The following is a 170,043-nucleotide window of genomic DNA, read 5'->3' as shown; positions in this document are numbered from 1 at the left end:
TCTCCGATAGCCAGAATTGGCTAACGGAAGAACGTCTGGCAGCCGCAGGGGGAGGTGTTGCGAGGCGTCGGCTGCATAATTGTCCCTATTCGTGGGGGTAGGTCATGGCTGAGCAGAAATTGACAAGCTTTGCCAATCTTTGCTATTGCAGGGCATGGAGGTTGCCATGGCTACGATGAACATCTCACTGCCCGATCCGATGAAGCAATGGGTGGAAGCGCAAGCTGATACTGGTCGGTATAGCAATGCCAGCGACTATGTGCGCGATCTTATCCGCCGTGACCAGGAACGCGCCGACAAGATTGCCGCCATGCAGCGCCTTGTCGACGACGCCCGAGCTGGCGGTCTGAGCGATGAGACGATGGCGGATATCCGGGCGCGAGCGATCAGCCAGGCAGGCCTGCAAGCCTGACTGTGCCACGTTTTCACTTAACACGCGCCGCAGCCGACGATCTGACAGCCATTTTTCTGGAAGGCATCGAGCAGTTTGGCTTGCCGCAGGCTGACGCTTATCACGAAGGGCTGAGTGCGATTTTCGCGTTTCTCGCAGACTATCCCCATGCTGCGCGCTTGCGAGAGGAAATCTCGCCGCCAGTTCGCGTGCATCCCTACAAGGCCCACCTGGTGATTTATGATGTAGGAAATGAGGGCGAGGTCATCATTCTACGCGTCCGGCATGGTCGGGAAGATTGGACATCATCGAATTACGACGGTTAGCCGTGAAAAGGTCCGTGCTGGCGGCCAATCCGCAGAGATTCTCACCACACTTAGCGTTTCTCCTGCCGACCAACTTTGGTCGTTCCGCTACGGGCGGGTTAACGGCAGCTCCCGCTGAAAGCGGTCATTCTCGCGCGATCAGTCCGTTAGGAAGCGGTGTGCGCCTGCGCGCCAGACCGCACCCGCGCGGTTCCCTGGACACTCACATGATGCTATGTCCGCGAGCATTCCGACAATTGTGCTCAGTTAACCTTGTGACCGCCCGTGGAGCGATGATCCTTGCTGTTACCCGTCTTAAGCATACCGGCGACTTACCACCTCGGGGCGTTGGAGCTGGAGGCAGGCGTTCCGATCCGCAGGCTCGTCCCGAAATACATGGACTTTGAGCTCGGGCTCCTGTCGGTGTCGCAAGAGCCGGAGACGTGGCGGCATGGCTGGGCAGGCGACGGTGGGGCGATTTTTGAGCTGCGCGCCTCTAGCGGCGATCTGCAATTCCTCGACATCGATGGCCTGACCCAAGAAGACCCCAAGGCGCTCGAGGTCGAGGTCAGGGCGCGCGGCCTGCTCGAGGGCACGGACGAGTGGAAGTGTACGTCCGCCGCGTATGGGATCCTCGAGATCATCGACGGCTCCATGGTCCATTGTGGCGCGAGAACGGCGTGCGACATCGCGTTCGAGGTTGCGATCGTGGCCGCCCTTGCGGAGCAGATAAGTCTCCACGGCATTTGGTGGACCGACGTCTGGGCCGGGATGCGCAGTGCGCGCGGAGGGATTTTCCAAGATCGGCTCTCGACGCTGGTCGCCGGCCAAGTTTCGGCGGCGGTACCGCAATTAATCGCAGGCCCCATGCGGCTCGAGTTTTCCTTCTGACGCCGCACCGCGACTTCCGAAGGCCGGGTATGACCAGAACCTACCCCCGCTACCGACCAGCTAGAGACATTCAGCGTCTTCGATGTCAGCAGCGGCTCTTGCTGACTACCGTCATTCGTGTCGGGCAGATCAGCCGGTCGGCTTTGCGCCCGATACGTTCAGCGTCTCAGGGCATTAGACCTGCGAAAGGCGCGAATACCTCCCCGGTCTCAGCGGCGCGGCGCACCTTAAGCGCCAGCAGCCGATCGATGCCGATACAGCGGTCCAGCGCATCGTACAGATCCTTGCCCTCAACACCGATAACGCGTTTGCCGCGACCGAACGCTCGGAGTCCCTCTTCAGTGAAGCCGCCAAAGCTGATGAACACCCCACGCGCCCAAGACGCTTTCTGCTCCACCTTGCCGTGGAAGGTGTGGAGTTCAGCAACGCCGACCTTGCGGTTGAGCCACTTCGCTTCAACGAGGTAGGTCTCGTTCCCGAGTTCAAAGCTGCCGTCGATTTGTTCGCCGTCGAGGCGGAAGGGCTCGCGCGCTTTCAGACGGAAGGCGTCGAAGAGTTCGGTGAGGAAACGCTCGAAGTCATAGCCTCGGCGATGCGGTTCAAGATCACGAATGGCGATTAGAGCGGTTTTCGATCAGTCTGGGTCGTAACCGCAGGAGCTGAAGTAGTTGGCGCATTCATCGGGCTGGAAGATGTCGACGAGCCTTCCGATTAGGTTCCAGAGGCCGGTAACGGTCCGCTCGCCAATCTTCCTGAGCATGGCCTTGAGGCGAGAGAAGGCCTTCTCGATCGGATTGAAGTCGGGGCTGTAGGGCGGGAGGAAGCGCAGGGTTGCACCTGCGGTCTCAATGAGCACCTGCACCGATGCGCGCTTGTGGCTCGACAGGTTGTCCATGATGACGACGTCGCCGGGCCGCAGTTCCGGGACGAGGACCTGGGCGACGTAGGCTTCGAACCAGTCGCCGTTGATCGGCCCGTCGAGGACCATGGGCGCGACCATGCCGGTCATGCGCAGGCCGGCGACAAGGGTGGTGGTTTTTCGGTGGCCGTGCGGGAAGCCCATCCGCAGTCGCTCACCTTTCGGGCAGCGGCCGTGGCTGCGGGTCATGTTGGTGGCGGTCCATGTTTCGTCGATGAACACCAGACGTTCCGGATCCAGATCGAGCTGGCCGTCGAACCAATGCCGGCGTTGCCTCAGGACGTCGGGACGGTCTTGCTCGATGGCATGGCCAGTCTTTTTTTGCGCGTCATGCCGCGGCGCACGAAGAAGCGATGAAGCCCCGCCACAGAGACGGTCAGGCCCAGCTCGATCAGCGCCAAGCGCAACTCTTCGAGCGAGATGTCCTTGTGCGTCTCCCAAACGGCGAGGATATCCTCCGCTCGTTCCTCGACCCGCCGCGAACGCATATCACCCCCTTGCGGCTTGGGGGCAAAGTCGCCGGTCTCGCGGCGCTGCGCCTGCCAGCGGATCGCCGTCGAGGGAGCAACGCCAAACCGCTCCGCCGCCGCGCGGCAGCTCATCCCACCGTCAACCGCAGCCAGAAGCCGCGAACGCAAATCCATCGATAAAGGTTGACCCATCCATGCCGGCCTCCTTCACCAGCACGGATTCTGAATCAGAAATCACGCCAAATGGGAATCCGCCGCCGATTCATAACGGTCGAAAACCGCTCTAGCTGGTCTCGCAGCCTTGCGAAATCGATCGCATCGAGCATCGGCGCCGGCACGACGTTGTCTGGCGTCAGCGGAGCGGCGCCTTCGAGCCTGGCAACTAATCCGGCGACCTGAGCGGCTGCCCGAGGCATCGGATCCGGCGTGCTGGGCCCACGGAGCGCCTCACGGTGCTCCCAGAGAACGCGTAGCGTCCGCGCTGCCGTCCCGTCGTCCACTTGCCCCAGAAAGCAGCGCAATCGTTTAGCTTTGGAGGACCCATCGACGGCGTATTGAGGGGCTTCGATGTCGATATCGAGCTCCCTTACGAAGAACTCGGCGAAGGTCCGGTTCGAGAAATCGAGCACATAGCCCTTCTCGCCGCCTCGGAAGACCTCGTCGATTAGCCCAAGCTCGATCGAACGCAGGCTGCTCATCGCCGCTGCGCCTTTGATGGTCGCGCTTTGACGGCGGCGCGAATGACCCTGAGCACCGCGGAGTGCACGTCGCCGACTTCCTCATCGGTCGGCTCGGTTACCCTATATCCCAGCGATCATCTCCGGACTGCTATCGAATTCACGGCGCAACCTTTTCGTCTTTGCCAAGAGATTCGAGCCAGTTGTCCAGCTTCTTAATTTGAGTTCGAGCCCATCCGGCTACAGTTTTTTCGTCCGCTTCTGCCGTCTGCGCGGAGTGCGGATTCCATACCTTGTAGGCATCAAAATCGAACTGCGTCGCTGAAACGATGTTGTCTTGCCGCAGTGAGATCGAGATATCGGCATCGACCTCATCGTAAAAGGTCGTGAAAGTGACCTTCAACGTATCCTTGTCTCTGTACCCGCTCATCAAAGGGATAATTGCAATATCCTGATCCATTCCGGTCGTAGCCGAAGGCTCGCCCAGGTTGATGATCTTGCCCACGTAGACCTTGCGATCTTCCATCGCGAGCATGGCGTGCTTGTCCTTCTCGAGAGACAAACGGAACAGTAGATTATCGAGGGGGCTGTCCTCTAATATGCCACCGATCACGTGCACCTTAGCATCCCACAGCCCGAAGCGCAGCCGAAGGCTGAGGTGCCCGAAGAACTTCACAAGATAGGCTGAAAGGAATGTTAGGAAAGACAGCTGGATGAACCAAGCTGCCTTGCTCGCCTCACTGAGTTGCTCCCCATTGGCGTCGCTCGGGATCGCCATCATCATTTTCATCCCAGCAACTACAGCGTCGGAAAGCGTCAGAGGAATGTTGATGCAACCCAGCGTCAGGCGATCGGGCAGAATGTAATGGAAGCCTAACGACAGCAGAAATGCCAGGAAGAAGCAGCGAAGCCCGAGCTCGGCGCTCTTCAGATAAAGGTACTGCCCCTCATAGCGATGGAGGGTGTAAGAAAATACCGGATGAATGTGGCAGGCGTAGAACCCTGTGACGAGCACAGGAAAGATCAGGAGAAGAAGCAAAGCGGCGCCTCTATCAGCGCTTCACGATAGCTCTGGCTTTTCCGCGAGCCTGCTTGAACTCAGCCGAGGTGCGCACTTCTCTCGGGTCAATCTGCACGGTGCCCCGTCCGACGACCTTCACCGAATCATAGGAGTGCGACACGAGAGCCTTCATCCGCTCATCGCGTTCAGAGGGCGCCAGTCCTAGGATTTGCAAAAGGCTCATCTCATTCTCCACCGAGCACCGGCAACGTGCTTCCTATTCCTATTTAGTTCTAAAATCGGCCATTGCAAAGAATCTGTGCTCAGCAGACTGTAGCGCGACAAACCTGATGAGGATTCGCATTGCCTCACCCTTTTTGCTCCTGAGTGACGGGCTGTTGCCTCATCTAGATCGCCGCGCGACAGCAGACGGCTCCGAACCCTGCAGCCGGATTTACCATATCCCGCTTATGTCATTCCTGACGGGCTCAGCACGGCGGCTCCGTAAAAAGTCTATTAACGCCTTCACCCGGTTTGGATTTGGTGCCCCGAGGGATAGACCATCTACAACGGGCAATCGCGATCATCGGCATCCTCAAGTCAGATGCCGACCAGTTCGCCAGATCCCAATTGGCGACATCCAGTATTTGGCCTGCATGACACCACGCCAAATGTCCGGCTTCAATCAGATCGGACGTTTAGGCTTGGATACTCGAACGGCGGCTTTGTCCCAGACCACGTCATGGCTGAAGGTCGGATTACTCGCGCTGGAAAGCCGGAGCCGAACGGCAAAGGTGGGCGCAGTTCGGGAATAGATAAGCTAAAGGGGGCTACGCTTATCGGGATCATCTAATGGTGGCTTGAACCGCGGACGATGATCTCGCCCCCACTCATGCGCAAATATAACCCACATAAAGGTCAAACCCATCCAGAGGATTATATATCCAATAACTACGATTACGAACTTGATGGGCGTCCCTGCGGCACTCACCTCCCCCAATCGCCTCAGTTCGATTGGAACACTAAGGAGGTTGATACCAAAAAATATTAGGCTGATCGTCCCGAAAATCAGTAAAGCCAGAAGTTTCCAGGGGCGCTTACGCAATCTCATGGCATATCCCGATTATGGTCATGCAAGATCTAAAGGTTCGGCCTTGCCAAAAGTTTAAACGAAATCGCCGCCGAAAATGTCGAAAGGCCGCTGCTTATCCTTCCCAACTGTTGGCAAACTTGGTCTGTAAGAGAATCCGGACGGTCCACTCCCTGACGCATCAAATCATCCTCTGATCGACCGAAATGGGCGCACTTCGGCCGCAGGCGCTATGTCAGCTTTGTCGAAGGATTTCGTACGCAAGCACCCGAAATCCTTCGACAAACCGGACGTAGAGCGGTTTAAATCGGCTTCATGATTCCAGCCATTCGTTCATCAAGGCTGATCGGGCAACGAAGGACCGGTTTCAGATATCGTCTATGGCAAGCGCTACGACGGCAAAATCGGGGGCAGTCGGAAATCGCAGCAATCAGCGGGTGAACGAAATTTAACGGAAGAATGAAAGTCTTTTCTTATCGTCAGAAAATGCATACTGCGAGAGTATTCAATGAGGGGGTTCATGAAAACTGCAAATTGGATGCGCGCTGCAGCGCTCGCGGCGACAATGTGCGCAGCGGTGCCGTCGATGGCGCAGGAGAAGACGGGGAGCAAGGAAGGCTTTGCGCTGAAGCCCGGCACTGTCCGCATCGTTCTGATGCGGCCGGTTATCGATGTCGGTGCGCAGTCGACCGGCGGCATGTTCGAGCCGAACGCAGACTGGACGGCGCAGGCTCGCGAATATCTCACCACCGCGCTCGCCGCCGCGCAGTCGAAGCTCGGTAACGTCGTGGTCGAGTATTCCGACCAGGCAACGGGCGATGGCCCGCTGGTTACACAATACTCGCACTTGTTCAGCGCGGTCGCGGACTCGGTGATCGAGTACCAGTTCTTTCCCGGGAACCGGCTGCCCACCAAGAAGCACAGCAAGAGCTTCGACTGGGGCATGGGCAACGGCCTGTCGAGGCTGAAGTCGCTCGATGGCGCGGACTACGCGCTATTCATCACCACGCACGACGAATACGGATCGACCGGTCGCAAGGTGCTGCAGATCGTCGGGATGCTGGGCGGCGTGGGGGTAACCTCGGGCGTTCATGTCGGCCATGCCGGCCTCGTCGACTTGAAGACTGGCGAACTTGTCTGGCTCAACGCCGATCGTCAGATGGGCGGCGACGTGCGCACACCTGAAGGCGCGCAGAAGCGCGTCTCGCAGTTGCTTGAGGGCTTCCCGGGCAAGCCCGCTGACGTAGCAGTTGCAGGCAACTGAGATGCGTCGGCATCTGGCACTCTTGGCGGTCGCGCTACTGAGTCTCGCGGGGGCGTCAGGCCATGCCACCGACGCCGCACTCGCGCTCCCGCCCTACACGCCGGCCTACGAGCCGACGAGCGTGGATGAACGCGGCCTGTGGATGCAGGTCGACGAGATCGAACGCCAACTACGCGACAGCCCCTTGCGTATCCGCGACGGCAATCTCGAGAAGTATCTGCTCAGCGTATTGTGCCGGGTCGTTGGCCAAGACCGTTGCTCCGGCGTTCGTGTGTACGCCATCGAAGATCCAAGATTTAACGCATCCATGATGCCCAACGGCGCGATGCAGGTTCAATCTGGCCTGCTTCTGCGCGTGCGCAACGAAGGTGAGCTGGCAGCGGTGCTGGGGCACGAGTTCGCGCATTTTGAGCTGCGTCACAGCCTGAGCGGGTTCAAGAACCGCCGCGCCACAACCGATGTCATGGCATGGATGACCGTGCTGGGCGGCATCACGAACACGCCGACCGGCGATACACAACTGTCGCTTGCTGGCTCAATTTTTCGGTTCGGCCGTGATCAGGAAACAGCCGCCGACCTGCTGGGTCTCAAGTATCTGGCACAATCGGGCTACCCTGCGCATTCCGCTTCCGAGGTATGGCAATCGCTAATGGCTGAGCAGGATGCCACCGCACGTGGCAGGAAGCTCAAGGCGAAGCAAAGATACAGCGCGGGGTTCTTTGACACGCACCCGACCTCGCTCAATCGCGCGGCCTACTTGTCTGAAGCGGCGGACAAACTGCCCGCTGGTGGCGATCCGCGAACGCAAGAACTGCAGGACGCCATTGCACCATATCTCCCACGGTTTCTGGCTGCGCAGAACAAGCTGAACGACTTCGGCGGGGCGGATTACATCCTCTCGAACCTTGCAGCACGGTCCGGCTGGACCCCCGAACTGCAGTTCGCCCGTGGGGAATTGTATCGGGCGCGCGCCAATCCTCGCGATCTGCAACTCGCCAGCCAATTCTATCGGGAAGCAAAGGCCGCAGGTTATGCTGGACCGGAACTCGACAGGAACCTGGGCCTGGCCCTGATCCGCAATGGACAGGTCGATGAAGGCCGGGCAGCGCTCTCCGCCTATCTGGCTGCAGTTCCTGACGCGTCCGATGCGGCGATCATCAAAACCCTTTTGCCGAACTGAGGTATGTCCATGTCGCGCACCGCTCTCGCTGCCCTTGCACTTCTCGCGGCCGTATCATCGCCGTGCCTTGCGAACTCACTTATCGGCGCCGGCCCGCGATCCGGCATTGCCAAGTCCCGGATGTACGCCACGCCGACGGGCGAATGGAACAAGCTGAGCCTTCAGGAAGGCAAGAACGTAGAGGTCTGGACGCTTGATGGAGACGCGCTGAACAAGGTGACATTCTTTGGAGGCGTACCTGAGGGCCGGCCGCTTCTGCGTGAACGTGACAAGAAGAACCGCCCGCTTCCCAAGGTGACAGCGAACATGCTCGTCACAGATATTCCGACGTTGCTTGAAACGACATATCGCAGCCAGTTCGCTGTCAACCAGATGACCGTCGATACGCAGGTACCAGCGGTTCTCGACGGCCACAACGGCATTCGCTTCACCTACAGCTTCACCAAGGCCGACGACGAAGTGCGCCGGAAGGGAGAAGCGGTCGGCGCCATGATCAACGGACAGCTCTACCTTGTCTCTTACGAGGCACCGGCGATCTACTTCTTCGACAAGGATGTCGAGAGATTTAGGGCTTTGGCTGCTTCAATAAAGCTGTGAATTGGATGACGGCAGGCTTGCACCAGCTTCGCCTTGAGTTCGGGGAGGCTCACGGCCCGCGCCAGAATTTCGGTCATTATACTACTGTTAGATTGTCTGTGCTGCGGAGCAGGGTGTCGCCTTGCGATCCCTCCATGGCCGGACGATGAGTAATGAACGAGCGCCGACAAAGCGGCCATTCCCAATCTGAAATGTGCGCGTCAAAACCTGCTCTACATAAAGTTAGGGAATGCGCGGGCGAAGGGCAGGGGGTGGGGACACGCACTTTGTTGCTCTTCCTGCAGATGCAGCACAACGACAGATTTTGTTCGAAGATGCATTGCGTTTGCTATACCGCATATACGAAAACGGCTGTGTCCGGTGATGCTGTATTCTGCGGATGGAGGAGATCAGCCCATCGGCCGCGGACCCGAACAGAAGCATCGATTTTCCAATGATCTGTTGCGATGTGGGCGAAAGCTATGCCTTCGCCCACTCGCACCATTCAGAAACGGTAGCTTACGCCTGCGAGCACGCGATGGCGATCGTATTGACCGTCGCCTTCGCTGAAGTCCGAGTAGCGGTATTCGAGGCGTGCGGATACGTGATCAATGAGCTGACGTTCGACGCCGCCGCCTACTGTCCAACCATCCTGGTTGCCAGTGTCTGTCAAGGGCCCGGCAGAGCCGGCGATCGCCGTCTTGATGCGGGCGTTGGCATAACCGCCGCGGACGTAAAGGAGCGTTTGCGGGGTAACGAGGTAACCGGTGCGCGCGGTCAGGTCGAATGAGTATTGCGGATCGAGCGTGTAGTTCGCGGCCTGCAGATTGTCATCCGTGGTGAGATCGAAGCTGCCCTCGACGCCCAGCACGAACTTATCGGCGATGCGCTTGTCGTAGCCGGCATAGACGCCGCCGGTGAACGCCTGTTGATCGTCATCGATCCCGACGGTGCCAAGCGACAGACTGGGATTTTTCACGTCATCCGAATTCAAACCGGCCTGGACGCCGACGAACGGTCCGTTGAAATCCTCGGCAAACGCAGTGCCAGCAAAGGCCGTGCCGAGCATGGCGGACATAAGGACAACCTTGGGGAGGCGCATTGGATTCTCCTGATTCTTGGAATGGCCGCTCCACACTGGAGCGGTTGAGACGCTCTTCCGCCCTTCACGTCAGTTCATCAATCGCGATCCAGTTCAAGGATTATGTCCTCTTGGTGCACGATCTTCCTCCGCAAGCGCCAATTTCATCCAGCGAAATCAAAGAGGCCGGCAGCGAACCGCCGGCCTCCAAAATTGTAATGGAGCTCCGGAACCTAGCCCGGATCCTTGTGATCGCCCCCGCCGACATTGCCGCACATTATCTCCATCGTGGACGTTCCGTCATTCAGGGGCATGCATAACCCGTTGATCGAACTTGACCTTGAACTGGCAAGGAACAGAACGGCCTGCGCGACTTTGGTCTTGTAAGCGGAACGGTCCGTCACCGGATGAGCGGAAAGCTTCTGGTGCAGATCTGGATCGCCGGCGAAACCGAAGTCAGCATCGCCCGGGATCACCACATTGGCCCGGATGCCCTGTCTTGCATATTCCGCCGCAATGACCTTGGTCAGCCCGATCAGACCCTGCATCGAGGGATACAAAGCACCGAGGCCGGCCGCTCCGCCGGCACTAGGGCCAGCACTTGGAATGCCCGCAATATTGACGATCGCACCTGCGCCGGCCTCGATCATGGCAGGGATTTGAGCGCGCACCGCATAAAAGATACCCGAGATGGTGGCGGTAAGTTCGTCCCAACCCTTCGGCGACATATGCGCGAGTGACACGGGTGGGGAATGGATAAAGGCGTTGTTTACGGCGATGTCGAGCCAGCCGTAACGGTGCTTTGCGAAGGCAGCCAGTCCGAGGTGAAATTGCGGGTCGGCCAAGTCCCCGGGGAAGAAGCAGGCTCTTCCATCCTCTGCCTCGATCGTTGCGACCGTTTCCTCACCAGCGACGCCGCTTAGGTCTGCGATGACCACGTTAGCGCCTTCCCGGGCAAACAGAAGCGAGACTGCGCGTCCGATGTCAGTGCCTCCCCCGGTGACAACGGCTGTCTTGCCCTGAAGGACGGGAAGGTCATCTTCATCTGGGCGAGCGGTAAGGAACGGGAAACCCCGGTAATGCATGCGTGCCACCTTTTGCGCGAAATCGGAAGGGAGCACAGAATGTCATGGCACCGGCGCCAGCGATCAAGCGCGCATCAGTTCATGGTTGTTGTCCTCAGGGTGTGCGAAGGCGCGCCTCGCGTTCGCGGTTGAGTTGCTGAACCTTGGCGTTGAAGAAGTCGATGAAGCTGCGGACTTTGGCCGACAGGAATTTGCGACTGGGGTAGATCGCGTAGATCCGGGTGCCGATCTGCGCAATTCCCGGAAGCACCTTTTCCAGGCGCCCCGTGGCCACATCGTCTTCAATCATCAGATCGGGCAGAAGGGCCATCCCCAAACCTTCCTGCGCGACCAGCCGCAGCAGGGACTCGCTGCCGCTTTCGAAGCCGACCTGGAACTTGACGACCTCTCGCTCCCCCGGTCCGTCGAACGGCACCGCGGTGCCGACGTGCATGCCCTTGCACAACAAGAGTTCGCGCCCATCCAGATCGGCAAGCGTTGCCGGCCGCCCCGCGCGATCGAGGTAGGCGGACGAGGCCACGAGGTGAAACGGCATGTCGACGAGCGGCCGTGCGATCAGTCCTGGATCGAGCGCGCTGGGAACGGTTGCGCGTAATAGAAGGTCGAAACCTTCCTCGACCAAATTCACGTTTCTGCCGGTCAGTTCAATGTCGAATTGAACCTCTGGATAAAGTGAACCGAACTCGACAAGCATCGCCGAGAAGCGCCTGTTGTCGAACCACAGAGGTGCCGCCAGCCGCAGCGTCCCGCGTGGAACGACCGTGGTATTGCCAACTGCAGCTTCCACTTCGTCAAGCGCTTCGAGCGTCTGCTTGGCCTGGTTGAAATAGAGTGCGCCGGTTTCGGTCATGCTGACATGGCGGCTGGTGCGGTTAAGGAGCCGGGTGCCAAGCCGGCTTTCCAGAGCCCGGATGTGCTTGCTTGCCATGGTCGGCGACATGTCGTGGCGATCCGCCGCCGCCGTGAAGCTCTTGAGTTCGGCGACGCTGCAGAAGACGCGCAGGCTTAACAGGGTGTCCATAGATCATAAACCTACAGGACATACTGGTTGAACTCAAGCCACGTTGATGAAGCATAAGAACAAGTTCATTTAGCCGGTATCGGCGGTCGTTGGCGCTATGCCCTCCACCCGCCCAGCGGCTGCCGACGACCCTCCCTGAGAACAATAGCCCAGGACAGATCGGCATGGCCTACATCAATAATCCGCATGCAGCCGCGCGGTTTGGACGCGCGGCGCTTCTTCTACCCTTTCTTCTCACCAGCGCCTGTGCGTCGATTCCCGACCTTGGCGTGAAGCCCGAACCCCATGCCGCGAGCGATTTCCAATCGTCAGCCTCGCTGGCCGAAACGCGTTCGCAGTGGCCGGCTGACGGCTGGTGGCGCGTTTACGGCGACGCACAGCTAGGCCAGCTCATGGACGAAGCGCTGGCCGGCTCGCCCGATCTGGCCGCAGCAGCGGCGCGCATGCACGCGGCGCAAGGTTACGCTCAAGCCGCCGGGGCGGCGCTCATGCCCTCGATTGATGCCTTCGGCTCGGCGAATGAATCGCGCCTCAGCCAGAACGGCATCATGCCGGCCGGGGTGACTCCGAGCGGCTGGAACGACAGCGGCTCTGTCGGGCTCGGCCTGACGCTCGACCTCGATCTGTGGGGCAAGAACCGCGCGGCGATGCGCGCCGCGCGCCTCGATGCGAAGGCGGCCGAGTATGAGCTCGACGAGGCGCGGCTTGCCCTCACGACCGGCGTTGCCTCGACTTACGCCGAACTGGCCGCGCTCTATGCCCAGCGTGACAGTCTCGAATCCGCGCTCGACATCCGCGAGCAGTCGCTGAAGCTGGTCCGGCAGCGTTTCGATTCCGGCCTCGACAATACCAGCGTGCTCAAGCTTGCCGAAGCGCGCATTCCGCAGACGCAGGCGGACCTTGCCGCCACCGACGAAGCCATCGCGCTGACCAAGAACGCGCTCGCCGCGCTGGTAGGGGCCGGTCCCGATCGAGCGCTGACGATCGATCGCCCGGGCGTTGCCTTGCTGCACTCTCAGGGCGTGCCTGCGGGGGCATCGATCGAGCTTGTCGGCAGGCGCCCTGACGTGGCCGCTGCCCGTGCCCGCGTCGAAGCCGCAGCGCAGCGGATCAAAGTGGCCCATGCCGCCTTCTATCCCGACGTTAGCCTCAGCGCACTGGTCGGGCTGCAGTCCTTCGGTCTCGACAATCTCTTTAGGAACCAGTCCCAGTTCGGCAGCGTCGGACCGGCGGTAAGCCTTCCACTGTTCCATGGCGGCGCGCTTCAGGGACAGTACCGCGGCAGCCGCGGCCAGTATGACGAGACGGTCGCGCTCTATAACCGCCAGGTGATCGAGGCGCTGCATCAGACCGCCGATGCCGTGACGAGCCAGAAAATGCTCGTGCAGCGCGCAGCGCAATCACAGAAGGCGCTGACCGACTACGAGGACGCGCTCCGCCTGGCGCAGCAGCGCTACAAACAAGGCCTTTCGACTTACCTTGACGTGCTCACGGCGCAGGAAAGCGTCGTTGCCGCCCGCCTCAGGGTCGCAGAGCTGCAAGCCCGCGCATTCACTCTCGACGTGCAGTTGATCCGTGCCCTTGGCGGCGGATTTTCGGCTGCGTGACCCCCCGATACCAGGAGATTTCAAAAATGGCTGACATAGATCCCGGCACCTTCGGTGCCATCGAAGAAGTTGAACTCAACGCAAGTTCCGACATTGCAACCAAGATCAAGCGCAAGCGACTGTTCGCTGCCCTGGCTTGCGGTATCGCGATCATCGGCGGCGGCGCCTATGCCTATGATACGCTGGTTGCCTCCAAGCACGCGGTTACCGACAACGCCTATGTCGGTGCCGACGTTGCCCAAGTGACCTCGCAGATCGCGGGTCCGGTGAGCGCGGTGCTTGTCGAAGACACCCAGCAGGTCCATCGCGGCGATGTGCTGGTGCGGCTCGATGATACCGACGCCAGGATCGCCGTCGCGCGCGCCGAGGCGGATCTCGCGCGGGCCATGCGCAAGGTCCAGGGTATCCAGGCTACCGACACCGGGCTCAATGCCCAGATCAGCGCCCGCGCAGCCGATGCAGCGCGCGCCGATGCCGAAATGGCCGCGGCGAAGGCATCTTTTGACAAGGCGCAGATCGACCTTGATCGCCGCCAGTCGCTGGTCGCCTCTGGCGCCGTTTCCGCCGATGAAGTGACTGCCGTGCGCAATGCGCTCAACAACGCCCAAGCCGGTCTTCGCGCCGCGCAGGCCTCTCGCGCCCAGGCCGATGCCGCCCGGGAAGCCGCGATCGGTGAACGCAACGCCAACCGCGCCCTGATCGCCAACGTCACGGTCGACAACAATCCTGAAGTTCTGGCTGCCCGCGCGGAGCTTGACCAGGCACGTGTGAATCTTGAACGTACCGTCATTCGCGCACCGATCGACGGCGTGGTGTCGAAGCGTCAAGTCCAAGTTGGCCAGCGCGTCCAGCCCGGCGCGATGCTGATGGTCGTCGTGCCGGTTCAAGCGGCCTACGTCGATGCCAATTTCAAGGAAGTCGAGCTCGCCCATGTCCATCCCGGCCAGACGGCCGAACTGACTTCGGACCTCTATGGCGAGAAGGTCGTATACCATGGCAAGGTCGTCGGCTTTTCAGGTGGCACCGGCGCGGCCTTCGCGATTGTGCCGGCGCAGAACGCGACCGGCAACTGGATCAAGGTAGTCCAGCGCCTTCCGGTTCGAATCAAGCTCGATGCCAAGGAACTCGCCGCACATCCGCTGCGCGTGGGTCTGTCGATGAACGTCGACGTCAACGTCTCGAAGTAAAGGCAGCTCCCCATGACGGCGATAGCAGCGGCTCGGCCGCATCAAGGAACCGCGCCACCCCTGACCGGGGTGGCGCTCTTCGCGGCGGCGATCCTGATTGGACTCGGCAATTTCCTTGTCGTGCTCGACACCACGATCGCCAATGTCTCCGTGCCAACGATCGCGGGCAGCCTTGGCGTGTCGGCGACGCAGGGGACCTGGGTGATTACCTCCTATGCGGTTGCGGAGGCGATCACCGTCCCCCTGACCGGCTGGCTGGCGAAGAAGTTCGGCGCCCAGCGCACCTTCATCACCTGCTATCTGGCATTCGCCGCCGTGCAATTGCTGTGTGGCATGTCTGGCTCGCTTGGCTCGCTGCTCGGAATGCGCGTGCTTCTCGGCCTCGTTGGCGGCCCGATCATGCCGCTTTCGCAGATGCTGCTGCTGCGCATTTTCCCTAAGGAGAAGGCAACGCTGGCGACCGTTATCTGGGCGATGACCACACTGGTAGGTCCCGTCGCGGGCCCCATCCTGGGCGGCATCATCTGCGACAACTATGGCTGGCAGTGGATCTTCCTCATCAAGGTGCCTGTCGCAGCCTGCGCAGGGTTTGCCCTCATGACGCTGATGCGGGGTCAGGCCGATCCGAAGTCCGAGGCGTTCATCGACAAGGTCGGTCTGGGGCTGCTCATCGTCTGGGTCGGCGCGCTGCAGATCATGCTCGACGAGGGCCGCAACCACGACTGGTTCGCCTCGCCGGAGATCCGCACGCTGGGCATCGTTGCCGCGATTGGCTTCGCCTGCTTCCTCATCTGGGAACTGACCGAGAAGAACCCGATCGTCGATCTCAGGATATTTCGTCACCGAGGCTTCGTGGGAGCAGCGCTGACTTATGCGGTCGGCTACGGCGCCTTCTTCGCCAGCATCGTCCTCCAGCCGCTCTGGTTGCAGAGCAACATGGGCTACACCGCGACCTGGGCCGGTTACGCCACAGGCATCATGGGCATCCTCGCGGTCGTGTCTTCGCCGCTGGTCGGCAAGGCGGTCGAGAAGATCGACGCCCGGCTGATTGTCTGCCTCGGTATCCTTGGTCTGGCCGGGATCATGCTCTGGCGCATGTGGGAATTCAACAGTGACGTGACGTTCCTGCAGATGGCCTGGCCGACGCTGATCACCGGGATCTTCATGGTCATGTTCTTCGTGCCCGTGACCGGCCTGGCAATGGCGAGCGTGGATCACGACGAGCAGGCGAACGCTGCCGGCCTGTCCAATTTCATGCGGACCCTGGCCGGTGCCTTCGCCACTTCGCTGATCCAGAGCGGCTGGTCCAACGCCACCCGGTTCAACCAGACCGAGGTTGCCGGCGTGATGACCAATGGCAGGCGCGTACTGGACGTTGCGGACAGCGTGGGGGTCGATCACAGCGTATCGACCCACCTGCTGACCTACATCGTCGAAGGCCAGAGCGTGATGCTGGCCACGCTCGACATGTTCGGTGTGATCGCCGTCTGCCTCGGCGCCGCGGCAACCATCATTTGGCTCGTGCCCAAACCCAAGGGCCCGATCGATACCAGCGGCGCGCACTGACCCCCCGCACGCGCCGCTGACTGCCGGCACCGTTCGCTCGAAGGATCGTCCCTCCCTTCGCCCGGCCGGTGCCGGCCTCTCCCCCCAGGTTCAAGAAAGGAAAGACGATGACTTTGTTAAGATGGGCAATAGTTGCTGCCGGGTTCACCGCGATCGTTGGCGCTTTGCCGGTCGAGGCACGCGTTGATGTTGTCCAGACGACCTCCCCCGCGCTTGCCCCCGGATCAACCTTCGCATGGACGAGCATGAACGCGGTCGGGACGGGCATGCCCGACCCCGCCATCGCCAATGAAATCACCGCCGAAAGGCTTCGTGCGGCGACCGAGACCGCGCTGGCCGCGAAGGGATACCGTCAGGTCGAAAATCCCGCCGAGGCCGATCTGCTCCTAGTCTATACGATCATCATGAAGCCGGAAAGCACCGGCCGCCTGACCTCCGACGCCGCGAACTGCGGCATTCCGGTTTGCGGTCCGGCGCAAGACTACAGCCTGGACACGCACCAGTACACGCAGGGCACGCTAGTACTCGACCTCATCGAGCGGCAGACTGGCCGCATGGTCCGGCGCGCAACCTCGAAAAAGCGCGTCACCGGCAAGGACGTGTCGGAGACGAAGCTCACCGCGCTGCTGCGGGAGATGACCAAGTCTTTGCCGTCGCGCTAGGACGGATCGACATTCAGCCCTTACCGGGATTTCATTCACCGGTCTCGAAGTCAGGCATTATGCGCAGCAGAACTGAGCAGCGGCGGCAGGATATTGTGAGAACGGCAGCCGGGCTTTTTGCAGAGCGCGGCTTCGACGGAACGTCGATGGATGCAATCGTGCAACGGCTGGGCGGCTCGAAGACCACGCTCTATGGATACTTCCGCTCGAAAGAGGATTTGCTGCGGGCTGTCCTGGCATTCGATCTGACCGAGTGGACCGATCAACTGATCGCGGAGTGTCTTGGTGAGGACGATCTGGAGGAAGGCCTGGCCAAGCTCGGTGCGGCGTAGCTGAAGGCCAAGCTGAACGTCTTGCCGTTCACTTATGCCCGCATCGGGGCCGCGTAAGCGCCGGGTTCTGTGATCGGTACCGAGTTCTATCGAGCCGTCCTTCGGCCGGCTTGGCAGCGGCTGGCCGAAGGTTTCGAGGATTTGATGAGCAAGGGCAAGCTCGTTCGTGCCGACTCCTGGCTCGCGGCGATGCATTGGAGGGGGCTCAACGAGCGCGACTTGTTCGAACGGTAATTTCTGGGCGATCTGGGTGATACGATAGCTCAGAAAACTGAATCCGCCGAGATCGAGGCAGCGGACGCCTTTCTGAAGATATATGGCCGGCACGGCGATTGAATGTGGTGCCAGTAGATGTTTGTGCTTCAGCTGAATAATGCAGGGCCTCAAGTCTTGGCGACCATTTCCGAGACCTTTCTCGGAGCAAGCCTGAGCATGAGTGGCAAAAATCGGGTTTGACCGACGAGAGCCAAAGGGCGTCGCTTCGCGAGAGCGGACAGCGTTGCCGCAGCGACGCTTTCAGCCGGAACCTTGGCGACCTGACGATGCGCGGTGGCGGGCGTATCCACGACCGGCGGGATGACTTCCACCACTTGCACGCGCCGCGCCCTGAGTTGTCGGCGCAAGCCTTCGGCGAAACCGTGCAAACCCGCCTTGGCCGCGCCATAGGTCGGTGAGCGGGTCGGCGAGACGAGGGCATAGCCTGAACTCACAAGGACAATCGCTTCCAGTTGCGGGAAGCGGTGCGTCACGCTGGCGGTAAGCTGAACTGGCGCTACGAGATTGAGCGCGAATTCTTCGGCTAGCTCGTCCTCGCCGAGGTTGCCCTTCGCGAAATCGCGCTCGATCAATTGCCCTGCGTTACTCACGAAAACGTCGAGGCGGCCGAAGCCGCTGTCGATGGCATTGATCAGCGCGCGCCGTCCGTCCGGCTGGGTCACATCGGCAACCACAGTGCGAAGCCCCGGCCGGCTTTGCTGGACCAGCGCGAGCTTGTCTCCGGATCGCGCACAAGTGATGACCGAAGCACCTTCGGCAAGAAAGGCGTCGACAAGCGCCAGGCCTATGCCTGATGTGCCCCCGGTGATCGCGACCACCTTGCTCTGATACGATCCTGCCCCCATGTTAGAAATTGACATTGTCACTGCCCTTCAGCGCCAGAATCTCACGCGCCTCGGCAGGCGTCGCGATCTCCATCGACAGGGATTCGAGGATCGAACGAACGAGGCGTACCTGTTCGGCATTGGATTTGGCCAGCTTGTGCGGCGCAATGAACAGTGAGTCCTCCAGTCCGACCCGCACGTTGGCGCCATTGATCGCCGCCATCGTGGCGAAAGGAACCTGATGCTTCCCGGCGGCCAGTACCGACCACTGGTAATCGTCCCCGAACAGTTTGTCGGCAATCCGCTTGGCATGCAGCAGATTTTCTGTATCGGCTGCCGTTCCGCCAAGAATGCCGAAGATCGACTGGACGAACAGCGGCGGTGTCACCAGCTTGCGGTCAAGGAAATGGGCAAGCGTATAGAGATGCGCGGTATCGTAGCACTCGAATTCGAACCTCGTCCCGTGACCCTTGCCCAGCCGTTCGAGGATCTGTTCGATATCCTTGAAAGTGTTCTTGAAAACCCAGTCCCGCGTCGCCTCCAGCAGCACCGGCTCCCAGTCATACTTGAACTGTTTGATGCGATCGAGCACGGGATACATGCCGAAATTCATCGACCCCATGTTGAGCGAACAAAGCTCCGGGGAGGCCCGCAGCGGCGCTGCGAGCCTGTCATCGATCGACATACCCTGGCTTCCGCCAGTAGTGATGTTCACCACGGCGTCGGTCTGTTGTTTGATCCGGGGCAGGAACTGCATGAACACATCCGGGTCGGGGGTAGGTTTACCGGTCTCCGGATCGCGAGCATGAAGGTGCAGGACCGCAGCGCCGGCCTCGGCCGCTTCGACCGCCTGCGTGGCGATCTGATCGGGTGTAACCGGCAGGTATTCGGACATACTGGGCGTGTGGACCCCGCCGGTCACGGCGCAACTGATGATGACTTTGGACATCGCTGGTTCCCTGGGCTTCAACTGTCAGACGAGCGGGTTGTTCGGCTCGAGACCGATGAAGTTGCGTCCGAGCTGCTCGTAGCCGATCTCGCAATCCCAATGCGCGTGAATGGCGATCATGTTGATGTCGCGGAAGAAGCGCTGCAGAGGCCGCTCGCTGAGGAACAGCGATGATCCGCCACGGTTGATCATTTCGTTGACCGCCTGGCGGCACATATTTGCCGTCAGGCCGGTCAGCGCCTTGAGTTCGAGCCGCGGAGCCAGCGACCGGTCGCCGGACGCCGCCAGTGCTTGCGTACGGCGCACAACGCTGCGGGCGAGTTCTTCCACCGCATCGAGCGTAGCGAACGACTGGCCGATATCGATGTGGGTCGTGGGGCGCTCTGCTGCGACCTGGGCCGTCACGGCGCGAATGCGATTCTTGATGGTTTCGGCGAAATTGGTCTGCGCGCCCCGAAGGCCGCCGCTGAAGATGCCGATGATCTCGCTGTAGATCAGCGGCATGATCGGCGCGGTGTACATGGGATTGCCGAGCTTTTGCGCGCCCTCGGTCGTACCTATGACGAATTCTTCCTGCCGCACGGCCCGGTGGGCCGGCACGAACACGTCCTCGACGTAGATATCATTGCTGCCAGTGCCGGCCATGCCGGCGACATGCCAGACATCCTTGACGGTCACGTCCTTGACGGGCAGCAGGAAGACGCGGTTGCCGTCTTCAGAATGGCCGCCGACCATCACCCAGTCGGCATGCATGATGCCCGAGCCCCAGGTCGCCTTGCCGGTAAGGCGCCAGCCGCCGTCGACCGGCTTTGCGTCCATGAGCAGGTTGAAGCTGGCGGGCAGGAGGCAGCGGGGACCGTTTGCGAACACCTCAGCCTGGGCTTCTTCACTGAAGCGGCAGGCAAAGATGTGATGGCCAATGTAGAAAGCGGTGATCCAGCCGGTCGACATGCAGGCCGAGCTGATGATCTCGACGATTTCCAACTGGGTATCTAGGCCCAGTTCCGGTCCGCCCCACCGCTTGGGGGTCAGTGCCGTGAACAGGCCGGCCTCGTCCATCTTGCGGATCACGCTGTCCAGCGGTTTGCGCGCCTGCTCGGTTTCGCGGGCGAGCGCGGCGATTTCCGGGGCAAGCGCGCGTGCGCGCTCGAGCAATTCCTCTTTGGTCACCGCCTGCGGGGCCGCGCTCCGCGGAAGTTCAACCAGTGCCGCATTTGACGCCATCACTTTTACTCCTTCAAAGTCGGCCGATCGTCCGATCGAACCCGGTAAACATTCAGTTTTTGCGGTGGCGGCGGGGCGTGCCCCGCACCCCGTCAGTAACGGTAGCTCAGGGAAATGCCGTAGGTGGCGCCCATGCCAGCAGTGCGCGGGACCGTGTCGACCAGGTGCGACACGTTGATCACATAGAATATGTTGCCGACATTCTTGCCCCAGACCTGGGCGCGCCAATGCCCGTCCGCTGTCTCGACACCGGCCCGCAAGTCCACCAGCGCGTAGCCGTCGATCTTGAAATTGGGCCTTTCGCCAAATGCGGCATAAGTCGAAGAGCGCGCGGTGACACTGCCGCCAAAATAGGCATTGAGCGCTCCCGTCAGCGGAAAGTCATATTGCGCATCGGTCAGGAACTGCCATTTCGGCGTACTCGGGAAGGCTTCGCCGTTGAGGTCGATCATTTGCCCATAAGGGTCGAATCCTGAAAAAGCGCCGTCGACCTTGGAATGCACGTAAGACAGGCCGCTGGTAACCCGCAGTCCCGTCAGCGGGCGCAGCGTGGCTTCGAGTTCAAAACCCTCGACCTTACCCTTGGGAATGTTCAGGTTGGCTGGAAGCTGCCCGAACGGTTGAATGACCTTGTAACCCTGGATCTGCTTGTTCTTGTAGTCGTAGTAGAAGGCCGCGCCGGAGAGCTGGAGACGGTTCGCAAGGAAGGTTGTCTTGAAGCCTACCTCGTACGCGAGCACCGATTCCTGCGTCACCGGGGCAAGTTGTTCTGCTACGACTGCCGGCAGCGGGGTGAACGACCCGGATTTGTAGCCCTTGGTGACATTCACATAGAGCAGCGCGTCCGGTGCTGGCTTCCAATTGAGACCCAGACGCCACGAGACGTTGTTTTCATTGAGCTTGTCATGCACGCCGTCCGGCAAACGCGTGGGGTTGGTGCTGGAGGTCCAGGTGAGGCATTCTCCGGGCTGGGCCATGGTGTTGCCGGGGATCGGCACGAACAGGCCCGCCGCTGCGGCACCGTCGCCGCCATCGGCTACGCAACCGCGGAAGCGCCGGTGCTGATCGGTGTAGCGGATCGCGGCCTGCGCCGTCAGCCCAGTTACGAACTCATATTCGAGATTACCGAAGACTGCGGCAGTCTTGATGTGCTGATAAGCCAGGTTGGCGATGTCAAACCACTGCACCGGGCCCATCGGCGTGATGGTGCCCGAGTTGCTGCCGTTGTAATGGAGCCGGTCGGCGTCATCGACGACATCATTCTGGTAATTGCCGCCGATAGTGTACTTGATCGCGCCAAAGTCGCCGGCAAGGCGCAGTTCTTGCGAGAAGGACTGAATGCTCGCATCGACAGTCATCAGGAAGTTATCGAAGTCGGTCCCGTCGACGTCGGTCGGATCCCAGGCCTTGAAGTCGCTGTAGGCCGTGATCGAGGTCAGCGTGGCGTGGTCTGCCACTTCGTAATCGCCGCGCAGCGACACCTGGTATAGCCGGTCATCCTTCTTGAGATTGGCATTCTCGTCCCAGTCAGCGATGCGCGGGTCCTTCGGCGCGGAAGAGCGGCCACCCAAGACAATGCTCGACGCCGGGAAGCCTCCCGGAGCGGATTGGGCGAACTCCACGAACTGCGCGGCCTGCGTGTCTGAATTGTCCCACCAGCCGTTTGCGTTGAGTTCGAACTTCAGCCGGTCCGTTGGTTCCCAATCAAGCAGCAGCCGCGCCGCAGTGAAATCTCGCTTGCCCAACCTGTCATTCGGCCGGGTCTCGCTGACTTGCCAGGCATCGCGGCTTTCGTGGCGCACCGCCACGCGGGCGCGCAGCGTGTTGCTGATCGGACCGCTTAGGAAGGCCTGACCGTCCAACTCGTTGAAACGGCCATAAGTCAGGTCGACGCCCGCTTTCAGATCCTGCGTGGGCTTGGCGGCAATGTAGTTGATCGCACCGCCCGTGGAATTCTGGCCGAACAGGGTTCCTTGCGGCCCCTTGAGCACTTCGACCCGCTCGATGTCCAGACCTGCCCCCGCGCTCATCGCGAGGTAGGGCAATGGCACCTGATCGACATAGACCGTGACCGTGGGCGATACGCCAATGAAGGTGTCGTAGAGACCAATGCCGCGAATCGTGAATACGGGCACGCCGAAGCTGCTCTTCTGATAAGCGAAGCCGGGAACCACACGTTCCAGATCCGTCGGCGAAGTCACATTTTGACGCGCAAGCTGATCGCCGGTCGCCGCAGTAATTGACAGCGGCACATCAGAGAGGCGCTCTGCGCGCTTTTGCGCGGTCACGATGATCTCGTTCTTGGCGGTGGCCCCATCCTGGTCTGTCTCGGCGGCAACACAGTGTCCGGGCAACGCTAGCGCCGACGTAGTCAGCAACAGACCAACCAAATGCCTCTTCATCATTCCCTCCTCGTGCGCCGAGCGCAATCTCCCCCGACATCGAAAGCGACCTGCGTTTCGATCGGATGTTCAGCGATTTGTGTCGGCAACTGGGAAAGCGATCCGCTGCCGCTTTCGCGTGGAGATGATCGCGTCTGCCTGCGGCATTGCCGCTTGGCGTAGGCGCGGGCCGATCATCCTCTCCGAACATGACAATGGATCAGCGTCGGCACCGAGTCAACATAAAATACATCAAGTGTAGAATTTAGTGGAAGCGTGGAACGAATGCAGGCACATTGATGCGTGCCGAGCTGATCGTGGCCTAGTGCATGAGGGGCAGGGGGGGCTGATGGCGCAGCTTCACCTTCCCTCACAGAAAGGCCGTCCCTATGAGTACCGATTATGACTGACTCATCATCCGAAGACGCCAAGGCAGAGCACGGCGCGCGCCATATTGCCGCAGATCGCAAGAAGGCCGCGAAAGCGACGGACACTCCGCCCCAGCCCTCGCAGCGCCGCCAGAACAAGCGCCGTGAGCAGCAGCGGTCCATCGATACGCGGCGTGCTATTTTGTCGGCCGCGCTCGACGAATTTTCGGAGCGAGGCTTTGACGGGGCCAGCATACGCCGGATCGGCGAACGCGCGAAACTCGATTTCACGCTGATTACCTATCACTTCTCCAATAAGGACGTTCTTTGGCGGGCTGTCGCCGAATGGGGCCTGGGGGAAATTCTGGACGCGGTCGTGCCTCGCGACTCGCTGTTGACGGCAAAGGAAAGAGTGCGCGTCGAGTTCCTCGCGTACTTCAATTTCACCACTGCCAATCCTGCGTTTCACAACTTCATGCTGCGCTCAATGTACGGCGATCCAGAGCGAATCCGCTGGCTGGTCGAGAATTATCTCGTCCGGATTCGCGACCGCTTGAGACCGCAACTCGCAGAAGCTCAAGCTGCCGGAGAGATGGTCAGCGGCGACCCTGACCTGCTGTATTACCTCATGATTGGCGCTACCTCGGCCCTTTCTTCGCTGCGCGGCGAGATGGAGCTGACAACCGGCTACGCACTTGAAGATCCCAAGGTCCGGGCGGCCTTCTGGGATTTGATCGAAAGGTCATTCTTTCGATAATATTCTACGAGTGTAGTATTTAGCTGGACATACATCCGGAGCTGTGTTAGCCCCATGCTCGACGCGGCCCTCGCGGCCGGTCCGCAAGAGGATGTCTGTCAATGGAGCAGGAATTTCCCGTCGTCGTCGCAGGCGGCGGACCGGTTGGCTTGACCACCGCACTCGACCTTCAGTCCCGTGGGATCCCCGTGCTCGTGCTGGAGCGCAATCCGTCGACCACACGTCACCCCAAGATGGACGTGACGAACGGGCGCAGCATGGAGCTTTTCCGCCGCCTCGGCATTGCCGAGTTGATCCGCGACCGCGCCGTGCCGCGCGAGAACTGCATGGACGTTTCCTGGGTGACGCGGCTGGGTGAATGGGAACTTGCCCGCTTCAGCTATCCCAATGTTCACGATTGGCGTGAGCGTATCCGGAGCCACAACGATGGGACCCAGCCGCTCGAACCCAACATGAGGCTGAGCCAGGTGGTGCTGGAGCCGGTGCTGGCGGATCTGCTGCAAACTTCTCCTCTCGCCGAGATCCGCTTCGGCTGGGCGGTCGAGGATTTTACCCAGGATGACACATGCGTTGTCGTCAAGGCGCGGCACCTTGCAACCGGCGAGGTTCAGCGGATCCGATGCCAGTTGCTGGCCGGCTGCGACGGAGGCGGAAGCATCGTGCGCGAAAGGCTGGGATTTGAGCTGACCGGCCAATTCAACGTCGCCCGTGTTTACATGACGCATTTCCGTTCTCCGGAGAAAGAGTTCCTGCAGCGCTTTGGCGTGGCCTGGCACTATCAGACGCCGGACAGCTCCACTTTGATCGCGCAGGACGACGAAGAAACCTGGACGCTGCATTGCCTGCTGCCCCCCGGCACCGACGAGACGGCAATTGACCCCAAGGCGCTCGTCTATCGCACGCTGGGCGGTGAATTTCCGATGGAAGTCCTGCAGGCCAATGCCTGGTCGCCGCATCTGGTCGTGACGTCACGCAGCGGAAGCGGACGGGTCTGGCTAGCGGGCGACGCGGTACATCAGCTCATCCCGACGGGCGGTTACGGCATGAACACCGGCATAGCCGAATCCGCGGACCTTACTTGGAAATTCGCGGCCGTATTGCAAGGCTGGGGGGGACCTCGCCTTCTCGAAACCATCGACAGTGAGCGACGGCCCATCGCGCAGTTCGTGGTCAATTCCTCCATGGAAAACATGGGCGTGCGCCTGCGCATCGGCGAGCAATATTCCCCCATCATTCATGAGGACAGTGAAGCCGGCGCCGCCGCCAGGCTCGAACTGTCAAATTTGATCCTCCAGTTGGGCAACGCGGAGAACGAATCTCTCGGCATCGAGCTGGGTTGCCGTTACCGCGGTTCTTCGATCATCTGTCATGAAGCGGACGAGCCGGAATGGGACCGTGTGCGCTTCATTCCCACGACCTGGCCCGGCAGCCGGGCGCCGCATGTCTTCCTCGCATCAGGCGAGGCCATGTTCGACCTGTTCGGGCCCGGTTTCACCCTGGTGCGATTTGCCGACATCGACGTTGAGCCCCTGCTTGCGGCCGCGGCGGAACGCGGCGTGCCGCTCAAGCTGCTCGATGTGCGCGATGACAACGCGCATGCCATCTACGAGCGCGATCTCGTGCTCGTCCGCCCCGACCACTACGTCGCCTGGCGCGGCAATGAAGCCCCCAGCGACGCACTTGCCCTCATTGATCACATTCGCGGAGCCTGACATGAGCATCAATCCGTCCCACCCTTTCGCAAATATCATCCCGACCGTTCGGGCGGACGCGATGGCCTATGTCGTGCTTGAACGGCGCGACGTGGAGGCGATGTCGCGTTTCCTGCATGACTTTGGTTTCACTCGCGTCGAACATGAAGGACCCAACGTCTATTTCCGCGGCTTTGGAGAAAAGCCCTACAGCGTCGAACTGATCCCGTCCGATCGGGATGCCTTTGTGGGCTTTGGGCTGGTTGCCGCCGATGGCGCGGATCTCGACACGCTCGGCTCGGCAAACGGCATCGCTCCCGCCGATAGCGAAAAGCCCGGTGGCGGGCGGGTGCTGCATCTCGTCGATCCCAATGGCTACAGGATCGATCTGGTCCACGGCTTCGAGAAGGCAGAGGCCTATGTCCCGCGCGAGGCAATCGATGTCGAGAACACGCCCTGGAAGAAGTCCCGCGTCAATGCCGGCGTGCGGCCTCCGCTTACGCCGGCGCCTGTGGAGGGTGTTCGGCACCTGGTCCTGCAGACGCCGCACTTCGAACAGACGGTGCGCTGGTACATGCAGAACTTCGGCTATCTGCCGAGCGACATGCTGCAAACCCAAAGCGGGATGATCGGGCTGGGTTTCTTCCGTTTCGATAGGGGCGAGCAACCGGCCGACCACCACGCGCTCGCGATCAGCTTCGGGCCTGCGCCGGAAATCCTGCACATCTCGACAGAAACCATCGACATCGACGCGGTTGGACAGGGCCAGCAGTATTTGCGCGCGCAAGGGTGGGAACACTTCTGGGGTATCGGCCGGCACGTACTTGGCAGCCAGGTCTTCGATTACTGGAAGGACCCGGCAGGCGACGAGTGGGAGCACTATGCCGATGGCGATGTAATGACCGCCGATTATCCAGTTGGCTTCCATCCCTTCGACCGAGCCGGCCTGTGGGCGTGGGGCGACGATCTTCCCGCATCGATGCGTCCGGCAGGCCAGGCACCCGAAGAAGCGCCGCCACCGGTCAGGGAACTGATCGATGCAATGCTGGTTGCGCCGCGTCCCTGGCTCGACTGATCCGATCAACAATCAGCGGAGAATTTTCATGGCCATATCTCTGGTTCGCTTCGCCCATGAGGGGCGCCTGCAATTCGGCTGGCTGGTTTCGGCGGCTCCATCCTGTCCCGACGACCGAGTGGAGGTTGAGCTGATATGCGACGCCGCGACAACGGCGGATTTGCTCGCCGTACTCGATTCCCCGGCGGGCCGAGAGAGCTCGGGCGTCAGGTTGACAGTCGAGGCGCGACAACTCACCAGCCCCGTCACAACCGACGCGACACTTGTCTGCCAGGGGCTGAACTACAGCGATCATGCGCAGGAGTCCGGCCATCATGGCCGGAAGGCCAACCTGCTGTTCGGCAAGGCCAGTTCGTCACTTTGCGGTCCCTATCACGACATTGTCCGGCCAGAGGCCGTCGAACTGCTCGACTACGAGGCTGAGATCGGCATCGTCCTGCGCAAGGCCCTCTCTGCGACCAGCACGGTCGACGCTTCGAACGTCGGCGACTACGTTGCGGCTGTGACCCTGTGCAACGATGTCAGCGCCCGCGATGTGATGTTCGGGTCGTCTTTCCTGCAATGGTTCCAGGGCAAGAGTTACCGGACGTTCTGCCCGACCGGCCCGGTTCTCTATTGGATGGAACCCGGCGAGGTCGCCGGCATTCTCGACGCCTTAAGCTTTTCGCTCAAATATCGCGGCGAGATGCGGCAGTCGGCGAATAGCGCGCAGCAGGTCTACAAGGCACCGGAAACGCTCGCCCAAGTCGCGGCGATGATGGACCTCAAGGCCGGCGACATGATCTTGACCGGAACGCCGGGCGGCGTCCTGGCGCAGGCTACTCCGGCGCTGGCGAGAATTCTCGCGACCAATCTGTTCGATGATGCGACGCGACGCGCCGAAGTCGTAACCGAAGCCAAGCGCAACGGCCCGTTTCTGCAACCTGGTGACGAACTGACACTCAATCTTCGCGACGACGCCAACGGTGTCGATCTGGGCAGCCAATGCTGCCGGATTGTGTGATTGCCGGAAAGGAGATGCATTGATGAACCACGACGAAATCATGGACTTCGATGCTCTCGACCCGGCCCGGTTCCGGCAGGTTCTTTCGCATTATCCCACGGGGGTGTGCGCCGTCACGGCGCGGCTCGACGATGGCGAATTGGCGGGTATGGCAATCGGCTCGTTCACATCGGTATCGCTCGATCCGCCGCTCGTCGCGTTTTTCGCGACGACGACATCGGCGAGCTGGCAGAAAATCCGGTCCGCCGGCCGCTTTTGCGTGAACGTGTTGTCCAGCGGTCAGGAATGGCTCTGCCGACGCTTCTCGAGCCGGGATGAGGACAAGTTCCATGACGTGCCACATGCCATTTCATGCCTTGGCAATCCGATTCTGGAAGACGTCCTGGCGACAATCGAGTGTGAGATCCACAGCGTGATCGACGCGGGAGACCATTCCGAAGTCCGAGGCAGGGTGATCAACCTGCGGGCAAACGACGGCCTCCCGCTGCTCTTCTATCAAGGCAAGTACGGATATTTTCAGTCCGTGTGACCTACTGGGAACAAGATGACTCTAAGAATTCCAACTTCCGAGCAGCGCTTCGTTCTTGAACATGTTGCGGGCCTTCACGATCTCGTCGTCTCCAACGTCTATGAGCATCTCAGCGAAGAACTTGCAGGGTTCTGTCGCAAACTTTGGCGTGATGTGAGAAGGTTGGCGCAGATCGAGCAAGTCGTCGAGACGACCTCTCGCCAACGTGTCGATGGCGCTGCCGATGATCGCAAGCACTGCATAGGCTTCAAGGGTCGGGCTGACGAAGAGGGGAACGGGCATGGACAAGTGCGGGGACACAGGCTGAGTTCTGCAGATCAGGTGTACATCGGGGCTGATTGAACCGGTCAAGGTTGCAGCAAAAAAATGCCCCCTCGCCGCTGCGCGAGGGGGCACCGGGGGAGAACCGGCAGGTTGGGTTACATGCGCGCTCGCAGGCTGACGCCGAAATAGCGGTCAGCATCGCGCGGGATCTGCAGGCGCTGACCATCGGAAACGTTCAGCAGGACGTAGCTTTCATCCGTGATATTGCGGAGGTAGAACGTCAGGCGGTACTTGTCATCGGCATCGGACAGGCCGAGCGAGGCATTCCACTGACCGTAGGCGTCAATCGGTCCGGATTCGCCGAGGTCCGAATACTGCTTCGAGACATGGCGATAGTCAGTATTCAAGTAGACGACCATGTTGCCGACGGGACGCTCGTAATCCGCACCCAGGGTATAGGTGAACTTGGGCGCCAGCGGCAGCCGCGTGCCGTCGCGCGCGTCGGGGGCATTGGTCAGCGGGTTCGGGTTGAAGCGCTTGACCTTGGCATCGGCATAGGCGGCGCTGGCGCGCAGCGTCAGGCCGGTGACAGGAACGGCCGTGAAGTCTGCCTCGAAGCCCTGGCTCTTGACTGTGCCGGCATTGGTCAGGTTGGTGACCACTGCGCCGTTCAGCAGCACGAAGTTGTTGGCCTGGAAGCCGTCGTACTGAACGGTGAACCCGGCAAGGTTGAGCTGGACCTTGTTGTTCAGGAATTGCGACTTGAGACCGACCTCGAAGGCATCGGAAGTCTCTTCGTCGATCGGCACGGCATTGGTCGGTGCGGTGTGGTTGAAGAAGACGTTGAAGGCCGGGCCCTTGTAGCCGCGCGTGTAGCTGCCGTAGAGCATGATGTCGCGGCTCGGGGTGAACTGCACGACGGCCTTGCCGGAGAGGTTGCTGTTGGAGCTCGATCCGCTGGAGACGTTGGTGCCGTTACCGCCGCTTGCAATCGTGCCGCCTGCCGGGTTGCCCGAAACGCCGGGTCCGGTTGCCGGAAGGCCCGTCGTCGCGTTCACGCCGGGTGCGCGAATATGGGTGAAGCTGAGCTCGTCCCAAGTGTAGCGCAAGCCGCCGGTAATCGCGAACAAGTCACTCAGGCGATAGGTTGCCTGCCCGAATACGGCATAGTTCGACGAGTTGACGTCGCTGGCTGAACTTGCCGTCGGGAAGAGGGTATTGACGGTGTCGTCGAGGTTGCACGGCTGCCCGCCGGTGATGGGATCGACCGGCAAGGTCGAACTGGCGCACGTGATGTCGCGGCGGGTGAAATCCTGCTTGTTGTCTGAATGCCAGAGGAAACCACCGACCTGGTAGTAGAACGGGCGCGACTGGTCCGAAGCGATGCGCGCCTCGAAGGACATCTGCTGGGTCTTGACCACGCCATTGTCGTGAAGCTGGGCAGTGCCGACGAGGGCACGGGGCAGGAAGTCGCCCTCGCGGATCTCCTCGTTCCACCAGTTGCGGTAGCCGGTCACGAAGCTCAGCGTATGCGTATCGGACAGATCGATGTCACCCGATGCGGTGAAGCTGTACTGCTTGTCACGCGTGCGGGTTACCAGATTGTGGTTTACGTAGCGCTGGTCCTCGCCCAGTGCGACACCGCCGGGCAGGCCCAGTTCGGCGTCGAGCACCGGACCGCGGCTGGCGCCGGTTACGTCGGCGCAGCAGTCATCGTCGGCATGGAAGTAGTCGGCAATGAAGCGCAGGCGGGCAATCGAACCGGAATAGTCGACGATGCCGCGAGCGCCCCAGTGCTCGTACCCGTTTACCTTCTTGTTCTTGCCGCCGTAGACATTGGTGATGTTGCCGTCGTAGGTGCCGTAGAATCCGGTGACGCGTGCGCTCCAGTCCTGGCCGAGCGGACCGGAAACGGACGAGCGCAGGCGGTATTCGTCGCCTTCGTACCATTCGGCCTTGGCTTCGGCCTGGAGCGTGTCGGTACCGCCCTTGGAGACGATGTTGACAAGGCCGGCCGACGCATTCTTGCCGAACAGTGTGCCTTGCGGGCCGCGAAGGACTTCGAGGCGGTCGGCATCGACTAGGTCCATGAAGGCCTGGCCCGAACGGCTCAGGACCACGCCGTCGACAACGGTCGAGACACTCGGTTCTGCGGCGATGGAGAAGGTGATCGTGCCGACACCGCGCATGACGATCGCGCTGTTGGCGCTGGTCGTCCCCTTGCGGAAAGTGACAGAGGGAACGATTCGCGTAATGTTTTCAAGGCTGGTGGCTCCGGTCTGCTCGAGCCGGTCGCCCGATACCGCGGAAATGGCAATGGGAACGGACTGCGCGTTCTCCTTCACCTTCTGCGCCGTGACGATGATTTCCTCGACTTCCTGTGCAGAGGCGAGGGCGGGCGAAAGCAGCGCCATCGCGCTTGTGGAAGCGGCCAGCGCCCACGCGAACTTGTGCCTGGAAACGTTCATAGTAACTCCCCTCCCAATACGGGCTCGACTTGGTTTTCATTCGCTTCCGTGCTCCCTTGCGGAGCCTGTCGGAAACGGGCCTTCATTGATGCTTGCATTGCCAGCGTGTCCTCGGTATGTCAAGCGGTGTCATACGCAAATGCAGAAGCGCACAAAGTGCCGCATTGGGCAGTGCGACATTAGAGAGGAAATGCATTGGAAGTGCGTATTCTGGACGCTGGAGACGGTTTCGACCTCGAGTATCGGGGGCGCGTGGTCCTGCGTCACAGAGAATCATGTCCAGCGCTGGACATTGCGCGCGGCAAGTCCTGTGTGGAAATGTATCGAGGCAACTTCTCGATTTCCGACGAGCCATCGGGTCGCATAATTCCTGCAAAGTGGCGCAGGGCCGATGGAGGTATCGAGTTCCTTGACGCCGGTTCGCCCTGCGCGGTGCTGCGCATCGATGGAACGCGTTTGCAGCTCGATGTGCTGCTCCCCGGTTATGATCGCATTTTCGTCAGGTTCCATGCCGAACCTGAAGAGGTGGTCTGGGGCGGCGGCGAGCAGATGAGCTTTCTGGCGCTCAACGGTCGCAGCTTTCCGATGTGGACCAGCGAACCGGGCGTGGGGCGCGACAAGGCTACCGAACTGACCCGCATCATGGATGAGCAGGGGATGGCCGGCGGGGACTATTGGAATACCAATTACCCGCAACCCACCTTCCTTACCTCTCGGTGGCTTGCCGTGCATCTCGATGCTTCCTGCTACAGCGTGCTCGATTTCTCGGACCCCGCCGCGCACCGCGTCGAGGTGTGGAGCGGATGCGCCCGCTTCGAACTGTTTGCCTCCAGCGGGCCCCTGGAGCTGGTTTCGGCACTATCGGCGAGGTTCGGCCGCCAGCCGGCCTTGCCCGAATGGGCCATCGGCGGCGCGATTGTCGGCCTCAAGTCAGGTGCGAGCAGTTTTGAACGGCTGGAACGCTTCATCGATGCCGGCGCGGCCGTGTCAGGCCTGTGGTGCGAGGACTGGGCCGGCATTCGCGAGACAAGCTTCGGGCGCCGCCTGTTCTGGGACTGGGGCGGGTCAGAGCGCAGTGAGGCCCGATATCCCGATCTCACGGCGTCCATCGCGACGCTTGCCAAGCGGGGCATTCGTTTCCTCGCTTATGCCAATCCTTACCTGGCGGTCGACGGGACGCTCTATGAGGAAGCCCTGGCAGGCGGTCACTTCTGCCTGCGTCAGGACAGTGACGAGGTCTATCTCGTCGACTTCGGCGAATTCGACTGCGGTGTCCTCGATTTCACCCGGGAAGAAACGCGCGACTGGTTCGCCGAACGTATCCTTGGGCGCGAAATGCTGGATATCGGAATTTCGGGATGGATGGCGGATTTCGGCGAGTACCTGCCGACCGATCTGCGCCTCGCCGACGGATCCGACGCCATGGAAGCCCATAATCGCTGGCCGGTCCTGTGGGCGCAGGTCAATGCGAAAGCCTTGGCTTCGCGCGGTAGGACAGGCGATGCGCTCTTCTTCATGCGGGCCGGCTTTTCCGGGGTGCAAGCCTATTGTCCGCTGTTGTGGGCCGGAGACCAGTGCGTCGATTTCACGCGCCATGACGGCATCGGGACGGTCGTGACTGCCGCGCTTTCTTCGGGGCTGGTCGGCAATGCCTACAGCCACTCCGATTGTGGCGGCTACACATCGCTCCACGGCAATGTCCGCAGCGTCGAGCTGATGCAGCGTTGGTGCGAGCTGTCGGCCTTTGCGCCGGTCATGCGCAGCCACGAAGGCAATCGCCCCGATGACAACCTCCAGTTCGATTCTTCACCTGAATTGCTGGATTGCTTTGCGCGCTGGAGCCGGGTCCACGCGCATCTGGCGCCCTACGTGCGCCACTTGTGCCACGAGGCGCAAGGGGCGGGTCTTCCTGCCCAGAGGCCATTGTTCCTGCATTATCCCGATGAACCTGCATTGTTTACGGTGCAGGATCAGTTCCTCTACGGTGCCGACATGGTCGTGGCACCCGTCATCGAAGAGGGAGCCGAGGCGCGCCGGGTGATCCTGCCGGGCAGCGGTGTCTGGAGACATTGCTGGACGGGCAAGGATTACGGACCCGGAGTTGCCGAGGTTCCCGCTCCGATCGGGCAGCCGCCTGTGTTCTATCGGCCGGACAGTGCCTTCGCGCAGCTGTTTGCCGGACTGGAAGGGGTGTTGCGGGGATGAGTGAGCGGGCGAATATCAGGGACGTGGCAGCCATGGCCGGTGTGGCGGTGAAGACGGTCAGCCGCGTGCTGAACGGGCATCCCTACGTCAGCGCGGATACGCGTGCGCGGGTCGAGGAGGCCATGCAGAAGCTCGATTTTCGCCCGAGCGTTGCCGCCCGCATCCTGTCCGGATCGAAATCCAACCAGATCGCCCTGATCTACGACAACCACAGCCCTTTCTACATGTTCCAGATCCAGACCGGATGCTGGGAACAGTGCAAGCAGCACAACATCCGCCTGCTTGCCCAGCCGGTCGACGTGACCGATCCGACCGTTGGCGAACAGGTGCGCGGTCTTGTTACCGAAACGCATGTCGACGGGATCATCCTGTCCTCGCCAGTCACCGACTGCGAACCGGTGCTGCGCGCGCTTGAGGCGCTCGACCTGCCTTTCGTGCGGATCTCGCCGGGTACCAACCATGCTCTCACCAGCTCGGTGTTCATGGATGACACGCAGGCCGCAGATGACATGACGACCTACCTGATCAACCAGGGCCACCGCCGCATCGGTTTCATCAAGGGACACCAAAGCCACATGGCGTCCGAAGATCGCCTCTTCGGCTATCGCCGGGCACTGGACCGGGTCGGCATCCAGTTCGAACCTTCGCTCGTCTTCGAGGGCGAGTTCGATTTCGACAGCGGTGTGCGGGCGGCGCAGTACCTGCTCGACCTGCCCGAGGTGCCGACTGCTATCTTCGCGTCGAACGACGACATGGCCGCCGGAGTCCTTGCCGAAGCGCATGGCCGCGGGATCGAGATGCCGGCGCAGCTGTCGGTGACCGGCTTCGACGATACGACCCTGGCCCGCACGGTATGGCCGCCGCTCACCACCATTCACCAGCCGATGGCGGAGCTGGCCCAGACCGCCACCGAGATCCTGATCGCCGGTAACGAGATCACCCACCGCCGCCTGCCCCATTCCCTTATCGAGCGCGCATCCGTCGCGCCGCCTCTCAGGAAGACCATATGAGCCAATTGCCTGCCGCCCCTGCCGTCCGAACTCTGGGTACCAGCGGCATCGAAGTGTCCTCGATCGCCTGGGGCATGTGGCGCCTTGCAGAGGGTGGGCGCACCGTCGATGAAGCTGCCCGTCTCGTGAACACGGCTCTCGATGCCGGGATCACCCTGCTCGATACTGCCGATATCTACGGTTTCGACGGGGCGGCCGGGTTCGGCGATGCAGAGGCGCTTTTGGGCGAAGTGCTGGCCCGGGATTCCTCGCTGCGCCCACGCATGGTGCTGGCGACCAAGGGCGGTATCTGCCCGCCGCTCCCTTACGATCAGAGCACCGCCTATCTCAACGAGGCCATCGATGCATCGCTGCGCCGCCTGAAGGTCGAGCAAATCGACCTCTGGCAGGTCCATCGTCCCGACATACTGACTCACCCGCAGGAAGTGGCGCGCGCGCTGGAGGATGCCGTTGCGGCAGGCAAGATCCGCACGCTGGGCGTCTCGAACTTTACGATTCACCAGATAGCCGCGCTGGATTCGTTCCTTGGTACCAGGCTGGTGTCCACCCAGCCCGAGATCAGCCCGCTGCGTATCGACTGCTTCGAGAACGGCGAACTCGATCAGGCGATGATGATGGGCCTGCTCCCGATGGCATGGTCGCCGCTGGGCGGCGGACGCCTCGCCAATCCGCAGAGCGCGCGTGACAGGGCGGTTGCCGCGGCGCTTGGCGCGGTGGCCGATGCTCATGGCGTATCCAGTACGGTTGCGGCTTACAGCTGGCTCATGGCGCATCCGGCAGGCATCGTCCCGATTATCGGGTCCCAGCAGGCCGAGCGGATCGTCGAAGGAACGGCGGCGCTCAAAGTCCGCTGGACCAGGCAGGAGTGGTACGGCGTTCTGGTCGCGGCCCGAGGAGTGCCATTGCCCTGAGCCAGGAGTTCCGCACCTGCGGAGCTGAACGAGAGTAACGGTAACTATTGCTGGACATGCAAACGTGCGCCCGGACCGGGTGACCCGGCAACCGCGCACGCCTGATTGATGTGAGAGGAGATCGAAATGTCAGACCGGAAATGTGAAATCGCGTGGTTCTCCGCATTGTGCGACGACGATTACGAATTCCTCGGGGTTCCCGATCCCTATCTCCAGTCGAGCTGGGAACATTGCCGCAATATCGTGATGCGCGCCGAGGAGGGCGGTTTCGACAATATCCTTTTGCCATCCGGCTACCAGCTTGGGCTCGATACGACGGCTTTTGCCGCTGCGGTGGCGACGCAGGTGCGCCGCATGAAATTGCTCTGGGCCACCCGCATCGGTGAGGACTGGCCGCCCCAGCTTGCGCGCCGCATCGCAACGCTCGACCGCATCCTCGGCCCGAATGCCTCGGGCACCGGCGGCCGCCTCAACGTCAACATCATCTCCTCCGACATGCCCGGCGAAAAGCTGGAAAGTGCGCGCCGTTATGCCCGCGCGACCGAGGTCATGAAGATCGTGCGTACGCTCCTCAATGGCGAGCACCTCGATCACGAGGGCGAGTTCTACAAGCTCCAGCTCGACCCGCCGCGCATCGGAACTATCTCTGGCAAATGTCCCGCGTTCTACTTCGGGGGATTGAGCGAGGATGCGCGCGAATGCGCTGCCGAAGGCTGCGACGTCTATCTCATGTGGCCCGATACGATGGACAAGGTGCGCGAAACCATCGCCGACATGCAAGCGCGTGCTGCGCGGTTTGGTCGTAGTCTCAAGTTCGGATATCGTGTCCACGTCATCGTCCGTGAAACCGAAGAGGAGGCCCGCCACTATGCCGACCGCCTGTTGTCGAAGCTGGACGACGAAGCGGGCAAGGCCATTCGCGAAAAGTCGCTCGATGCGAAGAACTACGGTGTCCAGCGCCAGGCGGAACTGCGCAGCGCCGCAGGGGGAGATGGCTTCGTCGAGGACAACCTGTGGACCGGCATCGGGCGTGCCCGCTCGGGTTGCGGCGCCGCGATCGTCGGCACGCCCGATCAGGTTCTCGCCAAACTTCGCGCCTATCAGGACGAAGGGATCGAGGCGTTCATCCTATCCGGCTATCCCCATGCGCAGGAGGCCGACCTGTTTGCGCGCCATGTCCTGCCGCATATCCAGCACGGTCCGCTCGAAGCCTGACAGAAGGAAGCCACCGAGGTGAGCGAAGAGCTCTTCGACATTGCCGTGATCGGCGGCGGCGTGAACGGTTGCGGCATCGCACGCGATGCCGCAGGCCGCGGTGCGCGGGTCCTGCTGCTGGAAGCGCGCGACCTGGCAAGCGGAACGTCTTCTGCATCGACCAAGCTCATCCACGGCGGCCTGCGCTATCTTGAGCATTACGAGTTCGGCCTCGTCCGTGAATCGCTCAGCGAACGCGAACGCCTCTGGGCGATTGCGCCGCATATCATCTGGCCGCTGCGCTTCATCCTGCCGCATGTTCAGGGGCTGCGGCCCCGCTGGCTGTTGCGCCTGGGCCTGTTCGTCTATGACCATCTCGGTGGCCGCAAGCGCCTTCCGGCGACGCGGTCGGTCGATCTCGCCAGACATCCCGGCGGCAGGCCGCTTAAGGACGAATTCACCCACGCCTATGTCTACTCCGATTGCTGGGTGGACGATGCGCGCCTCGTTGTCCTCAATGCGCGCGATGCGGCGGATCACGGCGCCGAGGTGCACACGGGTTCGCGGGTCGAGGCGCTGACCCGCGAGGCGGAGGGCTGGCGTATCGAGGCAGGCGGCAAGAGCTTCCACGCGCGGGCAGTCGTCAATGCAGCAGGGCCTGCGGTCCTCAAGCTCCTGGGGCAGGCCGGTGAACAGTCCGAACGGCGCATGCGCCTCGTGCGCGGCTCGCACATCGTCGTTCCGCGCAAATTCGAGCATGAATTCGCCTATTTCTTCCAGCTCCCCGACGGGCGAATCTTCTTCGCCATCCCTTACGAGCAGGACTTCACGCTGATCGGCACGACCGATCGCGACCATCATGGCAGCCTTGAGGACGTCCGGGCCAGCGAGGAGGAAATCGCCTACTTGTGCGAGGGGGCGAGCCACTACTTTCGCGAACCGGTGACCCCCGGCGATGTGGTGTGGACCTATTCGGGTGTGCGGCCGCTCATCGACGACGGCTCAGGCAAGCCGGAAGCGGCGACGCGCGGCTACACGCTGGAACTGACCGACGAGGATGAGGGGGCGCCGCTGCTCTCGGTCATGGGCGGCAAGATTACCACGTACCGGCATCTGGCGCAGGAAGCCGTCGATCTGCTGTGCCACCGCTTGCCGCAGCTTGCCCACAAGCACTGGACCGACAAGGCGCCGCTGCCCGGCGGCAATTTCTCCGCCGATGAATTGCCCTCAATGTTTGAACACTATGCATCGCGCTATCCGTTCCTGGAGCCGGGATGGCTGCACCGCCTGCTGCGCAATTACGGGACCTTGATCTCGGACATTTTCGGCAATGCCGCAGCGCTGCCGGAATGCGGCATTCACTTCGGAAACGGATTGACCGAATGCGAGGTGCGATACCTCGTTCAGCGCGAGTGGTGCCGCAGCGCGGAGGATTTGCTGTGGCGCCGGACCAAGCTGGGCCTGAGAATGAACGCGCAGCAGGTCGATGAGCTGCAGAAATACCTTGCGAAACTGACGCCTGCTTGAGGCTGGATTGCGCTTGCTATCCACGGTTGGGGCGGGCGCAGACGATCACGGATTGAATCTTAGGGAGAGATACGGTGCAAGAGCGCCCCATTCTGGTTCTCGATGAAGGAACGACCTCGACCAGAGCCATATTGTACTCTGCCGAGGGCAGCATTCTGGGCGTGTCCCAGTCGGAACTGACGCAGCATTATCCTGCGCCCGGCTACGTTGAGCACGATGCGGACGAAATCTGGGAAAAGACGCTCACCTGCGCGCGGGAAATGGTCGCGAGGGCAGGCGGCGCGGATCGCATCTCTGCCATCGGCATTACCAACCAGCGCGAAACCGTTGTTGCCTGGGACCGCCAGAGCGGCAAGCCGATCACCCCCGCCATCGTCTGGCAGGACCGCCGCACAGCGGACCGCTGCCAGCAATTGCGGGAAGCGGGTCATGAACCGATGATCGGTGCGCGGACCGGCCTGATGCTCGATCCCTATTTTTCGGCAACGAAGATGAGCTGGGTTCTCGAAAACGTGCCGGCGGCGCGCGAGCTCGGGGACAGGCTGGCTTTCGGAACTGTCGAGAGTTGGCTGGTCTGGAAGCTCACCGCAGGGTTGCATATCACCGACGCCAGCAATGCCAGCCGGACGATGCTGATGCCGCTGGAAGGCGCGGGCTGGGATGACGAGCTGCTCGCGCTTCACGGCGTCCCGCGCGCCAGCCTGCCCGAGATCGTCGACAATGCCGGACAATTCGAGCGGACGAGCCCGGAACTGTTCGGTGGATCGATTGCCATATGCGGTCTGGCCGGAGATCAGCAGGCAGCAACGATCGGTCAGAATTGCCTCTCACCCGGAGACGTCAAGGCCACGCTGGGAACAGGTGCTTTCGTCCTGGCGAACACGGGAACCTCGCCGAGGTTGTCGAGTCACAGGCTGGTGAGCACCGTGCTGGCGCAGATCGGCGGAGAGCGCAGCTACGCGCTGGAAGGCTCCGTCTTCGTCGCCGGCAGCCTGGTCAAATGGCTGCGCGACGAACTGTGCATGGTCGGAACTGCCTGCGAAACCGAAAGTCTTGCCCGCTCGATTGCGGACAGCGGCGGCGTTTGCATTTTGCCGGCCCTGTCGGGCCTCGGCGCCCCGCACTGGCGTGCCGAAGCGCGCGGAGTCATTGCGGGACTGACCCATGGCACCGGGCGGGCACACATCGTTCGCGCTGCGCTGGAAGCCATGGCCCATCAGATGCATGATCTGAAAGTCGCCTTCGACGGTGACGGCGCGGCATGGCTCAACCTGCGTCTCGACGGCGGTATGAGTGCGAACGACTGGATCGCCCAGGACCTTGCCGATATCCTCGATCTGCAGGTCGAAAGGCCGCTCGATGTGGAGACAACTGCCCTCGGGGCGGCGATGTTGGCAAGCGTAGGTTGCGGTATCTTCGGATCGCTGGAAGAGGCCGCCATGATGCGTCCCGAGGTCATGGTCTTCAGGCCGGCCATGGACTCTGCGATGCGTCGCGCCCGCCTTGGCTTGTGGCACGACGTGCTGGCCTCCGAACTGGGGAAGGGCACCTGATCGGACGGGGCGTACTGCGGCGGTAGAATTGACATCGGCCCGGCAAGGGCCGAGTTTCTTCCCAGCGACATAAGTCGCCGGAATTGCGGGAGAGACGACATGACCCTGCAGGCCGAAGCGGCGCCTGACTTGGGTGCTGCGAAGATCGGCGCGATCGCGCACCTCTATCGCGGAGAGGTTTACCGTTCTGCGGTCTGGCGGACCCGGCTGGATACCACCACGAATTGGTCGGTGGTGACCTTGGGGATCGCCCTGTCCATCACCTTTGCATCCCCCGACGCTTCTCCCCTGCCGCTTTTGCTCGCAGGCATCCTTATCCTGTTTTTCCTGCTGCTCGAAGCGCGCCGCTATCGTTACTTCAATGTCTGGCGTGCCCGTTGCCGCTGGATGGAGACGCACTTCTTCGCCAGTTTTCTCAACGGCGATAATGGCCGGCACGAAGAAGAGTGGCAGCAGACGCTGGCCCGCGACTATCTGCGCCCGCGTTATCATATCCCGCTTCAGGTTGCGATTGGCAGGCGCATAAGGCGCAACTACTTCTGGATACTGCTTATCCAGACGACAGCCTTCGTCAGCAAGATCGTCGTCCATCCGACCCCGATCGAGCATGTGTCCCAGCTCGCACAGCGCTCTGCGATCGGTCCCGTTCCGGGCGAACTCGTGCTCGGGCTCGGTGCGCTCTATTGCCTTGCCTGGGGCTGTATCGCGATCTGGAGCTGGCGTGACGACAAGCGGCGCGCAGCCAACCGTGAAGACCATGTCGGCATGGGATGAAGCCGGATCGTCTAGCGGGCGTCTACCGCGAGACGACGACCGGTGACGAGCGTCTGGATGATGAAGAGGATCATCAGGATCGTTCCCACGGCGCCGACGAAGACGTCGAAGCCCGACGTGACGCCGAACATGCCCTTGCCGCTTCCCAGCACCATCATCATCAGCGTCAAGCCGATGAGCATGAAGCGCAGTTCGGTCGGTCCGGCGGAGAGATAGGAGAGCTTGAATTCGCCAATGACCCGGGCGGCGAGATAGGCGTGGATCGAGAGCAGGAGATAGCCTACCAGCGCCACGGTCGCGACGTTCATGTCGATGTACGGACTGGCGCCGAGACCCCACACGATCAACACCGTGGTCAGCCCGTCGCAGCTGTGATCGATGAAATAGCCATAGGCAGGTCGCTCGATCCTCCGGAAGCGGGCGAGGCTACCGTCCATCGAATCCCCGAACCATTGCACGACATAGCCGGCAATCGAAAGCCACAGCCAATGCGAAGCCAGGTTGCTGGCGGCATAGCCCGCGAAAGTCATGACCGCGCCGACAATGCCCAGGGCGGTCAGGATATCGGGCGTGATCCAGCCGGGCATGCGCGCGCACAGCCATTGCAGGATGCGCCGTTCCGAGCGCGCCAACAGGTTCTGCTGGATGCGCACCATCGGGCCGGCATGGGTATCGGGATTTGAACTCATTCGGGTTACTTTCGGGAGGGCTCGCGGCCGTTGCGACAGCGATCATGCGTCGGCCCGGCGGCTTTATTCGGGTGCGTAAGACGCTGCGCGGTCATCTGTAAAGGGATTTCGCGCCACGCCGCCGGCTCAGATGGACTGGGCGGCAAGCCGGCGCACCAGTTTGGTGACCATCAGTTGGCCGTGGGCCGAACTCATGGCTACCGAGAGCAACGTGCCCGGGAAGGCGGCATCATGCGCGCCAAGGAAATGGGAGGCAGGCCTTGCGCCGCCGAGCAGATGGAAGGCCACCCCATAGACTTCGCTGCGACGTTTCCATTGCTCCGAAGATCTGGGCAGGTTGGTCCACTGCCTGCCGCAGGACGCGGGCGCTTCGCGGAAAGTCCGGCAGGAGGTCACAAGTGCGCCTGGCCGTCGGGCCAGTTAGGATACTGCGTGGTCCCCAGCTCTTGCCGCAGTTTGCTGATCCGCCTTTCGTAGTGAGAGACGAGATCGAAACGCGATCCACAGTGCTGTGGCGCTTCGTCATCCGATTTGCGCATGAGTGCAATCTGGTGATGATACAGAAGCTGATTGAGGTCCAAGACTGCTCTCCTTGATGCGGGAGCGCGATGGTCTCTCAGTCACCGATGTGCGGAACGGGGCCGGCGATAAATCTACTGTAGTCCAAAACCGTCCCGATAGCTAGTGGAGCATAAAATTTCGCTGGCTTGAAATTTGCGAAAGAAAGCTCTATATGACTTTCGCTACGTCGCTCCATGGCGAGATGATTTCCAGCTTCGGCTGCAATCTCGATTTCCTCTACAGCTTCCTGGCAATCATTTCCCGGATTGCATTCGAGCATCGGGGCTGGGCAACGCTTTATCAGGATTTATTGAAGTGGCTAAAGAAGAATTACTTACAATGGAAGGTTCGGTCGAGGAAGTACTTCCCGATGGACGTTTCGCCGTACTGCTCGACAATGAGCATCGGATCATCGCCTACACGGCAGGCAAGATGCGCAAGTTCCGTATCCGTACGGTGGCCGGAGACCGCGTTCACGTGGAAATGACGCCTTACGATCTCAGCAAGGGACGTATCGTCTTCCGTGAGCGTTCTCCCGGGCAGCCGGGACCGGGCAAGGGGCGTGGCAATTTCAGAAGGTAACCAGAAAACAAAAAGGGGATGCGGCTTCGGCCGCTATCAGAGGAATTGATGATCAATACCATTTCGGACGCGTTTGGGCGTCCCCACAAGAAGAACGGCAGTGAAAGGCTGCCCTTTTCCATCAAGCATACGCTTGAGAAGACGCGCAGTTCACTTTCCGTGCAGGAGTTGAAACTCCTTGTCGCGGCCATGGTGGACTGACACGCGCTACAGGTCGGGCACTGCCCGGCCTTGTACTTCCATGAAATTCAGTTCGCTGCATCGCAGGACAGGCTAAGGGCCTGCTTCCTGCGTTGTCAGTTCGCGCTGGTCCTGGTTTCCCGCGTTGCCTGGTCGGATTGCGCGACTTCCAGGTTTTCCCGGGCTTCAAGCTGGGCGCGTTCCTTGGCGGAGCGTGTAGCCTCAAGCTTGCGGATCCGGTCGGACATGGCCTGCCAGGCGGCGGCCGAGCGCAGTTCGCGTTCGCGAACGTTGTCGAGGCTGGATTGGTCTGCGGCGAGGGTCGCAGCGCGAACGCGTTCGTCGCAGAAGGTGCGGGTTAGGCTCATATGAGGGTCTCTCCGCGAGATTTCACAGAAAACAAGCATGTCAGGGCTGTCCGGGGACAGCCCTGCACTTCGCGCGATCAGGCCTCGCGAAGGTTCGTTGCCGAAGCCTTGCCGTTGCGGCCGACTTCAACTTCGTAGGAAATGCGCTGGTTCTTTTCGAGCGTGTGCATGCCTGCTGCCTGAACCGCCGAGACGTGAACGAAGCTGTCATCGCCGCCGTTGTCCGGCGAAATGAAGCCGAAGCCCTTGTCGGTGTTGAAGAATTTTACGGTGCCGATAGGCATTGGTGTTTCCTTTCAAGAAACGATGTTCCCGGCGCACAACGCGTGCGACCGGATCACGTCAAACCGTCAGAGAAAGGGAAATCGTCTCAGATGGGAAAATTACCGAAGCAGAGGTCGGCTCAAAAACCAGAATTGTCGAAACCCGTCGCAAATTCGACGTGCCTTCTGGTAGCACGGAACGCTCAACAAGACTAGGAAATTCGCTGGTGAAAATCATCGGATTAAATTTCTATGATGGCGTTCCGGTCTCCTGACGATTTCAGAGTTTGACGCTTTTATTATATGATAATTTTCCGATCGGCGTCGTAGGAATAAATAATTCTTTTCCGGTCCTACAGCAACGGTGGGTTTTGCCTTGTCTCGGCAGCCGCGCTAGACTTCCGCCATGGCGGGATGCGGATGCGAACCTACTCCAGTTGAAACGCGGGCTCAGCAACGCGTGCTATGGTTGGCCCTAGCCCTCAATGCTGCGATGTTCGTGGCCGAAGTGGCCACTGGCCTGCTGATCGGCTCTACCGCCGTAGTGGCTGACGGTCTCGATATGCTTTCCGACGCGACTGTCTATGCGATTGCGCTGGCGGCAATCGGGCGCAGCCCTCATTTCAAGATCAATGCGGCAACGCTGAGCGGTATCCTGCTGCTAGCTCTCGGCTTCGGCCTGCTCTGGGAAGTCGCGCGCCGCTTCCATGCAGGCGCAGTGCCTGAAGGCCTTTGGATGATGGCTGTATCCCTGCCTGCGCTCGCTGTGAATGTGATTGTCCTGCGCCTGCTCTCCCATCAGCGAAACGGCGAGGTGCATCTGCGCGCCGCCTGGATTTTCACGAGGGCTGACGTCGTTGCCAACGTGGTCGTGATCCTCTCCGGCCTTGCCGTCCTGCTCACGGGAATTCGGTATTTCGACCTCGTCGTCGGCGCGGGGATAGGCCTCTACGTCATTCGTGAGGCGCTCGAAATCCTGAAGGACGCCCGGGCGGAGCGAACCTCTTCGACCTGAATGGCGCATTAGGGCACGGGACTTGCTCGATTTTGGATGAACGAACCCGCGTTCCGCGCATTTAACAATCCGGACAACGTGGAGTATGCCCTCCTCATGGAGCACCAGGCCCTTGTTTTTGCACTGATCGGCGTTCTCGGGATCGGGGCGCAGTGGATCGCGTGGCGCACGGGATGGCCGGCCATCGCGGTGATGCTTTTCGCCGGCGTCATCGCCGGCCCTGTCACCGGGCTAATATCACCCGAAGAGACCTTCGGGGAACTGCTTGAGCCGATGATTTCCGTGGCGGTTGCACTGATCCTGTTCGAGGGAGGCCTGAACCTCAATTTCCGGGAATTGCGCAAGACCGAGGGCGCGGTGACGCGTCTGGTCCTGATCGGCGTGCCGGTCGGCTGGGGCCTCGGCGCGATCGCCTGCTATTATCTTGCCGGACTGGTCTGGCCCGTGGCCATCCTGTTCGCCGGCATTCTCGTCGTGACGGGCCCCACCGTTGTCCTGCCGCTGCTGCGCCAGAGCAATGTTGCGCCGCGTCCGCGGGCCATCCTCAAGTGGGAAGCGATCGTCAACGATCCGATCGGGGCGCTGTGCGCAGTCATCACTTACGAGTACCTGCGGCGGGCGGAAGCCGGCGGGACACTGATCGCCGTTGTCATTTCGCTGCTGGCTGCTGCTGTCGTGGCTGGACTGATCGGCTATGCAGTGGCGCGACTGATCGCCTGGTCCTTCCCCCGCGGGCAAGTGCCCGAATACCTCAAGGCGCCAGTGCTGCTGGTGGCCGTGATCAGCACATTCGTGCTGTCGCACCTCATCCAGCAGGAGACCGGCCTGCTTGCAGTCACGGTCATGGGCGTTGCGATTGCGAACATGCGGCTCGACAGCCTGCGCGACATCCACCCCTTCAAGGAGAACGTCACGGTCCTGCTGATTTCCGGCGTTTTCGTGCTGCTTTCGGCATCGCTCGATCTGGAAGTGCTGCGCCAGTTCGAATGGCGCTTCATCGCCTTCCTCCTTGCTCTCCTGTTCATCGTCCGGCCACTGACCGTACTGTGCAGCCTGGCCTTCAGCCGCTTGCCGTGGAACGAGCGGCTGTTGCTGGCATGGATCGCTCCGCGCGGCGTAGTTGCCGTGGCCATCGCCGGCCTGTTCGCCCTGCGCCTCGGCAAGCTTGGCTACGCCGATGGCAGCATTCTGGTTGCCTTGTCCTTCGCGGTCGTCGTCGCGACGATCGTTGCTCACGGCTTCAGCGTCCGTCATGTCGCGCGCTGGTTGAAAGTGACGGGCGTGCAGCGCAAGGGCCTGTTAATCGTGGGCAGCACCTCGTGGAGCCTCGCCTTGGCCGAGCAGGTGCGTTCGCTCGAATTGCCGGTCACGATCTGCGATACCAGCTGGCAGCGCCTTTCCGCCGCCCGGCAGGCGGGCATTCCAACCTATCACGGCGAAATCCTGGCGGAATCTACCGAGGAACGGCTTGATCTTACGCAGTTTCAAGTCCTGGTCGCGATCTCGCAGAACGAGGCCTACAACGCTTTGGTATGCAATGAATTCGCGCCCGACTTTGGTCGCGATTCCGTCTATCAGCTGGGCGGGATGGGCGATGACGAAGATCACCGCAGTCTTCCCGAGGCGTTGCAGGGCCGCGCGATGTTCGCGTCAGGGCTCGGCGTGGAGGACATTATCGCGCGCGAACAGGCGGGCTGGACTTTTCGCAAGACCAAGATCAGCGATCAGTTCGATTTTTCGGACGCGAGGGCGGAACTTCCGGAAGGAGGGGACATGCTGTTCCTTTACCGCAAGGATGGGAAGATCCGCTTTTTCACCCACGCGTCGCGCCCGGCGGCCGAACCCGGGGACGTGATCGTCTCCTACGCACCATCGCGCCGTCCGGAGGCGCAATCCACCGGACAGACAACACGGACAGAGGAGGCAAGCGCATGATGCTATCCCGTGACAGGGGCTGCGGGCACGCTCTGATTTTCCCTGTGGCTCTGGTCCTGTCGCTTTCGGCCTGCGGCGGTTCCGGCCAGCCTGGCATGCCTGAAGAGAAAAGTTCCGCAGCGAACGAGGCGACTGGCACTGCGGTGCAGGACGCTTCCCCCGTCGTGAACGTCACCCCCAAGAAATCGATCCTTCGTCCCGATGTCGGGCCCTTGCCTGATACCGCGCCTTCGCTGCAGCCGGTGACGGTTGCGGTTCGCTTTCCCGATAAGGGGAAGGAGCCGGACGAGGCCGGACTTGCCGCCATCGATGCGCTGCTCGACAATCCGACGTTCAGGGCGGGCGGTGTCGTGACGATCTGGGGCCATACCGATTCCCGGGGCAGCGACGAGGCCAATCTGGCCGCTTCGAAAAAGCGGGCTGAGGCTGTGCGCGATTACCTTGAGAGCAAGGGCGTGGATGGTGAGCGACTTATGGTAATCGCTCTTGGGGAAAGCCGGCCGATTGCGCCAAATCGCAAGCTTGACGGTTCCGATGATCCCGAGGGCCGCGCGCGCAACCGGAGGGTGGAGATCCGCGTGGAGCCTCCCGTCAAGGATGCCGCGGCAGGCCCGGACGAGACTGCGACCGGAAGTCTCGAGCCATCGTCCGAATAATCCGCCCGGCTTGGCGCCAGTTGCATGTCATTACCTCATCGAAGCCCTTCGCGGATGCCCCAAACGCTGCCTGTCCAGGCAACCTGGCCGGGATCGACAGTTAACGGCGATGCCGATCCGACATCTGCGAAGTTGGCATCTCGGGCGCAGTTTGTCCGTGAACTTCAGGAAATAAATAATGTAATCAGTGATATCTTCACGGTTTCAAAATTGTAATCGTAGCATTTACCAAAGTTTATTTACCTAAAGAAGACACTCGCAGGACAAGAACTCGAGGTGTCTGCTCATGATGCGTAGGTTCAATTCCGGATATGGCGTGGTCCCTGTCCTCCTGCTCGCCGCTTTGTCCCCTGTCCACATCGCTCATGCCCAAACCGTTACCGGTACGATCGATGCCTCGATAACCCTTGTCGCAGCCTGCGAAGTCAATGGTGACACAGCGACTAGCAATGTCGACTTCGGATCGCTCGATTTCGGGTCGGTCAGTACCTTTTTTACATCCTCCGACGCCCAGGTCGACGGCAATGGGTCCGGAAACATCTCGGTACAGTGCTCGCCCGGTTCCGATGCCACGATCACTATCGACAGCGGCGCCAACGACGCTGCGGTGGCCGGCGGCGGCAGGGCTCTCGCCAATGGCTCGGTCTACATACCTTACGACATCTATTCCGATGCCGGATTCAGTACTGTCCTCAACAATGGATCGACGCTGTCCGTGACCGGTGACGGCACCGAACAGACGGTGCCGATCTATGGCCGGGCTGTGGGTGTCGCGGGTCTTTCGCCAGGGACCTACACCGATACGATATCGGTAACGCTGACCTTCTGAGGGCGGGGAGCGGAGCATGGGATCTCAATTGCGCCGCGCAGCAAGAATGGGAGCGGGACTGGCCGCCGCGTTGTCCAACCCGGCCATGGCGGATACCACCACGAGCTTCCAGGTCTCGGCGACGGTCGTTTCGGGATGCGAGATCAACGGCTCGCTTGCCTCTGGCGGTGAAGCGCTGGGGCGATACGGTCTGCTCGATTTCGGAAGCCATTCGTCGCTGTCCCGCGATACCGTATCCACGGCCATTGCCGCGGATGCCGGGCTGACGTTGAGCTGCACGCCCGGTGTTGCCCTGTCGATGGCGCTGGGTGCGGGCCAGCACGGTTCTGCCGTGCGCAACATGCAGGCAGCCGGGAGCGGCGCTCTGCTCCCCTACCGGCTTTACCGGGACGCCGGCTTCTCGAACGAGATGCAGATCGACCAAGCCTATGCGGTCACTTTCGCCGATCCGGAAGCAATTGCCCTGCCCATCTATGGCAGAGCGGTGTTGAGCGGTGACAAACCGCCGGACACCTATTCCGACACCATCGTCCTGACGCTGAGCTGGTGAAGGCCATGGGAGAGGCAAGATCACCGGAAGATGTTACGGCTTTGCTCATCGCAGTTGTCCTTGCAGTTCTGCCGCTGAGGGCACTGGCTGCGACCGTCCTGATCTGGCCGATCGACCCGGTTATCGTTGAGGGACGCGCAGGAACCGAGCTCTGGCTGGAAAATCGAGGAGCAGCCGACGTCGTCCTGCAGATTCGCGTCATGCATTGGACGCAGGAAGCGCGAAGCGATGTCCATTCCGAACAGGATGAGGTCCTCGCAAGCCCACCGATGGTCAAAGTCGGACCGGGCGTGCGCCAACTCGTCCGCCTCGTGCTGGGTGAGCCGCTGCCGCGGGACAGGGAAGCGGCATACCGGGTCATCGTCGACGAAATCCCGGCCGTCACCGACCGGCCCGAACAGACGCGGACCGCCACCGCGCTGCGCTTTCGCATGCGCTATTCGATTCCGCTTTTCGTGGCCCTCGATCAGAACAAGAACAAACGGGACTCTGCGGCGCCGCAACTGAGTTGCAAGCTGGTAGATCGGGGGCGGACCGTGCGGTTGATCAATGCCGGGCCGGTGCACGCCAGGCTGGCGGATGTGGACCTAGATACAGGTAAAAGTACCGTGTCGATCGGGCCCGGGCTTCTCGGTTATGTGCTGGCGGGCAGCACTATGGAATGGGCTGTTCCGGGCAACCCGGTCACTTCTGGGACATTGCGCGCCAAGGTCAACGGCCATGCGAAGCAGGTGGCGCTCGGTGCCTGCATGCCGAACTAGATGGCGGGCGCCGGACTTCCTGTTGGCGCTGGTCGGGGGGCTTGCCCTATTCGCTCCGACGTTGGCCCTTGCCGATGATGCGCCGACGCAGATGACGCGAGTTGCGGACACTCCTTCGGCCGTGCAACTGCGGCTCGAACTGGTGGTGAATGGCAGGACTGCCGGCCGCCTGATCCCCGTCAGCTTGCAGGATGGACGCCTTTCGGTAGAAGCGCAGGTCCTGCGCGAGGCGGGCATCGACCGCGATTGGCCTGCCGACTTCATGGTCGATCTTTCGACCGAGGCGGGAGTGGCAGCCGATTATTCCGAAGCGGATCAGAGGCTTTTGTTGACGGTGCCGCCGCAGTGGCTCGAGGGCAGCCGTGTGGGCATCGCTTCCAAGAGGGATCGGATCGTTCCGAAGAGCGATTTCGGCGCCCTGATCAATTACGATCTCTACGTCGCGCACTCGGGGCAGGAAACCCATGGCTCGCTGTGGAGCGAGCAACGCCTCTTCGGGGGGCTTGGCAGTCTCAGCAATAGTGGCAGCTTGCGGTTCGATACGTTCGACGGGACAAGGCGCTATCTGCGCTATGAGACCCGCTGGACCTACGTCGACGACGAGGCGATCCGAACCTATGAAGCGGGGGACCTGGTTACCCGTACGCTGCCATGGACAAACCCTGTGAGGATGGCAGGTGCGCAGGTCTCTCGCGATTTCAGCGTAAGGCCTGACGTCGTGACTTATCCCTTGCCCGGTTTCGCGGGTATGGCGGCAGTACCGAGTGCGCTTGAGTTGTTCGTCAATGGCTACCGCGCAGCGGCGACAACGGTGCAGCCGGGTCCCTTTGTGGTGGACGAACTGCCTTACGTGAACGGCGCAGGTGAAGCGACGGTCGTTACCACCGATGCGCAAGGCAGGCAGGTGCAAACCTCTGCGGCCTTCTACGTCGCCAATAGCCTGCTGCGGCCAGGCCTGGCCGACTATGCGCTGTCTGTCGGGAAGCTGCGGCGGGACTTTGGAACGAGCAGCACATCATACGGTAAATGGGCTGCGTCGGCGTCCGGGCGTTTCGGCCTTACGCGATTTCTGACGCTGGAGGCGTCGGCAGAGGCTGCTGGCGACCACCGGTTGGTCGGCGTGGGCGGCGTGCTGCAACTCGGCAGTCTGGGTGTCGTCGATCTGTCGGCCAGTGCCAGCCGCCAATTCGGGCGGAGCGGCAATCAGGTCGCGCTGGGCTACCAATACACCGGTCGTGGCTTCAACCTGATGGCAAGGGCGGTGCGGCGCAGTCCGGAATATGCCGAGTTGTCCAGCTATGCGACCAAGCACTATCGATTGCCGTCCCGCCAGTGGCAGGCGCAGGCGAACGTCGTTCTCGGCAGGGGACTGGGCAACCTGGCCGCCAGCTTTGTGGAGACACGACAGGGAGATCGGCGCTTTCGGCTCGCGAACCTTTCCTATTACCAAACGCTTTGGGGCAGGAGCAGCCTGCACCTGTCTGCAGTGCGCGACATTGAGCGTGAGACGACCAGCGCGATGGCGCAGTGGGTGGTCCCGCTGGGACGGCAGGGAAGCGCAGTCGCCGGGATCGAGAGAACGCAGCGGGGCAATGCGCGCGCCGTTGTCGATTACGGCAGGGCGGTGCCAAGCGAAGGCGGGCTGGGCTGGTCTGTTGGTGCCTCCCATGCAAGCGGCGATCGCGATCGCTATCGCGGGGATCTCACCTGGCGCAATAGTGCCCTGCAACTCCAGGCTGGGGTATTCGGCGCGGGGCCGCATACGACCACCTGGGGCGAACTTTCCGGGGCGCTGGTCATCATGGACGGTAGCGTCTTCGTGGCCAATCGCATCAATGACGCCTTTGCCCTCGTATCCACCGATGGCGTGGCGGGCGTACCCGTCCAATATGAAAACCAGAAGGCCGGCGTGACCGACGCCAAGGGTCACCTGCTGGTCGCGCGCGTGCCGTCTTATTATGCGGCGAGTTTCGCCATCGATACGCGCGATCTGCCGGCAGACGTGCAAGTGCCGGTTACGCGCCAGCGTTCTGCGGTGAAAAACGGTAGCGGCCGCCTCCTGCGCTTCCCGGTTTCGAGGAGCAGGGCAGCCCATGTTCTTCTGGTCGGTCCGAACGGCAAGGCGTTGCCGGCAGGCTCGAAGGTCATCGCGGCAACCGGCGAGGAAACCTGGGTCGGCCTCGATGGCCGCGCCTACCTTCAGAACTTGCAGGACGACAATCGGCTTACTGTCACGCAAGCGGATGGCAATCGCTGCCTGGCTGCGTTTGATTACCCTGCCCGGGGCCCCGGAGTGGGACGCGTCGGGCCGTTGCCATGTCGGTAAACGCCTTGCGTCTTACCATGCGGACCGCCCTTGTGCTGCTTGCGATGCTGTATTGGGTTGCCGTTCCCGACGCTGCGCGCGCTGCCTGCTCGGCGACCTCGGGATCGGTCAACCTTGGCAGCGCCAGTTCCTTCACTGTCGCGTCCGCAGCACAGACGGCAGGCGGAGCGACCGGATTTTCGTGCACCGGCAGCCTCCTGTCGATTGTCTCGACCAATACGATTACCGCCACGATCGCCAGCGCGACCAACAGTCAGGGGACGCAGCCTCGGCTCCGCGATGCGACGACCGGCGATTCCATTCGCTATGATATCTGCAAGGATTCCTCCTGCAGTGCGACTTACGCCGTAGGCAGCACGATTACATGGAGCAGCACGACATTCCTGGGCATTCTTGGTCTGTTTAATGCGACCGGCGGCACCCTGCCGATCTACATACGCACGCAGGCCGGAACCCAGGTGGCTGCAGGGACCTATACCAGCACGATTGCCCTAGACTGGACATGGCACCTGTGCTCGGCCGGTGCAGTCACGCTTTGCATTTACGACGATGGAGCGACTTCCAGCACGCTCACGGTGACTATGACCGTCAGCGCAGATTGCGTCCTGTCCGCGCCCACCGCCGACTTCGGAAGTGCGGCCTTTGTCGGCAGCTTCGATCCGGTTGCCCAGACAATTACGATCCGCTGTACCAAAGATGCATCCTATACGGTGGGCATCGACGATGGGCAGAACTACTCAGGCACCCGGCGTCTTGCAAATGCCGGTAGCTACATCGCCTACGAGATCTACTATCCGCAAGGTTCAACCAGTCGTTGGGGCCACCTGGGAACGGAACGCCGCAGCAGCGGGGAGGCAACGACCAATGCCGGGACCTATACAGGAGCCACGGATCAGACCTATACCTACCGTGCGGAAATCCTGAGCGGCCAGTCGACGCCGCCGCCCGGCACCTACACCGACACCTTGACGGTCGATGTCGAGTTCTAGGCGGTTTCGGTCAGTTTGACGAACAAGCAGGTATTGCCTGCCACTGATAGGCCTCGACTGTTTCGCCGCGCGGCTTGTAGGTAACTTCGAATTGCCTGCCGTCCCGTTCGATCTGCAGGGTCAAAATCGCATTCTGGTTCGCCTGCATGGCGTCTTGCGGAAAGCGATTGAGTATCCGGTCGCCATTGCGCAGCCCTGCTGCCTCGGCAGCCGAGCCCGTCTTCAGGCCAGTGACGATGCGTTCCGAAGTCGACAGGACCAACGGATCGAACCCGAGATCGAACCGGCGCAGGGGCTTCGTCACGCGCTCGAAGCAGGGGCCGAAGGCGTCGGAGGGCGGCAATATTGTTGCTCCGCCCAACATCGCGTCGAACTGCGACAGACCTTTCGCGCCAAGTTCCCTGGCCAGCAACTTTTTCCATAGGGCCAGATCCATGGGGCGACCGGCGCGGCGCTCGGCCAGCATCTCGCGGACCATGTCGTCCAGTGAACGATCTCCGCGCGATGCAGCTTTGATCTGCGCATCGACAGTGGCGAAGTAGAGAGACCCGCGATCATAGGGCAGCACGCGTATGCGTGTGTCCTTCCAGAAACCGGCGGGGATATCGTCGTTGGGTGTGCCGATCATGGCATTGGTGTAGTATCTCCCCGCCGTGGAATTGAGGTCGTCGAGGAAAGCCTGCCTGCTGATCAGGCCGGCGCGGTAAGGCAGCAAGCGCTGGTAATGGACGGCGAGGCCTTCGCCGAACCAGGAGAGTCCGAGGCCGCGGGGAGCGTCCATCGAATTGCTGAGGGAGTTGATCCACGAATGGACCATCTCGTGAGCGAGCAGGCTTTCGAGATCCTCCAGCGTCGTTTTTTCGCTGAACGTGAAGGCAAAGCTGTCGGTCAGCCCGATGCCGCTGCCGGGGTTCAGGTGGTTGGTCCGCGCGAAAACGCCGAAACTGGCAGGCTGCTGATCGAAAAACTTCGCGTAGAACTTCTGCAGGCGGGCCGCCCAGTCCATCAGCTGAGTGCCATCGAAGCTGAATTGTCCCTGCCATGTGCCGAAGAAAGCGTCGCGGGCGAACGTTCCGACTTTGCCGGCCATGTAGTAGCTTGATGCGACCTGTTCGGTACGCAGTGGCCTACTCGAATGACTGTCTCCGGGGCCGAGGCTGGACACGCCCTTGGCCACCGAACCTGCGCGAGAGAGGTTCCAGTGGACGGACACATTCCGTGCTATGTTATCGGCCGGAAGGATCAGGAAGGCATTGCCTGCACCAGAGAGGCCCCCGTCGCTGGCGCGAAGTTCGTATTGGGGACGCGCCAGTTCCGGCTGCCCAGGATCGATGGTGACCCGATAGGCGACGGTTACAGGCCCTGCAATCGCGCGCTGCGCCGTCCATATGCGCTGCGTATTGTCGTCATCGGACTTGCTGTCCTGTACGCCAACGGGGATCGGGCCGCGGGTGTCACTGAAGGCCAGCCCTGCCATGGCGTTGGCTGATGTCTCCACCGTGTTCGCGCTCACTGCCATGCTTGCCAGCGCAGCATCTTCTTGCGGATGTTCGAAGCGGATGGCGACGTCGAGCCGGGTAAGCGCGCCTCCCTCCCCCGCGACCGGGGTAAGCCAGATCGAGAGATCTGTCGCTTGCTCGGCGCGGGCTGCAAAAGCGGGCATCGCGGTCAGCAGCGTTGCGGTGAACGTGGTAAGGCCGAAGCTAAACTGTTTCATGAAAGCAGGCTATCAGGCACAGCGGCCAACAGTCTGTGCAATCTTTGCCGTAATTCGCTACGCTTGTGCATCAATTATGCGCAGATCAAGCGGGTAGCGAGGGCAAGGGCAGGCGGTGGGTACACTTGAGTTCGGACAGCGTCGCCGTTGAGCGTACGTCCTCCACACCTGGCAAGCGAAGCAGCGTGCGGAAGGTGAAATTCTGGTACCATCCGATATTGGGTGCGAGAACCTTGAGCATGACGTCGAGTTCGCCGAACAGGGTGTAGGCTTCGAGAATTTCCGGGATCGCCTCGATGGCATGGACGAAGCGGTCGCGTTCCTCGTCCGAAAGCCGGGACATCTTGAGCTGGGCGAAGATGAACATGCTTTCGCCGAACTTCTCGCGATCGAGAATTGCGACGGTGTGCCGGACGTAGCCTTCCTCCTTCAGACGCTGCATGCGTCGCCAGCACGGCGACTGGGACAGGCCGACGCGATCGGCGATTTCGCTCGATGATTCCGATGCGTCGATCTGCAGGCGATCGAGGATTTTCATGTCGAGCCGGTCCAATTCGCCTGGCAAAATTATGCTCCCTAATGGTCCTTGTTGGCTTGAACATGCCACGGACCGGGCCGGCAGCGCAACAAAGCGTGAAATATTCCCGTGACAGACGCTATCACTGATGCTCGGAGACGAAACTTTGAAGATCGGAAGGGTGGCCGGATTATGAAACGCAGTGAACTGGCGGTCTTCGATGTCGAAGACGTGCGCGCCCTGCTCGATTATCCTTCGTGCATCGGCGTCGTGCGCGAGGCCATGAAGGCTCTTTCGCGTGGAGCAACCCGGCAACTGCTGCGGACGATGATCCACATGGGCGAAGGACGAACCTTTGCACAGATGCCCGGTGCCCTGGCGGATGACGGCATGTTCGGGGCCAAAATGATCAGCGTCTTCGCCGAGACGGACAATCCCGGCGTGCGCCGCCATCGTGGCCTCGTGACCATGTTCGAGCCGGTCGAGGGCAAGCCCGTCTGCGTTGCCGATGCTGAAGAGATAACGCACATCCGCACTGCGGCGGCGACGGCGGTGGCGACCGAAGCTCTGGCCCGAAGCAATTCCAAGGTTCTGTTGTTGATGGGAACCGGCGGGCAGGTTCATTCCCACCTCCATGCGATGCCGCTTGTGCGTGACTTCGAGCGCATCCTCATCTGGGGACGCGACGAGACGAAGGTGCACGCCGTGATCGATGACTGGTCCTCCAGTCTGCCGGTGGAGCCGGCAGGCGCTGTCGAGGCCGCCGTGGGCGAGGCGGACGTGATCTGTACGTTGACCGGCGCGCGAACGCCGATCCTGCTGGGTGAGTGGCTGCAGCCCGGAACCCACGTCAACATCGTGGGATCCAGCGGACCGGGCCCGGTCGAAGTGGACAGCGCGCTGGTTGCGGCTTCGCGCTTCATTGCCGACAGCCGGGCGTCCGCCCTCGATGCTGCCGCGGAGTTTCTCGAAGCCAAGGCTGCCGGCGTGGTCGGGGACGAGCACATCGTCGCGGAGATCGGCGAAGTCCTCCTTGGCCTCGTCCCGGGGCGTCGCAACGATCGGGAGATCACGGCCTACAAGTCGCTCGGCCATGCAGTTCAGGATCTCGCGGCCGCAGCCCACATCTATACGTCTTACGCAAAACGGAACCAGATCTGATGAAATTCAACCGTCCTGCCGCCCTGCGCCTGCTTGCCAGTTCCGTCATCGCCCTGAGTGCCAGTGCCCTCCACGCCGAGGAGCAGCGCTTCGCCGTCATCGACAACGGCGAAAATGTCGGGCACGTCTTTGCCGACATCGATGGCAAGACGATCGCCATCGACCACGACGTCAAAAGCAATGGGCGCGGGCCCACCATGCACGAGACGATCGTCCTCGACGACAACGGATTGCCGCAAGGCTGGACGCTTCAGGGGACTTCGCTATTCGGCAACAAGGTCGACGAGCAGTTCGTGGCGAAGGGCAAGCTGCTGACCTGGACGGATACGACCGGCAAGGGTTCGATGCAGGTCAAGGAGCCGACACTATACGTAGCACAGGAAGGCAGTCCGTTCTCGCTGGGGATATATGCCCGCGCGCTGCTGGCTGATGCGGACCATTCCTTACCGGCGGCGCCGGGGGGAGGGCTGTCACTTGAGCAAGAAGCGCCCGTCACCCTGGGAGGTACGAGCTATCGTTCCTACCTGATCAAGGGCATCGGGCTGACGCCGAGCGCGATCCTTCTTGACGATCAGGATCGATTGATCGCTGCCTATTCGCCAACGCATGTCACCGTGCGGGAGAACCTTGCGTCATTCGCGCAGGAACTCGGCACTATCGCGGCTACGCGGTCGGCCCGGCGGTATGCGGCGATCCAGCAGAAGGTAGCCCATAATTACGAGATGCCGATCCGCATCCGTAACGTGCGGGTTTTCGATCCGGCGAGCGGCAAGCTGGGTGATCCGGTTTCGGTGGTCGTATTCAAGGACCGCATCGCTTCGGTCGAGCCACTGGATAGCCCGCCGTCGCCCGAAGAAGCGCTGGTGGAGGGCGAAGGCCGTACCATCATTCCCGGCCTGCATGACATGCACGCGCACGTGTCGCTGCAGTCAGCCCTGCTTTATATTGCCTCGGGTGTGACTTCAGTGCGCGACATGGGCAATGAAAATGGCTTTCTGCTCGATCTGACAAGCCGCATCGACAAGGGCGAAGTGGCTGGGCCGCACATCATTCGCAACGGCTTTCTGGAAGGGCGCAGCCCCTATTCCTCACGCAACGGCTTTATCGCCGACAACGAGGCCGAGGCGTTGGACGCCGTGCGCTGGTACGGGGCTCGCGGCTACTGGCAGATCAAGATCTACAACAGCTTTCATCCCGAATGGGTGCCGGCGGTTGTGAAAGAGGCCAAAAAGCTGGGACTGGGTGTCACCGGGCATATTCCCGCATTCACCAACGCCGATGCTATGATCGCGGCTGGCTATGACGAGGTGACCCACATCAACCAGCTGATGCTCGGCTGGGTGCTCAAGCCCGAAGAGGACACGCGCACGCCCCTGCGTCTCACTGCCATGCGCCGGACTGCGGGTCTCGACCTCAATTCGCCGCGGGTGACGCGGACACTGGACGCTATGCAGGCCAAGCACATCGCGCTTGATCCGACAGCGGTGACGCTGGAATTGCTCATGCGGGCGCGTAACGGCAAGATCAATCCGTCCGTCGCAGGCTATTTCGATCACCTTCCGGTCGGTGTGCAGCGCAATCGCCGGCAGGGCATCGCGCCGATCCATACGCCGCAGGATGCGGCCGACTATGACGGAGCTTTCGCCACGATCAAGGCACTCCTGCTCGACTTGTACAAGCGGGGAATCACGTTGCTTCCTGGGACCGACGACGCGACAGGCCTTTCAGTGCACCGCGAGCTTCAGATCTATGCCGAGGCGGGTATTGCGCCTGCCGATGTTCTGCGCATCGGGACGCTGGGCGCGGATCGGTACCTGCACCGCGATCAGTCCTTCGGTTCGGTAGAAAAGGGAAAGTACGCCGACTTCGTTCTGCTCGACGGCAATCCGCTTGCCGACATGAGCGCATTGCATCGCATGGCGATGGTGGTGAAGGGCGGAACGATCTACTATCCATCAGAGATCTGGAGTGAAGTCGGCGTTACGCCCTTCGCCGCGCCGCCGAAGATCGTGGTGCCACAGATCGCACCCAAGCCAGTGGCCCTGATTCACGGACAGGGCGCCGAAGCGCATGAGGACTTCGCGTTCTGAGAAGGAGAGGCCGGTAGGGGGCGGCCTTGTGCGCCCCCATGCTGCCGGGCTTTTAATTGCGCCGAAGCCGGTACCAGGCAGCGCCCAGCAAGCCCCAGACCAGCAGAAGCGCATAGGGCCGCCAATCGGCTTCAAACCCGACCAGTACGAGGGCTGCGGCGCAGATTGCACCGGCTCCGGCAAGCGCGGTCATGCGTTGACGCGACGGGCGGAAACTGGCGCTGGCATGCAGCTCGGGATGGCCGCGGGCAACGCGCAAGGCGCAAAGGCAGATGCTTGCGTATTTGACGAGGTTGGGAATGTTGACCGCCAGGAACAGGAAGGTAAGTTCCATGGGCAGGAGCAGTCCTGCGCATCCAATCGCGAATACCGCGAGCAAGGCGATGTGAGGCACCTGCCAGCGCGGGTGTATGCGGGCCAGGGCGCGTGGCAGCACGCCGGCCTGTGCCATCGCGAAGAGGCTGCGGCTGAACATCGTGAAGATGGCGTTCAGGCTCGTGCCGATTGCGACGATGGCAGCGACGACGATCACCGGGATGGCCAGCGGTCCCATGAAGCGCTTTGCCACGTCCAGGATCGGCGCCTGGCTGGCTGCAAGCGGTTCGGCACCCATGACCGTCAGGGCGACGAAGGCGACTGCAGTGTAGAGCAGCGTTGCCGAACCGATGGCCAGGGCGATGCCCAGGGGAATGTTGCGTCGCCCTTCAGCGACCTCCGAGCCGGCTTCGGTGGCTGCTTCGATCCCGAAGAACAGGCCCATGAGCAGCGGAGCGGCGGCAATCGCACCATGGATGCCATGGGGAAGGAACGGCTCGAGCCGGGCCGGTTCGGCAGCGGCGATGCCGCCCCAGAGCGCGAAAAGCGCAAAGAGAATGACGAGTGCGCCGATCATCAGTGTCTGTGCGCGAGCCGCGATGTGAACGCCGAACAGGTTGGCAAGCAGGGCGAGGACCAGGACTGCGAACATGGTTGGCTTGACCGGCAGTGGGACAAGCATCGAGACATAGCTCACAAGGACGAGGGCCAGCACGACCATTGCCCCCATGTTGGCGATAATGCGCATCCACGCGATGAAGAAGCCGAGGCCTGGATGCAGGTACCGCGAGGGCCAGACGAAGCTTGCACCCGAAACGGGGTCGGCAGAGCCGAGGAATGCGTAACTCACCGCGATCAGGTACATCGGCAGGGCGGCGACCACGACTGCGAGGAGCATCCCGGGTCCGGCAAGCGCGGCGGCAGGGGAAATCGCCGAGAAGATCGATACCCCGACGGCAGTGCCCAGACCCATGGAAACTACGCCCCAAAGGCCGATTCCCTTGCGCAAGGTGTGTTCGGGGGCGCTCACCGGCAGGTATCCGCCCCAATGAAGGCGGCAAGATCGGACTGGAAGCGCACGCGGCTGTGGTCATCGGAATAGAACACGTGCCCGCCCGCATAGCGCTCGTTGCGATAGCGATCTTGCGGAAGGCTGGACTGCGCGAAGAGATAGTCCGCAGCGCCGATCGTCGTGGTGGTGTCGTATATGCCGGTGCCGACGAAGAGACGAAGGCACGCGTTGGTCTGTGCATGTCTTTCCACGACGGACATGAACGGCCAGTCGGCAAAGGGTGAATCGGCGCTACCATAGCTCCAGTCGCCCTCGAAGCGCGCGATCACCTTGTATCGATCCGCGCCCGGAATGTGCAGGGACCCGGAAACATACTGGAGCATGGCATTCTGGTAGGCATCGGAAATCGATGAAGCGGGATCGCCCGGCATGAAGGTCGCCACGCCGTCGGGACGTTTGGCAAGGTATCGTGCGTCGTAACGCCCGGTTACTTCTCCCTCGGCACGAAGCAGTTCGACGCGGAAGCGCTCCTTGGAAATGCGCAGGTCGTGCGCCAGATAGAATGCGCCGGGAATGCCCGTCAGATCTTCAAGGCGCTGGGCCAGACGCGCGCGATCGGTCTGCGGAAGGTCTCGCCCCCGGTACAGGGCAGGCAGGTATTCGTTGCGAGCGAAAAGCGCGGCTTCGGCCGTGATCGTCTCGGCGGTGCAGGGCGCTTTCACCTTGCCGTGATAGCAGGCGATGGCAGCGAGCGTGGGCAGCGAGACGGCATATGTGACGATGTTGTCGGGACGCTGCGAGGTCTCGATCATGTTGAGTGCCTGACCCAGGAGGACGATGCCACGCATGTTCCCGGAGAGGCCAAGCTTGTCCAAGGCATCGAGCATGGCGACGGCGCGGATCGTGCCGTAGCTTTCGCCTAGCAGATAGATCGGGGCATCGCGCCGACCATGACTTTCAAGCCACTGGCGAACCAGGTCGGCCGCCGCCGCCGCGTCGCCTTCGACCGACATGTAAGGGCTGAATGCGGGGCCTTCCGGACGGGTCGAAAAGCCCGTGCCCGGCGGATCGATGAAGACGACGTCTGCCAGGTCGTAGATCGCCGCCGGCCCGGTCACGGAACCGAGCGGTGCATTCGCACCTGCTGCCGGATCTTGCGCGAGATGCGCGAGCGAAGGCCCGAGCAGCCCCATCTGCAGATAGGCGGAGGATGCGCCTGGACCGCCGTTGAAGGCGAAGATGACCGGACGTCGGGCCGCAGCTTTCTTTCGGCTATACGAGAGATACCCAGCCGTGGCGGGGGCTGACCCGGGGCCTGCAGAGACTGGGTAGGTTCCGATCTCTACATCGAGCGTCCTTGCGAAGCCCGCCGGTTTGACCTGCGTATCGAGCAGGATCTCGCCGGACTGAGGTTCTTGCGCCCGAACCGTCAGCGATCCGCAAATCATTGCAATTGTTGCCAGCGCGGCGAACGCAGGCATGATCCGCCGCGCTGGCTCGGTGCGACCCGAGGGATGCAGTGATGCCTTGATCATGTCTTGTGCTTCGTCCGGTTCTGCTCGCGGTGTGTCAGGAGACTGTCCGTAAGCGCCTGAAGCCCATAGTCCAGTCGCGAAGGTTCCATCGCGAAGCCGAGGCGGACATGGCCTGGCGCGCCAAAGTACTCACCGGGCGCGACCAGAACGCCGCAGCGGTCGGAAAGCCAGCGCGAAAAGCCGAGGGTGTCCGCGATACCGACAAGGCGCGGAAACGCGATGCAACCATGTTCGGGCAATGCACCTTCGACCAGCCCGAGCGCGCGCCAGTGATCGTGGTAGGATTCGATGATCGGCCGGGCCTGGGCAAGAACCGAAAACGTGTTCTCGCGAAAGTCGACGGGATCTTCGATAACCAGCGCGGCAATGCAGTGGGCAAGGTTCGATATCGCGAATTCGACTTCGCTCGCCAGGTCACGGATCGGTGCGATGATGGCCGCATCGCCGACTATCCAGCCGCAGCGCAGTGTGCTCAGACCATAGATCTTGGTCACGCTGCTGACGGAGAGAAACCGCCCAGAAATACCCTGTGACGCAGCCGGGGTGAAGTGTGCCCCGGCATAAGGGCCGTAGACTTCGTCGAATACGAATACGACCTTGCGCCTCTCGGCGATGCCGGCAAGCGCGCTGAGAACTTCGGACGCGATCGGTGTACCGGAGGGATTGTGCAGATTGGAGAGCACCACGAGCCGCGTATCGGGCCCGATCGCTGCTTCCAGAGTCCGCGGATCGATGGCGAAGTCGGGGGCGGTGCGCTCGAAGATGTCGACTGGATTGCCGGTCGCCGCAGCGAGGTTTTCGAAAAGATCGAAACACGGATTTTCGACCAGAATGCGATCGCTGGGCCTCAGAAGTGCGCGGTAGATCAATGATAGCGCACCGGTCGCGCCGGTCGTGGTCAGAACCTGGTCTTCGCCGACGCCGTATTCCTGCGCCAGCGCAGCGACAAGGTAGGGGTTTCCGCGCACGAAAGTGCTTGTGTAGCGTGAGGTCACTTTCTTCTCGAAACCTTCGAGAATGACCTCGCGCAGCAGTGCCGTGGGTTCCGGTACCGAGCTTTCGAACAGGCTTACGAGCAGATTGCGCGAGTTGCTGTTGCGGACGATCGATTCCCTGATCCACCGGGCATATGACGTATTGGGTTGGGGGGAAGGGCTTGCCGCCATTGTGCTCGTATCTGCCGGATAGATTGGGAGTGAGTCGATCAAGGCGACGCCGGGCGTTGGGAGGAGAGGGGGCCCGGCGCCGCCAGCCCGTTACATCTTCAGCTTTGCACCCACCCAGAAGCGACGTCCCAGGATGTCGCCATAGGCAATCTGCGGGTAGGAAGGCTGCTTGTCGGTGAAGTTGTCGATGCCGGCGCGGAAGGTCATGCGTCCCGTGTCCCACTGCATCGAGATCGAGTGAGTCAGGTTGTTGTCGAGCCGCGGATTGGGATTGTTCTCGATCGTCGCGTAGTAATCGGCCCTCGTCGAATCCAGATAGTAGGCCTGATAGCTCACCTTGACGGGCCCCTTGGTCCAGTCGAGGTTGAAGCGACCTTCCCAGGTCGGCTTGAGATAGGTGTTGTCGGTGCGCGTGAAGGTCTCGCCGGTTACCGAAGTGGTCAGCAGCGTATTGTGCGTCGCATTCACGCCGAGGTGGATGGTGCCCAGGTCGCCCGGCATGAAGACGTAGTCGAGCGCATAGACTTCGCCGCGGTACTTGACGACGCCTGCGTTGAATGTCGTGGAAGTGCCGGTAACGATGGTGCCGCCGGGGCTGACGCCATCCGAAGCTGCAAGCCTGGTGAAGGCATTGCAGACGGCGGGATCGGGGTCGGTATTGTCGTAGCAGGTGGCCGTGAAGTCCGAGGTGATGAAGGACGATAGGCCGTCCTTCAGATCGATCTCGATGCGGTCGGCGCTGATCGTCAGTCCGGGAATGAATGCCGGTTGGAGGACGATACCGTAAGTGAAGGTGTCCGAGACCTCATTACGCAGGTTCGGATTGCCTCCCGTGGTAATCGTCGCGCGCTCGAAGTTTTCGGCCGGGTCCTGGAAGTTGGCGAGGCGGTCCGCCGCGCTCAAGCCCGCATTGGTGCCGTCGAACTCAACGCCGTAGTTCGGGTTGGCCTCGAACAGGGCGAGGCAGTTGGCGTAGCGCACGGAAGGATTGGGGCCGCTGGTGATGCGGTCCGAATCGCAAGGGTCCGCGCCGACGGAGCCGAGCTGGGTCGATGATGGAGCGAACAACTGAGCCAGTGTCGGTGCCCGGAAATTGCGGCTGCGCGAGACCCGCAGGGTTATGCCGTCGACCGGCTGCCAGCGCATCCCCAGATCCCAGACCTGTTCCTTGCCTGCGATGGAGTTGTCGACCAGTCGGCCCGCGGCGCTGGCCTCGAGCATCTTGACGATGGGAACGTCCATTGCCCTGTCGACCAGCGGGATCAGGAGTTCGGCGGAAATCTCGTCGGTGTTGTAGCCGGCAGACTGGCCGACTTCCATAGTGCCACCGCCGAACAGTCCCTGCTGGTTAGCGGCGAGCGGCGTGTAGCGTGCCTTTTCGTCGCGGTGCTCATAGGCCACGCTGAACTTTGCGGCGCCGGCGGGGAGGAAGAACAGGTCTCCGCCGAATGTCGCAAGCATGTCCACCTGCTCATTGACGTAGTCGAGCCCGGCGCGAACGCTGACGTAGTTCTGCGCCTCGGCGCTGACATTGCCATTGCCGAAAGGATTGATCGGCGCGCACGAGGGGTCGTCGTTGGTGGCATCGGCGTCGGCGTTGATGGCACAGACTATATCGCCGCCGGAGAGCACTGCATTGATGGCGTTGCTGTACTTTGCATTGTCGACTTCCCAGCGGCGCTGCGAACCTTTGACCCGCGCGTAGCTGCCCGAGACCGACCAGTAGAAGTCGCGATCGCCGACCGAAAAATCACCGTCGGCGCCGAGGAGCGCCCGGTATGTGTCGGTCTTGTAGGTCTGGACGTTGTCGGGCGTCAGGTCGTAGAAGTACTTCGACAGGAACAGGGGCGCCCCGAAGGCAAAGCCCGGGCTGGCGGCCGATAGCGTCGCCTTCGCGGAATCGCTGAGATAGGGATTGTTGATCGTGAAGATCACCGGCCCGGCGTATGTGCCGTAGTTCAGGATCGTGCGGCTCTGGCCCTGCGGCAGTTCGGTTCCCTCTGTATGGGCGTAGAGCAACTCGGTACGCAGGGTAATGGCATCGGTCAGGTCGTAATGGGCGATGACGTTGCCGGTGAAGCGTTCCAGCCCCGTGCGCAGGCCGACCAGATTGTTGTAGGCAAAGCCATCGCCGCCGCTGGAGAATGGGATGCCGACCTGGCTGCCTGGATCGAAGGGCACGAGGTCGCCGCTGGAATCGAACTGCAGCGGCGTTCCGTTCAATTGCGTCAAGAAGCTGGTAAACGGCGCGGGCGCATTGAAAACGACACCGTTCGAATTGAATTCCCAGAAGTGCGCGTCGAGCAGCTCTTCGCGCGAGGGTATGCCGTCGTTGGGTCCGGTATCGTCGGGATTGGTGACAGTCAGTCGACCCAGCGCGGAAAGCGGACGCGCGTCGTAACGCAGGAGCGGGGACTTCGCGTAATTCAGGTCGATCGCGATATTGCCGCGGTTCTCGGCGAAATTGGTGCCCGCCGTGCCGCGCAAGCTGTAGGTGTGATAGTCGCCGCGCGACGATATGCCGTTTTGCGCGTCGAGCTCGATTCCTTCAAAGTCCTGCTTGAGGACATAGTTCACGACGCCCGAAATCGCATCCGAGCCATAGACGGCAGCGCCGCCGCCCTGGACTACTTCGACGCGCTCGAGCAGACCGAGCGGGATGATGTTGGCATCGACCTGCGCGTCGCCTTGTCCGGTGGCCGCAGATGTGGTGACCATACGGCGGCCGTTGAGCAAGGTCAGCGTGCGACCGGTGCCCAGACCGAAGAGATTCGGATATTGCTGGCCCGAACCGCTGCCTTCCCCACTGCCGTCGGCCTGTGCAAGCATGGGGCTGTTGGAGGTGAGCTGATTGAGGGCCTGGGAAGCGCTCGTGTAGCCGCGATCGGAGATGACCTGTGCGTCGACGATGTCGAGCGGGGCGCTCTCTTCCGCACGGTCGCGGCGGATGCGCGAACCGGTAACGACGATCTCGCCAGCATCGTCGCTGGCGACGGTTGCCGGAGCGATGTCCTGGGCAAATGCGGGCGCGGCGCCCGCAAGCCATGCGGCTGTCGCGGTGGAGACCAGTAACGCGGTTACCCCGGCGCTATGGTTGCGGACTTGAGACTCCCTGCTGATCATCGAACTACCCCTCATGTTCCGCCTGCAATACGGCTTGTCTGGGAAGCAGAGTAATCGAGATCGTGAGGCAGTATGTTGCGAACTTGCGCTTCAGGTGAGGCGCCTGTGCATTGTGCAATCGGCTATCCGGGCCTTGGAGAAATTTTTATTCCACATTTTGGACATTGCCCGCATTGGAGAGGAACGATTTGAGGTCATTCGCAAATTGCACCTTCTCTGTGGGGTCCTCGTACATCATGTGCCCGCCGCGGTAGCAGTGGGTGTCCACGCGCCTTGCCAGTGGCGGGGCAAATCGGTTGGCCGCCTCGCTGTTGGCCGCGCATCCGTTTAGCGAATCGTAGAGGCCGGTGGCGACGAACACGCGCATGGCAGGTGCCAGTTCCAGCGCGCGCAGGACCCAAGGCTGCGATGGGCTGGGTGGACCTTCGCCTGCCATGGCGCGGGAGAGGGACTCCTTCGTGATCGGGGCCTGGTCGTACTGCCAGTTTCCGCCGACCGGCAGTTCGGGAACTTCGATACCGGCATACTTGCCATCGCGGTATCCCAACCTCTGGCGATAGTAGGCAATCACCGCATGGCTGCCTGACTTTTCTTCTTTGGACACGGTTTTGCGCATGTCGAATATACCCAGGGTCTTGCCCTCGTCGGCGAGCAGGCCCTGGCGAAAGTCGCGTGGTGAAACCCATAGTGTAGCCGTGTCGATCCGGTCCGGCGCAATGCCCATGTAATGGGCAAGCCCGGTCACGACTGCCTGCCGCTGCGAAGCGGTTAGCGATTGCGGGGCGGCGAGGGCGGGGTACCAGACTTCCCGTGCCCACTGTTCGGAACTGGCGAGGGCGGAGGCGGGATCGGCGGACAAGCGCGCATCGAGTTTGCCGAGGGCAAGGGCGGTCGCCGTGCGGTTGGGCAGGGTGAGTGCTCGCATCAGGGCCCGGTCCCGCTCCTCGCCCATGGGAATGCCGCCGGAGATCAGCGCGATGCCGGCAACCGGTTGCCCGACCTGCACAAGCGCCTCGGCAACGGCGGAAGCCCGCCAGGTGCCGAAACTCTCGCCAACGAGATAGAGTGGCGAGCCGGTACGACCCTGGGATGCGAGGAAGCGACGGATGAATTGTGCGGTCGCGGCGATGTCACCGGTCGTCGAATAGAGCGTCCTGGCTGCTTCGTCGGAACTGGCGCGGCTGAAACCGGTTCCGGCGGGATCGAGAAATACAAGATCGGCCGCGGGCAAGGGGCTGTCGGCATTGTCGATCATCCTGCCATTTTCCAAGGTTCTGGGACCAAGGGCGTCGAACTGCAGAAGCCGCGAATCCGCTCCGGGACCACCGTTCCAGACGAAGGCGATCGGGCGCTGTCCTGCCTTGTCATGCGGGAGCAGATAGGCCGTGTAGAACAGGTCTGCCAGCGCCCCATCCTGTCTGTCGGTGATGCGGATCGTTCCGGCGCAGGCCGTATATCCTAGCGGGCCGTCTGCGAGCGCGAGGGTGCTTTCGGTTTGCGTTGCATCGCCCGGGCATGACGGCGTCACCTGTCCAGCGTCACTTCGCAGTGGCGCGAGGTGTTGACACGCTGCAAGGCCCCCCAAGGCCAGGGACATGGTCAGGATGCGAGATGATTTGACGGGCATGGCTGATCCCTTGCAGCAGATTGTCTCGCCAGACTAGCGCCAGTGGGACGGCAATTTTATGCGCGAATGGACCTTAAGGTACACACGTCACTCTGGTTTTCGGTTATCCAATACAGTGGTGGGGGCTAAAATGCGCAATTCTTATGCGCAAATCTTTCCGTAGGATGTGGAAATGATCGAGCGCCCTGATTCGCAGCAATCCAAACTGTCCCGCAGGAACGTCCTGCGCGGCTCGGCAATGCTGCCGCTTGGTCCTTTGCTGGCGGGTGAAGCCTTGTCGGCTGCAAGCGTTTCGCCCCTGGCATCGGCAACCGCTTCGCTGGCGCGCTCCGGAGAGTTTGCGCCGATGGAGAAGATCTACCTCGATTCCGGCACGATGCATCCGGTGCCGTTGCCCGCGAAGGCGTTGCTCGATACCTACCTCACCGCGCGTACCGAGACGCGATCATGGCCGACCGAAGAAGTGGAAGGCCGGGTCAAGACCGCCTTCGCGCGATTGATCAATGCAGCGCCGGAGGATCTCGCTTTCGTTCAGAGTACGACGGCGGGCGAGCAACTTGTCGTCGAAGCCCTGGATCTGCCCGCGGCAGGCGGCAGCGTGGTGACCGACACGCTTCACTTCTTCGGCTCTTTCTGGCTGTATGAGCAGCTTGCCGCGCAAGGGGTCGATGTGCGCTGGATCAGGCCTGTGGACGGCCGGATCGATCCTGATGCCTACGAAAGGGCAATCGGGCCCGGTACCCGCCTCGTCAGTCTTTCGCTCGTGTCGACCTACAACGGCTTCGAACACGACCTGGCCCGCATCTGTGAAATCGCTCATGCCCATGGCGCCATGGTCTATGCCGATATCATCCATGCCGCGGGCACGGTGCCCATCGACGTGCGGGAGAGCGGCGTCGATTTCGCGGCCAGTGCCAGCTACAAGTGGCTCATGGGCGATTTCGGGCTTGGCTTTCTCTATGTTCGCCCCGACCGCCTGAAGGACCTCAAGCGTCCGCGCTTCGGTTATTACCAGCTCGAGCGTTTCAGGTCGCACGTCTACCCATACGACAGCGCGGGCGACAATGTCGCAGACATGGCTCCGCGCGCCGACGCCGAAGGCATGTTCGCGATGGGAACCCGCTCGCACGGCGTCATGGCCCAGCTCGACTGGTCGTTGGCGCGGCTGCTCGAACTGGGCACGGACCGGATCATGGCACATCGACAGCCGATGCTGCAGCGGCTTCACGAGACCCTGCCACGCAAGGGCTATCGCGTCGCAACGCCTCCGGAATGCCGCAGCCCCTTGTTCACCTGTGTCCTGCCGGATGCCTACAAGCGCCTGTCCGAGCCGCTCGAGCAGGCGGGCTTGCACATCACGTTGAGCCGCAATCGCTTTCGCGTCTGTCCTTCCTGGTTCAATTCCATGGACGACATCGAACGCCTCATCGACGCCTTGCCCATTCAGAAACCGGAATAACCAGCCCTATGCATTTCAGGACCCTGCGAGCGAGCGTGCTTGCGCTGAGCCTTGCCATGATCTCCTCGGCATCCGTCAGTGCGCAGGACGAGAGCCTGCCGATGCCGCCCGTCTTCCTCAAGGCCATGGAAGCAATGGTGGAGCGCGACGCGCCGAGCGCACGTATCGTGACGACGCACCACCAGGGCGAATTCGGTGGCCGTTCGGTACGCTACGATGCGATCGTCACGGAAAGCCCGGTTGCCAACGACAAGGGCGAGAAGGCTGCTGTCCTGGTTACTTATGCCTATGTTGCGCACAATGTCGGGCAAAAGGCCGAACGTCCCGTGCTGTTCATCTTCAACGGCGGCCCGGGAGCCTCGTCCTCTCCGCTGCACCTTTCGGCCTTCGGGCCCATGCGTATCGTCGAGAAGGAAGGCGCCAAGCCTCGCCTAGCGAACAACCCCTTCAGCCTGCTCGATGTCGCCGACCTCGTCTTCATCGATCCGCCCGGCACCGGAACCAGCATGCCGATCAAGGGCGTCGATGCGACGAGCCTGCTTTCCGTCGATGGCGATGCTCGGGCCGTAGCCGATGTGGTGCAGCGTTGGCGCGTGGCCAACGGGCGCACCGGTTCTCCTTTCGCACTCGTGGGCGAGAGCTACGGGACCGCGCGGGCCCTCGCCATGCTCAATGCCCAGAGCCAAGCCGACCTGCCCTTGCCTGATGGCGTGGCGCTCCTGTCCCTCTCGATCGGAGACAGTAACGGGCCGATCGTCTCGGACGTCACTCTGCTGCCGACCCTGGCCGCGGTTGCCTGGTATCATGGCGCCGTCGACCGCCAGGGGCGCTCGATCCAAGAACAGTTCGCGCGGGTCCGGGCCTTTGCGGAAGGCGACTATGCCAAGGCCCTGATAGCGGGCGCATCGCTTGACCCTGCGGAACGTGCGCGCGTCGCGCAGCGCATGTCGAGCTTTATCGGCCTGCCCGCATCGAAGTTCGAACGGGACGGACTGCAACTCGACAGGCAGGAGTTCATGCTCGGACTGCTGGCCGACAAGGGTTTGCGCACAGGCCAGCTCGACGGTCGGGCCAAGCGGGCCATCGCCGAGTCCAACATGCATCCCCCTTTCGACGATCCGTCGATGACATTGGGCGCAGAGACCGGCAGCCTCATTTCCGAGTATATCGAAGATCGGCTCGGCTATGCGCTGCCGAGCCCGTATCGCACGCTCAACCTCGGCATCAACTTCAAGTGGAATTGGGGGAGGGGCGAAGTCTACAGGACCGTGCGCTTCGCGCCCTATCTGGCCAAGGCGATGGAGGCCAAGCCCAGCCTCAAGCTGATGACAGTTGGAGGATACTACGACATTACTACGCCAATCGCGGCAGGCCTGTTTGCGCTCGATCATGCCGGGATCGGTCCGGGCAGGCGTACCTCGAAGGCCTATGCCGCAGGGCATTCGGTATTCGAGGACGAGAGTGAACTGGCGCGCCTTGCCGCTGACATGCGAATATGGGCCCAAACGCTCGGAAGATCCTGATAGGCAGGTTTCCTGGCTAGCCTGACCGTGCAGTCTGGGCGATGCCTCGCGCCGATAGGGGTTGCCATTGCAAAGCCTGCTGAAGATCCCATCTTGATTGTGTAAGAACAGTCAGGAGGCGAAGTAGTCATGCTTATCGCCGTTGATGGTCCTATCGGATCGGGAAAGGGTTCGATCGCCAGGGGGCTCGCCTGGCATTTCCAGGTACCTTACCTCAAGACCGGTTTGCATTACCGAGCCGTTGCGCGGCAGGTCATCCTGAATGGGGGCCGCGTCGATGACGAGGACGACGCGCTGGCGGCCTGCGATTTCCCCATGGGTCTGCTGGGTGAACCGCACTTGCGCTCGGAACTGGTGGCGGACCTTGCCAGTCGCGTGGCGGTTTTCCCCTCTGTTCGGCAGGCGCTGTTCCAACGCCAGTGGGTCTTTGCCCACAGGAAGGGTGGCGCCGTTCTTGAAGGCCGCGATATCGCCACAGTCATCGCACCCGATGCCGATGCGAAGATCTTCGTCACCGCCAACCCCGACATACGCCTGCGCCACCGCTTCAATGAACTGCTTGAAATGGAATACCCAATCGAGCTCAAGGAACTGGCTACCGAAGTCACGGCTCGGGATTTTCGGGATGAGAGCCGCGCCCAGGCGCCCTTGCGAATGTGCCGCGATGCCATACTGATCGACACCTCGGGCCTTGCGCCGCGCGAAGCGATCTCGACTGCAATCGGCCTCATCCGTAACGGTCGCCGCCCGCAGCTGCATTGAGTATCTTGTGGCAGGCCAGCTCGAGACGGAATTGAGCGAAGACCTTTTGCCTTGCGCGGAACGGGAGCGGGCTGTGCTTCAGCTGAGTTCTGCGCGGACCCCGCCAAGCGGAATTGGCGCTCCTTCCGCCTCCAGTTCGTTCAGTGTCGCAAGGGCCATGGCGCGATAGGCAGGCAGGACCTGCGGGCATTGATCGGCAAGGGCCGTCATGTGCCGCCCGATCGTTTCGCGGTCGCCCCTCAGCACCGGACCGGAAAGCGCATCGAACCCGCGAGCAAGGCTGTTCTCCAGCGCCGCACGGGCCAACGGGGCCAACATGGCGTTGGGTTCCTCGACTCCCGCGGCGGACAGTATCCGGGAGGAACCGGACAGCAGGGTCACGAGGTGATTGGCTGCATGGCACAAGCCTGCGTGATAGAGCGCGCGTCGGTCCTCGGTGATTTCGGCCGTCACACCGCCCAGACCGGCGACGATCTGCCTTGCCGTTTCCCAGGCGCTGTCGCTCGATCCGGTGATTGCGAAATAGGCGCCTGACATTCGCGTTACTTCCTCGAGCGGATTTCCGGTGAAGGTCATGGCCGGGTGAATAGCTGCGGTGAGCGCACCCTTCTCGCGCAGGGAGTCGAGTACGGCTGCACCGCTGCGTCCGCTGACATGGAAGACGAAAGGCGTGTGTTCGGCAGGGATGAGCGATGCCATCTGCTTGACCACGGGGGCGACAGCATCGTCGGAAACGGCTATGGCGATGATGTCGCATGCCTCGATGAGATCGCTCATGTTCTCGCTGGCACTCGCCTTTCGTCCGACCCGCGAAATGGCCTCCTCGCGCCCGGCGGCCGAGCGGCCCCAGATCAGCGGCGGTGATGAGGTGGCTTTGCCGAGGCCGAGTGCCAACGCCTGGGCGACGCGTCCCGTCCCGATAACGCCTATCCGGCTATTTGCAGAAATGCCCGTCATGTCTCGGCTGTACCAGCCTCGAGGCCGTGAATGCGAGAGGAGATTGCGGTGCTAGAAGTCCCAGCCGAGGGCCAGATGGGCAAGGCGCGGCGTTCCCTTGCGGCCGGCTCCCAGTGCAGCCACTTCGATGGAGGGTCCCTCGCTGTCTGGCTTGTAGGCCCATTGGAGGTTGGGCAGGTCGCTAGCGGGCAGGGGCTGCGAAGCGCGCGTGATGGCAAAGGCGGCTTCGGTATTGCGGTAACGGGCGATCGTGTTCGGCGAAGCCGGGGAACTGTAAGCCTGCAGGTTGAACATCGTATCAGGCAGGTCGGCTCTCACCCCGTATGGGCGGGGCTTGCCGGTTCTGGCGGTGCCACGGCAGGAAGGGGCGGTGCAGCAGCCGGCTTGCGCGTCTTGAGCCGCCCTCCGCTCAGTATCCCGGCGAGGCCCGGCGCATACCGTTGCAGGAACCGTCCGATGGCGATGGTGCAGGCGAGAACCATGAGCGGCTGCAGCAGCAGGTAAACCGGATATGCTGGCGCCCCTAGCTTTCCGAAGACCTGACCAAGCAGCGGGCCGGCCAGCCACATGAAAATCAGGTGTCCGCAGAAAATGAGGAAAGCGAAAGGCTCGATCTTCAAAAGCAGTGTGCGGGCGGGCGACTTCGCAAGGGCCCATGCCAGACGCCAGAAGAACAGCGACGCCGTGACGCGCATCGCAAGGTCGAAGCTGGCGATCAAGATGCCAGTACGGGGCATGTCGGGCGCCGCTGCCAACCAGAGCTGAACCGGCAGGAGGACTGCGAAGGGGGCAATGGCCAGGCCGAGTGGCCACGCCGCCGCGCGTTCGGCGAGGCCGGCGCGTCTTGCGACAATCCCGAGGCCGAAAAATACAAGAATGGCCGGGCGCAGGATTACGGGCGCGCCCAATCCGAACACCTGGCCTGCTGCAGCCAGCGCGATGACCAGTCCAAGCGACCGCCCGTTCATGCGCACTAGCAGCGGCGCCATGGCCATGCACACGAACAGGTCGCGCAGGAACGGCATCTGCACATTGACGTCGGGATTTCGGGTGAGGATGAAGATTTCCTCGACAACCCAGCCCACCGAAGGCGGCGTCGGCGCGGGAAGGGTGAACAGCCAGGCCGTTCCGCAGACCAGAACAAGCGCAATCAGGTTCCATGCGATCATCGGCACAAGGATCGTGCGCGCCTTGCGTTCGATATGCGCCGTCCAGCTTCGCGTTCTGGACGAGCCAGCAACCAGCCAACCCGAAATCAGCCCGAGCAGGGGCACTGCACTGCGTCCGAAGGTTTCCATCAGGAACCAGCGCAGGTTTTCCTGCGCGGTTCCGCGAGCCAGCTCGAGATCATGACCGCCCAGCCCGGTCCAGGCATGAACGTAGATCACGCCGAGGATGCAGATGACCCGGGCAATGGAAATTGCATCGTGGCTAAGGACAGCGTGCGAGCCGTACCTGTCGACAGGGCGAGTATCATGCATTCGTGCGTACAATTCATCCAATCCCGGCTTTCCACTTGTCGCAAGAAAGCCAGTTGGCCGCGAATTGCTACTGAAATCTGGTGCGACGACCGGGAAATAGGGTGAGGTGCCCGTGCTTTTCAACTTGAGCTTCGACTTGCATATCCATGAAAATAGCAGGTGACGACTGGTGTTCAGTACTTCACGTTTCGCGTGAAGCCACCGTCGACCGTGAGGTTCACACCGGTAATCCAGGAAGCGCGAGCAGAGGCGAGGAACAGGACGGCATCGGCGATTTCGTCGGGGCGGCCGAATCGTCCGGCCGGATGTTTCGTGCGGTTCGCCTCGTAATATTCGGGCATTTCCTTTTCGAGGAAACCCCAGCTGCCATCTGGGATGTAGACCGGTCCGGGGCAGACGCAGTTACAGCGAATGCCGTCTTTCATGTAGTCGATCGAAAGCTGGTGCGTGTAGTTGATCAGCGCCGCTTTCATCGCGCCATAACTCAAGCCGGATTCCCCGAAAGCGTGGTTCTCTATAGCCGTGATCGTCGACATCTGCACGAAGGCGCCGCCGCCGGCGGCTTGCATGTGCGGCAGCGCCGTATCGAACATTGCAACGGCCGACATCAGGTCTACGTTGTAATTGATATCCCAACCCTTTCGGCTGCGCGGTATGCCGCCCAGCGCGCTGGCGTTCGAGACGACGATGTCGATCCCGCCCATGTCCGCGGCGGCCTTTTCCACCCACTGGGTGACCTGGTCGTAGTAACCGCAGTCCACCACTGATCCATAGACCTCGCCGCGCGAGGACAAGGCGGCCGCGGCATCTTCCACGCCGTCACCGTGGAGCGGGTTGGCAAACACGCTTTCATCGCTGGGATTATTCTCCACCGAACGCGCACGCCGTCCGCAGAATGAGACTATCGCGCCCTCGTCGAGGAACTGCTCGACAATCTTGCGCCCGATGCCGCGGGTGGCCGCGCTGACGATTACCTTCTTGCCCTTGAGCTCGAGGTCCATTCTTCTCTCCCGATTTGCTGTTATCGCGCCGGCTCAGATCGGCTCGACGTTGTCGTTTTCGTGTATTTCCATGATTTCGAAAATGTTGCCGAAGTAGTCGCGCCCGTAAGTGGCTGCGTATCCGACCTTCTTCCCGTTCTCGTCGAGCGAGATCGTTGAGAGATCCGGCGGCGTGTGAAAGGTCAGCCCCGCCTCGACCATTTTTTCGTAGACCGCCTGGATGTCGTCCACCTGCAACCCGATGTGGGTGTAGCCGTTTACGTTGACGGGGCGGTTCGCATCGACTGGCGGTGACTTGGGGTGGAGATATTCGAAGACTTCAATGTTGATGTTTTTCAGGCGTGCCATGAACGACTTTGCCGAGGAGCGGTCCAGTCCGACGATGGCGTCGATCCATGCATTGCCCGGTTCCCACTCGGCCGTGGAGATCTCTTTCGCGCCCAGCAGGTCGATGTAGAATTTGCGGGCAAGGTCTATGTCGGGGACCGAAAGTGAGACGTGATGGACGGCTTGGAGATGCTCTTTCATTTCCGGCCCTCCAGGTACTTGTCGAGCGTATCGTGAAGATGGCGAATGCGCGATTCCTGATAGATCGACAGGGTCTCGGCGCCCTTGCCGCTGGCGTACATGCCTTCGCGCTGCCAGCGCATGATGTCGGTATCCTGATCGAGAACGCTCGCCAGAAATGCGTCCATGGTCTCGACGACAGTGAAGCTCTCTTCCTCGCCGATGACCTCGACTTCGGCGACTTCATAGTTTCCGTCGCGCGGTTTGGGATGCAGGACATACTGGTCAAAGGTGGAGCGGTCGCGGTCGTAGCCGTCCGGTCTGAACTGCTGGACCAGGCACAGGCCCGGTGCCGGATAGATGAGAATGTTCGGGAAGACGTGATACTTCAGCGAGTCGATCATCTCCGGCACGGAATGGTGCGAGTAGTCGAGGCCGTACTTGTCCAGCATCTGCTCGCGAAGTTGCTGCGCCATGACCCAGCGGGCGGTCTTGCCTTCGGGCACTTGCGCGCGATCACCCACCATCTTGCCGTCGCCGACCAGCATGGTATCGAGCAGTTCCTGCTGGCTCATCTGCTGCTTGGAGGTAGGGCTGGGGGATGCCATCGCGCACAAATCGCGGCTTACGTGGTCGGAGAAGATGTCGTGCTGCATGTTGTGGTCGCCCACCACGTTCGTCATCTCCGGGTGAACGTAAGGGGTGTGGTAGGCCTCCATGAAGGCCTCCATTGACAACTTCCAGTTGCCTGGCAGGTGCTTGCGCACATGGGTTGCCACATACCAGCCGGTGAGATCCCAGTTCCTGAAGTGCTCCGGCAGGACCTCGAGGTAGTCGACCAGTGCCGTGGCTTCGGGATCGAAGTTGATGAAGACCATCCCGTTCCAGCTCGCAACCTGGACCTCGACGAGACCTGCTCGCTCGCGCTCGACCTGGGGAAATTCGAATTCGCAGGGAATGGCTTTCAGTGAGCCGTCGAGGTTCCACTGCCAGTTGTGAAACGGGCAGGTGATATTGGCAGACCAGCCGCAGGAGCCGGACGCCTTGAGCTTGGTCCCGCGGTGGAGACAGGAATTGTAATAGGCCTTCAACCCATTATCACTGCGAACGATGAGGACTGACATGCGACCGATGTCGTAGACGAAATAATCGCCGACTTCCGCGACATGCTCTTCGCGGCAGGCGAATTGCCAGACGCGCTTCCACATGCGCTCCATCTCGAGGTCGAAGAAGTCGGGATCGGTGTAACGCGCGAATGGTATGTCGCGCAGGTTCTGCTTCGGATTCGACTGTTTTGCGAGAACCTCGGGCAATTCTCCGTCACGCTTTGCTACGTCGGCCCAAGTATTGCCCGGATAGCGATCGCGCATGATCTTCTGGATATCGTTCATGAGCCTTGTCCTCTCCCAAGAGTAAAGCTACAAAAATGAATATGAACTCATGTTCTGTTTGAGCGGAGAATGAGGGTAGGGGCGGCTTGGGTCAACAAGGCAAAAGGATAGGGCGGGGCCGGAAAGCCAGTACGGTCGAGTTGATCTGCTCACTCTACCGTCAGAACTGCGCCCCGAGCTCGATCCAGCGCGCGTGCCTTCTTGAATGGAATTTCGGGCGAAGCGGGAATTTTGCCTGCGCTGCAGCGGCAGCAAGTCAGGAAGCGAGGTACGCGGGGCGCCGTTATTACTCTATGCCCAGATACCGCAGCGACATCTTGAACGCCTCTTCAGCAAAGGCCGTATCGGTTACTTTCAGACCCTCGCCCAGTTCGCCACCTGCCGGCAAGACCGACCAGACCACGGCGCCTCGGATGATCGAATGGAGGTAAAGTACCTGTCTGCGCAATTGCGCGGCATCGCGCTCGGGCATTTTCTCGACGAGACGGTCGGCAATCAGGCTCGCGACGATTTCGTTGGCGCTGCTCTGGTCCTTGTGCACGTTCGGGTCTTCCAGCCGTCTGCGCTCGATCAGGCGCAGCAGTCCGGAATCGACGGTGAAGGCACTGAAGACGATGTCGAGGTGCAATCCGATCAGCTCTCGTGGGCTTGCGGCAAGCGCTTCGGCAGAGGTGCAAAGTTCGCTGATCTCACGCATCCGGCAAGTTCGGTATCCCGATACTATCGCGGTCAGCAAGGCCTCCTTGTCGGCGAAATGCTGGTAGACGGTTCCGACCGGGACGCGCGCATGCTTGGCAATATCGGATACGCGCGTGGCATCGAATCCGGAGTCCGAGAACAGTGTCACGGCCGAGGTCACGATGCGGCTGAGCGAATCCCGGCTGCGCTGCTGCTGGGGCTTGGTGAAAATCTCGCTGCTTTCCATCCAGCGGACGGGGTCCTGCTCAAAGGCAATGAAGCCAAACGGGGGGTCGGATACGCGGTGCAAGGTCACGCAAGGGACCTAGCCGGGCAAAGCCGCCTTGACCAGCGTCGAGGGAAAAGGCGGCGACCTGACACATTCGCGAAGTGCAAGCGGTTTGCGGGTCAGGGATAAGGTCATTCGGGAGAGAGACATGCAGACAATACAAGTCACCGATTTCGAATTGATCGCGCAGGGCTTCGAATTCGTCGAAGGCCCCCGGGTGTCGCCGGAGGGGGACATCTGGTTTGCAGACCTGACCGGCAAAGGCGTCTATCGCAGGCGAAGGGGTTCTGACGTCGAAGAGATGCTGCCGGGCAGGCAGTGGGTTGGCGGGATACTGTTCGACGAATCCGGCCTCGTTTTGTGCAGCGGGCGGGGCGGTATCGTGGCCCTCGAGGCGGAGACTGGCCGAACGCGTTCGCTTGTCTCCAGTATCGAGGGGCAGCCCGTCATCGCCGTCAACGACATGGAGGGTGACGGCAGGGGCGGCTTCTATGCCGGAACCATAGATTTCGTCTCTGCCCTGGAAAAAGGGGAGGCACCCTCGCCGGGCCAGTTCTTTCACATGGCGGCGAGCGGCGAGATCACGGTTCTGCGACGCGACGTCTACGCTTCCAACGGGATTGCCGCTAGTCCATGCGGGAAGTGGCTCTACCATTCAGAAACCATGCGCGGAATCTGGCGCTATCCCCTCGCGGCTGACGGCGTGCCGGGCGATGGCGAACTGTTCATCGAAATCGAGGACAGCGACGGTCTTGTCGTCGATGCCGAAGGCAATCTCTGGGTAGCTTGCTGGAGCACGGGACGATTGCTGCATTATTCGCCCGAGCGTATCTGCCTCAAGGCGCTGAGATTCCCCTATCCTCACATCGTCAGCATCGATTTTGGCGCAAGCGATCCGTCGCGCCTCGTCATTTCGACCGGGGGCAATGCGAATGTTCCCCAGGCAGGGGCCGTTCTGGAATTGAAAGTCGATGTGCCGGGGCTTCCAGGTCCCCTGACCCGGCTCAAGGGTCTGGAGGCTGGGCTGTGATCGAAGTCGAAAAGCGCGAAGATGGCATTGCCATCGTCAGTCTGGATCGCCCGCAGGCAGCCAATGCGCTGACCTTGCCAATGGTCGCGCGCCTGCGTTCCTCCCTTGCGCAATTGAATGACGATCGAGATGTACGCGTCGTCATCCTTGCGGCGCGGGGCAAGGCGTTCTGCGCGGGCCTCGATCTCAAGGAAGTGCTGCTGGGCGATGACGCGCCCCAGGGGCCGATCGAGAACATGGACCTTCAGGAGAAGTTCGCAGATCTGATGAGGGATGTCGCTGGTGCCCGTTTCCCGGTGGTCGCGGCGATCAACGGCGCGGCGGTGGGGGCCGGTATGGGGCTTGCTCTGGCGGCGGACGTGCGGGTCGCCGGTCCGGGTGCGAGGTTTCTTGTCGGCGCAGTGAAGGTGGCGCTCAGTGCCGGGGAATGCGGCATCAGTTACCACCTGCCGCGCCTGATCGGAGGAGGGCGCGCCTACGAACTGATGCTGACCGGCCGTGCGGTGGATGCCGCCGAAGCCCATGCCATAGGTCTGGTGACAAGGCTGGCGGGCGAAGTGGAGTTGATGGAAGCTGCTCTGCATGTCGCGGGTCAGATTGCGGCAAACAGTCCCTATGCCATCAAGCACACCAAGCAGGTCATGCGTGCCAACATCGATGCGCCCGGCCTTGATGCGGCACTGGAACTGGAGAACCACGTCCAGTGCCTTGCTCTCGGGACCGAGGACTTCAGGGAAGCTTGCCAGGCCTTCGCCGAGAAACGCGAGCCCAGGTTCAGAGGGCGCTAGGGCGCGTAGGTCAGCCGACGGTTTCGAACACGCCGGACTGGTAATGACCTGTCTGGCGAGAGGTTGCAGGATTGCGCAGACGCGCGCCCCTGCTAAGGCGTGTCGCCATGCCAAGGCGTAAGGATATCTGGACTTGCGGGATCGCAATGCAGCCGGTGCAGGCGGTACTGGAATCCGGCATCGATCCTGCGAAAGTGCGCTGGCTCGATGCCGAGCCTGCCTTCACTTTCCTTGCCGATCCTTTCGGTTATCGCTCCGGCGACAATTTGCACATTTTCGCCGAGCAGTACGATTATCGCACCCGGCATGGGGTTATCGAAAGGCTCACCCTTGATGGGCGCTTCGAACTCGTCGAACGCAAGCTCGTTCTGCGTGAGTCGTGGCATTTGTCCTATCCTTTCGTGTTCGACGGGGAAGGAGCGACCTGGATGCTGCCGGAAGCGCACCGCTCGGGCCGCCTGACGCTCTACCGTGCCCACGGCGAACTCGAGGATTGGCGCGCGGAATGCGAAATCGCGCTGGATTGTGTCCCGGTCGACGCCTCGATCCTGCACTATCAGGATCGCTGGTGGCTGTTTTATTCGTCAGCAGCTGGCAAGGCCAACAAGCTTGGCTCGCTCCATGTCGCTTGGGCTGAAAGACTTTGCGGGCCCTGGACGCCGCATCCCGGCAACCCCGTCAGATGGGACAGGGCCTCCTCAAGGCCCGGCGGAACTCCGGTGCTGCTTGGCGAGGGGATCATGCTGCCGGTGCAGGATTGCCTTCGCACATATGGCGCGGCGATCCGTCCCTTGTGGATCGACCGGCTCGATGAGAGTGGCTTTCAGGCCGAGGCAGGCGCAGCGCTGGGGGTGCCCGCCGGTTCGCCTCACCCATGCGAGGGTATGCACACGCTGACAGCGTCTGGTGACGTTACCCTTTTCGACGTGAAGACGATCGATCGCTCACTTGCCGGGCTGGCGCTCGACTTGCGCCGCCTTATGGGTGGATACGCTGCCAGATAGTGCGTCCCCTGGCCTCAAAGCGTTCCTTGGAAAAGCGGTCGAACATGTCCGCGCGGGCCGTCTTGCCCATCGCTGCAAGAGCGCCGGGATCGGACAGGGCTTCGTGAAGGGCTGAGGCAAGCGCGTCGACATCGCCGGGCGGGGCCAGCCAGCCATTGCGCGCAGGAGCGATGGAGAATGGCAGCTCTCCCACACTCGATGCGATAGTCGGCAGAGCTGCCGTCAGCGCTTCGTGCGCAGCAATGCAGAAGCCCTCCGAACGCGAAGGCTGCAGGTAGAGGTGCAGGCCGGCGAGGAAACCGCGCGGATCGCTGGTGTAGCCAGCAAGCGTGAAGTTGGTCACTCCGGCTTGCGATGCCCGGGCCATGAGGGCCGCGGTCTGCTCGCCGTCACCGGCGATGGCGATTTCCACCGGCACAGGTGGTTTGAAGCCCTGCACGCGCAGGCGCGCCAAGGCATCGATCAGCACGTCATAGCCCTTCACCGGGTGGAGTCTGCCAAGGCTCCCCAGGCGTAGCGGTTCTCCCGGAGACCATGCCCTGGCCTCGGGCATGGCGGGATCGGCGAAGTAGATCGGCCAGGTTTCGAGGCGTCCGATTGGAACTGTCAGGCGCTCTGCGGTGAGTTCTGCAACCGACTGCGAGTCCGCCACCCATAGCCGGGCGCGGCCCTGCAACTGTCGCATGAGCCGCCGGTTCCATGGCTTGAGAAACGCGGCATGCTGCCATGAAACCACCGGCAGGCCAAGCATGGGGCCGACAATCAGCCCGAGGATCGTCGCGCGGCTGAGTGAAGTCCACAGGTGGGTCGCTCCCCAGCCGCGCACTTCCTTCATGAGCCATCGGGCGGCGGCGAAGTGGTCGGTTTCACCACCATCGCGCACCGATGGTTCTAGGCCGGCGGTGACCATGGGCGGCAGGGCGCGGCCGTCGCGACGGGTGAGGGCGAAGACGCGAACGTCGGCACCTGCGTCGCGCAGGACTTGTGTTACCGCGGGAACCGGAAGAGCCGCGCCGCCGCCCTCGACGGAGTTGATGACATAGGCGATGCGCGGACGCGTCATAGCTTCCTGCTGCTGTGCCAGACGAAGAAGACCAGCAGGCTGCTGGCCAGCAGTGCCTGCCCCACGGCCTGGATTCCTGCTCCCATCAGCCCGTAGCGGTGCAGCAGCCAGGGCAGCACAGGAAGGAACACGAGGCTGGAAAAAAGATTGGCGCTCATCGATCGGGCCGGGTGCCCCAGCGCGGAGATTGCCGAAGTGCAGGGCGGCCCGACGAGGGCGATCCCGCGTGCGGCAACCAGAACGACCATCAAGGTAGACGCCGCGGCAAAGGCCGGGCCCGCCAGCAGTCCGACGATGGCGGCAGGGAAGGCCGCGACGATCACCACGACCGGGAGCGCGGCGAGGAGGCTGATCCCGACCACTTTGGCGAGGGTCTGGCGTAGCGGCTTGCCGCCGCCGCCGCCTGCTACGATGTGAGCCAGCTCGGCGTAAGAAGTGTTGCCCAGGATCTGGGCGGGCTGTGCAATGATGACAGTGGCGCGCTGGGCGACAGCGAAGAGGCCTGCAGAGGCGGGCCCCATGATCCAGCCGACGATCAGCGGCGCGATCCGGCCGGCCAGTTCGCTGAGTGTGACATCGGCATTGCTGGCGATCAGGAAGCGCCAGATCCCCGGGTTTTCCAGCGCGACGTCGCCGGCCTGCGGGTTCCACAGGCTCGCCCCCAGGCGGCGCGCGGCGAACCAGAAACCCATCGCCCACAGGACCGCGAATTCGGCAAGGGCGGCCAGCAGCCAGACGACCAGGAACGACTTGATGCCCCATCCGAAGGCAATCACGATCAGGGCCCCGCCGAGGCGCACGATGGGCTGGACGAGGTTATGGAGCCCGATCAGGTCGAACCGCCCGATCAACTGGAGATAGCCTGAAGGGGTCGAACGGACCGAACCGAGCACTGCGAAGGAATAGACCTGTGCGAAAGCCATGGCCTTGGGCGGCCAGCCCAGATGCGGGCCGACGAACTGCGCCAGTGCCATGGCAGAAACGATCGCAAGGGCACCGCCCGCAAGTTCCACCCCGGCGCCGAAGCGCAGCAGACGGCCGAGCCGGTGGTTGTCGCCTTCGCGATCGGCCTCTGCACCGTAGCGCACGATGGCCTGCCAAGAGGGGAATTCCACGATGCCGCAAACCGTGGTGACATAGGCATGAACGAGCACCAGCACCCCGTACTCGGTCGGTCCGAGGAAGCGCGTTGCCAGAACGAGGTAGATGAGGCTGATCAGGCCCGCCCCGGCCTTGCCCCCCACGACGAGTCCAAGCCCCTTGAAAATACGTTGGATTCGGCCGACGTGCGGCTCGACTTCGGTAGGCAAGCAGGAATCCCGGAATTGGTCAGTTTCGCCCTGTGAGGCGGGGCCCATTTGCAACAAATGCGCGCCCATGACCAGAGACTTGATGCGCTTGCCGCGATCAGGCCGATACGAGGTGCAAATGACGCCGGGATCTTTCGCGCCCATGCGTAAAGTCGACGATGGCCATAGCGGCCCGGACCGAGGACGGCGTGTTGGTCAGATCGAAGCTTTCAGCGAACATCTCTTCCTGAATCCGCCGGTAATGCGTTTCGTGCAGGTCCTCGGCCCGGGATAGGGCCGCCGAAAGCTGGTCGGGGCTGACGATCACTTCGCCGGCGCGCCAGTGATGGAAGTTGGGATCACCGGTCCAGTCATGCTGCTGCGAATTGAGGAAGATACAAGGGCGCGGCCGCAGGAGGAACTCGTAGACCTGGCTGCTGGCGTCGCCAAGATAGACGTCGGCCCCCAGGGTATAAGTCATGTCGGTGGAGGCGCGGCTGCCCAGATCGACATGGATGTTGTCGCCGCGAAGGAAGCGTTGCGGAATTTCTCCGGCCCGGTCGATGGTGAGCTTGTCGATCGTCACCACGAAGCTGCGCTGGAAGAGCATGACGTGCGGGGCAAAGATCAGGCCGAGGCGATCGTTGTCCATGAAGTGCTCGAAAACGCGGTGCCCGTGCTTGTACCAGGAGGACAGGTGGGGCGAAGGATGCGGGTTGTAGATCACCGTCTGTTGCATGTCCGGCATGAAGCGATGCGGCGTCTTGTCGCGTGCAAGGTCGAATTTCGGATAGCCGACGATGGTGATGGCCTCCGGTGAAACCTGGGCTTCCCGGATCAGGCGGTCGCGGATCTTGGGCCCGGAACACAGGACGTGATCGAAGCCCGCACTGGCCTTGTCGAAGCCGATCGCCCGGTCGCCCGCGCCATGCCGGGTGTGGATGATCGCAAGGTCGCGAAGACCGTACCGGGTCTTTAGAAGGAGCGAGGTTTTCTCAGCAACGACGAGGACGTCGAGCTTGCGGAAGAAGTCGAGATTGTCGCGGTAGATCAGGATTTTCTGTGCCGGGATGACCTTGCCCAGCAGCCGGTCGAGACGGCGCGTCGCGGCGCAGGGTTCAAGCTGCACATGCTCGATCCGCGTGCCGATCCGATCGCCGCCGATGCGCATGACTTCGCGGGTCAATGCGGCATTTGTGGTGGCAACCACGATCTCGCCTTCGAAGCCGCCATCGGCGAGCGCCATTGCGATCGGCAGACTGTGGGCAATCTGATGGATCTGGTCGTGGTTGAACAGGAAACCGATGCGCATGGTCACATGACGGCGCGCTTCGCCGCAATCCTCAGTCACGAGCAAAATAAATTTTTCGAAGAACGATTTCGCCTCTGGCCGGCACGGGTTTCGTCCCGCGACTGCGGAGCGGGTCAAGCGGCGGCGTCCTTGTGCCAGAGCTATTGGGAACCGTATCGATGAGGATGCTTCGCCTCGCCGCCGTGGCGGCGGTGTTCAGCGTATTGGCTGTCAATGTGGCAGGTGGAGCGCCTGCCGCAGTCGCACCCGCGGCCGGGCAGCCCATATCGGTTGAGGTTCCTTCCGAACTCTCCGTCATGACCTATAACGTGAAGGGCTTGCCCTGGCCGATTGCCTTGGGGCGTTCCTCTGCACTGATGGAGATCGGTCGCCGGTTCCGGCACCTTCGCGCGCTGGGAAAGCAGCCCCACGTCGTGCTGCTGCAGGAGGCGTTCATTCCCGAAGCGAAGGCCCTGGGCGCCATCGGAGGTTATGCCTACATGGTGACCGGCCCCCAGCCGCGCGATTCATCGGCGGTGCCGACGCCGACGCTGGATCAGGATTTCCGCGCCAGGCTTCATTGGGGCAAGGGTGAGGGCGAAGGAAAATGGGTGGACAGCGGGCTGGTGATCCTGTCCGACTATCCCATCGTCGCGACGGCGAAAATGGCCTTTCCGCAGGACGCCTGCGCCGGGTATGACTGCCTTGCGACCAAAGGTGCCGTGCTGGCGCGGATCAAGGTTCCCGGCGTCGAAACGCCGGTGACGGTCGTCGACACCCATCTCAATTCCCGTCATGCATCGGGTGTTTCCACGCAGCGCGCGAACCAGGCCTATGCCTGGCAGGTCGGGGCGCTGCGACAATTCGTGGCGAAGCAGGTCGATCCCGAATCCGACGTCATCTTCGGCGGCGACTTCAATCTAGGACATGACACCGACCGCCTCGCCGCCGCATCGCGTGACGGCGGCCTTCTCCCCGGCAGTCAGGAAGCCATTGCCACGATCGGGGGGCGAGCCGATACGCGCTCGGACACCGACTTCGGCTTGGTCCGCAACCGCGCCAAGGACAAGGAGTACTTCCGGGCGGGGAAGGGCGCGCATTTGCAACTGACTGGTTTCGATATCCCTTTCGGTGTCGATGAAGGCGGCTTCTCTCTCTCGGATCATCTGGGCTTCGTCGCCGACTTCAAGCTTCGCTGACGCCCGATATTCCTGCGGCCTTGTACCGGTCGTGGTGCGAAAGGCGGCAGGACCTGCCAAAAACCGATACTATCTGTGCTTCCGGGAAGGTTCGAGGTTGAAAAGTGCGCGACTCTCGTCTGTGGAGGCGCAGACCATTTGACATGCGAACCGGAGTTCTAACGCACCATGGACGAAAACCTGCGCAAGGCGGCTCTCGAATACCACCTTTTCCCGCAGCCGGGAAAGCTGAGGATCGAGCCGACCAAGCGCATGGTCAACCAGCGCGACCTTGCCCTGGCCTATTCGCCCGGCGTTGCAGCACCTTGCGAGGAGATCGCCGCGGATCCGGACAAGGCGGCTGACTACACCGCGCGCGGCAATCTCGTTGCGGTCATCTCGAACGGTACGGCAGTGCTGGGCCTGGGAGCGATCGGTGCGCTTGCTTCCAAGCCGGTGATGGAAGGCAAGGCGGTCCTCTTCAAGAAGTTTGCGGATATCGACGTCTTCGACATCGAAGTCGACACGACCGACCCAGACCGGTTCGTCGATGCCGTCTCCTTGCTCGAGCCGACCTTCGGCGGCATCAATCTTGAGGATATCAAGGCCCCGGAATGCTTCGCCATCGAGGCGGCATTGCGCGAGCGGATGAACATTCCGGTCTTCCACGACGATCAGCACGGCACTGCCATCGACGTGGCTGCCGCGGTGCGCAATGCGCTGGTCCTGCAGGGCAAGAGCCTTGGCGAGGCCAAGCTGGTGACGTCGGGCGCCGGAGCTGCCGCGCTCGCCTGCGTCGACCTGCTGGTATCGATGGGCCTGCCCGCTGAGAACGTCACGCTGACCGACAAGGACGGCGTGATCCACGCAGGGCGCGAAGGCATGTTGCCGAACATGGCGCGCTACGCCCGCCAGACCGATGCGCGTACCCTGCCCGACGTGCTGCCCGGCGCGAATGTGTTTCTCGGCCTGTCCGCGCCCGGCGTGCTCAAGCCCGAATGGCTGCCGCTCCTGGCCGACAAGCCGCTGATCTTCGCGCTGGCCAATCCCGAGCCGGAGATCCTGCCCGACATCGCGCGCGCCTCGCGACCCGATGCCATCATCGCCACGGGCCGCTCCGACTTTCCCAACCAGGTCAACAACGTCCTGTGCTTCCCTTACATCTTCCGCGGCGCGCTGGACGTCGGGGCGACGACGATCAACGAGGAGATGAAGGTCGCCGCAGCCGAGGCAATTGCCTCGCTGGCCCGTCTCCCCGCCCATGAAAGCGTCGCGCAGGCTTATGGCGGACGCAAGCTGGCCTTCGGGCCGGAATACATCATTCCCACGCCGTTTGATCCGCGCCTGATCGCCGAGATCGCCCCGGCAGTGGCCAAGGCGGCGATGGACAGCAGCGTGGCCCGCCGTCCGCTCGACCTTGAAGTCTATCGTCGCTCGCTGGCGCAGAAGAATACCCGTTCCGCGCAGCTGATGATGCCGGTATTCGAGGCAGCACGCGGATCGCAGACGCGTATCGCCTATGGTGAAGGCGAGGACGAGCGTGTCCTGCGCGCAGTGCAGGACGTTCTGGACGACGGCATCGCCCGCCCGGTCATCGTGGCGCGCCGCCGCATTCTCGAACGACGCCTTCCTGAACTCGGCCTGCGCTTTGAGCTCGACCGCGATGTCGAGGTGATCGATCCGGAGACCGATCACGCGATCATCGAACCGCTGGTCGAGGCCTATCGCAACGTTGCAGGTCGCAAGGGCGTGCCGGCGCCCGAAATCGTGCGCCATATCTATCGTCGCCCTACCGTGACCGCCGCGATGCTCCTGCGTACCGGGCAGGTCGATGCTGCCCTTGTCGGCGGCAACTCGGAATACTGGGGGCAGATGGAATACGTGCTGCGGATCATCGACCGCGCGCCGGGTGCGCAGCGCGTCTATGCGCTTTCAGGCTTGATCCTCGATGCCGGTGCACTGTTCATCACCGATACGCACATGGTACCCGAGCCGACGCCCGAGCAGATCGCCGAAATGACCCTGCTGGCAAGCAGGGAGATCCGGCACTTCGGCCTGGAGCCGCGCGTTGCCCTGCTCTCGCACTCCAACTTCGGTGCCTCGCACAGCCCCAGTGCCCGCAAGATGCGGGCCGCGCTGGCCATGCTGCGCGAAAAGGCGCCCGATTTGGCAGTCGACGGCGAGATGCATGCCGACGCCGCGCTCTCGCAGCCGCTGCGTGAAAGGCTGGTGCCGGATACCCGTTTCGAAGGGCCTGCCAACCTGCTGGTCATGCCCAACCTCGATGCAGCCAACATCACGCTCACCGCGCTCGGCGCTTCGTCCAGCTCACCGACCGTCGGGCCGATGCTGATGGGGCTGTCGCGCCCGATCCACGTCATGACCCCCAGCATGACCTCGCGCTCAGTCCTCAACATGACGACCATCGCCGTGTCCGAGGCCATGAACCGCGACCGCGCAAAGGGTGCGTAAGAAGTTCGATCAGGAGGTGCCTTGCGAGAAATCGCACTGCATCGGAAGCGAAGTGCCCCTTCGGGTTTAGCGACTGAGCGATCTCAGGAAAGGTGCCGGGCTTGTGGCGCGGGGATCGGCGCTTGTCCGCGTGCTGCGGATCTGATATTTCCATATTTCTCGAATCATCGGAGAGTGCAGTGCAAGCCGAAATCGTGATCCGCGCACTTTCTGCCCTGGCCCAGGAGCATCGCCTGGCGGCCTTCAGGCTGCTGGTGCAGGCCGGTGAGGAAGGCATTGCCGCTGGTGCGCTTGCGGAAAAACTTGAGGTTCCGGCCTCCTCGATGAGCTTTCACCTTGCTCAACTGGCCAATGCCGGGCTTGTCAGCCAGAGGCGTGAAAGTCGCTCGATCATCTATTCGGCAGACTATTCGGCGATGAACGGCCTGATGGAATATCTCACGGAAAACTGCTGCGGCGGTATTCCCTGCGGTCAGGAAACAACCTGCAATAGCGAAGCGAAGAGGAGGACGGCCTGATGAAGCGTTTTCACGTTCACGTCGGTGTCAGCGACATCGATCGCTCGATCGCCTTTTACAGCAGCTTATTCGGTAGTGCGCCGACAGTTACGAAGCCCGACTACGCGAAGTGGATGCTCGAGGATCCTTGCGTCAACTTTGCCATTTCGCATCGCGACGGCGCGGCAAAGGGGATCGAGCATGTCGGCATGCAAGTCGAGGACAGGGCGGAACTTGCCGAGGTCCAGGGGCGGCTTGAGGCGGCGGACGGTCCTGTCCTCGATGAAGGCGCGACGACTTGCTGTTATGCGCGGTCGGAAAAGAGCTGGATTGCAGATCCCGATGGCGTCGTCTGGGAAGCCTTCCTCACCGATGGCGACAGCACGACATATGGCGGTTCGCCCGATCCGGGCGGTCTCGTTTCCGGCAAGGCGGACCAGAGCGCTTGCTGCGTCCCGCAGGTTGTTGCCGCGCCTGCCTCGTCCCCATCCTGCTGCTAGAGGGTGTCATGAGCCACACACCACTGAATGTGCTGTTCCTTTGCACCGGCAATTCGGCACGCTCAATCCTCGCCGAAGCTATCCTCAACCACGAAGGCAAGGAGCATTTCCGGGCTTATAGCGCGGGCAGTCAGCCGGTGGGCACGGTCAATCCATGGGCGATCCATACGCTGGAAACGCTCGGGTATCCGGTCGAGGGCTATCGCTCCAAGAGCTGGAACGAGTTCATCGACGGACCGGAGTTCGATCTGGTGTTCACCGTTTGTGACAACGCTGCTGCGGAAAGCTGCCCGGTCTGGCCCGGCAGGCCGATAACCGCGCATTGGGGCATCCCCGATCCGGCCGCGGTCCAGGGGCACGATGCCGAAAAGGCCGCGGCGTTTCTGGAAGCCTACCGCATGCTCAAGCGGCGCATCGACCTTCTTCTGGCCCTGCCGATCGCCAGCCTGGAAAAGGTAGCCCTTCACGAGACCCTTCATGCCATCGGCCGGGAGGCCGATCGCAAGTGAGTGCAGGCGTAATGGAAGCAGAAGCCCGCGCGGCAGGGCTTGGCCTGTTCGAGAAATGGCTCTCCGTCTGGGTAGGCGGGGCTATTATCGCCGGCATTCTGGTTGGAAACGTGGCGCCGGCGATGTTCGCCGCGCTTGCCTCGATCGAATACGCCTCGGTCAATCTCGTCGTTGCGGTCCTGATCTGGGCGATGATCTTCCCGATGATGGTCGCGGTGGATTTTTCCGCGGTGCGCCGCGTGGGAGACAAGCCCAAGGGCCTGATCATCACTCTTGCCGTGAATTGGCTGATCAAGCCTTTCACGATGGCGGCGCTGGGCGTGGTGTTCTTCGAATTCGTTTTCGCCCCTTACCTGCAGCCCAGCGATGCCCAGCAATATATTGCGGGCCTGATCCTGCTCGGCGCTGCGCCATGCACGGCTATGGTTTTCGTCTGGTCGCAGCTGACGAAGGGCGATCCTGCCTACACCCTTGTGCAGGTTGCGGTGAACGACCTTGTCATGATCGTGGCCTTCGCACCGATCGTTGCGCTGCTGCTGGGGGTGACCGATATCCTGGTGCCGTGGAACACGCTTTTGCTCTCCGTGGCGCTTTATGTCGTGGTGCCGCTCGCCGCCGGGGCCTGGGTTCGCCATCGCCTGCTGGCAACGCATGGTGGCGATGAAGGCGCGGTGAGCGAATTCACAGGGCGCCTGAAACCGCTTTCGATCCTGGGCCTGCTGCTGACCGTCCTGCTCCTGTTCGGCTTCCAGGCGCAGACGATCCTGTCCCGGCCGCTGTTGATCGCGCTCATCGCAACACCAATCGTGATACAGAGCTACGGCATCTTCATGATTGCCTATGGCGCGGCCAAACTATGGAAAGTCCCGCATGCAGTTGCTGCGCCCTGTGCGCTGATCGGAACGTCGAATTTCTTCGAATTGGCTGTCGCCGTCGCGATCGGGCTTTTCGGCCTCGGCAGTGGAGCGGCGCTCGCGACAGTCGTTGGGGTGCTGGTGGAAGTGCCGGTCATGCTCTCGCTGGTCGCCTTCGCCAACCGGACGCGAGGGAGTTTCACCGCGGGCTAGCGCTGCTTTTCTCGCCATTCGCGTTGTGGGAGGAAGTCAATCCAACGGCGCGATAATCAGGCGAAGACCCTGCTTTTCCAGAATGGTGCGCATCTCATCGGGAATTCCGGGATCGGTGATCAGCACATCCACTTCGTCCAGACCGCATACGATGGCCCCGGAGGATGAGCGGAACTTGGAACTGTCGACCATCAGGATGACCTGTTCGGCGCGATCGATCAGGCGTCGCTCGGCTGCGACCAGAATGACGTCGGCCTGCATCACGCCCTGCGGCCCGACCGATGCCGCGCCCATGAACAGCTTGGGAGCATGGAAGCGCGGCATGGAGTCTTCGCCCGCGGGAGCCAGAACGATGTTCTGTTCGCGAAAGACCGTGCCCGATGGCAGGAGAACGCGCGTTCCGGCCTGCGGCAGCAATGCGTTGACGATGTGCAGCGAATTGGTGAGGACCTGAGTGTCCTTGCCGTCAAGGTGCGGGCACATCTGCAGCGTCGTTGTGCCTCCGTCGATCATGATCCCTTCGCCATTCGCACACAGGGCTGCCGCTGCACGGCCAATGGCCTTTTTTTGCGGCAGGTGGAGCGAAATCGATTGGTCGAACGGCGTGCCTGACAGGCGATGCGTATCCACGGGGCTTTCCGCGTCCGGCAGCTTTGCGCCGCCATGTACCCGAACGATGCGACCTTCTTCCTCGAGGCGCGTCAGGTCTCGCCGGATCGTGGCTGGCGATGCATCGAGGCAGGACTCCAGCTCGCGATACGTCACGAGCCCCGTTGCGCCTATGGCATTGAGAATGAGTCTTTCGCGTTCGGCCGAATGCATCGTGTTTCCCTGCCTATGCCTGCTCACGGATCTATTCGAGGCGCGATCTGCAAGGGACCGTTACATGCTGCGCGCCCCGCTCCGCAACTGTCAGTGTGTCGCCGCGTTTGCGTCCAGCATGTTGCCGAGTCCGATGATCACCGTTGAGCCGACCAGCAGTCCGATGCCGAGCCAGACCATCGTCCGCGTGCGAGTGCTCGCTCCCTTCCATTCCTTGAGGGCGAAACCCCAGAGCGTGGAGAAGAGGATGATCGATGCCATGTGCAGGGTCCAGGACGAGAAGCCGTAACGTCCCATCTGGCTTTCGCCCATGGTGTAGAAGAAGAACTGGAAATACCAGAGCGTGCCGCCAAGTGCGGCCAGAAAGTAGTTCAGCAGAAGCGGCGCCTTCAAAGCTTTGGCGCCGGTGGCATGCGGGGTACCCGATCCCGGGTCGGCAATCGCACCGGGATCGGCAACTGCGCCGAAGTATTGCCCGAAGCTGCGATTGCGACGAATGAGAATGGCGCACCAGATGGCGTTCGTGGTGAGCCCGCCTGCAAGGACAACGCAGAGAACTGGCAGGCCCTGGTTGAGCGGATCGGTACCGGCGGCAAGCGTCAGGTCCCGGATGGGTTGGCCGGCGTCGAGGCCCCAGGCAAAGCAACCCGACATCACGCCTGAGAAGACGGCGATCAGCAGACCCTTGCGCAAGTCGAACTCGGCAACGCCCTCGCTCGCTTCGCCGCCCAGTTCCGCATCCTTCTTGTGGCCCGCGCGCGCGACGACAACGATGCCGGCAAGCGTGACGAGGATACCCATAAGTGTCAGCTGCCCACTGGTGCGCGAGGCGATTTCACCGAGGGTTCCGTGGAAGATGGGTGGGCCCATCGTCCCGATCACGGTCGTTAGCCCCAGCGCCACCGCCATGCCCAGCGAGAGGCCGAGATAGCGCATGGTCAGGCCGAACGTCAGGCCTCCGAAGCCCCACATCGCGCCCCAGAACCAGCACCACCAGAGAGTCTTGCCCGGTGTCTGGACAAGCACTGCGAACAGGTCGTTGGTGCGCAGGGAAGCGAATAGCCAAGGCGCAACGGCCCAGGAAAAGATCCCCCCTGCCAGCCAGAAGACTTCCCATGACCACAGCTTGATGCGCTTGTAGGGAACATAGAAGCTGGCGGAGGCAAAGCCCCCCAGCCAATGGAACAGGACGCCAAGCGCCGGGTTGCCTCCCATCAGATTCGATCCCTTTCGCTCATTTTTGCGAGAACGCTGCCGTCGATTTCTGCGATTTTCGTCGTTCCGGTCAGCGCCATGGCGACGCGCATTTCAGCTTCGATCAAGCCCAGCATCTTGGTGATGGCCGCCTCTCCGCCTGCAGCGAGGGCCCAGGCCCATGCGCGCCCGAGCAGCACGCCTTTCGCGCCTAGCGCCAGCATGCGCACGACGTCGAGGCCCGACCGTATGCCGCCGTCCGCAAGCACGGTCAGGCGGTCGCCGACGGCCTCTGCGATCGGAGGCAGGGCACGCGCGCTTGAAAGCACGCCGTCGAGCTGTCGGCCGCCGTGGTTGGAAACGACGATGCCGTCGGCTCCCAGCTCTGCCGCTTCACGCGCGTCCTCGGGATCGAGAATGCCCTTGATGACCAGCGGCCCCTTCCATTCGGATCGAATGAAATCGAGGTCGCGCCAGTTGATCGAAGGGTCGAAGTTGGCGCGCATCCAGGCGAAGAAATCCTCGATGCCGGTCTTGCCCTCCAGGACGGGTGCGACATTGCCCAGGGTATGCGGGCGGCCCCGAAGGCCAACATCCCAGGCCCAGCCTGGTCGCGCCAAGGCCTGAGCCGCGCGCCATGTCGCGCCCTTGAGTCCCGATGCTCCGGCCAGCCCTGTATGATAGTCGCGATATCGACTGCCAGGTACCGGCATGTCGACGGTAAAGACCAGCGTCGAACAGCCTGCTGCTACAGCCTGCGCCAACAGGTCCTTCATGAACGCCCGGTCGCGGATCATGTAGAGCTGGAACCAGAACGGCTTGCTGGCGGCCGCTGAGACTTCAACCAGCGGACAGGCACCGACGGTCGAGAGGGTGAAGGGAACGCCGGCCTTTTCGGCCGCGCGTACGGCTTGGCATTCCCCGCGCCGGGCATTGAGGCCGGCAAGGCCGATGGGCGCAAGGGCAAGCGGCAGGGCCAGTTTTTGGCCGAACAGCTCGGTCGACAGGTCGAGCCGCGAAACATCGCGCATCACGCGCTGGCGCAGGGCCAGTCCGGCCAGATCCTCGACGTTCCGGCGCAAGGTTGCTTCGGCATAGGAGCCGCCGTCAATGTATTCGAACAGGAAGCGGGGCAGGCGCCGCCTTGCCGCTTCGCGAAAGTCGGGAACCGATGCGACGATCATGCTTCACCCCTTGCTACCGCTGCGCGCCATTTTGCCCGGTACGCTTGCAGGTCTCCTTCGAGAGGTTCAACCCGGCGCAGCCCCGCGGCCGGCTTGAGCAGGGGATTGATCAAACGCAGCGCTCCGAAAGAGACATCGTTGTGCGCATTGGCGACGAACACTTCGGTATCGGGCCGCAGTGCCGCGAGCGCCCGTACGAAGACTTCCGCCTCGGCAAAGCGTCCTTCGATGAGAAGTCGGTTTTTCGACCCGATGAGATCGAGCGAAGTGTCGGCCACGAGGGCGGCATAAAGGCAGATGGCCGCGCGGCGCGCGTACCAGGTGCCGGCCCATTCGACCGGAGCGTTGAGCCAGCAGGCCTTGCCCTGCGGGAAGGGGCCGAATCCCGGAGTAAGGGTGGGCATCATCACGGTTCCGCGTTCGAGCAGCGCAGGCACGGCTTCCATGAGTTTGCATTGATCGGGCTTGATATCCACCCTGCGCGTGTCGAGCTGGATGACGGTCTCGATCTCGCGCCCGCCCATGAAGCGGGCTGAAGGTACAGGCCAGCCATAGGCGTCGACATTGACGAGCGTGTCGCGCGCTTCGGACAGGGAAGCAATCGATACGGTTTCGCCGGCCAGGCGCATCGCGATGAACCAGGTGCCGGTCGACAGGATCGTGGCTTCCTGCCGGGCGATCTGGGGGAAGCCGCGGGCGGCGAGCAGGGCGGCATTGGAATCGTGCAGGCCGGCATGGACCTGGATCCCCGCTGCCAGCCCCGTTTCGATGGCAAGGTCGGCGCGTAGCGGTCCGACCACCTGGCTGGCCTTGACCACCGGCGCGAATCGCTGCGCCCAGCCCATGCGTTCGGCCATGGGAGAGAAGCGAGCGTCGCTGGGGCACCACAAGTCGGTGTGGCAGCCAAGGCTGGTCACTTCGCTGACCGCCTTGCCCGTCAGGAACCAGGCCCAGTATTGCGACCAGGGGACAAGCGTCGCTTCCGCCATCTCCTGAGGGTAGAGGCGCGACATCCAGTAGACCTGCGCGCCGAGATTGAGGCCGTCGGGCAGGGCGGGGCTGCCGGTCAGCGCGAAGGAATCGCGCTCGCGGCGGTAGTCCGCCATTACCTCCTGCGGGATCGGCTGCTCATAGTCGAGCGGCGGGAACAGGGCTCCTTCGCTGCCCACTGCAACGAAGCCGGCGCCATGGGCGACCGGGATGATCGCTTCGACGGGATGGGCAGAGAATGTCGCGAGCGTCGCCTTGAGCCATGCCGCAATCCCCGCGGCATCCAGACGGCGCAAGCCAGCATCTTCGCACGGAGCATTCGGGCGAACCTGCCGATCCAGCATTCGACCCTCGCGCGTCCACAAGGTAACCTTGCTGAGCGTCTTGCCGATGTCGACGACGATATAGGAACCGGTACCTGACATGCTCTCCCTTATGAGCATTGTGATCGAATATGATTGGTATCTATCGAATCAGATTGATTGTGGAAAGGGGCAATGTTAAGTGGGGCGCCATGAATACGATCACCGCGCCATCGCCCGTAGCCGCAATTCCTTTCGCTGTCCCGGAAAGCCGCTGGGACGAATCGGCCGCGGCATCGCTTGCTCCGGCAGAGCTTCTGCTCTACCGGTCCAACCTTCTCGGTTCGGATCTCACCGTCACCAATTTTGGCGGCGGCAATACCTCGGCCAAGTTGGTGGAGACCGATCCGCTCACGGGTGAGCAGGTCGAAGTACTCTGGGTCAAGGGGTCGGGCGGCGATATCGGTTCGATGAAGCTCGACGGTTTCGCGACGCTCTATCAGGAAAAGCTGCTCAGCCTCGAAAAGCACTATGGCGGGCCGGACGATGACGACAAGATGGTCGGCTACCTGCCTCACTGCACCTTCAATCTGAATTCGCGCGCGGCTTCGATCGATACGCCTTTGCATTCGCTGTTACCCTTTGCGCACGTTGATCACGTCCACCCGGATGCGATCATTGCGCTGGCGGCCTCTTCGGGGGGAGAGGCCGCCACCCGGGAAATCTGGGGCGGCAAGATCGGCTGGCTGCCCTGGAAGCGTCCGGGCTACACGCTTGGCGTGCAACTGCGCGATTTCGTCAAGGCTAACCCGCAGGTCGAAGGCGTGATGCTGGCCGGCCACGGGATCATCTGCTGGGCCGACAGCGCCCGGGCCTGTTACGAGCATACCGTCTCGCTCATCGCCGATGCGGCCAAGTACCTCAATTCCAGGCTTGCTGAAAGACCGGCTTTCGGCGGCGCCTCCGCTACTCTCTCCTCCTCGGCGGAACGCGCGGCCATCGCTGCCGACCTTATGCCTCGCCTACGCGGCCTGATGACCGGGGCGCGGCGTAAGGTCGGCCATTTTTCGGATGATGCCGAAGCGCTGGAATTCGTGAACTCGGTCGATTTCGAACGCTTGGCCGCGCTCGGCACTTCGTGCCCGGACCATTTCCTGCGGACCAAGATCGCGCCGCTCACGCTCGATCCCGCACGCCTTCAGGATGGTGCGTACCTGGCCGGGAAGGTCGCCGATTACCGGGAACTCTACGCCGCCTATTACGAGCGCTGCAAGCGTTCCAATTCACCGGCGATGCGCGATTCCAACCCGGTTGTCGTGCTGGTCCCGGGTCTTGGCCGCATCACATTCGCAACCGACAAGACCACCGCACGCCTGGCCGGTGAGTTTTATGGCAATGCCATCAACGTCATGCGCGGAGCCGAGGCGATTGGCGATTACATCGCGCTCGACGAGCAGGAAGCCTTCGACATCGAATACTGGCTGCTCGAGGAAGCCAAGCTGCAGCGCATGCCTGCACCCAAGCCGCTGGTCGGCCGCATCGCTCTGGTCACAGGCGGTGCCGGCGGCATCGGGGCGGCCACCGCGGCGCGCCTGATGGCGGACGGGGCCTGCGTGATGCTGGCTGACCGTGACGAACAGGCTGTTGGTGAAGTGCGCGAAGGTTTTGCCCGCCAGTTCGGCAGCGATGTCGTTCGCTCCGTTGTTTGCGACGTGACGGATGAAGCGCAGGTAAGCGAGGCGTTCGCTGCCTGTGCCCGCGAATTCGGCGGACTCGATATCCTTGTTGCCAATGCCGGTATCGCTTCCTCGGCCCCGATCGAGGAAACGACCATCGCTTTGTGGAACCGCAATTACGACGTCCTGGCCCAGGGCTATTTCCTGAGCTCACGCGCCGCCTGGCCGCTGTTGAAAGGCATGAAGGAGCAGGGCGGTTCTTCGGTCGTGTTCATCGGTTCGAAGAACGGTGTGGCTGCTGCCACCAATGCCAGTGCCTATGCTTCGGCGAAGGCGGCCGCCAACCACCTGGCCCGCTGCTTGGCTCTGGAAGGCGCGTCGCACGGGATTCGCGTCAATGTGGTGAATCCCGACGCGGTGATCCAGGGCAGCCGGATCTGGGACGGCGACTGGCGCAAGGAGCGCGCAGGCGCCCATGGTATCGATTCGGGCAAGGAACTTGAGGAACATTACCGCCAGCGCTCGATGCTCAAGCGTGACGTCCTGCCGTCCGACATTGCCGAAGCCGTCTATTTCCTTGCCAGCGACATGTCGGCAAAGTCGACCGGAAACATGATCAATGTTGACGCGGGTAACGCACAGGCGTTCACGCGATGACTTGAAGCGTATTGGGAGAGGGAGATCATATGTCCGGACGGTATCTGATGAAGGCCGCGCTGCTGGCGGCCGCTTGCCTGGTCACCCCGGCTTCGGCGCAAGGTTCCCTGCCTGCCGCCCAGGTCGAGGGACCGGCGCAGGCCCCAGAAGGAGCCGCCGCCATCCCGCTTTACGGGAATGCGACGCCGGGTGCTCCCTCCGATGAGATCGCGACGCGGTTCATGGGCCGTGAGACCGTTCTGCGCAACATCACATACCCGACGCTGACGCCGGTCCTACCCGCCCCGGGCAAGGCCAACGGCACGGCGGTGATCGTCGCGCCCGGTGGCGGCTTCATGATGCTCGCGATGCAGAACGAGGGCTGGCGTGTTGCCCGTGCCCTTGCCGACAAGGGCGTTTCCGCCTTCGTCCTGAAGTACCGCCTCAAGACCACGCCGAAAGTGGACGCGGATTTCATGGCCGAAATGGGCAGGCTGATGAGCGAGGCAGCCAGTGGCGCCGGCAATGCGCCCGACATCAGCAATCCGCCGGCGACCGATGACGCGCTTGCAGCTCTCGCTCTGGTGCGCGGCCATGCAGCGCAATGGCACGTCGATCCCTCGCGGGTTGGCATGATCGGTTTTTCCGCCGGGGCCATGACAACCCTGCGGTCGGTGTTGAAGGCCGCTTCCGACGCCGATCCGGGAACGCAGGCGCCAGATTTCATCGGCTACATTTACGGGCCGATGGGCAAGGTCGACGTTCCGGCAGACGCGCCGCCGATGTTCGCGGCGCTGGCGATGGACGATCCTCTATTCGGCAATGGCGATTTCTCGATCGTTTCCGCCTGGCACGCGGCCAAGCGTCCGGTGGAACTGCACGCCTACCAGTCCGGTGGCCACGGCTTCGGTCTTGGGGCGCCCGGTACCACCACTACACTGATGATGGATGAGTTCCTCGCATGGATGGACATGCAGGGACTTTTAGAAGTGAAGGCACAACCATGAACATGCCCCTTTCCGCCGAACTGATCGCCGAGACAAATGCGCGCGACCTTGAAGCGCTGGAGGACGATTACGCAAGCCTCGGACGCAAGCTTGAGCGGGCCGGCATCGCCATCGATGCGATCAAGGAGCGGATTGCCGACTTTTCCGTTGCGGTGCCGACCTGGGGGGCGGGACGTGGCGGCACGCGCTTCGCCAAGTTCCCGATTGCCGGTGAGCCGACCAATATCCACGAGAAGCTCGAGGATTGCGCAGTCATCAACCAGCTTTCACGCCTGACCCCGCGGGTTTCTCCCCATTTTCCCTGGGACAAGGTGTCCGACTACGGCGCGCTGCGCGAAGAGGCTGCGAGCCTTGGCCTTGGTTTCGATGCGGTGAATTCGAATACCTTCCAGGACCAGCCCGGCCAGGCGCAGAGTTACGCAACCGGCTCGCTCTCCTCGACGGTCGCCGCAACGCGCCAGCAGGCTGTCGAGCATAACATCGAATGCATCGAGATCGGCCGCCAGCTCGGCTCTACCGATCTTACCGTCTGGGTCAGCGACGGCACCAATTTCCCGGGACAACAGGATCTGGCGCGCAGTCTCGACCGCTACCTCGACGCGGCAGCGCAGGTCTATGCCGCACTGCCCGATGACTGGCGGATGCTGCTTGAGCACAAGATGTTCGAGCCGGCATTCTATTCCACCGTGATCAGCGACTGGGGCTCCTCGATGCTTGCTGCGCAGGAACTGGGCCCCAAGGCCAAGTGCCTTGTCGACTTGGGCCACCATGCGCCCAACGTGAACATCGAGCAGATCGTTGCCCGCCTGCACCGCTTCGGAAAGCTGGGTGGTTTCCATTTCAACGACAGCAAGTATGGGGACGACGATCTGGATTCCGGTTCGATCAATCCGCACCAGCTGTTCCTCGTCTTCAACGAGTTGGTCGAAGCCGAACTGAACCCGCGAGAGGGCTTTAATCCCAGCTACATGATCGACCAGTCGCACAACGTGACCGATCCGATCGAATCCATGCTTTCATCCGCAGAGGCGATCGCTGCCTGCTTTGCCAAGGCACTGCTCGTCGATCGCGAGGCTCTGCACATGGCCCAGGAAGCGAATGACACGATGATGGCCTTCCAGGCGTTACGCCGGGCCTATAACGTGGATGTTTCGCCGATCCTGGCCAGGGCGAGGCTGGAGAATGGTGGCGCGATCGACATGCTGGGCACTTATCGTGAAAGCCGCTGGCGCGATCGCAAGGCGCAGGAGCGCAAGGCCGTCGGTCTGGGCGCAGGGATCGTCTGAACCCAAGCAGTCCTGTCGCCGCTGCGCCCTGTGCAGGTCGCGCCCCTGTTTCCAAGCTCAATACCAGAACCGATTTCCGGGAGACCTCATGCCGCGCCTTTCGCTTCGTATCGTTCTGTGCCTCGCTACTGCGCTGAGCACCTTGCCCGTTCATGCCGAGAGCAGAGACGATGCCGCCGAGGTTGCGCCTTCAACACGGCCGGAGCCCTCCCTGGAACAGGCGTTCAAGGACCCGCCCAGTTCCGCTCGACCTCGCGTCTGGTGGCACTGGATGAACGGCAACATCACCAAGGACGGGATCCGCAAGGATCTGGAATGGATGAAGCGCGTCGGTATCGGTGGTCTGCAGAACTTCGATGCGAACCTTCAGACGCCGCAGATCGTCGATCATCGCCTCGTGTACATGACGCCGGAATGGAAGGACGCCTTTCGGTTCGCCGCACACGAAGCCGATCGCCTCGATCTGGAACTGGCGATCGCGGCTTCACCGGGCTGGTCGGAGACCGGGGGGCCCTGGGTCAAGCCGCAGGATGGTCTGAAGAAGCTGGTCTGGAGCGAAACGACCCTCGCAGGTGACCAGCGCTTCGTCGGCAGGCTCGCATCGCCACCGGGAACCACGGGCCCTTTCCAGACCCTTCATCCGCCAGTGACCATCGAAGAGATCATGTCCGGGGTGCCCGCAGAGACAGGCGGCGTCTCATACGCGGGCGAGGTTGGGGTGCTGGCTTTTCCGGTTCCCGATATCGCTTCCCTGCCGGTTCCACGCGCGCTTGACGGCGCAGGCAATGTCCTTGCTGGCAAGGCGCTCGTCGACGCGGACATCGCCGGGGGCGTGACCCTGGCGCGCGTGGACGGCCATGCCCCGTTGCTCAGGCTCGATTATCAGCGCCCGGTCACGGTTCGTTCGGCGACGGTCTTCGTTCCCAATGTCAGGATTCCCTTTGCCGGCGCGGCCTTTGCCGGAACTCTGGAGTCGAGTCAGGATGGCAAGACCTGGACGCCCATAAAGGCACTCGAACTGAGCAATGTGCCGACGACGATAAGCTTCGCCCCCGTCGAGGCGGCACATTTCAGGCTTGTTCTCAATCCAGGCCAGCCAGACGCGGCGTTAGGCTCACCGGCGCCGGGAGTCGCTGGAAACGATCTCTTCGGTGCCATTGCGAGCAAAAGGGCCGGTCAACCGATCGTGGTCGGCCAGTTCGAACTTCACAGCGATGCGCTTGTCGACCGGTATGAAACCAAGGCCGGCTTCGTGATGAGCCGCGACTACTATGCGCTTGTTGGACCGCACGACAATGTAACCGGCGTCGATCCGGACAACGTCATCGACCTGACCGACAAGCTCAAGGCCGACGGTACGCTCGACTGGGCCGCGCCGAAGCTCCCGGCGGGTCAGCACTGGCGTGTCCTGCGGCTTGGCTATTCGCTGCTCGGTACCACGAACCATCCTGCTCCGCCCGAGGCGACCGGACTGGAAGTCGACAAGTTCGATGGCGAAGCCGTGCGCGAATATCTTGAGCACTACATCGGCATGTACAAGGATGCCGCCGGGCCCGATATGGTCGGCAAGCGCGGGGTCAGGGCTCTACTCACAGATTCGATCGAGGTCGGTGAGGCTAACTGGACGCCCAGAATGCTCGAGCAGTTCCAGCGACTGCGCGGTTACGATGCGCGGCCCTGGCTTCCGGCCCTTACCGGCACCCTCGTCGGGACGCGCGAGCAGTCCGACCGGTTCCTCTACGATTATCGCCGGACCCTCGCGGATCTGCTTGCCAGCGAGCACTACGGGACCGTGGCCGATGTAGCGCATGAAAATGATCTCAAGGTCTATGGCGAGGCCCTGGAAGATCACCGTCCCATGCTTGGCGATGACATGGCCATGCGCAGCCATGCCGACATTCCCATGGCCGCCTTGTGGACCTTCAATCGCGACGAAGGCCCCCGGCAGACACTGATTGCCGACATGAAGGGGGCCGCTTCGGTTGCCCACCTCTATGGACAGAACCTCGTCGCTGCGGAATCCATGACCGCATCGATGGCGCCCTGGGCCTTTGCGCCAAAGGATCTGAAGCGTTTCATCGATCTGGAATTCGTGACCGGGGTGAACCGACCGGTCATCCATACGTCAGTCCATGTGCCGGTGGATGACAAGAAGCCCGGGCTCTCGCTGGCCATCTTCGGCCAGTACTTCAACAGGCAGGAGAGCTGGGCGGAAATGGCGCGGCCGTGGGTCGACTATATTGCGCGCAGTTCACTGCTTCTGCAGACGGGTCGCAATGTGGCCGATGTCGCCTATTTCTATGGCGAGGAAGCTCCACTCACGGGTCTCTATGGCGATGAACCGGTGGCTGACGCTCCGGTGCGCTATGCCTACGATTATATTAACTTCAATGCCTTGACCGAACTTCTTGCCAACGATGGCGAAGATTTGGTCGCGCCGAGCGGGGCTCGCTACAAGACCATCTATCTCGGTGGCTCGTCCAGTCACATGACCTTGGCGGCGCTCCGAAAGCTGGCCGCACTCGTGGATGGCGGCGCGACTGTGGTCGGCAAGGCGCCCATCGCGACGCCGAGCAACACGAGCGCACAGGAAGGCGATCTGACCGAATGGTCATCGCTGGTCGCCAGGCTCTGGCCGGGAAGCGGCGATGCCCGCGTCGGCAAAGGCCGCGTGATAGCCTCGCAAGATATCGAAAGCGCGCTGCAGGCGATGGACGTTGCGCCCGATTTCACTTTCACCGGTGCCGACGCCGGGGTGAAGATCCCCTTCGTCCATCGCCGTGACGGGAAGGGAGAGATCTACTACCTCGTCAATCAGCAGGAAGCGGCTCAGTCCATCGAGGCGCACTTCCGTGTCACCGGCAAGCAGCCTGAACTCTGGCATCCCGAGACGGGCAAGAGCGAACCGATCAGCTACCGCATCAGCGGCGGCGAAACCGTAGTGCCATTGCATTTGGACGGTGACGAGGCGGTCTTTGTCGTCTTCCGCAAGGCGGCTGCAAGGGATCGCGTGACGCTTGCCCGGCAGGGCGAACGGGCTGTTGCGACGCTGGACGGTGCATGGCAAGTCGCGTTTCAGGCCGGCCGCGGAGCACCGGCAAGCATCGAGCTTGCCCGACTCGAACCGCTCGACAAGAGCGCCGATCCCGGCGTGAAATACTTTTCGGGAATAGCGACTTACTCCCGTAATTTCAGGGTAACAGGAAAGTACGGAGAGGGCAGATCCCTGTGGCTCGACCTTGGAAGGGTCGGTGATCTTGCACAGGTCTCCGTAAACGGCGTGGACGTCGGAACGGCATGGCATGCGCCCTATCGCCTCGATATCGGCAAGGCCGTTCGCAAGGGGCAGAACACCCTGGAAATCCGCGTTGCCAATACCTGGGTCAATCGCCTGATCGGCGACCAGCAGGAAGGCGCGCAGAAGATCACCTGGACCGCAATGCCGACGTATCGCGCGGATGCCCCTTTGCGCCCGTCCGGCCTGATCGGTCCCGTACGCCTGATCGAGGAAACCACGGGCGGGCATTGACGAGCGACGCCTTGCCAAGGCGGGGCGCGCGGATCAAAGCTCGAAGGATGGTTACGCCAAGCCCCGATCCCGCGCCGCGCTCAAGTCAGCACCAGATCGATCCACGCGCCATGCTCACATTCAGGGCGGTGTGCGAGGCCGGTTCGATCAGCGGTGCTGCGCGGCTGCTCAATATTTCGCAGCCTTCGGTGTCCAACACGATAGCCTTGCTCGAAAGCAGGCTTGGCACAGTCCTGTTCGAGCGCGGTCGCGGCGGTATTACATTGACCGAGGAAGGCATTGCCCTGCGTCGGCGTGCCGATTCTCTGGCCATCCTGCTCAGGGACACCGCGAGCGAAGTTCAGCACGCCAGCCAGCGCATCGCCGGGCCTTTGCAGATCGGCGGCACGCCTGGTGCCCTGCTCACATTGTTGCCCGGCGCGATCAAGCGGGTGGAAGAGGTTGTCGGTGAGTTTGCCCTGAGCGTCGTCGAACGGCCCGATGCGCAGCTCTTCGAGATGTTACGATTGGGCGAGATCGAGCTGGCCTTCGTCACCACCCAAATCGAGCGGCTTCCTCCCGATATTCTGGAAACGACGTGCACGCGCGATCCTTTCGCATTGATCGTGGGGGCCCAGCACGCGGAAATGCCCGACGCAATTTCCCTGCGCGACGTCGAGCACTGCCGCTGGGTGCTGCCCGAGGCGAGAGGTGCCTTTCGCCGCCAGGTCGATGCGCTTTTCATTTCCGCGGGTGTAGCGGTTCCCGGGACGGTCATTCGCTGCGATTCGCTCCTCACCACGCGCGCCATCGTGCGGGAGACAGACCGAGTAACGGTCCTCCCACGCACCGTGGCTCTCGATGGAATTTCACGTGGCTCGCTTCGAGCCGTTGCGATCAAGGAAGCGGTGTTCGAGCGCAGCGTCGGTGTCTTGCGCATTTCCGGGAGAAAGCTGTCTCCTCTTGCCGAAGCGATGGTTCAGGCTCTTGCCGCAGAAATATAGTCTGTGACTATGGCAATTAGAAATATCATTATTTTACTTTAGGTCACCGGCTTGGGTAAAACGCGTTCAACCGAAGAGAACCGAGGGAGAGCGCGATGCGGACCCTGATCCGCCAAGTTTCCATTTTCGATGGCACGGGCACTGCCTCGCAGCTCGGCAGCGTCCTTGTCGAAGGCAAGCGTATCGTGCGCGTGGCGATGGGCGGGGATGCCCTGTCCGGCGAGGCAGCTGAAGTCGTGATCGATGGCTTGGGCAAAACGCTCATGCCGGGCATGGTCGATGCGCATACGCACCTGACCTGGGCTTCCTCGGTCGAGAAGATCTATCACCAGTTCATCCTGCCCGCTGAGGAACTCAAGGTCGCGGCATGGCGCAACGCCCGCGTGCTGCTCGATCATGGCTTCACCAGCCTCTATTCGGCGGGCGCTCTGAGCGACAAGGTCGAACCCGAGCTGGCCGCCGCCATCGCCGCAGGCGATACGCCGGGGCCGCGCCTTGTGCCCTCTACGCTCGAGCGCAGCCCTGAGGGCGCTGAAGGCGTCGAGACCGGGGATGTCTTCAACGGCCGTGGGCCAGATGCGATGAAAGGCTTCGTCGCCTACTGCAAGGACGAAGGCGTCAGGTCGATCAAGCTCGTGGTCTCGGGCGAGGATGCTCTCAAGCCCGGATCGGCCATGGATGTCCTCTATACGCGTGAGGAGATGATGGCCGCCGGCGAGGCGACCCGTGAGGCCGGCTTGTGGATAGCTTGCCACACGTACTCGCCCGAAGCGATCGGACTTGCGCTCGATGCCGGCGCGCGCATTCTCTATCACTGTTCCTTTGCCGACGAGGCGACCATCGAGCGCATGGTGGCCGAGAAGGACAGGTTTTTCTATGCACCGGGTGCGGGCGTCTCTGTCGCGGCGCTGGAAGCCAGCCCGCCTCCACACGTCGATATGTCCCACATGAAGGCCAGCGCAGCCCAGCGCATGGAGCTTGAAGGCAAGCTCGTTCCCGAGCTGAAGAGGCGCGGCGTACGGGTACTGATCGGCGGCGATTACGGCTTTCCCTTCAATCCCAACGGCCGCAATGCCCGTGACCTCGAACATTTCGTCAAGTATTTCGGTTTCACGCCGGCGGAAGCCCTGCGTTCTGCAACGCAATACGGCGGCGAGCTCATGGGCCTCGATGTTGGCCTCGTCCGCGAAGGGTATCTTGCCGACCTCCTGCTTGTGGATGGCGATCCGACGCAGGATGTCGCGATCCTTCAGGACAAGGATCGCCTTGCGATGATCATGAAGGGCGGTGTCCTCTACAAGGCACCTGCCAACCTGGAAGCAGTGGGCTGAACCCATGACCATTGATGTCGTTATCGTGGGGTGCGGCCCGGTGGGCGCACTGGCAGCGAACCTTCTCGGCCGCGCGGGATTGTCTGTCCTCGTGCTCGAGAAGGAGCTGGAGCACTATCCGCTGCCGCGCGCAGTCCATCTCGACCACGAGATGATGCGCCTCTTCCAGTCTGCAGGTGTTATCGACCGTGTCGAAAATGACATGGTGGCGACTGACGGTCACCTGCATGTCGGTGCCGACCATGGCGTGATCCGCTACATGGGCACGGTCGGCAAGCCGCGCCCGTTCGGATGGGCCAACGATTACTTCTTCTACCAGCCCGAGCTTGAAGCGCATTTGCGGGAGGGCTTTGCAGCCCTGAAAAATGTGGAGATGAAGCTGGGCGCTACCTTCATCGACCTGGTCCAGAACGGCGACGCTGTCACCGTTTTCTATGAACTGCATGGCAAGATCGAGGAAGTGACGTCGCGCTGGGTAATCGGCACCGACGGTTCGCGCAGCGCAGTGCGCAAGGCGCTCGGCGTTAGACTTGACGACCTCAAGTTCGAGGAACCCTGGCTTGTCGTGGACGCCGAAGTCGAGGGCCCGGTCACGTTCCCCGAAATCACGGGCGTTCCTGCCGATGCGGATCTGCAACGTCTTTCGGTGATGATGTGCGATCCCGACCGTCCGGCGACGGTCGTTCCCGGAAGGCGCAATCATCGCCGATGGGAATTCATGCTGCTGCCGGGCGAAGACGATGCGGCGATGATGCAGCCGGAGAAAGTCGGCGAGCTTGTCGGTGCGTGGATGGCAGATGTCCCTCACCGCATCGTGCGTGCGGCGACTTATCGTTTCCACGGCCTCGTGGCCGAGCAGTGGAAAATGGGGGCCGTCTTCCTTGCCGGTGATGCGGCCCACCAGACGCCGCCGTTCTTCGGTCAAGGCATGTGCCATGGGCTGCGCGATGTCGCCAACTTGGCCTGGAAAATGGATGCGATTGTCAGTCGCGGCGCCGATCCGGCCCTTCTCGATACCTATCAGCAAGAGCGCGACCCCCATGTGCGCGCCGTGATCGGCGCGGCAGTCGATGCCGGGCGCTACATCTGCGAGCTCGACCGCGAAAGGGCGGCCGCACGCGATGCCGAAATCCGCGAGAAGGCGAGGCAGCGCAAGGGAGAGACCGCTCACGACCTGATCCCGGCGATTGAGCGCGGGGCTGTCTTGACGGGCACGACCGGTGCGGGCGAACGCTTCGTGCAACCGATCCTGGAGGACGGCGGCAAGTTGGACGAATTTACCGGTCAGGGTTGGCGCCTGTTCGTGCGCGGCGTTCCTTTCGCCGTTGAAGAGCCGGGCCTTGCGGTGTTCGCCGCCGCCGATCTTCCCGACAATGGGGCCATTCTGTCCTGGCTTGATGCGCGAGGGGTCGATGCCGTCCTCGTGAGACCCGATCACTATGTGTTCGGCACAGCCATTGGGGACTTCGCAGCCTTGCTTGCTGCCCGGCGGCAGATGCTATTTGCAGAACAGGAATTGACCGCATGACCCTGACGCTTGAACTGGCACAGGCCATCGTGGCCGGTGCACTCGCCGAGGCTCGGCGACGCAAAGCGAAGCCGCTGGCGGTTATCGTCCTCGATGCAGGCGCGCATCCGGTCGCTTTCGCTCGCGAAGACAAGGCCAGTCTGTTTCGCTTCGACATCGCACGGGCCAAGGCGAGCGGTGCCATCGGCATGGACGCCGACACCTCGGTGCTTGCAGAACGCGCCAGGAGCAACCCGGTGTTCTTCCACAGCGTGAGCGATGTTGTCGGCGGGCAGATCGCCTTTTCGCCCGGCGGCGTCGTTATCCGCAATGCGCTTGGCATGGCGATCGGCGCAGTCGGAATCAGCGGAGATACCGGCGAATGCGACGCCGAATGCGCCCATGCCGGCATAGCCGCAGCAGGACTTTCCAGGGAGACGATCTCGTGAAACTGCGTAGCATCGAACTGGCGCTGCCCGATCCGTCCGGCGCCGCCGCATTCATGATCGACATCTGGGGGATGGCCCCGGCAGAGGTGCGCGGCGATACGCATTACCTGCGTGGGTCAGGTTCGTTTCCCTATCTCGTTGCCTTTGAAAAGTCGGAAGAAGAATTCGTGCGCTCGACCACTTTCGTGTGCTCGGGCGATGAACTCGGCGATCTCAAGAAACGCGTGGCCGAGACCGGATGGCCGGCTCGGCCCAGCCGAAGCGAGGACCCGGGCGAAGGCGAGGGCCTTCTCGTCGAATTGCCGGAAGGCGAGATCCTGCGTTTCCTGGTCGATTCCGCCGAAGTGGAGCCGATCGACGGTGGGGACCTTCCCGTCAAACTCACCCATGTCGTCTTCAATTCGGCCGATGCCGAAGCGACTGGCCACGCGGTCGAGGATGTGCTGGGCTTTCGCGTATCGGACCGGACCAAGGGCATGGTCTTCGTGCGTTGCAACGACAGCCACCATTCGACGGCCTTTGCCCGGGCAGGCTTCAGCTCGCTCAATCACATCGCTTTCGAGATGGCTGACATCGATGCGGTCATGCGCGGCATCGGGCGACTGCGCGACAGCAAGCTCGCTCCGGCGTGGGGCCCGGGTCGTCATGGACCGGGTGCGAACGTCTATGCCTATTACATCGCGCCTTTCGGTCCGGTGATCGAGTTTTCGACCGCCGTCGAAAAAGTGCCCGATGATTACAAGACCGGCACGCCCGAGGACTGGACCTGGCCGCCCAACCGCATCGACCAGTGGGGCATCTCGGACAAGGACTTCGGCGGTCTTCGCGCAGCCGAGGAGCGGTTCCGCTTCCGCCGCGACTGGGATGCCGCTCCGCTTGGAAATTAACCGCCGCACTCTGGTTTTCGGCGCGACCTGCCTGGCCCTTTCCAGCAGGAACGCAGGCGCCGCGGACCTCATCGGCAGGGGAGAACAACGAATGATCACGTATATCAGTTTTGAACGGCCCGACGGTACGACCAGTTTTGGCCGCCTTCAAGGCGACAGGGTTCTCGACCTCGGTGCACCGGGCACGGCGGCATGGATCAAGGATTGGATTGACGGCGATCTTGCCGAACTGGGCGTTTCCGGCGAATTCGATTACACCGCCGTCAAGCTCCTGCCCGTCATTCCCAACCCGGGCAAGATCCTGTGCGTCGGATTGAACTATGCGACGCATGTGGCCGAAACCGGCCGCGAGCAGAAGGAACACCCGGCGATCTTCACGCGCTGGGCCGATACCCTGGTTGCCGCAAACGCGCCCTTGGTGCGTCCTCCCGAAAGCGAACGCTTCGATTATGAGGGGGAACTGGCCGTGATCATCGGCAAGGGCGGGCGCCGCATTGCGCGCGAGGATGCACTGAGCCATGTTGCCGGTTATTCGATTTTCAACGATGCCTCGGTGCGCGACTGGCAGCGACACAACATTCAGTTCACGCCCGGCAAGAACTGGCCCGCGACCGGCGCCTTCGGCCCTGCGATGGTTCCGGCTGCGCAGATCGAAGACCTTGGCGCGCAGCGCGTCCAGACCCGGCTCAATGGCGAACTGGTTCAGGACCAGCCGATTTCCGACATGATCTGGGATATCGCCACGGTCATCGAGTACTGCTCGACCTTTACCGAGCTGCAGCCCGGCGATGTTATCGCCAGCGGCACCCCGGGCGGTGTCGGCGATAAGCGCAAGCCGCCGCTCTACATGAAAGGCGGGGACACCGTCGAGGTCTCCATCGGTGTGATCGGTACCCTCACCAATCCGGTCGTCGACGAAGCCTGAATCACTATATTCTCAGATAATAACAATAAGTTATAGGGAGTTCCATTTATGGACTACAGGAAAGTTATGCTCCTCTCGGGCATTGCCATGAGCGTTCTGAGCGTGCCGGCAATGGCCCAGGAGGCACAGGCAGACGATATGGGTGTGACCGGCGGGGACATCATCGTGACCGCGTCACGCCGCGCCGAGCGCCTGCAGGATGTGCCGATCGCTGTTTCGGCCGTTACCGGCGACCAACTCGCGGAAAGCGGTTTCCAGAAACTCACCGATATCCAGTACCAGTTCTCCGGCGTGCAGTTCGGCACTTCGCCCAATGATTCCGGGTTCCGCCTGCGCGGCGTAGGCAGCGCCGGGGGCTTCTCCAGCTCTTCGGAGCAGAACGTGGGTACCGTCGTCGATAACGTCGTCATTCCTTTCGGAAACCCGATCAACTCGCTGGGCGACCTTGAGCGCGTTGAGGTCCTCAAGGGGCCACAAGGCACGCAGTTCGGCAAGAATGCATCGTCGGGCGTGATCAATATCACCACCAAGCGGCCCGATCCCACGGCATTTTCGGGCAAGGCCTTCGTCAGCTACGGCGAGCTCAACGAATGGAACGTGAATGGCAGCGTCAATCTGCCGGTCTCGCAGAATTCCGCACTGGCGGTCTTTGGCTTCTACCGCTCAAACGATGGCTTCATCAAGAACGTCTACCTCGACAAGAAGTGGGGCGGCGAGGAAAGCTACGGTGCGCGGGCCAAGTTTCTGCTCGAAGGCAGCGACGACTTTTCGATCTACCTCATCGGCGATTATTCGAAGATCAAGCGCACCGGGCCCGGCCAGCTCTGGACCCTCAATCGCCTGCCGGATGATGTCGCGTTCAATCCGCTCATGGCCGCGCGCTTCGCCAGCCTTTCCGCGCTCGGCGTAACCCCCGGCTACGACAACAGCAAGTCGGTAGAGGACTACGGCGGGTATAGCTCCGAGCAGAACTACGGCGCTTCGCTCGAGATCAATCTGGGGCTCGGCGATTACAGCCTGACTTCCGTGACGGCATGGCGTCGTCTCGACGAGGGGCCGCAGCAATTCGCCATCGACGCGACCAGCATGCCCATCTTCACGGCGCAGCCGACCGGCGTAGACCAGACGTTCCTCTCGCAGGAGTTGCGCATCAGTTCGCCGGCCGGCAGCGCGCTGGAATTCACCGGGGGCGTTTATGCCTCGCGGCGCAAGGTGGGTGACGACAACGACTTCAACCGGGCACAGCTGCGGCCTGCCTACCCGTTTACGCCGATCGATCTCGATGGCCTGGCTGCGACCCCGATCGTCGACATTTCGAGCGGTCAGGGCAATACGCAGACCCGGTCTGACTCGCTGGCCGCATTTTTCGACGGCAAATATCACGTAAGCGACCGGTTCGCGGTGATCGGCGGACTTCGTTACCAGTACGACTGGGTCAAGGCTTCGTACTTCTCGATCATCGATCCAAACTATCCGCCCTTCTCGGTGGACTTCGACTATGCCGTTCCAGGTTTCGTTACGCCTTACGCCGCAACAGATGAACTGCGCGGCAGTACCAGGAAGGGTGACTGGTCCGGTCGCTTCGGTGGAGAGTTCAAGATCAATCCGGACGTCATGCTGTTCGGTACGATTGCCCGGGGATACCTGGGGCCGACGGTGACCTTCTCGGGGCTCACCGGAACCAGGACAAGCGTCAAGCCGCAGACGGTTCGCGATATCACGATTGGCCTGAAGTCGCAGCTGTTCGATCGCGCGGTGACCTTCAACGCCAACCTGTTTTTCGACAAGTACAGGAACCTGCAGACTTCGGTCTTCAATGGCGTAGAATTCATTACCGAGAACGCGGGTGGTTTCACTGCCAAGGGCTTCGAGGTCGATGCATCCTGGCGCGTCGCCCCGGAACTCTCCTTCAATGGCGGCTTCACTTATTCGGACACCAAGTTCACCGACTACGTGACCGCGTGCCCGAACGTCGTGAAGGCCGGCTATAGCTGCTATCTCGCCGACGATGGGGTGACCAGCCTTGTCCAGGCAAAGGGCGAGCCGCTCTCGGGTGCGCCCAAGTACAGCGCCACTTTCGGGGCTGACGTGCGCCTGCCCATCAGTGACACGCTCCAGTTCGACTGGTCTGCGAACTTCTATTACCGCAGCCGCGTGCAATATGCCGTGGTCGAGAAGTTCGCTTACCAGAACGGCTATGGCACCATCGGCCTTAACGCGGGGATCGGCCATCCGGACGGCAATTGGCGGGTCGGCGTCTTCGCGCGCAATCTGCTCGACCAGCGCTTCCACTCGGCCATCATTGCCCTTCCGTTCGCCGATGCGGGGGCCTACGTAAACTGGATGACCCGCGAAGGACGTCGTACACTCGGCGTCTCGGCACAGATGAAGTTCTGAAGGTTGGGGCCGGGATCGCTCCAGCGGTCCGGCCCCTCTTGAGGTCCGGCCGATTGCGGCCCCAAACAAGCGGGAGCATCAAGATGCAGGCACAGAGCCGAATGGCTTGGATTTCAATGGCAGCGGTCGCGCTGATGGCCGGTTCTAGCGTGGCCCAGGCCCAAGGCGCATGCCCTGCCTTGCGCTGGACGACTCTGGGGACAGCGGGTGGTCCGGTGCCGACGGCGGAACGCTCGGAGCCGGCCAACCTGCTGACCATCGGCAGGCAGCGCATTCTCGTCGATGCGGGCGATGGTACCGTCGACCAACTGGCTCGCATCGGCGTGGGGCTGGGCGCGATCGATGCCGTCTTCATCTCCCATCCGCACTGGGACCATGTCGGCGGCTTGGGGGCAGTCATCGGCTTGCGCTGGATGAACCAGTATCCGGGTGTCCTGACGGTCTATGGTCCGGTGGGTACGCGCGCGATTGTCGATGGGATCGTTGCGTCGCTGGCGACGCCGGCACAGATCGGTTTCGGGCTCGGAACTTTGCCGCCTTCACCGGCCGATGCGGTTCGCGTTGTTGAAATTGCAGATGGGCAGAGCCTCGATCTCGGAGCGGGAGCCTCGGTCAGGGCCGCGGCGAACAGTCATTTCGATCATGGTGGCAAGCCTGATCCCCATAATGTTTCGCTGAGCTTTCGTTTTGTCCTTGGCCAGCGCAGCGTCACTTACACCGGCGATACCGGTCCCAGCGATGCCGTGACCAATCTGGCCGATCGCACCGACATGCTGGTGAGCGAAGTCATCGATCTCGATCGCCTGCTCCAGGAAATCCATGAGCGCCGAAAGGATGCCACGCCTGAAATGCTCAAAGGCATGGAGGAGCATCTATCGACCCACCATCTCAAGCCCGAAGCCATCGGTGCAATGGCAGGAAGCGCGAAAGTGAGCCGTGTCGTGTTGACGCACTTCGCAATTCCACCCGGACCGCTTGCCCTTTCGGAGTCGGGCATTCGCAAGGGGATAGCCGTAGGCTATGGTGGTCCCGTCGACCTTGCACTGGACCTGCAGACATTCGACGTCGGATGCAGGCCTTGAAACCTTCAAACGAACCTTCGCTGGAATTGGACCGCGAGATCAAGCGCGAGCAGCGTATCAGCGCCCTGATCAATATCGTGCTCAGCGGCCTATTCTTTTTGCTCGTTTTCGGAAGTGAGCGCAGCGCCCTGCAAATGGGCAGGCCGGACAATTTTGCTCTCGATTTCTTCGCGCAGGCCAGTGCGATCGCGCTGATGTCCGCCATCGTTCCTTCGCTGCTTCTATTGGCGCGATTGAAGAGGTCAGGCCTGCTTCAGGCAACCTCCACCGGGCTCGGCCGCACCGCGGCGCTTGTCTTTGCAATTGGCATTACCAGTGCCGCGATGCTGGCCGCGGCATGCCTTGCGGGGCCGTGGAAGGAAATCGAGTGGTTTGTCGCCCTGCCCATCAAGCTGGCCTACGGTGGCGCTCTTGGTGTTGCCGGGACGACCATTGCCTTGCGCACATTGCTGAAGCGGTATCGGGTTGGGGAAAGGGTTTGAACGTGAGTTCGATTTCAGCTGCCATCGCGCAACTCGGTCATGCCCTGGGGCCCCAGGTGGTCGCGCAATGTCGAAGCCTGTTCGGTGCCGAGCAGGAACAGATTGCACAAGCGCTTGCGCCCGTCGCTGTCGATTGCGCCTACGGTCCCGACCCGCGTCAGCGCCTCGATCTCTACCGCGAAGGCCCGATATCGGAGGCACCGCTCAAGCCTGTCGTGCTATTTGTCCATGGAGGGGGCTTCGTCCTTGGCGACAAGGGCGGGCAGAGCGGCTGGGCGAATGCGCATGTCGGGCGCTGGGCTGCCATGAACGGAATGCTCGGCGCGGTGATGAACTATCGCCTCGCGCCTGCGCACATGTGGCCTTCTGGGGCTGAGGATGTGGCTGCAGCAGTCGATTGGCTGCGTGCCAATTCCACCCGGTTCGGCGGCGATTCACAGCGAATTCTGCTTGTCGGAACATCTGCGGGCTCGGTCCATCTGGCGGGCTTCGTGAAGCTGCGCGGCAATCATGCGTCGCTGGTGCGCGGTGCGGTGCTCCTGTCAGGTCTCTATGGCTACACCTCGCTCGATGAGCGTGATGAGCTCTATTACGGGCCGGAGGCAGCTTATGCGCAGCGTATGCCCCGGGAGGCTTTAGCCGCGACGGACCTGCCTCTGCTCATCGCCTGCGCGCAATTCGACCCGCCACGTTTTCAGGCCGAATGGGCAGGGCTTTTGCAGGAACGTTTGGAGCGCCACGGCAGGCTGCCGCGCAACCACTATGCAAGCGCCCATAATCACTACTCGCTGGCCATGCATATCGGGACGTCGGACCGGCGTCTGGCCGATGAAATGCTCGCATTTTTCGCTGACATTGCCTGAGGAACAGACCTTGCCGAAAATTCCAGCCCTCGACCGCCGCAGTCTGCTTGCCGCTGGTGCCATGCTCAGTGCGGCGCCGGCCTTTGCCCGCTCTGCGCGCCCGGTAAATTCCCGCTTCCCCGAAGCCTTTCTTTGGGGAGCCGCCACGGCGCCGCATCAGATTGAAGGCAACAATACCGCCAGTGACTTGTGGTCCATTGAGAACCAGCATCCGACCATCTTCGCCGAGCCTTCCGGCGATGCCTGCAACAGCCTCGAGCTGTGGAGCACGGATCTTGATATCGTCAAAGGCCTTGGACTCACAAGCTACCGCTTCGGCATCGAGTGGGCGCGCATCGAGCCTGAAAAGGGCCTTTTCTCCCAGGCCATGCTCGATCACTACAAGGCTATCGTCGCAGGTTGCCACGAGCGGGGGCTCAAGCCGCTCGTGACGTTCAATCATTTTACCGCTCCGCGATGGTTCAGCGCCCAGGGAGGCTGGATGAACCCGGATGCGCCGCAGCTGTTCGCTCGCTATTGTGACAAGGTCGCCCGTGCCATCGGCGCGGACATTGCCATGGCAATGACGCTGAACGAGCCCAACATTCTCTCGATCCTGCGCCCGATCTTGCCGGCTCAGGTCTGGGACCTGCAAGGCGCCACGCTGAAGGCGGCCGCAAGTCGGCTTGGCGTCGAGCGCTTCGTATGCGCCAATGTCGCAGCGCAGGAAGATATCGTTGCGATCGAGGCGGGTCTTGACGCGGGGCACAAGGCTGCGCGCATGGCCATCAAGGCCGCGGTGTCCGACTTACCTGTCGGTCTCACCCTTTCGGTCATCGACGACCAGGCCGCGGGAAAGCAATCCATGCGCGATCGCATCCGTCTGGAAACCTACGGCAAATGGCTGGAACTCGCCAAGTCGGACGACTTCGTTGGCGTCCAGAATTATGAACGGGCTATCTGGGGCGAGAAGGGCAGGCTGCCGGCGCCTGCGGATAGCGAACGCAACTGGTCCGGAACCGAAGTCTGGGCGCCTTCGCTTGCCGGCGCCGTGCGCTATGTCCATGAGGCGACGGGCCGACCGATCCTCGTGTCGGAGCACGGTGTCGGCACGAATGACGATACCCTGCGCGCCCGCTTTATCCCGGCCGCGCTCGAGGGCCTGAAGCTGGCGATGGACGAAGGGGTGCCAGTGCTCGGTTATGTCCATTGGTCGCTGCTGGACAACTTCGAGTGGATCTTCGGCTACAAGCCCAAGTTCGGCCTGTGTTCGGTCGATCGCAAGACCTTCGAACGCACGCCAAAGCCAAGTGCGAAAGTTCTGGGCGCCATCGCCATGCGTAACGCGCTTTAGCCGGCGCCTTCGTCGATTTGTCCCCTGCGACCGCCTGACTTGTCCGCCAGCGGTCGCCTGCCGGTCATGCGCCGGTAGAAGCGGGAGAAATAGGACGGATCGGAAAAGCCGAGTTCGTCGGCCACTTCGACAATGCTGGCATTGCTGAAGAAGAGCAGCCGCTGCGCTTCCAGAACCAGGCGCGCGTGGATCAGCTCGACCGGCGTGCAGTCCAGTCTCTTGCGGCATATGCGCGTCAGGGTCTTCCCGGTGATACCGAGGCGCACGGCGTACCAGCCAAGGCTCCTGTGTTCGCGCAAGTGGAGCTCGACCAATTGGCGAAAGCCGGAAAGCCGTTCGTCTTCGGCCGGCAGCGCATCGGCTTCCTCGATCTCGGCCGGCAATGAACGCACGAGCGCCTCTGCAAGCGCAAGGAACAGTGGCTGCGGCGTGCGCCAGTCGGACTGGATTGCGAGCATCTCATGACAGAGCCAGTCGACGCGTTTCACATCCGGGACAGGTATCGTGCCGCTGGCACCGCGAGTGAGGATGCGCAGCATCGGATCGGCTGAATCGCCGGCGCGGGCAATGAAGCCGGGCGATAATGACAGGACATGGCCGGAGGTTTCCGGCGTGAATCGGAAGCCGTGCACGCTGCCGATCGGCACGACCATGAAACAGGGCGCCACTAATGTCCGTATCTGATCGTCGCAGCGAAACTCGACCTGTCCCTGCGATACCAGCAATGCCTGTACGCTGTGAAGGTGACGATGCGGCGCGATTTCCCAGTCGTACAGGGCACTTCGCGCCGCGATGGTCTCGATATGTGCGAAATCGGGCGGAGCTTCGGCTGTATCTTCACCATAGAGCAGGAAGTTGGGAATCGGGCTGGGGGGCATGAAGGCTGTCCTGAAAGTACCGGCATATTGGTCCCGCCGTGCCTTCCTGTCGAGCCCCGCATCGATCATCTTACAACAGGTATTGGACGCACCTTGCCAGAGTGCGCCGGTTGAGGACGAAGGCACATGCGTAAACAGGTTGCAATCATCGGTGCGGGCCCCGCAGGTCTGCTGCTGGGTCATCTTCTCAAGGCCGAGGGCGTCGACTGTGTCGTGCTCGAACGGCAGTCGGGCCCCTACGTGCTGTCGCGCATCCGTGCTGGCGTGCTGGAGCAAGTTACAGTCGGCCTCATGGAGCGCCTCGGCCTCGATGCGCGCATGAAGGCTGAAGGTCTTCCGCACGACGGCTTCAACCTCGCAGACGGTCAGCGACTGATTCACATCGATATCGCCCGGCTGACCGGCAAGCAGGTGATGGTTTACGGCCAGACCGAGTTGACGCGCGACCTGATGGAAGCATCCGAACCGCGCGGGCTGGAAGTGATTTACGAGGCCGCCGACGTCGCGCTTCACGATATCGATAGCGACGCGCCGTTTGTGACCTACAATCGCGATGGCAGCGAACACCGGATCGACGCGCGTTTCATCGTTGGCTGCGACGGTTTCCATGGCCCCTCGCGCCAGGCTATCCCGGCCTCGGCAGGACAGAGCTTCGAGCGTGTCTATCCTTTCGGTTGGCTCGGTATCCTGGCCGACGTGCCCCCGTGCAATCATGAGCTGATCTACGCCAATCACGAGCGCGGCTTTGCTCTAGCCTCGATGCGCAGCAACACGCGCAGCCGCTATTACATCGACGTTCCCCTGACCGAGAAGGTCGAGGACTGGTCGGACGATCGCGTCTGGGACGAACTGGCGATCCGCCTCGGTCCCGATGCGGCGGCCCACATCGTTCGCGGCCCTTCGTTGGAGAAGTCGATCGCGCCGCTGCGCTCCTTCGTATTCGAGCCCATGCGCCATGGAAGTCTGTTGCTGTGCGGCGATGCCGCGCACATCGTTCCGCCCACCGGCGCCAAGGGACTGAACCTGGCTGCCAGCGACGTCCATTACGCGGCAGAAGCGCTGCTCGGCTTCTTCAAGTCTAACGACAATGACGCGATTTCAGGCTATTCGGAAAAGGCACTCGCGCGCGTCTGGAAGTCGGAACGTTTCAGCTGGTCGCTCACGCGGCTCATGCATCGCTTCCCGGAAGATGGCCCGTTCGAGCGCCGTATGCAGGTAGCCGAACTCGACTACATCGCTTCGAGCGAAGCTGCCCAGCGATCGATTGCGGAGAACTACGTGGGCCTGCCTGTCTGAAGGCATATCCTGCAGCTCCTTTGGGTCGCAACCGGAGGATTGACGAAGGGGAGGCGAGAGCCTCCCCTTTTTCGTTGGAGGAGGCGATGCTTCCCTTTCATGATATAATTTTAAGCTAATTGTCATCGCAATGACGCAGCATTGACGTCGCCGCCCCGGTTGCTTGATCCAGGTCAATATGCCGGGCTCCAAGGTGCGCCAAGCTCTCCCTACCGCGAAAGTGTCTGATGGAGTTGCAGGGTATGTATGGGACGAGGAACCTCGCTGGCTCTGGCGAAAGCAGCAAGGCGCCAATACCGGGCACGCCTCTTTTCGATGGCAAGGCTGCAGGCAGGGGCTACCAGCTCAACGCCATGTGCTATTCGTTTAATGACGCCAGCAACCGCGCTGCTTTCCTCGAAGATGAAGACGGTTACTGCGATCGTTTCGGTCTGACCCCGCAGCAGCGCGAGGCAGTCGCCGCGCGCAATGTACTGGCGATGATCGAGGCGGGCGGGAACATTTACTATCTCGCCAAGCTAGCGGGAATATTCGGCTTCAACGTGCAGGACGTGGGCGCTCAGCAGACAGGAATGACGGTCGAGGCCTTCAAGCAGATGCTGCTCGACCAGGCGCAGCCTTTGCAGGAAAGGAAATAAGGTCATGGCAAAGATCATGGGCGGATACTTCACGAGCCATGTCCCATCGATTGGCGGGGCAATCGTGCGCGGCGACCAGGAAACGCCATACTGGAAGCCTTTCTTCGATGGCTTCCCGCCGGTGCGTGAGTGGCTCGCCGAGACGAAGCCCGATGTGGCCGTGTGCTTCTACAACGACCACGGGCTCAACTTCTTCCTCGACAAGATGCCGACATTCGCGGTCGGCGCTGCGAGGGAATACCGCAATGAGGACGAAGGCTGGGGCCTGCCCGTTTACAAGGCCTTTTCCGGCCATCCCGACCTCAGCTGGCATGTCATCGAGCAGTTGGTCGATGACGAATTCGATGTGACGACCTGCCAATCGATGCTGGTCGATCATGCGCTGTCGCTACCTTTCGAGCTGGCCTGGCCCGATGCCGATGTCTGGCCGGTCAAGCTGGTGCCGATTGCGATCAATACGGTGCAATTCCCGCTTCCGTCAGCGAAGCGCTGCCTTGCGCTGGGACGGAGCGTCCACAAGGCATTGGCGAACTGGCAGGGTGACGAGAAAATCGTGGTCATAGGTACGGGCGGCCTCTCGCATCAGCTCGATGGTGAGCGTGCAGGCTTCATGAACCCCGAATACGATCGCTTCTGCATGGACAACCTTGCCGCCGATCCCGACGCGCTCACCCGGGACAGCGTGCGCGACATCGTGCGCCTGGCAGGATCTCAGGGCGTCGAAATCCTCAACTGGATCGCCGCACGCGGGGCGCTGGGTGACAGAGCCCATGAGGCCCATCGCAATTATCACATTCCCATTTCCAATACCGCCGCAGCGACTATGTTGTTGGAAACGGTCTGACACTGAGGGGAAGGCAGAGGCATATGGCCGTTCTTGAAGATCCGGGTTTCACATTCGATCCCTATTCGCCCGCCATCGATGCAGACCCGTTTCCGGCCTACAAGGTCCTGCGCGACAAATATCCCTGCTTCTGGAGCGAGCAGGCCGGGAAATGGGTGCTTTCGCGCTACGATGATATCCTTGCCGCCTTGTCCAACTGGCGGGTCTACAGTTCGGCAAAGGGCAATCTGGTCGACGAGTTCCCGGGACGCGCGGGGTCGACCCTGGGTAGCTCCGATCCGCCGCGGCATGACCGTCTGCGCGGTCTGATCCAGTCAGCCGTGACCAAACGGGCGCTCGATCACCTGATCGCGCCTGCCAAGGCTTCGGCGCGGATGCATCTTGCGGCACTGGATGGCTGCGACAGCTTCGACTTCGTGGGCGAGTTCGGCTCGAAAGTAACGGTCGACCTGCTCTTCCACTTGTTCGCCCTGCCGTTGGACAATGCCGATGAAGTTCGGCGCAATGCAGTGCTGATGGTCCAGACCGACCCGGTGACGCGCCAAAAGGCGCCGGAACACCTCGCCGCTTTCGAGTGGATGGCCGATTATGCGCAAGACCTTGTTCACGAACGCAAAAAGAGCCCTGGCGACGATCTCCTGTCGAATTTCATAACGGCCGAAATCGACGGCGAAAAGCTGCTCGACAAGGAAGTCCAGCTGACGGTGACGACGCTTATCATGGCGGGAATCGAGTCGCTTTCCGGTTTCTTCGGCATGTTCGCGCTTAATCTTGCCGATTATCCCGAGGCCCGCCATGCCCTCGTAGCCGACCCGTCGCTGATCGCTGACGCAATGGAGGAATCGCTTCGCTTCAACACTTCGGCACAGCGGTTCAAGCGGACGCTAACCTGCGACGTCGAACTGCATGGGCAGACGATGAAGGCCGGCGATGCGGTTATCCTGTGCTACGGTTCGGCGAACCGTGACGAGCGCATGTTCGTCAATCCGGACACCTATGACATCGAGCGCCGGCCCAAGCGGCATCTGGGTTTTGGCGGCGGGGTTCACTCGTGCCTTGGCTCCATGCTCGCCCGCGTTGCAACGCAGGCTGCCTTTGAGGAACTGCTGACGGCAATCCCCGATTTCAGCCGCTTTGACGAGACGCTGGCCTGGACTTCGTCGTCCAACTTCCGAAGCCCGAAAGCGCTTCGGCTTACCGTCGGTTGACGATCAAACGAAAGGCCCCGGCGGATCGCTCCGACGGGGCCTGTCTGTCTCTGCTATACTGGTGCCTTACAGTTCTTCAGGCCAGTAGAGGCGCATCGGGTTGGTGACGAGGAGCTTGCGCTGCAGCTCTTCGGTAGGCGCGATGCGCGGGATCATGTCGACGATGTGGCCATCGTCGGGGATCTCGTCCTGCATGTTCGGGTGCGGCCAGTCGGTGCCCCAGATCACGCGGTCCTGATAGTCGGCGACCAGCGGCGCGACGGCATGGGCGAAGGCGTCCCAGGGGTCGCCCTTGCCACCTTCCTTGATCGCGTCGAGGCGATCTGGACAGGTCGGCTTGAACCAGATGTCGTCCCGGCTCTCAAGGAAAGTGCGGAATGCCTTCATGTCGGCTCCGTCCGGCCCCTGGGTCACGTCGGGACGGCCCATGTGGTCGACGACGAGGGGGACCGGGATCGCGTTCATGAACGGGCGCAGTTCCTCGAGGATGTCGGCCTCGAAGTAGATTACAACGTGCCAGCCCTTTGGTAGGCGGCGGGCCACTTCGAGGAACTTGTCCTTGGGCGCATCGTCGACGAGGCGCTTGAGGAAGTTAAACCGAATGCCGCGAATGCCGCCTTCGTGCAGCGCGGCAAGATCGGCTTCGGAAATTGCCGGATCGACGACGGCAACGCCGCGCGCCTTGCCCTGCGACTTGGCAATGGCATCGAGCGTGGCGGCATTGTCCGTGCCGTGGCAGCTCGCCTGGACGATCACGTTGCGCGTGAAACCGAGGTGATCGCGCAGGGCAAAGAGCTTGTCCGGCCCGGCATCTTCGGGAAGGTATTTCGCCTTGGCGCTGAACGGGAACTGCGCCATCGGGCCAAAGACGTGGCAATGCGCGTCGACGGCGCCTGCCGGCGGCGTATAGCCAGGCTTGCTCGGCGCGCCGTGCCAGGAAACGATACGATCAGACATAGACAATCCCGTCCATCAGCTTGCGGGCAGTTCGAAGGAGAGCAGCGGTCTTGACGTTGCCACCCTCGTCGGTTTCGAGGACGCAGGACATCTCACCGGTCGGGTGTTCGACCGAGAGCGTCTTGCGGAGACCCTCAGGGATTTCGGCCAGCTCTGCCGCAGGCGAGCCTTCGATGAGGCAGGCGGTGGCGACCGAGACCGCGCCCAGGACACCGATCGTGGCGTGGGCACGGTGCGGGATGAAACTGCGAACCGTGATCGCGCCGCCGTTCTTCGGACGCGCAACCAGCATCATCTTGGGGACCGACTTTTCCTTGACGTCGCCAAGGTTCATCGTCTCGCCCACGGCAAGCCGGATCGCCTCGATCTTCGCTTTCAGCTCGGTATTGGCATCGAGGCTGTCGCGGTCCTCGTAGCCGGTGATGCCGACGTCCTCAGCCTTCATCACCACGCAGGGCATGCCGTTGTCGATCAGCGTTACGGGCACGCCGTTGACGACGTCGACGGCATTGCCGCTGGGCAGGAGCGCGCCGCACGAAGATCCGGCAGTGTCGCGAAATTCGAGCGGGACGGGGGCGTGGGTGCCGGGCACACCGTCAATCGCCGCGTCTCCGGCGTAGGAGACCTGGCCCGCCGGCGTCTGCACGGTGGCAACGGCGACCTGGCCGGTGTTTTCCATGTAGATCGCAACGCGGGTTTCATCGCCGCTGGCATCGACGAGGCCGCGTTCGATCGCGAAGGGGCCGATCCCGGCGAGGATGTTGCCGCAGTTCTGCGCATCGCTGACGATGGCCTGGTCGACGAAGACCTGCAGGAACAGGTAATCGACGTCGATCCCTTCGCGGGTGGACTTGCTGACGACGGCGACCTTGCTGGTCAGAGGGTCGGCGCCGCCCATGCCGTCGATCTGGCGCGGATCGGGTGAGCCCATGACGCCGAGGAGGAATGCATCGCGCGCAGCCGTATCTGTGGGCAGGTCATCCTTGAGGAAATAGCCGCCCTTGGATGTCCCCCCGCGCATCCACATGACGGGTGCGCTGGATTGGACGTCAGACATACTTGAGGCCTTCCTTCTCGAGGCGCTCGCGCATTTTGTACATGTCGAGGCCGAGGACGCCTGCGGCGAGCTTCTCACGCTTTTCGCCTTCGTTGGCTTCGCGTGCCCGGGCCTTCTCGAGAACTTCAGCGGCCTTTTCGCGCGGCACGACGACGACGCCGTCATCGTCGGCGACGATCACGTCGCCCGGCTGCACGGCCGCGTTGGCGCAAACGACAGGGACGTTGACCGAGCCGAGCGTGTTCTTGACCGTGCCCTGCGCGTAGACCGCCTTCGACCAGACCGGAAAACCCATCTCGGTAAGGTCGCGCACGTCACGGACGCCTGCGTCGATGACGAGGCCGCGGCAGCCGCGCGCCATGGCGCTGGTGGCCAGCAGGTCTCCAAAATAGCCGTCTTCGCAGGGGCTGGTCGGGGCCAGCAGAAGGATGTCGCCTTCCATGAGCTGTTCGATGGCGACGTGGACCATCCAGTTGTCACCCGGAGGGGCGCTGATCGTTACCGCCGAACCGGCGATGCGGGCGCCTGCGTAGATCGGGCGCATGTAGCTGGCGAGAAGGCCGGTGCGTCCCTGCGCTTCGTGAACAGTGGCGACGCCGCACTGGGCCAGGCCGTCGATCACCTCGGGGGACGCGCGTTCGATGTTCTGGACGACAATACCGGTCATGAATCTACTCCTCTGCTTCCCTGCACAGATGAATGACCCCTGGCCTAGAGGGAAAGAGAAACTTTGGACGAGCGATTGGTTTTGGCTAAGAGTGTCTGAATGGAAATATGGAGTCTCAACCTTCGACACCTGCGCGCCGTGGCGAAAATCGCGGAACTCGGGACAGTCAATGCAGCAGCGGCGGCTGTAAATCTCAGCCAGCCAGCCATAACGCAGGCGTTGAGTCGCCTGGAGGCCATGCTTGGCCTGCCACTGTTCGAGCGTCGGCACGACGGCATGATTCCGACTCGCGCCGGCGATGTGCTGACCCCGCGCATCTTTGCTGCGCTTGCTCATATCCAGAGCCCGCACGTGACGATGTCGCGCTTGCGTGCATTGCTCGCGCTGGCCGAGACGGGAAGTTATGCCGGGGCAGGGCAGGAGACCGGATTGTCGCTGCCCTCGATCCATCGCGCGGTGAACGATCTGGCGCTGGCGCTGCGCAGGCCGCTCGTGGTGCGACGGGGCAAGTTCGTCATACCGACCGAGGCGGGGAATCAGCTCGCCCGGGAGTTTCGCCTAGCCCGCGTGGAACTTGAGGCGGGCCTGTCGGAAGTGGAGGCGCTGCGGGGCTACGAAACCCGGCGGATCGCGATCGGAGCGATGCCGCTTTCGCGCGCCCGGGTGCTGCCCGCGGCAGTGGCGCGGTTTCTCTCTCGCCGCCCTCAGGTGAAGCTTACGATCGTCGAGGGGTCCCGCGCCGAGCTGGTCGACCCCCTGCGCAATGGCTCGCTGGATGTCATCGTTGGCGCCCTGCGCGATCCGCTGATCGAGGAAGACCTAGTCCAGCGCCCTCTGTTCGACGATGCCCCCGCCATCTTTGCTCGCAAGGGCCATCCGCTCAGCAACGGCAAGCCGACGCCGGCCCAGATGGCAAGCTATCCTTTCTGTCTTGCGCCGCGCGGCACGCCCCTGCGCGATAGCTTCGAGCGCTATTTTACCGAGAATGGTCAGGCGCTTCCTGAAGTTCCTGTGGAATCGGGGTCGGCCCTGATGATCCGGCAGGTCATGATGAATTCGAATTTTCTGGCTCTGTTGTCGCCGGACCAGATGCAGGTCGAAGTGCAGGCAGGGTGGCTGTGCGAACTGACTCGCTTGCCGCGGGGTTATCAGCGTACGATCGGCATGACGACGCGCGCTTCCTTGCGCCCGACTGAGGTCCAGGCAGAGTTCTTCGCGGATCTGCAGGCTGCGGCAACGGAAATTGCCGAGTAGCGCAAGCTGTTGAAACGGGTGCGCCGCGAAGGCATGGATTAGTCTCATATTATATCGCAAAGCCAGTTCCGATTGGCCTCGATGCGGGTGGCAGGGCATTGGGGCTTCATGAATAATTCCATAGCTCTCATTGGGTTTGGGGAGGCCGGATCAACCTTTGCGCGCGGCGCGCAATGGGGGGATAATGTCAGGGCTTTCGATATCGACCCGTCGCGGCGCGAGGCGATGGATTCGCACGGTGTTATCGCCTGCGACAGTATTGCCGAGGCACTCGATGGCGCCCGGCTTGTTCTGTCGCTGGTTACCGCGGACGCCGCTCCCGAAGTCGCCCGGGCCGCTGCGGCGCTGCTCGGTGAAGGCGCGCTCTTCTGTGACCTGAATTCGGTCGCGCCGGGGACGAAGCGGGCGTCGGCGCAGGCGGTGAACGCAGGCAAGGGGCGCTACGTCGATGTGGCGGTGCTCGCTCCTGTAGAGCCGGCGCGCATGAAAGTTCCGCTGCTCGTATCGGGCGCCGAAGCGGCCAAGGCGCAGGAATTGCTGGGCGAAGCCGGTTTCGCCAATGTGCGCACGGTAGGTGACCACGTCGGCCGCGCATCGGCGATCAAGCTGGTGCGCTCGGTCATGGTGAAGGGGCTCGAGGCCCTGACCGCCGAAATGATGATGGCCGCTCATGCCGAGGGCGTGGCGCAAGAGGTTCTCGCGTCGCTCGATGCCAGCGAGAAGTCGGTCGGTTGGGCCGAAAGGGCCGACTACAATCTGGACCGGATGTTGATCCACGGCCGCCGCCGCGCGGCCGAGATGCAGGAAGCGGCGCAGATGCTGCGTTCGCTGGGAATCGATCCGCTGATGACGGATAATACCGTTAACTGGCAGCGATCGCTCGGGCAGTTGGCGATGACACCGCTTCCCGAAGGTTACGAAGCCAAGCTCGCCGGAATCGCGGCGACTGGCGTATTCACGAGAGGAGATGGGAAATGACGCTCGTCATTGACTGCCACGGTCACTACACGGTTCTGCCCAAAGCGCACGATGAATGGCGTGAAGCCCAGAAAGCCGCATTCAAGGCCGGCGAAACGCCGCCGCCTTATCCCGAGATTTCCGATGACGAGATCCGCGATACGATCGAGCAGAACCAGCTGCGCCTGATCAAGGAACGCGGCGCGGACCTGACGATCTTTTCCCCGCGCGCGTCGGCCATGGCCCACCATGTCGGCGATCAGGATGTCTCCGAGGAATGGGCGCAGCACTGCAATAACCTGATCTACCGCGTCACCAAGCTCTATCCAGAGACTTTCGTGGGCGTGTGCATGTTGCCGCAGAGCCCGAAGGCGGACCTCACGGCCTCGGTCAAGGAACTGCGCCGCTGCGTCGAGGAACTCGGCTTCATCGGCTGCAACCTCAACCCCGATCCGGGCGGTGGCCATTTCGAACATCCGCCGCTGACCGACGAATACTGGTTCCCGATCTACGAAGCGATGTGCGAGCTGGACGTCCCGGCGATGATCCACGTCTCGGGTTCCTGCAATCCGGCGATGCACGCCACAGGCGGATTCTACCTTGCGGCCGATACGGTCGCCTTCATGCAGCTGCTGCAGGGCGACCTGTTCACCCGCTTCCCGAACCTGCGCTTCATCATTCCGCACGGCGGCGGCGCAGTGCCGTTCCACTGGGGCCGCTATCGCGGGCTTGCCGACATGCTCAAGCAGCCCTCGCTCGACCAGCACCTCATGAACAACGTGTTCTTCGACACCTGCGTCTATCACCAGCCGGGCATCAACCTGCTGGCCGAAGTGATCGAGACCAAGAACATCCTGTTTGGCTCGGAAATGGTCGGAGCGGTTCGCGGGATCGATCCGCAGACCGGGCACTATTTCGACGACACCAAGCGCTACGTCGACGCACTGGATATCAGCAACGATCAACGTCACGCCATTTTCGAGGGTAACGCCCGCCGGGTGTTCCCGCGTCTCGACGCGAAACTTAAGGAACGAGGTCTCTAAAGCCATGAGTACCTGGCTAACCAATCAGTGGTACGTCGCTGCCTGGGATGCGGAAGTCGACACCGGACCGCTCTCACGCACGATCTGCGGCGTGCCGATCATGCTTTACCGCAAGCTCGACCGTTCGGTCGTGGCCATGCGCGACGCCTGCCCGCATCGCCTGCTGCCCCTGTCGATGGGCATTCGCGAAGGCGATTCCATCCGCTGCAAGTATCACGGCCTGAAACTCGGTCCGGACGGCGTTGCGGAAGAAATGCCGCTGAAGTCCGAAGCGGTTAACAAGCGCGTGTGTGCCGAAGTCTTCGCGACCGCCGAGAAGCACCGCTTCATCTGGATCTGGATCGGCGAACGGGACAAGGCCGACCCCGCGCTGATTCCCGATCTGTGGCCCTGCAGCACCAAGGGCTGGGTCTTCGACGGCGGCTATTACCCGATCAAATGCGACTACCGCCTGATGATCGACAACCTGATGGACCTCACGCACGAGACTTACGTCCACTCCAGCTCGATCGGGCAGGAAGAGATTCTCGAGGCGCCTCTGGAGTGCCGGGTTGAAGAGGAACGCGTGTTCCTCTCGCGCTGGATGCCGGGGATCGACGCGCCGCCGTTCTGGCGCAATGCGCTCAAGAAGCCCGGGCCGGTCGACCGCTGGCAGATCTGCCAGTTCCTCCTGCCCTCCGCCGTCATGATCGACGTCGGCGTCGCGCCTGTCGATGCAGGTGCCACGCTGGAAGATCACGACCAGGGCGTTCGCGGCATGGTGGTCGACTTCATGACGCCGGAAACCGAGACCAGCCATCACTACTTCTGGGGCATGGCACGCAACTTCGACATCGACGACACCGGCTTCACCGCCAGGTTCAAGGCCCAGCAGGGCGGCGTCTTTGCCGAGGACCGCGAAATTCTCGAGGCACAGCAGGAAGCCATTCTCGCCAATCCGGGCAAGAAGCTGGCTGCATATCGCATCGATGAGGGCGGTGTGCGTGCTAGGCAGATCATCACCCGCAAGATGCGGGCGGAGCAGGAGGCAGATGGATGAGCAAATACAAGGACATCCACGAGTATCTCGATGACTTCGAGGATATCCCCGGCACCCGCGTCTACACGGCGGCGCGGGCTCGTCAGGGCTATCACCTCAACCAGTTCGCGATGAGCCTCATGAAGCCCGAGAACCGCGAGCGGTGGAAAGCTGACGAGCGCGCTTATCTCGACGAATGGCCGATGAGCGAGGAACAAAAGCAGGCGGTGCTCGATCGCGACTACAACCGACTGCTCGATCTTGGCGGGAACATCTACTTCCTTTCCAAGGTTTTCTCCACCGATGGCCTCAGCTTCGTGCAGGCCGTATCGACGATGACCGGAATGAGCGTGGAAGACTATCAGGCGATGATGAATGCCGGTGGCCGCTCGCCCAAGGGCGTTCGCTCCAAGCGGGAAGGAAACTGACATGGCGCGCATTACTGCAGGCGTCGGCTCCAGCCACGTGCCGCTGCTCGGCGTGGCGGCGGACCAGGGCAAGGACCGGGACGCCTACTTCAAGCCGATCTTCGACGGCTATGACTGGACCAGGAAGTGGATTGCGGACGAGGCAAAGCCGGATGTCGTGATCCTTGTCTACAACGATCACGCTTCGGCATTCGACATGAGCATCGTGCCGACTTTCGCCATCGGCTGCGGTGAGCGTTATGCGCCGGCCGACGAAGGCTGGGGCCCGCGCGCAGTGCCCGACGTGATCGGCCACCCGGATCTGGCCTGGCATATCGCCCAGAGCCTCATTCTCGACGAATTCGACATGACGATCATCAACGAGATGGATGTCGATCACGGCCTGACCGTGCCGCTGACGATGATGTACGGTGCGCCGGAGGCATGGCCGGTCAAGGTCATTCCGCTCGCCGTGAATGTCGTCACCTACCCGCCGCCGTCGGGCAACCGCTGCTGGGCACTGGGCGAGGCCATCGCCCGCGCGGTCAACAGCTTTGGCGAGGATCTCAACGTGCAGATCTGGGGCACCGGCGGCATGAGCCACCAGCTCCAGGGCCCGCGCGCCGGCCTTATCAACGCCGAGTGGGACAACAAGTTCATGGACGGTCTCGTCGGCGAGACCCAGGCGCTGCGTTCGATCCCGCACATCGAGTATCTGCGCGAGACCGGGTCCGAAGGGATCGAGATGGTCATGTGGCTGATCATGCGCGGGGCGCTGGGCAGGAGCACCAAGTGCCTGCATCGGCACTACCACGTCCCTTGTTCGAACACCGCCATCGGGCATATCGTGCTTGAACCGGTCGACGGCACGGTTCCGCCAAGTCCCACGCTGGAAGGAAACAACGCCGCAGCGCAGGCGCTGATAAGCTGAAATCACACGAGTATTCCAAGGAGTAATCCCATGCGTATAGCCCTCGTTGGCGCCGGAGCCTTCGGCGAGAAGCACCTTGACGGCCTCAAGAATATCGACGGCGTCGAGATCACATCGATCATCAGCCGGACCGGCGAGCAGGCTGCTGCCGTTGCCGAGAAATACGGTGCCAAGCACAGTTCGACCGAGCTTGCCGACGCGCTTGCACGTGATGACGTCGATGCCGTGATCCTTTGCACCCCCACCCAGATGCACGCCGAACAGGCGATTGCCTGCATGGAAGCTGGCAAGCACGTTCAGGTGGAAATTCCGCTTGCGGACAGCTGGGCGGATGCCCAGGCAGTGGTCAAGAAGCAGCAGGAAACCGGCCTTGTCTGCATGGTGGGCCATACCCGCCGCTTCAACCCCTCTCACCAGTGGGTTAAGAAGCGGATCGAAGCCGGTGAACTGAACATCCAGGCAATGGACGTCGAAACCTACTTCTTCCGTCGCAAGAACATGAATGCAAAGGGCGAACCGCGCAGCTGGACCGACCACCTGCTTTGGCATCACTCGGCCCACACCATCGACATCTTCCAGTACATGACCGGTTCGAAAGTCATTCGCGCCAATGCACTGCAGGGACCCAAGCACCCCGAACTCGGCATTGCCATGGACATGTCGATCCAGATGAAGACGCAAGCCGGCCAGGTTCTCACGCTCTCGCTTTCGTTCAACAACGATGGTCCGCTCGGGACTTTCTTCCGTTACATCGGTGACACCGGTACTTACATCGCGCGCTACGATGACCTGGTGACCGGGCGCGAAGAGCCGATCGATGTTTCGAACGTCGATATCTCGATGAACGGAATCGAACTGCAGGACCGTGAATTCGTCGCTGCCATCCGCGAAGGCCGCGAGCCCAACAGCTCGGTCGGTTCGGTCCTGGATTGCTACCGCGTTATCGGTGAGCTTGCTGCGAGCCTTGAAGAGCAGGACGGTTGGTCCTGATGAAACAGCGCAACCTCGCCGGCAAGGCGCTCAACCCGGTCGGGCTGGGCTGCATGAACGTGGCCTGGGCTTACGGCAACGCGCCGAGCCGCGAGGATGCCCTGGCCCTGTTCCGCCACGCGCTCGACAACGGATGCGATCATTTCGATACGGCCAACATCTACGGCAAGGGCATGTCCGAGGAGATCCTCGGGGAAGCGATCGGCGATCGTCGCAAGGAATTCTTCCTCGCGACGAAGACCGGTATCCTCGTCGATGGTCCGCGTCGTGGGATCGACTGCAGCCCGGAGGCTATAGAGGCTTCGCTCGATGCCAGCCTGAAGCGGCTGCGCACCGATCATGTGGACCTGTTCTACATGCACCGCTTCGACCCCAAGGTTCCCATTGCCGATTCGGTGGGCGCCATGGTGCGGGCGATGGAGGCAGGCAAGATCGGCGCTTACGGCGTTTCGGAATGGTCTGCGGAACATGTCCGCCAGGCCCACGCAGTACACCCGATGGCTGCCGTCCAGACCGAATACTCGCTCTGGACACGCAACGTCGAGCTGGGCGTACTCGAAACGACCCGTGAACTGGGCATTGCCTTCGTCGCCTTCTCCCCGGTCGCACGCGGGGTGCTGGCCGGCGCGGTGAGCGATGTTACGACATTGGCCGAAACCGACCTGCGACGCAGCCACCCGCGTTTCCAGCCCGACGCCTGGGAAAAGAACCTCGTGTTGGTCGAGCGGTTCAATGCCCTTGCCGGTGAAGCCGGACTGGCTCCGGCGCAGCTTGCGCTTGCCTGGGTGCTTTCGCGTTCGGACAATGTCCATGTCATCCCGGGTACCCGCTCGACCGATCACTGGGCGCAGAACAATGCGGCAGGCGGGCTCACGGTCGACACGTCCATTCTCGACCGTGCCGATGCGCTGATCAACCAGCAGACGGTAACCGGGCATCGCTACCCGGAAGTCATGCGCGGGACTATCGATACCGAGGATTATCCCGCCTGAGGGCCAAGCCCATGAATTTGGGGCCCTGAATTTGGGGCCTTGAATTGGGGTCTTCAGCGAGTGAACAAATTGCGGCGGCGGGGTGCGGCCCTGCCGCCGTTTTCATATCGGGCAAGTTCCCCAAGGCACGTGGCCCTCCGGCGGAAGATTACGCAATTGCCGATAGTTGTGCTATGAAAGGTTCATTGTCGATACCGGCACAAGACATGCTGTGGCCCCGTTCGCAAAGGGCCGAAAGTAGCGGGAAATGGGACAGGCAATTGCAAGGTTGATCGGGGTGGGCAGAACGCTCGTCTGCCTCCTGTTGCTTGCCATTCCATTTACCCTCACGATTTCGACAAGTTTCGCGCAAGATCGGCGGCCCACCGCCGTGGTCATGATTGTCGACGGTGCGATCGGGCCAGCTACTGCAGCATATCTTGGTGACGGTTTCGAACAGGCGCGAGAGCAAGGCGCCGAACTGGTCATGATCGAGATGGATACGCCGGGGGGGCTCGACACCTCCATGCGCCAGATCATCCGCGACATTCTCGCGATGCCGATGCCGGTCGTCGTATATGTGCACCCCAGCGGCGCGCGGGCAGCCAGTGCGGGAACCTACATCGCCTATGCTGCCCATATTTCAGCCATGACCCCCGGCACGAACCTGGGCGCGGCCACGCCGATCCAGTTGGGAGCCACGGGCGGCTCGGGCGAAGATCGGGAGGAGGCGAAAGAAAAGCCGCAGCCCGCGAACACCGGAGAGCGCAAGGCGGTGAACGATGCCGTCGCCTACATCCGCTCACTTGCAGAGCTGCGCGGACGCAATGTCGAATGGGCGGAAGAGGCCGTACGCGGCGCAGCCAGCCTCTCGGCCCAATCCGCGCTGGAGAAAAACGTCATAGACCTGATCGCCACTGACCGTGCTTCGCTGCTGAGGCAGATCGACGGCAAGGTCGTGATGATCGGCGGCAAGGCACGGACGATCCGTACTGAGGGGATCAGGATCATCGTGGTGAAGCCCGGCTTCGGCGATCGTGTGCTGGCGACGATTACCGATCCCAATATCGCCCTGATCCTGATGATGGTGGGGGTCTATGGGCTGCTCTTCGAGTTCCTCAATCCCGGCTCCATGGTGCCCGGTACGGTAGGAGCGATCTCGCTTCTCGTTGGCCTTTACGCGCTGGCGGCTTTGCCGGTGGATCTGGCAGGGGGCGCCCTCATCCTCCTCGGCCTTGCCCTGATGGTGGGAGAAGCTTTCGCGCCGTCCTTCGGCATTCTCGGCATCGGCGGCCTTATCGCCTTCGTGCTGGGCGCAGCGCTGCTTATCGATACCGATGTGGCGGCCTTTCAGGTGAGCGCGTCAGTGATTGCCGCATTGGCGGTCGCAGGCGTGTTGGTCATCGGGGTCACGGCGAGGCTGGGCATCCGCGCGCAGCGAATGCGGGTGGAAACCGGAGAGCAGGGCATGATCGGCCTTCATGGCGAAGTGCTCGACTGGGCGGGGCGCTGCGGTCACGTTCTGGCCCATGGAGAACGATGGGTCGCGACCGGCCCGGAAAACCTCGAGTGCGGGGCCCTTGTCGTCGTTGAAGGAATTCGAGGCCTGCAATTGCAGGTTGCCAGGCCGAGTTGAACAGGTCTTTGATCAGGAGGAACATGTAAATGGATATCGCCGGCGATCTGGGGTTCTACGTCCCGCTCCTGTTCATTGTCCTCATATTCCTGTGGTCCGCAATCAAGATCCTGCGCGAGTATGAGCGCGGTGTTGTCTTCACGCTCGGGCGTTTCACATCGGTGAAGGGACCGGGACTGATCATCCTCATCCCCTTCGTGCAGCAGATGGTCCGCACCGACTTGCGGACGGTCGTCCTCGATGTGCCGACGCAGGACGTCATCTCGCGCGACAACGTCTCGGTAAAGGTCAATGCCGTGGTCTATTTCCGCGTGCTCGATCCCAAGAGCGCGATCATTCAGGTGGAGGACTTTATCCAGGCGACCAGCCAGTTGGCCCAGACCACCTTGCGCTCGGTGCTCGGCAAGCACGATCTCGACGAAATGCTGGCCGAGCGCGACAAGCTCAACAGCGATATCCAGGAGATCCTCGACAAGCAGACCGATGCCTGGGGGATCAAGGTCGCCAACGTCGAGATCAAGCATGTCGACATCGACGAATCGATGATCCGCGCGATTGCCCGGCAGGCCGAAGCCGAGCGCGAACGGCGCGCAAAGGTGATCAATGCAGAAGGCGAACAACAGGCGGCGGCCAAGCTGCTGGAAGCCGCCAATATCCTGAGCGCTGCACCTGAAGCGATGCAACTGCGCTATCTCTCGACGCTCAACGTCCTTGCGAACGAGCGCAACAGCTCCACCATTGTCTTCCCCTTCCCGATGAACCTGGGCGACTGGCTCAAGTCGATGAAGGACACGTCGTCATCAGACTGATGGCGCAGTGACCGGCGGTAAACGCGCTCTTTATGCAAGTGCCTGGATTTCTGCCATTTTTTCGCAATTCGCGGGGAAAACCGAGTCCATACCGCTCAATAGCTTAGCGTTTGCCGGGAAAACCGTTTCAGCGGTTTCGGCCCCTGCTTTGGGAGGGGCGGCATGAGTGCAATCATCTCCGATTGTGGCCGCTACCGTTACCGCCTGGAGCGTGACGGGCCGGGCGAGGGCGCGACGGCCATCATCATGGTGAACCCGTCCACCGCCGATGCTGAGCAGGACGATGCGACGATCCGAAAGCTGCGCGGATTCGGTGAGCGCCACCGGTGGGGCAGGCTGATCGTCGGGAACCTGTTCGCATATCGCGCAACAGACGTTCGCCAGCTTGGTAAGGTCCGTGATCCCATAGGCCCGGAGAATGATGACCATCTCACCCGCATCCTTGCGGAATGCGATCAGGTAATCTGCGCGTGGGGGCCGATTTCCAAGCAGCCGAAATATCAGCGCACCCGCTTCATAAACGTCCTGTCGCTGATCAACGGCGCGTGCCTTGACCCAAAGAGCATTGGACCTGCCGCCAAATGCGGCCACCCGAAGCATCCCCTGATGTTGCCCTACGACAGCCCGATCGAACCATGGAGTGCGCCATGACGGCACCGGTACCAAAATCGGGTCTAAGTCGGCCCATCCTGCGCCTCTCGCTGCTGAAAGTGCGAGTCTCGCGCAACGACGCATCAATGCCTTGCATATTTTCTGCTGAAAGCGGGGAGGGGGCTCTCCATGCGTGATTGGCAGAACGACGCGCCGAAGATGATCGCGGCAATCCACGCGGACATGCCCGGCTGCACTCCAGATGATCTACGCAAAGCGCTGCGCAAGAAGGCGTGGGAATTCCACTGCGGAACCTCATGGGGCAAGCGCGTCTGGTCGAAGCACTGTCGGATCTATCTGGCGAAGCTCACTGGCAACGGTGCCTATCGCGGCGATGGCCGCGCCACTCAGTGGCCTGACGACATCATCTTCCCGTTTCGTGAAGAAGCCGGCGAGCCCCAACCCAACGAAAGGAACGCGTGATGGCTGATCGCGAAACCACGCCGCTTCGCCTGCGAGACTATCTCGCCTTTGCGTGGATGAAGGTTTTCGGGACGGTCTGCTATTTGATCGTGCTCCCGCTTCCCATTCCGTTAGACAAGCCTGGAACTCTGCGCTGGCGCGTCATGGCATGGCTTTGGGGCTGGGCCTACGTCTCAGGCCAACCGATGACTGTCGAGAGTTATCGCGACGGGCGATCCATGATCAACGAAAGGAACGCGTGATGGAAAAAGAGCCAATCGGTATTAAGACCCTCATTGCCTTACTGAAGACCGCGCAGCAGGACGCTACCGTCTATCTTGATTTTGCCGGTTTTGCGCGCCCAACAAAGATCGAATCATACCGGGGTTATTACGACCGCCCGGCCCTTGGTTTCGCGCTCGGAGGATATTCCGGCTCAGACCATAGCAGTGAAACCAGGGTGAGCGAACTTCTCAAGGAACTGGATCTCGGAATCAGCGACAGCTTTTGTGGGTGGAAGGGTGGAACATATCGCTACAGCGGGGACGAGACGCTGTTTGTAGACAATAGCGGGGACGCTAGTGGGATCGTTGTTACCGGTATAGCCGATGAGGGTTGTCGCGTCACTATTACGACTGCGTACTCGCCTGATGCCTACTGACCCCCACCGAAGGAAACACATAATGGAACCGAGCAAGGCCGCGATGGAGCGGGCGAATGAACTTATCCGGGAGATCACACCGGAGAATGTGCTTACCTGCCACAAGGTGGATCCGCAAAATGATTACGTCGACGACGCGTTCTGTCGGTACATCGACACCGTTGACCGTGTGGCGCGGGAGGCATTTGAGGAAGCGGATGCATTCGTTAGGCCGCTCTTGAAGCGCCTTACGCTCCCCGATGAGCCGGACCCGCTGGCAGAGGCGCTAGAACTCACGCAGGTTCATTTCTCATCAGAAGATAATGCTGCCGCCCTCCGCGCCGCCCTCACCGCAGCCGGTTACGAGATAGTCAAGAAGGATGATGGGCGATGAGTGATTTCAAGCACTGCGACGACTATATCGACGATCCTGACGCGCCGGAATGTCTGCGCAAGTTTCTGGACCATGCCCGATCACCCGGTCATGGCGCCCTGCGCGACGATCCTCGCCCAAAGCTCTTTGCAGATTACGGTGGGAAGCGTGTTCGTGTCTTGATGGCCTCACGCTTCGGTGACGTTGGCATAACCGCCGATCTGAACGCTGAGTATGGCTACGACGCGCGGGTGCCTGTGGAAGTCCTGAGTAATTTCGGAGACCATCCATGACCGAAGAACTAAACGCTGAGACGCTGCGGCAGTTGCATGAGGCGGCGACGCAGGAGGAAGATAATGCACGGTACTACGGCGGTCCTCCATCGAAGCATCGGCCTCATGGATCAGCCTTAATCGACTACCTCCGCAACAGCGTCCCCGCCATCCTCACCCTCCTATCCACAAACGAACAGATGGCCGAGAGGGTGGCGAAGCTGGAGGGGGCTTTGCGCCTAGCCCGTCCAGTTGTCGAAGCGGACTTGTGCGAGGCCAGAGAGCATTCTGACGCGGATTGGGAGGGTATGTCCTACGAAGCGTTGAGCGCCATCGACGCAGCCCTTGGAGATAACGATGCCTGAGACGATGAAGCTGGAACCGTGCCCGTTTTGTCAAGGGACGCACGTCTGTTTGCAATCGAACGTCGGAGCGCGTTGCACTTCAGACCATGCTTGGGTGGCCTGCAACATTTGCGGGGCTGATGGCCCGGAGTGCGCTAGTGAGGCCGAAGCTGTCGCGGCATGGAACCGCAGGCCAGCGCAACAGAGTGAGCCTGTCGCGTGGATGTATAGTGGGCCGGAATGCTTAACCAACGTCTTCCTGCGGCAACAATCCCTTGGATACGTAAGGGCGGAAGTTGAGACACCCCTCTACGCCCGCCCCCCTGCCGATCACGAATTAACACCAACGACCGTTGATGCTCGTGAGACTTCGGATGATGAGGTGGAGGTTGGTAAGTTCTCCGCAAACGAAACGGCATTATTGGCTTCGTCTGTCATCATCGGGAGGGCACTCGCTAGCCACGACGAAGCTATCCGGACGGCAACCGGCTTTGAAGGCATCGAGCGGGCCGCTGATGAGGAGGATCGGATCATGGCCGAGCTACCTTCACTTTTACGGCTTTGCGAGCTAGTCGCCAATGATGCGGTTGATCAGCGCGCCGCCATTTTCGCAATGAAGCGGGATCGGACCGGGCGAGGGGCTATCGTGGCTTGGTTGCGGGGCGTCCTGACAATGGACCGTTGCTGCAAGAATACGATCAACCAATGCGCAGACGCCATCGAACGCGGCCAGCACATGGGGAGCGGGAAAGATGACTGATATTGTGGAGCGGCTGCGTCGAACCTATCCATTCATCATGGATCCAGTCAGCCTAAAACCGTCTTTACGCAATCCAGACGGACCGGAGGCCGCCGACGAAATCACCCGCCTACGCAAGCACGCTGAGGCGATGGCGGAGTGTATCGAAAAGGTCTCTCGCTACGGAACCTTTATGAAAGATACTGAGGGTTTTCGTGAATGTGTTAAGGACGCTGTGCATACTTACGACGCCTACCGCGCCGACTACCCAGAAGGAGGTGAGAGCAATGGTTAAGGTGACGGAGGAGGACAGGGAGGCAGCATGGCCCCATCGTCCATCATGCTACCAGATGCATGACCGAACAGACTGGATGGCGGGGAAATACGACAAAGCTGCCCCGGTCATTCGGGACTTCGCCGCCCATCGTGAAGCTGCCAGAGCAAAAGCGCTGGAGGAAGCGGCGGCGGAGGTTGATCAGCGGCAGGAAGAATGGGCCGCAGTTCGAGGCAAGGGTGCGCGAAGGATCTCTGTGAGTTCGTCTTACACCGATGGCGCGTTGAGTGAGGCAGAGGTTATCGCCACCGCCATCCGCAATATCAAGGAAGGGTGAGGGATGGAACCTGAGCCACACGATGCACACGTAACGTTGGCGCATGAGACGTTCCGTGCCGCTGGCTTCTCCATAGCGGCGATGCAGTACAAGAGGCCGCATGAAGCGCTGGCAGCGTTGAAGCGGTTTAACGGTCTGCCAGATGACGCCAAGGTTCCTTTCGCATGGAACTTTCACCCGAACTCATGGTGCCGCGATAGGTGGATCGATACGGGAAGATTGGTGTGATGAACCTGCGAGAGAAGGTGGCGCAAGCCATATGCGATGCGGCGCCAGCGAGATTGGAAGCAGAGTTCCTGCCGATAGATGCACCATTTCTCGCAGACGCAGCCATACGCACGGTACTTGAGGCGCTGAAAGAGCCAACGCCGTTAGCAGTTTTGTGCGGCGAGAGGGCCTGTGACTTTGATCTTTATTCACCTGAGGTCAGGGCCGTCTGGCAAGCAATGCTCGATCAAGCCATCCGCGAACACGCCATGGATGAGCTTATCGCCGGGGATGCGGATTTGATCGCGGGAAGGGATGGTTGAGAGGCTATCCCAACCTAGACGAAGGCGCAGGCGGGTTGCCGCCACTCTACACAGTCAAGGCCGCTGTGGCGTCGAAAGGCCTATTTCCCGAACTGCGCGATGAAAAAAGGCCCGGACAATGCCGGGCCCAAGTGCAGGTACTGGGCCGAAGCGAAAGGAGCAGGGTCTGCGATCCTTCGTCGACAGCGCGCAATGTAGATCATTTTTCTCGACCTTTCAGCCTATTTATTTCCATTCACCCAGCCGGCCGGATAGTGCTGTCCTCATGAGCGCGCGCACTGAATTCTTCACCCTCCTGGCACTAAGCCTGTTCGCCATAGCTGGATGGATCTTCGCCTGATGCCCTTACTCCTCACCGCCGCGGCAGCCTGCATCGCCTACGTCCACGACGGCGACACCGTGCGCCTCTGCGATGGCGAGCGGATCCGGGTGGAGAACATCGACGCGCCGGAGCTCAGCGGGTCCTCGCGCTGTTCCGCGCAGTCACGCCAGCGCCTGGCCGGCTTGAACAATCCGCCATGGTGCGACTTCGCGCTGGGCGAACAATCGCGCGATGCCCTTGCGGATTTCCTCTCGCGCGGTCCAGTGACCGTGTCACGAAACGGCACCGATCGGTACGGCCGGACGCTCGCCACCCTGTCGGTCAATGGTCGGGACGCCGGCAGTTATCTCGTGTCGCTGGGACTGGCTCGCGTCTGGCGGTGAGCGGGCGAACCTGTATTCCACAGGCTTGAGATCGGGAAAATTTGGAAAGCCGCTTTCCGAGTGGCATTAAGAGTGGGAACGGTGAGCGGCGCGATCATCCTTGTGGAAGGGATGAAAGGACTACCAGGCCGGTGCGCTCACCGTTCCCCCGGCATCGGGCTTGAATCCTTACCGGTTCGGAAATCTTATTCCGATTCGCCGTCCGGTGGGAGACGTTCTTGGAACATATGCACAGCCCCGTCCCCCGCGTATCTCGTGGCCCGCTGTGATGGATTGCGGAACAGACGCGGAACAAATATCTTGCCGCGATGACCTATCTCTCCCGATTCTCAAGCATGTCCGACGACGATCTAGCTGACGAAGCCCAGCGCCGCTTTGATCGCGTGAAGGAATCGACCAGCGCCGACATGGGCCTGATCGAATTGCGCAACATCATGCCTGAGTTGATCGGCCGGCTACGAAAGCATGCTGACACGATGCGGGATATCGTCGAGATCCCTGAGTACGATCTCAGCGATCCGGCGCACGTGCAGATGATGCTACGGCAGGCCGGGAAGGCTTAGCCCTCAGACTTCGGCCACGCCTCGACGGTTCGATGATGGCGGCCGGCGCACTCGCCGTAGAGCGAGATTATCGTATTCTCCCAGATCGATCGCTCAGGGTCGATCAGCGGAACCGGGCCCAGCGGCAGTGCCGGGCAGTCCTGGTGCAGGTTCGCCTGCAGCTCTGGCGTTGGCGGAACGGACGGCGTCGTTGAGCACCCCGCGCACATCATCGCCAACAGCGCAATCGGCAGGCACCGGCCGGTCGCGATAGATCTCGCGGATCGTGCTTTCGCGCACGTTGGTTTGCACTCGTGCATCTTCTCGCTCCTGCTCATAGGCCTGCGCCGCGGCGTCGATCGTTGCGCGCTGCTTCTCAACCAACTCGGTCGCCTTCTTGATTCCGGCGAGGACTTCGCTGTCCCGCTTCCAGTCGCGGGCCGTCCAGCCGCCCCAGGCGCCAACGAGGGCAGCTGCTGCAGCGCCGCCGAGGCACCAGCTGATGGGGATAGGGTTCATTCTCCATCGTCCTTGATAGAGGCGGGATCATCCTTGCCGAACTGCAACTCGCGGTCGCCCCACCTGGCGCGCAGCCAGTCGGCACCGAAGACGATCAGCCCCAAGATCACGGCAAACCATGCGACGAGCGCGGAGTTGAACCGCATTTGCTCCTGGATCAGATCGAAGAGCGGCCGGTACGCCTCGCCCTGAGCAACAGCGCGGCGGGCGAAATAGGTGTAGATGAAGTTCTGCCCGGAAAGGCAGATCATTCCGCCGATCATGGCGAGCGAGAACAGCGCGCGCATTTGCTGGCGCGTCAGGTTCACCAAGACTGTCAGGGCGGAGACGACAGCCCGCAGCGGATGGCCGAGCCAGTGCAGGAACTCGCGGACCGTCATCGCATCGCGCTCGCCAGCTTCTTGTGATAGTCGAACCGCTCGTAGGCGGGACCGTTGTAGCGGCGCGCGAATGCGCGGCAGTCCTCGGGATCGCTGCTCAAGGCGCGCAGCTCGTCAGCCAGCCCAAAGGCCTCGATGTATCGGCTGAGCAGATCATAGTGCGCGGCCTCGCTCTCCACCGTCGATACGGCCAGCGCGAACGGGCTTTCATAGCCGAGCTTTGACCAGTGCAGGCCGAGCACCTGAAACTTGCCCCACGAGCACGAGGAAAAAGCCGCGTCTGGGTCTTTGGCGCAGGCGAGCAGGAGTTTACCCCAACTGTCCTCGGAATATCCGCCCCCCGTAGCCTGGCTAAAGGATGACGGCGACCATCGGCCTCCGGTCTGCCTGTGGAACAGATGGCGCTCGAACAGCATCTTGGGCCGTCCGCGATCGTCGAATCCGCCGCCCGCGCTCTCGACCTTGGCGACGGCAGCGAGCTGCTTGGCCGAGCAGTGTAGCCGGGAAGCGAAGCTGATCAGATCCGCGCTGTTCACGGCCGGCGCGGCAGTATTGGTAAAGCGTGCGATCAGCGCGGCGCGGCTCTTGGGACCGAACATTCCATCGGCTGCAACGCCAAGTCTCGACTGCAGGGCGCGAACGTCCATCATTTCGACCTTTCTCTAATCGACAGGACCTCAGCTGCTTGCTCGGTCGCGATGCGCTGCCGGGCATCACCGTATCCCTGCATCATCGCCTCGAGGTGTTTGTTGCGAGCCTCGGCGACGGCGTGCTGTTCCTTGCATTCGGACAGCTCTTGCTCGACGTGGTCGAGCCGCTTCGTTAGTGCATCGATCCTATCTTCGAGGCCTTTGATCAGCTTGTCCGTACTTGCGTCGAGCCGGTCGGCCCTCTTGTCCATTCGTCCCCCGAAGTATTCGATAATCCACCGCGCGGCGCTGCCCAGAGCCCGCATGATGCCGATGGCGAGCACGCCGCCTGCACCAAGCCCGACGCCCATCGGCAGCGTTGTCGACGCAAGAGAGGCAAGGTCAGGCATTATTCACCACCTTGCTTCCACCACGCATGCCCACAAGGTCTTGCTGAGCGTCCTTGTGGGCGGTCATGTTGGCATAACCCTGCGCGGCCAAACAGCGGTGTTGCCGCCGACATGAAACGAGCCGTCCTCGTTGATCTTGGAAACGCGATAAGTGCCCGCAGGAACGATACAGCCCGCCTCGTAGCGCAGAGTTACAGGATCTCCGACTTTCATAGCCCACTCCATGCCCACGTCGGTGCCACCGAATATGTTAGCTTGATCGTCGAGCCCGCGGGGACCAGGTAGCCGGTGTTCGTCGCTTGCAACACGCCAGCGCCGCCAATCTCGACATTGGCCGTCAGCGTCCCACCAGCCAGATAGACCATGACATCTTGCCCGGACAGATTGGTAACCGCCGTTCCAGATGCCGGAACACTCGGGGGTGTGATATAGCCGACCGGGTTGAAGCCTGGGCAATCTTTGATGACGGCATTCGCAGCCGAGGCATTAGCGAGATTTCTGACCGAGCCGGCCGAGTTGTAGCGAAGCTCCACTCCTTGCGCCTGCACAAACTGTGCGCCCGCGGCTATGTCGATGCCGTAGTCAGTATTGCCTTCGGAACTACCACCAGAAACATTCACGCGCGCCGCGCCCGCACCAATCCGAATGCCTGATCCAGCGCCACCCTTACCGTTTGCACTGAATGCCTGCCTGCCAGAGCCAGTCATACAGCCATCAATCGCTATACGTAGGCCGTATTCCAGGAAAATGCCGTGCCCGTTATTGGAAGTGGCAAAGCAGCCAATGAGCCGCAGGCCATCGACATTGTTCGAGGTTACATGGAAGCCCGCAGCAGTCGTGTTGACGCCGGTGTCTCCCTGCGTACAACCCCAGCATCCTGTGTAAACGCTTTCGTAACAGTGATTGATACGCCAGTTCGTATTGCCGCTGGTGTCGCCAATGCAGTTCGTGAAGAAGTGGAACGTATTACCCAGCGTCGTCCCATCGGTGTCGATGTTCCAGGCATGACGGGCGTTTCCATAGGCCGTGACACCAGTCCAGTAGAGGCCCGCGCTGTCCTCGATGTAAATGCCGTCCGTTCCGTTGGCATCTGAGCGGCCGCCCAGCCACGTAAAATCGAGGCAGTCCCGGAAATACGTCCCCAACGCCAGACAATCCTGCGCCGCCAAATTGTAAGCGTAGGACTGCACCACTGCATCGAATTTAAGACCATCCGTCAACGCACCGGGAAATTGGTAAGCATAGACGTTGCTAAAAACGCAGTTCGACATCGACTGGACGTAAAGTCCGCAGTTGCTGGTGCTGGCTGTTACCGACGCTGATTGCCCGAAGATCATGTCGCGAACGCCGCAGCGATAGTGCTGCGTCAACCCATCACCTATTTTGATGGCTGCATCATTAGCCTGACCATTGATGATGCGCGCTCGACCATGCCCAACACCGCGCAGGATAATATTATCCGCGACAATATCGACACGACTTTCAAGTAGATAGTCACCCGCAGGAAAGTCAAGAAATCCACCACCTGCGGCAATTAGTGCAGTAACCGCCGCCAAAACCGCCGTGCTGGCATCGATAGCACCGGTATTGTCTGCGCCAAAATCCGTGACCGACACGGATATTTCCCGTAGCTTTGCCTCCAGGGATCGCAGAACAGCGCCCACCCCAGCCTGAGCAAAGCCGATGATCGCTGTTCCGGCAGAAGATAGGATCTTGCTGACGAACACTTGTAAGTTCGAGAAAATCGAGCCACTTTCACCGTCATCGACAGCTACAAGCGCCGCACCCTTGCCGGGATCAGTGGAGGCAAGTTCCGGCCTCAATAGATCGTCGCCACTTGTGCTTTCGGCGAGTACCACGGAACCATCGATCGGGCTAAATCCGAGAAATTTCCCGTATCTCTCGGATGCTGGCGGAAGAGTAGTTTCTGTCTCGCCGAATGGGAATTTCAGTCCACGATCAACTTCACGCTTTAACACCTGATCGCGCAATGCAGAGCGATCATATCCCTCGTTTACCGGCTCTGCGAGCCAGGCGGAACCATTTTCGAATGAGAGGCCCTGAGTGAATTCCGGATCAAGCAGGATGACAAGTGACAGTCCTACATCCGGCGCTACATCAAACGATACAGAGCCGCCGCCGCCAGCCGTGATGCTGACTGAATATGTTCCCGCATCGACGGCGGCTCCATCTGCATCCCGCACTAACACGGCCACTTCCGCGGCGCTTGGCGCCGTGAACGTGAACGGAAATACCGTCGTCGCACCATTCGCCAGGTACGGCCCTGAAAAAGCGTTTGTGGTGGATACTGCCATCTATAGCCTCGCCTCGTTGGCAAGGGATTACGGGAGGCAGGATGTGCGTTGAATCGCGGGGCTCAGCGCTTCTCGTCGATCTTCCCGGTCGAAAGCCCCTCCAGCCAGTCGCCGAAGTCTTGAGGCGTCGTATCCCCGTTGCCGACATCGAGAAGGAACTGCGTGGCGCTGGCGACCTGCCCGGGGACAAGGCCGGTCAAATAGCCAGCCGCTTCGAGCACATCCTTTGTTGTGTGTGGGGCATCTCCTCCACTGGCCTCTTTAGCGACAGATCCGACTGCCTTCACAAAAGATTCGAACGCGCGGGACACAGGAGAAATGGAAGGCGCAAAGTAGCGCGCGCCACGCGCAGCATTCCAAGCAGGCTCAAACACATCACGCACACCGGGGATCGGACCGATCGCGTTCGCAAGTAGTTTGCGCGCGACCCATTGCGTCCACCACTCATCATCGTCGGGCCCCGCATGAGCCCCGACTGCAGCGCGCAATACCTCAGTCAACAACGGAGGAAGCACCAGCAGGAAAAAAGCACGTGCAGCGAGCTTGGGAACATTCCGCTCTCGGCGCCGATCTACTCCCATCGCATCGCGCGCCAGTGTGCGTTCACGTTGATATTGCGCTGAGAAGAAGCTGTAGAACATGGTCATGAGCTTGAGAGCTTCACCCCGGGTTCCTGTCCCGCGCTGGATTGCCGCGAGATCTTTAGGACCTCCAGCGCCTTGCGACTGCCGCACAGCCTTATCCGCTGCATAGGCGGCGTCTTCCTCACTCATCCCAGCCGCCAGCGCATTACTGTATCCTGCCATCCAAGTCGGGATTGATACTGCAAGATCCATGTAGCCGATGCCGTGGAAGAAGAACTTTCTTCCATCAATGACCGCTGCCGCAGCCTTATTGGCTGGGTTAATACGGGAAAGTCGCGCGATCTCGGTACGGATGTCGCGATCGATGGTGTTCATCCGGTGGCGCAATTCGTCGGACCGTTCCATCACCGCGCGCGCATGGCCCGGAATGTCGCGGTAGAACTGCGCTATGGCCTTCGCCATGGCCGCTTCGCCGACAACTTCGAACGAGTTTGAATAGCCCGCGATCTGGGATACCATCGTGGTCGCCCGCAAACCCATGCCAACAGCTGTCGTGTTTGCACGAAGCTTACCCAGCCACTTGCCGAACCCCTCGTTGCCGGCGCGTTCGACGGCCCATGAATTGGCGACGAACTTGATCCACGGGCGGAATTGCTTGCCGATCTCCTGCCCAAGAGCGGCATCGACAGCGCGGCGCACACGCTCGCTGGTCAGGAACCGGTTCACCTGGATCACCGCCTCGCGATGCGTGATGTCGTGGATTACCTCGCCCAAGTGTCGGTTGATGACGCCGAGATTGAGTAGGATCGGCATTTCCACCTGTTCGCTACGAGCTTTCGACGAGGATGCATTAGTGTTCGACCTGGAATACCTTGAGTCCAGCAGGTCGCTTTCCTTGCCTGCGTTCTCCTGCGCCTTGTAGTTGCGCGACGTATTATACACTGCCGGATAGTAGCCGCCGCGCATCTGCCCGTTGGTGCTGGTGTCGAACTTGCGGGCGCGGACCTTGTTTTGGACCACGCCATTAACGCGCTTTTCCATTGCGGAGCTCTCCGGCCACAGCGCGTCGAACGTGTCCCAGACGTTCTGGACGAATTGCCACTCCTCTTTCGTCAACGTCTCATCGAGGTAGCCGATGAGGGCGCCCCCGTTCAGACGGTAGCCGTCGGCGAGGCGCTGCAGGTTGCCCTCGTTGCCCACGTTGAGCGCCATCGCGACGAGCTGCTGCCGATTGAGCACCATGTTCCGCCCGGTCTCGATATCGATGAAGGGGAGAACGATGCGGTCTTGCCATCGCGAAGCGACCTCCGGTGGGACCTCCTCGAAATGCGCCTTGATCCGACCGAGGTAGTCCTTGAGCATATCCGCTTCGCGCGCCTGGGCCCGGGCAATCGGGCGGAACGCGATGCGATTGAAAACCCCGTTCGGGTTTCCGTCGTCGAGCCAGTCGAACACCGTCTCCATCTTGAGAAGTGTGGCGTCGATGCCGGCTATGCCGCGGCCGATACTCTCCCATAGTCGCGGATCAGCGAGATCGGCCGGCGGTTTGCCGCGCAAGTTCTCAGCGCTCGCCACTGCTTCCTGCTCAATCTCTTCCCAGAGGCGTTCGTCCTGTCCGTCGATCAACATCTGCTTTCGGCGGCCCAGATGCATGATCTGCTTGACCGCCTCGTCGAGCATGAGGATGTCCTCGACCGGCATCTTGCTCCAGTTCGTCAGACCGAGAGTGGCCTCGAAGGTTTCCGGCACGACGACGTCGAAGCCCTCAGCCTCGCGCGCGGCCGCCCATGCCGCAAAGCTGCCCTTGCGCCTCTCGTAGATCTGCGAGCGGCGCTTCAGGTCGACCGCCTCGAGGAGCATCTGCGCCTGCTCGAGATAGTCCTGATCGATGGCCTTGCGCGTTTTCGCCTCAGCGACCTTTTCCATGCGCTTGCGGGCCGTCTCTACCTCATCCGCCGCGACGTAGGCTTCGGCGGCCAGCGCGTTGTTGAGCATCTGGAACTGCTTTTGCCGGTAGGCCTCGGCATGGTCACCGGCAAGCAATGCGGCTTCCGCTGCCTTGCCAGCCTTCGCGGCGTTGCGCGCATGGCGCACCAGCGCGCCGGGCGAGGCGACGTCGATCCACTTGCCCGACCGCACCTTGCCGCGCGCCCAGTCGCGCGCGATCTGGTAGGGCAGGGGGCCTCGGCCCGTCTTGCGACCGAGTGCGCGGATCTCGGACGAGATGACCTCGCCAAGCATTTCCGACTGCACAGCCTCCATAGCCTCGCGCTCGATCGACCCGTCATTGAGCGGATCGCCGTAACGCCTTGCCATTTCCTGATCGGTTGCGGTTTCGATCGCTCGCTCCCGCATCGACCGCTGATCACCCCCTTCCTTTGCCTGCCTGTGAGCGCGCTCGGCGCCGATCAGGGCTTCGATCATTTCAGTGGCGGAGGCATAGCCCGAGACTTCGGCCACGTTCTCCGGGTTCACCCCGCCTTCGACGTAAAGCGGCGGGACGCGGCGCGGCAGCAGGTCGAGCGCATCGAGCCCCATGCGGTCGACGATCCACTCCTTGCTGATCCGGTTGCCGTCCTTCTTGACTTCCATGGCGGCCAAAGCGCGAAAGATCGGGCTTGCGTCGATGCGGGCGGCTTCCTCTTCGCGCACCCCGCGGCGGGCCTCGCGATAGCGCTCGGTCTCACGCCGACGGATGGTCGACATCACGCGTTCGAGCAGCTTGGCGTGAGCGGCGGCGTTCGCATCCTCGGCCTTCGCCTGGTAGGCGGCGAATTCTGCCTTGCTCATTCCAGCGTCGGCGGCCTGCTTGAACAGGGCGTCTATGCCCTGGCGCTCGCGTGCCGCGGCGATTTCCTCGTCGCTCGCAATCATGCGGTCGAAGACCTCGCGGATCTCCGGGCTTATCTCGGAGCGGAGGGCGGACACTGAGCGATAGATCGACAGCATCCACTGCCGGACGTTCTCAAAAATGCGGGTGAGGGCGTTCGTCGGCGCCTTGCCCTCCATGAAGTACCGCTCGATTCCGCGCGCGAACAACTCATGCGCCTCGACCGGGATTGTGCCGTCTTGAGCGATGGCGTGCCCCGAGTGCGCGAACCACGACTTTACCGCGTCCCAATCGGCGCGCAGTTGCTCGGGCGCGCTGGGTAGCGCGGCATCGGCAGCGAGTTCCTCAAGCCAGACGTGCCCCAGCTCGTGGATGGGCGTCGACAGATCGCGGCCCTTGAACAGCTCGATGACGCGCTTGTTCTCATCGAAGATCACACGCCCGCGCGTCTCTTGCTGGAAATCCCGAATCGTTTTCGCTACACTGCGGTCAACGGCGTCCTCGGAGCGAGCCACCTCCGAACTATCGCGGCCAGTGTCTGTACTCGTGGCTGCGGCGCCGTCTTCAACCTTCCTGAAAGCAGTCAGCAGCCAGTTCTTGGCCTGATCGTCCCACGCCAGCCGGACGGCGGCCTTATGGTCCGCGCTTTCCAGTTGAACGCGGTTCGCGGTTCGCGATGTAACCGCGAGGCTCGATAGGATGCCCTGCAGGTCGCCGACAACTTCGGGATGCCAGCGGATCAGCTTCGCCAGGCCATAGCCATCGTGCTCATTCTTGCCTTCAACGCCCCATGGAAGATCGATGTCGCCGATGTCGGGATGGTGGAGCGCGCCAACTGCCTCCCCATCCTGCACTGTGCGCAGGAACTCCACTGCACCTTGGGCATCGCCGCGGAACTGCTCGAAGCGGGGGCCGAAGGGGCCTACGTCATTGGACTGCTCATAGGCCCGGCCGAGAATGTCGACCTCTTTCGCCAGCCGCTCGACCGTGTCGCGAATGTCCTGATCGGTCATCTCCGAGGGCGAGTAGCCCGCGTGCTCAAGCATTTGGCGCAGATCCTCCGCAGAGGCTCGGACATCATCGGTGCGCGTTTCCGCGAAGGCAGGTCTTCCGGCCATTTCCTCGGCAAGCGCGTCAAGCAAGCGCTGCGTGTCGAGCGTGGATGGCCCTTGCTCGTTCTCGACGTTGACCAGGTCCGGGAAGTACCCGGCCTCGATCGCCGCGCGCAGCGTGTTGTCTATGCCGAAGTCGCCATTGCCCGAGACGCCGCCGGCCATTTCCACCTGGCGCGGATCATATTCGCGCAAGTACTTCTGCGGCACACCCATCGATGCCAGATCGCCGCCGACGTCGTTGATGCCGCCGCGCTGCTGGATGAATTCGAGCAGGGAGGGGCCGACACCGTATTCAAGTGGGCCGCCCGTGCGCAGGGCGTTGATGACAAGATCCAGCCGGTCCGCCGCGACTGCCTGCGCGACACCCTCGGGCAGCACCTGGCGTACGGCAAAGTTGTCGAAGTCCTGCGGCGACAGTTCCATTCCCAGCCGCTGGGCGCGTGTCTGGGCTCGCTGCACCGCGATCTCGGCATACTGGCGCGCGACGGGCGCCGTGTACCCTTCGCCGAACATGGCGGCAACGCGGTCGACGAGCTGGTCGCGAGTGCTCCTGGCGGTCCGGTCAGCGCGCTCAGTTGCGGCCATCTCGTCCGCCGTCTGGCTCATGACCTCGGCCATTGCCTCATCGAAGGTCTGGGCTTCGCGGAATGACATGCCGCCCTGCGACAAGCGCACGTCATCCTTGATCGCCTCCCACGCAGGCGTGCCGACGACGTCGGTCAGGAAGTCCTCGATCGGCATCACGACATCGCCGCCGGTCGCGGCGGCCTCCTGCGCATCGGAGCTGGCGAACGGATCGTTGGCCGGATCATACCCTTCGGATTGATTGAAGGATCGGATTGCCTCGCCGGGGATGAAGACAGACGACGCCCCGGCTTCCTCCGCATGCTCGCGCATCAGTGTGCGGAACGCCTCGGGATCGCGCTGCTTGAGCTTGGATGCCTCAGAACCCTTCGCCATCTCCTCCAGCGCGGCGCGTTCTGCGCGGGCCTGTTTCGCTTCCCTGACGCGCCCTGTGACAGAAGCGGTCGCATCGGTGGCTCGGTGGGCAGCGCCAATGACCAACGAGGTCGTTCCGCTTCCGCCAAGGACAGCCAATGCAGTCTGACCAGCGGCTTCAGGGCGCTCTAAAAGGAAATCGCCGAACGTTTTGTTTCGGTTCTCTGGCAGATAGGCCCAATCTGTAAGATCTTGCGTGAAGGTAGCGATTTGTTCGCCGGTCATTTCCTGACCAAGCTCTCGAAGAAATGCCTTCCCCCAAGGCATCTTGCGCGTGATCATCTCACCAAGGATACCGATCGGGATCTTCTCGGTGAGCGCCTCGGTCGTACCTTGGGCGAACGCATAGGGAATGGCTGATGCGGTCGAGAGGCCTTTAGCCTTCGCCGATTCGTATGACGTCGAACCAGTCATCACGCCGATGGCGGTGGAGCCAAGTTCAGGGTTCCTGGTCGCAAGGGCGATTGCGGTCAACGGTATACTGTCGACACCTTGGAGCAGCCCTTCAGTGATAGCGGTCGCGCCGCGCACCCGATTGCTTCCAGCTTCAGCCCGATCACCCCATGCATCGCTGATGGCCTGTCGCTGCCGCACCGAAGCATTCAACGCGCCTTCTGGATCAAGAATTGACCAGCCAGTCGCTTGGGCAAGGCTGGACATCCCCGCATTGATCGGAGACTGCGCGAGTTCGTTTATGTCGACAATGCGGTTCCACGTCGCTGCAACACCTTGCCCAGCCAGAGGAAGACCTGAATGAAAGACGCGCGACGGTACCTTGCTGACAAAATCCCATGCCTGACCAAGCACGCTAAGGCTTTCGTGGTCGTCGACTGCCATCGCCGCGCCGCGCGGGTTCTTCGCGGCCCATTTTCCTACGGCGGGATACTGGCTCGCAATGTCGACCATCCTGCGAACCTGTAGGCCGCGCTCGGCCGCATCTTCATTACCCTGGACGTCGAGAATGCTCGAACCGGTATCGCGGGCGATCTTCTCGGTGCGCGCTACGGCATCGGGCGCCGGTGCAGATAGCAGACCATCACGGATCTGGTCGTCGCGCTGTCGCTCCATCTCGCGATCGAGCCAAGTGCTCGGTGCGTTCGACGTAGATGGCTTTCGGGGCTGGCGCGCCCCGGGAAGATAGGTTTCCAGTTCGGGGAATGGCGTCGGCATAGGTCCTCGCTTGACGAGCAGACCCTACGGGCGGCATTCAAAGTGTTGAATCGCAGGGGACTTAAAGATGATAAGGAATTCGTTGGCGGCGCTTGGATTGGTTGCAGCACTTTCTGGCTGCACAACATTCAGTAACATGGATAAAGGGCTGGACGCACTACAGGGTCAGCCGATTGAAGCTGCCTTCGCCAAGATGGGCATGCCAAATAGTGAAGGTATTTTAGCGGGGCACAAGGTATATATTTGGAGCAATGCGTACAGCATGACGATGCCAACGCCGCAGACTACGAATTACCAAGGTACCGTTGGAACTACACCATATAGCGGGACAGCAAGCACCACGGCTTGGAAGACTTCTGAATATGAATGCACAATTCGTCTCTTTGTAGACGAAAACGAGCGCATCAATAACTACGATTATTCTGGCAACATCGGCGGGTGCGGCACATACTCATCACGCCTTAAGCCTCGGCATTAACCCCCAGGCTTGCCCATCGCCTCCCAAGCCTTCTCGATCTCGTCGTCGCTCGGGTCGCGGCCGTTGGCATTCCGGAAGCTGCGGACGATCTGGGCCCGGAAATTCGGGGAGAGGATCTGTGACGACCGCTTCTCACCATTCCACAAGATGCCCTTCGTTTCGACCGTGCGGGTCGCGTCACGGAACAGGCGATCGAAGTCGGCATCACCCATATCGCGGCGGCCGGATTCTTCGGCGGCGCGCTGCTCCATGTAGCGACGGATACGAAAGGCCTCGGTCGGATCCTTGTCGACATCGATGCCCGACCACTTCTTCGCCCGCGTGATCGCACTGTCGATGTTGCTGCGAAGATCCAGCGCCTTCGGATTGTTCAGGTCCTGCTGCGCCTTGATTTGCGCCGTTGCCAGCTCGTCGAACTCACCAGCCGTCATGAACGGCTTGTACTTGGCGAGGTTGAGCCCTGCGAACTTGGCCTGATCGACCCGGCCGCCAGCCGCCATGCGATGCAGCGCGACGACGGTCTCACTGTTGGCAGCCGGAGCCTCAGCCTTCTTGAGCTGCTTCTCGATGTTCTGGAACTGGATCTGCTGATCCGGCCCGAGCGCATTCCAGGTATCGCGCGGGATCATCGATGTACGAAACCTGTCGCCCGAGTTTGCAAGGATCGTCGTCGCGGATTCGTCGGCGGTCTTCCTTTGATCAGCCAGAAGTCCATCATCAGTTTTGACGCGCCTGTCGATTTCCTCCCGCGCACGCTGGGCGCGTTCCGGGGAGATTTCCCCGCGATCAACCGCAGCATCGATGGCTTTATAGGCTGTTTGGCGCGTTGCCGACCAATCGCGCGCAGCTGGTGCGTAGGCCGTAGCCTGGGCGCCGAGAGCGCCAACATTCTTCGCGACGTAGTCTCGCGTCTCCTTGGGGGCATGAACCAGCCAGTCGGCACCATAAGCATCGATAGCATCGTCGAGATTGCCAGGTCCCCAATTGTATGCCGCCCACATTTTGGCGAGGTCGCCGCCATAGCGCTTTTCCATAACAGCGCGGTATTCCTGCCCGACCCGTACATCATCGGTGGGCGTTCCATTCGACGGGCGAATACCAAAGCCGGGATCTTTCGCCGTCGCTGGCATGACCTGCATCAACCCGCGCGCGCCAACCGGACTTACTGCATCCGGGTTTCCGCCGCTCTCAGACTGAACTGTTATCGCGTTCAGTCGATCTGCGGTCGGGGAGCCACCGGCATCAGCAACAGCCGCCGGTTGGGGCGTGAGGCCCATGAAGTAATCAGCATCGGCGCTGGCAACGCGGTCCTGCATCGGTCCCTGCATGCGCGCCATCGTCTTGGCGTAGAGCGCGCCGGTCATCTCGTCTCGGTACGCCGTAACATAGTGAGCGACCTCGTCGAGGTGCGGATCGAGCGAGGCGAACATGACGTCGAGGACGCCTTCATGCAGCTTCGACATCGCGGCCTTTTCGGCGACGGCATAGGCATCAGGCATAGCCTCTTCGTCGAAGCCATCGAATTGCAGCTGTCGGCGCACGCTGTCGCGCAGCTTGAGTCCGGCCTGCTCGCGGAAGGCGGGATTGTCGGAGGATACAGCGGAATCGATCAGCGAGTCCTGCTCGACCTTGAAGCTGGCCGACGTCTCGGCGCGACTTTCCGCGAAGGCATGACTTGCCCCGATGGACCGGGCAGAGCCATCGAGCTCGATCAATCCCTGTTCGATCATCTGGCGCATGCGCGGCGATGTCGCGGAATTGAGCGTGGACTTGCGGATCTCGTCGAGGCCCTTGTCGAATTCAGGCTGCCCGGCGCGCGCCGCTCCGAGCTTCGTAGACTTGTAACGATCGAGCGCAGAGGAATATTCAACGCGCGCGTTGGCGAGCGCCAGCCGGGATTGCGTCTCGTCGTTCTCGAGGTTGATCTTGTCCTGCGTCGACGCCAGCCGCGATGCACCGGCGAACGCCTCGGCGAGAACTCCCGCGGCGCCCGGTCCGCCCGGTGCCTGAAACCGCTCGCCGGTCGTGCGAACCGGCGCGACCTGGCCGGGCTGATAGTTGGGGACGCGCGGCATCTTATCCGAATCCCTTGGACTTGGACGCCGAAGACCCGCCCTTCATCTTGCTGTACTGATTTGCCCCGTCGAGGAGCGACGACCCCATGTCGAAAGCGCCCTTGACGAGAGCCGCTGAGCCGGCTTGCCGCGATGCAGAGGCCTCACCCTCGTAATTGGACGCAGCGATATCGTGGCCGCGCAGGTTCTGGGCGCCTTGCTGGTAGATCCGGCCGACGTCCTCGCGTCCGAGCATAGTTGTATCGTCGACGACACCGGCAGCCGTGCCGAAGTCGACGCCAACGCCTGCGGCGGCAGCCCGTGCACGCTGCGCGCCTTTCATCTGGCCGATCTTGCGGTAGTGCTCGAGGGCGGCCTCGCGCGTGTTCTGCAGCTCCTGCTGGCCCGCCTCGCGCTCCATGTCAGCATTACGCTCGGCGATCTTTGCCTTGAAGCGCGCCTGCGCATTGGCCGCTAGAGCGCCGACTCCGGCGCTTGCCGCAGCCATGCCGGCCGCAATGATGGGAAGAGCTGGGCCGCACATCAGGCCATCACCTTGCTGAAACGACGAAACGCCACATCGCGGACCATGATGTCTTCCTCCTCGACCGTGAAACCCCAGCGTGCAAGCAGCCGGATGGCTTGGCGATTTCGGGCCGAAACTAGATTGTCGAGGCGGCGCAATGAATCGCCGAGCCGTGAGACGAAGCCCGGTCCCCACATCAGGAGCTCGCGGCCGTGCCGGTAGACCTCATCGGTGCCCAGAAACCACGGCGTGCCGCGCCCGTTGATCAGGTCCTCGACGACAACACCGAACATCGCCTCCGGCTTTCCGTCGACGAGCGCTGTCCAGGCCTTGCCGCTGGTTGCAAGCCCCAGCCGCAGCGCCTGCTTTGCGGTTCGGCCCATTGCCGCGCATTCCTCGCGGTCGATGGCGCGCAGTCGATTGGCGATGACGTTGATGTGGCGAAACTCAGCCGAGACGACGGCGACGCGACTATCCATTGATGACGATGTCGCGCGAGACGCCAAGGACAGTCATCGGTAATGGCGCGTCTGAGCGGATCCAGCACGTGATCTCATCGCTGGCCTTGTTCGCCATGCCGACCACGTAGTCGCCCGTCATGAGGTCGTCGGGTGCGCCGTATGCCTCGCTGGTCCTGTTCTTGACGAGGAACAGGTTGTTCGCGTCTGAACCTGCCTTGACGGACCGACTGTCGCGGAGCGTGAGAACTACATCGCCCACCTGCTGGCGTCGCCCGACGTTGAAGCCCTTGTTCGGGATATTGATCCGCACCGGCAGCGGTTCGATGTCTGCCGTATAGGGAATGCCGAACGTAACCTTGCTCGCCGTCGGCTTGATCGACGGGAGGGCGACGGTGCCGTTGGCGACAGTGAGGTCGTAAACGGCGACGCCATCGACCAGCCCAGCGACATCGGTGCGCCCCTCGAGATGCCAAAGGCCCGAGAAGCTCGATTGCGGTTCGTCGAACTCGGCCGAAACTGCGCAGTCCAGATAGACGCAGTCTGAAACGTCGCTCCACAGGTGCGGCGCCAGCCGCTCTACGAAGCGTTTGGTCACGCCATTTACCTCGCGCTCGACGATGAAATAGACGCGGTCCTCACCGCCTTCGGAGATCGCGATGCAGTCGAGGAAGACGCCATCCGTCTCGCACAGCGTCCAACCCCAGACGTTCTGCTCTTGCTCCCAGGTGAAGCACAGCAACTTGCCGTCGGATCGGCAGGCCCAGATCAGCGAGCGCGGCTCCTGCGCGTAGCACCAGCTGACGATGTCGAACTCTTCGAAGAAGTGCGGCGAGAAGATCGAAACGTCATTCGACTTCTGTCCGTCCACGTCGAACGAGTAGAAGATGCTGCGCACCGACGATCCGACCGACGGGATGTAGAAGATCACGTTGTCGACGACGATCGATCCGACGCGGGACGATCCCCGGCCAATCTGGCGCTTGATCGACGGGGGAGAATTCCCGACGAGAATTCCGCCCTGGCCGTCACCATCGACAGTGAAGATGGAATCGGACGAAAGCGCGAGGAGGCCTGTCGTCGACACCAGCTGATTGATCGAGTTCACGCGGCCAGCGACGATCGTGAACGAAAGACTATCGTCTTCGCGCAGGGGCTGCGAGCGGTCCATGTTCTCGAGCTCCGCCGAGCGGGTGCCCCAGACGCCGTTGGGTACGTTGCGCGTGCGCGCCCACAAACCGCGCTGCTCGAACAGCGTGACAGTCGAAGGGTAATCGTTAGCCGTGGCGCCGAACGGATTGTAGGCTTCGGGCGGCGCCTGATCGAGCGCTGGGCCGATGTTGTCGTCGCGGAAGGTCAGGCCATCCGTCGTACCGATGTAGCCGAAGAACTGCGAGTTCTCGGCCTTGTACACCTTGTACCGGTCCGCACCGGTCACCGCCGACCAGGTGATCGTGTTGTAGTTGCGCTTGAGGGTCAGATCATTGGTGACGGTGTCCTCGTTTGAGGCGCGGCTCTCCAGCCCGTCAGCATCGATCGCAGTAACGCAATAGGTGGCTGGCTGCGGGAAGTAGTTCTCACCGCCGTTCGGATCATCGACATTGGGCGTCGTGGCGGTAGCATTGCAGCCCGTCGGAGCGGCCAGAGACGGCCCGAACGTGACGTCTACAAATTGCCAGGAGGTGTGCCCTTCGCGGATCAACTTGCCCGGTGAATGGTCGATGTGGGCGAGATACATCGTGTCTGCGGTCTGCTCGAAATCGAGATCCGCCAGCTCCACGCCGTTGTAGGGCGAGCCCACCTGATAAATGCGAGCGACACCCATCAGTAGAACCAGTACCAACCGCCGCCGGGGATGATGACCGGAGGATCGGGATCGGGGACGGGATCTGGGACGGTCGGTGCGACTGGATCGGGATCCGGCGCAGATGTCCGCGTGATGCCGCCGGTTGCGGAAGTGAAGGCATCCAACCCGGTCGTGTCCGCATCGATCGTGAAGTTGTTGCCGTCGATCGATGAGGCGACCGTCCACACACGGCCATTGAGCAGTTCGCCGATCTCGCCGGCGATGCCTGTCAGAAAAACGCGATTGCCAGCCGAGTATCCGTGGTACGCCGCCGTGATCTGGGCATTGGCCGCGTTGGTTATGGCGGTAATCGCGAGTTCGTCCTCGATCAGCCGGCCGCCGTTCGCGCAAGGGCTCATATACCCCTGGCCCATTTCCAGCGCATAGGTTTGCGTTAGCGAGAACTGGAAGGGGAGGAGGCGATTGGGCGCACTGTAGTCGAGCACCTCTGCGACAAGGTGCGTGCCAGGGCGCTTGGTCATGCCGCCGTACTTGAGCACCATGACATTTCGGGCGCGGCGCACCGCCGATTGGTACGCATCGACATCGAAGCGGCCATGCAGGTGCGGGGCGAGTTCGCCCTTGCTGAAATTCGGTTGTGCGGCACGGAAGTTGCTCACCGCATGATCCCCATGCGCGCCAGCTCAGCCTCGGAGACATAAGACGTCTGCCGCTGACCCATCCGGTTCTCTTCGTGGGCGAGGGCCCGAGCACGCGACAGCTCTGCCACTCTGGTCAAGGTTTCGGTGATCTTCGGCTCTTTACTGAGGGGCGTGGCGATGCGGACAGCCAGTTCATCGACGAATGCCTTTTGCATCAGAGCGCCGAGTTCGGACGCGGGAACGGTAGACGCCGTGTAGATCAGCGTGGCCGTCTCGACGTTCGTGTAGATCTTGTCGCCTTCGAACACGAAGCGCAGCGGGTAACCGGCCTGGAGCGGAAAATTGAAGGGTCCGCCTTCCGGCAGGTCGGTCGCATCATCCTCGACCCCGCGAATGCCGAGGGGTGTTTCCATGTCATTCGGGACGACATAGGCATAGAGCCACTCGGCAGGGCGATCATTGGTGACCTGGGCGAGAACGACGCGACGACGGCCGAGCGGGATGTTATCGGACCAACTGATCATCTCGTCGAGGAGTGGCTGCGCGAAGCGCACACACTCGCGAGATTCTAGCGTGTCCTCGTTGAGGCTCGCGATCTGCCCCTTCGCTACATTGGCGAGTGCCCGGTTGCACAGCTGAATGAGAGACGCCATCAGGCCGGCACCGCCGCGATCTTTTTCGTCTGCCCCTGCGCAACGAATGTGCGCATCAGGACACGCTCACCGGCAGGAAGGTAGAACGCATTGTCGGTCGAGGCGGTTGGCTCGCCATCACCGAACGTCACGTAGTGAGCTGTCTCGGAGTAGACCTGGGCAATCGGCGCACTGGTCGCGACCGGGCCACTGGCAGCCGATCCAGCCGTCGTGTCGAGTACCTCGGAGCCCAGTGGGATACCGAGACAGTCCTTGTCGACGCTGGAGAAGTACGAGATGATGAGAGTTGTCACGGCGCACCCCTTTCAGGGCCGATATGGCCGGATCGGCAGCCGCGTTGAATCGCGAGGGCTTAGGCTACCCGGATCATCAGCGCCGAGCCGTTGCGGTAAAGCCCGCCAACTGTAACGCCGCCGGAAGCCGCGGCAGTGTCATCGGCGTAGTCGCCTAACGACGTGAACTGGTCTTCAAGGGCACTGATACGGGTTTCGAAGTCGGCAACGCTTGCCTGAAGCGCGGTTACCGCGATGTTCAGCGTCGTGACCGCGTCCTGCAGGTTCGCAATATCGCCGGTGCTCGCGATAGCGACCGGGTTCGGCGCGACCTGCTGCCGCCGCTCGGGGTGGCGTGACCGGTTGAGCGGATTGTCCTGGCGCTGCTGCATCTGATGAATTGGCCCCGGGCGGGAGAGGTTTCGCCCGGGGCCAGCCCCCGTCAGCCTTCGGCCGACTTATCGTCGGAAGCAGAAGCGGTGGAGGCGGTGCGACCCCCGCGCTTCTTCTTCTCTTCGATCGGATTGCCGTCTTCGTCCAGCCAGGTGCTGCCCGGTGCGACGGTATCGGGCACAGTCGACTTATCGTCGGAAGCAGAAGCGGTGGAGGCGGTGCGACCCCCGCGCTTCTTCTTCTCTTCGATCGGATTGCCGTCTTCGTCCAGCCAGGTGCTGCCCGGTGCGACGGTATCGGGCACAGTGAACTTCTGGCCTTTGTAGACCATACGGCCTTCGGTCGAGACGTAAACCGGCTCGCTCGCGGTGTAGGTTACGGTGCCCATTACGCACCCCCGTAGGAGTTGTTGGTCTGGCGCGCCATGACCGGGCCGGCAGTGATCTTGCCGGTGGTCGGAGCGGTGCCGGTGACGTCATAGTACAGGCGAACGTAGCGCGCCTTGGTTCCCTCGGGGAACTCATAAGGCACATCGAACTGATAGCCTGCGACGAGATCGGCAGCAGCGACGACCTTGCCACCCTGGATGGTGGTCCAGGTCGAGTTGTCGGGCGACGTCTGGACCTGCACCTGCAGCGAGGTGAGGTTGTTGAACGCCTCGGTCACACTGACCTGCAGCGGAACGCCGCAACCGATCCCGATGTCGCGGGTCAGGGCAACGCTGCTGCCATACGGGGTGCCGGTTGCGCCCAGATCGATGACGTTGGTCGACGCGGCATCGGCCGTGATCGCCTGATCATCGCTGAGCAGAAGGCTGTTATCGAAGATCATGAGTAATCCTCCTTCTCAGGCCGGGGCTTACGCCACTGCCGTTTCGGTGTTGAGCAGCGCGTCGGTCTCGCGGATCGGCATGCCACGCCAGGTGAGGACTTCCTCGCCCTGGATCTCCATGGGACGCAGGCGGACGGCGGAACCGGTCGCGGTGCTTTCCGCGTCGAGCGCCTCCATCATCGTGCTGTTCATGTAGATGACGGTGCGGCCGGGGCTCATCTCGCCGGGCTTCTCCATCTTGTAGGAGCGGCGGCCCTGCAGCTTGTAGTAGGCCTTGCGCATCAGTGCATTGACGCCAACGTTCCCGGCAATGACTTCCGAGACGTCGATGTTGGCGACGCGGGCATTGAAGCGCCAGTCCTTGACGGTCACGCCTGCGTGCTGCGTGAAGATTTCTTCCTTCACGTAATAAGGGTCGCCATTCGCGTCGGTCACACGCTGCTCGCCCTTGTCCTCGCGTACGACGCCAGCCGGGATGTTTTCCGGGGTGAGCATCGAGGTCTGGCCGTCGCCATGGGTGACGAACCAGATCGAGGTGTTGTCCGAACCCGAGCCGGCGCCGTCGATGACGTTGTTGTTCGACAGCGAGTTGTAACGCGGCGCGAGACCGTGGAACTGCTTGCCGTTGATGTTCACGTTCGAATAGAACACGGCGCTTTCCAGCGTCTGCGCGATGATTTCAAGGAAACCGCCGGCTTCCATGAGGCGCAGCTTGGCTGCCTGATCGGGCTTGAGCTTGAGGAGGCGCGTGTCGACGGCCGACATGCCTTCGATGAAGCCGGTCGTGTCCTCGACCTGGGTATAGGCACCCTTGCTCTGGGCGATGCCCTGATAGAGCGCGCCCCACGAAACAGACGGCAGGCCGGTGCGGATCGACGAAGCGTGCTTTGCACCCTTGTTACAGGTGATGACGTTCGCGTCCTTCATGAAGGGCGTGAGCTGCGTCAGAGCCTCGACAACATCGCCGATGCCGTCGCCGCCCGCCTTCAGGACACTGATGAGGTCCCAGTAGGAGTTGCCGAGAATGGCCATAGTAGTTTCCCCTTAGTCGTTGGGATACATCCGCTTCTCGACAGAGAGCGGGGTTGCAGGATCTGCGCCGGAGCGCGGGAACCCGTCTTCGGACGCCATCTCGCCGATCTTGCGCATCATGCGCATCATCTCGGGATGATTGCCGAAGCCGGTCTCGGTGAGCACCTTGCGGAATTCCGAACCCTCGGGATAACCGAGCGCGTCCAGAGCCTTCGCGCTGAGGTGCAGCGTCTCTTCAAGCTTTGCGCCGCCGATGTCGGGATCTGCCTTCGTCGCATCGGCCCAATCGGACTTCTGCTTCGCGCCGGCGTCGACGAGCTGTTGCAGCGTCTGGTTCGCCACGCTGTCGCGGAACTTCGCGGCGGCGGGCATGATCTTCTGGGCCTGCTCGTTGGTAAGCCCAGCTTCCTTGAAGATCGGCGTCGCTTCCTCGATCGCAGCGGGATCGAGATCCATGCCTTCAACCTTCAGCTCGTAGGTCTCGGGCACGACAGGATCGCCAGCCGCGGGCCTTTCCTCGCCAGGTTTGGGATCTTCCGGATTCGCGTTCGGATCGGCCGGAGGATCGCCAGCCGCGGGCTTGGGCGCTGCAGCGCCGCCCAGCAGCGAAGTTTCGCCTTCATCCTTGGATCCGTCGGCAGGCGGTGTGCCGGGCGCGGGATCAGCCGGAGGATCGCCAGCCGGCGGCGTTGCAGGCGCGGCAGGATCTGCAGGGGCAGGGGTCGCAGGAGCGCCACCGGTGCCGGCGTCGTGATCGGGGGCACGCATCAGGCGGCCGTGCAGTCGCTCCATCGCCGTCGGCCGGATATGGCCAGACAGGATCGCCACGCGGGCGGTCTTATTCGTCGCTGAGTTCTGCATAGGGGTCGCGTCGTTTTCGGGGTCCATGGGTTCTCTCCTTCGGATCGGGGTTCATCGCTTCGCGGATCGCTGCGCTGATCGTTGCCAAGGCCCCGGGAGTGCGGAGCGCTTCAGGCTGGCCTTGCTCGACCATCTGCAGGATCTCGAACCCCAGGCTCCGGCGCCCCTCGATGAAGCTGAGGTCACGCTCTATTGGCCCATGAGCAGGACCTTCATGAGCGAGGAGGCCCGCACTTTGAATCGCAGCGAAAAGGAAACGGCGAAATTCGGGACGAGCGAGCAGATACTCAGCGTCTTCCCGCGAGATTTCTGACATCAGGACATCGCCCCGGTCTTCGGATCGACCGTGCCGTCTCCGTAGCGCTGCGGTCCACGCGACTGCTTGTTCTTGGCTCCACCGGCGATCATCGTTCCGGCGATTCCGCCGAGCGCCGCCGCTCGTCCTGCCTTGCTGGTGAGCATGCCCATCGGGTTCGCGGTGCACATGGTCAGCCTCCCATCATGGCGGCGAGCGCGCTGCGGCCGCCTGCATCGGTTTCTGAAAGGAGCTTGGCCGCGTCGGCACCGTCCTTGACGGCCGGCATCATGGCTGCAGCCTGGGCCGCCTGTTCCTGCTTGGCGCGGTTGGCCCGCAGTTGCTCGACCTCGGTCTCGTCCCGCAGGATGCGGCCCGGGACACCGAGCCGGTCGTAGTATTCACGCAGCGCCTCGTCGGTGTTGACGTTGTCCATGACTTCCGGCTTGGCAGCGGCGAGGTTCCCGGCCATGCCAAGGGCGCGTTCGATCTGGCCGGCGCCAACGGCACGCTGCATGCGCGCAAGGATCGAGACGAACTCGACATTGATCTGCGCGCCACCAGCTTCAGCAAGCGCGGCAGGGGGAGGCGGCAGCAACCCGCCCCGCATCATGATTCCGAAGGTGCGGTCGATCGCTACGTGCAGCTTCTCGCCGTTCACGCTGTCGATGACTGGCCCGAGCTGGGTCAGCTTCTCCTCGTTGCGGCTGGCGATTTCCTCGATGTTGCGTGGCTGGATGCCCCGCATGTTCGTGATCGCGTTGAACAGGTCCGCAAACGACGCGCTGTCGATCTGCTGGTAGATCTTCTCGATCTTGCCCTCGATCGCCTGCACCGCCTGGTAAGGGATCTGGTATGCTGGCATGGCCGCGTACTGATCGAGGTTCGGCACACTCCGCGTGGCGCCAGGCTCGCCGGTTACGCGAACACCCTGCTTGACCAGCATCTCCGGCTTCACCAGCTTGTCGACGGCTTCGTTCAACCGCTTGGCGTGGAACTGCAGCTCGCGCAGCGCAGGCAGGGCTTCCATGCCGGGCGAGACGCCATAGGTGTCACCGCCGATCGTGCCCCAACGCGGGGCCCAGAACGGCTGCTCGTTATAGCCGCGAACGTCCATCATCCGGCCTGCTCTGTCCTCAGGCAGCCAGTAGGCCGAGATCCACGGCTTCGATCCGAAGCGGCCGGGAATGTACTCGCGATTGGGCTCGATCAGGTTGTAGTACGTGAACGACTGGTCGCTCCGCTTGCCGGTATAGGCCTGCTTGACCAGGTCTGGCGCCTTGCCGCCGAAGGCTTGCACCAGCTGGCGCGCCGACATCGTGCATTCGCGCACAAGCGTGTCTGGGGTGAGGGCGTCGGACAGGCCGATCCAGTATTCGCCCGCCGTCATGGAATGGCACACCGAACCGGCGGTCATGTGCTCGGCCATGACACAGGCCTCGGTGCCGAACAGGCCCATCTCGGCATAGCCCGATTTGGCCGCGCCGTAGAAGTTGGTGCGGGCGAGGAAAGCGTACATCGCCTTCTCGCAATCGGAGAGCCACCCGCGCACGCCGAGAAGTTCGTTCAGGTCCTCGTCGGCCAGACGTAGCGTGAACCACGGGCTGGACGATGGCGTAAGACCGCTCGTCATACCGTTGGCGAGCGTGCGGAACGCCTCGATACCGTGTGGATCGAGCAGCCGGTTATTGCGCGTGCGGCGGCGCGTGCCCTTGTTGCTCTCCGAGGCGAGGAAGCGCGACCGGGCCGGCTGCGCGAAGCGCGAGATGTCTCGCCACTCCGCCTCGTAATCCGAGCGCAGGCACTTGAGCGCGTCTAGGCGCGTCTGGCAATGGTCGCGCAGGTCGCTCATCAGCCGAGCGTCGGCGTCCCGACGGAGGGCGAGCCCACCGTTCCGGAGGGCGACGTCATCAGACCGGCAATGATCGCGCGGCGCCGGCGGCTGTTATCGGTCGATCCCTCGGGCGCACCGTTGTCAGGCAACTTCATCGCCTGGCGTTCCGGGACGGACGGGATGTCAGGGGTGCCGGTGCACATCAGGCTGCGGCTTGTTTACCGTTGACGAAGTCAACGAGCTTGTCAGCATACGCAATGGCAACTTCGGCGCTTGGAGCATGGATATGCCGGAGTGCTTGATCGATTGCCCACTGGCGAAGCATCTGCTGATCGGCGCGAAGAGCGGCGGGATCTGCCTGGGCTTTGATGCAGTTTTCTGATTGAGCGAGCATGGGGCCTCCTGATGTCAGGAGGCGGTATGCGGCCTATCAGTCTGGCGTTGAATCGCGCAAAACGACTCGCGAAAACTCAAAAGCAAGTCGTGAAAGCATCGGAGGCAAGAAACTTTTGTCCCCAGTCTTGCACTGGTGCGCGACTTTTTTACTTGCGAGCAACTCCGATTCACGGAATCCCTTAAGGCCTTGATAGCCCCAGAAAGGTGAAACCCTCGGCGCGCCAACGCCGAGGGCTAATCGGGGCAACCTCTGGTATATCCTTGGCCGGAACCAGAGGCGGGTAACTCCCCGTCACTTGTGGATCCTTTTCCACATGTCCGGGGCTCCCGTCAAGCCGGTCGAAAACATGGAAGGTAACACCATGAAGTCCGAACGACCGAAGCGCCCAAAACGGGCGAAACTGACAGACGACGTGATCCGTGAGATCTGGAAACTTCTCTGCGAAGGATGGTTCCAGCACGATATTGCGGCGAGGCTTGGCATTAACCAGGGTCGCATTTCCGAAGTCAACACAGGCAAGCGCGGGAGCCACATCACTGGCCTCCGGCCTGCCTGAGGGGATTGGGGCGGGCTCCGGCCCGTCCCGTCTTCGTTTCAATCTTACATGGACAGGATCGACACTCTCAAAGCCCCTTGTACGGGTCGTAGGGCTGCGGCGTCGGATCCGGGCACCGCGGCATCTCTGCACCTTTGGTGTCTCGGTACCGCTTCCTGAGCACTTCGATGTTGTTCGTGATCCACAGTCGGTCGTAGCCCAGCGCGCGCAGCGTCTGCAGCCACATTTCGAAGGCGGGATCAAAGGTCGCCATAGGGGTCATAGCCTCCATTGCCGTAGTTCTCGGGATTGACGTAGCCAGGCACATGTCGCGGCGCGACCGGCTCGGCGAATGTGACGGCGAGCGCGTCGCCATCGTCTGGTGAGGCGAGGCCGCGCTTCTTCATGTCCTTCTTGCGCTCGAGCATGATGGATGTGTCATCCCCGCCGAAACCGTAGAGCGGTCCGGTCAGGTCATCCTTCAGCTGCTGGTCGTCGGGGATTGCACCTCCGATCAGCCAGTCGCGCATGTTCGTCCAGATCTCAGAGCGCTTGTTGTAGACGTTCGTCGGCGTGCCGTTGAACATGGCCTGGCGCACCTTGGTCGAGCCGAACCAGACCTCGAAGACCGGCGTGTCGGGAAGAAGCTGGCGCAGGCGATCGATGATGGCCGCGCCAATATTGCCCGCGTCGACGAAGATCGCATCGGGATGCCACTTCTGCGCCTCGAGCACGATGTCACCGGCAACAAGCATGCTGTTCTGCTGATGCCATCTCTTCCACGGCCGTGAACGCGCATCCCGGCCGCAGCGGATGGCCAACGTCGAATGGTCGTCACCAAAGCGGGCGCAGTCGACACCGAAGATCACCGGCTCACCAGAATTGCCGGGCGCGATCTCGCGGGACTGGGCGGCATCGACCACCTCGGACCCGATAAACTGCATCGAGGATGCCGACGGGAACATGCCGCGCACGCGCACCTTGGCGATGTCGCTGTTCTCGCCGTAGGTGTCGACGATCTCCTGCAGGTACTTCTTGTTAGTGCCCTCGACCGTGCGGCTGTCGATCTGGCGCGTCTTCCAGAGCTTGCGGTTCTTGCCGAAGCACTCGCGGAAGTCGCCCGTGTTCTGCGTCGGGTTACCGAAGGCAAGCCAGATGATCTCGGTGTCCGCGTCGGTGAGCGCACCGAGCGCAACTTCCCAGACCGCCGGCGGAATACCCGAGGCCTCGTCGAAGATCAGGATGATCCGCTTGCCCTCGTTGTGCAGGCCCGCGAATGCTTCCGTGTTGTGCTCGCTCCAGGTGGCGAGGTCGAGGCGCCAGCCCTTGTCGTGGCCCGGCATGGTCGAGACGATCGATGTCGCGTTGACCTTGAACCAGTCGTTATTGAGCGCGAGGCGGAACCACTTGGCGATTTCCGGCCCGGTCTTCGTGAGAAGCTGGCCTTCGGTATTGGCCGTCACGACGATGCGCGTATCGACGCAGGTATCCATGCCCCACTTGGCGAGCATGGAGATCAGCGCCGACTTGCCGATGCCGTGGCCCGATGCGACTGCAATGCGCAGGGGATCGAAGCGCGTCTCGGGATTGCTCAGGTGATCGCCGATCTCACCCATGACCCAGCGCTGCCATTCGCGCGGGCCGTCCTTGTCGGCCAGCTCCGTGCCCTCCTGACCCCATGGGTAGGAATACATCGCGTGGCCGAGAGGATCGTGCGTGAAGGCGCCGATGTCCTCAGCGATCTGTTTCTTGTAATCCGCCTTCGAAAGGTTAGCCGCGGCTGGCAATGGCGCGCTCCCGTGCAGCTGCGAGCACGTCGGCAAGGTTTTCCGTCACCTCAAGCTCGAGCTTGTCCTTGAACATGCCCAGGTGCCGCGCGATGTTCTCCAGCGCCTTGGCCTGATCCATCGTCTTGATCTCGAAACCGGCCTGCGTGAGCTTGGCGCCAGCGTAGAGCAGGCGCGCCGCGCCCTTCAGGTGCCGCGTATCCATAGCATGGACCTCGGCCTTCCCTTCGCCGAAGCATTTCGGGCACTCCGGATGCGGATCGGCCTTGCTGTCGTAGCCGAAGCCGCCATCCTTCTTGGGCAACTGCTGAGGCTCACCATCCTTGATGGCCTGCTTTACCGCGAGGACCGCTTGCGCATACTCCTCGGTATCGATCCACTGCCAGGCATGCTTCTTGCCGTGGCAGTAGCGGCAGTTCGTGCGACGAAACTGGACGAGCTCGTTCACGTCGGCCGTGGCGATCTGCCACCAGCGCTCGAGCACCATGTCCTGCGTGATCTCGGTTCGCTCGGAGAGCGCCTGGCGCCCCGCTGCGATAGCTTCCTGCACCTGAGCATTCCTGAGCAGCCGCGAAGCGTTGACTTCGGCCGCGTTGCCACGCGCGGTGTAGCCAGCGCGGATGTAGGCAGGCCCGCCCTTGAAGTCGACGAGGTACTCCTCGACGAACCGCTGCTGCTTCGGAGTGAGCGGCTTACTCACACTGCCCCCTTGCGCACCTGCACCTTGCCGCCAGCGCGCGAACCGGCGCCGCACCCGCGGGGCACGTGGCGGCTGGTCGTCTGCTGGTTCGGCGCTTTCATGGTCCACTGGCCTGTAGCGCAGATCTGCACGCGCCTGAATCGCTGGAACCGGATCACCCTGATCAGGCCACGTTCCTCTAGCCGCTTGACCACCGTCGGCGCGCCGCTCGACGAGCTGCAGCCGATCATCATCTCCAGGTCGAGATTGAGCGGGCAGGGCTCTCCGGCCTCAGCCGCCCGGCACAGCTCATCGTAGATGATCGTCTCGTTCGGCGTCATCTCGGTGCCGGTGCGCGGATTGATGGACCGCATTTTCATTCCCCTTCCTCACGATTGCCGCGCCCGTAGCGGCTGAGCCCAAGACGCCTGACCTGGCGCCGGTAGTTGGTCGCCGGCTGCACCGTGACGACCACGAAATTCCTGATGATGATCCGCTGGCCGCCCGGCAGGCGGACGCACTCGCAGCCGAAGTCGGCGGCGCACTGGACGGCTGGTGTCGAAAGCGCCGCGCGAGCCTCCTCGTCCGTGCAGCGCCGCACGCGCTCCATGTACCGGCTGATGGCGTGGCTCGACACCCGGATCATGCCGCGCTGTCCTCCTCCCAGAACAGGCGGCCGTCGCGCTCGACGATCCAGCCTTGCGAGAGCCCGATGCGCTTCAACTCCGCACTCAGCGTTTCCGGATCGGGCAGCGGCTCGGTTCTGGTCGGACGCTCAGGGGCGACGAGGCGCAGCACCGGCGGCGTCTTGGGCCGGTTGTACCAGGCGAGGTCCTCGCGCGTCGCCTCGATGATCGCGGGCACGATCTGGGCATGGTGCGTGCACTTCATGCGCGCTGCACGGATTCCCGCCTCGAAGATGTGTAGCGGAAGGTGGGCGAGCGTCTCGAGCGCAACGTCGAGCCATTCGTCCGCCTCCTGGGGCGACATGCCGACCGGACGCACAAGGGCGAGACTGGCTGACAGCATGGCTCCCATGACCATTTCCGGTTCATCGTTCACCGATTGCGATCCTTTGCTGGTGTTGTTCCTGATCAAGCCTGCGCTGGCGGCGGCGCTCCGCCACCTCGAAGCCGATCTGTTTCGTTGATGGGCGCTCAGGCGCGCTGCCCTGGTGGAAGGAAACCCGACCGGCGGCGCGCTCTGCCTCCGCCTTCAGGCCTGCCGTGATCCACTCCACCGGGTTTTCCGGTGTGTGCTTCTGGCACCGGGCCAGCACGGCGATGACCACGCTCTCGTGGTAGTTCTTCTTCCAGCGCCCGATGATCGAGCGGGCAGGCTGCTCCTTGTGACCGGCATCCATCAGGATCGTCAGGCCGGTCCGGAAAATCGTCGCTGCAAAATCGAGGGCCAAAGGAGGCGGCGCGTCGTCGCGCCCGTCAGCTTTAGCTGACGGAATATCTCTTGTTCCCTTGTTCCCTTGTTCTTTTGTTGTCCGGTCGCTGTCCGGTCGCTGTCCGGTTTCCTGTCCGGCTGCTTGTCCGGCCTTGGTTTCGACGTCCTGATATTTGGCGTAATTGCAGATGGTTATGATCGTCTTGCCCTGTCCGGTTGCCCGTCCGATCATTTGTTCGGTTTCGAGACGGGTCAAAAACCGCTCCACCGCCGAAGGGGACCAGCCCCATGCCTCGGCAAGCTGCGCACGGCTGGCGCAGAGCTGCCCGCGCTCAAGCGAGATGACCTTGCCGCTGATGTCATAGGGCGTCGGCTTCCAGCATGCCTTGGCAACCAGCCAGAAGAACGCGCGAAACCGCTCCCCATCCTTCAGGAGGGGATGATCAAGTGCGTCTCGCTCCATGACGATGAAGCCGCTCATACCAGTGCCCCCGCATCCTTCAGGATCTGCAGGCCCGCCTCGGCGCTGCGCACGATATGGTGAGGGACGCCTATGGCGAGGCACCAATCGCGGAAGTCCTTCTGACCGTCCGTCATGGAACCGGTCTTCGACTTGAACTCTATCGCCAGCGAACCGGCGGCCATCAGGAACAGGTAGTCGGAAGTGCCGGTGATCAGCCCAAGCGCACGCGCGAGCGCGACCTGGGCGGGTATGATGATCTTTCCCTTCGGCCCCTTGCGCACCATGCCCGCAAGCTCGTTTGCCGGATGGGTGAACACGGCACGCAAGCGGCCTTCGATTGCCGCAACCCGCAGTTCATTGACGAACGCGAGGCACTCGGCATCTTCCGGGCCGATTTTGATCGATCGCGACAACTTGTGATATCGCATCAATCGCAGCAGGTAGCCGGGCGTGATCACTGTTGACCCGCCCCCTCGATCAGCTCGTGCATGCCATATCGTTCGGCTTCACGCTCCAGGAGCGCGAGCTTGCGGCGCGTCGCCTCGATCTGTCGGGGCAGGTATCGCCTGCGCCGATCCTCCTGAATATGGCGCTTCACCGCGTCCATCGGCTCAGTCCAGACCGAGCGCGGATTTGTAGGTTTCGAGGATCATGTCCATCTCGCGGCGGTCGTCCGGCTTCATCTTCCGGAGCGCCACGATCTTGCGCATGATCTTCACGTCATACCCGACGGCCTTCGCCTCGTTGTAGACGTCGCGGACATCGTCGCTGATCCCCTTCTTCTCGTCTTCAAGGCGTTCAATGCGCTCAATCAGAAGGCGCAGGCGATCGTCGGTCGTTTCGGCCATGTCAGGTCCTTTCAAAGCATCATGAGCTGCGGATCGTCGTTGTTCGCGATCCAGTGATCCCGGGCGGCACGTGCGCTCTCCAGTGCAGTGGCCGCATCATCGTGCTCGGCGGTTGCACGCTGCAGCCGCACGGCGGCGCGCTCGACGCGTTGCTCGCAAAGGGTGATGATCGTCTCCAGCCGGGGAAGATCCGGCTCGGCTGGTGTCAGGCCGGGAATGTCTGCCGCGCTCGCCATGGTTCACCCGGCGGCGCGCAGCGGGATCACGGCCTCGCCCAGGCCGGTCTTCTCGCAGTCGCTTACCTCTCGGCCAGCCGGACTCGCGGGATGGTGCGCCGCGCTCTTGATGCGCAGGAACTCGTGGCAGTGCTTCTCGTACTCGTCGAAGTCGATGCCTTCCGGAACACGCTGGATCACGAAACCCGAGGGCAGGAGCAGAGACAGCAGCTCGAGCGGCAGCGCCTCGGTTTCAATCAGGCGGAACAGCGATGCGACGGACATCGTCGCCGGTTCACGGTCGGCATCGGCCGGGAAGTAGGAAAGCACCGTGGAGGGGGATGTCCAGCCGCCGTCCAGCTGTACCGCTTTGATGGCAATGCGCCGCTCGTCCATCTGGCGCCGGATCGACCGTTGCCGGTCCCGCACAATCCTGTCGTAGTCAGCCATGATCTTGTTGCACCTGCGAAGTAAAAGGGTTGCATGAAGACGAATGCGAGAAACCGGCCAGTGCCAGCCGCAATGCGCTTACGAGGTGTTGTGCCTACCGAAGATGCGGGTGAGCGCGCGCGAGACGGCTGGGGCCGCGATATGGTCGATGAAGAGCCAGGCAAGGATGGCAGCGCCCGCGAACTTCATGGCTCAGCGGCTCGACCGGTAGAAGACCACCGCATAGGCGGTAGCGGCTGCCATGGCGATCGCAGTCCACTTGAGCAGGAACACTCCAACGGTCGCGAGCGTCATGCGTCCTCTCCCTGTGTCGTCAGGCCGAATTCGGTGATGGTGACGGTGCGCCAGCCGTGGGCGCGCTCAATGGTGATGGCGCCGCTACGTTCCAGTCGACGCAGGGCACTGGCGCCCGATGCCGGACCGCGCCTGCCGATCGCTGCCGCAATGGCATCGTTGCAGGGGCAGGGCATGCCACGAGCAGCTCTCGACTTGAGCAGCAGGAGGGCGGCTGTGTCGCTGCTGTCCTCGGTGCGGCGGATCACGCGGCGCGCTCACGGTACGAAGCCATGAACTCGCGGATCTTTGCCTCGGTCTCAGGCCAAGTGCGCCTGCCGGCCTCGAGCTGGCTGACGAAGGGCTTGTCGTTCAAGGCAAGCTCGCCAAACCGCGTGGGGCTCATACCGTGATGCGCACAGAAGCCCTTTATGTCGTTGAGTAGGTCCGTCATGGACATGCATTCTAAGTTGGACCTATCCAACGGTCAAGGATGGAACGGTCCTCTCTTCGCAAAAAGGTTGGACTGGACCAATCATGAACGCATGCCGTTCACCGTAGACATGACCACCATTCGCGTCGCGCTTCGCTCTGTCATGGAGCGAAAGGGAATCAAGCCGACGACGCTGTCTCTGCAGGTGGGTACCAATCGTACCCTGGTGAAGGATCTGCTCGAGAAGACAAAAGACGTCAGCCTCGGGACACTCAACAAATTGGCCGGCGCACTCGACGTTCCGGTGTCAGAGCTGTTGACGCCATCCGAGATCCAAGATCCTCTGCCTAATGCAGAAGTTCTACAAGTCGTTCTCGCTGAGGTACTTGCCAGTTCAGGTGGCGTGCCATTGCCGGAGTCGAAACTTCGACCAGTTTCCGAGCATCTGAGACTTTGCCTTGAGCTTCTCTCAAGGAACCCCGCCATTCATGCCAGCCCGGATGCGATAAGGGCGGTTGCTCAAGCAGCAGGCGCTCGACCTCCCGCTGCCACGCCTGAAGCATAAGGCGGCGACTCGCACAAATCAGGTCACATGGCTCGCATCCGTGGGCGCACTCGGGCGTGGCTAATTTGATCCGTTCCACTCGACTCACCATTCTGTTCCCGATTCGTTCTCAATATACCAGTCCGGTCGTGTAGGAAAATTCTTTCGAATTCGCCTACGGACACGGTGTCTGCGCGAAAGAAAGTTGGATGCAGCCAACATAGTGCGTTGACAGGTTGGACAAGTCCAACTAGATATTCCCTCAACAGCCCAGCGGTGAGCCGAAAGCGCCGATCCGCGGGGAGCCTGATTGGAGGGAACGATGCCTGGCGCATCCCATTTCACCGCAGATCGCGCAGTGGCTCAGCCGGTAGCTGGTCGCCCCATCGACACCCGCAAGGTCGAGCGCGCGGTCGCCGTCAACCTGATCCGCAACTTCCTGACTGCCCTTGAGGGTGAGGGCGGCGCGGCGTCGCCGTTCATGGAATACGCGCAGCGCCGTGCTGAATGGCAGCTGGAGCAGTGGGGCGAGCCGCTCCACGAAGGCGGTGTGGCATGAAGATGCCGCGCCTCCGCAATCGCAACGGCAAGTTCCTGCGCAAGCTTCTCAAGACGCCCGAGGAGCAGCACTGCTACCTCATCTGGTCGCGCCGCTGGCATATGTGGCACAGGCGCGGCTCCAGCGGTGGCTGCAACGGCTACACTAAGGATATCGGCGAGGCGGGACTGTTCCCGTACTCGAAGGCACTGGTCTACCATGACGGCGAGAACAACGAGGCGTTCCACGTCTCGGACAAGGTCGACCTGATCGAGCATCGCCGCGAGGAATTGCAGCGCCTGCTCTTCGGTATCGAGGAAATGTCGCTCTCGGCACGGCAGGCGGCGGCATGATCCGGCTGCACCTTACGACCGGACCGGTCATCACCTTCGAAAACTTCATCGACCTGTTCGATTACATGATCGACCGGATGACGAAGCGGGGTGACCTGTGATGCGCACCGTCATCGCCATCGTCCTGATCGCGCTCGGCACGCTGTCGGCGCACGCCTGGACGCAGTTCCTCCTGCGCAATCCAGCCGTCGAGGCCTTCGTGAACTCCGACCGCCTCTGGCTGGCCGTGTTCGGCGTGGTCGTCGTCTTCGGCTCGATCGCAGCGGCGTGCTGCGCAGCGCTTCTCTTTCATCCTGGCAGCCTGCCGGGTCGCAGGCCGGAGGGCGGCGAATGACCGTCCCCGGCCAACCTCTCCCAACCGCAGCACCGATCGGCTCCCATCCCCCCGCTTGCCGATTTGCGAATACCACCCGCGGCGCCGGTGCCGTCGCGGGCAACCGGAGGCGCAGCCGCGTGACGACCGAACCGAACATGCTCCACCTCACTTACGACGAGGCCGAGGTTGTTGCCGCGTATCTCCTGCGCGTCTGGCCCGGTGCCACTGGCCTGGCAACAGCGCCGCAGTCCGAGAGGGCGGCCGACGTGGTCCAGCTCGTGCTGCGCAAGTCGCGTGAAGTGATCGCAGATCGCGATGCCGCCGATGCCGCCCAGGCTGATGGCCGGATGCACGTGCCCGAGAAAGAGCTTCCTTACTGATGCTTACCTACGCCACTCTCCCCGAAATGCAGGCATGGGCTGAAAGCATCATGCAGCGCGAGCCCGACTTCGTGATCGGCGACGACTATCTGCGCCGCTGGTTCGTTGTCCCGCGCAACGAGCAGA

The 170,043-nt window shown here is 61.9% G+C and carries 181 protein-coding genes and 1 pseudogene (1 of these 182 running past the window's edge); 99 read left to right on the top strand and 83 right to left on the bottom strand.

Going from position 1 to position 170,043, the window contains the following annotated elements; translation table 11 throughout:
* Positions 1-166 precede the first annotated feature (166 nt).
* From J3474_RS11410 to J3474_RS11400, 3 genes are all read left to right on the top strand, one after another.
* On the top strand, positions 167-412 hold the full coding sequence (locus tag J3474_RS11410) for a type II toxin-antitoxin system ParD family antitoxin (protein WP_013831443.1): 246 nt from the start codon (positions 167-169) through the stop codon (positions 410-412).
* Between the two features lie 2 nt (positions 413-414).
* Positions 415-717 carry a type II toxin-antitoxin system RelE/ParE family toxin gene (locus tag J3474_RS11405; protein ID WP_007014466.1) on the top strand — a complete coding sequence of 101 codons (303 nt, stop codon included), beginning with the start codon at positions 415-417 and terminating at the stop codon, positions 715-717.
* Positions 718-1,092: 375 nt separating this feature from the next.
* Complete coding sequence (locus tag J3474_RS11400) at positions 1,093-1,587, top strand: hypothetical protein (protein WP_207094264.1); 495 nt, start codon at positions 1,093-1,095, stop codon at positions 1,585-1,587.
* A 166-nt stretch (positions 1,588-1,753) separates the two neighbouring features.
* Here the strand turns inward: J3474_RS11400 and J3474_RS11395 are convergent, their stop codons facing one another.
* The 5 genes from J3474_RS11395 to J3474_RS11375 form a co-directional block, all read right to left on the bottom strand.
* Positions 1,754-2,125: a restriction endonuclease gene (locus J3474_RS11395; protein WP_242528370.1), complete on the bottom strand. Its 372-nt coding sequence runs from the start codon at positions 2,123-2,125 to the stop codon at positions 1,754-1,756.
* A 96-nt stretch (positions 2,126-2,221) separates the two neighbouring features.
* Positions 2,222-3,168 (bottom strand): IS630 family transposase gene (locus tag J3474_RS11390; protein WP_242528366.1). Its coding sequence is split into 2 segments (ribosomal slippage): positions 2,222-2,832 and positions 2,832-3,168, totalling 948 coding nucleotides; the frame shifts between segments, so codons are not numbered across the junction.
* Positions 3,169-3,203: 35 nt separating this feature from the next.
* Positions 3,204-3,674: a hypothetical protein gene (locus tag J3474_RS11385; protein WP_207094263.1), complete on the bottom strand. Its 471-nt coding sequence runs from the start codon at positions 3,672-3,674 to the stop codon at positions 3,204-3,206.
* A 139-nt stretch (positions 3,675-3,813) separates the two neighbouring features.
* Positions 3,814-4,692 (bottom strand): hypothetical protein, encoded by an 879-nt coding sequence (locus J3474_RS11380; protein WP_207094262.1) that lies wholly within the window; start codon positions 4,690-4,692, stop codon positions 3,814-3,816.
* Positions 4,693-4,705: 13 nt separating this feature from the next.
* A complete protein-coding gene (locus J3474_RS11375) occupies positions 4,706-4,897 on the bottom strand; it encodes a hypothetical protein (RefSeq protein WP_207094261.1) in 192 nt (63 codons plus the stop codon).
* A 1,366-nt stretch (positions 4,898-6,263) separates the two neighbouring features.
* Between J3474_RS11375 and J3474_RS11370 the strand changes: the two genes are divergently transcribed.
* Genes J3474_RS11370 through J3474_RS11360 form a run of 3 tightly spaced genes read left to right on the top strand, consistent with a single transcriptional unit; the run spans position 6,264 to position 8,784 of the window.
* A complete protein-coding gene (locus tag J3474_RS11370) occupies positions 6,264-7,007 on the top strand; it encodes a hypothetical protein (RefSeq protein WP_207094260.1) in 744 nt (247 codons plus the stop codon).
* Entirely contained in the window at positions 6,994-8,187 is a 1,194-nt protein-coding gene (locus J3474_RS11365) for a M48 family metallopeptidase (protein WP_242528365.1), read from the top strand. The genes J3474_RS11370 and J3474_RS11365 overlap by 14 nt, the downstream gene beginning before the upstream one ends.
* A 9-nt stretch (positions 8,188-8,196) precedes the next feature.
* A complete protein-coding gene (locus tag J3474_RS11360) occupies positions 8,197-8,784 on the top strand; it encodes a hypothetical protein (RefSeq protein WP_207094259.1) in 588 nt (195 codons plus the stop codon).
* Between the two features lie 484 nt (positions 8,785-9,268).
* Here J3474_RS11360 and J3474_RS11355 read toward each other — a convergent pair whose 3' ends face one another.
* The 3 genes from J3474_RS11355 to J3474_RS11345 all read right to left on the bottom strand — a co-directional run bounded on the left by J3474_RS11355 (position 9,269) and on the right by J3474_RS11345 (position 11,950).
* Positions 9,269-9,865: an outer membrane protein gene (locus J3474_RS11355; RefSeq protein WP_207094258.1), complete on the bottom strand. Its 597-nt coding sequence runs from the start codon at positions 9,863-9,865 to the stop codon at positions 9,269-9,271.
* Between the two features lie 212 nt (positions 9,866-10,077).
* Complete coding sequence (locus tag J3474_RS11350; RefSeq protein WP_242528369.1) at positions 10,078-10,929, bottom strand: SDR family NAD(P)-dependent oxidoreductase; 852 nt, start codon at positions 10,927-10,929, stop codon at positions 10,078-10,080.
* A 94-nt stretch (positions 10,930-11,023) separates the two neighbouring features.
* The gene (locus tag J3474_RS11345; protein WP_207094256.1) at positions 11,024-11,950 is read right to left on the bottom strand and encodes a LysR family transcriptional regulator; all 927 of its coding nucleotides are present in this window, start codon (positions 11,948-11,950) and stop codon (positions 11,024-11,026) included.
* Between the two features lie 164 nt (positions 11,951-12,114).
* Here J3474_RS11345 and J3474_RS11340 point away from each other — a divergent pair, with 164 nt between their 5' ends.
* The 6 genes from J3474_RS11340 (at position 12,115) to J3474_RS23020 (ending at position 17,538) form a co-directional block, all read left to right on the top strand.
* Entirely contained in the window at positions 12,115-13,557 is a 1,443-nt protein-coding gene (locus J3474_RS11340; RefSeq protein WP_207094255.1) for an efflux transporter outer membrane subunit, read from the top strand.
* Positions 13,558-13,583: 26 nt separating this feature from the next.
* Positions 13,584-14,744, top strand: a complete 1,161-nt coding sequence (locus J3474_RS11335; RefSeq protein WP_207094254.1) for an HlyD family efflux transporter periplasmic adaptor subunit — start codon at positions 13,584-13,586, stop codon at positions 14,742-14,744.
* A 12-nt stretch (positions 14,745-14,756) separates the two neighbouring features.
* Positions 14,757-16,310: a DHA2 family efflux MFS transporter permease subunit gene (locus J3474_RS11330; RefSeq protein WP_207094253.1), complete on the top strand. Its 1,554-nt coding sequence runs from the start codon at positions 14,757-14,759 to the stop codon at positions 16,308-16,310.
* A 107-nt stretch (positions 16,311-16,417) separates the two neighbouring features.
* A complete protein-coding gene (locus J3474_RS11325; protein ID WP_256437838.1) occupies positions 16,418-16,972 on the top strand; it encodes a DUF4136 domain-containing protein in 555 nt (184 codons plus the stop codon).
* 59 nt (positions 16,973-17,031) lie between these two features.
* Positions 17,032-17,304 (top strand): TetR/AcrR family transcriptional regulator, encoded by a 273-nt coding sequence (locus J3474_RS23025; RefSeq protein ID WP_376706528.1) that lies wholly within the window; start codon positions 17,032-17,034, stop codon positions 17,302-17,304.
* Between the two features lie 69 nt (positions 17,305-17,373).
* Positions 17,374-17,538: a TetR/AcrR family transcriptional regulator C-terminal domain-containing protein gene (locus tag J3474_RS23020; protein ID WP_207094250.1), complete on the top strand. Its 165-nt coding sequence runs from the start codon at positions 17,374-17,376 to the stop codon at positions 17,536-17,538.
* Between the two features lie 149 nt (positions 17,539-17,687).
* Here the strand turns inward: J3474_RS23020 and J3474_RS11310 are convergent, their stop codons facing one another.
* The 4 genes from J3474_RS11310 to J3474_RS11295 form a co-directional block, all read right to left on the bottom strand.
* Positions 17,688-18,425: an SDR family NAD(P)-dependent oxidoreductase gene (locus J3474_RS11310; RefSeq protein ID WP_207094249.1), complete on the bottom strand. Its 738-nt coding sequence runs from the start codon at positions 18,423-18,425 to the stop codon at positions 17,688-17,690.
* A 1-nt stretch (position 18,426) separates the two neighbouring features.
* Positions 18,427-19,353, bottom strand: a complete 927-nt coding sequence (locus tag J3474_RS11305; protein WP_207094248.1) for a 3-keto-5-aminohexanoate cleavage protein — start codon at positions 19,351-19,353, stop codon at positions 18,427-18,429.
* A gap of 24 nt (positions 19,354-19,377) precedes the next feature.
* Positions 19,378-20,577: an acyl-CoA dehydrogenase family protein gene (locus tag J3474_RS11300; protein WP_207094247.1), complete on the bottom strand. Its 1,200-nt coding sequence runs from the start codon at positions 20,575-20,577 to the stop codon at positions 19,378-19,380.
* Positions 20,578-20,669: 92 nt separating this feature from the next.
* On the bottom strand, positions 20,670-22,979 hold the full coding sequence (locus J3474_RS11295; RefSeq protein WP_207094246.1) for a TonB-dependent receptor: 2,310 nt from the start codon (positions 22,977-22,979) through the stop codon (positions 20,670-20,672).
* A gap of 381 nt (positions 22,980-23,360) precedes the next feature.
* Here J3474_RS11295 and J3474_RS11290 point away from each other — a divergent pair, with 381 nt between their 5' ends.
* From J3474_RS11290 to J3474_RS11270, 5 genes are all read left to right on the top strand, one after another.
* Positions 23,361-24,083, top strand: coding sequence for a TetR/AcrR family transcriptional regulator (locus J3474_RS11290; RefSeq protein WP_207094245.1), 723 nt, complete (start codon positions 23,361-23,363; stop codon positions 24,081-24,083).
* A 101-nt stretch (positions 24,084-24,184) separates the two neighbouring features.
* Positions 24,185-25,795, top strand: coding sequence for an FAD-dependent monooxygenase (locus tag J3474_RS11285; RefSeq protein ID WP_207094244.1), 1,611 nt, complete (start codon positions 24,185-24,187; stop codon positions 25,793-25,795).
* A gap of 1 nt (position 25,796) precedes the next feature.
* Positions 25,797-26,849, top strand: coding sequence for a VOC family protein (locus J3474_RS11280; RefSeq protein WP_207094243.1), 1,053 nt, complete (start codon positions 25,797-25,799; stop codon positions 26,847-26,849).
* A gap of 28 nt (positions 26,850-26,877) precedes the next feature.
* Positions 26,878-27,852, top strand: a complete 975-nt coding sequence (locus tag J3474_RS11275; RefSeq protein WP_207094242.1) for a fumarylacetoacetate hydrolase family protein — start codon at positions 26,878-26,880, stop codon at positions 27,850-27,852.
* A gap of 22 nt (positions 27,853-27,874) precedes the next feature.
* A complete protein-coding gene (locus J3474_RS11270; protein WP_242528362.1) occupies positions 27,875-28,381 on the top strand; it encodes a flavin reductase family protein in 507 nt (168 codons plus the stop codon).
* 21 nt (positions 28,382-28,402) lie between these two features.
* On the opposite strand, the gene J3474_RS11265 is transcribed toward J3474_RS11270, so the two are convergent.
* Together J3474_RS11265 and J3474_RS11260 are read right to left on the bottom strand one after the other, a co-directional pair.
* Positions 28,403-28,732 (bottom strand): hypothetical protein, encoded by a 330-nt coding sequence (locus J3474_RS11265; RefSeq protein WP_207094241.1) that lies wholly within the window; start codon positions 28,730-28,732, stop codon positions 28,403-28,405.
* A 68-nt stretch (positions 28,733-28,800) separates the two neighbouring features.
* Positions 28,801-31,113: a TonB-dependent receptor gene (locus tag J3474_RS11260; RefSeq protein WP_207094240.1), complete on the bottom strand. Its 2,313-nt coding sequence runs from the start codon at positions 31,111-31,113 to the stop codon at positions 28,801-28,803.
* Between the two features lie 195 nt (positions 31,114-31,308).
* On the opposite strand from J3474_RS11260, the gene J3474_RS11255 reads away from it, so the two are divergent.
* The 7 genes from J3474_RS11255 to J3474_RS11225 all read left to right on the top strand — a co-directional run bounded on the left by J3474_RS11255 (position 31,309) and on the right by J3474_RS11225 (position 40,287).
* Positions 31,309-33,318: an alpha-glucosidase gene (locus J3474_RS11255; protein ID WP_207094239.1), complete on the top strand. Its 2,010-nt coding sequence runs from the start codon at positions 31,309-31,311 to the stop codon at positions 33,316-33,318.
* Complete coding sequence (locus J3474_RS11250; RefSeq protein ID WP_207094238.1) at positions 33,315-34,328, top strand: LacI family DNA-binding transcriptional regulator; 1,014 nt, start codon at positions 33,315-33,317, stop codon at positions 34,326-34,328. Before J3474_RS11255 ends, J3474_RS11250 begins: the two co-directional genes overlap by 4 nt.
* Positions 34,325-35,239 carry an aldo/keto reductase family oxidoreductase gene (locus J3474_RS11245; RefSeq protein ID WP_207094237.1) on the top strand — a complete coding sequence of 305 codons (915 nt, stop codon included), beginning with the start codon at positions 34,325-34,327 and terminating at the stop codon, positions 35,237-35,239. Before J3474_RS11250 ends, J3474_RS11245 begins: the two co-directional genes overlap by 4 nt.
* 126 nt (positions 35,240-35,365) lie before the next feature.
* Positions 35,366-36,454, top strand: a complete 1,089-nt coding sequence (locus J3474_RS11240) for an LLM class flavin-dependent oxidoreductase (RefSeq protein ID WP_207094236.1) — start codon at positions 35,366-35,368, stop codon at positions 36,452-36,454.
* An 18-nt stretch (positions 36,455-36,472) separates the two neighbouring features.
* Positions 36,473-37,960, top strand: a complete 1,488-nt coding sequence (locus J3474_RS11235; protein WP_207094235.1) for a glycerol-3-phosphate dehydrogenase — start codon at positions 36,473-36,475, stop codon at positions 37,958-37,960.
* A 74-nt stretch (positions 37,961-38,034) separates the two neighbouring features.
* A complete protein-coding gene (locus tag J3474_RS11230) occupies positions 38,035-39,513 on the top strand; it encodes a glycerol kinase (protein ID WP_207094234.1) in 1,479 nt (492 codons plus the stop codon).
* 99 nt (positions 39,514-39,612) lie between these two features.
* The gene (locus J3474_RS11225; protein WP_013837039.1) at positions 39,613-40,287 is read left to right on the top strand and encodes a DUF2270 domain-containing protein; all 675 of its coding nucleotides are present in this window, start codon (positions 39,613-39,615) and stop codon (positions 40,285-40,287) included.
* An 11-nt stretch (positions 40,288-40,298) separates the two neighbouring features.
* Here the strand turns inward: J3474_RS11225 and J3474_RS11220 are convergent, their stop codons facing one another.
* The 4 genes from J3474_RS11220 to J3474_RS11205 form a co-directional block, all read right to left on the bottom strand.
* The gene (locus J3474_RS11220) at positions 40,299-40,976 is read right to left on the bottom strand and encodes a CDP-alcohol phosphatidyltransferase family protein (RefSeq protein ID WP_041558413.1); all 678 of its coding nucleotides are present in this window, start codon (positions 40,974-40,976) and stop codon (positions 40,299-40,301) included.
* Between the two features lie 126 nt (positions 40,977-41,102).
* Positions 41,103-41,372: a hypothetical protein gene (locus tag J3474_RS11215; protein WP_148274846.1), complete on the bottom strand. Its 270-nt coding sequence runs from the start codon at positions 41,370-41,372 to the stop codon at positions 41,103-41,105.
* The gene (locus J3474_RS11210) at positions 41,369-41,557 is read right to left on the bottom strand and encodes a hypothetical protein (protein ID WP_083835163.1); all 189 of its coding nucleotides are present in this window, start codon (positions 41,555-41,557) and stop codon (positions 41,369-41,371) included. The genes J3474_RS11215 and J3474_RS11210 overlap by 4 nt, the downstream gene beginning before the upstream one ends.
* Before the next feature lie 35 nt (positions 41,558-41,592).
* Positions 41,593-41,817, bottom strand: coding sequence for a hypothetical protein (locus J3474_RS11205; RefSeq protein ID WP_207094233.1), 225 nt, complete (start codon positions 41,815-41,817; stop codon positions 41,593-41,595).
* A 35-nt stretch (positions 41,818-41,852) separates the two neighbouring features.
* Between J3474_RS11205 and infA the strand changes: the two genes are divergently transcribed.
* Positions 41,853-42,119, top strand: a complete 267-nt coding sequence (infA, locus tag J3474_RS11200) for a translation initiation factor IF-1 (protein WP_013837041.1) — start codon at positions 41,853-41,855, stop codon at positions 42,117-42,119.
* Between the two features lie 48 nt (positions 42,120-42,167).
* Positions 42,168-42,320: a hypothetical protein gene (locus J3474_RS11195; RefSeq protein ID WP_207094232.1), complete on the top strand. Its 153-nt coding sequence runs from the start codon at positions 42,168-42,170 to the stop codon at positions 42,318-42,320.
* A gap of 95 nt (positions 42,321-42,415) precedes the next feature.
* Here the strand turns inward: J3474_RS11195 and J3474_RS11190 are convergent, their stop codons facing one another.
* Positions 42,416-42,667: a hypothetical protein gene (locus J3474_RS11190; protein WP_051009969.1), complete on the bottom strand. Its 252-nt coding sequence runs from the start codon at positions 42,665-42,667 to the stop codon at positions 42,416-42,418.
* A gap of 77 nt (positions 42,668-42,744) precedes the next feature.
* A complete protein-coding gene (locus J3474_RS11185; protein ID WP_007014604.1) occupies positions 42,745-42,951 on the bottom strand; it encodes a cold-shock protein in 207 nt (68 codons plus the stop codon).
* A gap of 385 nt (positions 42,952-43,336) precedes the next feature.
* Here J3474_RS11185 and J3474_RS11180 point away from each other — a divergent pair, with 385 nt between their 5' ends.
* The 8 genes from J3474_RS11180 (at position 43,337) to J3474_RS11145 (ending at position 51,991) form a co-directional block, all read left to right on the top strand.
* Entirely contained in the window at positions 43,337-43,945 is a 609-nt protein-coding gene (locus J3474_RS11180; RefSeq protein ID WP_207094231.1) for a cation diffusion facilitator family transporter, read from the top strand.
* A gap of 96 nt (positions 43,946-44,041) precedes the next feature.
* A complete protein-coding gene (locus J3474_RS11175) occupies positions 44,042-45,880 on the top strand; it encodes a sodium:proton antiporter (protein WP_207094300.1) in 1,839 nt (612 codons plus the stop codon).
* A complete protein-coding gene (locus J3474_RS11170; protein ID WP_242528360.1) occupies positions 45,877-46,536 on the top strand; it encodes an OmpA family protein in 660 nt (219 codons plus the stop codon). Before J3474_RS11175 ends, J3474_RS11170 begins: the two co-directional genes overlap by 4 nt.
* Positions 46,537-46,822: 286 nt before the next feature.
* On the top strand, positions 46,823-47,365 hold the full coding sequence (locus tag J3474_RS11165) for a spore coat U domain-containing protein (protein WP_242528359.1): 543 nt from the start codon (positions 46,823-46,825) through the stop codon (positions 47,363-47,365).
* Positions 47,366-47,411: 46 nt separating this feature from the next.
* A complete protein-coding gene (locus tag J3474_RS11160) occupies positions 47,412-47,915 on the top strand; it encodes a spore coat U domain-containing protein (RefSeq protein ID WP_013837046.1) in 504 nt (167 codons plus the stop codon).
* Between the two features lie 41 nt (positions 47,916-47,956).
* Complete coding sequence (locus J3474_RS11155) at positions 47,957-48,676, top strand: molecular chaperone (RefSeq protein ID WP_242528358.1); 720 nt, start codon at positions 47,957-47,959, stop codon at positions 48,674-48,676.
* A gap of 91 nt (positions 48,677-48,767) precedes the next feature.
* Entirely contained in the window at positions 48,768-51,002 is a 2,235-nt protein-coding gene (locus J3474_RS11150; protein WP_242528357.1) for a fimbria/pilus outer membrane usher protein, read from the top strand.
* Between the two features lie 17 nt (positions 51,003-51,019).
* The gene (locus tag J3474_RS11145) at positions 51,020-51,991 is read left to right on the top strand and encodes a spore coat U domain-containing protein (RefSeq protein ID WP_242528356.1); all 972 of its coding nucleotides are present in this window, start codon (positions 51,020-51,022) and stop codon (positions 51,989-51,991) included.
* A 10-nt stretch (positions 51,992-52,001) separates the two neighbouring features.
* Here the strand turns inward: J3474_RS11145 and J3474_RS11140 are convergent, their stop codons facing one another.
* A complete protein-coding gene (locus J3474_RS11140; RefSeq protein ID WP_242528355.1) occupies positions 52,002-53,708 on the bottom strand; it encodes a peptidase M61 in 1,707 nt (568 codons plus the stop codon).
* An 85-nt stretch (positions 53,709-53,793) separates the two neighbouring features.
* Positions 53,794-54,273 (bottom strand): Lrp/AsnC family transcriptional regulator, encoded by a 480-nt coding sequence (locus tag J3474_RS22715; protein WP_232512287.1) that lies wholly within the window; start codon positions 54,271-54,273, stop codon positions 53,794-53,796.
* Positions 54,274-54,417: 144 nt separating this feature from the next.
* On the opposite strand from J3474_RS22715, the gene J3474_RS11130 reads away from it, so the two are divergent.
* Positions 54,418-55,386, top strand: a complete 969-nt coding sequence (locus J3474_RS11130; RefSeq protein WP_242528354.1) for an ornithine cyclodeaminase family protein — start codon at positions 54,418-54,420, stop codon at positions 55,384-55,386.
* Positions 55,386-57,476 (top strand): amidohydrolase family protein, encoded by a 2,091-nt coding sequence (locus J3474_RS11125; RefSeq protein WP_207094227.1) that lies wholly within the window; start codon positions 55,386-55,388, stop codon positions 57,474-57,476. Before J3474_RS11130 ends, J3474_RS11125 begins: the two co-directional genes overlap by 1 nt.
* A 52-nt stretch (positions 57,477-57,528) precedes the next feature.
* On the opposite strand, the gene J3474_RS11120 is transcribed toward J3474_RS11125, so the two are convergent.
* The 5 genes from J3474_RS11120 to J3474_RS11100 all read right to left on the bottom strand — a co-directional run bounded on the left by J3474_RS11120 (position 57,529) and on the right by J3474_RS11100 (position 66,155).
* Positions 57,529-58,821: an APC family permease gene (locus J3474_RS11120; RefSeq protein ID WP_207094225.1), complete on the bottom strand. Its 1,293-nt coding sequence runs from the start codon at positions 58,819-58,821 to the stop codon at positions 57,529-57,531.
* Positions 58,818-60,338: a septum formation initiator gene (locus tag J3474_RS11115; protein WP_242528353.1), complete on the bottom strand. Its 1,521-nt coding sequence runs from the start codon at positions 60,336-60,338 to the stop codon at positions 58,818-58,820. The genes J3474_RS11120 and J3474_RS11115 overlap by 4 nt, the downstream gene beginning before the upstream one ends.
* Positions 60,335-61,504 (bottom strand): pyridoxal phosphate-dependent aminotransferase, encoded by a 1,170-nt coding sequence (locus J3474_RS11110; protein ID WP_207094224.1) that lies wholly within the window; start codon positions 61,502-61,504, stop codon positions 60,335-60,337. The genes J3474_RS11115 and J3474_RS11110 overlap by 4 nt, the downstream gene beginning before the upstream one ends.
* A 90-nt stretch (positions 61,505-61,594) precedes the next feature.
* Complete coding sequence (locus J3474_RS11105) at positions 61,595-64,627, bottom strand: TonB-dependent receptor domain-containing protein (RefSeq protein WP_207094223.1); 3,033 nt, start codon at positions 64,625-64,627, stop codon at positions 61,595-61,597.
* A gap of 145 nt (positions 64,628-64,772) precedes the next feature.
* Complete coding sequence (locus J3474_RS11100) at positions 64,773-66,155, bottom strand: peptidase S10 (protein ID WP_242528352.1); 1,383 nt, start codon at positions 66,153-66,155, stop codon at positions 64,773-64,775.
* 271 nt (positions 66,156-66,426) lie between these two features.
* Between J3474_RS11100 and J3474_RS11095 the strand changes: the two genes are divergently transcribed.
* From J3474_RS11095 to J3474_RS11085, 3 genes are all read left to right on the top strand, one after another.
* Positions 66,427-67,713, top strand: a complete 1,287-nt coding sequence (locus J3474_RS11095; protein ID WP_242528351.1) for an aminotransferase class V-fold PLP-dependent enzyme — start codon at positions 66,427-66,429, stop codon at positions 67,711-67,713.
* Positions 67,714-67,721: 8 nt separating this feature from the next.
* On the top strand, positions 67,722-69,236 hold the full coding sequence (locus J3474_RS11090) for a peptidase S10 (RefSeq protein ID WP_242528350.1): 1,515 nt from the start codon (positions 67,722-67,724) through the stop codon (positions 69,234-69,236).
* A 129-nt stretch (positions 69,237-69,365) separates the two neighbouring features.
* The gene (locus J3474_RS11085) at positions 69,366-69,998 is read left to right on the top strand and encodes a d(CMP) kinase (protein ID WP_207094222.1); all 633 of its coding nucleotides are present in this window, start codon (positions 69,366-69,368) and stop codon (positions 69,996-69,998) included.
* Positions 69,999-70,076: 78 nt separating this feature from the next.
* On the opposite strand, the gene J3474_RS11080 is transcribed toward J3474_RS11085, so the two are convergent.
* The 7 genes from J3474_RS11080 to J3474_RS11050 all read right to left on the bottom strand — a co-directional run bounded on the left by J3474_RS11080 (position 70,077) and on the right by J3474_RS11050 (position 76,260).
* Complete coding sequence (locus tag J3474_RS11080) at positions 70,077-70,955, bottom strand: Rossmann-like and DUF2520 domain-containing protein (protein WP_207094221.1); 879 nt, start codon at positions 70,953-70,955, stop codon at positions 70,077-70,079.
* 51 nt (positions 70,956-71,006) lie between these two features.
* Complete coding sequence (locus J3474_RS11075; protein ID WP_207094220.1) at positions 71,007-71,273, bottom strand: hypothetical protein; 267 nt, start codon at positions 71,271-71,273, stop codon at positions 71,007-71,009.
* Positions 71,270-72,436 carry an acyltransferase gene (locus J3474_RS11070; protein ID WP_207094219.1) on the bottom strand — a complete coding sequence of 389 codons (1,167 nt, stop codon included), beginning with the start codon at positions 72,434-72,436 and terminating at the stop codon, positions 71,270-71,272. Before J3474_RS11070 ends, J3474_RS11075 begins: the two co-directional genes overlap by 4 nt.
* Before the next feature lie 173 nt (positions 72,437-72,609).
* Positions 72,610-73,437, bottom strand: coding sequence for an SDR family NAD(P)-dependent oxidoreductase (locus tag J3474_RS11065; RefSeq protein WP_207094218.1), 828 nt, complete (start codon positions 73,435-73,437; stop codon positions 72,610-72,612).
* Between the two features lie 33 nt (positions 73,438-73,470).
* Complete coding sequence (locus J3474_RS11060; RefSeq protein WP_207094217.1) at positions 73,471-73,965, bottom strand: VOC family protein; 495 nt, start codon at positions 73,963-73,965, stop codon at positions 73,471-73,473.
* Entirely contained in the window at positions 73,962-75,335 is a 1,374-nt protein-coding gene (locus J3474_RS11055) for an aromatic ring-hydroxylating dioxygenase subunit alpha (protein ID WP_242528349.1), read from the bottom strand. Before J3474_RS11055 ends, J3474_RS11060 begins: the two co-directional genes overlap by 4 nt.
* A 286-nt stretch (positions 75,336-75,621) precedes the next feature.
* Positions 75,622-76,260 carry a TetR/AcrR family transcriptional regulator gene (locus J3474_RS11050; RefSeq protein WP_207094216.1) on the bottom strand — a complete coding sequence of 213 codons (639 nt, stop codon included), beginning with the start codon at positions 76,258-76,260 and terminating at the stop codon, positions 75,622-75,624.
* Between the two features lie 190 nt (positions 76,261-76,450).
* Between J3474_RS11050 and J3474_RS11045 the strand changes: the two genes are divergently transcribed.
* The 3 genes from J3474_RS11045 to J3474_RS11035 all read left to right on the top strand — a co-directional run bounded on the left by J3474_RS11045 (position 76,451) and on the right by J3474_RS11035 (position 79,124).
* Positions 76,451-77,332 (top strand): SMP-30/gluconolactonase/LRE family protein, encoded by an 882-nt coding sequence (locus tag J3474_RS11045; RefSeq protein ID WP_207094215.1) that lies wholly within the window; start codon positions 76,451-76,453, stop codon positions 77,330-77,332.
* Positions 77,329-78,120 (top strand): enoyl-CoA hydratase/isomerase family protein, encoded by a 792-nt coding sequence (locus J3474_RS11040; protein WP_207094214.1) that lies wholly within the window; start codon positions 77,329-77,331, stop codon positions 78,118-78,120. Before J3474_RS11045 ends, J3474_RS11040 begins: the two co-directional genes overlap by 4 nt.
* 107 nt (positions 78,121-78,227) lie before the next feature.
* Positions 78,228-79,124 (top strand): formyl transferase, encoded by an 897-nt coding sequence (locus tag J3474_RS11035; RefSeq protein WP_207094213.1) that lies wholly within the window; start codon positions 78,228-78,230, stop codon positions 79,122-79,124.
* On the opposite strand, the gene J3474_RS11030 is transcribed toward J3474_RS11035, so the two are convergent.
* From J3474_RS11030 to J3474_RS11020, 3 genes are read right to left on the bottom strand one after another with little or no spacing between them, the layout of a single operon-like run.
* Positions 79,099-80,187: a glycosyltransferase family 4 protein gene (locus J3474_RS11030; RefSeq protein WP_207094212.1), complete on the bottom strand. Its 1,089-nt coding sequence runs from the start codon at positions 80,185-80,187 to the stop codon at positions 79,099-79,101. The two genes, J3474_RS11035 and J3474_RS11030, sit on opposite strands and share 26 nt — an antisense overlap.
* Positions 80,184-81,545, bottom strand: coding sequence for a lipopolysaccharide biosynthesis protein (locus J3474_RS11025; RefSeq protein WP_242528368.1), 1,362 nt, complete (start codon positions 81,543-81,545; stop codon positions 80,184-80,186). Before J3474_RS11025 ends, J3474_RS11030 begins: the two co-directional genes overlap by 4 nt.
* A gap of 49 nt (positions 81,546-81,594) precedes the next feature.
* Entirely contained in the window at positions 81,595-82,788 is a 1,194-nt protein-coding gene (locus tag J3474_RS11020) for a hypothetical protein (protein ID WP_207094288.1), read from the bottom strand.
* Positions 82,789-82,946: 158 nt separating this feature from the next.
* Here J3474_RS11020 and J3474_RS11015 point away from each other — a divergent pair, with 158 nt between their 5' ends.
* The 6 genes from J3474_RS11015 (at position 82,947) to arsB (ending at position 88,990) form a co-directional block, all read left to right on the top strand.
* The gene (locus tag J3474_RS11015; RefSeq protein WP_242528348.1) at positions 82,947-83,966 is read left to right on the top strand and encodes an endonuclease/exonuclease/phosphatase family protein; all 1,020 of its coding nucleotides are present in this window, start codon (positions 82,947-82,949) and stop codon (positions 83,964-83,966) included.
* Between the two features lie 168 nt (positions 83,967-84,134).
* A complete protein-coding gene (locus J3474_RS11010) occupies positions 84,135-86,417 on the top strand; it encodes an NADP-dependent malic enzyme (protein ID WP_207094211.1) in 2,283 nt (760 codons plus the stop codon).
* A 179-nt stretch (positions 86,418-86,596) separates the two neighbouring features.
* On the top strand, positions 86,597-86,935 hold the full coding sequence (locus J3474_RS11005; protein WP_007014570.1) for a helix-turn-helix transcriptional regulator: 339 nt from the start codon (positions 86,597-86,599) through the stop codon (positions 86,933-86,935).
* Positions 86,935-87,414: an ArsI/CadI family heavy metal resistance metalloenzyme gene (locus tag J3474_RS11000; RefSeq protein WP_207094210.1), complete on the top strand. Its 480-nt coding sequence runs from the start codon at positions 86,935-86,937 to the stop codon at positions 87,412-87,414. Before J3474_RS11005 ends, J3474_RS11000 begins: the two co-directional genes overlap by 1 nt.
* A gap of 8 nt (positions 87,415-87,422) precedes the next feature.
* The gene (locus J3474_RS10995; RefSeq protein ID WP_207094209.1) at positions 87,423-87,923 is read left to right on the top strand and encodes an arsenate reductase ArsC; all 501 of its coding nucleotides are present in this window, start codon (positions 87,423-87,425) and stop codon (positions 87,921-87,923) included.
* Between the two features lie 11 nt (positions 87,924-87,934).
* A complete protein-coding gene (arsB, locus tag J3474_RS10990) occupies positions 87,935-88,990 on the top strand; it encodes an ACR3 family arsenite efflux transporter (protein WP_207094208.1) in 1,056 nt (351 codons plus the stop codon).
* A gap of 36 nt (positions 88,991-89,026) precedes the next feature.
* Here arsB and J3474_RS10985 read toward each other — a convergent pair whose 3' ends face one another.
* The 4 genes from J3474_RS10985 to J3474_RS10970 all read right to left on the bottom strand — a co-directional run bounded on the left by J3474_RS10985 (position 89,027) and on the right by J3474_RS10970 (position 93,605).
* A complete protein-coding gene (locus tag J3474_RS10985; RefSeq protein ID WP_013837079.1) occupies positions 89,027-89,812 on the bottom strand; it encodes a DeoR/GlpR family DNA-binding transcription regulator in 786 nt (261 codons plus the stop codon).
* Between the two features lie 90 nt (positions 89,813-89,902).
* Complete coding sequence (gene rhaT / locus J3474_RS10980) at positions 89,903-91,027, bottom strand: L-rhamnose/proton symporter RhaT (RefSeq protein WP_013837080.1); 1,125 nt, start codon at positions 91,025-91,027, stop codon at positions 89,903-89,905.
* On the bottom strand, positions 91,027-92,190 hold the full coding sequence (gene lldD, locus J3474_RS10975) for an FMN-dependent L-lactate dehydrogenase LldD (RefSeq protein WP_207094207.1): 1,164 nt from the start codon (positions 92,188-92,190) through the stop codon (positions 91,027-91,029). The genes rhaT and lldD overlap by 1 nt, the downstream gene beginning before the upstream one ends.
* Entirely contained in the window at positions 92,187-93,605 is a 1,419-nt protein-coding gene (locus J3474_RS10970) for an FGGY-family carbohydrate kinase (protein ID WP_207094206.1), read from the bottom strand. The genes lldD and J3474_RS10970 overlap by 4 nt, the downstream gene beginning before the upstream one ends.
* Before the next feature lie 89 nt (positions 93,606-93,694).
* Here J3474_RS10970 and J3474_RS10965 point away from each other — a divergent pair, with 89 nt between their 5' ends.
* From J3474_RS10965 to J3474_RS10895, 15 genes are all read left to right on the top strand, one after another.
* Complete coding sequence (locus J3474_RS10965; RefSeq protein ID WP_207094205.1) at positions 93,695-95,815, top strand: bifunctional rhamnulose-1-phosphate aldolase/short-chain dehydrogenase; 2,121 nt, start codon at positions 93,695-93,697, stop codon at positions 95,813-95,815.
* Between the two features lie 47 nt (positions 95,816-95,862).
* Positions 95,863-96,801 carry an alpha/beta hydrolase fold domain-containing protein gene (locus J3474_RS10960; RefSeq protein ID WP_207094286.1) on the top strand — a complete coding sequence of 313 codons (939 nt, stop codon included), beginning with the start codon at positions 95,863-95,865 and terminating at the stop codon, positions 96,799-96,801.
* On the top strand, positions 96,798-98,087 hold the full coding sequence (gene rhaI / locus J3474_RS10955) for an L-rhamnose catabolism isomerase (protein ID WP_207094204.1): 1,290 nt from the start codon (positions 96,798-96,800) through the stop codon (positions 98,085-98,087). The genes J3474_RS10960 and rhaI overlap by 4 nt, the downstream gene beginning before the upstream one ends.
* A gap of 88 nt (positions 98,088-98,175) precedes the next feature.
* Positions 98,176-101,616 carry a glycosyl hydrolase gene (locus tag J3474_RS10950; RefSeq protein WP_207094203.1) on the top strand — a complete coding sequence of 1,147 codons (3,441 nt, stop codon included), beginning with the start codon at positions 98,176-98,178 and terminating at the stop codon, positions 101,614-101,616.
* A 47-nt stretch (positions 101,617-101,663) separates the two neighbouring features.
* A complete protein-coding gene (locus tag J3474_RS10945; RefSeq protein ID WP_207094202.1) occupies positions 101,664-102,599 on the top strand; it encodes a LysR family transcriptional regulator in 936 nt (311 codons plus the stop codon).
* A 95-nt stretch (positions 102,600-102,694) separates the two neighbouring features.
* Positions 102,695-103,930, top strand: coding sequence for an amidohydrolase family protein (locus J3474_RS10940; protein WP_207094201.1), 1,236 nt, complete (start codon positions 102,695-102,697; stop codon positions 103,928-103,930).
* Between the two features lie 4 nt (positions 103,931-103,934).
* A complete protein-coding gene (locus J3474_RS10935; RefSeq protein WP_207094200.1) occupies positions 103,935-105,458 on the top strand; it encodes a bifunctional 3-(3-hydroxy-phenyl)propionate/3-hydroxycinnamic acid hydroxylase in 1,524 nt (507 codons plus the stop codon).
* Positions 105,455-105,886 (top strand): heme-binding protein, encoded by a 432-nt coding sequence (locus tag J3474_RS10930; RefSeq protein ID WP_207094199.1) that lies wholly within the window; start codon positions 105,455-105,457, stop codon positions 105,884-105,886. Before J3474_RS10935 ends, J3474_RS10930 begins: the two co-directional genes overlap by 4 nt.
* Positions 105,883-106,773, top strand: a complete 891-nt coding sequence (locus tag J3474_RS10925; protein WP_207094198.1) for a VOC family protein — start codon at positions 105,883-105,885, stop codon at positions 106,771-106,773. The genes J3474_RS10930 and J3474_RS10925 overlap by 4 nt, the downstream gene beginning before the upstream one ends.
* Before the next feature lie 91 nt (positions 106,774-106,864).
* The gene (locus J3474_RS10920) at positions 106,865-107,698 is read left to right on the top strand and encodes a fumarylacetoacetate hydrolase family protein (protein WP_376706527.1); all 834 of its coding nucleotides are present in this window, start codon (positions 106,865-106,867) and stop codon (positions 107,696-107,698) included.
* 48 nt (positions 107,699-107,746) lie between these two features.
* Positions 107,747-110,095, top strand: coding sequence for a TonB-dependent receptor (locus J3474_RS10915; RefSeq protein ID WP_207094197.1), 2,349 nt, complete (start codon positions 107,747-107,749; stop codon positions 110,093-110,095).
* A 101-nt stretch (positions 110,096-110,196) separates the two neighbouring features.
* Complete coding sequence (locus J3474_RS10910; protein ID WP_242528346.1) at positions 110,197-111,177, top strand: MBL fold metallo-hydrolase; 981 nt, start codon at positions 110,197-110,199, stop codon at positions 111,175-111,177.
* Positions 111,165-111,659, top strand: coding sequence for a hypothetical protein (locus J3474_RS10905; RefSeq protein WP_207094195.1), 495 nt, complete (start codon positions 111,165-111,167; stop codon positions 111,657-111,659). The genes J3474_RS10910 and J3474_RS10905 overlap by 13 nt, the downstream gene beginning before the upstream one ends.
* Before the next feature lie 2 nt (positions 111,660-111,661).
* Positions 111,662-112,522 (top strand): alpha/beta hydrolase, encoded by an 861-nt coding sequence (locus J3474_RS10900; RefSeq protein WP_376706526.1) that lies wholly within the window; start codon positions 111,662-111,664, stop codon positions 112,520-112,522.
* 61 nt (positions 112,523-112,583) lie between these two features.
* The gene (locus J3474_RS10895; protein ID WP_207094283.1) at positions 112,584-113,855 is read left to right on the top strand and encodes a family 1 glycosylhydrolase; all 1,272 of its coding nucleotides are present in this window, start codon (positions 112,584-112,586) and stop codon (positions 113,853-113,855) included.
* Here J3474_RS10895 and J3474_RS10890 read toward each other — a convergent pair.
* Positions 113,852-114,733, bottom strand: a complete 882-nt coding sequence (locus J3474_RS10890) for a helix-turn-helix domain-containing protein (protein ID WP_207094194.1) — start codon at positions 114,731-114,733, stop codon at positions 113,852-113,854. The genes J3474_RS10895 and J3474_RS10890 overlap by 4 nt on opposite strands.
* Positions 114,734-114,859: 126 nt before the next feature.
* Between J3474_RS10890 and pobA the strand changes: the two genes are divergently transcribed.
* The 4 genes from pobA (at position 114,860) to J3474_RS10870 (ending at position 118,719) form a co-directional block, all read left to right on the top strand.
* On the top strand, positions 114,860-116,029 hold the full coding sequence (gene pobA / locus J3474_RS10885) for a 4-hydroxybenzoate 3-monooxygenase (RefSeq protein ID WP_207094193.1): 1,170 nt from the start codon (positions 114,860-114,862) through the stop codon (positions 116,027-116,029).
* Positions 116,030-116,271: 242 nt separating this feature from the next.
* Positions 116,272-116,667, top strand: coding sequence for a protocatechuate 4,5-dioxygenase subunit alpha (locus tag J3474_RS10880; protein WP_207094192.1), 396 nt, complete (start codon positions 116,272-116,274; stop codon positions 116,665-116,667).
* A gap of 4 nt (positions 116,668-116,671) precedes the next feature.
* Positions 116,672-117,511, top strand: a complete 840-nt coding sequence (locus tag J3474_RS10875; protein ID WP_207094191.1) for a class III extradiol dioxygenase family protein — start codon at positions 116,672-116,674, stop codon at positions 117,509-117,511.
* 23 nt (positions 117,512-117,534) lie between these two features.
* Complete coding sequence (locus J3474_RS10870; RefSeq protein ID WP_207094190.1) at positions 117,535-118,719, top strand: cytochrome P450; 1,185 nt, start codon at positions 117,535-117,537, stop codon at positions 118,717-118,719.
* A 66-nt stretch (positions 118,720-118,785) separates the two neighbouring features.
* On the opposite strand, the gene J3474_RS10865 is transcribed toward J3474_RS10870, so the two are convergent.
* Genes J3474_RS10865 through ligK form a run of 3 tightly spaced genes read right to left on the bottom strand, consistent with a single transcriptional unit; the run spans position 118,786 to position 121,400 of the window.
* Positions 118,786-119,676 (bottom strand): amidohydrolase family protein, encoded by an 891-nt coding sequence (locus tag J3474_RS10865; RefSeq protein WP_305798461.1) that lies wholly within the window; start codon positions 119,674-119,676, stop codon positions 118,786-118,788.
* Positions 119,669-120,733, bottom strand: coding sequence for a 4-oxalomesaconate tautomerase (locus J3474_RS10860; RefSeq protein ID WP_207094188.1), 1,065 nt, complete (start codon positions 120,731-120,733; stop codon positions 119,669-119,671). The genes J3474_RS10865 and J3474_RS10860 overlap by 8 nt, the downstream gene beginning before the upstream one ends.
* Positions 120,726-121,400, bottom strand: a complete 675-nt coding sequence (gene ligK / locus J3474_RS10855) for a 4-carboxy-4-hydroxy-2-oxoadipate aldolase/oxaloacetate decarboxylase (RefSeq protein WP_207094187.1) — start codon at positions 121,398-121,400, stop codon at positions 120,726-120,728. The genes J3474_RS10860 and ligK overlap by 8 nt, the downstream gene beginning before the upstream one ends.
* 99 nt (positions 121,401-121,499) lie before the next feature.
* Here ligK and J3474_RS10850 point away from each other — a divergent pair, with 99 nt between their 5' ends.
* The 24 genes and pseudogenes from J3474_RS10850 (at position 121,500) to J3474_RS10740 (ending at position 137,246) form a co-directional block, all read left to right on the top strand.
* A complete protein-coding gene (locus tag J3474_RS10850; protein WP_013837105.1) occupies positions 121,500-122,654 on the top strand; it encodes a LysR family transcriptional regulator in 1,155 nt (384 codons plus the stop codon).
* Positions 122,655-122,762: 108 nt separating this feature from the next.
* Complete coding sequence (locus tag J3474_RS10845; protein WP_207094186.1) at positions 122,763-123,632, top strand: NAD(P)-dependent oxidoreductase; 870 nt, start codon at positions 122,763-122,765, stop codon at positions 123,630-123,632.
* Entirely contained in the window at positions 123,629-124,654 is a 1,026-nt protein-coding gene (locus tag J3474_RS10840; RefSeq protein ID WP_207094185.1) for an amidohydrolase family protein, read from the top strand. The genes J3474_RS10845 and J3474_RS10840 overlap by 4 nt, the downstream gene beginning before the upstream one ends.
* Positions 124,655-124,658: 4 nt before the next feature.
* On the top strand, positions 124,659-125,693 hold the full coding sequence (locus tag J3474_RS10835) for an aromatic ring-hydroxylating dioxygenase subunit alpha (RefSeq protein WP_207094184.1): 1,035 nt from the start codon (positions 124,659-124,661) through the stop codon (positions 125,691-125,693).
* A complete protein-coding gene (gene ligA / locus J3474_RS10830; RefSeq protein WP_207094183.1) occupies positions 125,690-126,100 on the top strand; it encodes a protocatechuate 4,5-dioxygenase subunit alpha in 411 nt (136 codons plus the stop codon). The genes J3474_RS10835 and ligA overlap by 4 nt, the downstream gene beginning before the upstream one ends.
* A gap of 1 nt (position 126,101) precedes the next feature.
* Positions 126,102-127,010 (top strand): class III extradiol dioxygenase subunit beta, encoded by a 909-nt coding sequence (locus J3474_RS10825; protein ID WP_207094182.1) that lies wholly within the window; start codon positions 126,102-126,104, stop codon positions 127,008-127,010.
* A gap of 30 nt (positions 127,011-127,040) precedes the next feature.
* Positions 127,041-128,000 carry a Gfo/Idh/MocA family oxidoreductase gene (locus tag J3474_RS10820; protein WP_013837111.1) on the top strand — a complete coding sequence of 320 codons (960 nt, stop codon included), beginning with the start codon at positions 127,041-127,043 and terminating at the stop codon, positions 127,998-128,000.
* Complete coding sequence (locus tag J3474_RS10815; RefSeq protein ID WP_013837112.1) at positions 128,000-128,992, top strand: aldo/keto reductase; 993 nt, start codon at positions 128,000-128,002, stop codon at positions 128,990-128,992. Before J3474_RS10820 ends, J3474_RS10815 begins: the two co-directional genes overlap by 1 nt.
* Positions 128,993-129,269: 277 nt before the next feature.
* Positions 129,270-130,607: a nodulation protein NfeD gene (locus J3474_RS10810; RefSeq protein WP_242528345.1), complete on the top strand. Its 1,338-nt coding sequence runs from the start codon at positions 129,270-129,272 to the stop codon at positions 130,605-130,607.
* A 29-nt stretch (positions 130,608-130,636) separates the two neighbouring features.
* Positions 130,637-131,416 (top strand): slipin family protein, encoded by a 780-nt coding sequence (locus tag J3474_RS10805; RefSeq protein WP_013837114.1) that lies wholly within the window; start codon positions 130,637-130,639, stop codon positions 131,414-131,416.
* Between the two features lie 162 nt (positions 131,417-131,578).
* Complete coding sequence (locus J3474_RS10800) at positions 131,579-132,067, top strand: DUF1643 domain-containing protein (RefSeq protein ID WP_207094180.1); 489 nt, start codon at positions 131,579-131,581, stop codon at positions 132,065-132,067.
* Between the two features lie 129 nt (positions 132,068-132,196).
* Positions 132,197-132,490 (top strand): hypothetical protein, encoded by a 294-nt coding sequence (locus J3474_RS10795; RefSeq protein ID WP_207094179.1) that lies wholly within the window; start codon positions 132,197-132,199, stop codon positions 132,488-132,490.
* Entirely contained in the window at positions 132,490-132,732 is a 243-nt protein-coding gene (locus tag J3474_RS10790; protein ID WP_207094178.1) for a hypothetical protein, read from the top strand. Before J3474_RS10795 ends, J3474_RS10790 begins: the two co-directional genes overlap by 1 nt.
* Positions 132,732-133,130, top strand: a complete 399-nt coding sequence (locus J3474_RS10785; protein ID WP_207094177.1) for a hypothetical protein — start codon at positions 132,732-132,734, stop codon at positions 133,128-133,130. The genes J3474_RS10790 and J3474_RS10785 overlap by 1 nt, the downstream gene beginning before the upstream one ends.
* 22 nt (positions 133,131-133,152) lie before the next feature.
* Positions 133,153-133,503 (top strand): hypothetical protein, encoded by a 351-nt coding sequence (locus tag J3474_RS10780; RefSeq protein WP_207094176.1) that lies wholly within the window; start codon positions 133,153-133,155, stop codon positions 133,501-133,503.
* On the top strand, positions 133,500-133,775 hold the full coding sequence (locus J3474_RS10775; RefSeq protein ID WP_207094175.1) for a hypothetical protein: 276 nt from the start codon (positions 133,500-133,502) through the stop codon (positions 133,773-133,775). Before J3474_RS10780 ends, J3474_RS10775 begins: the two co-directional genes overlap by 4 nt.
* Positions 133,772-134,119 carry a hypothetical protein gene (locus J3474_RS10770; RefSeq protein WP_207094174.1) on the top strand — a complete coding sequence of 116 codons (348 nt, stop codon included), beginning with the start codon at positions 133,772-133,774 and terminating at the stop codon, positions 134,117-134,119. Before J3474_RS10775 ends, J3474_RS10770 begins: the two co-directional genes overlap by 4 nt.
* Positions 134,112-134,279, top strand: a pseudogene (locus tag J3474_RS23015) (hypothetical protein); the annotation flags it as partial. The gene J3474_RS10770 and the pseudogene J3474_RS23015, both read left to right, overlap by 8 nt.
* A gap of 42 nt (positions 134,280-134,321) precedes the next feature.
* Positions 134,322-134,858: a hypothetical protein gene (locus J3474_RS10765; RefSeq protein ID WP_242528344.1), complete on the top strand. Its 537-nt coding sequence runs from the start codon at positions 134,322-134,324 to the stop codon at positions 134,856-134,858.
* Positions 134,851-135,132 (top strand): hypothetical protein, encoded by a 282-nt coding sequence (locus tag J3474_RS10760; RefSeq protein WP_207094172.1) that lies wholly within the window; start codon positions 134,851-134,853, stop codon positions 135,130-135,132. Before J3474_RS10765 ends, J3474_RS10760 begins: the two co-directional genes overlap by 8 nt.
* Positions 135,125-135,448: a hypothetical protein gene (locus tag J3474_RS10755; protein ID WP_207094171.1), complete on the top strand. Its 324-nt coding sequence runs from the start codon at positions 135,125-135,127 to the stop codon at positions 135,446-135,448. Before J3474_RS10760 ends, J3474_RS10755 begins: the two co-directional genes overlap by 8 nt.
* A gap of 227 nt (positions 135,449-135,675) precedes the next feature.
* Complete coding sequence (locus tag J3474_RS10750; RefSeq protein WP_207094170.1) at positions 135,676-135,978, top strand: hypothetical protein; 303 nt, start codon at positions 135,676-135,678, stop codon at positions 135,976-135,978.
* A gap of 339 nt (positions 135,979-136,317) precedes the next feature.
* Entirely contained in the window at positions 136,318-136,683 is a 366-nt protein-coding gene (locus J3474_RS10745) for a thermonuclease family protein (RefSeq protein ID WP_207094169.1), read from the top strand.
* 335 nt (positions 136,684-137,018) lie between these two features.
* Positions 137,019-137,246, top strand: coding sequence for a hypothetical protein (locus J3474_RS10740; RefSeq protein ID WP_207094168.1), 228 nt, complete (start codon positions 137,019-137,021; stop codon positions 137,244-137,246).
* 93 nt (positions 137,247-137,339) lie between these two features.
* Here the strand turns inward: J3474_RS10740 and J3474_RS10735 are convergent, their stop codons facing one another.
* From J3474_RS10735 to J3474_RS10705, 7 genes are all read right to left on the bottom strand, one after another.
* Positions 137,340-137,744: a hypothetical protein gene (locus J3474_RS10735; RefSeq protein WP_207094167.1), complete on the bottom strand. Its 405-nt coding sequence runs from the start codon at positions 137,742-137,744 to the stop codon at positions 137,340-137,342.
* Positions 137,741-138,124: a hypothetical protein gene (locus tag J3474_RS10730; RefSeq protein ID WP_207094166.1), complete on the bottom strand. Its 384-nt coding sequence runs from the start codon at positions 138,122-138,124 to the stop codon at positions 137,741-137,743. Before J3474_RS10730 ends, J3474_RS10735 begins: the two co-directional genes overlap by 4 nt.
* Positions 138,121-138,771, bottom strand: coding sequence for an N-acetylmuramidase domain-containing protein (locus J3474_RS10725; RefSeq protein WP_207094165.1), 651 nt, complete (start codon positions 138,769-138,771; stop codon positions 138,121-138,123). The genes J3474_RS10730 and J3474_RS10725 overlap by 4 nt, the downstream gene beginning before the upstream one ends.
* Entirely contained in the window at positions 138,771-139,163 is a 393-nt protein-coding gene (locus J3474_RS10720; RefSeq protein WP_007011268.1) for a hypothetical protein, read from the bottom strand. The genes J3474_RS10725 and J3474_RS10720 overlap by 1 nt, the downstream gene beginning before the upstream one ends.
* 63 nt (positions 139,164-139,226) lie before the next feature.
* Positions 139,227-139,376, bottom strand: a complete 150-nt coding sequence (locus tag J3474_RS10715; RefSeq protein ID WP_207094164.1) for a hypothetical protein — start codon at positions 139,374-139,376, stop codon at positions 139,227-139,229.
* Complete coding sequence (locus J3474_RS10710; RefSeq protein ID WP_207094163.1) at positions 139,373-141,478, bottom strand: hypothetical protein; 2,106 nt, start codon at positions 141,476-141,478, stop codon at positions 139,373-139,375. Before J3474_RS10710 ends, J3474_RS10715 begins: the two co-directional genes overlap by 4 nt.
* A gap of 62 nt (positions 141,479-141,540) precedes the next feature.
* Positions 141,541-148,176 carry a hypothetical protein gene (locus J3474_RS10705; protein WP_207094162.1) on the bottom strand — a complete coding sequence of 2,212 codons (6,636 nt, stop codon included), beginning with the start codon at positions 148,174-148,176 and terminating at the stop codon, positions 141,541-141,543.
* A gap of 136 nt (positions 148,177-148,312) precedes the next feature.
* On the opposite strand from J3474_RS10705, the gene J3474_RS10700 reads away from it, so the two are divergent.
* Positions 148,313-148,654: a hypothetical protein gene (locus J3474_RS10700; protein ID WP_207094161.1), complete on the top strand. Its 342-nt coding sequence runs from the start codon at positions 148,313-148,315 to the stop codon at positions 148,652-148,654.
* Here the strand turns inward: J3474_RS10700 and J3474_RS10695 are convergent.
* From J3474_RS10695 to J3474_RS10615, 17 genes are read right to left on the bottom strand one after another with little or no spacing between them, the layout of a single operon-like run.
* Positions 148,651-150,729 (bottom strand): transglycosylase SLT domain-containing protein, encoded by a 2,079-nt coding sequence (locus J3474_RS10695; RefSeq protein ID WP_207094160.1) that lies wholly within the window; start codon positions 150,727-150,729, stop codon positions 148,651-148,653. The genes J3474_RS10700 and J3474_RS10695 overlap by 4 nt on opposite strands.
* 1 nt (position 150,730) lies before the next feature.
* Positions 150,731-151,216 carry a hypothetical protein gene (locus tag J3474_RS10690; protein ID WP_242528343.1) on the bottom strand — a complete coding sequence of 162 codons (486 nt, stop codon included), beginning with the start codon at positions 151,214-151,216 and terminating at the stop codon, positions 150,731-150,733.
* Positions 151,217-151,251: 35 nt separating this feature from the next.
* The gene (locus J3474_RS10685; RefSeq protein ID WP_207094158.1) at positions 151,252-151,713 is read right to left on the bottom strand and encodes a hypothetical protein; all 462 of its coding nucleotides are present in this window, start codon (positions 151,711-151,713) and stop codon (positions 151,252-151,254) included.
* Positions 151,706-153,517: a hypothetical protein gene (locus J3474_RS10680; RefSeq protein ID WP_207094157.1), complete on the bottom strand. Its 1,812-nt coding sequence runs from the start codon at positions 153,515-153,517 to the stop codon at positions 151,706-151,708. The genes J3474_RS10685 and J3474_RS10680 overlap by 8 nt, the downstream gene beginning before the upstream one ends.
* Positions 153,517-154,158, bottom strand: a complete 642-nt coding sequence (locus tag J3474_RS10675) for a hypothetical protein (RefSeq protein WP_207094156.1) — start codon at positions 154,156-154,158, stop codon at positions 153,517-153,519. The genes J3474_RS10680 and J3474_RS10675 overlap by 1 nt, the downstream gene beginning before the upstream one ends.
* Positions 154,155-154,793 carry a hypothetical protein gene (locus tag J3474_RS10670; protein WP_207094155.1) on the bottom strand — a complete coding sequence of 213 codons (639 nt, stop codon included), beginning with the start codon at positions 154,791-154,793 and terminating at the stop codon, positions 154,155-154,157. Before J3474_RS10670 ends, J3474_RS10675 begins: the two co-directional genes overlap by 4 nt.
* Positions 154,793-155,086, bottom strand: coding sequence for a hypothetical protein (locus J3474_RS10665; RefSeq protein ID WP_207094154.1), 294 nt, complete (start codon positions 155,084-155,086; stop codon positions 154,793-154,795). The genes J3474_RS10670 and J3474_RS10665 overlap by 1 nt, the downstream gene beginning before the upstream one ends.
* A 59-nt stretch (positions 155,087-155,145) precedes the next feature.
* Positions 155,146-155,457 (bottom strand): hypothetical protein, encoded by a 312-nt coding sequence (locus J3474_RS10660; protein WP_207094153.1) that lies wholly within the window; start codon positions 155,455-155,457, stop codon positions 155,146-155,148.
* 50 nt (positions 155,458-155,507) lie between these two features.
* The gene (locus tag J3474_RS10655) at positions 155,508-155,846 is read right to left on the bottom strand and encodes a hypothetical protein (protein WP_207094152.1); all 339 of its coding nucleotides are present in this window, start codon (positions 155,844-155,846) and stop codon (positions 155,508-155,510) included.
* Positions 155,846-156,289: a Bbp16 family capsid cement protein gene (locus J3474_RS10650; RefSeq protein ID WP_207094151.1), complete on the bottom strand. Its 444-nt coding sequence runs from the start codon at positions 156,287-156,289 to the stop codon at positions 155,846-155,848. The genes J3474_RS10655 and J3474_RS10650 overlap by 1 nt, the downstream gene beginning before the upstream one ends.
* Positions 156,290-156,316: 27 nt before the next feature.
* A complete protein-coding gene (locus J3474_RS10645) occupies positions 156,317-157,321 on the bottom strand; it encodes a major capsid protein (RefSeq protein WP_207094150.1) in 1,005 nt (334 codons plus the stop codon).
* A gap of 12 nt (positions 157,322-157,333) precedes the next feature.
* Positions 157,334-158,209, bottom strand: coding sequence for a hypothetical protein (locus tag J3474_RS10640; protein ID WP_207094149.1), 876 nt, complete (start codon positions 158,207-158,209; stop codon positions 157,334-157,336).
* Complete coding sequence (locus J3474_RS10635; protein WP_207094148.1) at positions 158,160-158,498, bottom strand: hypothetical protein; 339 nt, start codon at positions 158,496-158,498, stop codon at positions 158,160-158,162. The genes J3474_RS10640 and J3474_RS10635 overlap by 50 nt, the downstream gene beginning before the upstream one ends.
* The gene (locus J3474_RS10630) at positions 158,498-158,668 is read right to left on the bottom strand and encodes a hypothetical protein (RefSeq protein WP_207094147.1); all 171 of its coding nucleotides are present in this window, start codon (positions 158,666-158,668) and stop codon (positions 158,498-158,500) included. Before J3474_RS10630 ends, J3474_RS10635 begins: the two co-directional genes overlap by 1 nt.
* Before the next feature lie 2 nt (positions 158,669-158,670).
* Entirely contained in the window at positions 158,671-160,329 is a 1,659-nt protein-coding gene (locus tag J3474_RS10625; RefSeq protein ID WP_207094146.1) for a portal protein, read from the bottom strand.
* The gene (locus J3474_RS10620; protein WP_007011675.1) at positions 160,329-160,466 is read right to left on the bottom strand and encodes a hypothetical protein; all 138 of its coding nucleotides are present in this window, start codon (positions 160,464-160,466) and stop codon (positions 160,329-160,331) included. The genes J3474_RS10625 and J3474_RS10620 overlap by 1 nt, the downstream gene beginning before the upstream one ends.
* A 47-nt stretch (positions 160,467-160,513) precedes the next feature.
* Positions 160,514-160,705 carry a hypothetical protein gene (locus J3474_RS10615; protein ID WP_207094145.1) on the bottom strand — a complete coding sequence of 64 codons (192 nt, stop codon included), beginning with the start codon at positions 160,703-160,705 and terminating at the stop codon, positions 160,514-160,516.
* 316 nt (positions 160,706-161,021) lie between these two features.
* On the opposite strand from J3474_RS10615, the gene J3474_RS10610 reads away from it, so the two are divergent.
* Positions 161,022-161,264, top strand: coding sequence for a hypothetical protein (locus J3474_RS10610; protein WP_207094144.1), 243 nt, complete (start codon positions 161,022-161,024; stop codon positions 161,262-161,264).
* A 67-nt stretch (positions 161,265-161,331) separates the two neighbouring features.
* Here J3474_RS10610 and J3474_RS10605 read toward each other — a convergent pair whose 3' ends face one another.
* The 14 genes from J3474_RS10605 to J3474_RS10540 form a co-directional block, all read right to left on the bottom strand.
* Complete coding sequence (locus J3474_RS10605; protein ID WP_242528342.1) at positions 161,332-161,517, bottom strand: hypothetical protein; 186 nt, start codon at positions 161,515-161,517, stop codon at positions 161,332-161,334.
* Positions 161,504-163,030, bottom strand: a complete 1,527-nt coding sequence (locus tag J3474_RS10600) for a terminase (protein WP_207094142.1) — start codon at positions 163,028-163,030, stop codon at positions 161,504-161,506. The genes J3474_RS10605 and J3474_RS10600 overlap by 14 nt, the downstream gene beginning before the upstream one ends.
* A complete protein-coding gene (locus tag J3474_RS10595) occupies positions 163,014-163,730 on the bottom strand; it encodes a terminase small subunit (protein ID WP_207094141.1) in 717 nt (238 codons plus the stop codon). Before J3474_RS10595 ends, J3474_RS10600 begins: the two co-directional genes overlap by 17 nt.
* Complete coding sequence (locus tag J3474_RS10590) at positions 163,727-164,089, bottom strand: hypothetical protein (protein WP_207094140.1); 363 nt, start codon at positions 164,087-164,089, stop codon at positions 163,727-163,729. The genes J3474_RS10595 and J3474_RS10590 overlap by 4 nt, the downstream gene beginning before the upstream one ends.
* A complete protein-coding gene (locus J3474_RS10585) occupies positions 164,086-164,355 on the bottom strand; it encodes a hypothetical protein (protein WP_207094139.1) in 270 nt (89 codons plus the stop codon). The genes J3474_RS10590 and J3474_RS10585 overlap by 4 nt, the downstream gene beginning before the upstream one ends.
* On the bottom strand, positions 164,352-164,771 hold the full coding sequence (locus tag J3474_RS10580) for a hypothetical protein (RefSeq protein ID WP_207094138.1): 420 nt from the start codon (positions 164,769-164,771) through the stop codon (positions 164,352-164,354). The genes J3474_RS10585 and J3474_RS10580 overlap by 4 nt, the downstream gene beginning before the upstream one ends.
* Positions 164,761-165,585 carry a hypothetical protein gene (locus J3474_RS10575; protein ID WP_207094137.1) on the bottom strand — a complete coding sequence of 275 codons (825 nt, stop codon included), beginning with the start codon at positions 165,583-165,585 and terminating at the stop codon, positions 164,761-164,763. Before J3474_RS10575 ends, J3474_RS10580 begins: the two co-directional genes overlap by 11 nt.
* Positions 165,582-165,980, bottom strand: a complete 399-nt coding sequence (locus tag J3474_RS10570; protein ID WP_207094136.1) for a hypothetical protein — start codon at positions 165,978-165,980, stop codon at positions 165,582-165,584. Before J3474_RS10570 ends, J3474_RS10575 begins: the two co-directional genes overlap by 4 nt.
* 41 nt (positions 165,981-166,021) lie before the next feature.
* On the bottom strand, positions 166,022-166,174 hold the full coding sequence (locus J3474_RS10565; protein WP_207094135.1) for a hypothetical protein: 153 nt from the start codon (positions 166,172-166,174) through the stop codon (positions 166,022-166,024).
* Between the two features lie 4 nt (positions 166,175-166,178).
* A complete protein-coding gene (locus J3474_RS10560; protein ID WP_207094134.1) occupies positions 166,179-166,415 on the bottom strand; it encodes a DUF2312 domain-containing protein in 237 nt (78 codons plus the stop codon).
* 11 nt (positions 166,416-166,426) lie between these two features.
* Entirely contained in the window at positions 166,427-166,651 is a 225-nt protein-coding gene (locus J3474_RS10555) for a hypothetical protein (protein WP_207094133.1), read from the bottom strand.
* Between the two features lie 3 nt (positions 166,652-166,654).
* Complete coding sequence (locus J3474_RS10550; RefSeq protein WP_007011661.1) at positions 166,655-167,080, bottom strand: hypothetical protein; 426 nt, start codon at positions 167,078-167,080, stop codon at positions 166,655-166,657.
* Positions 167,081-167,370: 290 nt separating this feature from the next.
* Positions 167,371-167,622, bottom strand: coding sequence for a hypothetical protein (locus J3474_RS10545; RefSeq protein ID WP_207094132.1), 252 nt, complete (start codon positions 167,620-167,622; stop codon positions 167,371-167,373).
* Positions 167,619-167,807, bottom strand: a complete 189-nt coding sequence (locus J3474_RS10540; RefSeq protein WP_242528341.1) for a hypothetical protein — start codon at positions 167,805-167,807, stop codon at positions 167,619-167,621. Before J3474_RS10540 ends, J3474_RS10545 begins: the two co-directional genes overlap by 4 nt.
* 67 nt (positions 167,808-167,874) lie before the next feature.
* Between J3474_RS10540 and J3474_RS10535 the strand changes: the two genes are divergently transcribed.
* The 6 genes from J3474_RS10535 to J3474_RS10510 all read left to right on the top strand — a co-directional run.
* Entirely contained in the window at positions 167,875-168,351 is a 477-nt protein-coding gene (locus J3474_RS10535) for a helix-turn-helix transcriptional regulator (protein WP_207094130.1), read from the top strand.
* Between the two features lie 301 nt (positions 168,352-168,652).
* The gene (locus J3474_RS10530; protein WP_207094129.1) at positions 168,653-168,889 is read left to right on the top strand and encodes a hypothetical protein; all 237 of its coding nucleotides are present in this window, start codon (positions 168,653-168,655) and stop codon (positions 168,887-168,889) included.
* Entirely contained in the window at positions 168,886-169,221 is a 336-nt protein-coding gene (locus J3474_RS10525; RefSeq protein WP_207094128.1) for a hypothetical protein, read from the top strand. The genes J3474_RS10530 and J3474_RS10525 overlap by 4 nt, the downstream gene beginning before the upstream one ends.
* Positions 169,222-169,321: 100 nt before the next feature.
* Positions 169,322-169,555 (top strand): hypothetical protein, encoded by a 234-nt coding sequence (locus J3474_RS10520; protein WP_242528340.1) that lies wholly within the window; start codon positions 169,322-169,324, stop codon positions 169,553-169,555.
* Between the two features lie 119 nt (positions 169,556-169,674).
* Positions 169,675-169,917 (top strand): hypothetical protein, encoded by a 243-nt coding sequence (locus J3474_RS10515; protein WP_207094126.1) that lies wholly within the window; start codon positions 169,675-169,677, stop codon positions 169,915-169,917.
* On the top strand, positions 169,917-170,043 hold the 5' portion of the coding sequence (locus tag J3474_RS10510) for a hypothetical protein (protein ID WP_242528339.1). Its footprint extends 386 nt past the window's final position; 127 of the gene's 513 nt are visible here — the first part of the coding sequence; it begins with the start codon at positions 169,917-169,919; its stop codon lies beyond the right edge, outside the window. The genes J3474_RS10515 and J3474_RS10510 overlap by 1 nt, the downstream gene beginning before the upstream one ends.

This window comes from Novosphingobium sp. PY1 (assembly GCF_017312445.1).
GTDB lineage: Bacteria > Pseudomonadota > Alphaproteobacteria > Sphingomonadales > Sphingomonadaceae > Novosphingobium.
The sequence above is the reverse complement of the archived record's forward strand: the minus strand, read 5'-3'. Positions and strand labels throughout refer to the sequence as shown.

Coding starts and splice junctions, on each gene's coding strand:
- J3474_RS10540 (WP_242528341.1), bottom strand. CDS start 167,807: ATGACGGACCTACTCAACGACATAAAGGGCTTCTGTGCGCATCACGGT.
- J3474_RS11150 (WP_242528357.1), top strand. CDS start 48,768: ATGACGCGAGTTGCGGACACTCCTTCGGCCGTGCAACTGCGGCTCGAA.
- lldD (WP_207094207.1), bottom strand. CDS start 92,190: ATGATCGTCGCATCGGTTCCCGACTTTCGCGAAGCGGCAAGGCGGCGC.
- J3474_RS10785 (WP_207094177.1), top strand. CDS start 132,732: ATGGAAAAAGAGCCAATCGGTATTAAGACCCTCATTGCCTTACTGAAG.
- J3474_RS10895 (WP_207094283.1), top strand. CDS start 112,584: ATGCTCAGTGCGGCGCCGGCCTTTGCCCGCTCTGCGCGCCCGGTAAAT.
- J3474_RS10620 (WP_007011675.1), bottom strand. CDS start 160,466: ATGAAGTTGCCTGACAACGGTGCGCCCGAGGGATCGACCGATAACAGC.
- J3474_RS10625 (WP_207094146.1), bottom strand. CDS start 160,329: ATGAGCGACCTGCGCGACCATTGCCAGACGCGCCTAGACGCGCTCAAG.
- J3474_RS11145 (WP_242528356.1), top strand. CDS start 51,020: ATGCGGACCGCCCTTGTGCTGCTTGCGATGCTGTATTGGGTTGCCGTT.
- J3474_RS11060 (WP_207094217.1), bottom strand. CDS start 73,965: ATGAAAGAGCATCTCCAAGCCGTCCATCACGTCTCACTTTCGGTCCCC.
- J3474_RS11300 (WP_207094247.1), bottom strand. CDS start 20,577: ATGGCGTCAAATGCGGCACTGGTTGAACTTCCGCGGAGCGCGGCCCCG.
- J3474_RS10820 (WP_013837111.1), top strand. CDS start 127,041: ATGCGTATAGCCCTCGTTGGCGCCGGAGCCTTCGGCGAGAAGCACCTT.
- J3474_RS11085 (WP_207094222.1), top strand. CDS start 69,366: ATGCTTATCGCCGTTGATGGTCCTATCGGATCGGGAAAGGGTTCGATC.
- J3474_RS11165 (WP_242528359.1), top strand. CDS start 46,823: ATGATGCGTAGGTTCAATTCCGGATATGGCGTGGTCCCTGTCCTCCTG.
- J3474_RS10690 (WP_242528343.1), bottom strand. CDS start 151,216: ATGGCTGCGGCAAGCGCCGGAGTCGGCGCTCTAGCGGCCAATGCGCAG.
- J3474_RS10800 (WP_207094180.1), top strand. CDS start 131,579: ATGAGTGCAATCATCTCCGATTGTGGCCGCTACCGTTACCGCCTGGAG.
- J3474_RS10585 (WP_207094139.1), bottom strand. CDS start 164,355: ATGATCCGGGTGTCGAGCCACGCCATCAGCCGGTACATGGAGCGCGTG.
- J3474_RS10650 (WP_207094151.1), bottom strand. CDS start 156,289: ATGATCTTCGATAACAGCCTTCTGCTCAGCGATGATCAGGCGATCACG.
- J3474_RS10560 (WP_207094134.1), bottom strand. CDS start 166,415: ATGGCCGAAACGACCGACGATCGCCTGCGCCTTCTGATTGAGCGCATT.
- J3474_RS10590 (WP_207094140.1), bottom strand. CDS start 164,089: ATGAAAATGCGGTCCATCAATCCGCGCACCGGCACCGAGATGACGCCG.
- J3474_RS11045 (WP_207094215.1), top strand. CDS start 76,451: ATGCAGACAATACAAGTCACCGATTTCGAATTGATCGCGCAGGGCTTC.
- J3474_RS10870 (WP_207094190.1), top strand. CDS start 117,535: ATGGCCGTTCTTGAAGATCCGGGTTTCACATTCGATCCCTATTCGCCC.
- J3474_RS10615 (WP_207094145.1), bottom strand. CDS start 160,705: ATGCTCGCTCAATCAGAAAACTGCATCAAAGCCCAGGCAGATCCCGCC.
- J3474_RS11335 (WP_207094254.1), top strand. CDS start 13,584: ATGGCTGACATAGATCCCGGCACCTTCGGTGCCATCGAAGAAGTTGAA.
- J3474_RS11400 (WP_207094264.1), top strand. CDS start 1,093: ATGGACTTTGAGCTCGGGCTCCTGTCGGTGTCGCAAGAGCCGGAGACG.
- J3474_RS10660 (WP_207094153.1), bottom strand. CDS start 155,457: ATGCAGCAGCGCCAGGACAATCCGCTCAACCGGTCACGCCACCCCGAG.
- J3474_RS10655 (WP_207094152.1), bottom strand. CDS start 155,846: ATGGGCACCGTAACCTACACCGCGAGCGAGCCGGTTTACGTCTCGACC.
- J3474_RS10780 (WP_207094176.1), top strand. CDS start 133,153: ATGGAACCGAGCAAGGCCGCGATGGAGCGGGCGAATGAACTTATCCGG.
- J3474_RS10715 (WP_207094164.1), bottom strand. CDS start 139,376: ATGAAAGTCGGAGATCCTGTAACTCTGCGCTACGAGGCGGGCTGTATC.
- J3474_RS11055 (WP_242528349.1), bottom strand. CDS start 75,335: ATGAACGATATCCAGAAGATCATGCGCGATCGCTATCCGGGCAATACT.
- J3474_RS10965 (WP_207094205.1), top strand. CDS start 93,695: ATGAATACGATCACCGCGCCATCGCCCGTAGCCGCAATTCCTTTCGCT.
- J3474_RS11170 (WP_242528360.1), top strand. CDS start 45,877: ATGATGCTATCCCGTGACAGGGGCTGCGGGCACGCTCTGATTTTCCCT.
- J3474_RS10875 (WP_207094191.1), top strand. CDS start 116,672: ATGGCAAAGATCATGGGCGGATACTTCACGAGCCATGTCCCATCGATT.
- J3474_RS11175 (WP_207094300.1), top strand. CDS start 44,042: ATGGAGCACCAGGCCCTTGTTTTTGCACTGATCGGCGTTCTCGGGATC.
- ligA (WP_207094183.1), top strand. CDS start 125,690: ATGAGCAAATACAAGGACATCCACGAGTATCTCGATGACTTCGAGGAT.
- J3474_RS11245 (WP_207094237.1), top strand. CDS start 34,325: ATGAGCCAATTGCCTGCCGCCCCTGCCGTCCGAACTCTGGGTACCAGC.
- J3474_RS10550 (WP_007011661.1), bottom strand. CDS start 167,080: ATGGCTGACTACGACAGGATTGTGCGGGACCGGCAACGGTCGATCCGG.
- J3474_RS10825 (WP_207094182.1), top strand. CDS start 126,102: ATGGCGCGCATTACTGCAGGCGTCGGCTCCAGCCACGTGCCGCTGCTC.
- J3474_RS10575 (WP_207094137.1), bottom strand. CDS start 165,585: ATGAGCGGCTTCATCGTCATGGAGCGAGACGCACTTGATCATCCCCTC.
- J3474_RS11000 (WP_207094210.1), top strand. CDS start 86,935: ATGAAGCGTTTTCACGTTCACGTCGGTGTCAGCGACATCGATCGCTCG.
- J3474_RS10920 (WP_376706527.1), top strand. CDS start 106,865: ATGATCACGTATATCAGTTTTGAACGGCCCGACGGTACGACCAGTTTT.
- J3474_RS11340 (WP_207094255.1), top strand. CDS start 12,115: ATGGCCTACATCAATAATCCGCATGCAGCCGCGCGGTTTGGACGCGCG.
- J3474_RS11160 (WP_013837046.1), top strand. CDS start 47,412: ATGGGAGCGGGACTGGCCGCCGCGTTGTCCAACCCGGCCATGGCGGAT.
- J3474_RS10860 (WP_207094188.1), bottom strand. CDS start 120,733: ATGTCTGACGTCCAATCCAGCGCACCCGTCATGTGGATGCGCGGGGGG.
- J3474_RS10605 (WP_242528342.1), bottom strand. CDS start 161,517: ATGGCGACCTTTGATCCCGCCTTCGAAATGTGGCTGCAGACGCTGCGC.
- J3474_RS11305 (WP_207094248.1), bottom strand. CDS start 19,353: ATGTCCAAAGTCATCATCAGTTGCGCCGTGACCGGCGGGGTCCACACG.
- J3474_RS10725 (WP_207094165.1), bottom strand. CDS start 138,771: ATGGACGTTCGCGCCCTGCAGTCGAGACTTGGCGTTGCAGCCGATGGA.
- J3474_RS11140 (WP_242528355.1), bottom strand. CDS start 53,708: ATGAAACAGTTTAGCTTCGGCCTTACCACGTTCACCGCAACGCTGCTG.
- J3474_RS10835 (WP_207094184.1), top strand. CDS start 124,659: ATGAGTACCTGGCTAACCAATCAGTGGTACGTCGCTGCCTGGGATGCG.
- J3474_RS11070 (WP_207094219.1), bottom strand. CDS start 72,436: ATGCATGATACTCGCCCTGTCGACAGGTACGGCTCGCACGCTGTCCTT.
- J3474_RS11290 (WP_207094245.1), top strand. CDS start 23,361: ATGACTGACTCATCATCCGAAGACGCCAAGGCAGAGCACGGCGCGCGC.
- J3474_RS23025 (WP_376706528.1), top strand. CDS start 17,032: ATGCGCAGCAGAACTGAGCAGCGGCGGCAGGATATTGTGAGAACGGCA.
- J3474_RS11240 (WP_207094236.1), top strand. CDS start 35,366: ATGTCAGACCGGAAATGTGAAATCGCGTGGTTCTCCGCATTGTGCGAC.
- J3474_RS10815 (WP_013837112.1), top strand. CDS start 128,000: ATGAAACAGCGCAACCTCGCCGGCAAGGCGCTCAACCCGGTCGGGCTG.
- J3474_RS11345 (WP_207094256.1), bottom strand. CDS start 11,950: ATGGACACCCTGTTAAGCCTGCGCGTCTTCTGCAGCGTCGCCGAACTC.
- J3474_RS10765 (WP_242528344.1), top strand. CDS start 134,322: ATGTATAGTGGGCCGGAATGCTTAACCAACGTCTTCCTGCGGCAACAA.
- J3474_RS10695 (WP_207094160.1), bottom strand. CDS start 150,729: ATGCCGCGCGTCCCCAACTATCAGCCCGGCCAGGTCGCGCCGGTTCGC.
- J3474_RS11095 (WP_242528351.1), top strand. CDS start 66,427: ATGATCGAGCGCCCTGATTCGCAGCAATCCAAACTGTCCCGCAGGAAC.
- J3474_RS10755 (WP_207094171.1), top strand. CDS start 135,125: ATGGTTAAGGTGACGGAGGAGGACAGGGAGGCAGCATGGCCCCATCGT.
- J3474_RS11370 (WP_207094260.1), top strand. CDS start 6,264: ATGAAAACTGCAAATTGGATGCGCGCTGCAGCGCTCGCGGCGACAATG.
- J3474_RS10555 (WP_207094133.1), bottom strand. CDS start 166,651: ATGGCGAGCGCGGCAGACATTCCCGGCCTGACACCAGCCGAGCCGGAT.
- J3474_RS11295 (WP_207094246.1), bottom strand. CDS start 22,979: ATGAAGAGGCATTTGGTTGGTCTGTTGCTGACTACGTCGGCGCTAGCG.
- J3474_RS10795 (WP_207094179.1), top strand. CDS start 132,197: ATGCGTGATTGGCAGAACGACGCGCCGAAGATGATCGCGGCAATCCAC.
- J3474_RS10525 (WP_207094128.1), top strand. CDS start 168,886: ATGAAGATGCCGCGCCTCCGCAATCGCAACGGCAAGTTCCTGCGCAAG.
- J3474_RS11285 (WP_207094244.1), top strand. CDS start 24,185: ATGGAGCAGGAATTTCCCGTCGTCGTCGCAGGCGGCGGACCGGTTGGC.
- J3474_RS10910 (WP_242528346.1), top strand. CDS start 110,197: ATGGCTTGGATTTCAATGGCAGCGGTCGCGCTGATGGCCGGTTCTAGC.
- J3474_RS10745 (WP_207094169.1), top strand. CDS start 136,318: ATGCCCTTACTCCTCACCGCCGCGGCAGCCTGCATCGCCTACGTCCAC.
- J3474_RS10645 (WP_207094150.1), bottom strand. CDS start 157,321: ATGGCCATTCTCGGCAACTCCTACTGGGACCTCATCAGTGTCCTGAAG.
- J3474_RS10775 (WP_207094175.1), top strand. CDS start 133,500: ATGAGTGATTTCAAGCACTGCGACGACTATATCGACGATCCTGACGCG.
- J3474_RS10935 (WP_207094200.1), top strand. CDS start 103,935: ATGACCATTGATGTCGTTATCGTGGGGTGCGGCCCGGTGGGCGCACTG.
- J3474_RS11325 (WP_256437838.1), top strand. CDS start 16,418: ATGACTTTGTTAAGATGGGCAATAGTTGCTGCCGGGTTCACCGCGATC.
- J3474_RS11020 (WP_207094288.1), bottom strand. CDS start 82,788: ATGCGCATCGGTTTCCTGTTCAACCACGACCAGATCCATCAGATTGCC.
- J3474_RS11195 (WP_207094232.1), top strand. CDS start 42,168: ATGATCAATACCATTTCGGACGCGTTTGGGCGTCCCCACAAGAAGAAC.
- J3474_RS11025 (WP_242528368.1), bottom strand. CDS start 81,545: ATGGGCCCCGCCTCACAGGGCGAAACTGACCAATTCCGGGATTCCTGC.
- J3474_RS10905 (WP_207094195.1), top strand. CDS start 111,165: ATGCAGGCCTTGAAACCTTCAAACGAACCTTCGCTGGAATTGGACCGC.
- J3474_RS10995 (WP_207094209.1), top strand. CDS start 87,423: ATGAGCCACACACCACTGAATGTGCTGTTCCTTTGCACCGGCAATTCG.
- J3474_RS10670 (WP_207094155.1), bottom strand. CDS start 154,793: ATGGCGTCTCTCATTCAGCTGTGCAACCGGGCACTCGCCAATGTAGCG.
- J3474_RS11080 (WP_207094221.1), bottom strand. CDS start 70,955: ATGACGGGCATTTCTGCAAATAGCCGGATAGGCGTTATCGGGACGGGA.
- J3474_RS11260 (WP_207094240.1), bottom strand. CDS start 31,113: ATGAACGTTTCCAGGCACAAGTTCGCGTGGGCGCTGGCCGCTTCCACA.
- J3474_RS11355 (WP_207094258.1), bottom strand. CDS start 9,865: ATGCGCCTCCCCAAGGTTGTCCTTATGTCCGCCATGCTCGGCACGGCC.
- J3474_RS11190 (WP_051009969.1), bottom strand. CDS start 42,667: ATGAGCCTAACCCGCACCTTCTGCGACGAACGCGTTCGCGCTGCGACC.
- J3474_RS11385 (WP_207094263.1), bottom strand. CDS start 3,674: ATGAGCAGCCTGCGTTCGATCGAGCTTGGGCTAATCGACGAGGTCTTC.
- J3474_RS11360 (WP_207094259.1), top strand. CDS start 8,197: ATGTCGCGCACCGCTCTCGCTGCCCTTGCACTTCTCGCGGCCGTATCA.
- J3474_RS11250 (WP_207094238.1), top strand. CDS start 33,315: ATGAGTGAGCGGGCGAATATCAGGGACGTGGCAGCCATGGCCGGTGTG.
- J3474_RS10960 (WP_207094286.1), top strand. CDS start 95,863: ATGAAGGCCGCGCTGCTGGCGGCCGCTTGCCTGGTCACCCCGGCTTCG.
- J3474_RS11130 (WP_242528354.1), top strand. CDS start 54,418: ATGAAACGCAGTGAACTGGCGGTCTTCGATGTCGAAGACGTGCGCGCC.
- J3474_RS10730 (WP_207094166.1), bottom strand. CDS start 138,124: ATGACGGTCCGCGAGTTCCTGCACTGGCTCGGCCATCCGCTGCGGGCT.
- J3474_RS11275 (WP_207094242.1), top strand. CDS start 26,878: ATGGCCATATCTCTGGTTCGCTTCGCCCATGAGGGGCGCCTGCAATTC.
- J3474_RS10850 (WP_013837105.1), top strand. CDS start 121,500: ATGGAAATATGGAGTCTCAACCTTCGACACCTGCGCGCCGTGGCGAAA.
- J3474_RS10740 (WP_207094168.1), top strand. CDS start 137,019: ATGTCCGACGACGATCTAGCTGACGAAGCCCAGCGCCGCTTTGATCGC.
- J3474_RS11125 (WP_207094227.1), top strand. CDS start 55,386: ATGAAATTCAACCGTCCTGCCGCCCTGCGCCTGCTTGCCAGTTCCGTC.
- J3474_RS10840 (WP_207094185.1), top strand. CDS start 123,629: ATGACGCTCGTCATTGACTGCCACGGTCACTACACGGTTCTGCCCAAA.
- J3474_RS10680 (WP_207094157.1), bottom strand. CDS start 153,517: ATGGGTGTCGCTCGCATTTATCAGGTGGGCTCGCCCTACAACGGCGTG.
- J3474_RS10940 (WP_207094201.1), top strand. CDS start 102,695: ATGCGGACCCTGATCCGCCAAGTTTCCATTTTCGATGGCACGGGCACT.
- rhaT (WP_013837080.1), bottom strand. CDS start 91,027: ATGGGAGGCAACCCGGCGCTTGGCGTCCTGTTCCATTGGCTGGGGGGC.
- ligK (WP_207094187.1), bottom strand. CDS start 121,400: ATGACCGGTATTGTCGTCCAGAACATCGAACGCGCGTCCCCCGAGGTG.
- J3474_RS10705 (WP_207094162.1), bottom strand. CDS start 148,176: ATGCCGACGCCATTCCCCGAACTGGAAACCTATCTTCCCGGGGCGCGC.
- J3474_RS10985 (WP_013837079.1), bottom strand. CDS start 89,812: ATGCATTCGGCCGAACGCGAAAGACTCATTCTCAATGCCATAGGCGCA.
- J3474_RS10865 (WP_305798461.1), bottom strand. CDS start 119,676: ATGTCTGATCGTATCGTTTCCTGGCACGGCGCGCCGAGCAAGCCTGGC.
- J3474_RS11350 (WP_242528369.1), bottom strand. CDS start 10,929: ATGCATTACCGGGGTTTCCCGTTCCTTACCGCTCGCCCAGATGAAGAT.
- J3474_RS10720 (WP_007011268.1), bottom strand. CDS start 139,163: ATGCCTGACCTTGCCTCTCTTGCGTCGACAACGCTGCCGATGGGCGTC.
- J3474_RS10640 (WP_207094149.1), bottom strand. CDS start 158,209: ATGGACCCCGAAAACGACGCGACCCCTATGCAGAACTCAGCGACGAAT.
- J3474_RS10890 (WP_207094194.1), bottom strand. CDS start 114,733: ATGCCCCCCAGCCCGATTCCCAACTTCCTGCTCTATGGTGAAGATACA.
- J3474_RS10880 (WP_207094192.1), top strand. CDS start 116,272: ATGTATGGGACGAGGAACCTCGCTGGCTCTGGCGAAAGCAGCAAGGCG.
- pobA (WP_207094193.1), top strand. CDS start 114,860: ATGCGTAAACAGGTTGCAATCATCGGTGCGGGCCCCGCAGGTCTGCTG.
- J3474_RS10530 (WP_207094129.1), top strand. CDS start 168,653: ATGCCTGGCGCATCCCATTTCACCGCAGATCGCGCAGTGGCTCAGCCG.
- J3474_RS11410 (WP_013831443.1), top strand. CDS start 167: ATGGCTACGATGAACATCTCACTGCCCGATCCGATGAAGCAATGGGTG.
- J3474_RS10635 (WP_207094148.1), bottom strand. CDS start 158,498: ATGTCAGAAATCTCGCGGGAAGACGCTGAGTATCTGCTCGCTCGTCCC.
- J3474_RS11115 (WP_242528353.1), bottom strand. CDS start 60,338: ATGATCAAGGCATCACTGCATCCCTCGGGTCGCACCGAGCCAGCGCGG.
- J3474_RS10630 (WP_207094147.1), bottom strand. CDS start 158,668: ATGTGCACCGCGAACCCGATGGGCATGCTCACCAGCAAGGCAGGACGA.
- J3474_RS10760 (WP_207094172.1), top strand. CDS start 134,851: ATGACTGATATTGTGGAGCGGCTGCGTCGAACCTATCCATTCATCATG.
- J3474_RS10735 (WP_207094167.1), bottom strand. CDS start 137,744: ATGAACCCTATCCCCATCAGCTGGTGCCTCGGCGGCGCTGCAGCAGCT.
- J3474_RS11035 (WP_207094213.1), top strand. CDS start 78,228: ATGCCAAGGCGTAAGGATATCTGGACTTGCGGGATCGCAATGCAGCCG.
- J3474_RS11090 (WP_242528350.1), top strand. CDS start 67,722: ATGCATTTCAGGACCCTGCGAGCGAGCGTGCTTGCGCTGAGCCTTGCC.
- J3474_RS11205 (WP_207094233.1), bottom strand. CDS start 41,817: ATGCTCGAATGCAATCCGGGAAATGATTGCCAGGAAGCTGTAGAGGAA.
- J3474_RS10710 (WP_207094163.1), bottom strand. CDS start 141,478: ATGGCAGTATCCACCACAAACGCTTTTTCAGGGCCGTACCTGGCGAAT.
- J3474_RS10565 (WP_207094135.1), bottom strand. CDS start 166,174: ATGGACGCGGTGAAGCGCCATATTCAGGAGGATCGGCGCAGGCGATAC.
- J3474_RS11310 (WP_207094249.1), bottom strand. CDS start 18,425: ATGGGGGCAGGATCGTATCAGAGCAAGGTGGTCGCGATCACCGGGGGC.
- J3474_RS10790 (WP_207094178.1), top strand. CDS start 132,490: ATGGCTGATCGCGAAACCACGCCGCTTCGCCTGCGAGACTATCTCGCC.
- rhaI (WP_207094204.1), top strand. CDS start 96,798: ATGAACATGCCCCTTTCCGCCGAACTGATCGCCGAGACAAATGCGCGC.
- arsB (WP_207094208.1), top strand. CDS start 87,935: ATGGAAGCAGAAGCCCGCGCGGCAGGGCTTGGCCTGTTCGAGAAATGG.
- J3474_RS11180 (WP_207094231.1), top strand. CDS start 43,337: ATGGCGGGATGCGGATGCGAACCTACTCCAGTTGAAACGCGGGCTCAG.
- J3474_RS11220 (WP_041558413.1), bottom strand. CDS start 40,976: ATGAGTTCAAATCCCGATACCCATGCCGGCCCGATGGTGCGCATCCAG.
- J3474_RS11030 (WP_207094212.1), bottom strand. CDS start 80,187: ATGACGCGTCCGCGCATCGCCTATGTCATCAACTCCGTCGAGGGCGGC.
- J3474_RS11225 (WP_013837039.1), top strand. CDS start 39,613: ATGACCCTGCAGGCCGAAGCGGCGCCTGACTTGGGTGCTGCGAAGATC.
- J3474_RS10750 (WP_207094170.1), top strand. CDS start 135,676: ATGAACCTGCGAGAGAAGGTGGCGCAAGCCATATGCGATGCGGCGCCA.
- J3474_RS11110 (WP_207094224.1), bottom strand. CDS start 61,504: ATGGCGGCAAGCCCTTCCCCCCAACCCAATACGTCATATGCCCGGTGG.
- J3474_RS11375 (WP_207094261.1), bottom strand. CDS start 4,897: ATGAGCCTTTTGCAAATCCTAGGACTGGCGCCCTCTGAACGCGATGAG.
- J3474_RS10520 (WP_242528340.1), top strand. CDS start 169,322: ATGCGCACCGTCATCGCCATCGTCCTGATCGCGCTCGGCACGCTGTCG.
- J3474_RS10610 (WP_207094144.1), top strand. CDS start 161,022: ATGTCCGGGGCTCCCGTCAAGCCGGTCGAAAACATGGAAGGTAACACC.
- J3474_RS11270 (WP_242528362.1), top strand. CDS start 27,875: ATGAACCACGACGAAATCATGGACTTCGATGCTCTCGACCCGGCCCGG.
- J3474_RS11330 (WP_207094253.1), top strand. CDS start 14,757: ATGACGGCGATAGCAGCGGCTCGGCCGCATCAAGGAACCGCGCCACCC.
- J3474_RS10770 (WP_207094174.1), top strand. CDS start 133,772: ATGACCGAAGAACTAAACGCTGAGACGCTGCGGCAGTTGCATGAGGCG.
- J3474_RS11105 (WP_207094223.1), bottom strand. CDS start 64,627: ATGATCAGCAGGGAGTCTCAAGTCCGCAACCATAGCGCCGGGGTAACC.
- J3474_RS11065 (WP_207094218.1), bottom strand. CDS start 73,437: ATGGACCTCGAGCTCAAGGGCAAGAAGGTAATCGTCAGCGCGGCCACC.
- J3474_RS10805 (WP_013837114.1), top strand. CDS start 130,637: ATGGATATCGCCGGCGATCTGGGGTTCTACGTCCCGCTCCTGTTCATT.
- J3474_RS11280 (WP_207094243.1), top strand. CDS start 25,797: ATGAGCATCAATCCGTCCCACCCTTTCGCAAATATCATCCCGACCGTT.
- J3474_RS10915 (WP_207094197.1), top strand. CDS start 107,747: ATGGACTACAGGAAAGTTATGCTCCTCTCGGGCATTGCCATGAGCGTT.
- J3474_RS10685 (WP_207094158.1), bottom strand. CDS start 151,713: ATGGATAGTCGCGTCGCCGTCGTCTCGGCTGAGTTTCGCCACATCAAC.
- J3474_RS10700 (WP_207094161.1), top strand. CDS start 148,313: ATGGATAAAGGGCTGGACGCACTACAGGGTCAGCCGATTGAAGCTGCC.
- J3474_RS10945 (WP_207094202.1), top strand. CDS start 101,664: ATGGTTACGCCAAGCCCCGATCCCGCGCCGCGCTCAAGTCAGCACCAG.
- J3474_RS10950 (WP_207094203.1), top strand. CDS start 98,176: ATGCCGCGCCTTTCGCTTCGTATCGTTCTGTGCCTCGCTACTGCGCTG.
- J3474_RS11010 (WP_207094211.1), top strand. CDS start 84,135: ATGGACGAAAACCTGCGCAAGGCGGCTCTCGAATACCACCTTTTCCCG.
- J3474_RS11015 (WP_242528348.1), top strand. CDS start 82,947: ATGAGGATGCTTCGCCTCGCCGCCGTGGCGGCGGTGTTCAGCGTATTG.
- J3474_RS11185 (WP_007014604.1), bottom strand. CDS start 42,951: ATGCCTATCGGCACCGTAAAATTCTTCAACACCGACAAGGGCTTCGGC.
- J3474_RS10970 (WP_207094206.1), bottom strand. CDS start 93,605: ATGTCAGGTACCGGTTCCTATATCGTCGTCGACATCGGCAAGACGCTC.
- J3474_RS10845 (WP_207094186.1), top strand. CDS start 122,763: ATGAATAATTCCATAGCTCTCATTGGGTTTGGGGAGGCCGGATCAACC.
- J3474_RS11050 (WP_207094216.1), bottom strand. CDS start 76,260: ATGGAAAGCAGCGAGATTTTCACCAAGCCCCAGCAGCAGCGCAGCCGG.
- J3474_RS10930 (WP_207094199.1), top strand. CDS start 105,455: ATGACCCTGACGCTTGAACTGGCACAGGCCATCGTGGCCGGTGCACTC.